General features: G+C 67.7%; 208 protein-coding genes, 11 tRNA genes, 1 other RNA gene and 1 riboswitch (1 of these 221 running past the window's edge). Of the genes, 97 read left to right on the forward strand and 123 right to left on the reverse strand.

The genetic code is table 11. The features are described 5' to 3' along the window. The first annotated feature begins 78 nt into the window (after positions 1-78). The 7 genes from MBR110_RS11715 (at position 79) to MBR110_RS11745 (ending at position 13,531) form a co-directional block, all read left to right on the forward strand. The gene (locus tag MBR110_RS11715) at positions 79-414 is read left to right on the forward strand and encodes a hypothetical protein (protein WP_011884061.1); all 336 of its coding nucleotides are present in this window, start codon (positions 79-81) and stop codon (positions 412-414) included. Between the two features lie 253 nt (positions 415-667). After that, entirely contained in the window at positions 668-1,861 is a 1,194-nt protein-coding gene (locus MBR110_RS11720; RefSeq protein WP_011884058.1) for an ammonium transporter, read from the forward strand. Positions 1,862-2,069: 208 nt separating this feature from the next. Then, positions 2,070-4,025: a PhoX family protein gene (locus MBR110_RS11725; protein ID WP_059735205.1), complete on the forward strand. Its 1,956-nt coding sequence runs from the start codon at positions 2,070-2,072 to the stop codon at positions 4,023-4,025. A gap of 584 nt (positions 4,026-4,609) precedes the next feature. Next, complete coding sequence (locus MBR110_RS11730; protein ID WP_011884053.1) at positions 4,610-5,434, forward strand: IclR family transcriptional regulator; 825 nt, start codon at positions 4,610-4,612, stop codon at positions 5,432-5,434. A 288-nt stretch (positions 5,435-5,722) separates the two neighbouring features. After that, entirely contained in the window at positions 5,723-7,090 is a 1,368-nt protein-coding gene (locus MBR110_RS11735) for an MdtA/MuxA family multidrug efflux RND transporter periplasmic adaptor subunit (protein ID WP_059735207.1), read from the forward strand. A 15-nt stretch (positions 7,091-7,105) separates the two neighbouring features. Beyond that, a complete protein-coding gene (locus MBR110_RS11740; RefSeq protein WP_059462928.1) occupies positions 7,106-10,219 on the forward strand; it encodes an MdtB/MuxB family multidrug efflux RND transporter permease subunit in 3,114 nt (1,037 codons plus the stop codon). Between the two features lie 3 nt (positions 10,220-10,222). After that, positions 10,223-13,531, forward strand: a complete 3,309-nt coding sequence (locus MBR110_RS11745; RefSeq protein WP_059735209.1) for an efflux RND transporter permease subunit — start codon at positions 10,223-10,225, stop codon at positions 13,529-13,531. A gap of 426 nt (positions 13,532-13,957) precedes the next feature. Here MBR110_RS11745 and MBR110_RS11750 read toward each other — a convergent pair whose 3' ends face one another. Next, positions 13,958-15,481 (reverse strand): NYN domain-containing protein, encoded by a 1,524-nt coding sequence (locus MBR110_RS11750; protein ID WP_059735211.1) that lies wholly within the window; start codon positions 15,479-15,481, stop codon positions 13,958-13,960. A 263-nt stretch (positions 15,482-15,744) separates the two neighbouring features. Between MBR110_RS11750 and MBR110_RS11755 the strand changes: the two genes are divergently transcribed. Continuing rightward, positions 15,745-16,374, forward strand: a complete 630-nt coding sequence (locus MBR110_RS11755) for an SDR family oxidoreductase (protein ID WP_014722761.1) — start codon at positions 15,745-15,747, stop codon at positions 16,372-16,374. A gap of 204 nt (positions 16,375-16,578) precedes the next feature. Here the strand turns inward: MBR110_RS11755 and MBR110_RS11760 are convergent, their stop codons facing one another. Further along, complete coding sequence (locus MBR110_RS11760; protein WP_059735213.1) at positions 16,579-17,130, reverse strand: peroxiredoxin; 552 nt, start codon at positions 17,128-17,130, stop codon at positions 16,579-16,581. 279 nt (positions 17,131-17,409) lie between these two features. Here MBR110_RS11760 and cdpA point away from each other — a divergent pair, with 279 nt between their 5' ends. Continuing rightward, the gene (gene cdpA / locus MBR110_RS11765) at positions 17,410-19,149 is read left to right on the forward strand and encodes a cyclic di-GMP phosphodiesterase CdpA (protein ID WP_196798246.1); all 1,740 of its coding nucleotides are present in this window, start codon (positions 17,410-17,412) and stop codon (positions 19,147-19,149) included. Positions 19,150-19,178: 29 nt separating this feature from the next. After that, complete coding sequence (locus tag MBR110_RS11770; RefSeq protein WP_059460882.1) at positions 19,179-20,711, forward strand: HDOD domain-containing protein; 1,533 nt, start codon at positions 19,179-19,181, stop codon at positions 20,709-20,711. A gap of 87 nt (positions 20,712-20,798) precedes the next feature. On the opposite strand, the gene MBR110_RS11775 is transcribed toward MBR110_RS11770, so the two are convergent. From MBR110_RS11775 to hpnI, 16 genes are all read right to left on the reverse strand, one after another. Continuing rightward, entirely contained in the window at positions 20,799-21,593 is a 795-nt protein-coding gene (locus MBR110_RS11775; RefSeq protein ID WP_011884036.1) for an ABC transporter substrate-binding protein, read from the reverse strand. A gap of 236 nt (positions 21,594-21,829) precedes the next feature. Continuing rightward, positions 21,830-22,915 (reverse strand): succinylglutamate desuccinylase, encoded by a 1,086-nt coding sequence (astE, locus tag MBR110_RS11780; RefSeq protein ID WP_408913003.1) that lies wholly within the window; start codon positions 22,913-22,915, stop codon positions 21,830-21,832. Beyond that, on the reverse strand, positions 22,899-24,239 hold the full coding sequence (gene astB, locus MBR110_RS11785) for an N-succinylarginine dihydrolase (protein WP_034194196.1): 1,341 nt from the start codon (positions 24,237-24,239) through the stop codon (positions 22,899-22,901). Before astB ends, astE begins: the two co-directional genes overlap by 17 nt. A gap of 14 nt (positions 24,240-24,253) precedes the next feature. Further along, entirely contained in the window at positions 24,254-25,717 is a 1,464-nt protein-coding gene (astD, locus tag MBR110_RS11790; RefSeq protein ID WP_011884026.1) for a succinylglutamate-semialdehyde dehydrogenase, read from the reverse strand. Positions 25,718-25,724: 7 nt separating this feature from the next. Next, on the reverse strand, positions 25,725-26,756 hold the full coding sequence (gene astA / locus MBR110_RS11795) for an arginine N-succinyltransferase (protein ID WP_059735215.1): 1,032 nt from the start codon (positions 26,754-26,756) through the stop codon (positions 25,725-25,727). After that, positions 26,753-27,829 carry an arginine/ornithine succinyltransferase subunit alpha gene (gene aruF, locus MBR110_RS11800; RefSeq protein ID WP_011884024.1) on the reverse strand — a complete coding sequence of 359 codons (1,077 nt, stop codon included), beginning with the start codon at positions 27,827-27,829 and terminating at the stop codon, positions 26,753-26,755. The genes astA and aruF overlap by 4 nt, the downstream gene beginning before the upstream one ends. A gap of 30 nt (positions 27,830-27,859) precedes the next feature. After that, positions 27,860-29,092 carry an aspartate aminotransferase family protein gene (locus tag MBR110_RS11805; protein WP_011884023.1) on the reverse strand — a complete coding sequence of 411 codons (1,233 nt, stop codon included), beginning with the start codon at positions 29,090-29,092 and terminating at the stop codon, positions 27,860-27,862. Positions 29,093-29,980: 888 nt separating this feature from the next. Beyond that, positions 29,981-31,021, reverse strand: a complete 1,041-nt coding sequence (locus MBR110_RS11810; RefSeq protein WP_011884021.1) for a GlxA family transcriptional regulator — start codon at positions 31,019-31,021, stop codon at positions 29,981-29,983. Positions 31,022-31,041: 20 nt separating this feature from the next. Beyond that, positions 31,042-31,842: an ABC transporter ATP-binding protein gene (locus MBR110_RS11815; RefSeq protein WP_011884020.1), complete on the reverse strand. Its 801-nt coding sequence runs from the start codon at positions 31,840-31,842 to the stop codon at positions 31,042-31,044. A gap of 21 nt (positions 31,843-31,863) precedes the next feature. Further along, positions 31,864-32,577: an ABC transporter permease gene (locus MBR110_RS11820; protein ID WP_011884019.1), complete on the reverse strand. Its 714-nt coding sequence runs from the start codon at positions 32,575-32,577 to the stop codon at positions 31,864-31,866. Then, a complete protein-coding gene (locus MBR110_RS11825; RefSeq protein ID WP_011884017.1) occupies positions 32,574-33,263 on the reverse strand; it encodes an ABC transporter permease in 690 nt (229 codons plus the stop codon). The genes MBR110_RS11820 and MBR110_RS11825 overlap by 4 nt, the downstream gene beginning before the upstream one ends. Before the next feature lie 266 nt (positions 33,264-33,529). Beyond that, the gene (locus MBR110_RS11830; RefSeq protein WP_011884016.1) at positions 33,530-34,084 is read right to left on the reverse strand and encodes a hypothetical protein; all 555 of its coding nucleotides are present in this window, start codon (positions 34,082-34,084) and stop codon (positions 33,530-33,532) included. An 88-nt stretch (positions 34,085-34,172) separates the two neighbouring features. Next, on the reverse strand, positions 34,173-35,216 hold the full coding sequence (locus tag MBR110_RS11835; protein WP_034194202.1) for a lysylphosphatidylglycerol synthase domain-containing protein: 1,044 nt from the start codon (positions 35,214-35,216) through the stop codon (positions 34,173-34,175). Next, a complete protein-coding gene (hpnK, locus tag MBR110_RS11840; protein WP_059623532.1) occupies positions 35,213-36,097 on the reverse strand; it encodes a hopanoid biosynthesis-associated protein HpnK in 885 nt (294 codons plus the stop codon). The genes MBR110_RS11835 and hpnK overlap by 4 nt, the downstream gene beginning before the upstream one ends. 3 nt (positions 36,098-36,100) lie before the next feature. Next, on the reverse strand, positions 36,101-37,546 hold the full coding sequence (hpnJ, locus tag MBR110_RS11845; protein WP_306306641.1) for a hopanoid biosynthesis associated radical SAM protein HpnJ: 1,446 nt from the start codon (positions 37,544-37,546) through the stop codon (positions 36,101-36,103). A gap of 161 nt (positions 37,547-37,707) precedes the next feature. Beyond that, positions 37,708-38,880, reverse strand: a complete 1,173-nt coding sequence (gene hpnI / locus MBR110_RS11850) for a bacteriohopanetetrol glucosamine biosynthesis glycosyltransferase HpnI (RefSeq protein ID WP_014722750.1) — start codon at positions 38,878-38,880, stop codon at positions 37,708-37,710. A gap of 638 nt (positions 38,881-39,518) precedes the next feature. Here hpnI and MBR110_RS11855 point away from each other — a divergent pair. After that, positions 39,519-40,517 (forward strand): LLM class flavin-dependent oxidoreductase, encoded by a 999-nt coding sequence (locus MBR110_RS11855; RefSeq protein ID WP_011884003.1) that lies wholly within the window; start codon positions 39,519-39,521, stop codon positions 40,515-40,517. A 56-nt stretch (positions 40,518-40,573) separates the two neighbouring features. Here MBR110_RS11855 and MBR110_RS11860 read toward each other — a convergent pair whose 3' ends face one another. Then, complete coding sequence (locus tag MBR110_RS11860; RefSeq protein ID WP_046422459.1) at positions 40,574-41,632, reverse strand: alpha/beta fold hydrolase; 1,059 nt, start codon at positions 41,630-41,632, stop codon at positions 40,574-40,576. 175 nt (positions 41,633-41,807) lie between these two features. Here MBR110_RS11860 and pdxY point away from each other — a divergent pair, with 175 nt between their 5' ends. The 3 genes from pdxY to MBR110_RS11875 all read left to right on the forward strand — a co-directional run bounded on the left by pdxY (position 41,808) and on the right by MBR110_RS11875 (position 46,632). Next, the gene (gene pdxY / locus MBR110_RS11865) at positions 41,808-42,668 is read left to right on the forward strand and encodes a pyridoxal kinase PdxY (RefSeq protein ID WP_011884000.1); all 861 of its coding nucleotides are present in this window, start codon (positions 41,808-41,810) and stop codon (positions 42,666-42,668) included. Between the two features lie 284 nt (positions 42,669-42,952). After that, positions 42,953-45,097 carry a phosphocholine-specific phospholipase C gene (locus tag MBR110_RS11870; RefSeq protein ID WP_059894756.1) on the forward strand — a complete coding sequence of 715 codons (2,145 nt, stop codon included), beginning with the start codon at positions 42,953-42,955 and terminating at the stop codon, positions 45,095-45,097. 386 nt (positions 45,098-45,483) lie between these two features. Continuing rightward, positions 45,484-46,632 (forward strand): branched-chain amino acid ABC transporter substrate-binding protein, encoded by a 1,149-nt coding sequence (locus tag MBR110_RS11875; protein WP_011883998.1) that lies wholly within the window; start codon positions 45,484-45,486, stop codon positions 46,630-46,632. A 215-nt stretch (positions 46,633-46,847) separates the two neighbouring features. Here MBR110_RS11875 and MBR110_RS11880 read toward each other — a convergent pair whose 3' ends face one another. Beyond that, complete coding sequence (locus MBR110_RS11880; RefSeq protein WP_034194206.1) at positions 46,848-47,609, reverse strand: FadR/GntR family transcriptional regulator; 762 nt, start codon at positions 47,607-47,609, stop codon at positions 46,848-46,850. A gap of 423 nt (positions 47,610-48,032) precedes the next feature. Between MBR110_RS11880 and gudD the strand changes: the two genes are divergently transcribed. Next, on the forward strand, positions 48,033-49,385 hold the full coding sequence (gene gudD, locus MBR110_RS11885; protein WP_181709079.1) for a glucarate dehydratase: 1,353 nt from the start codon (positions 48,033-48,035) through the stop codon (positions 49,383-49,385). An 88-nt stretch (positions 49,386-49,473) separates the two neighbouring features. On the opposite strand, the gene MBR110_RS11890 is transcribed toward gudD, so the two are convergent. The 3 genes from MBR110_RS11890 to MBR110_RS11900 form a co-directional block, all read right to left on the reverse strand. Continuing rightward, a complete protein-coding gene (locus tag MBR110_RS11890; RefSeq protein ID WP_181709080.1) occupies positions 49,474-49,938 on the reverse strand; it encodes a DUF2214 family protein in 465 nt (154 codons plus the stop codon). Between the two features lie 37 nt (positions 49,939-49,975). Then, positions 49,976-50,776, reverse strand: coding sequence for a hypothetical protein (locus MBR110_RS11895; protein ID WP_011883994.1), 801 nt, complete (start codon positions 50,774-50,776; stop codon positions 49,976-49,978). Between the two features lie 246 nt (positions 50,777-51,022). Beyond that, complete coding sequence (locus MBR110_RS11900) at positions 51,023-52,087, reverse strand: glycosyltransferase family 4 protein (RefSeq protein WP_011883993.1); 1,065 nt, start codon at positions 52,085-52,087, stop codon at positions 51,023-51,025. Between the two features lie 581 nt (positions 52,088-52,668). Between MBR110_RS11900 and MBR110_RS11905 the strand changes: the two genes are divergently transcribed. Then, a complete protein-coding gene (locus MBR110_RS11905) occupies positions 52,669-54,501 on the forward strand; it encodes an ABC transporter ATP-binding protein (protein ID WP_011883992.1) in 1,833 nt (610 codons plus the stop codon). A 115-nt stretch (positions 54,502-54,616) separates the two neighbouring features. Here the strand turns inward: MBR110_RS11905 and otsA are convergent, their stop codons facing one another. Then, positions 54,617-55,993, reverse strand: coding sequence for an alpha,alpha-trehalose-phosphate synthase (UDP-forming) (gene otsA, locus MBR110_RS11910; RefSeq protein WP_011883991.1), 1,377 nt, complete (start codon positions 55,991-55,993; stop codon positions 54,617-54,619). Further along, entirely contained in the window at positions 55,990-56,742 is a 753-nt protein-coding gene (gene otsB / locus MBR110_RS11915) for a trehalose-phosphatase (RefSeq protein WP_011883990.1), read from the reverse strand. Before otsB ends, otsA begins: the two co-directional genes overlap by 4 nt. A 271-nt stretch (positions 56,743-57,013) precedes the next feature. On the opposite strand from otsB, the gene MBR110_RS11920 reads away from it, so the two are divergent. The 3 genes from MBR110_RS11920 to MBR110_RS11930 are packed head-to-tail and all read left to right on the forward strand — an operon-like array spanning position 57,014 to position 58,995. After that, positions 57,014-57,658 (forward strand): SCO family protein, encoded by a 645-nt coding sequence (locus MBR110_RS11920; protein ID WP_011883989.1) that lies wholly within the window; start codon positions 57,014-57,016, stop codon positions 57,656-57,658. Positions 57,659-57,665: 7 nt separating this feature from the next. After that, on the forward strand, positions 57,666-58,112 hold the full coding sequence (locus MBR110_RS11925) for a copper chaperone PCu(A)C (protein WP_011883988.1): 447 nt from the start codon (positions 57,666-57,668) through the stop codon (positions 58,110-58,112). Positions 58,113-58,122: 10 nt separating this feature from the next. Beyond that, positions 58,123-58,995, forward strand: a complete 873-nt coding sequence (locus MBR110_RS11930) for a cytochrome c oxidase assembly protein (protein ID WP_011883987.1) — start codon at positions 58,123-58,125, stop codon at positions 58,993-58,995. Between the two features lie 22 nt (positions 58,996-59,017). On the opposite strand, the gene MBR110_RS11935 is transcribed toward MBR110_RS11930, so the two are convergent. Continuing rightward, a complete protein-coding gene (locus MBR110_RS11935; RefSeq protein ID WP_011883986.1) occupies positions 59,018-59,509 on the reverse strand; it encodes a GNAT family N-acetyltransferase in 492 nt (163 codons plus the stop codon). 131 nt (positions 59,510-59,640) lie between these two features. Beyond that, entirely contained in the window at positions 59,641-60,507 is an 867-nt protein-coding gene (locus MBR110_RS11940; protein WP_059668796.1) for a pirin family protein, read from the reverse strand. A 110-nt stretch (positions 60,508-60,617) separates the two neighbouring features. On the opposite strand from MBR110_RS11940, the gene MBR110_RS11945 reads away from it, so the two are divergent. Both MBR110_RS11945 and MBR110_RS11950 read left to right on the forward strand, forming a co-directional pair. Next, the gene (locus MBR110_RS11945; protein ID WP_011883984.1) at positions 60,618-61,535 is read left to right on the forward strand and encodes a LysR family transcriptional regulator; all 918 of its coding nucleotides are present in this window, start codon (positions 60,618-60,620) and stop codon (positions 61,533-61,535) included. Between the two features lie 158 nt (positions 61,536-61,693). Then, the gene (locus MBR110_RS11950) at positions 61,694-62,206 is read left to right on the forward strand and encodes a GAF domain-containing protein (protein ID WP_011883983.1); all 513 of its coding nucleotides are present in this window, start codon (positions 61,694-61,696) and stop codon (positions 62,204-62,206) included. A 108-nt stretch (positions 62,207-62,314) separates the two neighbouring features. Here the strand turns inward: MBR110_RS11950 and map are convergent, their stop codons facing one another. Further along, a complete protein-coding gene (map, locus tag MBR110_RS11955; RefSeq protein ID WP_011883982.1) occupies positions 62,315-63,121 on the reverse strand; it encodes a type I methionyl aminopeptidase in 807 nt (268 codons plus the stop codon). Beyond that, positions 63,121-63,357, reverse strand: coding sequence for a ParD-like family protein (locus MBR110_RS11960; protein ID WP_011883981.1), 237 nt, complete (start codon positions 63,355-63,357; stop codon positions 63,121-63,123). The genes map and MBR110_RS11960 overlap by 1 nt, the downstream gene beginning before the upstream one ends. A 149-nt stretch (positions 63,358-63,506) precedes the next feature. Between MBR110_RS11960 and MBR110_RS11965 the strand changes: the two genes are divergently transcribed. Together MBR110_RS11965 and MBR110_RS11970 are read left to right on the forward strand one after the other, a co-directional pair. Then, positions 63,507-64,172 carry a helix-turn-helix domain-containing protein gene (locus MBR110_RS11965; RefSeq protein WP_011883980.1) on the forward strand — a complete coding sequence of 222 codons (666 nt, stop codon included), beginning with the start codon at positions 63,507-63,509 and terminating at the stop codon, positions 64,170-64,172. Further along, a complete protein-coding gene (locus MBR110_RS11970) occupies positions 64,169-64,717 on the forward strand; it encodes a GNAT family N-acetyltransferase (protein ID WP_059462939.1) in 549 nt (182 codons plus the stop codon). Before MBR110_RS11965 ends, MBR110_RS11970 begins: the two co-directional genes overlap by 4 nt. Before the next feature lie 90 nt (positions 64,718-64,807). Here the strand turns inward: MBR110_RS11970 and MBR110_RS11975 are convergent. The 6 genes from MBR110_RS11975 to uvrC all read right to left on the reverse strand — a co-directional run bounded on the left by MBR110_RS11975 (position 64,808) and on the right by uvrC (position 68,217). Further along, positions 64,808-64,881 (reverse strand) — tRNA-Cys (locus tag MBR110_RS11975). Between the two features lie 100 nt (positions 64,882-64,981). Then, positions 64,982-65,057 (reverse strand) — tRNA-Gly (locus MBR110_RS11980). A 51-nt stretch (positions 65,058-65,108) separates the two neighbouring features. Further along, positions 65,109-65,184 (reverse strand) — tRNA-Gly (locus MBR110_RS11985). Positions 65,185-65,235: 51 nt separating this feature from the next. Beyond that, positions 65,236-65,311, reverse strand: a tRNA-Gly gene (locus MBR110_RS11990). A 155-nt stretch (positions 65,312-65,466) separates the two neighbouring features. Beyond that, complete coding sequence (gene pgsA / locus MBR110_RS11995; protein ID WP_011883978.1) at positions 65,467-66,054, reverse strand: CDP-diacylglycerol--glycerol-3-phosphate 3-phosphatidyltransferase; 588 nt, start codon at positions 66,052-66,054, stop codon at positions 65,467-65,469. A 111-nt stretch (positions 66,055-66,165) separates the two neighbouring features. After that, positions 66,166-68,217: an excinuclease ABC subunit UvrC gene (uvrC, locus tag MBR110_RS12000; protein WP_011883977.1), complete on the reverse strand. Its 2,052-nt coding sequence runs from the start codon at positions 68,215-68,217 to the stop codon at positions 66,166-66,168. A gap of 75 nt (positions 68,218-68,292) precedes the next feature. Between uvrC and earP the strand changes: the two genes are divergently transcribed. From earP to MBR110_RS12015, 3 genes are all read left to right on the forward strand, one after another. Next, positions 68,293-69,504 carry an elongation factor P maturation arginine rhamnosyltransferase EarP gene (gene earP, locus MBR110_RS12005; RefSeq protein ID WP_059894747.1) on the forward strand — a complete coding sequence of 404 codons (1,212 nt, stop codon included), beginning with the start codon at positions 68,293-68,295 and terminating at the stop codon, positions 69,502-69,504. 137 nt (positions 69,505-69,641) lie between these two features. Continuing rightward, positions 69,642-70,199: an elongation factor P gene (gene efp, locus MBR110_RS12010; RefSeq protein WP_011883975.1), complete on the forward strand. Its 558-nt coding sequence runs from the start codon at positions 69,642-69,644 to the stop codon at positions 70,197-70,199. Positions 70,200-70,470: 271 nt separating this feature from the next. Further along, positions 70,471-71,856: a sigma-54-dependent transcriptional regulator gene (locus MBR110_RS12015; protein WP_059894745.1), complete on the forward strand. Its 1,386-nt coding sequence runs from the start codon at positions 70,471-70,473 to the stop codon at positions 71,854-71,856. Positions 71,857-72,007: 151 nt separating this feature from the next. Here the strand turns inward: MBR110_RS12015 and nagZ are convergent, their stop codons facing one another. From nagZ to MBR110_RS12125, 22 genes are all read right to left on the reverse strand, one after another. Continuing rightward, positions 72,008-73,036 carry a beta-N-acetylhexosaminidase gene (nagZ, locus tag MBR110_RS12020; protein ID WP_059735231.1) on the reverse strand — a complete coding sequence of 343 codons (1,029 nt, stop codon included), beginning with the start codon at positions 73,034-73,036 and terminating at the stop codon, positions 72,008-72,010. Between the two features lie 16 nt (positions 73,037-73,052). Further along, on the reverse strand, positions 73,053-73,484 hold the full coding sequence (gene acpS / locus MBR110_RS12025) for a holo-ACP synthase (protein ID WP_034194217.1): 432 nt from the start codon (positions 73,482-73,484) through the stop codon (positions 73,053-73,055). A 69-nt stretch (positions 73,485-73,553) separates the two neighbouring features. Continuing rightward, positions 73,554-74,330 carry a pyridoxine 5'-phosphate synthase gene (pdxJ, locus tag MBR110_RS12030; protein WP_059458902.1) on the reverse strand — a complete coding sequence of 259 codons (777 nt, stop codon included), beginning with the start codon at positions 74,328-74,330 and terminating at the stop codon, positions 73,554-73,556. Next, entirely contained in the window at positions 74,327-75,166 is an 840-nt protein-coding gene (gene recO, locus MBR110_RS12035; protein ID WP_045579321.1) for a DNA repair protein RecO, read from the reverse strand. The genes pdxJ and recO overlap by 4 nt, the downstream gene beginning before the upstream one ends. After that, entirely contained in the window at positions 75,153-76,052 is a 900-nt protein-coding gene (gene era, locus MBR110_RS12040) for a GTPase Era (protein ID WP_059668793.1), read from the reverse strand. The genes recO and era overlap by 14 nt, the downstream gene beginning before the upstream one ends. A gap of 60 nt (positions 76,053-76,112) precedes the next feature. After that, positions 76,113-77,354, reverse strand: coding sequence for a ribonuclease III (gene rnc / locus MBR110_RS12045; protein WP_059607293.1), 1,242 nt, complete (start codon positions 77,352-77,354; stop codon positions 76,113-76,115). A 153-nt stretch (positions 77,355-77,507) separates the two neighbouring features. After that, positions 77,508-78,401, reverse strand: coding sequence for a signal peptidase I (gene lepB, locus MBR110_RS12050; RefSeq protein ID WP_011883967.1), 894 nt, complete (start codon positions 78,399-78,401; stop codon positions 77,508-77,510). Positions 78,402-78,417: 16 nt separating this feature from the next. Beyond that, positions 78,418-80,211: a translation elongation factor 4 gene (gene lepA / locus MBR110_RS12055; protein WP_011883966.1), complete on the reverse strand. Its 1,794-nt coding sequence runs from the start codon at positions 80,209-80,211 to the stop codon at positions 78,418-78,420. A gap of 183 nt (positions 80,212-80,394) precedes the next feature. After that, positions 80,395-80,631 carry a glutaredoxin family protein gene (locus MBR110_RS12060; RefSeq protein ID WP_059568582.1) on the reverse strand — a complete coding sequence of 79 codons (237 nt, stop codon included), beginning with the start codon at positions 80,629-80,631 and terminating at the stop codon, positions 80,395-80,397. Between the two features lie 11 nt (positions 80,632-80,642). Further along, complete coding sequence (locus MBR110_RS12065) at positions 80,643-82,136, reverse strand: DegQ family serine endoprotease (RefSeq protein ID WP_059460869.1); 1,494 nt, start codon at positions 82,134-82,136, stop codon at positions 80,643-80,645. Between the two features lie 16 nt (positions 82,137-82,152). Continuing rightward, entirely contained in the window at positions 82,153-83,205 is a 1,053-nt protein-coding gene (locus tag MBR110_RS12070) for a MucB/RseB C-terminal domain-containing protein (RefSeq protein WP_011883963.1), read from the reverse strand. A 5-nt stretch (positions 83,206-83,210) separates the two neighbouring features. Continuing rightward, a complete protein-coding gene (locus MBR110_RS12075) occupies positions 83,211-83,828 on the reverse strand; it encodes a sigma-E factor negative regulatory protein (protein WP_011883962.1) in 618 nt (205 codons plus the stop codon). 88 nt (positions 83,829-83,916) lie between these two features. Then, positions 83,917-84,516 (reverse strand): RNA polymerase sigma factor RpoE, encoded by a 600-nt coding sequence (gene rpoE, locus MBR110_RS12080; RefSeq protein WP_011883961.1) that lies wholly within the window; start codon positions 84,514-84,516, stop codon positions 83,917-83,919. Between the two features lie 90 nt (positions 84,517-84,606). Further along, positions 84,607-85,071: a hypothetical protein gene (locus tag MBR110_RS12085; RefSeq protein WP_059735233.1), complete on the reverse strand. Its 465-nt coding sequence runs from the start codon at positions 85,069-85,071 to the stop codon at positions 84,607-84,609. A gap of 11 nt (positions 85,072-85,082) precedes the next feature. Beyond that, positions 85,083-86,315, reverse strand: coding sequence for a beta-ketoacyl-ACP synthase II (gene fabF / locus MBR110_RS12090; RefSeq protein WP_059735235.1), 1,233 nt, complete (start codon positions 86,313-86,315; stop codon positions 85,083-85,085). Positions 86,316-86,479: 164 nt separating this feature from the next. Continuing rightward, positions 86,480-86,719 carry an acyl carrier protein gene (gene acpP / locus MBR110_RS12095; RefSeq protein ID WP_004197638.1) on the reverse strand — a complete coding sequence of 80 codons (240 nt, stop codon included), beginning with the start codon at positions 86,717-86,719 and terminating at the stop codon, positions 86,480-86,482. 144 nt (positions 86,720-86,863) lie between these two features. Then, the gene (fabG, locus tag MBR110_RS12100) at positions 86,864-87,613 is read right to left on the reverse strand and encodes a 3-oxoacyl-ACP reductase FabG (RefSeq protein ID WP_011883958.1); all 750 of its coding nucleotides are present in this window, start codon (positions 87,611-87,613) and stop codon (positions 86,864-86,866) included. A 36-nt stretch (positions 87,614-87,649) separates the two neighbouring features. Continuing rightward, entirely contained in the window at positions 87,650-88,582 is a 933-nt protein-coding gene (gene fabD, locus MBR110_RS12105) for an ACP S-malonyltransferase (RefSeq protein WP_011883957.1), read from the reverse strand. An 85-nt stretch (positions 88,583-88,667) separates the two neighbouring features. Then, positions 88,668-89,657 (reverse strand): beta-ketoacyl-ACP synthase III, encoded by a 990-nt coding sequence (locus tag MBR110_RS12110; RefSeq protein ID WP_011883955.1) that lies wholly within the window; start codon positions 89,655-89,657, stop codon positions 88,668-88,670. After that, a complete protein-coding gene (gene plsX / locus MBR110_RS12115) occupies positions 89,658-90,764 on the reverse strand; it encodes a phosphate acyltransferase PlsX (RefSeq protein WP_011883953.1) in 1,107 nt (368 codons plus the stop codon). Between the two features lie 129 nt (positions 90,765-90,893). Next, positions 90,894-91,073: a 50S ribosomal protein L32 gene (rpmF, locus tag MBR110_RS12120; RefSeq protein WP_006051932.1), complete on the reverse strand. Its 180-nt coding sequence runs from the start codon at positions 91,071-91,073 to the stop codon at positions 90,894-90,896. A 98-nt stretch (positions 91,074-91,171) separates the two neighbouring features. After that, positions 91,172-91,807, reverse strand: coding sequence for a DUF177 domain-containing protein (locus tag MBR110_RS12125; RefSeq protein ID WP_011883952.1), 636 nt, complete (start codon positions 91,805-91,807; stop codon positions 91,172-91,174). Positions 91,808-92,067: 260 nt separating this feature from the next. Between MBR110_RS12125 and MBR110_RS12130 the strand changes: the two genes are divergently transcribed. Together MBR110_RS12130 and MBR110_RS12135 are read left to right on the forward strand one after the other, a co-directional pair. Continuing rightward, positions 92,068-92,697, forward strand: a complete 630-nt coding sequence (locus tag MBR110_RS12130) for a Maf-like protein (protein ID WP_034194220.1) — start codon at positions 92,068-92,070, stop codon at positions 92,695-92,697. Next, a complete protein-coding gene (locus MBR110_RS12135) occupies positions 92,694-93,416 on the forward strand; it encodes an SAM-dependent methyltransferase (RefSeq protein ID WP_059735236.1) in 723 nt (240 codons plus the stop codon). Before MBR110_RS12130 ends, MBR110_RS12135 begins: the two co-directional genes overlap by 4 nt. An 88-nt stretch (positions 93,417-93,504) precedes the next feature. Here the strand turns inward: MBR110_RS12135 and MBR110_RS12140 are convergent, their stop codons facing one another. From MBR110_RS12140 to MBR110_RS12155, 4 genes are read right to left on the reverse strand one after another with little or no spacing between them, the layout of a single operon-like run. After that, positions 93,505-94,494, reverse strand: coding sequence for a S49 family peptidase (locus MBR110_RS12140; protein WP_014722714.1), 990 nt, complete (start codon positions 94,492-94,494; stop codon positions 93,505-93,507). Positions 94,495-94,518: 24 nt separating this feature from the next. Next, entirely contained in the window at positions 94,519-94,926 is a 408-nt protein-coding gene (locus tag MBR110_RS12145) for a Rieske (2Fe-2S) protein (protein ID WP_011883935.1), read from the reverse strand. Then, entirely contained in the window at positions 94,923-95,582 is a 660-nt protein-coding gene (locus MBR110_RS12150; RefSeq protein WP_011883934.1) for an HAD-IA family hydrolase, read from the reverse strand. Before MBR110_RS12150 ends, MBR110_RS12145 begins: the two co-directional genes overlap by 4 nt. 5 nt (positions 95,583-95,587) lie before the next feature. Beyond that, a complete protein-coding gene (locus tag MBR110_RS12155) occupies positions 95,588-96,592 on the reverse strand; it encodes an RluA family pseudouridine synthase (RefSeq protein WP_034194222.1) in 1,005 nt (334 codons plus the stop codon). 725 nt (positions 96,593-97,317) lie between these two features. Here MBR110_RS12155 and MBR110_RS12160 point away from each other — a divergent pair. The 6 genes from MBR110_RS12160 (at position 97,318) to MBR110_RS12185 (ending at position 104,616) form a co-directional block, all read left to right on the forward strand. After that, a complete protein-coding gene (locus tag MBR110_RS12160) occupies positions 97,318-100,527 on the forward strand; it encodes an Rne/Rng family ribonuclease (RefSeq protein WP_181709081.1) in 3,210 nt (1,069 codons plus the stop codon). Positions 100,528-100,652: 125 nt separating this feature from the next. Beyond that, on the forward strand, positions 100,653-101,765 hold the full coding sequence (gene moaA / locus MBR110_RS12165; protein ID WP_060081605.1) for a GTP 3',8-cyclase MoaA: 1,113 nt from the start codon (positions 100,653-100,655) through the stop codon (positions 101,763-101,765). 28 nt (positions 101,766-101,793) lie between these two features. Beyond that, a complete protein-coding gene (gene mobA, locus MBR110_RS12170) occupies positions 101,794-102,411 on the forward strand; it encodes a molybdenum cofactor guanylyltransferase MobA (RefSeq protein ID WP_059735240.1) in 618 nt (205 codons plus the stop codon). Positions 102,412-102,516: 105 nt separating this feature from the next. Beyond that, positions 102,517-103,821, forward strand: coding sequence for a molybdopterin molybdotransferase MoeA (gene moeA, locus MBR110_RS12175; RefSeq protein WP_059735242.1), 1,305 nt, complete (start codon positions 102,517-102,519; stop codon positions 103,819-103,821). Positions 103,822-103,858: 37 nt separating this feature from the next. Next, positions 103,859-104,134, forward strand: coding sequence for a hypothetical protein (locus tag MBR110_RS12180; RefSeq protein WP_006476519.1), 276 nt, complete (start codon positions 103,859-103,861; stop codon positions 104,132-104,134). Then, positions 104,131-104,616 (forward strand): GNAT family N-acetyltransferase, encoded by a 486-nt coding sequence (locus tag MBR110_RS12185; RefSeq protein ID WP_045579329.1) that lies wholly within the window; start codon positions 104,131-104,133, stop codon positions 104,614-104,616. Before MBR110_RS12180 ends, MBR110_RS12185 begins: the two co-directional genes overlap by 4 nt. A 129-nt stretch (positions 104,617-104,745) precedes the next feature. On the opposite strand, the gene rmuC is transcribed toward MBR110_RS12185, so the two are convergent. The 5 genes from rmuC to pncB all read right to left on the reverse strand — a co-directional run bounded on the left by rmuC (position 104,746) and on the right by pncB (position 110,710). Next, complete coding sequence (rmuC, locus tag MBR110_RS12190; protein WP_011883921.1) at positions 104,746-106,221, reverse strand: DNA recombination protein RmuC; 1,476 nt, start codon at positions 106,219-106,221, stop codon at positions 104,746-104,748. Continuing rightward, the gene (locus MBR110_RS12195; protein ID WP_181709082.1) at positions 106,218-107,207 is read right to left on the reverse strand and encodes a 2-hydroxyacid dehydrogenase; all 990 of its coding nucleotides are present in this window, start codon (positions 107,205-107,207) and stop codon (positions 106,218-106,220) included. The genes rmuC and MBR110_RS12195 overlap by 4 nt, the downstream gene beginning before the upstream one ends. A gap of 80 nt (positions 107,208-107,287) precedes the next feature. Next, complete coding sequence (locus tag MBR110_RS12200) at positions 107,288-108,718, reverse strand: sodium:proton antiporter (protein ID WP_045579330.1); 1,431 nt, start codon at positions 108,716-108,718, stop codon at positions 107,288-107,290. Between the two features lie 43 nt (positions 108,719-108,761). Next, entirely contained in the window at positions 108,762-109,424 is a 663-nt protein-coding gene (locus MBR110_RS12205) for a LutC/YkgG family protein (protein ID WP_014722705.1), read from the reverse strand. An 86-nt stretch (positions 109,425-109,510) separates the two neighbouring features. Then, the gene (pncB, locus tag MBR110_RS12210) at positions 109,511-110,710 is read right to left on the reverse strand and encodes a nicotinate phosphoribosyltransferase (RefSeq protein ID WP_034194229.1); all 1,200 of its coding nucleotides are present in this window, start codon (positions 110,708-110,710) and stop codon (positions 109,511-109,513) included. 280 nt (positions 110,711-110,990) lie between these two features. Between pncB and fdxA the strand changes: the two genes are divergently transcribed. From fdxA to MBR110_RS12250, 8 genes are all read left to right on the forward strand, one after another. Beyond that, positions 110,991-111,314, forward strand: a complete 324-nt coding sequence (fdxA, locus tag MBR110_RS12215; protein ID WP_009688972.1) for a ferredoxin FdxA — start codon at positions 110,991-110,993, stop codon at positions 111,312-111,314. 103 nt (positions 111,315-111,417) lie between these two features. After that, positions 111,418-111,493 (forward strand) — tRNA-Asn (locus MBR110_RS12220). A 74-nt stretch (positions 111,494-111,567) separates the two neighbouring features. Then, positions 111,568-111,643, forward strand: a tRNA-Asn gene (locus MBR110_RS12225). A gap of 107 nt (positions 111,644-111,750) precedes the next feature. Further along, positions 111,751-112,236 (forward strand): CreA family protein, encoded by a 486-nt coding sequence (locus MBR110_RS12230; RefSeq protein ID WP_011883909.1) that lies wholly within the window; start codon positions 111,751-111,753, stop codon positions 112,234-112,236. Between the two features lie 60 nt (positions 112,237-112,296). Then, the gene (locus MBR110_RS12235; protein WP_059568587.1) at positions 112,297-113,199 is read left to right on the forward strand and encodes an AraC family transcriptional regulator; all 903 of its coding nucleotides are present in this window, start codon (positions 112,297-112,299) and stop codon (positions 113,197-113,199) included. Between the two features lie 308 nt (positions 113,200-113,507). Beyond that, on the forward strand, positions 113,508-114,281 hold the full coding sequence (locus MBR110_RS12240) for an AzlC family ABC transporter permease (RefSeq protein ID WP_045579332.1): 774 nt from the start codon (positions 113,508-113,510) through the stop codon (positions 114,279-114,281). After that, complete coding sequence (locus tag MBR110_RS12245; protein WP_011883902.1) at positions 114,278-114,616, forward strand: AzlD domain-containing protein; 339 nt, start codon at positions 114,278-114,280, stop codon at positions 114,614-114,616. The genes MBR110_RS12240 and MBR110_RS12245 overlap by 4 nt, the downstream gene beginning before the upstream one ends. Positions 114,617-114,774: 158 nt before the next feature. Further along, entirely contained in the window at positions 114,775-115,551 is a 777-nt protein-coding gene (locus MBR110_RS12250) for a DUF4088 family protein (RefSeq protein WP_011883900.1), read from the forward strand. Positions 115,552-115,684: 133 nt separating this feature from the next. On the opposite strand, the gene MBR110_RS12255 is transcribed toward MBR110_RS12250, so the two are convergent. After that, positions 115,685-116,041: a hypothetical protein gene (locus tag MBR110_RS12255; RefSeq protein WP_011883898.1), complete on the reverse strand. Its 357-nt coding sequence runs from the start codon at positions 116,039-116,041 to the stop codon at positions 115,685-115,687. A gap of 260 nt (positions 116,042-116,301) precedes the next feature. Between MBR110_RS12255 and MBR110_RS12260 the strand changes: the two genes are divergently transcribed. The 3 genes from MBR110_RS12260 (at position 116,302) to fumC (ending at position 119,589) form a co-directional block, all read left to right on the forward strand. Next, positions 116,302-116,520: an RNA-binding S4 domain-containing protein gene (locus tag MBR110_RS12260; protein ID WP_006753074.1), complete on the forward strand. Its 219-nt coding sequence runs from the start codon at positions 116,302-116,304 to the stop codon at positions 116,518-116,520. A 128-nt stretch (positions 116,521-116,648) separates the two neighbouring features. Continuing rightward, entirely contained in the window at positions 116,649-118,037 is a 1,389-nt protein-coding gene (gene norM / locus MBR110_RS12265; RefSeq protein ID WP_011883895.1) for a multidrug efflux MATE transporter NorM, read from the forward strand. Positions 118,038-118,194: 157 nt separating this feature from the next. Next, positions 118,195-119,589 carry a class II fumarate hydratase gene (gene fumC, locus MBR110_RS12270; protein WP_014722698.1) on the forward strand — a complete coding sequence of 465 codons (1,395 nt, stop codon included), beginning with the start codon at positions 118,195-118,197 and terminating at the stop codon, positions 119,587-119,589. A gap of 57 nt (positions 119,590-119,646) precedes the next feature. Here the strand turns inward: fumC and MBR110_RS12275 are convergent, their stop codons facing one another. Both MBR110_RS12275 and MBR110_RS12280 read right to left on the reverse strand, forming a co-directional pair. Next, positions 119,647-120,159, reverse strand: a complete 513-nt coding sequence (locus MBR110_RS12275) for an acyl-CoA thioesterase (protein WP_011883890.1) — start codon at positions 120,157-120,159, stop codon at positions 119,647-119,649. A gap of 260 nt (positions 120,160-120,419) precedes the next feature. Beyond that, positions 120,420-120,560 (reverse strand): hypothetical protein, encoded by a 141-nt coding sequence (locus tag MBR110_RS12280; RefSeq protein ID WP_164715996.1) that lies wholly within the window; start codon positions 120,558-120,560, stop codon positions 120,420-120,422. Between the two features lie 191 nt (positions 120,561-120,751). Here MBR110_RS12280 and MBR110_RS12285 point away from each other — a divergent pair, with 191 nt between their 5' ends. Both MBR110_RS12285 and MBR110_RS12290 read left to right on the forward strand, forming a co-directional pair. Beyond that, positions 120,752-121,459 carry an ArsR/SmtB family transcription factor gene (locus MBR110_RS12285; protein WP_011883886.1) on the forward strand — a complete coding sequence of 236 codons (708 nt, stop codon included), beginning with the start codon at positions 120,752-120,754 and terminating at the stop codon, positions 121,457-121,459. Positions 121,460-121,621: 162 nt separating this feature from the next. Next, complete coding sequence (locus MBR110_RS12290; RefSeq protein ID WP_045579501.1) at positions 121,622-124,162, forward strand: DUF6600 domain-containing protein; 2,541 nt, start codon at positions 121,622-121,624, stop codon at positions 124,160-124,162. Between the two features lie 101 nt (positions 124,163-124,263). On the opposite strand, the gene MBR110_RS12295 is transcribed toward MBR110_RS12290, so the two are convergent. Both MBR110_RS12295 and MBR110_RS12300 read right to left on the reverse strand, forming a co-directional pair. Next, positions 124,264-125,235: a thymidylate synthase gene (locus tag MBR110_RS12295; protein ID WP_011883883.1), complete on the reverse strand. Its 972-nt coding sequence runs from the start codon at positions 125,233-125,235 to the stop codon at positions 124,264-124,266. Between the two features lie 41 nt (positions 125,236-125,276). Further along, positions 125,277-126,683: a sigma-54 dependent transcriptional regulator gene (locus MBR110_RS12300; RefSeq protein ID WP_011883881.1), complete on the reverse strand. Its 1,407-nt coding sequence runs from the start codon at positions 126,681-126,683 to the stop codon at positions 125,277-125,279. Positions 126,684-127,182: 499 nt separating this feature from the next. Between MBR110_RS12300 and MBR110_RS12305 the strand changes: the two genes are divergently transcribed. Beyond that, entirely contained in the window at positions 127,183-127,494 is a 312-nt protein-coding gene (locus tag MBR110_RS12305; RefSeq protein ID WP_011883880.1) for a hypothetical protein, read from the forward strand. Positions 127,495-127,730: 236 nt separating this feature from the next. Further along, on the forward strand, positions 127,731-128,231 hold the full coding sequence (locus tag MBR110_RS12310) for a dihydrofolate reductase (RefSeq protein ID WP_011883878.1): 501 nt from the start codon (positions 127,731-127,733) through the stop codon (positions 128,229-128,231). 82 nt (positions 128,232-128,313) lie between these two features. Here MBR110_RS12310 and pmbA read toward each other — a convergent pair whose 3' ends face one another. Continuing rightward, positions 128,314-129,684, reverse strand: coding sequence for a metalloprotease PmbA (pmbA, locus tag MBR110_RS12315; protein ID WP_034194233.1), 1,371 nt, complete (start codon positions 129,682-129,684; stop codon positions 128,314-128,316). A 128-nt stretch (positions 129,685-129,812) separates the two neighbouring features. On the opposite strand from pmbA, the gene yjgA reads away from it, so the two are divergent. Together yjgA and mog are read left to right on the forward strand one after the other, a co-directional pair. Further along, positions 129,813-130,424, forward strand: coding sequence for a ribosome biogenesis factor YjgA (yjgA, locus tag MBR110_RS12320; protein WP_272481909.1), 612 nt, complete (start codon positions 129,813-129,815; stop codon positions 130,422-130,424). Next, the gene (mog, locus tag MBR110_RS12325; RefSeq protein WP_072465390.1) at positions 130,408-131,016 is read left to right on the forward strand and encodes a molybdopterin adenylyltransferase; all 609 of its coding nucleotides are present in this window, start codon (positions 130,408-130,410) and stop codon (positions 131,014-131,016) included. The genes yjgA and mog overlap by 17 nt, the downstream gene beginning before the upstream one ends. A gap of 25 nt (positions 131,017-131,041) precedes the next feature. Here the strand turns inward: mog and orn are convergent, their stop codons facing one another. Then, a complete protein-coding gene (gene orn, locus MBR110_RS12330) occupies positions 131,042-131,644 on the reverse strand; it encodes an oligoribonuclease (RefSeq protein WP_011883871.1) in 603 nt (200 codons plus the stop codon). 117 nt (positions 131,645-131,761) lie between these two features. Between orn and MBR110_RS12335 the strand changes: the two genes are divergently transcribed. From MBR110_RS12335 to MBR110_RS12345, 3 genes are all read left to right on the forward strand, one after another. After that, positions 131,762-133,021 (forward strand): M48 family metallopeptidase, encoded by a 1,260-nt coding sequence (locus tag MBR110_RS12335; RefSeq protein ID WP_011883870.1) that lies wholly within the window; start codon positions 131,762-131,764, stop codon positions 133,019-133,021. Beyond that, on the forward strand, positions 133,018-133,959 hold the full coding sequence (gene rsgA / locus MBR110_RS12340; RefSeq protein ID WP_014722692.1) for a ribosome small subunit-dependent GTPase A: 942 nt from the start codon (positions 133,018-133,020) through the stop codon (positions 133,957-133,959). Before MBR110_RS12335 ends, rsgA begins: the two co-directional genes overlap by 4 nt. 62 nt (positions 133,960-134,021) lie before the next feature. Further along, on the forward strand, positions 134,022-134,339 hold the full coding sequence (locus MBR110_RS12345) for a putative signal transducing protein (protein WP_011883866.1): 318 nt from the start codon (positions 134,022-134,024) through the stop codon (positions 134,337-134,339). A 74-nt stretch (positions 134,340-134,413) separates the two neighbouring features. Here the strand turns inward: MBR110_RS12345 and MBR110_RS12350 are convergent, their stop codons facing one another. The 6 genes from MBR110_RS12350 to rpsP form a co-directional block, all read right to left on the reverse strand. Further along, entirely contained in the window at positions 134,414-135,352 is a 939-nt protein-coding gene (locus tag MBR110_RS12350) for a CobD/CbiB family protein (protein ID WP_011883864.1), read from the reverse strand. 119 nt (positions 135,353-135,471) lie between these two features. Continuing rightward, entirely contained in the window at positions 135,472-136,158 is a 687-nt protein-coding gene (locus MBR110_RS12355) for a CoA pyrophosphatase (RefSeq protein ID WP_059735245.1), read from the reverse strand. 89 nt (positions 136,159-136,247) lie between these two features. Continuing rightward, complete coding sequence (rplS, locus tag MBR110_RS12360; RefSeq protein WP_011883860.1) at positions 136,248-136,640, reverse strand: 50S ribosomal protein L19; 393 nt, start codon at positions 136,638-136,640, stop codon at positions 136,248-136,250. A 133-nt stretch (positions 136,641-136,773) separates the two neighbouring features. Next, positions 136,774-137,568 carry a tRNA (guanosine(37)-N1)-methyltransferase TrmD gene (trmD, locus tag MBR110_RS12365; protein ID WP_011883859.1) on the reverse strand — a complete coding sequence of 265 codons (795 nt, stop codon included), beginning with the start codon at positions 137,566-137,568 and terminating at the stop codon, positions 136,774-136,776. After that, a complete protein-coding gene (gene rimM / locus MBR110_RS12370; protein WP_011883858.1) occupies positions 137,569-138,246 on the reverse strand; it encodes a ribosome maturation factor RimM in 678 nt (225 codons plus the stop codon). Between the two features lie 42 nt (positions 138,247-138,288). Next, positions 138,289-138,543: a 30S ribosomal protein S16 gene (gene rpsP / locus MBR110_RS12375; protein ID WP_006476550.1), complete on the reverse strand. Its 255-nt coding sequence runs from the start codon at positions 138,541-138,543 to the stop codon at positions 138,289-138,291. Between the two features lie 153 nt (positions 138,544-138,696). Here rpsP and MBR110_RS12380 point away from each other — a divergent pair, with 153 nt between their 5' ends. Next, positions 138,697-139,836 (forward strand): PQQ-dependent sugar dehydrogenase, encoded by a 1,140-nt coding sequence (locus MBR110_RS12380; protein WP_059735260.1) that lies wholly within the window; start codon positions 138,697-138,699, stop codon positions 139,834-139,836. A 110-nt stretch (positions 139,837-139,946) separates the two neighbouring features. Then, on the forward strand, positions 139,947-140,414 hold the full coding sequence (locus MBR110_RS12385; protein WP_011883856.1) for an NINE protein: 468 nt from the start codon (positions 139,947-139,949) through the stop codon (positions 140,412-140,414). 16 nt (positions 140,415-140,430) lie between these two features. Here MBR110_RS12385 and MBR110_RS12390 read toward each other — a convergent pair whose 3' ends face one another. Then, on the reverse strand, positions 140,431-141,603 hold the full coding sequence (locus tag MBR110_RS12390; RefSeq protein WP_059458930.1) for a PA0069 family radical SAM protein: 1,173 nt from the start codon (positions 141,601-141,603) through the stop codon (positions 140,431-140,433). 93 nt (positions 141,604-141,696) lie between these two features. Next, positions 141,697-142,185 (reverse strand): Lrp/AsnC ligand binding domain-containing protein, encoded by a 489-nt coding sequence (locus MBR110_RS12395; protein ID WP_011883853.1) that lies wholly within the window; start codon positions 142,183-142,185, stop codon positions 141,697-141,699. Positions 142,186-142,330: 145 nt separating this feature from the next. On the opposite strand from MBR110_RS12395, the gene MBR110_RS12400 reads away from it, so the two are divergent. Continuing rightward, positions 142,331-143,617, forward strand: a complete 1,287-nt coding sequence (locus MBR110_RS12400; RefSeq protein ID WP_011883851.1) for a D-amino acid dehydrogenase — start codon at positions 142,331-142,333, stop codon at positions 143,615-143,617. A 326-nt stretch (positions 143,618-143,943) separates the two neighbouring features. Here MBR110_RS12400 and MBR110_RS12405 read toward each other — a convergent pair whose 3' ends face one another. The 5 genes from MBR110_RS12405 to MBR110_RS12425 all read right to left on the reverse strand — a co-directional run bounded on the left by MBR110_RS12405 (position 143,944) and on the right by MBR110_RS12425 (position 148,378). Further along, entirely contained in the window at positions 143,944-144,879 is a 936-nt protein-coding gene (locus MBR110_RS12405) for an electron transfer flavoprotein subunit alpha/FixB family protein (protein ID WP_011881874.1), read from the reverse strand. Between the two features lie 16 nt (positions 144,880-144,895). Next, positions 144,896-145,645, reverse strand: coding sequence for an electron transfer flavoprotein subunit beta/FixA family protein (locus MBR110_RS12410; RefSeq protein ID WP_034194146.1), 750 nt, complete (start codon positions 145,643-145,645; stop codon positions 144,896-144,898). 233 nt (positions 145,646-145,878) lie between these two features. Next, positions 145,879-146,673, reverse strand: a complete 795-nt coding sequence (locus MBR110_RS12415) for a MetQ/NlpA family ABC transporter substrate-binding protein (RefSeq protein WP_011883845.1) — start codon at positions 146,671-146,673, stop codon at positions 145,879-145,881. Between the two features lie 27 nt (positions 146,674-146,700). Continuing rightward, positions 146,701-147,354: a methionine ABC transporter permease gene (locus MBR110_RS12420; RefSeq protein WP_011883843.1), complete on the reverse strand. Its 654-nt coding sequence runs from the start codon at positions 147,352-147,354 to the stop codon at positions 146,701-146,703. After that, positions 147,344-148,378, reverse strand: coding sequence for a methionine ABC transporter ATP-binding protein (locus tag MBR110_RS12425; RefSeq protein WP_034194145.1), 1,035 nt, complete (start codon positions 148,376-148,378; stop codon positions 147,344-147,346). The genes MBR110_RS12420 and MBR110_RS12425 overlap by 11 nt, the downstream gene beginning before the upstream one ends. A gap of 216 nt (positions 148,379-148,594) precedes the next feature. Between MBR110_RS12425 and MBR110_RS12430 the strand changes: the two genes are divergently transcribed. Continuing rightward, on the forward strand, positions 148,595-149,524 hold the full coding sequence (locus tag MBR110_RS12430) for an alpha/beta hydrolase (RefSeq protein WP_059462875.1): 930 nt from the start codon (positions 148,595-148,597) through the stop codon (positions 149,522-149,524). 124 nt (positions 149,525-149,648) lie between these two features. Here MBR110_RS12430 and MBR110_RS12435 read toward each other — a convergent pair whose 3' ends face one another. After that, entirely contained in the window at positions 149,649-150,572 is a 924-nt protein-coding gene (locus MBR110_RS12435; RefSeq protein ID WP_011883840.1) for a histone deacetylase family protein, read from the reverse strand. Between the two features lie 170 nt (positions 150,573-150,742). Between MBR110_RS12435 and mltB the strand changes: the two genes are divergently transcribed. Continuing rightward, complete coding sequence (gene mltB / locus MBR110_RS12440; RefSeq protein WP_059462874.1) at positions 150,743-151,966, forward strand: lytic murein transglycosylase B; 1,224 nt, start codon at positions 150,743-150,745, stop codon at positions 151,964-151,966. A 99-nt stretch (positions 151,967-152,065) separates the two neighbouring features. Here mltB and cysM read toward each other — a convergent pair whose 3' ends face one another. The 16 genes from cysM to gyrA form a co-directional block, all read right to left on the reverse strand. Further along, positions 152,066-152,968, reverse strand: coding sequence for a cysteine synthase CysM (gene cysM / locus MBR110_RS12445; RefSeq protein WP_046425224.1), 903 nt, complete (start codon positions 152,966-152,968; stop codon positions 152,066-152,068). 205 nt (positions 152,969-153,173) lie between these two features. Beyond that, complete coding sequence (locus tag MBR110_RS12450) at positions 153,174-153,521, reverse strand: ComEA family DNA-binding protein (protein ID WP_059462873.1); 348 nt, start codon at positions 153,519-153,521, stop codon at positions 153,174-153,176. A gap of 73 nt (positions 153,522-153,594) precedes the next feature. Beyond that, entirely contained in the window at positions 153,595-154,587 is a 993-nt protein-coding gene (gene rfaD, locus MBR110_RS12455) for an ADP-glyceromanno-heptose 6-epimerase (RefSeq protein ID WP_011883833.1), read from the reverse strand. 63 nt (positions 154,588-154,650) lie between these two features. After that, complete coding sequence (gene rfaE1, locus MBR110_RS12460) at positions 154,651-155,601, reverse strand: D-glycero-beta-D-manno-heptose-7-phosphate kinase (RefSeq protein WP_011883831.1); 951 nt, start codon at positions 155,599-155,601, stop codon at positions 154,651-154,653. Between the two features lie 7 nt (positions 155,602-155,608). Continuing rightward, positions 155,609-157,009 (reverse strand): UDP-glucose dehydrogenase family protein, encoded by a 1,401-nt coding sequence (locus MBR110_RS12465; protein ID WP_011883830.1) that lies wholly within the window; start codon positions 157,007-157,009, stop codon positions 155,609-155,611. An 89-nt stretch (positions 157,010-157,098) separates the two neighbouring features. Beyond that, complete coding sequence (lapB, locus tag MBR110_RS12470) at positions 157,099-158,271, reverse strand: lipopolysaccharide assembly protein LapB (RefSeq protein ID WP_045579345.1); 1,173 nt, start codon at positions 158,269-158,271, stop codon at positions 157,099-157,101. A gap of 53 nt (positions 158,272-158,324) precedes the next feature. Continuing rightward, positions 158,325-158,618, reverse strand: a complete 294-nt coding sequence (locus tag MBR110_RS12475) for a lipopolysaccharide assembly protein LapA domain-containing protein (protein WP_011883826.1) — start codon at positions 158,616-158,618, stop codon at positions 158,325-158,327. Between the two features lie 208 nt (positions 158,619-158,826). Beyond that, positions 158,827-159,150: an integration host factor subunit beta gene (locus MBR110_RS12480; RefSeq protein WP_006750752.1), complete on the reverse strand. Its 324-nt coding sequence runs from the start codon at positions 159,148-159,150 to the stop codon at positions 158,827-158,829. Positions 159,151-159,172: 22 nt separating this feature from the next. Beyond that, complete coding sequence (rpsA, locus tag MBR110_RS12485; protein ID WP_034176254.1) at positions 159,173-160,885, reverse strand: 30S ribosomal protein S1; 1,713 nt, start codon at positions 160,883-160,885, stop codon at positions 159,173-159,175. Positions 160,886-161,025: 140 nt separating this feature from the next. Continuing rightward, a complete protein-coding gene (cmk, locus tag MBR110_RS12490) occupies positions 161,026-161,712 on the reverse strand; it encodes a (d)CMP kinase (protein ID WP_014722679.1) in 687 nt (228 codons plus the stop codon). Positions 161,713-161,725: 13 nt separating this feature from the next. Then, positions 161,726-163,030, reverse strand: coding sequence for a 3-phosphoshikimate 1-carboxyvinyltransferase (gene aroA, locus MBR110_RS12495; RefSeq protein ID WP_011883818.1), 1,305 nt, complete (start codon positions 163,028-163,030; stop codon positions 161,726-161,728). Positions 163,031-163,043: 13 nt separating this feature from the next. Next, positions 163,044-163,970 (reverse strand): prephenate dehydrogenase, encoded by a 927-nt coding sequence (locus MBR110_RS12500; RefSeq protein ID WP_011883816.1) that lies wholly within the window; start codon positions 163,968-163,970, stop codon positions 163,044-163,046. 193 nt (positions 163,971-164,163) lie between these two features. After that, the gene (gene pheA, locus MBR110_RS12505; RefSeq protein WP_011883815.1) at positions 164,164-165,246 is read right to left on the reverse strand and encodes a prephenate dehydratase; all 1,083 of its coding nucleotides are present in this window, start codon (positions 165,244-165,246) and stop codon (positions 164,164-164,166) included. Positions 165,247-165,278: 32 nt separating this feature from the next. Then, on the reverse strand, positions 165,279-166,361 hold the full coding sequence (gene serC, locus MBR110_RS12510) for a 3-phosphoserine/phosphohydroxythreonine transaminase (protein WP_014722677.1): 1,083 nt from the start codon (positions 166,359-166,361) through the stop codon (positions 165,279-165,281). A 174-nt stretch (positions 166,362-166,535) separates the two neighbouring features. Then, positions 166,536-167,135, reverse strand: coding sequence for a DUF2059 domain-containing protein (locus tag MBR110_RS12515; protein WP_011883810.1), 600 nt, complete (start codon positions 167,133-167,135; stop codon positions 166,536-166,538). Positions 167,136-167,219: 84 nt separating this feature from the next. After that, positions 167,220-169,823: a DNA gyrase subunit A gene (gene gyrA, locus MBR110_RS12520; protein ID WP_011883808.1), complete on the reverse strand. Its 2,604-nt coding sequence runs from the start codon at positions 169,821-169,823 to the stop codon at positions 167,220-167,222. A gap of 537 nt (positions 169,824-170,360) precedes the next feature. Between gyrA and ompA the strand changes: the two genes are divergently transcribed. The 4 genes from ompA (at position 170,361) to ssrA (ending at position 172,998) form a co-directional block, all read left to right on the forward strand. Then, entirely contained in the window at positions 170,361-171,032 is a 672-nt protein-coding gene (gene ompA, locus MBR110_RS12525; protein ID WP_011883806.1) for an outer membrane protein OmpA, read from the forward strand. 150 nt (positions 171,033-171,182) lie between these two features. Then, positions 171,183-171,881: a bifunctional 2-polyprenyl-6-hydroxyphenol methylase/3-demethylubiquinol 3-O-methyltransferase UbiG gene (ubiG, locus tag MBR110_RS12530; RefSeq protein WP_011883804.1), complete on the forward strand. Its 699-nt coding sequence runs from the start codon at positions 171,183-171,185 to the stop codon at positions 171,879-171,881. Between the two features lie 13 nt (positions 171,882-171,894). Continuing rightward, entirely contained in the window at positions 171,895-172,611 is a 717-nt protein-coding gene (locus MBR110_RS12535) for an HAD-IA family hydrolase (RefSeq protein WP_034194137.1), read from the forward strand. Between the two features lie 17 nt (positions 172,612-172,628). After that, positions 172,629-172,998: a transfer-messenger RNA gene (gene ssrA, locus MBR110_RS12540) on the forward strand. A gap of 539 nt (positions 172,999-173,537) precedes the next feature. Here the strand turns inward: ssrA and MBR110_RS12545 are convergent. The 3 genes from MBR110_RS12545 to MBR110_RS12555 form a co-directional block, all read right to left on the reverse strand. Continuing rightward, positions 173,538-173,888 carry a DUF4148 domain-containing protein gene (locus tag MBR110_RS12545; RefSeq protein WP_011883800.1) on the reverse strand — a complete coding sequence of 117 codons (351 nt, stop codon included), beginning with the start codon at positions 173,886-173,888 and terminating at the stop codon, positions 173,538-173,540. 278 nt (positions 173,889-174,166) lie between these two features. Beyond that, positions 174,167-174,436, reverse strand: coding sequence for a hypothetical protein (locus MBR110_RS12550; RefSeq protein WP_011883798.1), 270 nt, complete (start codon positions 174,434-174,436; stop codon positions 174,167-174,169). Between the two features lie 101 nt (positions 174,437-174,537). After that, positions 174,538-175,641, reverse strand: a complete 1,104-nt coding sequence (locus MBR110_RS12555) for a substrate-binding domain-containing protein (protein WP_059889513.1) — start codon at positions 175,639-175,641, stop codon at positions 174,538-174,540. Between the two features lie 131 nt (positions 175,642-175,772). On the opposite strand from MBR110_RS12555, the gene MBR110_RS12560 reads away from it, so the two are divergent. Genes MBR110_RS12560 through MBR110_RS12575 form a run of 4 tightly spaced genes read left to right on the forward strand, consistent with a single transcriptional unit; the run spans position 175,773 to position 181,075 of the window. Beyond that, on the forward strand, positions 175,773-176,273 hold the full coding sequence (locus MBR110_RS12560) for an NAD(P)H-dependent oxidoreductase subunit E (protein WP_014722672.1): 501 nt from the start codon (positions 175,773-175,775) through the stop codon (positions 176,271-176,273). Beyond that, complete coding sequence (locus MBR110_RS12565; RefSeq protein WP_059733985.1) at positions 176,270-177,847, forward strand: formate dehydrogenase beta subunit; 1,578 nt, start codon at positions 176,270-176,272, stop codon at positions 177,845-177,847. The genes MBR110_RS12560 and MBR110_RS12565 overlap by 4 nt, the downstream gene beginning before the upstream one ends. Positions 177,848-177,864: 17 nt before the next feature. Continuing rightward, positions 177,865-180,816, forward strand: a complete 2,952-nt coding sequence (fdhF, locus tag MBR110_RS12570; RefSeq protein WP_181709083.1) for a formate dehydrogenase subunit alpha — start codon at positions 177,865-177,867, stop codon at positions 180,814-180,816. Positions 180,817-180,823: 7 nt separating this feature from the next. Next, the gene (locus MBR110_RS12575; RefSeq protein WP_011883789.1) at positions 180,824-181,075 is read left to right on the forward strand and encodes a formate dehydrogenase subunit delta; all 252 of its coding nucleotides are present in this window, start codon (positions 180,824-180,826) and stop codon (positions 181,073-181,075) included. A 64-nt stretch (positions 181,076-181,139) separates the two neighbouring features. On the opposite strand, the gene MBR110_RS12580 is transcribed toward MBR110_RS12575, so the two are convergent. After that, positions 181,140-182,807, reverse strand: coding sequence for an FAD-dependent monooxygenase (locus MBR110_RS12580; protein WP_011883788.1), 1,668 nt, complete (start codon positions 182,805-182,807; stop codon positions 181,140-181,142). Positions 182,808-182,937: 130 nt separating this feature from the next. Between MBR110_RS12580 and MBR110_RS12585 the strand changes: the two genes are divergently transcribed. After that, entirely contained in the window at positions 182,938-184,776 is a 1,839-nt protein-coding gene (locus tag MBR110_RS12585; RefSeq protein WP_404841956.1) for a tetratricopeptide repeat protein, read from the forward strand. Between the two features lie 72 nt (positions 184,777-184,848). On the opposite strand, the gene MBR110_RS12590 is transcribed toward MBR110_RS12585, so the two are convergent. Beyond that, on the reverse strand, positions 184,849-186,144 hold the full coding sequence (locus MBR110_RS12590; protein WP_011883785.1) for an MFS transporter: 1,296 nt from the start codon (positions 186,142-186,144) through the stop codon (positions 184,849-184,851). Positions 186,145-186,488: 344 nt separating this feature from the next. On the opposite strand from MBR110_RS12590, the gene MBR110_RS12595 reads away from it, so the two are divergent. Beyond that, entirely contained in the window at positions 186,489-187,409 is a 921-nt protein-coding gene (locus MBR110_RS12595) for a hypothetical protein (RefSeq protein ID WP_081065402.1), read from the forward strand. A 79-nt stretch (positions 187,410-187,488) separates the two neighbouring features. On the opposite strand, the gene MBR110_RS12600 is transcribed toward MBR110_RS12595, so the two are convergent. Both MBR110_RS12600 and MBR110_RS12605 read right to left on the reverse strand, forming a co-directional pair. Continuing rightward, complete coding sequence (locus MBR110_RS12600) at positions 187,489-188,196, reverse strand: DUF2968 domain-containing protein (RefSeq protein WP_041493789.1); 708 nt, start codon at positions 188,194-188,196, stop codon at positions 187,489-187,491. A 113-nt stretch (positions 188,197-188,309) separates the two neighbouring features. After that, entirely contained in the window at positions 188,310-189,500 is a 1,191-nt protein-coding gene (locus tag MBR110_RS12605; protein WP_011883779.1) for a gamma-glutamyl-gamma-aminobutyrate hydrolase, read from the reverse strand. Between the two features lie 268 nt (positions 189,501-189,768). Between MBR110_RS12605 and MBR110_RS12610 the strand changes: the two genes are divergently transcribed. The 7 genes from MBR110_RS12610 to MBR110_RS12640 all read left to right on the forward strand — a co-directional run bounded on the left by MBR110_RS12610 (position 189,769) and on the right by MBR110_RS12640 (position 197,737). Then, positions 189,769-190,449: a GntR family transcriptional regulator gene (locus tag MBR110_RS12610; RefSeq protein ID WP_034194130.1), complete on the forward strand. Its 681-nt coding sequence runs from the start codon at positions 189,769-189,771 to the stop codon at positions 190,447-190,449. 7 nt (positions 190,450-190,456) lie between these two features. Next, complete coding sequence (locus tag MBR110_RS12615; RefSeq protein WP_011883775.1) at positions 190,457-191,833, forward strand: amidase; 1,377 nt, start codon at positions 190,457-190,459, stop codon at positions 191,831-191,833. A 149-nt stretch (positions 191,834-191,982) separates the two neighbouring features. Further along, a complete protein-coding gene (locus tag MBR110_RS12620) occupies positions 191,983-192,495 on the forward strand; it encodes a disulfide bond formation protein B (RefSeq protein WP_011883773.1) in 513 nt (170 codons plus the stop codon). A 555-nt stretch (positions 192,496-193,050) separates the two neighbouring features. Beyond that, positions 193,051-194,055, forward strand: a complete 1,005-nt coding sequence (gene xdhC / locus MBR110_RS12625) for a xanthine dehydrogenase accessory protein XdhC (protein WP_059461244.1) — start codon at positions 193,051-193,053, stop codon at positions 194,053-194,055. Positions 194,056-194,073: 18 nt separating this feature from the next. Further along, positions 194,074-195,099 (forward strand): adenosine deaminase, encoded by a 1,026-nt coding sequence (locus MBR110_RS12630; protein ID WP_181709084.1) that lies wholly within the window; start codon positions 194,074-194,076, stop codon positions 195,097-195,099. Between the two features lie 440 nt (positions 195,100-195,539). After that, positions 195,540-196,856, forward strand: coding sequence for a guanine deaminase (gene guaD, locus MBR110_RS12635; RefSeq protein WP_014722658.1), 1,317 nt, complete (start codon positions 195,540-195,542; stop codon positions 196,854-196,856). Between the two features lie 92 nt (positions 196,857-196,948). Then, a riboswitch (yybP-ykoY riboswitch) is annotated at positions 196,949-197,070 on the forward strand. Between the two features lie 94 nt (positions 197,071-197,164). After that, a complete protein-coding gene (locus MBR110_RS12640; protein ID WP_014722657.1) occupies positions 197,165-197,737 on the forward strand; it encodes a TMEM165/GDT1 family protein in 573 nt (190 codons plus the stop codon). A 60-nt stretch (positions 197,738-197,797) separates the two neighbouring features. Here the strand turns inward: MBR110_RS12640 and MBR110_RS12645 are convergent, their stop codons facing one another. Beyond that, positions 197,798-198,499, reverse strand: coding sequence for a DUF4136 domain-containing protein (locus MBR110_RS12645; protein ID WP_011883763.1), 702 nt, complete (start codon positions 198,497-198,499; stop codon positions 197,798-197,800). 186 nt (positions 198,500-198,685) lie between these two features. Between MBR110_RS12645 and pepN the strand changes: the two genes are divergently transcribed. From pepN to MBR110_RS12665, 4 genes are all read left to right on the forward strand, one after another. Next, a complete protein-coding gene (gene pepN / locus MBR110_RS12650) occupies positions 198,686-201,379 on the forward strand; it encodes an aminopeptidase N (protein WP_059889496.1) in 2,694 nt (897 codons plus the stop codon). A 214-nt stretch (positions 201,380-201,593) separates the two neighbouring features. Continuing rightward, positions 201,594-202,607: a class 1 fructose-bisphosphatase gene (locus MBR110_RS12655; protein ID WP_011883759.1), complete on the forward strand. Its 1,014-nt coding sequence runs from the start codon at positions 201,594-201,596 to the stop codon at positions 202,605-202,607. Between the two features lie 211 nt (positions 202,608-202,818). Next, a tRNA-Thr gene (locus MBR110_RS12660) sits at positions 202,819-202,894 on the forward strand. 401 nt (positions 202,895-203,295) lie between these two features. Continuing rightward, complete coding sequence (locus MBR110_RS12665) at positions 203,296-203,550, forward strand: GlsB/YeaQ/YmgE family stress response membrane protein (protein WP_006476609.1); 255 nt, start codon at positions 203,296-203,298, stop codon at positions 203,548-203,550. Positions 203,551-203,635: 85 nt separating this feature from the next. On the opposite strand, the gene MBR110_RS12670 is transcribed toward MBR110_RS12665, so the two are convergent. The 4 genes from MBR110_RS12670 to MBR110_RS12685 form a co-directional block, all read right to left on the reverse strand. Then, the gene (locus MBR110_RS12670) at positions 203,636-204,121 is read right to left on the reverse strand and encodes a TlpA family protein disulfide reductase (RefSeq protein WP_041493788.1); all 486 of its coding nucleotides are present in this window, start codon (positions 204,119-204,121) and stop codon (positions 203,636-203,638) included. Then, entirely contained in the window at positions 204,118-205,395 is a 1,278-nt protein-coding gene (locus MBR110_RS12675; protein ID WP_060121128.1) for a sialidase family protein, read from the reverse strand. Before MBR110_RS12675 ends, MBR110_RS12670 begins: the two co-directional genes overlap by 4 nt. Then, a complete protein-coding gene (locus MBR110_RS12680) occupies positions 205,383-207,755 on the reverse strand; it encodes a TonB-dependent receptor (protein WP_181709085.1) in 2,373 nt (790 codons plus the stop codon). Before MBR110_RS12680 ends, MBR110_RS12675 begins: the two co-directional genes overlap by 13 nt. 128 nt (positions 207,756-207,883) lie before the next feature. After that, positions 207,884-208,273, reverse strand: a complete 390-nt coding sequence (locus tag MBR110_RS12685) for a DUF2946 domain-containing protein (protein ID WP_014722652.1) — start codon at positions 208,271-208,273, stop codon at positions 207,884-207,886. A gap of 241 nt (positions 208,274-208,514) precedes the next feature. Between MBR110_RS12685 and MBR110_RS12690 the strand changes: the two genes are divergently transcribed. Both MBR110_RS12690 and MBR110_RS12695 read left to right on the forward strand, forming a co-directional pair. After that, entirely contained in the window at positions 208,515-208,619 is a 105-nt protein-coding gene (locus MBR110_RS12690) for a chorismate mutase (RefSeq protein WP_162499609.1), read from the forward strand. A gap of 223 nt (positions 208,620-208,842) precedes the next feature. After that, on the forward strand, positions 208,843-209,436 hold the full coding sequence (locus MBR110_RS12695) for a chorismate mutase (RefSeq protein WP_011883744.1): 594 nt from the start codon (positions 208,843-208,845) through the stop codon (positions 209,434-209,436). A 36-nt stretch (positions 209,437-209,472) separates the two neighbouring features. On the opposite strand, the gene MBR110_RS12700 is transcribed toward MBR110_RS12695, so the two are convergent. Together MBR110_RS12700 and MBR110_RS12705 are read right to left on the reverse strand one after the other, a co-directional pair. After that, on the reverse strand, positions 209,473-210,600 hold the full coding sequence (locus MBR110_RS12700) for an exonuclease domain-containing protein (RefSeq protein WP_011883743.1): 1,128 nt from the start codon (positions 210,598-210,600) through the stop codon (positions 209,473-209,475). A gap of 160 nt (positions 210,601-210,760) precedes the next feature. Continuing rightward, positions 210,761-210,964, reverse strand: coding sequence for a cold-shock protein (locus tag MBR110_RS12705; RefSeq protein WP_011883742.1), 204 nt, complete (start codon positions 210,962-210,964; stop codon positions 210,761-210,763). Between the two features lie 391 nt (positions 210,965-211,355). Between MBR110_RS12705 and MBR110_RS12710 the strand changes: the two genes are divergently transcribed. After that, a complete protein-coding gene (locus tag MBR110_RS12710) occupies positions 211,356-211,616 on the forward strand; it encodes a hypothetical protein (RefSeq protein WP_014722650.1) in 261 nt (86 codons plus the stop codon). A gap of 526 nt (positions 211,617-212,142) precedes the next feature. Further along, the gene (locus MBR110_RS12715; protein WP_011883734.1) at positions 212,143-213,285 is read left to right on the forward strand and encodes a porin; all 1,143 of its coding nucleotides are present in this window, start codon (positions 212,143-212,145) and stop codon (positions 213,283-213,285) included. A gap of 99 nt (positions 213,286-213,384) precedes the next feature. Here the strand turns inward: MBR110_RS12715 and greB are convergent, their stop codons facing one another. Continuing rightward, the gene (gene greB, locus MBR110_RS12720; protein WP_011883732.1) at positions 213,385-213,948 is read right to left on the reverse strand and encodes a transcription elongation factor GreB; all 564 of its coding nucleotides are present in this window, start codon (positions 213,946-213,948) and stop codon (positions 213,385-213,387) included. A 130-nt stretch (positions 213,949-214,078) separates the two neighbouring features. Between greB and MBR110_RS12725 the strand changes: the two genes are divergently transcribed. From MBR110_RS12725 to MBR110_RS12735, 3 genes are all read left to right on the forward strand, one after another. Continuing rightward, positions 214,079-214,155 (forward strand) — tRNA-Arg (locus MBR110_RS12725). 65 nt (positions 214,156-214,220) lie between these two features. Further along, positions 214,221-214,297: transfer RNA gene (locus tag MBR110_RS12730), tRNA-Arg, on the forward strand. A 61-nt stretch (positions 214,298-214,358) separates the two neighbouring features. After that, positions 214,359-214,435: transfer RNA gene (locus MBR110_RS12735), tRNA-Arg, on the forward strand. Between the two features lie 141 nt (positions 214,436-214,576). Here MBR110_RS12735 and MBR110_RS12740 read toward each other — a convergent pair. From MBR110_RS12740 to MBR110_RS12755, 4 genes are all read right to left on the reverse strand, one after another. Then, positions 214,577-216,943: a RelA/SpoT family protein gene (locus MBR110_RS12740; RefSeq protein WP_011883730.1), complete on the reverse strand. Its 2,367-nt coding sequence runs from the start codon at positions 216,941-216,943 to the stop codon at positions 214,577-214,579. Positions 216,944-217,006: 63 nt separating this feature from the next. Continuing rightward, positions 217,007-217,210, reverse strand: a complete 204-nt coding sequence (rpoZ, locus tag MBR110_RS12745) for a DNA-directed RNA polymerase subunit omega (RefSeq protein WP_006025620.1) — start codon at positions 217,208-217,210, stop codon at positions 217,007-217,009. 58 nt (positions 217,211-217,268) lie between these two features. After that, complete coding sequence (gene gmk / locus MBR110_RS12750; RefSeq protein WP_011883728.1) at positions 217,269-217,952, reverse strand: guanylate kinase; 684 nt, start codon at positions 217,950-217,952, stop codon at positions 217,269-217,271. Between the two features lie 70 nt (positions 217,953-218,022). Continuing rightward, positions 218,023-218,946, reverse strand: a complete 924-nt coding sequence (locus tag MBR110_RS12755; protein WP_011883726.1) for a YicC/YloC family endoribonuclease — start codon at positions 218,944-218,946, stop codon at positions 218,023-218,025. A 174-nt stretch (positions 218,947-219,120) separates the two neighbouring features. Between MBR110_RS12755 and rph the strand changes: the two genes are divergently transcribed. From rph to MBR110_RS12800, 9 genes are all read left to right on the forward strand, one after another. After that, positions 219,121-219,861, forward strand: a complete 741-nt coding sequence (rph, locus tag MBR110_RS12760; RefSeq protein WP_011883725.1) for a ribonuclease PH — start codon at positions 219,121-219,123, stop codon at positions 219,859-219,861. Then, positions 219,854-220,483, forward strand: a complete 630-nt coding sequence (rdgB, locus tag MBR110_RS12765; RefSeq protein WP_034194120.1) for an RdgB/HAM1 family non-canonical purine NTP pyrophosphatase — start codon at positions 219,854-219,856, stop codon at positions 220,481-220,483. The genes rph and rdgB overlap by 8 nt, the downstream gene beginning before the upstream one ends. Before the next feature lie 34 nt (positions 220,484-220,517). Then, positions 220,518-221,732 carry a radical SAM family heme chaperone HemW gene (gene hemW, locus MBR110_RS12770; protein ID WP_059462856.1) on the forward strand — a complete coding sequence of 405 codons (1,215 nt, stop codon included), beginning with the start codon at positions 220,518-220,520 and terminating at the stop codon, positions 221,730-221,732. Positions 221,733-221,775: 43 nt separating this feature from the next. Then, positions 221,776-221,863 (forward strand) — tRNA-Ser (locus MBR110_RS12775). A 150-nt stretch (positions 221,864-222,013) separates the two neighbouring features. Then, entirely contained in the window at positions 222,014-222,415 is a 402-nt protein-coding gene (locus tag MBR110_RS12780) for a hypothetical protein (protein WP_011883719.1), read from the forward strand. A 190-nt stretch (positions 222,416-222,605) separates the two neighbouring features. Beyond that, positions 222,606-222,899 (forward strand): hypothetical protein, encoded by a 294-nt coding sequence (locus MBR110_RS12785; protein WP_011883717.1) that lies wholly within the window; start codon positions 222,606-222,608, stop codon positions 222,897-222,899. Between the two features lie 177 nt (positions 222,900-223,076). Next, positions 223,077-223,568, forward strand: coding sequence for an energy transducer TonB family protein (locus MBR110_RS12790; protein WP_011883716.1), 492 nt, complete (start codon positions 223,077-223,079; stop codon positions 223,566-223,568). Between the two features lie 288 nt (positions 223,569-223,856). Beyond that, entirely contained in the window at positions 223,857-225,167 is a 1,311-nt protein-coding gene (locus MBR110_RS12795; RefSeq protein WP_045579505.1) for an MFS transporter, read from the forward strand. A 98-nt stretch (positions 225,168-225,265) separates the two neighbouring features. Continuing rightward, a complete protein-coding gene (locus MBR110_RS12800) occupies positions 225,266-225,445 on the forward strand; it encodes a hypothetical protein (RefSeq protein ID WP_011883712.1) in 180 nt (59 codons plus the stop codon). 34 nt (positions 225,446-225,479) lie between these two features. On the opposite strand, the gene waaC is transcribed toward MBR110_RS12800, so the two are convergent. Then, on the reverse strand, positions 225,480-226,478 hold the full coding sequence (waaC, locus tag MBR110_RS12805; RefSeq protein ID WP_059460715.1) for a lipopolysaccharide heptosyltransferase I: 999 nt from the start codon (positions 226,476-226,478) through the stop codon (positions 225,480-225,482). 173 nt (positions 226,479-226,651) lie between these two features. Here waaC and MBR110_RS12810 point away from each other — a divergent pair, with 173 nt between their 5' ends. After that, positions 226,652-227,074 carry the 5' portion of a chloride channel protein gene (locus MBR110_RS12810; RefSeq protein ID WP_043290855.1) on the forward strand. Its footprint extends 1,164 nt past the window's final position, so 423 of the gene's 1,587 nt are visible here — the first part of the coding sequence; its start codon is at positions 226,652-226,654; the stop codon falls past the right edge of the window.

Genomic DNA, 227,074 nt, shown 5'->3' on the forward strand with positions numbered 1-227,074 from the left:
ATTCGTCTGATTCAAGCGCCTGCGCAACGCCACTAAAGTCGGCAGGCCTACAACCGTTTCGTTCGCCTCCCGCTCCTTATGGCTTTTCTCATCGACTGGTTCATCGCGCTGGCCGCGGCACTCGCCACCAGCCTGTTCGTGTGTCTTCGCGCGCCAGCCGCGCGGCGCTTTCGCGACGACGGCCGCCCGCGCCGCGTCGCATCCGCGCGCCTGCTCGCCCAGGCAGTGATCGGCTTCTGGACGGCGGCGCTGATCGTCGTGCAGGGCATTCTCGGCCCCGACGGCCACGGACAATCGGTCACCGGCTTCGCCTCGCTGGCAATCGCCGCGCTCGGGCTCGCCGCCGTCGCCACCTATTGGACCGCCCGCGCGCTGCGGCTGCGCCGCCCGCGCCACATGTTCACGCGCCACTGACGCACCAGACCGGCGCATCGCACCGCACCACCACGCGCCACACGCGCCAGCACGCGCACCAGTTGCGCACACCCCGCACCGCACGCGTGCGTTTTCTGCCGAAATGACGCCGTCGGCAGCTCGCCCCGTTTTCGTGCAACCCTCACCGGAAAGCCGCGCCGCACGGCACTTCGCACCAACTACACGCACTCACTCACCAACTTGGCTCGAAATTTGCATTCCTTGCCCATTTTTTGCGCAAGGATGTAACGGCATGGATGGTCTGAAATCCGGCGTCGACACACTGTTCCTGTTGATCGGCGCCGTCATGGTGCTCGCGATGCACGCGGGCTTCGCTTTCCTCGAACTTGGCACGGTCCGCAAGAAGAACCAGGTCAACGCGCTGGTGAAGATCCTGGTCGACTTCTCGGTGTCGACGCTCGCGTACTTCTTCATCGGCTACACGATCGCGTACGGCGTCGAATTCTTCGACGACATCGGCTCGCTGTCGCAGCACAACGGCTACGCGCTGGTGCGCTTCTTCTTCCTGCTGACGTTCGCCGCGGCCATCCCGGCAATCGTGTCCGGCGGCATCGCGGAACGCGCGAAATTCAATCCGCAGCTCGTCGCCACGATGATCATCGTCGGCTTCATCTATCCGTTCTTCGAAGGGATCGCGTGGAACGAGCGCTTCGGCGTGCAGGCGTGGCTCACGCACGCCTTCGGCGCGCCGTTCCACGACTTCGCGGGCTCGGTCGTCGTCCATGCCTTTGGCGGCTGGGTCGCGCTGCCGGCCGTGCTGCTGCTCGGCGCACGCCACGGCCGCTATGCGAAGGACGGCCGCATCGCCGCGCATCCGCCGTCGAACATTCCGTTCCTCGCGCTCGGCGCGTGGGTGCTGGCGGTCGGCTGGTTCGGCTTCAACGTGATGAGCGCGCAGACGCTCGACAAGATCAGCGGCCTCGTCGCCGTGAACTCGCTGATGGCGATGGTCGGCGGCACGCTCGCCGCGTGGATGGCCGGCCGCAACGACCCGGGCTTCACGTACAACGGTCCGCTCGCCGGCCTCGTCGCGGTGTGCGCGGGCTCCGACGTGATGCACCCGATCGGGGCGCTCGTCACCGGCGCCGCGGCCGGCGCGCTGTTCGTCGCGATGTTCACCTGCGTGCAGAACAAGTGGCGCATCGACGACGTGCTCGGCGTGTGGCCGCTGCACGGTATGTGCGGCGCGCTCGGCGGCCTCGCGGCCGGCGTGTTCGGGATGCCCGCGCTCGGCGGCCTCGGCGGCGTGTCGTTCATGTCGCAGCTGATCGGCACGCTGGGCGGCATCGCGATCGCCACCGCGGGCGGCACGCTGGTGTACGGCGCGCTGAAGGCGACCGTCGGCCTGCGGCTCGATCGCGAAGCCGAGTTCGACGGCGCGGATCTGTCGATCCACCGCATCTCGGCGACGCCGGAGCGCGACTGAGCGTCGTCGGCGCGTGAGGCGGGCGTCGGGCCGCCCGCCTCACGCAGACCCGCCTCACGCAGACCCGCCTCATCATTACGTTTTCAATTCAAAAAACTTTCATCTAGCGTCCCTACACTTCCGTCCAGTTTTCAACTTGCCTTCGTCTTGCTTGCCGCTCGCCTGCACGACGAAAGCCATTCTTCCAACATCTGAAACTGGACTCCACATGCCCGCGTTGCCCAATGCTTCCCGTCGTCAGGCCCTGAAGATCCTCGCCGGGGCGCCGATGCTGCCCCTTTCCGGCCTCGCGCTGCCGGCCCTGTTGACCGGCTGCGGCGGCGGCGACAATCCGACGGCCACGCCGGCCGCCGCCTATGCGTCGGCCGCGTTCGCCGCGATGGCCGCGCCGACGCTCGACAATCCGGGCGCGATGGCCGCCACGACGGTGGGCTCGACGCTGGCGGTGTCGTTCTCGGACGGCTCGTCGCGCAACTTCAAGCTCGCGTACCGGCCGTTCTTCGTGACGGGCGACATGGTGCCGGACGGCAAAGGCGGCACGATCCTCGCGGGCGGCTACTACGACATCAACAACCAGCCGATCATCGACCGCTCGGTGGCCGGCAAGGAGCGCCAGTTCTATTCGGACTGCCCGGACGGCAGCTCGCTGCTGACGCTGAAGAACGCGAACGTGGCGGGCGTGAAGGGCAACACGGTGTTCGCCGTCGTGCAGTTCGAATACACGACGCGCGACCAGGCGAGCGCGTCGCAGTACGGCCAGCTGCCGTCGCCGATCGCGGTCATCACGCTCGACCAGGATCCGGCCACCGGCGCGCTGAAGGTCGTCAAGTATCACAACGTCGACACGTCGAAGGCGCACGGGCTGTGGATCACCTGCGGCGCGAGCCTGTCGCCGTGGGGCACGCACCTGTCGAGCGAGGAATACGAGCCGGACGCGACGAAGGCCGCGACCGACGCGCAGTTCAAGGCGTTCAGCCGCAACACGTTCGGCGACGAGACGAAGGCGAACCCCTACCACTACGGCCATCTGCCCGAGATCACGGTGAATCCGGACGGCACCGGCACGGTGAAGAAGCACTACTGTCTCGGCCGCATCTCGCACGAGCTGATCCAGGTGATGCCGGACCAGCGCACCGTGATGATGGGCGACGACGCGACCAACGGCGGCCTGTTCATGTTCGTCGCCGACAAGGCGGCCGACCTGTCGGCCGGCACGCTGTACGTCGCGAAATGGACGCAGACGACCTCGGCCGGCGCCGGCAGCGCGACGCTCACGTGGATCAGGATCGGCCATGCGACGAGCAGCGAGATCGAGACGCTCGCGAACACGCTGAAGGCGTCGGACATCATGGACGTCGCGACGGTCGATCCGGCCGACGCGAGCTATACGAAGATCCACTTCGGCGGCAAGTTCAACTGGATTCGCGTGAAGCCGGGGATGGAAAAGGCCGCCGCGTTCCTGGAGACGCACCGCTACGCGGCGCTGATCGGCGGCAGCATGGCGTTCACGAAGCTCGAGGGCACGACGGTCAACGCGCGCGACAAGATCGTCTACTCGGCGATGTCGCGGATCGAGACGTCGATGATCAAGGGCAACGCGGTGTCGCGCGACGTCGCGCTCGACAAGAAGATCGCCGCGGGCGCCGTCTACGCGCTGAACCTGAAGGGCAGCCAGCGCGACACGACGGGCGCCTCGATCGACAGCGACTGGGTGCCGGTCGACATGAGCGCGCCGGCCGCGCTGGTCGGTGAGGACCTGGCCGCCGCCGACGCGCTCGGCAACCTTGCGAACCCGGACAAGATCGCGAACCCCGACAACCTGAAGTTCTCGGAGAAGCTGCGCACGCTCTTCATCGGCGAAGACTCGGGCATGCACGTGAACAACTTCCTGTGGGCGTACAACGTCGACACGAAAGCCCTCACGCGCGTGCTGTCGTGCCCGGCGGGCGCCGAATCGACGGGCCTGCACGCGGTGGACGAGATCAACGGCTGGACCTACATCATGAGCAACTTCCAGCACGCGGGCGACTGGGAGACGCCGCTGCACGACAAGGTCAAGCCGACGCTCGATCCGCTCGTGCGCGCGAACTTCAAGGACCGCTTCGGCGCAAGCGTCGGCTATCTGACGGCCGAGCCGACCAGCATCAAGCTCGCGAAGGCCTGAGCGTCAACCGGGGCGCGCGGCGCCCCGCTTCATCGTCACGTTTCATTCGTCGGCGCTCCACGCCGTCTTCTGCGCGATGCCCATTGCGGGCGTCGCGCTTTTTTTTGCACGGCGATGAAGGCGGTGCGAACGACGACGCGGCCGGGCGATAGACTCGCGGTTGACGCGGTAGACTGCGCTGTCGGGGAAACTGCGGCGTTCGGCCGCAGGTGTCGGCGTTGCGTCGGCGGCGGGCAAAAAAAAGCGCCACGGAGACCGTGGCGCTAAAAAAGTTCTAGCCATTCCGAGGGCCGTGCTAGAACCTGAGAGACTGCGCGAAACACCGTAGCGGGTTAAACTCCTGAAACGATGTTTCGAAAACGTGAGACATTCTTTCCGTTTCCGGCCGCCAAGTCAAGCGGTATTTGCACCGGCCTCTTCACTTTCCGGCAATAGTGAGTTGGCGGTTTCCCCAGTAAACCCAAGGGTGAACCCGTAAAATGTCATACGATGAACGATTCACCCATGGAACATGCATGTTTTGACAATCATCGTACAATTCTAACAAAATTGAAATCGAGTTTCGGAAATAGAGAGAACCGCACGTGTCGACATCTGTAACGCCTCCTGCGCCCCGAGATCGCGAATCGTCGCCGGACGAGATCACCGCCCTCGCGCGCGGTCTCGCCGTGCTGCGCCGCATCGCTGCGGCCGACGCCCCGGTCAGCAATCGCGAGCTGACCGAATTGACCGGTATCCCGAAGCCGACGGTATCGCGTATCACCGCGACGCTCGTCAGCGCCGGCTTCCTGTTCCAGTTGCCCGACAGCGAACGCTTCGTGCTGACGGCGTCCGTCCTCGAGCTGAGCCACGGCTTCCTGCGCAACTTCGACATTCGCGCACGCTCGCGGCCGTTCATGATCGAACTGGCCGAACGCACGTCGCTGTCGGTGCACCTCGCGGTGCGCGACCGGCTCGACATGGTCGCGATCGACGTGATCCGGCCGCGCTCGGCGGTGCTGGTCACGCGTCTGGAAATCGGCTCGCGGATGGACATCGCGCGCACGGCGGTCGGCCGCGCGTATCTCGCGGCGCTCGAGGACGACGAGCGCGACACGCTGCTCGACGCGCTGCGCGCGACGGCCGGCGACGACTGGCCGCTCGTGTCGGCGCGCCTGAAATCCGGCCTCGACGAAGCGCTCCGCGACGGCCATGCGCTCGCGGTCGGCGAGTGGCGCGAAGGGCTGAACGCCGTTGCGGCCGGGTTCGTCGGGCCGTCGGGCCAGCGCTATTCGGTGAACTGCGGCGGCGCGTCGAGCCAGTGCTCGCCCGAATGGCTGCAGGAACACGTGGTGCCCGCGCTGCACGAATGCATCGCGAAGATCACGCGCGAGATCGGCGGCTCGCCGGCGCGGCGCAGCGTCGTGTAATCGATTCGTCATCGTCGCGTCGCGTTCTTCGTGTGCTGTAACGGCCGTAACCCGTTGAAAGATGGGCCACTGGACTGTAGCGGGGACGGCACGTAGGATCATGCCCATCGTCGCGCCGCAGCCGCGGCGCACAATGCGCTCTTTCCCGCGCGGATCCGACGGGCCGGACCGAGCCGGCCCCGCCGGCGCTGCGTGCGCACGCGCGATCGGCGCGATCGGCGCATTTGCCGCGTTTACCGCGTGTACGGCGCCTACCGGCACGCCGCGCCGCCTTCCCGACAGAACACGATGGACAACCAACCCAAGCCCACGCCCCCTTCGAAGGACCCTGCCCCAACTGCCGCGCGGCGCCCGCGCCGCACGCTCGCGATCGGCACGCTCGCGGTCGTCATCGTCGGCGGCCTGCTGTGGTGGCATCCGTGGCGGCGCACGCCCGCCGACGCCCCCGGCGCCGCCGGCCCGGCGTCCGGCGCGATGGCCGGCGGCGGCCATCGCGGCCGCGGCGGCCCCGCTGCGATGGCGAACGTGCCGCAGCCCGTGTCGGTCGCAACCGCGACGCAAGGCGAGATGCCGATCGTGCTGTCCGCACTCGGCACCGTGACGCCGCTCGCGAACGTCACCGTCAAGAGCCAGCTGTCGGGCTACCTGCAGTCGGTCGCGTTCCAGGAAGGCCAGATCGTGAAGAAAGGCGACCTGCTCGCGCAGATCGATCCGCGCCCGTACCAGGTCTCGCTCGAGAACGCCGAAGGCACGCATGCGCGCGACGCGGCGCTGCTCGCGACCGCGCGTCTCGATCTGAAACGCTATCAGACGCTGCTGTCGCAGGACTCGATCGCATCGCAGACGGTCGACACGCAGGCGTCGCTCGTCAAGCAATATGAAGGCACGGTGAAAACCGACCAGGCCGCGATCGACTCCGCGAAGCTCAATCTCACGTACGCGCGCATCACCGCGCCGGTCGCGGGCCGCGTCGGCCTGCGTCAGGTCGACGCCGGCAACTACGTGACGCCGGGCGACACGAACGGGATCGTCGTGATCACGCAGCTGCAGCCGATCAGCGTGATCTTCACGACCTCGGAAGACAACCTGCCGGCGATCCTCGAGCAGGTGAACGCGGGCCGCAAGCTGTCGGTCACCGCCTACAACCGCAACAACACCGTGCCGCTCGAGACGGGCTCGCTCGAGACGCTCGACAACCAGATCGACACGAGCACCGGCACGGTGAAGCTGCGTGCCACGTTCGCGAACACCACGGGGCGGCTGTTCCCGAATCAGTTCGTCAACACGCGGCTGCTCATCGACGTGATCCGCAATGCGACGATCGTGCCGACCTCGGCGGTGCTGACCGGCTCGATCGGCCAGTTCGTGTACGTCGTCAAGCCCGACAACACGGTGACGGTGCGCAAGGTCAAGACCGGCCCGGTCGACGGCGAGCGCACGAGCATCGTCAGCGGCGTCGCGGTCGGAGAGCGCGTGGTCACCGACGGCTCCGATCGCCTGCGCGAAGGCTCGAAGATCTCGATCCCCGCCGACAAGCCGAACGGCGCGTCGGGGGCTTCAGGCACAACCAGTGCATCGGACGCATCGCGCACGGGCGCCCATCGCGGCGGCCACCGCACCGGCGCGTCGCACGCAGCGGCCGCGTCGGCCCCGTAACGCGCGGGCCGCTCGATGAATCCATCCCGCCTGTTCATTCTCCGGCCGGTCGGCACTGCGCTGCTGATGGCCGCGATCATGCTGGCCGGCCTCGTCGCGCTGCGCTTCCTGCCGCTCGCCGCGCTGCCCGAAGTCGACTATCCGACGATCCAGGTCCAGACCTTCTATCCGGGCGCGAGCCCGGAGGTGATGACGTCGTCGGTCACCGCGCCGCTCGAGCGGCAGTTCGGGCAGATGCCGTCGCTGAACCAGATGTCGTCGCAGAGCTCGGCCGGCGCATCGGTGATCACGCTACAGTTCTCGCTCGACCTGCCGCTCGACATCGCCGAGCAGGAAGTGCAGGCCGCGATCAACGCGGCCGGCAACCTGCTGCCGTCCGATCTCCCTGCCCCGCCGATCTATGCGAAGGTGAACCCGGCCGACGCGCCGGTGATCACGCTCGCGATCACGTCGAAGACGCTGCCGCTCACGCAGGTGCAGGACCTGACCGACACGCGCCTCGCGATGAAGATCTCGCAGATCGCGGGCGTCGGCCTGGTGAGCCTGTCGGGCGGCAACCGGCCGGCCGTGCGGATCCAGGCGAACCCGACCGCGCTCGCGAAGTACGGGATGAACCTCGACGATCTGCGCACGACGATCTCGAACCTGAACGTCAACACGCCGAAGGGCAATTTCGACGGCCCGACGCGCGCCTACACGATCAACGCGAACGACCAGCTCACGAGCGCCGACCAGTACAACGACGCGGTGGTCGCATACAAGAACGGCCGCCCGGTGATGCTCACCGACGTCGCGCAGATCGTCGCCGGCTCGGAGAACACCAAGCTCGGCGCCTGGGTGAATGCGGAGCCGGCGATCATCCTGAACGTGCAGCGCCAGCCGGGCGCGAACGTGATCGCGACCGTCGACGCGATCAAGGCGCAGTTGCCGAAGCTCCAGGAGACGCTGCCCGCCGCACTCGACGTGCAGATCGTCACTGACCGCACGACGATGATCCGCGCCGCCGTGCGCGACGTGCAGTTCGAGCTGCTGCTCGCGGTCGCGCTGGTCGTGCTGGTGATGTACCTGTTCCTCGCGAACGTGTACGCGACGCTCATCCCGAGCCTGTCGGTGCCGCTGTCGCTGATCGGTACGCTGGCGGTGATGTACATGGCCGGCTTCTCGCTGAACAACCTGTCGCTGATGGCGCTCACCATCGCGACCGGCTTCGTCGTCGACGATGCGATCGTGATGATCGAGAACATCGCGCGCTACGTCGAGGAAGGCGACTCCGGGCTCGAGGCCGCGCTAAAGGGTTCGAAGCAGATCGGCTTCACGATCATCTCGCTGACGGTGTCGCTGATCGCCGTGCTGATCCCGCTGCTGTTCATGGGCGACGTGGTCGGACGCCTGTTCCACGAATTCGCGATCACGCTCGCGGTGACGATCGTGATCTCGGCGATCGTGTCGCTCACGCTCGTGCCGATGATGTGCGCGACGCTGCTGCGCCATTCGCCGCCGCATGAAAGCCATCGCTTCGAAGCGCGCGTGCACCGCGCGATCGACTGGGTGATCGCCCGCTACGCGGTCGCGCTCGAATGGGTGCTGAACCGCCAGCGCTCGACGCTGGTGGTCGCGCTGCTCACGCTCGCGCTGACCGCGCTGCTCTACGTGTACGTGCCGAAGGGCTTCTTTCCCGCGCAGGACACCGGCGTGATCCAGGCGATCACGCAGGCGCCGCAGTCGATCTCGTACGGCGCGATGGCCGAGCGCCAGCAGGCGCTCGCCGCCGAGATCCTGAAGGATCCGAACGTCGAGAGCCTCACGTCGTTCATCGGCGTCGACGGCACCAACATCACGCTTAACAGCGGCCGCATGCTGATCAACCTGAAGGCGCGCGACGCGCGCAGCGAGTCGGCCGCGCAGATCATTCGCGACCTGCAGCGGCGCGTCGCGAACGTGACCGGCATCTCGCTGTTCATGCAGGCCGTGCAGGATCTGACGATCGACTCGACCGTGAGCCCGACGCAATACCAGTTCATGCTGACGAGCCCGAACCCCGAAGAGTTCGCGACCTGGGTGCCGAAGCTCGTCGCGCGGCTGCAGCAGGAAGCGTCGCTCGCCGACGTCGCGACCGATCTGCAGAGCAACGGGCAGTCGGTCTACGTCGAGATCGACCGCGCGAGCGCCGCGCGTTTCGGCATCACGCCGGCGACCGTCGACAACGCGCTGTACGACGCGTTCGGCCAGCGCATCGTGTCGACCATCTTCACGCAGTCGAACCAGTACCGCGTGATTCTCGAATCGGAGCCCCGCGAGCAGCATTACGCGCAGTCGCTGAACGACATCTATCTGCCGTCGGCCGGCGGCGGCCAGGTGCCGCTCGCGTCGATCGCGACGTTCCACGAACGGCCGTCGCCGCTGCTGGTCGCGCACCTGTCGCAGTTCCCGTCGACCACGATCTCGTTCAACCTCGCGCCGGGCGCGTCGCTCGGCGAGGCCGTGAAGGCGATCGGCGCGGCCGAGCACGACATCGGCCTGCCCGGCTCGTTCCAGACGCGCTTCCAGGGCGCGGCGCTCGCGTTCCAGGCGTCGCTGTCGAACCAGCTGTTCCTGATCCTGGCGGCGATCGTCACGATGTACATCGTGCTCGGCGTGCTGTACGAGAGCTACATCCATCCGATCACGATCCTGTCGACGCTGCCGTCGGCCGGCGTCGGCGCGCTGCTCGCGCTGATGATCACCGGCCACGACCTCGACATCATCGGCATCATCGGCATCGTGCTGCTGATCGGCATCGTCAAGAAGAACGCGATCATGATGATCGACTTCGCGCTCGAAGCCGAGCGCGTCGAAGGCAAGCCGCCGCGCGAGGCGATCTACCAGGCGTGCCTGCTGCGCTTCCGGCCGATCCTGATGACGACGCTCGCCGCGCTGCTCGGCGCGGTGCCGCTGATCGTCGGCGCCGGCGCGGGCTCCGAGCTGCGCCAGCCGCTCGGCATCGCGATCGCGGGCGGCCTGATCGTGTCGCAGGTGCTGACGCTGTTCACGACGCCGGTGATCTATCTCGGCTTCGACAGCCTCGCGCGCCGGACGCGCGGCTGGTTCGAGCGGCACGGCCCCGGCGCCGGCAAGCGGACCGGTGCGTAAGCGATGAACCTGTCGCGCCCGTTCATCACCCGCCCCGTCGCGACGACGCTGCTCGCGCTCGGCGTCGCGCTCGCGGGGCTGTTCGCGTTCATCCGGCTGCCGGTGTCGCCGCTGCCGCAGGTCGACTTCCCGACCATCCTGGTGCAGGCGTCGCTGCCGGGCGCGAGCCCCGAAACCGTCGCGACCAGCGTGACGAGCCCGCTCGAGCGGCATCTCGGCTCGATCGCCGACGTCAGCGAGATGACCTCGACCAGCACCGTCGGCAACGCGCGGATCGTGCTGCAGTTCGGGCTGAACCGCGACATCGACGGCGCCGCGCGCGACGTGCAGGCCGCGATCAACGCGGCGCGCGCCGATCTGCCCACGTCGCTCAAGAGCAATCCGACCTACCGCAAGGTCAACCCGGCCGACTCGCCGATCATGGTCGTGGCGCTGACGTCGGAGACGTCGTCGCCGGCGAAGCTGTACGACGCCGCCTCGACGGTGCTGCAGCAGTCGCTGTCGCAGATCGACGGGGTCGGCCAGGTGGCGATCAGCGGCTCCGCGAATCCGGCCGTGCGCGTCGAGCTCGAGCCGCAGGCGCTGTTCCACTACGGGATCGGCCTCGAGGACGTGCGGGCCGCGCTGGCGTCCGCGAACGCGAACAGCCCGAAGGGCGCGATCGAGTTCGGCCCGACGCACTACCAGCTCTATACCAACGACCAGGCGTCGCGCGCGTCGCAGTACAGCGACCTGGTGGTCGCGTACCGCAACGGCGCGGCCGTGCGGCTGTCCGACCTGTCCGACGTCGTCGATTCGGTCGAGGATTTGCGCAACCTCGGGCTGTCGAACGGCAAGCGCGCGGTGCTCGTGATTCTGTACCGCTCGCCCGGCGCGAACATCATCGAGACGATCGACCGCGTGAACGCGGCGTTGCCGCAGCTCACCGCCTCGCTGCCGGCCGACATCACGGTCACGCCGGTGCTCGACCGTTCGACCACGATCCGCGCGTCGCTGAAGGACACCGAGCGCACGCTGCTGATCGCGATCAGCCTGGTCGTGATGGTCGTGTTCCTGTTCCTGCGCAACTGGCGCGCGACGCTGATTCCGAGCGTCGCGGTGCCGATCTCGATCGTCGGCACGTTCGGCGCGATGTACCTGCTCGGCTTCTCGATCGACAACCTGTCGCTGATGGCGCTGATCGTCGCGACCGGCTTCGTCGTCGACGACGCGATCGTCGTGCTCGAGAACATCACGCGCCACATCGAGAACGGCAAGCCGCGCTTGCAGGCGGCGTTCGACGGCGCGCGCGAGGTCGGCTTCACGGTGCTGTCGATGAGCCTGTCGCTGGTCGCGGTGTTCCTGCCGATCCTGCTGATGGGCGGCATCGTCGGGCGGCTGTTCCGCGAATTCGCGCTGACGCTGTCGCTCGCGATCGGCGTGTCGCTCGCGGTGTCGCTCACCGTCACGCCGATGATGTGCGCGCGGCTGCTGCGCGAAGCGCACGACGTGCACGAGGAAGGCCGCATCGGCCGGTTCCTCGAGCGCTGCTTTGCGCGGATGCAGCGCGGCTACGAGCGCACGCTGTCGTGGGCGCTGCGCCGCCCGCTGCTGGTGCTGCTGATCCTGTTCGCGACGGTCGGGCTGAACGTGTATCTGTACATCGTCGTGCCGAAGGGCTTCTTCCCGCAGCAGGACACCGGGCTGATGATCGGCGGCATCCAGGCCGACCAGTCGACGTCGTTCCAGGCGATGAAGCTGAAATTCTCGGAGATGATGCGCATCGTGCAGGGCAACCCGAACGTGAAGAGCGTCGCGGGCTTCACCGGCGGCTCGCAGACCAATTCGGGCTTCATGTTCGTCACGCTGAAGGACCGCACCGAGCGCAAGCTGTCGGCCGATCAGGTGATCCAGCAACTGCGTCAGCCGCTGTCGCAGGTCGCGGGCGCGCGCACGTTCCTGCAGGCCGCGCAGGACATTCGCGTGGGCGGCCGGCAGAGCAACGCGCAGTACCAGTTCACGCTGCTCGGCGATTCGAGCGCCGAGCTGTACAAATGGGGGCCGCTGCTGACCGAAGCGCTGCAAAAGCGCCCCGAGCTCACCGACGTGAACTCCGATCAGCAGCAAGGCGGCCTCGAGGCGATGGTGACGATCGACCGGGCGACGGCCGCGCGGCTCGGCATCAAGCCCTCGCAGATCGACAACACGCTGTACGACGCCTTCGGCCAGCGCCAGGTGTCGACGATCTACAACCCGCTGAACCAGTACCACGTCGTGATGGAAGTCGCGCCGAAGTACTGGCAGAGCCCGGAGATGCTCGAGCAGGTGTGGATCAGCACGTCGGGCGGCAGCGCCAACGGTTCGCAGACGACCAACGCGACGGCCGGCACCTTCGTCGCGACGGCGGCCGGCACGTCGAGCGCCGGCACGGCCGCGACCAGCGCCGCGGCGATCGCGGCCGATTCGGCGCGCAACCAGGCGCTGAACGCGATCGCGTCGAGCGGCAAGTCGAGCGCGTCGTCGGGCGCCGCGGTGTCGACGTCCAAGTCGACGATGATCCCGCTGTCGGCGATCGCGACGTTCGGCCCGAGCACGACGCCGCTGTCGGTCAACCATCAGGGCCTGTTCGTCGCGACGACGATTTCGTTCAACCTGCCGCCCGGCGTGTCGCTGTCGCAGGCGACCCAGGCGATCTACGAGACGATGGCGCGGATCGGCGTGCCGCCGACGATCGTCGGCAGCTTCCAGGGCACCGCGCAGGCGTTCCAGCAATCGACGAACAACCAGCCGATCCTGATCCTCGCCGCGCTGCTGGCCGTCTACATCGTGCTCGGCGTGCTGTACGAGAGCTACATCCACCCGATCACGATCCTGTCGACGCTGCCGTCGGCCGGCGTCGGCGCGCTGCTCGCGTTGCTGCTGTGCAAGACCGAGTTCAGCATCATCGCGCTGATCGGCGTGATCCTGCTGATCGGCATCGTGAAGAAGAACGCGATCATGATGGTCGACTTCGCGATCGACCAGACCCGCCACGCCCACAAGTCGTCGTTCGACGCGATCCACGAGGCGTGCCTGCTGCGCTTCCGGCCGATCATGATGACGACGATGGCGGCGCTGCTCGGCGCGCTGCCGCTCGCGTTCGGTCACGGCGACGGCGCCGAGCTGCGCGCGCCGCTCGGGATCGCGATCGCCGGCGGGCTGATCATGTCGCAGGTGCTGACGCTCTATACGACGCCGGTCGTGTATCTGTACATGGACCGGCTGCGCGTGTGGAGCGAGAAGCGGCGCGGACGGCGCGGCGATACGGGTGGGCCGGCGGTGGCTGGGGAGTGAGGGGTGTGGGTGGTTGGCTCAGGTGATCGCCGTAAGCCGTCCGCGAAAGGCGTCGTGATCGACGGGGCGATGCAGGTGGGCTGACCGTGGTCGGCGAATGAGCCGTGCAAGCGGTCGGTGCTTGTGATTGCTGCAAGCTCTCCACGAAAGGCGTCGTGATCGACGTGGCGATGCAGGTGGGCTGACCGTGGTCGGTGAGTGAGCCGTGCAAGCGGTCGGCTCCTGTGATCGCCGTAGGCCATCCACGAAAGGCGTCGTGATCGACGTGGCGATGCAGGCGCGCTGACCGTGGCCGGCGAGTGAGCGGCGCAAGCGACCTGCGCAGACCATCGGCGTAGGTGCTCCGCGCGGGGCAACGGTGCGGGAAAACGGCGGCACCGGCACCGACGTTCCCCCGTCGAACTGCCGACCCGCCGCTATTCTCCGTTATTCGCTCGCAGCTGCCGTCTTGCGCGGGCGACGTGCGCGCGGCGCCGTCTTGCGGGCCGGTTTCTTCGGCTTCGCTTCGCTCGATGCTTCACCCGTCGCCTCGGCAGCCGCTTCGGCAACCGGTGCGGCCGCTGACGGTTCACGCGGCGTCGCGCCGCTCGCCGGCGCAACGGGCTCACCCGATGCCTGCGCTACGCGCCGGTCGTCGTCGTGCGCGGCGCGCGCGTGCTGGCGGTCGGCATGCCTGGTATCCGCATGCTCGGGGTTCGCGTGCTGGTCTCGGCCATGCCTGTCGCCGTCGTGCGTCGCGTCGTCGGGCTTCGCTTCGCCATGGCGGGCAGCGCCCTTCGCATCGCCGCCCTTCGCATCACCGCCCTTCTTCGCGCCGGCCTTCTTCGCGGCGCTCTTGCGTGTGCGCTTGCGACCGTCCTTCGCGTCGCCATGCGTATCCACCGCCTCCACCGCTTCGCCGGACGCCGTGCTTTCGGCCGCATCAGCCGCCTGCGCCGCGACGATCGCCGCTTCGTCGACGAACTCGACGGCGGCTGCATCGTCCGCATCCGCGTGCGTGCTCTCCGGCACCCCCGCATGAGCGCCGTGCCCGCGACGGCGCGGCTCGCGCGCGGGCTGTACAGCGTCGCGCCCGCCGTGACCATGGTGCCCGCCCGCCTCGCGCGTGGCCGCCGGCTCCGCCGCAACGGGATGCCGCGGCCGCGACACGAACGCGCCCGACTTGTCGTCGCGCCCCACTTCGAGCAGACCGCGCGCCTGCGCTTCGTCGAGCAGGTTGCCGAACGCGCGGAAGCCGTAGTACGACTCGTTGAAGTCGGGCTTGCGGCGCTTGATCGCGCTCTTGAGCACCGACGCCCAGATCTTGCCGACGTCGTCGCGCTCCGACGCGAGCGCATCGAACGTCTCGACCGCGAGCGCGATCGCCTCGCTGCGCCGCGCTTCCAGCTCCGGCTTGCGCGACGGCTCGTCCGCGCGCTTCGCGCCGCCGTTGCCGGTACGCTGCTGCTCGCGCTTGGCGAGCGCACGCTGCTGCTCGCGCACCAGGTCGTCGTAGAAAATGAATTCGTCGCAGTTCGCGACGAGCAGGTCCGACGTCGACTTCTTCACGCCGACGCCGATCACCTTCTTCGCGTTCTCGCGCAGCTTCGACACGAGCGGCGAAAAATCCGAGTCGCCGCTGATGATGACGAACGTATCGACGTGCGACTTGGTGTAGCAGAGGTCGAGCGCATCGACGACGAGCCGGATGTCGGCCGAATTCTTGCCCGACTGGCGCACGTGCGGGATCTCGATCAGCTCGAAGCTCGCCTCGTGCATCGACGCCTTGAAGCCCTTGTAGCGCTCCCAGTCGCAATAAGCCTTCTTCACGACGATGCTGCCCTTGAGCAGCAAGCGCTCGAGCACGGGCTTGATGTCGAATTTCTCGTACTTCGCGTCGCGCACGCCCAGTGCGACGTTCTCGAAGTCGCAGAACACGGCCATGCTGATGTTGTCCAGGGGTAATGCCATGTGTACTCCAACCGGTTGGCCGCCGCGTTGTACTGCATGGCGGCGAAAAATGCATCGCGCACATGATAGCCGGTCGGCGGCCCGATTCCGCCATTCGCGCGTGCAGCCGCATCGAGCGGCGCGCTGCCGCGGCGGCTCGCCGGCGCGCGGCCAGCGGTACAGCCCCAATTACACGCGCGCCGCCTGCGCAATTCGACATACACTTGAGTAACGGTCGTCCGTCCCTATCTGGAAGGATGACGCATCGAGCAAGGAGCGGTTTCATGACGACGAAGGTACTGCTGATTGGCGCCACCGGCCGCACGGGCCAGGCCTGCGCGGATCTGCTGCTCAAGCAGCCGGAATTCGAGGTGACGGCGCTGGTGCGCCGGCACGGCTATGCGCTGCCGGGCGCGAAGGTCGTCGAGGCCGACCTGACGGGCGATTTCTCGCACGCGTTCCAGGGCATCACGCACGTGATCTACGCGGCCGGCTCGGCCGAAGCGGAAGGCCCGGCCGAAGAGGAGCAGGTCGATCGCGACGCGGTCGCGCGCGCCGCCGACTATGCGCTCGCCTGCAACGTGCAGAAGCTGGTGGTGATCAGCTCGCTGACCGCGTACTGGCCCGAGCGCAGCAGCGACGCCCTGCGCCATTACTCGCAGATGAAGCACGAGGGCGACGAGCGCGTGATCGCGTCGGGCATCGACTACGTGATCCTGCGCCCCGGCCCGCTCGCCGACGGCCCGGGCGTCGGCAAGATCGCGCTGGCCGAGGAGCCGCTCGACTCGCCGCCGCCCGTGTCGCGCCAGGACGTCGCCTGGGCCGCGATCGAAGCGATCAAGCTCGGCATTTCCCGCAAGGTGATCGGTTTCGTCGGCGGCAGCGTGCCGATCGAGCAGGCGCTGCGCGCGTAAAGCGCGCCGTGGCCGTGACCGGGTGCAGGCGGGCGCGCAGCCCGTCGCACCGGCGCCATGCGTCGTGGCCGGGTTTCGCATTGCATCGCGCGTTTCGCGCCGCCCGGACACGCGATTTCCTTCAACAGGCGCTCGCGCTCGCGTGCGGCCGCGACGTCGATTACCGCCGGCCCGCCGCGCCGCCGCACACCTTCGGCGCGATGCCTACTGCTTCGGATGAGCGTCGGCCCACGCCTTCACCGCCGCGAGCGTATTCTCGACGTGCTTGTCCGGCGACAGGCTCGTGTACTCGTAGAGCACCTTCCCTTCCGGCGAAATCACGTACGACACGCGGTTGGCGCGATCGAGCGCGGGCAGCTTCGCGTCGTATTCGCGGATGATCTTCGCGTCCGGATCGGCCGCGACCGGGAATTTGCTGCGGCACTCGCTCACCGAAAACTTCGTCAGCGTGTCGATGCTGTCCGCCGACACGCCGATCACCGTCGCGCCGTAAGCCTTGTAACGATCGACCGCGTCCGCGAACGCGTGCGCCTCGATCGTGCAGCCCTTCGTGAACGCGGCCGGGTAGAAATACAGCACCACCGGCCCGCGCTTGAGCGCATCGGCCAGCGTGTACGTGTACGTCTTGCCGCCCAGCGACGCCTGCGTCGTGAAATCCGGCGCCCGTTGGCCCGGTTTCAATTGTGCGTGCGCAACCAGCGCATGGCCGGCCACCAACGCCGCTGCCGCGGCGCCCACCAATAGTTTTCGCTTCATCTGCGTCCTCATTTCTTATAAAGTCGGCCTCGATGCAGGCCATGCCGGCGTTCGCCTGCCGAACACCGGAGGTACGACCCGGCGCGGCACGTAGTCTCAGCCCCGGCCGGCCGGTTAAAGATTTCGCGCAGGCTGCCGTTATTCCTTCCGGACAACCGGTTCCAGCCCTTCACGTCAGCGAGACACATGGAAGCCAACAGGAAACAGACGCCACTCAAGGGCTCCTGGCGCAACGCCTTGCATACGCTGCGCCGCTTTGCCTGGTCGGGCGGCGCGCTGATGCCTGCGCGCGCCGGCACGCCGCGGCGCGACGATACCGTGCGCGACTGGCTGGAACAGACGGTGGGCACGGTCGATTTCCTGGCGCACGTCGATCGCGAATTGCGCTTCCTGTACGTGTCCGACGCCAGCCTGCGCTTCATCGGCTATCACCGCGACTACCTGCACACGCTGACGCTGCGCGACCTGATCGCCGAACAGGATACCCCGGCGCTCGAAGCGCTGCTCGCCCGCGCCGCGCGCTCGGGCCAGGTCGAGAAGACGACGCTGTGCATCGTCAAGTCGCTCACCTACCCGCTCGACGTCGAGATCCGGGCGTTCAAGAGCCGCCACCACGGCGTCGACGGCTTCGCGATCGCCGCGTTCGACGTATCGGCGTGGCGCGCGCTGGAGGCGCGTCTCACCTACGAGATGCACCACGACCCGATGACGGGGCTCGACAACCTGTCCTCGCTCGTGCCGGCGCTGATGCGCGCGCAGCAGGCCGCCGACGAGTCGGGCACCTGCGCGGCGCTGCTGCTGCTCGACCTCGACGACTACCAGCGCATCAACCGCGCGCTCGGCTACGACGCCGGCGACGTGCTGCTGCGCGAGACGGCGAAGCGGCTGCAGGCGCTGATGTCGCCGGACGAACAGCTCGCACGCGTGGCGAGCGACAAGTTCGCGGTGGTGCTGACCGCCCCCGACCGCGCCCGCGCGAGCAGCGCCGCCGACGCGCTCGCGCGCCGGCTGCAGGCCGCGGTGCGCGAGCCCTACGTGCATCAGGGGCAGACGGTCCACCTGTCCGCGAGCATCGGCATCGCGCTGTACCCGGACGAACGCACGGCATCGCACCGCGCGCAGCATCACAGCCCGCTGCTGCGCCGTGCCGATCACGCGCTGTCGCTGGCGAAGGCGTCGGGCGGCAATGCGCTGTCGTTCCACGCGCCGGTCGACGATCCGGCCGACGCCGAGCGGCTCAAGCTCGAAGCCGACCTGTACGACGGCGTGCGCAACGGCGAATTCTCGCTGCACTTCCAGCCGATCACGCGCAGCCAGTCGGGCGCGGTGGTCGGCGTCGAGGCGCTGATCCGCTGGCGCCATCCGCTGCACGGTCTCGTGCCGCCGGTGACCTTCATTCCGCTCGCCGAATCCATCGGCCTGATCAACTATCTCGGCAACTGGGTGCTCAAGGCCGCGTGCATGCAGCTCGTCGCATGGGACCGCCAGGGGCTCCCGCTGCAGTACGTGGCGGTCAACGTGTCGCCGCAGCAGTTCCGCGACCCGCGCTTCACGCAGAGCGTGCGCGAGGCGATCGCGCTGACGGGCATCGACCCGCGGCGCATCGTGCTCGAGATCACCGAGAGCCTGCTGATGCACGACCCCGCGCAGGCCAAGGGCCTGCTCGAGGAGCTGACCGAACTGGGCATCCGCTTCGCGATCGACGATTTCGGCACCGGCTACTCGAGCCTCGCGTACCTGCAACGCTTCCCGCTCGCGAAGCTGAAGATCGACCGCAGCTTCGTCGAGAACCTGCTGACCTCGCGCAACGACCGCGCGATCGTATCGGCCGTGGTCGGCCTCGCGCAGACGCTCGATCTGGAGCTCGTCGCCGAAGGCGTCGAGACCGAGGCGCAGCGCGAGCTGCTGACCGAGATGGGCTGCAACCATATCCAGGGCTGGCTCGTGTGCCAGGCGCTGCCGTCCGAGGAACTCGCACGGCGCTTCGAGGCGCAGCAACTGCGCCTTCACGCCGCCTGACGCGCACGCCGAACTGGACAGATTCCCGTATGTCACTCACCGCACACCTGCCCCGCACAGCGCTGCTCGACAAGCTGTGGGCCCGGATGAACGAACGCGGCGACTTCCCGCTGCTGTCGGAATCGCTGCGCACGACGATGGCCGCGATGAAGAACGACGAGCTCGACTTCACCGCGCTCGTGCGCGTCGTGCTGTCCGATTTCGCGCTCACGCAGAAAGTGCTGCGGCTCGCGAATTCCGCCATGTACATGGCCTTCGGCGGCAACATCACGACCGTCACCCGAGCGCTGATGGTGCTCGGCATGGACACCGTCGGCCATCTGGTCGTCGGGCTGAAGCTGGTCGACCATTTCCACCAGAGCACGCCGCGTCGCATCGACGCGAAGCTCGAGCTGAACCGCGCGCTGCTGTCCGGCTGCGTCGCGCGCAAGCTGACCGAGCATGCGGAACTGCGCGGCGGCGAGGAAGCCGTCGTCTGCACGCTGATGCGCCAGGTCGGCAAGCTGCTGGTGGTCTGCTATCTCGACAGCGAATGGGACCGGATTCGGCGCCGCGCGGCCGAGCTGGACGGCGACGACGAACGCGCATGCGTCGACGTGCTGGGCGTCAGCTTCGAAGCGATCGGCCTCGAGGCGGCGGCCAGCTGGCGGCTGCCCGACGTGATCCGCGCCGGGATGGCCAATGGCGACGACGACGTCGAGCCCGACGAGATGGACGACGACGCCGACGACCTCGACGACGACCGCCGGTTCGCGCCGGACACGCGCGCCGACGAAGGCGAGGAGCGCGTGCGCTGGCTGCGCGCGGTGAGCCGCTGCTCGACCGACGTCGCCAGCGCGCTCACCACGCCCGCCGGCCCGCAGCGCGACGCGCACATCGCCGCGCTCGCGCAGCGCTACGGCGCGGCGCTCGACATCGAAGCCGACGCGCTGGTCGAAATCGCCGACCGGCTCGCACGCGAGGAAGCGAGCGACACCGTGATGCGCGAGATCGTCGAGCTGCGCGCGAATGCCGACGCGATCGCACGCGCGCAAGGCCAGCCCAAGGCGTGCATCGAAGCCGGCCTCGCGGACCTGCGCGCGCTGCCGTCCGAACACGTGCTCACGCCGGTGCTCGCGCTCGCTTCGGAAAGCCTGCTCGCGGGCCTCGCGTTCACGCGCACGGTGATGTTCGTACGCCGCGACGACGGCATCTTCGCCGCGCGCCTCGGCTTCGGCCCGGGCGTCGACGCGGCGCTCGACCGGCTGCAGTTCACCGAGCGCTTCGAGCCCGACGTCTTCCATCTGGCGATCACGAACTCGGTCGGCATCTTCATCGAACAGGCGCAGGACCCGAAGATGGCGAAGCGCCTGCCCGCGTGGTACGTCGACGCGCTGCCCGATGCGCGCGCCTTCGTGCTGCTGCCGGTGCGCGTCGGCACGACGAGCGTCGCGCTGCTGTACGGCGACTGGGCCGGCGCGCAGACCGCGCGCAAGATCACGCAGCAGGAGATGAGCGTGCTCAACGAACTCGCGCGCGAGCTCGCGCGGTTCTTTCCCACGCAGCCCACACCGGCGACGTGACGCGGGCACGGCGCCCGCAACGCGCCGCGCCCAAAAGCAAACCGGCCGCGAACGCGGCCGGCTGCATCGTGCGACGGATCGAAACGCTTACTTGAGCGTCACCGGCACGCTGAAGTATTTCTTCGCGAGCGTGTCGATCGTGCCGTCGGCCTTCAGCTCCTTGAGCGCCTGATCGAGCGCGGTCTTCAGCGCCGCGTCGTTCTTGCGCAGGCCGAAGCCGACGCCCGAGCCGAGAATCTCGGCATCGCTGACGGTGCCGCCCGCGAATGCGAAGCCCTGGCCTTGCGGCTTCGACAGGAAGCCCTTCGCGCCCGCTTCCGAATCCTGGAACGTCGCGTCGAGACGGCCCGACTTCAGGTCGGCGTATGCGAGGTCCTGGGTCTGGTACGGCACGACTTCGACGCCGGCCGGCGCCCACTTCTTCTTCGCGTAGGCTTCCTGGATCGTGCCCTGCAGCACGCCGACGCGCTTGCCCTTCAGCGCTTGCGGCGTCGGCAGCAGGCCGCTGCCCTGCTTCGCGATCAGCTGGTTCGGGATCGTGTAGATCGGATCGGTGAACGCGACCGCGTGCTTGCGCTGCTCGGTGATCGTCATGTCCGAGTTGATCGCGTCGAACTTGCGCGCCTGCAGCGCCGGAATCAGCCCGTCGAAGTCGTTCTCGACCCACACGCACTTGGTTTTCAGCTTCGCGCACACCGCGTTGCCGATGTCGATGTCGAAGCCGGTCAGCTTGCCGTCGGGCGTCTTGTATTCGAACGGCGCATACGAGGCCTCGACGCCGAACCGGATCTCCTTCAGATCCGCGGCCATCGCGCTGCCTGCCGCCACGACCGATGCTGCCACGACCGCGTGCGCGGCCAACTTACGCCAAACCAACTTCATCAGGTGTTCTCCTCGATACTCGAATGTTCCGGAACCACGGCGCATGCATCATGGCAGCGCCGGACCACTACCACCATCCCGATGCCGCGCGTTGATGCGGCGCAACAGCCGCAAGGCCGCGATTGTACCAATCCGCGCCGCCCGCGACGGCAAAGCGGCGGCGGCCGCGCGGTGCCGGCGAACGCGCAAGACGATGTCGCTGTCGCGCAAGCGCGACACGCGGACGCCGCCGTCGGTCACACGAGCGCGGCGAGCGTGTCGCGCGTCGTGTCGACGACCAGCAGCCCCGCGCGCAAGCCCGGCTTCACCGACGGATTCGGAAACACGATGCGCTCCTCGTCGTGCCTGACCGTGTAGCGGTAATCGCCGTCCTGCGCGAGCACGGTGCCGCGCGCGAACGCGGTGAAGTTCGCGACGTCGGGCGCGACGAACAGCTCGAGCGCGTCGCTGCGCTTCGTGATCTGGTCGATCACGGTGAACACGCGCGGCAGCGGCGCGTCGCCGCGGGCAGCGCCGGCGTCACCCTCGTCACCCACATCGCCGGCCGCGCGCGACACGAGCTGGCGTACCGCGCGGTCGGCCGCCGCGAAGCGCGACAGGTCGTTCTGCCCGAACGGGCGCACCTTGCCGAGCTCGAGCGTGCATGCGAGCGCGCCGCATTGCTCGGCCGTGAAATGCGAATACGTATTGCCCTTCGCGGTATGCAGCAGCACGGCCGCGATGCGCGCGTCGCCGAGCCATTCGATCATCGCGCGGGTCGGCGGCATGCCGGTGTGCGGCAGCAGCGCGAACTGCTCGAACACCGATGCGCGGATCGCCGTATGCATGTCGATGTGCCAGCGCGTGCCGCCGGCCGGCGCGGCCGCGAAGAACGCGGCGGCCGCCGCTTCGAGCTGCTGCGCACGCGGCGCCTCGCGGCTCGCCGGCAGTTGTGCGTGACGGCCGCCGAACAGGCGGTTCAGGTCGTCGTCGAGATAGCGCTTGCCCGCGCGCATCGCCGGCACGTTGCCGAGCACGACCAGCAGCCGGCAGCCGAGCGCGGCCCTGCCCGCCGCGAGATCGCGCACGAGCAGCGACAACAGCTCGATCGGCGCGGTCTCGTCGCCGTGCACACCGGCCGACACGAGCACGCTCGCGCGGGCCGCCGCGCCGGCCGCGGCCGGCTCGAGCGCGAGCAGGCCGTCGCCGAGCCAGCGCCAGCGCAGCGCGCCGCCCGCACACACGCCGTCGCGCTCGGCCGGCGTGCGGCCCGCGAGCGTGAACGCGAGGAAATCGTCGAGCAGCCCGGCAGCCGCCACGCGCGACTCAGCGCTGGAAGTCATACAGCGAGCCCACCCGCAGGATCTGCGTGAGTTCGTCGAGCGCCGTGCGCGATTCGTCGAGCAGCGCCGGATCGGCGAGGTCTTCCGGGGCGATACGGTCGCGATAGTGCGTGTCGATCCACGCGTCGAGCGACGCGAACAGCGTGTCGTTCATCCACACGTTCGACGTGACGGCCGCGCGCTCGGCCTCGGTCAGCACGACGCGCAGGCGCAGGCACGCCGGGCCGCCGCCGTTCTTCATGCTTTCGCGCAGGTCGAACACCAGCACGTCGCCAATCGGCCCGTTGGCCGCCGCGAGACGATCGAGATAGGCGGCCACGTTCGCGTTCTCGCGGCATTCCTGCGGCACGACGAGCACTTGCGAGCCGTCCGCGCGCGACAGCAGCTGGCTGTTGAACAGATACGACGTCACCGCGTCGTTCACGCTCACGGCCGCGTCGGGCACCTCGATCACGTTCAGCCGCGCGCCGCGCGCGTCGAGCGCGGCCGTCAGCGTGTCGTACACCGCCTGCTTGTTGACGAATGCACGCTCGTGCGTGAACAGCGTGTCGCGGTTGCCGACCGAAATCACGTCGTTGTGGAACACGCCCGCATCGATCACGTCCGGGTCCTGCTGCGCATAGACGGTCGCCGTTTCGTCGAGACCGTGGCGCTGCGCGACCGCGCGGCTCGCCTCGAACGTCTGCCGCGCCGGAAAGCGCTTCGGCTCCGGCCCGCGGCGATATTCGGCGCGGCCGTACACGAAGAACTCGACGCCCGGCTTGCCGTATGCCGCGCAAAAACGCGTATGGTTCGCCGCGCCTTCGTCGCCGAGCGCCGGCGTGCCCGTCAGCGCGTCGTGCACCACGAAGCGCGCGGGATCGGCGAACAGCGTCGACAGCGTGCGGCGCGTCGCCTCGTGTTCGATCGCGCGATGCAGCTTGCTGCACAGGTTGGCCGGCGTGAAGTGGACGCGGCCGTCGGCGGTGTCGGCCGACGGGCTGACGGTCGCCGCGTTCGCGGTCCACATCGCCGACGCCGAGCTCGCCGCGGCGAGCAGCTCGGGCGCCTGCTTCGCGGCCTTCGCGATCACGTCGGCGTCCTTGCCGGAGAAGCCGAGCTCGCGCAACAGGCGCAACGACGGCCGCTCCTGCGGCGGCAGCACGCCTTGCGCGAAGCCGAGATCGGCGAGCTGCTTCATCTTGCGCAGCCCCTGCTTCGCGGCTGCCTTCGGGTTCGCGGCCGACTTTTCGTTGTTGAGCGACGCCACGTTGCCGAACGACAGCCCGGCGTAGTTGTGGGTCGGGCCGACGAGTCCGTCGAAATTGGCTTCTTGTGCGTTCATCGTCGTTCCCTCGTTCAGAAGTGCAGGCCCGGCGACAGGCTCGCGGGCAAGCTCAGTTGCGTGCTTTCGACCGATGCCATCGGATAGGCGCAATAGTCGGCCGCGTAATACGCGCTCGGCCGGTGGTTGCCCGAGCGGCCGGTGCCGCCGAACGGCGCGGCCGACGATGCGCCGTTGGTCGGCCGGTTCCAGTTGACGATCCCAGCGCGGATCGTGCGGCGGAACTGCTCCCATGCGTGCGCGTCGTCGCTGAGCAGCCCGGCCGACAGGCCGAACGCCGTGTCGTTCGCGCGCTCGATCGCTTCGTCGAAGCGCGCGTAGCGCACGATTTGCGCGAGCGGGCCGAAGTGCTCCTCGTCGGGCAGGCGGGCGACGTCGGTCACGTCGATGATCGACGCGTTCACGAAGCCCAGGCGCGCATCGCGCTGCGTCATCTCGATGATCGGGCGGGCGCCCTGCTCGATCAGCCGCGCCTGCGCGTCGACCAGCTTCGCGGCCGCGCGCGCCGAGATCACCGCGCCCATGAACGGCTGCGGATCGGCGTCGAACACGTCGGCGGTGATTTTCGACGTGACGTCGACCAGGCGCGCGAGAAAGCGCTCGCCGTGCGCGCCCTGCGGCACGAAGATCCGCCGCGCGCAGGTGCAGCGCTGGCCGGCCGACAGGAACGCCGACTGGATCGTATGGTGCACGGCCGCGTCGATGTCCTCGACTGCGCCGATCACGAGCGGGTTGTTGCCGCCCATCTCGAGCGCCAGCACGATTTCCGGACGGCCGCCGAACTGCTTGTGCAGCAGCGTGCCGGTGTCCGAGCTGCCGGTGAAGAACAGGCCGTCGATCTGTCGATGGTTCGCAAGCGCGATGCCGGTGTCCTTCTCGCCTTGCACGAGGTTCAGCACGCCGGCCGGCAGCCCGGCTTCATGCCACACCTCGACCGTCGCGCGCGCCACGCCCGGCGCCAGCTCGGACGGCTTGAACACGACCGTGTTGCCCGCGATCAGCGCCGGCACGATGTGCCCGTTCGGCAAATGGCCGGGGAAGTTGTACGGGCCGAACACCGCGACGACGCCGTGCGGGCGATGGCGCAGCACCGCGACGCCGTCGGCCATGTCCTGGCGCTTCTCGCCGGTGCGTTCGTGGTAGGCCTGGATCGAGATGGCGACCTTCGCGGCCATCGCCGCGACCTCGGTGCGCGCTTCCCACAGCGGCTTGCCGGTCTCGCGGCCGATCGCGGCTGCGAGCGCTTCCTTGCGTTCGGTGAGCAGCGCCGCGAAGCGCTTGACGATCTCGCAGCGCGCGTCGAAGTCGAGCGCCGACCATCCGGCGAAGGCGCGGCGCGCGCTCGCGACCGCACGCTCGACGTCGGCCGCCGACGCACTGGCGCCTTGCCAGGCGATCGCGTCGGTGCCGGGGTTGCGCGAGGCGAACACGGGGCCCGAGCCTGCGACCCAGGCGCCGTCGATGAAGAGTTCCGTCATGATTCGTTTATCCCTGTTTGGCTTTGAGCGGCAGCACGCGGACCGGATCGCCGGCCTTCACGTCGAGCGCGGCGGCATCGTCGGCCGACAGCACGAACGATCCGTTCGCGACCACGCCCGGCGCGACGCCGACGCGGAAGTCGTGCAGCGACGTGTTCGACACCAGCGAGCGGCTCGCGTCGCCCAGCGCATCGGGCACGCCGATCGCAGCCGGCACGACCATGCTCTCGCGCACGGTGCGCAGGTCGTTGATGTGGCATTCGAGCACCGGGCCGGCATCGAAGATGTCCACGTGGTTCTGATAGCGCAGCCCTTCTGCTTCGAGCATCTTGCGGGCCGGCAGCGTGTCGCGGTGCGTGAGGCCGACCGCGTCCTGCGCGTCCTGCGGCAGCAGGTCGACGTACACGGGGTAGCGCGGCATCAGTTCCGCGAGGAACGACTTGCGGCCGTGCGAGCTCAGGTAATCGGCCGCGTTGAAGTCGATCTGGTAGAAGTGCGAGCCGACGGCGCGCCAGAACGGCGACGTGCCGTCCTCGTCGAAGTGCCCGCGCAGCTCCGCGCAGATGCGTTCCGGAAAGCGCTCGCGGAACTGCGCGATGAACATGAAGCGCGAGCGCGACAGCAGGCCGCCGACGCCGCCCGTGCGATAGCGCGGGCTCAGGAACAGCGAGCACACTTCCGCGTAGCCGGTCAGGTCGTGCGAGATGTTCAGCGCGTGCATGCGCGTCCACACGCCGAGCTCCTGGCTCGCATGCACGACGGTGCTCACGCGATAGTTGTAGAACGGCTGCTCGAGGCCGACCTGCGACTCGATCCCGCAGACGCCCGCGATGTCGCCCGTCGTCGAATCTTCCATCACGAAGAAGTAGCCGGCTTCGCCCGGTGCGGCGCGGCCGTCGAGCGTGCGGCGCGAGCGTTCGATGCGCGCGGCGAGCGCGTCGCGGTCGGGCTTGAACGTGGTCAGGCCCGGCCCGGTTTCCTGCGCGAGCGACACGAGCGCGTCGACGTCGCCCGTTTGTACGACCCGAACGACGATCATGCTGCGTCTCCCTTCATGTCTTCATCGTCGCGGCGATGCAGCGGCACGCAGCGCACGACATCGCCATCCTTCACACCGAGCGCCGCGCGCACGTCGGCGGCGAGCGGCGCGTCCGCGCCATGTGCGCCGGCCGCATCGGCCGCTTCGGCGGGCAGATCGGCCAGCACGCAGCGGAACGCTTCGCCGCTGCCGCTCGACACCATGTACGCGACGTCGCCCCGCTGATGCGCGGCTTCGCGCACGGTGCGCTCGGCGGCGAACTTCACGCAGGCGGTGCGGTCGACCTGCGCGGTGAGCACGGGGCCCGCGTCGAAGATGTCGACGAAGCGGTCGGGTTCGAAGCCTTCCTCGAGGTGGATGTCGTACGCGAGCAGCGCCGATTCGTTCGGCTCGCCGAGTACGCGCTGCGCGGCTTCGGGCAGCAGCGGCACGTACAGCGGATAGGCCGGCATCACTTCAGCGATGAAGGTTCGGCTGCGGCCGCCCGATGCGATGTCGACGTCGGTGAAGTCGCGGCCGAAGAACTTGCGGCCCACCGCTTCCCAGAACGGCGATGCGCCCGTCGCGTCGCTCACGCCGAGCAGCAGCGTGAACACTTCGGGCGTGAAGCGGCGGCGGTTCGCGGCGATGTACATCATTCGCGCTCGCGAGATCAGGTGCGCGGCAGCGTCGCCGCGCAGCGACGGATCGACGTAGAAGCCGGCGAGCCGGCTCTTGCCGGTGAGCTCGTGCGACATCGTGAGCGCATGGATCTTGCGGTTCACGTGCAGCTCGCGCGACGCATGGATCAACGCGTCGTTGCGGAACGCGTAGAACGGTTCCGAGTAGCCGGCCGCGGCGACGATGCTCGCCGTGCCGAGCAGCTTGCCGGTCGATGAATCCTCGAGCACGAACAGGTAGAACTCTTCGCCGGCGAAGTCGACGTCGGCGCGAAACGAGTCTTCGGAGAGCGCCACGCGCGCTTCGAGCGCTGCGCGGTCGTGCGGCAGCGAGTGCAGGACCGGCTGCGCGGTGCGCGCCATCTGCGCGAGCGCATCGAGATCCGTGAGTTTGCCGGGGCGGACAAATAGCATCGTCGTTCCTGTCTGCGGTGGGTGCGCCGCTCAGCGCGCGGTGGCTTCGTGGGCCGCGAGCACCTGCTCGACCGCCTTTTCGAAGCGCTTCACGCCTTCGTCGAGCAGGTCGAACGGGATCACCAGCGACGGCACGAAGCGCAGCACGTTCGGGCCGGCGATCAGCATGATGAGGCCGTTGTCGGCGGCCGCGTTGACGAAGTCCTTCGCGCGGCCGTCGAACGCCGCGGTCAGTTCCGCGCCGACCAGCAGGCCCTTGCCGCGGATGTCCTTGAAGATGCCGAAGCGTGCGTTGATGCGTTCCAGCGCGCCTTTCAGGCGCACGCTGCGTTCGCGCACGCCTTCGAGCAGCGCGGGCTCGGCGATCAGTTCGACGACCTTGTCGGCGATGGCCGACGCGAGCGGGTTGCCGCCGTAGGTGGTGCCGTGGACGCCGACCTTGAAGTGCGCGGCGAGTTCGTTGGTCGTCAGCATCGCGCCGATCGGGAAGCCGTTGCCGAGTGCTTTGGCGGTGGTGAGGATGTCGGGTGTGACGCCCGTATCCATGTACGCGTAGAAGTGGCCGGTGCGGCCGACGCCCGTTTGCACTTCGTCGAAGATCAGCAGTGCGTCGTTCGCATCGCATGCGTCGCGCAGGGCTTTCAGGAAGGCCGGATCGGCCGGGATCACGCCGCCTTCGCCCTGCACCGGCTCGACGATCACCGCGCAGGTTTGCGGGCCGATCGCGGCCTTGGCGGCTTCGATGTCGTTGAACGGCAGGTGTTTGATGCCGGCCGGGACGGGGCCGAAGCCTTCGGAGTATTTCGGCTGGCCGCCGACGCTGACCGTGAATAGCGTGCGGCCGTGGAACGACTGGACGAACGAGACGATTTCATATTTGTCGGCGCCGTGGCGATCGAATGCGACGCGGCGGGCGAGCTTGAGGGCGGCTTCGTTCGCTTCGGCGCCCGAGTTCGCGAAGAATGCGCGGTCGGCGAAGGTCAGCGATTCGAGGCGTTTCGCGAGACGCAGGACCGGTTCGTTCGTGTAGCCGTTGCCGATGTGCCAGAGCTTGCGGCCCTGTTCGTCGAGCACCTTCAGCAGTTCCGGATGGCCGTGGCCCAGCGACGTGACCGCGATGCCGCATGCGAAATCCACGTACTCGCGGCCGGCCGTGTCCCACACGCGCGAGCCCTCTGCACGGTCCGGCACGAACGGCGCGGGGGAGAATACCGGCACCATCACTTCGTCGAATGTCTGGCGGGTCACGGTCGAGGTCGTCATGGTCGTTCCTTTCGGGTTCGTAAGAGGGTTCAACAGGTTCAAGTTTAGGTAAGGGCTGCGCAAGCGTCTTGCGGAATTGCGACGGGTTCTATCGGAAGCGGTTTTGTCGGGCTGACTTGCTGGTGGCGTTGGCGTTGGCGTTGGCGTGAAATACCTGTGATCGTGTCGGTCTATTAGCGTCGCCCCTGCGCGGGGCGGCGGTTACTTTTCTTTGTCTTGCCAAAGAAAAGTAACCAAAAGAAAGGCGCTCAGATAACGCATGACCTCCCGGTGCCATGGCACCCGGAGTGGCCACCGCCTAAGTGTCCGCGCCAGACAGGAACCCGGAGTGGTTCGAGAAATAGTTCTGACATCACTCACCACACCACAGAGCGGTATACCGCCCGCCAGCTCCATCCTCGCTGCGCTCGGCTGAAGGTACTTCAACCGCAAAATCTGCGCCACGTGCGCGAGCTGGCCATGAAATAAGTGCTCCGGATCAATTAGCCCTTCACGATTACAACCGGACGATTTTCTCCGTGCTGGCGCGATGGGGAACCATTGCGGATACACGGATCGCTCACCTTGAAACCGGGGAGTTGCCCGTCGTCCGAGCGAAGCGAGGACGGAGCTAGCGGGCGGTATACCGCTCTGTGGTGTGGTGAGTGATGTCAGAACTATTCTCGAACCACTCCGGCTTCGTTACTGGCGCGGACACTTAGGCGGTGGCCACTCCGGTGACCATGGCACCGGGAGGTCACGCGTTATCTGAGCGCCTTTCTTTTGGTTACTTTTCTTTGGCAAGACAAAGAAAAGTAACCGCCGCCCCGCGCAGGGGCGACGCTAATAGACCGACACGATCACAGGTATTTCACGCCAACGCCAAGTCGCACGACAAAACCGCGCTAGCTAATCCCCATGACGCTCGACCAACGCCCCAGCCCGCGGCTCACTCCCACCCCCGGTCTGCTTCTCGAGCCACGCCCGCCGATCCTCCCGCGGCGTCACCCCAAACCGTTCGCGATAAGCATTGGAAAAATGCGCAGCAGAAGAAAACCCACAGGCGAGACTGACCTGCACGACCGACTTGCTGGTCCGCTGCAACTGCGTACGCGCCTTGAGCAACCGAAGATTGAGGTAATACTTCGACGGCATCGCCCCAAGATACTGCCGAAACAACCGCTCGAGCTGCCGCCGCGACACGCCCACCAACCCGGCAATCTCGTCGGTCGTGAGCGGATCCTCGATATTGGCCTCCATCAGCAACAACGCATCGTTGAGCCGCGGATGCCGCTCGCCGGGCGCAGTAACGAACGGAATCCGCTGCCGCTCCTCGCCGCTGCGCAGCGTGCCGGCGCCCAGCGCATCGGCAATCCGCTCCGCCAGATCGGCCCCATGCTCACGGCCGATCATCGCCAGCATGAAATCGACCGTCGCCTGCCCGCCCGCACAGGTCGCCCGATCACGATCGATCTCGAAGATCTGCTGCGTGACGATCGAACGCTCGAACTGCTCGGCAAACTGCTGATACGTCTCCCAGTTCACGCTCACGCGATACCCGGACAACTGCCCCGCCATCGCCAGCCACCACACGCCGTGGTGAATCCCGCTGACAACCGGCGTACGCTGCCCGACCCGCGCCAGGCTCGCGAGAAACAACCGATAGTCGGCGAACTGCTGAAACCGCTCCGATACGACGATCAGCCAGTCACACGCGATCGCATCGTTGAACGCCGCATCGGCATGCCAGTGCGCACCGCCGGCGAGCGGCACCGGCCGCCCGTCCCACGAACACACCTGCCACCGATACAACAGCCGCCCGTCGATCTCGTTCGCGAGATTCAACGCATCGACGATCGGCCCCACACCCGACATCGACACGGGCGGCAACGCAACGATCGCCACCTGCGTCGTGCGGGTGGCGCCTGCGGGACGAGACACCGGGACCACGATGAAAACCGCCCGTCGCGTTACTTGAGACTGCCCGACAGGAACTGCTTCAGACGCTCGCTCTGCGGACGCACCAGCACTTCCTTCGGATCGCCCTGCTCCTCGGTCCGCCCCTGATGCAGGAACATCACGTGGTTCGACACGTTGCGCGCAAAACCCATCTCGTGCGTGACGACGATCATCGTGCGCCCCTCCTCGGCGAGCTTCTGCATCACCTTCAGCACCTCGCCGACGAGCTCCGGATCGAGCGCCGAAGTCGGCTCGTCGAACAGCATCACGTCCGGATGCATCGCGAGCGCCCGCGCGATCGCGACGCGCTGCTGCTGGCCGCCCGACAGATGCGACGGATACTGCTTCTCGACGCGCGGCGGCAGACCAACCTTCTCCAGATACTCGCGCGCACGCTCCTCGGCCTCTTTCTTCGTGATGCCGAGCACATGCACCGGCGCTTCCATCACGTTCTCGAGCACGTTCATGTGCGCCCACAGATTGAAGTGCTGGAACACCATCGCCAGCTTCGTGCGGATGCGCTGCAACTGCTTGTGATCGGCAACTTCCAGCGCGCCGGCACGGTCGGTCTTGGTACGCACGGTCTCGCCGTCGACGACGATCTGCCCCGCGTTCGGCCGCTCGAGAAAATTGATGCAGCGCAGGAACGTGCTCTTGCCCGAACCGCTCGCGCCGATGATGCTGATGACGTCGCCGGCCTTCGCGTTCAGCGACACGCCCTTGAGCACCTCGTTATCGCCATAGCGCTTGTGAATGTCGACCGCGGCAAGCTTGACGGAAGCGGACGCGCTCGTTTGAGTGATCTCGGCCAACTGGCTCTCCTCGAAGTGAAATCAATGACGTCCGGCCGCGAGATACGCGAGCCAGTGGCGCTCCGCCCGGCGAAATGCCGCGACGAGTGCGAACGATACCGCAAGATAGATCAGCGCGGCGAGGCCGAACGACTGGAACGCCATGTAGGTCGCGGAATTGGCGTCGCGCGCGACTTTCAGAATGTCCGGCACGGTCGCGGTGAACGCGACGGTGGTCGCGTGCAGCATCAGGATCACCTCGTTGCTGTACAGCGGCAGCGCACGCCGCAGCGCCGACGGCACGATCACGCGCCGGTACATCGTGAACGGCGACATCCCGTATGCGCGCGCAGCCTCGACCTCGCCGTGCGGAATCGCACGGATCGCGCCGGCGAAGATCTCCGTCGTGTACGCACACGTGTTCAGCGCGAACGCAAGAATCGCGCAGTTGAAGCCGCTGCGGAAAAACGCGTCGAGCAGCGAATGCGAACGCACGAACTCGAGGCTGTACATGCCCGTGTACATCAGCAGCAACTGCACGTAGAGCGGCGTGCCGCGAAACACGTACGTGTAGAGGCGCACCGGCGTCGACACCCAGCGCTTCTTCGACACGCGCGCAACGGCGAGCGGCACCGCGCACACGAAGCCGAGCGAAATCGACGCGACCAGCAACCACAACGTCACCGCGAGGCCGGACAGCCGCTGGCCATCCCAGTAAAGAAACGCCTGGCCGAATTCCTGGAGAATCTCGATCATAGTTCTGCGTGCCGCACGCCCATGGAATAACGCTTCTCGAGCTGGATCAGCACGAGATTGGAAACGGTCGTGATCGCAAGATAGATCAGCGCCGCAACGAGAATGAAGAAGAACATGTTGAACGTGCTCTTGCCGGCGTCCTGCGCGGCCTTCACGACGTCCGCGAGGCCGATGATCGACACCAGTGCGGTCGCCTTCACGAGCACCTGCCAGTTGTTGCCGATGCCCGGCAGTGCGAAGCGCATCATCTGCGGAAACATGATCCGCGCGAACACGCGCGCGCCGCTCATCCCGTAGGCCGCGCCCGCTTCGAGCTGACCGCGCGGCACCGACAGGAACGCGCCGCGGAACGTCTCGGTGAAGTACGCACCGTAGATGAAGCCGAGCGTCAGCACGCCGGCGACGAACGGATCGATGTCGATCTGGTCCCAGCCCAGCAGGTCGGTGAACTGGTTCAGCCAGATCTGAATGCTGTAGAACAGCAGCAGCATCAGGACGAGATCGGGCACCGAGCGGATCAGCGTCGTATAGCCGGTCGCGATCGCTCGCAGCACCCGGTTGTGCGACAGCTTCGCCACCGCGCCGATCAGCCCCAGCGCCACCGCGGTGGCGAGCGACAGAACCGACAGCTCGATGGTCTGCACGGTGCCGGCCCACAGGACGGGACCAAAGCCGTAAAGGAACACGCGCGTCTCCAGTGTTGACAGGGTTACCGGCGCGCATACCTGTCCCACGCCGGGCTGACGCGGATAGTCGCAAGCGAAAATATTTGTCTCAAATCACCTCGTCCGCCATTGCTGCGTCGCAGCAAACGATGCGGCGATTTGAACGCGCGGGCTACGGCGCTGTTTCAAAAGGAAAAAAGCCGCTCCCTGACAGTCGTACAACACGCAGGGAAGCGGCTTTTTTGCAATTTTCCGGTCGCTTTTTCGATATCGCGACGCGCCGGGAGTCAGCGCCCCTTCAGGATGTCGGAGCGCGAAGTCGTGTAGACGAGCCCGTCCGGGCCGAAATGGACGTTGAAGAACGCGTCGGTGTTCACGCCGTCCTCGAGCCAGCGCCAGCTCCATACCGTCTCGGGCTTGAGCGGATACTGCGCGACGTCGCCCGGCTTGCCGAGCAGGCGCCGCACCTCGTCCTCGTTCATGCCGGGGCGCACCTTCGCGAAATTCTCGGCGGTGAGCACCTGGGTCGCGCCGACGTAATGGCCGCTCGCGTCGAGATCGACGAACCAGGTCTGGTTGCCCATCGGCCCGCGCGGATATTCGAGGCGTTTCGAGCCGTCGGTGAACATGCGCTCGGTGTCGGGCTTGCCCATCGTCTCGCGCACGTCGGCCTCGGTCGACACGCCGACCTTCAGCCCCTTGAGCAGCAGCGGCGCCGGCTTGATCGCGGTGAAGAAATCCCTGATGCGTTGCACGTCGAGATCGCCCTTGTCGTTGCAGCCGGACAGCGCGAGTGCGGCAGCCAGCAGCGTCACGGGAAACAGCCGGAAACGAAAGATCATCGGAAGAATTGCGCGTCGAGAAAACACGCGGCAAGCATACCCGCGCCGCGCCAAAAGCGCGAGACGGGCCGCGCGGCCCGTCACCCGTTCAATGGGTCGATTCGGTCCGACGCTCGCGCTCGCCGCGCAGCGGCTGCGCGACGCGCGCGGCGGCCGGGATCGCGGCGATCCGGCCGCGCGTGCGCACGAGCTCGGCCAGCTGCCACGAGCCGAGCGCGAGACAGCCGAACAGCACCTCACGGCCGCGCTTGACCAGCGCGAGCGATAGCGCGCTCTCGCGATCGACGCCGAACATCTGCGCGAGCAGCACGACGGTGGCCTCCTGCACGCCGAGGCCGCCCGGCACCATGAACGCCGCATGGCGCACGGCCTGCGTCATCGCCTCGATCGCGACCGCGCCGCCGATCGACACCGGATGACCGAGCAGCGCGAGCGCCCAGTAGATTTCGAGCGCACCGAGCACGTAGCCGGCCAGCTGCCAGAAGAACGCGCTGAACAGCAGCGCGGTGCGCGACATCAGCGCATCGATGTCGCGATCGAGCCGCCGGCCGTCGACGCCCTGCAGCAAGCGGTGCGAATCGCCGAGCAAACGCCCGGCGAAGCGCTCGATCGCGTGGAAGACGCCGCCGCGGCGCATCAGCACGACGCCGAGCACCGGCAACGGCAGCGTCAGCACCAGCGCGAGGCCGATCGTGCCGCCGCCCATGTCGTGCGTGGTCGCCAGCAGCAGCACGAGGCCGAGCGCCGCGAACGCATACTGGACGACGATCGTCACCAGCACCTCGACGATCACCGATGCGGTCACGCGGCTCGCGTCGGCCACCTGCCAGCGCGCGAGCCGGATGCCGACCAGCTCGCCGCCGATGCCGACGACCGGCAGCAGGCGGTTCACCGCCTCGCGCACGGTCGCGATCCACCACAGGAACGGCAGCGTCGCGCGACGGTCGAGCAGCTGATGCCACGCGTACGCGTCGAGCAGCAGCGGCAGCGCGTGAAACGGCACGAGCCACAGCAGCGCGAAGCCGGCGCGCTCGATCATCCGCGACACGTCGCCGATCCCCTCGTGCAGGCCCAGCGCGAGCAGGATCCCGATGCCGATCGGCCAGCCGAGCCATTTGATCCACTTGGTCACGACGGCTGCGCTCCCGCTTCGCGCGCGTGCTGCGCGCCACGCCGCGCCGCGCGCTGACCGAACACGTCGGCGAACCCGCCGGTCGCGACGCCGGCCGCCTTCAGCGCAGCCGCGACGCGCGGCGACAGCAGCGCGTCGAGCTCGTCGGCCGGACGGTAATCGGCCATCGTCGGCGTGATCGGGCCGTCGCCGGCTTCGGCCGGATGGCAGTAGATCTCGCCGACACCGGGCGACAGCGCGGCGAGCGCGTCGAGCAGCACGCGCTCGTCCATGGCGCCCGTATGCTCGATGCCGACCACGTAATCATTGTGCGCGAGCCCCGCGCGGTCGAGCCGCGCGCGCACCAGCGCGATCCACGGCTTGAGCAGCGCGCTCGCGCTCGCTTCGTACGGCAGCCGCACGGCGCGCAGCCCGTAGTCGCGACCGATGTCGATGATCATCGACAGCACGGTCGGATGCAGATGGAAATGCTTGTGCGCGTTCACGTGGTCGAGCGGCAGGCCGCTCGCCGCGAACGCCTCGAACTGAGCGCGGATCTCGCGGCGCAGCTGCGCGCGCACGTGCGGCAGGAAGAAGAAGCGGCAGCCGTCCTTCGCCATCGCGTCGCCGAAGCGCCCGTCGCGGCCGACGAGCGCCGGTATCTCATGCGCGGGCAGCGTGGCCGGCCCGTCCGCGAGCACCAGATGCAGACCGACCGCGAGCGACGGCAGCCGCCGCGCGCGCTCGATCGCATCCTGCGCGGCGCTCGCGCCGACCATCAGGCTCGCGGCGTTGAGCACGCCGTCGCGATGCGCGCGCTCGACCGCCGCGTTCACGCGCGGATGCAGCCCGAAGTCGTCCGCGGTGAAGATCAGCGCCCGCGCCGCCCGCTGCGTCGTCACGAATCAGGCCTCGTGCGCGCGCAGGAAGCGGAAGAACTCCACGCCTTCGCGCAGACGGCGCTTCATCATGTCCCAGCTCGTCAGCATCTCGCGGACGATTTCCCAGATCTTCGACGGACGGAAATAGAACTCGCGATAGAACTGCTCGAGATGGTGATAGATCTCGTCGCGCGACAGGTGCGGATAGCCGATCGCGGCCAGCTGCACGCCTTCCTTGCTGACCAGGTTGATCGTCTTGTTCTCTTCCATCCAGCCGTTCTCGACGGCCTGCTTGTACAGCGTCGTGCCCGGATACGGCGCGGCGAGCGACACCTGGATCGTGTGCGGGTTGATTTCCTTCGCGTACTCGATCGTCTTCTTGATGGTTTCCGGCGTCTCGCCCGGCAGGCCGAGGATGAAGGTGCCGTGGATCTTGATGCCGAGCTTCTTGCAGTCCGCGCTGAAGCGGCGCGCGAAATCGGTGCGCACGCCCTTCTTGATGTTCACGAGGATCTGGTCGTCGCCGGATTCGAAGCCGACCAGCAGCAGGCGCAGGCCGTTTTCCTTCATGATCTTCAGCGACTTGTACGGCACGTTCGCCTTCGCGTTGCACGACCACGTCATGCCGAGCTTGCCCAGGCCGATCGCGATCGCTTCGGCGCGCGGCAGGTCGTCGGTGAAGGTATCGTCGTCGAACATCAGTTCCTTCACTTCCGGCATGTTGTCGCGGATCCACTTCGCTTCGGCGAGCACGTTCTCGACCGAGCGCGTGCGATAGCGATGGCCGCTGACCGTCTGCGGCCACAGGCAGAACGTGCAGCGCGACTTGCAGCCGCGACCCGTGTAGATCGACACGTACGGATAGTTCAGGTAGCCGATGAAGTAGTTGTCGATCTTCAGGTCGCGCTTGTAGATGGGCGCGACGAACGGCAGCTCGTCCATGTTCTCGAGGATCGGACGCGCTTCGTTGTGCTCGATCGAGCCGTCCTTCGCGCGCCAGCTCAAGCCCTTGATCTCCGGGAACGGCTTGCCTTCGGCGATTTCCTTGCAGGTGTAGTCGAATTCCTCGCGGCACACGAAGTCGATCGCGTCGCTCGCCGTCAGCGAATTGTGCGGATCGACCATCACCTTCGCGCCGACCATGCCGACCAGCAGCGACGGCTTCATCTTCTTCAGGTCCTGCGCGAACATCGCGTCGGTCGGGAACGACGGCGTGCTCGTGTGGATGATCACGAGATCGTAGTCGTTGGCGATCTTCAGCGTCTCCTCGACCGACAGGCCGTCGGCCGGCGCGTCGACGACGCGGCTGCCCGGCACGAGCGCGGCCGGCTGCGCGAGCCAGGTCGGGTACCAGAAGGAACGGATTTCGCGCTTCGCCTGATAGCGCGAGCCGGCTCCGCCGTCGAAGCCATCGTACGAAGGGGCCTGCAAGAACAGCGTTTTCATGAATGCTCCGGTAGCCTGCATAATTCGATTCGTTTCAACGATTCAGTTTCAATCAACCGCGGGCCGCGCTGTGGGCGCCCGCCTCTGTCATGTCGCGTCGCGCGGCGTGGCCGCGCGGCGCGTCTCGGCCCTCGGGCCGGATTCGCTCGGGAGCGGGCGCGCGGCCGGCTCCCCCAACATGCTCGTCAGCAGCCGTCGCCGCCTTCCACCGCCGGCGCGCGCTCGCCGCCGACCACCGTCATCCGCGCGCCGCGCCACACGACCTGCGAGCCGTACGCGGCCGCCAGCCATTCGAGCGCGAGCAGCGTGTCGCGTACCGCCACGAGTGGAAGGTCGCGCCAGAACGCACTCCAGCCGTCCTCGCCGCGCGCATGCAGCACGAGCCGCCCGAACGCACCGACGATGGCCGCGCCGCCCGCGAGCGTGCCCGCGACGGTGCCGTCCAGCCGCAGCGCGAGCGCCGCGCCGATCGCGAGCCACGGCACGGTGAACGTGATGAACAGGAACGCGAAGCCCATCGGGTTCAGCGACCGGATCGTGCGCAGCCAGCGCGTCTCGCGATGCCACAGCGGGCCGAACGACGGCTCGATCACGTCGGTCGCGACGTCGACCTCGGACAACACGGTGCGCCGCCCGAGGCGGCGCGGCAGCTCGGCGAGCCAGAAGTCGTCGGCGAGCTCGTCCTTCAGCGCGAGAAAACCGCCGATCCGATCGAGCGTATCGCGCGTGACGGCGAGCGTCGCGCCGAACCCGAAGCGGCTCGAGCGGCCCAGGTGCGTGATCCGCACCGACGGCGCGAACCACGCGTCGACGAACTGCGCGCCGATCCGCGTCCAGAAGCCGCCGACGCTGCGCGCATGATACAGGCACGTGACGACGCCGACCGACGGATCGGCGAGCGGCGCCGTCACGCGCTCCAGATAATCGGGCTGCACCGCGATGTCGCTGTCCGCGATCACGATGCGGCCGTACTTCGCCCGCTCGGCCAGGTTGATCAGGTTGCTGACCTTCAGATTCTTGCCGTGCACGCGCGCGTCGATCACGAGCGTGATGTCGCATTCCGGGTAGTCGGCACGCAGCCGCTCGACCACCGCGATCGCCGGATCGGACGCCGACGCGACGCCGAACAGCACTTCATGGCGCGGGTGGCGCTGTTCGCAGAAGGTCGCGAGGTTCTCGTACAGATGCGGCTCCGCGCCGCACAGCGGCTTGAGCACGCTGACCGGCTCGAAGCCGTCGCGCGCGGCGGTGCGCGGCGTGCGCGGCGCCGGCGCGAAGGCCGCGACGAGCGCATAGCCGGCCGCGGCGAGCGTGAAGGCGACCAGCAGCCAGTCGAGCAGCGTGACGGTCGGCATCATGCGGCATGCCTCCCGGCACCGCGGGCGGCACGTCGATCGTTCGAACCGGGTTGAACGTGATGGGGTATTACGACAGCGACGAACGCGGGCACGACCCGACTCCTTGTTCCAGCAGCGTCTGTATGAGGGGCGGCACGGCTCGCCCCGAAAGCGGCCATGCCCGGCTTCGCGCGGCCGCCCCCTCACGCGAAACCCGGAACGGGATGCGGGAAGACTCGAATGGCTGGCATCGGCAAAACATGGACAGGCGCAGGATTTTAGCAGCCCGCGCACCGTCACGCGCGGAGCAACATGAAACGGACTGGTGCAATTTCGGCAAAGCTGCGCGGCCGGCAAACCATTTCGGCGCCGGCCTGCCGACATTAGCGTAAGCGCTTTGCAGGCGTATTGCCGTCTGCAAAATCAAACATTTCGTTGAGAATTGTGCGTCGGTGCGAAGACACGTGGAATCACCGTAAAGTTTGGTAATTATTCGTGGATTGGATCGATTTTCGCAACAATGAAACGGGCGTGGCTTGCAGCCCTGTAAGGCGTGTGGGTATCCGTGCGTCGCCAGCGCGCGGCGCGGCCCTTTGGCAGAATCGTCGTCATCTGTTGCGCATGCGCATCACCGCGCCCCTCCTTTCGAAGGCCATCCGATGATTCCGTTTTCCGTACTCGACCTCGCCCCCATCCCCGAAGGCGCCGACGCCGCGCAGGCATTCCGCAACACCGTCGATCTGGCGCAGCATGCGGAACGCCTCGGCTACCGCCGCTACTGGCTCGCCGAGCACCACAACATGCCGGGTATCGCGAGCGCGGCGACCGCCGTCGTGATCGGCCACGTGGCGGGCGCGACGCAGACGATCCGCGTCGGCTCGGGCGGGATCATGCTGCCGAACCACGCGCCGCTCGTGATCGCCGAGCAGTTCGGCACGCTGGCGTCGCTGTACCCCGGCCGCATCGACCTCGGGCTCGGCCGCGCGCCCGGCACCGACCAGACCACGTCGCGCGCGCTGCGGCGCGACCTGATCGGCAGCGCCGATTCCTTTCCGGACGACGTCGCCGAGCTGCAGCGCTATTTCGCGGCGCCGGTGCCCGGCCAGCGCGTGCGGGCGGTGCCCGGCGCGGGGCTCGACGTGCCGATCTGGCTGCTCGGCTCGAGCCTGTTCAGCGCGCAGCTCGCCGCGATGCTCGGCTTGCCGTTCGCATTCGCATCGCACTTTGCGCCGGACTATCTGATGCGCGCGCTCGAACTCTATCGCGCGCAATACCGCCCGTCGGCCGCGTGGCCGAAGCCGTATGCGATGGTCGGCGTGAACGTGTTCGCCGCCGATACCGACGAAGAAGCACGGCGCCTCTTCACGTCGCTGCAGCAGCAGTTCATCAACCTGCGCCGCGGCACGCCGGGCAAGCTGCCGCCGCCGGTCGACGCGCTCGAGGCCAGCGAATTCGAACTCGCGAACGTCGCGCATGCGCTGTCGTTCGCGGCCGTCGGCTCGCGCGACACGGTGCGCGACCAGTTACGCGACCGGATCGCGCAGACGGGTGCGGACGAGCTGATCGTCACCGCCCAGATCTACGATCACGCGGCGCGGCTGCGCTCGTTCGAGCTGGCCGCGCAGATCCGCGACGAGCTGGCGAGCGAAACGCGCTGACGGTGCGGCCGCGCCGCCGCTCGCGGCGCGCGCCCGCCCGTCGCTTCGTCACTTCGTCACTGCGGATGGACCGCAGCCATCCCGTCGAGCAGCGCCTTGTGGAACGCGTCCGGATCCTGGATCTGCGGCGCGTGCCCGAGCGCCGGGAATTCGATCAGTTGCGCACCGGGAATCGCCGCCTGCGTGCGCTTCGCAAGCTCCGGATAACGGCCGAGCTTCGCGTGCACGTCCGGCGGCGCGGCGTCCTTGCCGATCGCGGTCGTGTCCTTGTCGCCGATCAGCAGCAGCGTCGGCACGCGAATCGCGCCCAGCTCGTAGACCACCGGCTGCGTGAAGATCATGTCGTAGACGAGCGCCGAATTCCACGCGACCGCGTCGCGGCCCGCGCCGCGATACATGCCGGCGAGCATCTGCACCCAGCGCTCGTACGACGGCGCCCACTTGCCCGCGTAGTAGGTCGCCTGCTCGTAGCGGCGGATGCCGTCGGCCGTCGTCTTCAGCTCGCGTGCGTACCAGTAATCGACCGACAGCGGCGGCACGCCGAGCGCCTTCCAGTCCTCGAGGCCGATCGGGTTCACCAGCACCAGCTGGTCGGTCGCCTTCGGATACATCAGCGCGTAGCGTATCGCCAGCATGCCGCCGGTCGAATGGCCGACGAGCGTCGCCGACTTCACGCCGATCGACTCGAGCAGCGCGTGCGTGTTGCGCGCGAGCTGCTGGAAGCTGTACTGATAGCGCTCCGGCTTCGACGACTTGCAGAAGCCGATCTGGTCCGGCGCGACCACGCGATAGCCAGCGTGGCTCAGCACGTCGATCGTGTCCTCCCAGGTCGCCGCGCAGAAGTTCTTGCCGTGCAGCAGGACGACGGTGCGGCCGTTCGGGTGCGCCGGCTGCACGTCCATGTAGTCCATTTCGAGCGTTTCGCGCTGCGACACGAACGCATGGCGATGCACCGGCGCCGGATAGGCGAACCCTTCCAGCCGCGGGCCGTACGCGGGCCCGTCGTTGCCGGCCGGCGTCGGGGCGGCGGCCGTGGCGACGCTCGCAGCGGCGGCGATGCCGGCGGCCAGCCACGCGGCGCGCGCGACGGACAAGATCGGGGAAGTCGAAAACATGGCGCTCACGGTAATGGGACGGGCACGCGCGGCGGCCGGGCAGCCACACGCCCCGCGATTCTACGCGGTCGGGCTGACGGCGGCGCGCAACACTCGAAGGCCGCGCGACTTCCGCGCGCGCGACGAACTCGGGTATCTTGTGACGTGACCCTGAAACGCCTGCAGGCGAGCGCCCATGAAAAACGTCCTCAGCATTCAGTCGCACGTGATCTACGGACATGCCGGCAACAGCGCGGCCGTGTTTCCGATGCAACGGCTCGGCGTCAACGTCTGGCCGCTCAACACCGTCCAGCTGTCCAACCACATGCAGTACGGGCACTGGGCCGGCAGCGCGATCGACGCCGCGAAGATGGAGCAGCTGGTCGACGGTGTCGCCGCGATCGGCGGCCTGAAGCGCTGCGACGCGGTGCTGTCCGGCTTCGTCGGCTCGCCGGCGCAGGCGCGCGCCACGGTCGAGATCGTGCGCACGGTGAAGGCGATGAACCCGAACGCGTGGTACTTCTGCGATCCGGCGTTGGGCCAGACCGGCGGAATCCGGCCCGAGCCCGGCGTCGAGGAATACATCGTCGACGAGATGCCGGCGCTCGCCGACGGCATGTCGCCGAACCACACCGAGCTGCAGAAGCTCGCGGGGCGGCGCATCGAGACGGTCGCCGAAGCCGTGGACGCGTGCCGCGCCCTGATCCGCCGCGGCCCGAAGCTCATTCTCGTCAAGCACCTGCACGACCGTAACAGCCCGGCCGACCGCTTCAACATGCTGGCCGTCACCGAAACCGAAGCATGGATCGGCCAGCGTCCGCTCTATGCGTTTCCGCGCCATCCGGTCGGCGTGGGCGACCTCACCAGCGCGATCTTCGTCGCGCGCCGGCTGCGCGGCGATTCCGTGCGCGGCGCGTTCGAGCACACGCTCGCGGCCGTGCACGCGGTGGTCAAGGCGACCTACGACGCACGCCGCTACGAGCTCGAGCTCGTCGCCGCCCAGGATGAAATCGCGCGGCCGAGCGAGTGGTTCGGCGCGTGGGTGACCGACGCCTGACGCAGCCGTAGCGCGGCGTGCGGCGCCGCGTGTCGAAGCCTGCGCGGCGCGCCGCGCGCCGCCCTTCTCCCGCCGTCCACGCGGGCCATCGCTGCCCCAACCGAACCCGCGCCGTACCTGCAAACCGTGCAAACGTTTCCGACTTCACATGAATGACACCGTTTGCTCGCTATGCTCGCGTCCGCACGACCGACGCAGCCGCATCCTGCGTCCGGGCGCGCCAGCCTGTTCCGTTGTTCCGCATGTCCCGCCAACCGGCTCCCCTTTACCCCACGATAACGACCATGACCCGATCGACCCGTCGTGACTTCCTCCGCGTCGCCGCCGGCACCGCCGGCGCCGCCGCGCTGAACCTGTTCCCGCCCGTGATCCGCGATGCGCTCGCCATTCCCGCGAACCGCCGTACCGGCACGATCCGCGACATCGAACACATCGTGATCCTGATGCAGGAGAATCGCTCGTTCGACCATTACTTCGGCACGATGCGCGGCGTGCGCGGCTTCGGCGACCCGCGGCCGCTGCGCCTCGCGAGCGGCAAGTCCGTGTTCCACCAGCCGGCCGGCCCGGCCGAGGTGCTGCCGTTCCATCCGGGCGCCGACAACCTCGGCCTGCAGTTCCTGCAGGATCTGCCGCACGGCTGGCAGGACATGCATGCCGCGTGGAACAAAGGCCGCTACGATCAGTGGGTGCCGAACAAGGGCACCACGACGATGGCGTACCTGAAGCGCGACGACATCCCGTTCCACTATCAGCTCGCCGACGCGTTCACGATCTGCGACGCGTACCACTGCGCGATCCCGAGCTCGACCGACCCGAACCGCTACTACATGTGGACCGGCTACGTCGGCAACGACGGCACGGGCGGCGGCCCGGTGCTCGGCAACGAGGAACAGGGCTATGGCTGGACGACCTATCCGGAAGTGCTCGAGCAGGCCGGCGTGTCGTGGAAGATCTACCAGGACGTCGGCACCGGGCTCGACGCGAAGGGCTCGTGGGGCTGGACGCAGAACCCGTACATCGGCAACTACGGCGACAACGCGCTGCTGTACTTCAACCAGTACCGCAACGCGCTGCCCGGCACGCCGCTGTACGAGAAGGCGCGCACCGGCACCAACATCAGCGCCGGCGGCACGCTGTTCGACGTGCTGGAGCAGGACGTGAAGAACGGCACGCTGCCGCAGGTGTCGTGGATCTGCGCGCCGGAAGCGTACTCCGAGCATCCGAACTGGCCGGCGAACTACGGCGCGTGGTACATCGAGCAAGTGCTGAAGGTGCTGGTGTCGAATCCGGACGTGTGGAGCAAGACCGCGCTCTTCATCACCTACGACGAGAACGACGGCTTCTTCGACCACGTGCCGCCGCCGTTCGCGCCGCAGTCGCGCGATAACGGGCTGTCGACCGTCGCGACGACCAACGAGGTGTTCGCCGGCGACGCGTCGCACATGGCGGGCGCGTACGGGCTCGGGCCGCGCGTGCCGATGCTCGTGGTGTCGCCGTGGACCAAGGGCGGCTGGGTCTGCTCGCAGACCTTCGATCACACGTCGCTGCTGCAATTCATCGAAGCGCGCTTCGGTGCGCAATATCCGATCACGGCCGCGAACGTATCGCCGTGGCGCCGCGCGGTGTGCGGCAACCTGACGTCGGCGTTCGACTTCTCGAACGCCGACGCCGCCTGGCCGACGCTGCCGGACACGAGCGGCTACGCGCCGGCCGACCGCGTGCGCCATCCCGACTACGTCCCCGTGCCGCCGGTGCTGCAGACGGTGCCGAAACAGGAAGCCGGGCTGCGTCCGGCGCGCGCGCTGCCGTACGAGCTGTTCGTGCACGGCCGCGTCGAGCCCGCGAGCGGCCAGTTCCGGCTGACCTTCGCGAACACGGGCCGCGCCGGTGCGGCGTTCCAGGTGCAGTCGCGCAACCGCGTCGACGGCCCGTGGACGTACACGGTCGAAGCCGGCAAGCGGATCGCCGATACGTGGAGCGCCGCCGCGTCGCTCGGCCTGTACGACCTCGACGTGTACGGCCCGAACGGCTTCTACTGCCATTTCCGCGGCTCGTTCGCGAGCGGCGTCGGCGGCACGAGCGGGAACCCCGAGGTGGTCTACGGCTACGACGTCGCGAACGGCAACATCACGCTGCGTCTGATGAACCGCGGCCACAAGGCGGTGCGGCTCAAGGTGAGCAACGCGTACGGCCACCGCGGCGCACGCACGTTCGAGCTCGCGCCGGGCGCCCACGTCGACGACTACTGGGACCTGCGCGGCAGCCACGGCTGGTATGACCTGACCGTCAGCGACGAGCGACCGCTCGGCTTCGTGCGCCGCTTCGCGGGCCACGTCGAGACCGGCCGGCCGAGCACCAGCGACCCGGCGATCCGCACGAGCGCGACGCAGGACGTCGTAGAAAGCGCGTCGGACGCGCTGTCCGACTGACGACGGCAATCGCGACGCAGCCCCGCCGCGGGGCTGCGTCGCCGTCCGCATCCTCCTGCCCTACCCGCCTTCCGCCCTGCCTCCATTCGCCCGTCCGCTCGTGACGGGAAACTCCCGATACCGGCCGCTGCCGCACGCGCGGAAGCTATGCGCAAATCCGCATCGAATGCGCGGCAAATTGCCAAGACCCGCACATATCGGCGACCTATAAATCGAAGCGATCGGGGCTCCTCGCCGAGCCTGCCGGGAGCGTCTTCCCTGGAATGGCAGCACGCCGGACCTACCCGCCCGATCAGAGAAGCGGTTGAACCGCCCGCCCGTCGCGCGCATCCGGCTGCCGGATGCGTGCGGAATCCACCCGCTGGTGTAGAACAAGAGGAACGAACATGAAATTTCGTCATTCCCTGCTGTCGGTATCGGTCGTATCCGCATTGGCACTCCTCTCGCAACAGGCCGCCCGCGCCGCCGACGCAACCGACGTGAAGGTCGGTTTCGCCGCACCGCTCACGGGCGTGAACGCCGGCTACGGCAAGGATCTACAGAACGGCGTGCAGCTCGCGCTCGACGATGCGGTCGCGCAGAAGGTGCAGATCGCCGGCAAGCCCGCGCATTTCGACCTCGTCGTGCAGGACGATCAGGCCGACCCGCGCATCGGCGTGCAGGCCGCGCAGGCGCTGGTCGACCAGAACGTGTCGGTGGTGATCGGCCACTTCAACTCGGGCACGACGATTCCGGCGTCGGTCGTCTACGACAAGGCCGGCATCCCGGTGATCGACCCGGCCGCCACCAACCCGACGCTCACGTCGCGCGGGCTCGCGAACATGTTCATGGTGATCGCGACCGACGGCCAGAACGCGGGCAACGCGGGCAAGTACGCCGTCGACGTGACGAAGGCGAAACGCATCGCGATCATCGACGACCGCACCGCGTTCGGCCAGGGCGAGGCGGACGAGTTCGAGAAGGCCGTGAAGGCGGCCGGCGGCAACATCATCGGCCGCGAGTTCACCAACAACCAGGCCGTCGACTTCCGCGCGCAGATCACCAGCCTGAAGGGCAAGAATCCCGACCTGATCTTCTTCGGCGGCCTCGATTCGCTGGCCGCGAACTTCATCAAGCAGATGCGCCAGCTCGGGCTGACCGCGCAGTTCGTCGGCGGCGGCGGCGTGAAGGACAACGAGTTCGTGAAGATCGCCGGCCCGGCCGCCGAAGGCGCGATGGCGTGGGAATACGGCCGGCCGCTCGATGAACTGCCGCAAGGCAAGGATTTCGAGAAGCGCTTCAAGAAGCGCTTCGGCGTCGACGTGCTGTCGTACGCGCAGTTCGGCTACGACGCCGCATGGGCCGCGATCAAGGCGATGCAGGCGGCCAATTCGACGGATCCGAAGGTCTATCGCCCGGCGCTGAAGAAAGTGGACTTCGAAGGCGTGACCGGACGCATCTCGTTCGCCAACGACGGCTCGCTGAAGAGCGGGATGTCGACGCTGTACCAGGTGAAGAACGGCACGTGGAAGACCATCGTGACGAAGGGAGGCTGATCGACCGGCAGCACCGCGCCCGGACGGCTGTACCGGGCGCCCGGCGCGGGCCACGACGACGATGCGCGTCGCGACCGCTCCTGCCCCGGCGTGCGTGGCGAGCGGTCGCGACGCGCGCCGGCGGCCACTGCGCCGACAAGGTCGCCACCATCTCATACGACGACCGATCTCAATACACTCTGCATGCGGCGCACGTCACCGCGTGGCCATGCGTCTCAGCCGGCTTGCGTATCACGCTCCGCTTCGGCCGCCTCGTGCGCGCGGCGCAGCCGCTCGCGGCTATTGGTGAGGTGCGTGCGCATCGCGGCGCGCGCGGCCTCCGGGTCGTGGCGTGCGATGGCCTCGTAGATGTCCTCGTGCTCGTGATTGAGCCGGCCCACGTAGCGCTCCAGGTCGTCGCCCGCGAAGCGGGCGGAATTCACCCGCGTGCGCGGAATGATCGACGCGCCCAGCTGCGTCATGATGTCGACGAAATAGCGGTTGCCGGTCGACTGCGCGATCTGCAGATGGAACTGGAAGTCGAGCTGCGCGGTGTCGTGACCGCCGCCCGCCCCCGAGGCGATCGCGTCGAGCGCGCGGCGCAGCGCGGCGAGATCCGCGTCGCTCGCGCGTTGCGCGGCAAGGCTCGCGCACTCGCTCTCGAGGCTGATCCGCAGCTCGAGCACCGCGAGCACGTCGCGCAGCGTCGTGATGGTCGCGGGATCGATCCCGAGCGCCCGACGACGCGACGGCTCCAGCACGAAGCTGCCGATCCCGTGGCGCGTTTCGATCAGGCCGCTCGCCTGCATCCGCGAGATCGCTTCGCGCACGACCGTGCGGCTGACGCCCTGCGCCGCCATGACTTCGGTTTCGGTCGGCAGCTTGTCGCCGGGACGCAGCGTGCCGTTTTCGATCTGCGCGGTCAGCGCGTCGACGACATCTTGTGCGAGGCTGCGGGCGCGACGGCGCGGCGCTGCGGGAAGCGTGGGCACGGACATGAGGCCGGTTCCTTTTTGAGTGATCGTAATGTGAGCCGAGGGTTTACGCGGGGTTTGAGCGAACGCCGTGGATTCATTATACTGCGTCACAAGTCATCCGACGACTGATGATGACCACACGGATCTCCTGTCGACCACGGCAGGCGCAGTGCCTGCCCGGTCCCGTGATAGGTCTTCATCGACGTTCGCACCTGCGTGCAGATGCCGGCGTGCGGTTCGGCAGTGGATCGAGGCGCACATGCGCGCCTGGCTTCCGTCCGATGCGGCACCGGCATCGGGCGCGCGTCGCTCGCCCCTCGCGGGTTGCTGTCGACGGGCGCGGTTCGTGCGCCGCGCACGTCGGTTGTCGAATGATCGCATCTCGCGCCGCGCGCGGCAAAGCATTTGCCGCACGGCATCGCCTACTCTCTCGTCATCGCCGCCATGAACGCCGTCACCGCCTCGCCTTCCCACGACACGCCGCGCATCGTCGATCTGCAAGCCATTCCGGTCGCCGGCCACGACAGCATGCTGCTGAACCTGAGCGGCGCGCACGGCCCGTTCTTCACGCGCAACCTCGTGATCCTGAAAGACAGCGCGGGCCGCATCGGCGTCGGCGAAGTGCCGGGCGGCGAAAGCATTCGCCGCACGCTCGACGATGCGCGCGCGTGCGTCGTCGGCCAGCCGGTCGGCAATTACCACGCGGTGCTCAACGACGTTCGGCGCACGTTCGCCGATCGCGACGCGGGCGGCCGCGGGCTGCAGACCTTCGACCTGCGCACGACGATCCACGCGGTCACCGCGCTCGAAGCCGCGCTGCTCGACCTGCTCGGCCAGCATCTCGGCGTGCCCGTGGCCGCGCTGCTCGGCGAAGGCCAGCAGCGCGAGCAAGTGGAAATGCTCGGTTACCTGTTCTACGTCGGCGACCGCACCAGGACCGCACTGCCCTACCGCGACGGCCGCGACGCGACCGACGACTGGACGCGCGTGCGCGACGAAGCCGCATTGACGCCCGACGCGGTCGTGTGCCTCGCCGAAGCCGCGCATGCCCGCTACGGCTTCAACGACTTCAAGCTGAAGGGCGGCGTGTTCGAAGGCGCGCGCGAAATCGAGGCCGTGACGGCGCTCGCCGAGCGCTTTCCCGACGCGCGCGTGACGCTCGACCCGAACGGCGCGTGGTCGCTGGACGAAGCCGTGCGGCTGTGCCGCGACCAGCATCACGTGCTGGCCTATGCGGAAGACCCCTGCGGCGCAGAGAACGGCTATTCGGGCCGCGAGGTGATGGCCGAGTTCCGCCGCGCGACCGGGCTGCCGACGGCGACCAACATGATCGCGACCGACTGGCGCCAGATGGGCCACGCGATCCAGCTGCAGGCCGTCGACATCCCGCTGGCCGATCCACATTTCTGGACGATGCAGGGCTCGGTGCGCGTCGCGCAGATGTGCCGCGACTGGGGCCTCACGTGGGGCTCGCATTCGAACAACCATTTCGACGTGTCGCTCGCGATGTTCACGCACGTCGCGGCGGCGGCGCCCGGCCAGGTGACCGCGATCGATACGCACTGGATCTGGCAGGACGGCGAGCGGCTGACGCGCGAGCCGCTGAAGATCGCCAACGGGCTCGTGGAAGTGCCGAAGCGGCCGGGCCTCGGCATCGACATCGACATGGACGCGGTCGCGCGCGCGCACGAGCTGTACAAGCAGCACGGGCTCGGCGCCCGCGACGATGCGGCCGCCATGCAATATCTGATTCCCGGATGGACGTTCGACAACAAGCGTCCGAGCCTGGTGCGCTAAAAGGTAAGGCGAAGCCGGGCCGCGCAACGGCCCGGTAGAGACGATGCGCGGCTCGCCGGCCGCGCCCGCGCTTCGACGCCGCGCTACGCTAGCCGGCGAGCCCGATGCCGCGCGCCATGCCCGCCGCGGCGAACACGATCACCATCACGAGCACCGCCTGCCAGTGGCCGATCCGCACATAGGTGCGGGCGCGCCGCAGATCGGGCGTCTGCTGCCGCCGCACGGTGCCGCGCCAGCGCAGCAGCCCGAGCATCGGCACGATTTCGAGCAGCAGGATCAGCACGAGCGCGGTCATCTTGAGGTGGAAGAGCGGCTCGTGAAGGTAGTACGCGGTGCCCTTCTCGAAACCGCCGAAGGCGCGCGCGAGCCCCGTCGCGATCAACACCAGCGCCGACGCGCCCCACACCGCGTCGGCCTTGAACACACCGGGCAGGTCGGCAGCCTGTGCCGACGCGATCACGCGCCGCAGCGCGCGATTGCGTGCCGCGATCCCGGCGAACGCGACGCCGAATGCCATCAGGTGAACCGCTGCGAGCAACCATCGGACGATCATTGAGGCTCCTTGTCGCCCGCGCGCCGCGCGAGCGCGATTAGACGATCTGTTTGAGCGCCGCGTCGAGCGCGAGGACCGCGACGCGGTCCCCTTCGGTCGCGAGCGGCGCGCGCAACACGGTCTGCCGGTTATGGCCGACGGCCGCCGGCGAATCCCACAGCAGCTCCACTTTGGGCCGCCGGAACAGGCTGCCGCGCGGCGGCGCGGCGACGGCCGATGCAGCGAGCCCGTCCGCCGCGGCCGCGGCCGGCCGGCCGGGCCAGCGCACCGACAGCTCGCGCGCGTCGTACTGGCCGACCTTGCGGCTCTCCATCCAGACGATCGCGGTGCGGGTGAGCGTGTCGAGCGAAATCGCATAGCGGCCGATCGCGAAACGGCGCGCGGCGACGTTGGTGCGCCACAGCGGCCGCGGACGGCACATCCACACGATCGCCGCATACAACGCGGGCGCGGCGACGAGCCAGCCGTTGGTTGCCGTCACCGCATGCAGCGCGCGGCGCCAGCCGGCCGCCCACGCGAAGGCGCCGATCGACCAGACGGCGAACAGGAAACCGATCAGCGCGAACACGCGCAGCGCCTGGCGCAGCCATTGCGGCAGCGGATGAAACGGACGCTCGGCGCGCGCGGCGGCGCCGGGCAGCGCGAGCAACAGGAAGATCAGCACCAGATAGACGAACGCCCAGGGCGACGACACCATCGCCGACAGCGAGGCGCGATAGCCCATCTGCGACATCGAGAACAGCCAGCGCGCGAGCAGCACGAGACCGATCGCGCGCAATGCGAAGATCACGCCGGCGCCGGGGGCCGGCGCTGCGCGCGTGGTTTTCGTTCTCGCCAAGACTGCTCTCCTATCGATGTTCGTGCGGGGCCGGATTTCGCGGCACGGCCATTATAGGGACATTACCGTCTGGACAGACGGCTCGATCGCGTGCCCGATCGGTTCCCGCGCCGTTCGCGGCGTCGGGCGCGGCGAGAATACAACAGATCGCAACGGATCGGCACGGCAGATGTGACGACGCCCCGCCGGAAACCCGGACGGGGCGTCGGTGCCGACACCGGCCGCAGCGCGGCCGGCGACTCGGCGTCAGCCTGCGTTGACTTCGCGCAGCACCGTGCGGCGCTTCTGGCGCAGCAGTTCCTCGTACGCCTTCACGTAGTTCTGCGCCATCACCTTCGACGAGAAGCGGGCTTCGAATGCGGCGCGCACCTTCTCGCGCGGCAGCGTATCGAGGCGCTTGAGCGCGGCGACGGCCGACAGCTCGTCTTCGACGACGAAGCCCGACACGCCGTTGTCGATCACTTCCGGCACCGAGCCGCGCTTGAACGCGATCACCGGCGTGCCGCAGGCCATCGCCTCGATCATCACCAGGCCGAAGGGCTCCGGCCAGTCGATCGGGAACAGCAGCGCGTGCGCATTGCCGAGGAATTCGGTCTTTTCGGCTTCGCTGATCTCGCCGATGTACTCGACGTGCGGCAGCGCGAACAGCGGCTTGATCTTCTCTTCGTAATATGCGCGGTCGGCCTTGTCGAGCTTCGCGGCGATCTTGATCGGCAGGCCGGCCTGCTCGGCGATGCGGATCGCGGTGTCGACGCGCTTTTCCGGCGAGATGCGGCCCAGGAACGCGAGATAGCTCGGCTTCACGTTCGGGATCGGCGTCAGCAGGTTTTCCGGCAGGCCGTGGTACACGGTCGACAGCCAGTTCGCCTGCGGCAGCGGGATGCGCTGGTTGTCGGAGATCGACACGACCGGCACGTCGCTGAACGCGTTGAAGATCGGCTGCAGTTCGGGCAGGTCGAGACGGCCGTGCATCGTCGTCAGATGCGGGACCGGCTGACGCGAGAACAGCGAGAACGGGTAGTAGTCGATGTGGCAGTGCAGGACGTCGAACTCTTCCGCGCGGCGGCGCACTTGCTCGAGCAGCAGCATGTGCGGGGCCATCACGTCGCGGATCGTCGGATCGAGGCGCAGCGCCTGCGGCCAGCACGCTTCGAGCTTCGCCGACGTTTGCGAATCGCCGCTCGCGAACAGCGTGACGTCATGCCCCATCTCGACGAGTGCTTCGGTCAGATAGGACACCACTCGCTCGGTCCCGCCATAAAGCTTCGGGGGAACCGCTTCGTGCAACGGAGCGATTTGGGCGATTCGCATGCGTAACTCCTAAAAATTCGGCTAAAAACCAGGTATGGGTCGGCAACCTGCCGGCGGTCCGGGCTGGATGCATTTCGTCCGATCATCGGACGAATCAGCCTGCCGGGGGCGTCGAGCCCGCGCTGCCCGCGCTGCACAAGGAGCGTCGGCGACGCGACAGGCTTAGAACGTTTGAAACGAAGACCCGTTGACAGGGGTTCGTAAAAACCTGGGACCGAACCCGGAGCCGATTATCTAGGGTTAATCCCGATACGGCGCCCGCCATTTCAAACTCTTTACTTTGTTACAAAGGCGCAACACTTTGCAACCCGCGGACTCGGATGTCCGTTCTAGAGTGGAAGGCCCGTTCGGCACTCCATGTCCGTCATCGCTGCCGGCATTGCCTTTGCGACACCTAAGGCTCTTTGCGGCGAACGGGATGCCGGATTTTATCTCAAAACTGGTCGTGCGCCCCCAGGCTCGCGCAAGATTCGCACAGCGCAACGCACGGCCTTGTTTACAATGCCGGATTATTCAGTCCGGGCGACCGCCGGCTGGGCTCCAGCCGCCCCGCTCAATCACCGAATCACCGCACGCATATTTTGGAATATCTCACCCCTGCCCAGCGCAACGCCCACAACGCGAAGCTGTCGAGCTACGCGCATCGGCCGATCGCGTTCCTGTTCCGCTACATCCGCCTGCACCCTGTCGCGCACCTGATCGTGCTCTGCAGCGTGCTGGCCGCCGTCGGCTGCGCGCTCGGCTCGCAATACGCGATCAAGCATCTGATCGACGTGCTCGCGGCCGGACGCCATCATCCGGGCCCGCTGTGGAGCGCGTTCGCACTGCTCGTCGGGCTGATCGCGGCCGACAACCTGCTGTGGCGGGTCGGCGGCTGGACCGCCGCGCACACGTTCGTCGCGGTGACCGGCGACCTGCGGCGCGACCTGTTCCAGTATCTGATCGGCCATTCGCCGACGTATTACGCGGAGAAGCAGCCGGGCACGCTCGCGAGCCGCATCACGGCCACGTCGAACGCCGTCTATACGTCGGAGAACACGATGGCGTGGAACGTGCTGCCGCCGTGCATCGCGGTGATCGGCGCGATTCTGATGATCATCGTCGTGAATCCGCTGATGGCCGCCGGCCTGCTCGGCTGTTCGGCGCTGCTCGCGATCGTGCTGTTCAAGCTCGCCGGGCGCGGCTCCGCCCGCCATCACACGTTCGCGGCGAAGGCCGCCGCGGTGGACGGCGAGCTCGTCGACGTGATCGGCAACATGGGGCTCGTGCGCGCATTCGGGATGACGCTGCGCGAACAGAAGCGCTTCAGCGCGACCGTGAAAGCCGAGATGGACGCCCGTCAGCAAAGCCTGCTCTATCTCGAGAAGCTGCGGCTGCTGCACGCGGTGATCACCGCGATGCTGTCGGCCGGGCTGCTCGGCTGGGCGCTGTGGCTGTGGGATCAGGGCCGCGCGACCTCCGGCGACATCGTGCTCGTCAGCTCGCTCGGCTTCACGATCCTGCACGGCACGCGCGATCTGGCCGTCGCGCTGGTCGACGTCACGCAGCACGTCGCACGCCTGTCCGAAGCCGTGAAGACGCTGCTCGAACCGCACGGCATGCCCGATCGCTCCGACGCGCAGCCGCTGTCGGCCAAGGGCGGGCGCGTCGACTTCGAGCGCGTGACGTTCGCGTATCCGCACCGCCGCGCGATCCTCGACCACTTCGACCTGCATATCGAGGCCGGCCAGCGCGTCGGACTGATCGGCAAATCGGGCGCCGGCAAGTCGACCGTGCTCGCGCTGCTGCAGCGCTTCTACGACACGCAGGACGGCGCGGTGATGGTCGACGGCCAGGACGTCAAGACGATCACGCAGGACAGCCTGCGCCAGGCGATCGCGCTCGTGCCGCAGGACATCTCGCTGCTGCACCGGACCATCTACGACAACATCGCGTACGGCCGCCCCGACGCGACCCGCGAGCAGGTGCTCGCAGCCGCGCGCGACGCACGCTGCGCGGAGTTCATCGAGGCGATGCCGGAAGGCTATGACACGATCGTCGGCGACCGCGGCGTCAAGCTGTCGGGTGGCCAGCGCCAGCGCATCGCGATCGCGCGCGCGATCCTGAAGGACGCGCCCATCCTGCTGCTCGACGAAGCGACCTCGGCGCTCGACAGCGCATCGGAAGAAGCGATCCAGAGCGCGCTCGACCGCCTGATGGTCGGCCGTACGGTGATCGCGATCGCACACCGGCTGTCGACGCTGCGCAACTTCGACCGGATCATCGTGATGAGCAACGGCAAGGTGATCGACGATGGCAGCCCCGACGTGCTGCGCAGCCGCCCCGGGCTGTATCGCGACCTGCTCGCGAAGCAGCACGGCCGGCTGCACGCGCCCGACGGCGCCGCGCCGACCACCGGCGAACGCGTCGCGTGACGCCGCGGCATCGCGCCGCCCGCCGATAGACGATAAAAAGGCCGCCGTGCTCGTAGCACGGCGGCCTTTTTTCAGCGCGGCGCGCGACCAGCGCTCGATGTGCAACCGCCCCAGGCTACGCGCGCTGCAAATCGCGCAGGAAGTTGTCGCGCCACACCGACACGTTGTTCTCGCGCAGCTGCGCGATCATGTCCGCATAACGCGCGCGCCGCTCGGCGAGCGGCATCGTCAGCGCCTGTGACAACGCATCGGCCATGCCGTCGATGTCGATCGGATTGACGATCAGCGCGCCGGTCAGCTCGCGCGCCGCGCCTGCGAAACGCGACAGCACCAGCACGCCCGGATCGTCCGGATTCTGCGCGGACACGTATTCCTTCGCGACGAGGTTCATCCCGTCGCGCAGCGGCGTCACGAAGCCCACGCGCGCGAGGCGATACAGCGCGGCCAGCACCTGCCGGTCGTACTGGCGATGAATGTACAGAATCGGCGCCCAGTCGAGCTCCGCGTAGCGTCCGTTGATGCGCCCCGATTCCGCTTCGAGCTGCAGCCGGATGTCCTGATACGCGCGCAGGTCGGCGCGCGTCGACGGCGCGATCTGCAGGAACGACACGCGATTGCGGATCGACGCCTGGTGCTCCAGCAGCTTCTCGAACGCGCGGAACCGCTCGACGAGGCCCTTCGAATAATCGAGCCGGTCGACGCTCATGATCAGCTGGCGCCCGCGCAGCGACGTGGCCATGCGCGCGGCCTTGCCGTGCTCGCCCGCCTGCGCGAGCGACGCGATCTCGTCCGGATACACGCCGATCGGATAAGCCGCCGCGCGCAGCGTGCTGCCGAACGCGCTCACGCGTACCGTGCGGCCGTCGCGCGTCACTTCGCCGCCGGCTTCGAACTCGACGTAATCGCAGAACGCGCGCAGGTCGGGCTCGGTCTGGAAGCCGAGCAGATCGAACGCGCACAGCGACTCGACCAGCTCGCGATGCGGCGGCACGTTCACGAGCACCTGCGCGGCGGGAAACGGGATGTGCAGGAAGAAGCCGATCCGGTTCTTCACGCCCGACGCGCGCAGCGCGCGCGCGAACGGGATCAGGTGATAGTCGTGGACCCAGATCACGTCGTCGTCCTGCAGCAGCGGCACGAGCTGCTGCGCGAGCCACACGTTCACGCGGCCGTAGCCTTCGAACTCGTGACGGTCGTACTGGATCAGGTCCGCGCGGTAGTGGAACGCCGGCCACAGCGTCGCGTTCGAGAAGCCGCGGTAGTACTGGTCGTAATCGCGGCGCGACAGCCCGACGGTCGCAAACGTCACGGGGCCGCGCTCCTCGATGCGGATCTGCGGCGCACCGGACGCGACCACTTCGCCGCTCCAGCCGAACCACATGCCGCCCGTCTCCTTCAGCGCGTCGTACACGCCGATCGCGAGACCGCCAGCCGCCGGCTCGCCTTCCGAAATCGGCGCGACGCGGTTTGAAACGATGATCAGTCGGCTCATGCGCCCGGCAGCTCCAGATCGAGCCAGCGGGCGATCTGCGCGTGCAGCGCGGCGACCGAATCGAGCCGCATGCGCGCCGACGTCTCGCCGGCGCCGACCTTGATCGACAGGCCGCCACGCGCGTTCACCACCGCGAAGCCCTTCTCGTCGGTCAGATCGTCGCCCGCGAACAGCGGCACGCGGCCCGCGAACGGCGGCTCGTCGAGGAACGCGGCCAGCGCGCGCCCCTTGTCGACGCCCTTCGGCTTGATTTCGAACACCATCTTGCCGGGCTGCAGTACGTACGCGTCCGCATATTCGGCGACGAGGCGCTCGGCCGCTTCGCGCGCGACCGGCTCACGGTCGGCCGCGTTGCGGTAGTGCAGCGCGACGGCCGCGCCCTTGATCTCCAGCAGCATGCCCGGATGACGGTCGACCACGGCCGCCAGCTCGCGCTCGATGCGCAGCAGGCGTTCGTCGTTGAAGCCGATGCGCTGCGTGTCGCCGTTCGAATCGCGACGCTCGGCACCGTGCAGGCCGGCGATCGGTAGATCCGGCATGCTCAGGAACGTGTCGAGATTGTCGATGCCGCGCCCCGACACCACCGCGACCGCGCCATGCGAGCGCTGCCTGAGCGTATCGAGCAGCGTCAGCAGCGACGGCGGCACGTGAATGCTGTCGGGCGTGGGGGCGAGCTCGACGAGCGTGCCGTCGAAGTCGAAAAAGAACGCGGTATCGGTCAGGGACAGGGAAGCCGGAACGGATTGCATCGATTCGAGAGTCCGAGCGGCGGCCGGCAAACGCCGGGCCGCCGCGACGAGAATGGAATTGTGCGCATCTTACCGCGCCTGCGTACCGAGATGGGCGAAACCGGCCGCCGCGCGCCGCCCGCGCCGCCGCTGCGACATATTGCCCCGCCCCGCGCGACCGCAGGGATTTCGAAAGCGCGCAGGCGCGGGAATTGCGTTACAGTCGGCAACCGCCGGTCGCGCGCCCCAGTGCGGCGCGACCGACGTCATTCCGTCCGATTCGAGTCCCAGGATGTCGCTTGCCCGTCCCGCGCCGCGCCGGCGCCGCCCCAGCTTCAACCGTTTCGCGCGCATGGCCGCGGCGATGGCCGTTGCCGTCGCGCTCGCCGCGTGCACGCGCGACGAGCCGGGCTGGCACCTGACCAACGTCACCGGCCATCTGCCCGACCTGTCGTTCACGCTGACCGGCGGCGACGGCCGGCCCGTCGACGCGAGCGCGTTTCGCGGCCGCGTCGCGCTCGTCTACTTCGGCTACACGCACTGTCCGGACGTCTGTCCCGAGACGATGGCGCGGCTGATGGAAGTGCTCGCGAAGCTCGGCCCGCGCGCGAACGACGTGCGCATCCTGTTCGTGTCGGTCGATCCCGCGCGCGACACGCCGCAGGCGCTGCAGTCGTACGTCGCCGCGTTCGACGCCGCGCACGCGCGCGGCCTGACCGGCAGCGACGGCCAGATCGAATCGCTCGCGAAGCGCTACCGCGTCGCGTACCAGATGGAACAACGCGATCCGTCCGGCGGCTACGAGGTCACGCACAGCTCGGCCGTCTACATCTTCGACGCCCACGGCCGCGCGCGCCTGCTCGCGACCGACGGCGACTCGCCGGACGCCATCGCCGCCGACGTGCGGCGGATCATCGACACTGCCCCCACCACGTGAACCAGACATGAAGCCGAAAACGATCCTCAAGACGTTCGCCGCCCTCGCCGCGCTGTGCGCCGGCGCACACGCCTATGCGGCCGGTGCGATCACCGCGCAGAACGCATGGGTACGCTGGCTGCCGAACCAGCTGCCCGCCGGCGGCTACGTGACGCTCGTGAACACCGGCGACAAGCCGGTCGATCTCGTCGACGTCGACAGCCCCGACTACGGGATGGCGATGCTGCACCAGACGGTGTCGAACGGCTCGACGCAGAAGATGGAAATGGTCGACAAGCTGACGATCCCCGCGCGCGGCAAGGTCGACATCGCACCGGGCGGCTACCACTTCATGCTCGAGGAGCCGAAGCACGCGATCAAGCCGGGCGACACGGTGCGCCTGCGCCTGAAATTCTCCGACGGCGAAACCGTCGACGCGCCGTTTGCGGTGAAGTCGCCGGCCCAGGCGAAGTGATGCGCGTGCGATGAACGTCCTGTACTGGCTCGATCCGTGGGAACCGTCGCCGACCGTGGTGATCGCGGTGCTGACGGCCGCCGTGCTGTTCGCGCGCGGCGTGAAGAAGGCGAAGGTGTCGCCGCTGCGACAGTTCTCGTTCTGGCTCGGGCTGACGGCGCTCTACATCGCACTGCATACGCGGCTCGACTATTTCTTCGAGCACGAGTTCTTCATGCACCGCGCGCAGCATCTGGTGCTGCATCACCTCGGGCCGTTCTTCATCGCGCTCGCCTATCCGGGCGCGGCGATCCGCGCCGGCATTCCGTTTCGCTGGCGGCAACGCTTCGTGCGCCCCGCGCTCGCATGGGCGCCCGTGCGCGCGGCGCTCGACCTGGTGTTCCATCCGGTCGTGGCCGTCGTGCTGTTCGTCGGGCTGATCTATTTCTGGCTGCTGTCGCCGATCCACTTCGTCGCGATGCTCGACTGGCGTCTGTATCGCGTGATGAACTGGAGCATGGTGATCGACGGGCTGCTGTTCTGGTGGCTCGTCGTCGATCCGCGTCCCGCGCCGCCCGCGCGGCTGTCGCCGGGCCGCCGGATTCTGATCGTCGTCGCCGCCATCCCGCCGCAGATCGCGCTCGGCGCGCTGATCTTCTTCACGCCGCACGAGCTGTATCCGATCTACTCGATCTGCGGGCGCGCCTTCACGTGGCTCAGCCCGTTGCGCGACCAGCAGATCGGCGGCCTGCTGCTGTGGATTCCCGGCTCGATGATGAGCGTGATCGGCGCGCTGATCGCACTGCGGCACTGGATGCGGCTGTCCGCTCGCGGCCGGCTGATCGACGAGCGCGCCGCTGCGCGCAGCGCCGCGCGGCCGGCGGCCACGCGCAACGCCCACTGATCCCGGCACGCCGCGCCGCGCGTCAGCCGCGCGCGCGGGTCATCCACACGTGCGGGATGCCGTCTTCGTCGTGCACGTCGGAGCTCGGCTCAAAGCCGAACGCACCGTAAAAGCGCTGCAGGTGCGCCTGCGCATGCAGGCTCATCTGCGTATCGGGCCACTGCGCGGCGATGTGTTCGAGCGCGCGGGCGAGCAGCGTATTGCCGAGGCCGGCCCCGCGGAACGCGGCGGTCGTCAGTACGCGGCCGATGCGCACGTCGGCATGCTGCGCATCGGGCAGCAGCACGCGCAGATAGCCGGCGACGCGGCCCGCCGCGTCGTACGCGGCCAGGTGCCACGCGGCCTGATCGGCATCGTCGATGTCGCGGTACACGCAGTTCTGCTCGACGACGAACACGGCGCTGCGCGCTTCGAGGATCGAATAGACCTCGCGTGCGCTCAGGGCGTCGAAGGATTTCCAGCGCCAGTCCAGGTCGGCGGCACGCGGGGAGATGGCGGATGCGGAAGCGTTCATGGGCGGTCCTCGGTGCTGTTTCGGGCGCGCCGGTGGGCGCGCGGCAACCGACGATTATGCCGCGAAGCGCGGCCGCTGCGCCCGCGCCGCCGCGCACATGCAAAAAGCCCCGCATTGCGCGGGGCCGTACGTCATGCGGGCATCCGTCCGAAGCGGCCGCCGTTGAAATCGTCGATCGCGGCGCGGATTTCCTCTTGCGAGTTCATCACGAACGGGCCGTAGCCGACCACCGGCTCGTCGATCGGCTCGCCGCTGAGGATCAGCAACTTGACGTCGCCGTTCGCCTCGATGTCGACGTCGCTGCCTTCGCGGCCCAATTGCACGAACTGCGCTTCGCGGGCGACCGTCTCGCCGTTCACGAGCACCGTGCCGCTCAGCACGACCACGGCGAGCGTGCGGCCTTCGGCGATCGGGAACCGCGCATGACCGCCTGCGGCGAGCCGCACGTCCCACACGTCGATCGGCGTGTGCGTGCGGGCCGGGCCGCGCCGCCCGTCGAGCTCGCCGGCGATGATCCGCGCGCGACCCGCCCCGTCCGGCAACTCGACGACCGGGATGTCCGCGTTCAGCAGCGTTTGATAGCCCGGCCCGCCCATCTTGTCGGCGGCGGGCAGGTTCACCCACAGCTGCACCATCTCGAGCGGGCCGCCGCGCTTCGTGAACGCTTCCGAGTGGAATTCCTCGTGCAGGATCCCGCTCGCGGCCGTCATCCATTGCACGTCGCCGGGGCCGATCACGCCGCCCGCGCCGGTCGAGTCGCGGTGCGCGACTTCGCCGTCGTAGACGATCGTCACCGTTTCGAAGCCGCGGTGCGGATGCTGGCCGACCCCGCGCGGCGCCGACGCCGGCTCGAAATTCGCGGGGCCCGCATAGTCGAGCAGCAGGAACGGGCTCAGATGGGCGCCGTGCGACTGATAGCTGAACATCGAACGCACCGGGAAACCGTCGCCGACCCAATGGCCGCGCGGCGCGCTGTAGACACCACGGATCTTCTTCATTTGCCTTCTCCGAATTGCGGCGAAACACGTGTTTCGCATCCTGACGATCAATATAGAGATGGAACGATCGATTCGGTAGACTCGCAAAATCGCACTCAGCGTTCCATTTGATGAACGATCAACAGCGAGATCTCAACGATCTCTATTACTTCGTGCAGGTGGTCGAGCACGGCGGGTTCGCGCCGGCCGGGCGCGCGCTGAACATGCCGAAGTCGAAGCTGAGCCGGCGCGTCGCGCTGCTCGAGGCGCGCCTCGGGATGCGGCTGATTCAGCGCTCGACGCGCCGCTTCACCGTCACCGACGTCGGCCAGACGTACTACGCGCATTGCCGCGCGATGCTCGTCGAGGCCGACGCCGCCGACGAGGCGATCGCATTGCTGCACGAGGAGCCGCGCGGCATCGTGCGGGTCAGCTGCCCCGTCGCGCTGCTCGACTCGCTGGCGGGCGCGATGATCGCCGCGTTCATGGTCGCGTGCCCGCACGTCGAGATTCATCTCGAAGCGACGAACCGGCGCGTCGACGTGGTCGGAGAAGGGATCGACGTCGCGATTCGCGTGCGTCCGCCGCCGCTCGAGGACAGCGATCTCGCGCTGCGCGTGCTGGCCGAGCGCGGGCAATGCCTGGTCGCGAGCCCCGCGTTGTTGCGCGAACACGGCGCGCCGGCCGTTCCGGCCGACCTGACCCGCATGCCGAGCCTCGACCACGGCCTGCCGCAGGCCGCGCACGTGTGGCGGCTGCGCGGCCCGGACCAGGCGCATGCGGAGATCCACCATCAGCCGCGGCTCGTGACGGGCGGCATGCTGGCGTTGCGGGCCGCGGCGGTCGCGGGCGTCGGCGTCGTGCAGTTGCCGACGATGATGGTGCGCGACGAACTCGCGCGCGGCGAACTGGTGAACGTGCTGCCCGACTGGGCGCCGCGCCGCGAGATCGTGCACGCGGTGTTCGCGTCGCGGCGCGGGCTGCTGCCGGGCGTGCGCGCGCTGCTCGACTTCCTGGCTGCGCGGTTCGCGGAGCTAGAACCCGATTGAGCGGGGTTGCCGGTGCACGCGCCGGTTCGACGCGATGGCCGAGAGCGACAGTGACGGCGGCGAATCACGCGCTGCAAATGCGCGGCGCGTGCCGTAGACTGCGGGGCCGGCATCGCGCATCGCGCGTACCCCCTTACTCTTTTCTCTGCACTTCAGCCATGTTCACGCTGTCCACCGACCCTCACGCCTCCAAGGCCGAACTGTATGCGACGCTCGCCGAGCAGGCCCGCTCGCTCGTCGAATCGGAGCCGGACCTGATCGCAAACGCCGCGAATTTCTCCGCGCTCGTCTATCACTCGCTCGATCGTCTGAACTGGGCCGGCTTCTATTTCTTCGACGGGACGGAGCTGGTGGTCGGCCCGTTCCAGGGCAAGCCGGCCTGCGTGCGCATCGCGCTCGGCAAGGGCGTGTGCGGCACGGCGGCGCAGACGCGCCAAACGCAGGTCGTGCGCGACGTGCATGCGTTCCCCGGCCATATCGCGTGCGATGCCGCGTCGGAGTCGGAAATCGTCGTGCCGCTGGTAGCGGCAGACGGCACGCTGATCGGCGTGTGGGACGTCGACAGCCCGGTCGCCGCACGTTTCGACGACGAAGACCGCAGCGGGATGGAAGCGCTGTGCCGCGTGTTCGTCGAACACGCGTGGCAAAAGGCGCGCGACCGAGCAGCGTGATGCTGCGGGTAGCAACCACGCCGGTGGCGTGAGCAGCGCAAGCGCTAGGCGCTAGCGCAAAAGAAACGAGCCCCGGACCGGGGCTCGTCGTCGTTGGCGGCGTGCGCGTCAGGCCGCCTGCGTGCCGGTCAGCGCGGCGAACGCGTGCGGCTTCACGTCGTCGGTCAGCACGTCGACGCCCTGCTCCGTCACCACGACCATGTGCTCCCACTGCGCGGACAGCGAATGGTCCTTCGTGACGACCGTCCAGCCGTCGGCCAGCACGCGCGTGTCGCGCTTGCCCGCGTTGAGCATCGGCTCGATCGTGAAGATCATCCCGGGGCGCAGCGGCACGCCGGTGCCGGGGCGGCCGTAGTGCAGCACCTGCGGCTCGTCGTGATACACGTCGCCGATCCCGTGCCCGCAGTATTCGCGCACGACGCTGAAGCCTTCGCGGTGCGCGACCTGCTGGATCGCATAGCCGACGTCGCCGAGCGTCGCGCCCGGACGCACCGCGCGAATGCCCGCGTGCATCGCCTCGTAGGTGGCCGCCACCAGACGCCGCGCGAGTTCGCCGGGCTCGCCGACGAAGTACATGCGGCTCGTGTCGCCGAACCAGCCGTCCTTGATCACCGCGATGTCGAGGTTCACGATGTCGCCGTCGCGCATCGGCCGCGACGACGGGATGCCGTGACAGACCACGTGGTTGACCGACGTGCACAGCGTTTTCGGATAGCCGTGATAGCCGATGTTGGCTGGAATCGCGTGCAGTTCGTCGATGATGTATTCGCGGCAGCGCGCGTCGAGCTCGTCGGTCGTGACGCCCGGCTTCACGTAGTCGGTGATCATCGTCAGCACTTGCGACGCGAGCTTCGCGGCTTCGCGCGACTTCGCGATGTCGGCGGCGCCGCGGATGGGAATGTCGCGCTTCGCCATTACGCCACCTGCTCGATGTCGCGAGCGACCGGCTGCGCCGTGCCGGCGTCGCCGCCGCGCGCCTCGGATTCGATCAGCATCCGGCAGATATCGCCATAGGACAGCGACGGATTGAGTTCCGCGAGCATGCCCACGCGCAGCCAGTGCTCGGCCTGCGCGTTGATCGACCGGCTCAGCGCGGTGCTGGTCGAGCGCAGCCGTTCGTGCATGTGCTCGGAAATCTTGATGATGCCCATATGGCTCCAATTAAACGAAATGTAGTCGTTTCGTATATTACGCTGGCGCTGCGCGCGGAGCAAGTATTCGGGCGGACTGCGAATCGGGAGTCTGGCAGCCCGTGATTTCGTTGACACCATATTCCATCTTGATGGAGAATCCGTCCATCATGCAAGAAGCGACTACCCTTCCCGCGCCTGATGCAGGCATCAACGAGCGGATCGCCCGCCGCGTGCGCGACTTGCGCACGTTACGAGGCTACACGCTCGATACGCTTGCCGCGCGCTCCGGCGTGAGCCGTTCGATGATCTCGCTCATCGAGCGCGCGTCGGCCAGCCCGACGGCCGTCGTCCTCGACAAGCTCGCGGCCGGCTTGGGCGTGTCGCTGGCGGCGCTGTTCGGCGGCGAGCGCGACGACGCGCCCGCGCAGCCGCTGGTCAAGCGCGCACAGCAAGCGGAATGGCGCGATCCGGCGTCGGGCTATCTGCGGCGCAATCTGTCGCCGCCCGGCTGGCCGTCGCCGCTCCAGCTCGTCGAAGTCGATTTCCCGCCCGGCGCGCGCGTCGCGTACGACACGGGCGGCCGCGACAGCGCGCTGCATCAGCAGGTATGGGTGCTCGGCGGACGCGTCGACGTCACGTTGGGCGACGCGCTCCACGAGCTTCACGAAGGCGACTGTCTCGCGATGCGCGTCGATCAGCCGCTGATTTTCAGCAACCCGACGGCGCAAGGCGCGCGCTATGTCGTCGCGATCTGCGATGCCACCGCCGCGGTCGGCATGCGCGGCGCGGCATCCGTTCAAGTCCGGAGCCGACCGGTGCAGGAGTCCACATGAATTTGCCGAAAACGCACGACGACGTGCGCCTGATCGATTGCAACGAGGCCGAGCATGCGGCGGCCATCCTCGAAATCCTGAACGACGCGATCGTCAATTCGACCGCGCTGTACGACTATCGGCCGCGGCCGCCGGAGGCGATGGTCACGTGGTTCGCAACGAAGCGCGCGGGCGGTTTTCCGGTGGTCGGCGCGGTCGACGGTTCCGGCACGCTGCTCGGCTTCGCGAGCTGGGGCACGTTCCGCGCGTTTCCGGCGTTCAAGTACACGGTCGAACACAGCGTGTACGTGCATCGCGATCATCGCGGGCGCGGGCTCGGCGAGTTGTTGCTGCGCGAGTTGATCAAGCGTGCGCGCGATGCCGAGGTACACGTGCTGGTCGGCTGCATCGATGCAACCAACGCGGGCAGCGTCGCGCTGCATACGCGTGTCGGCTTCGTGCATTCGGGGACGATCGCCGAAGCGGGATTCAAGTTCGGGCGCTGGCTCGACGCGGCGTTTTATCAGCTGAAGCTGGACACGCCGATGCAGCCGGTGGATGGGTGAGCGAGGACGCGGATGGTCGCTGAAGATAACGCCGCGCGAGCGGCGGAAAAGAAAAAGCCCTGATTTCTCAGGGCTTTTTCTCTTCCTACTTGGAGGCGCGAGCCGGAGTCGAACCGGCCTAAACGGCTTTGCAGGCCGCTGCATAACCGCTTTGCTATCGCGCCAAAAGCGGACTGTCCGAATACCTGGAAGGCATGCGACAGATTTTTATCCGAGGACCATCGGTCCATCAAATAAAAGGGGAAGCCTTGCTTCCCCGATACCTGGAGCGGGAGACGAGTCTCGAACTCGCGACCTCAACCTTGGCAAGGTTGCGCTCTACCAACTGAGCTACTCCCGCATTGTCCTGCACCAGCAGCGCTTTGCCATTCAACACGCTGCCAGAAAAATCTGGAGCGGGAGACGAGTCTCGAACTCGCGACCTCAACCTTGGCAAGGTTGCGCTCTACCAACTGAGCTACTCCCGCGTTGTCCTGCACCAGCAGCGCTTCGCCATTCAACACGCTGCCGAAAAAATCTGGAGCGGGAGACGAGTCTCGAACTCGCGACCTCAACCTTGGCAAGGTTGCGCTCTACCAACTGAGCTACTCCCGCGTATTGCTGCGCTACTGCTTTCCGTCACACGCTTACTTCGTCGTGCAGCGGAGAAGCGAGATTATGTCGAAGGCACTTTCATGTGTCAAGGGCTTTTCGCGCCCTTTTTCCAAAAACCTTCGGCACCGACACCGCAAGCAGCCGCTACCAAGCCCTTACGCGCCGCCGCGCTCGCGAATCTGCGGCCACGCGAGCTTCATGTAGTACAGCATCGACCAGATCGTCAGCACCGCCGCCAGATACATCAGCCATTCGCCCCACACGCGCGTGTCGATCGTCGCGACGCCGAGCGGCAGCGGCCCGTAATACAGCAGCATCGGGATCGCGACCATCTGGCATGCGGTCTTGAACTTGCCGAGCTGGTTCACCGCGACGCTCTTCGACGCACCGATCTGCGCCATCCATTCGCGCAGCGCCGAAATCGCGATCTCGCGGCCGACGATCACCAGCGCGATCGCCGCGTCGACCCGCGCGATCTGCACGAGGATCAGCAGCGCGGCGGTGACCATCAGCTTGTCCGCGACCGGGTCGAGGAACGCGCCGAACGACGACGTCTGGTTCCACTTGCGCGCGAGAAAGCCGTCGAACCAGTCGGTCAGCGCCGCCAGGATGAATATCGCCGCCGCCGCGAGGTTGCGGTGCGCGCCGCCCATCACCGTGTCCGGCAGATAGAACACGCCGACGACGAGCGGAATCAGCACGATCCGGACCCACGTCAGGAAAATCGGGAAGTTGAACGGCATGGCATGCGGGTCAGTAAAGGATTCGCAATTGTGCCGTGTCGACCGGCCTGCCACAAGAACGCGCGATCGCAACGCGGGATCGCAGGCCCGAGCGGCCGGTCGCACGGCCCGTCAATGAAGCTGCTTGTAGATCTGTTCGGCGAGTGCGTGCGAGATCCCGTCGACGCTCGCCAGCTCCTCGACGCTGGCGGCGACCACGCCGCGCAGTCCGCCGAACCGCGCGAGCAGCCGCTGGCGCCGCTTCGCGCCGACGCCGTCGAGCTCCTCGAGCCGCGACGTCTGGCGCGCCTTCGCGCGCTTCGCGCGCATCCCGGTGATGGCGAAGCGGTGCGCCTCGTCGCGGATCTGCGCGACCAGCATCAGCGCCGCGCTCTCCTTGCCGAGCTCGAGCGGCGTGCGGCCGTCCGCGAACACGAGCGTCTCGAGGCCGACCTTGCGCCCTTCCCCTTTCGCGACGCCGACCAGCATCGACGTATCGAGCCCCAGTTCGGTGAACACCTGCCGCGCGATCTCGACCTGCCCCTTGCCGCCGTCGATCAGCACGATGTTCGGCAACAGGCTCGACGCCTCGGCCTGCCGCGTCGATTCGCCGTCGATGCCGGTCGCGGCGTCGGCGGCGGCCGCCTGCGCGGCCAGCTCGACCATCTTCTCGTAGCGGCGCGTCAATACCTGCCGCATGGCCGCATAGTCGTCGCCCGGCGTGATGCCGGCGATGTTGTAGCGACGGTACTCGCCCGACTGCATCTTGTGATGGTGATAGACGACGCACGACGCCTGCGTCGCCTCGCCCATCGTATGGCTGATGTCGAAGCACTCGATGCGCAGCGTCGCGAGATCGTCGCATTCGAGGCCGAGCGTCTCGGCGAGTGCGCGGGTACGCGCCTGCTGCGAGCCCTGCTCGGACAGCAGTCGCGCGAGCGCGATCCGGGCGTTCTGCTCGGCCATCGTCAGCCACGCGCGCCGCTGCCCCTGCGGCTGCCGCACCAGCGATACCTTGTGGCCGGCCTGCTCGGACAGCAGCTCGAGCAGGTCGCGGCTCGCGGGCGCATGGCTGACGACCAGCACCGGCGGCACGCGGTTGCCCAGATAGTGCTGCGAGATGAATGCATCGAGCACCTCCGCCTCGACGGACGCGCCGGCACCGGCGCCGGCGACGCGGGCAGCCGCCCCCCCGTCGCCGTCGCCCTCGCCTTCCACCGGCTGGTCCGGCATCGCGGCGGCGGCATCGTCGACGCCATCGGCCTCGTCGCCTAGCCCGCCTTCCGCGAGCGTCAGCGCGCTTTCGACGTGCGTCGGGAAATACGCCTTGTCGCCAAGATGGCGGCCGCCGCGCACCATCGCGAGGTTCACGCACACGCGCCCGCCCTGCGCGACGACGGCCAGGATGTCGACGTCGCTGTCGCCGCCGACCTCGATCGCCTGCTGGTGCAGCACCGTCGCGAGCGAGCTCATCTGGTTGCGCACGGCCGCCGCCTGCTCGAACTTCAGCTCGGCCGCGAACGCGTGCATCTTCTGCTCGAGTTCGTTCATCACCTCGGACTGCCGCCCGAGCAGGAAGCGCGCGGCGTTCGACACGTCGATCGCGTAGTCGTCCTCGGTGATCGCGCCGACGCACGGCGCCGTGCAACGCCCGATCTGATGCAGCAGACACGGCCGCGTACGGTTGTTGAACACCGAATCCTCGCAGGTGCGCAACTGGAACACGCGCTGCAGGATCTGGATGCTCTCGCGCACCGCCCACGCACTCGGGAACGGCCCGAAATACTGGTTCTGCTTGTCGACCGAGCCGCGGTAATACGCCATGCGCGGAAAGCGGTGCGCGGTGAGCTTCAGGTACGGATACGACTTGTCGTCGCGAAACAGGATGTTGTAGCGCGGCGCGAGCGCCTTGATCAGGTTGTTCTCGAGCAGCAGCGCCTCGGCCTCCGAGCGCGTGACGGTCGTCTCGATGCGCGCGATGCGCGTGACCATCATCGCGATGCGCGGCGACAGCTGCGTTTTCGTGAAGTAGCTCGACACGCGCTTCTTCAGGTCGCGCGCCTTGCCGACGTAAAGCACGGCGCCCGTTGCGTCGTAATAGCGATAGACGCCCGGCATGTGCGGCAATTGCGCGAGGATCTTCTTCGGTTCGAACGGAGTATCGGCGGCTTCTGGGGATGTCATGCGTGATCGGGTGCCCGCTGGCGCGGAACGGGTCCATTAGAATTGCCAGTTTAGAGCATTCACCGGCCCGCTTCGATGTCCCGCACCACGCCCGCCTCCGGCTCCGACTCCGTCCCCGCCATCGCTTCGCCGCGCTCGACCGGCGAACCGATCGCATGCGACCTCTTCTGCACCGTGATCGACAACTTCGGCGACATCGGCGTGTGCTGGCGCCTCGCGCGCCAGCTCGCGCACGAGCACGGCTGGCAGATGCGCATCTTCGTCGACGATCTGCGCACCTTCGCGCGACTGCTGCCGCAGATCGACCCGCACGCCAACCGGCAAACGCTCGACGGCATCGCGATCGAACACTGGCACGCGGACGTCGGCGACGCGCTGCAGATCGCCGACGTCGTGATCGAAGCGTTCGCGTGCGAACTGCCGGGCGCATATCTCGCCGCGATGGCGCGACGCGCGCCCCGCCCGGTGTGGATCAATCTCGAATACCTGAGCGCCGAGGACTGGGTCGCCGATTTTCACCTGCGTCCGTCGCCGCATCCGCGCTACCCGCTGCTGAAGACGTTCTTCTTCCCCGGGCTGTCGGCCGGCACCGGCGGCGTGCTGAAGGAGCGCGACCTCGACGCGCGCCGCACCGCATTCGAAACCGACGCGGCCGCGCGCACGGCCTGGTGGCGGCACGCGACCGGCGATGCGCCGCCGCCGTCCGGCACGACGGTCGTGAGCCTGTTCGCATACGAAAATCCGGCCGTCGACGCGTTGCTCGCGCAGTGGCGCGACAGCGCGACGCCGATCGTCGCGCTCGTGCCGGCCGGCCGCATCTCGCCGGCCGTCGCGCGCTTCTTCGGCACCGCCTCGTTCGACGCCGGCGCGCGCGCCACGCTCGGCAATCTGACCGCCTACGGGCTCGCCTTCGTGCCGCAGGCCGACTACGACGCGCTGCTGTGGGCCGCGGACGTCAACTTCGTGCGCGGCGAGGATTCGTTCGTGCGCGCGCAATGGGCGCGCAAGCCGTTCGTCTGGCAGATCTACCCGCAGGCCGACGATGCGCATCTGCCAAAACTCGACGCCGCGCTCGCGCACTTGGCAGCCGGCCTCGCCGACTCGCCGCGCGCGGCGCTCGAGCGCTTCTGGCATGCGTGGAACGGCGTGGGCACGCCCGATTGGGACGATATCCGGCAGCACCGCGCGGCGCTGGACGCCAACGCGACGCGCTGGGCCGACACGCTGGCGGGCGTCGGCGATCTTGCCGGAAAGCTGGCGGAATACGCAAAATCTCAGTTAAAATAAGCGGTTATCCGACGGCTGACCACGCAAGCGCGCACGCTTGGGGCTCTTGGCACCTACCGGAACGCACCGCTTGCGCCGTCAGCCGTTGCGCAACGCTCAGGCACCCATTTATTTGATTGGATCAGGACAGTTTTTTTATGAAGACCGCACAGGAACTCCGCGTAGGCAACGTCGTGCAAATCGGCAGCGACGCATGGGTCATCGCAAAGACGGAATACAACAAGTCGGGCCGTAACGCCGCCGTCGTCAAGATGAAGATGAAGAACCTGCTGACGAACGCAGGCCAGGAAGCGGTCTACAAGGCCGACGACAAGTTCGACGTCGTCGTGCTCGACCGCAAGGAAGTGACGTACTCGTACTTCGCCGACCCGATGTACGTGTTCATGGACGCCGACTACAACCAGTACGAAGTCGAAGCGGAAATGATGGGCGAAGCGCTGAACTACCTCGAAGACGGCATGGCTTGCGAAGTCGTGTTCTACAACGAGAAGGCCATTTCGGTCGAACTGCCGACGATCCTGGTTCGCGAGATCACCTACACGGAACCGGCCGTCAAGGGCGACACGTCGTCGGGCAAGGTGCTGAAGAACGCGAAGCTCGCAACGGGCTTCGAGCTTCAAGTGCCGCTGTTCTGCAACACCGGCGACAAGATCGAAATCGACACGCGTACGAACGAATACCGCAGCCGCGCGTAAGCGCCTGCGAACTTCGCATCGAACAAAGCGCCCTGCGGGGCGCTTTTTGTTTGCCTGCGCGCAACAGCGCGCACATGTCGGCACGATCGGCAACACAAAATCCAGCACTAAAGGTATTCAATTTGTATCATCGGTAACTGTTTTATAGCGGCCGAGAAATAATGCACGTCGGGCGTTCCGGGGGGCATAAAATCAGTTTTTAATCCGACACGCGGCTGCGGCTGGCTCGATGGCCGACAGCCCGCCTCTCTTGACTCGACTCGCGTTCACCATGCCACACGCCCTGATTGTCGAAGACGATCCCAACAGTCTGTCCGGCCTGACCGCGCTGCTTGCCGCAGACGGCTTCTCGGTCGACACGGCCACGTCGCTCGCGGAGGCGCGCACGGCGCTCGGCCGCGCGATCCCCGACGTCGTCCTGGTCGACTTGAACCTGCCGGACGGCAGCGGCTTCGACCTGCTCCAGCACCTGCCGCAGCAGCAGCCGAACGGCTCGCTGCCGGTGATCGTGCTGACCGGCAATGCGACGGTCGAGAGCGCGATCGAAGGCTTGCGTCACGGCATTTGGGACTACCTGCTGAAGCCGATCAACATTCCGCGGCTGCGCAGCCTGCTCGCGCGGATTCCCCGCCCCTACGAACTGATCGACGAAGTGCAGGCGCTGCGCGCGTCGCTGCGTCGCCTCGGCCGCTTCGGCGCACTGGTCGGCCGCAGCGACGCGATGCAGCACGTGTACGACATGATCGAGCACAACGCGCGCACCGAAACGGCCGTGCTGTTCGCGGGCGAAGCCGGCACCGGCAAGAAGCTCGCGGCGCGCACGCTGCACGATCTGAGCCGCCGCCGCAAGGGGCCGTTCCTGTCGTTCGACTGCCGGATGATCGCGCAGGCGAACCGGCATGGCGCGTCGCTCGACAGCGTGCTGTTCGGCCATGAGCGCGGCGCGTTCGACGGCGCCGAGCGGCGCGAAACCGGCCTGTTCGAACAGGCCGGCGGCGGCACGCTGTTCCTCGACGAAATCACCGCGCTGCCGCTCGTGCTGCAGGAAGCGCTGCTGCATGCGCTCGATTCGCAGAACTTCATGCGGATCGGCGGCACGAGCTCCATCGCGAGCGACTTCCGGCTGATCGCGGCCACGCGCCGGCCGGCGCGCGAGGCCGTTGCCAACGGCACGCTGCGCGAAGATCTGTGGCTGCGCCTCGATGCGGCGTCGATCACGATGCCGCCGCTGCGCGAGCGCGACGGCGACGCGCTCGCGATTGCCGATGCGCTGATCGACGAACTGAACCGCGAGGCCCGCGCGACCGGCCGCAGCACGACCGACAAGCGCGCGGCGCCGGGCTTCGTACGCGAATGCCTGTCCTATGAGTGGCCCGGCAACGTGCGCGAGCTGCACGAGCGTGTGCGCTTCGCATACGACGCGTCGGGCGACTTCATCGAAACGCTGCGCGCCGGCGAAGCGAGCTTCGCGGCCGGCGCCGCGCTGAACGGCAGCAGCGTGCAGATCAAGGTCGGCACACCGCTGTCCGACGTCGAAGACCTGCTGATCCGCGCGACGCTCGACGCGGTCGGCGGCACGCGGCATCGTGCGGCCACGCTGCTCGGCATCAGCCCGAAGACGCTCTACAACAAACTGCAGCGCATGAAGGTCAATTGAGCGGGCGGCAATCGTCGTCGGCGCGGACCGGCACCGACGATTAGTTCGTCGAACAAGTGTTGCCCTCCGCTTCGCGCACCAACGAAAAAGCCACGCAACTTCGCGTGGCTTTTTCGTTTCGGCGACGGCAGCGCGCCGACTGCGTCGCCGCTTATGCGAGCACGCTGGTCAACAGCCCGCGCGCCTGCAGATACTCGGGCTGCGCGATCAGCTTGTCCCACTTGAGCGCCTTGCCGCGCGCACGCATCCGCTTGATGCGCCGCACCGACTCCGGCGACGGCCGCGCGCTCAGTTCGTTCAGCACGACTTCGGCGGCCTCCGGCTGGTTGCAGACGAGCACCATGTCGCAGCCGGCCGCGAGCGCCGCGTCGGCGGCCTGCGTGAGCGTGCCGCCTTCGCGGGCGGCCTCCATCGACAGGTCGTCGCTGAAGATCGCGCCCGTGAAACCGAGCCGCCCGCGCAGGATGTCCTGCAGCCACACGCGCGAGAAGCCGGCCGGCCGCGGGTCGACCTGCGTATAGATCACGTGCGCGGGAATCACCGCCGACAGCGACAGGCCGAGCCAGTCGTACGGCGCGACGTCGTCCTCGAAGATCGCGTCGAGCGGCCGGTCGTCGGTCGGCAGCGCGACGTGCGAATCGGCTTCCGCGAAACCATGCCCGGGGAAATGCTTGCCGCAGTTGGCCATGCCCGCGAGCGACAGCCCGTGGTTCAGGCTCTTCGCGAGCAACGTGACGACGCGCGGGTCGCGATGGAACGCGCGATCGCCGATCACCTTCGAATGTCCGTAGTCGAGATCGAGCACGGGCGTGAAGCTCATGTCGATCCCGCAGGCGCGCAGCTCGGCGGCGAGGATGTAGCCGACCGCGGTGGCGACCTTGGTCGCGAGCAGCACGTCGCGATCCCACAGCTCGCCGAGCCGGCGCATCGCCGGCAGCACCGTGAAGCCGTCGGTGCGGAACCGCTGGACGCGGCCGCCTTCGTGATCGACCGCGATCAGGATGTCCTCGCGCACCGCGCGGATCGAGTCGGTCAACGCGCTCAGCTGCGCGCGGTTCTCGAAATGCCGCGCGAACAGGATCACGCCGCCGGTGTTCGGATGCGCAAGGCGCCGCGCATCGTCGCGCGACAGGGCCGTGCCGACGACGTCGAGCATGACCGGGGCGGGAGTCGTTTTCATCGAATCAGAAAATCCGTCAGGAAAGGGTTCGGGGAACGGGTGCAGGCGGCGGCGCATCGGTTTCGGCGACGACGAACGACACGGCGTAGTCGCGCTCGTCGCTGACCGTCACGCGCGCGGTGATGCCGCGCGCGGCGAGCCAGTCGGCGAGCTCTCCCGACGCGACGACGTACGGCTCGCCGCTGCGCTGGTTGAGGGTCTGCAGCGCGCGCCACGTCATCGGCCAGTGCATGCCGAGCCCGATCGCCTTCGAGAACGCTTCCTTCGCGGAAAAGCGCGTCGCGAGAAACGCGATGCCGCGCGCCTCGGAGCGCGCGCGCCGCGCGTGGAACACGCGCAACTCGTCGGGGCCCAGCACCTTCTCGGCAAACCTGCCATCGGTGCGCTCGAGCACGGCCGCGATGCGGCTCAACTGGACGATGTCGGTGCCGATGCCGTAGATCGCCATGTCAGCGCGCGCCGCGATGCACGAACGATGCCGGGTGGCAAGCCGAGCCGGCGCGCACGGAACGCATCGTCAGCGCGCGCCGCCGTGAAGCGCGGCAACGCGTGCGGCGACCATGATGGCCTTCATCTCGCGCACGGCATTGTCCCAGCCCGCGAAGATCGAATGCGCGACGATCGCATGGCCGATGTTCAGCTCGACGATCCCGTCGATGGCGGCGATCTGTTGCACGTTCGTGTAGTGAAGACCGTGACCGGCGTTGACCTTCAGCCCCAGCTGCGCGCCGGCCTGGACGCCCGCGACGATGCGCTCGTATTCGCGCTGCTGCTCGGCTGCGTCGTGCGCATCGGCGTAACGGCCGGTATGCAGCTCGATCACCGGCGCGCCGGCCTCGTGCGCGGCACGGATCTGGGTCTCGTCCGGATCGATGAACAGCGATACGCGCACGCCGGCGTCCGCAAGTTGCTTGCAGGCCGCGCGCACGGCCTCGAAGCGGCCGGCGACGTCGAGGCCGCCTTCGGTCGTCAGCTCCTCGCGCTTCTCCGGCACGAGACACGCGTCATGCGGACGCACTTCGCACGCGATGTCGAGCATCTCGGCCGTCACCGCGCATTCGAGGTTCATCCGCGTCTTCAGCAGCGGGCGCAGCGTGCGCACGTCGGCGTCGACGATGTGGCGGCGATCCTCGCGCAGGTGCAGCGTGATCGCGTCGGCGCCGGCTTCTTCGGCGGCGAGCGCCGCGCGGATCGGATCGGGATAGGCGGTGCCGCGCGCGTTGCGCAGCGTGGCGACGTGGTCGATGTTCACGCCGAGGTCGATGACGGTGGGCGTTGTCAGGAAAAAGCTCATAGGTTTTGCAGGTCGATCAGGATCTGGCGCGTGGCGAGCGGCGTACCGCCGAGATAGGTGTTCAGCAGGAAGCGCATCAGCGTCTTGCTCTGCGCGACCGTCTGGGCTCGATGGTAATCGTCCTGCTCCATGTCGAGCAACGTCTGTCCGGTGACGACCGGCCAGTGCGACGGTACGTCGTCGTCCGCGTTGCGCACGCCGCGCTCGGGATCGAACACGTAGCGGCGCTCGGGCTCGACCGCGCGGCGCGCCACCGTGCGGTTCAGCGCCATCGCGTAGCCGGTCTCGCGCAGCAGCACGCGCTCGAACGAGCGCAGCACCTGCACGGCCGGTTCGCCGTGCGCGAGGCGCGTGAGCGTCAGCACGTAATGGTTGAACAGCGACGGCTGCGGATCTTCGCGCGCGCAGAATTTCACGAGCAGCTCGTTGACGTAGAAGCCGCACAGCAGCCCGTCGCCGCCGAGCGGCAGCATCCCGCCGACCCACTCGGCGCCGGTGAGCGTGCGCACTTCGGATTTGCCGGACCACGACAACAGCAGCGGCTGGAACGTCTGCAGCACGCCGCGCAGCGCGGAATGGGGGCGCTTCGCGCCCTTCGCGACGAGCGCGAGCCGGCCATGGTCGCGCGTGAGCACGTCGATGATCAGGCTCGTTTCGCGGTACGGATAGCTGTGCAGCACGAACGCCGGCTGCTCGGCGATGCGGAAATCGGACGTGCGAGACGTCGCGCGCCGCGCCTTGCGGCGCGGCGGTTCAGGCGGGGCCGGCAGCGGCGCGTCGTTCGCGCCGGCGGCCACCGCGTCTTCGGTCGACGTCAGCGCGTCATTCGTACCCATAGGCACGCAGCCCCGCCTCGTTGTCGGCCCAGCCGCTCTTCACCTTCACGAAGGTCTCGAGGTACACGGGGCCGTCGAACAGCTTCTCCATGTCGAGCCGCGCCTCGGTGCTGATCTGCTTGAGCTTCTCGCCCTTCTTGCCGATCACCATCGCCTTGTGCATATCGCGTTCGACGAGGATCGTCGCGAAGATGCGCTTCAGCCGCCCTTCCTCCTCGAACTTGTCGATCAGCACGGTGCTCGTGTACGGCAATTCGTCGCCGGTCCAGCGGAACACCTTCTCGCGCAGGATTTCGGCCGCGAGAAAGCGCGAGCTGCGGTCGGTCAGCTCGTCCTCGCCGTAGATCGGCTGACCTTCCGGCAGGTGCGGCTTGATCGTGTCGAGCAGGTGCTTGATGTCTTCCGGCCGCTGCGCGGACAGCGGCACGAGCTCGGCGAACTCGCGCAGCGCGCTCATCTTCTGCATGAACGGGAACAGCGTCGCCTTGTCGCCCACGCGGTCGATCTTGTTCGCGATCAGGAGCGTCGGCGCGCCGGGCGGAATCAGGTCGAGCACCTTCTGGTCGTCGGGCCCGAAGCGGCCGGCCTCGATCACGAACAGGATCAGGTCGACCGACGTGAGCGTCGACGTGACCGCGCGGTTCAGCGAGCGGTTCAGCGCGGTGCTGTGGCGGGTCTGGAAGCCCGGCGTGTCGACGAAGATGAACTGCGCATCGTCGAACGTGTTGATGCCGGTGATGCGATGGCGGGTCGTTTGCGCCTTGCGCGACGTGATGCTGATCTTCTGGCCGACGAGTGCGTTCATCAACGTCGACTTGCCGACGTTCGGGCGGCCCACGATCGCGATCATGCCGCAGCGGAAACCGGTAGGAGCGGGAGTGTTCATATCGTTTGGGAGACAGGTTCGCAACCGGCCGCGCGGCGCGCGGCACGATCGATGGGCAATTCAGTGGCCGGCATCGGCCGCGCGCGCCTGGGCGGCCGCGAGGCTCGCGCCGCCCGGCGGCGTCTCGGTGTCGGGCGCTGCGCCGTCGCGCGGGCGCGGCGTCGTGCGGGAGGCGGGGTCGGACGCGGCGGCTGATTTGTCGGCGCTCGCCGAGGCCGGATCGGCCGGCTGGACGGCTGCTTGACCGGCCGCTTGGCCGGTCGGCTTGTCAGCGGCGCGCGGTGCGCCTTCCGCGGGCTTGTCGGCCGCACGCAGGGCAGCTTCGCCGCGCTCCGGCGACTTCTCGGCCGGCTTGTCGCCCGACGGCTTCGCCGCGCGGTCGGTCTTGTCCGCCACGGTTTCGACATGCGCGGCGCGGATCGCGGCCATCGGCGCCTGAGCCGGCCGCTCGGCCGGCTCGGAAGCGCCGCCGGACGCCTTCACGTCGCGTGCCGCCGCACGTTCCTTCCGTTCCGGCGAGCGCAGGTCCAGCGCTTCCTGAACGCCCTTCACGCCCGGCACGATTTCGGGCTCCGCATGCTTCGATCCACGGGCATTCTTCGAGCGCTTCGGCTTCGAGGCCAGCATCGGCGCGGCGGCCAGCACCTCGTCGAGCGCCTTCTTCGCGGCGGCCTGCTCGGCCGCCCGCCGGCTCGCGCCGGAGCCCGACACCTTCACGTCGAGCTTCGGCACCGTGCATTCGACCTCGAACTGCTGATTGTGCGCCGCACCATGAGTCGCGACGACGGTGTAGGTGGGCAACGCGATCTTGTGCCCCTGCAGATACTCCTGCAGCAGCGTTTTCGCGTCCTTGCCGAGCGTGCGCGGATCGATGTGGTCGAGGATCGGTACGTACAGCCGCTTGATGACCCCTTGGGCGGCTTCGAAGCCGCCATCGAGAAACACGGCCCCGATGATGGCTTCGAATGCGTCCGCGAGAATCGACGGGCGGCGGAACCCGCCGCTGCGCAACTCGCCCTCGCCCAGTCGCAGCCCGTCCGAGATATTCAGGGCCTGAGCGATTTCATACAGCGACTGCTGCTTGACGAGATTGGCGCGCACGCGCGACAGATCGCCTTCGTCCAGCTTGCCGAAGCGCTGGAACAAAAGGGCCGCCACCGCGCAATTCAGAACGGAGTCGCCGAGAAACTCGAGCCGTTCGTTATGCGTGGCGCTGTGACTGCGATGGGTCAAAGCCTGGCGCAACAATTCCGCATTGCGAAATTCGTAGCGCAGCCGGCTTTCCAACTGGGATAGGGGCATGTGCAGGAGTATAACGCGGGCGCCGGTCGGGCCGAAGCGGCACGGCCGGACGCGAAAAGGCGTGACGAGGCGGTGTTACCGCCGGTTCTTAAAGTAGTTCGGCAATACGCGACGCGGCCCGTGCGTCGCGCATTGCGTGCGAGTCGACTGCGATCAGTTGAAGGAACCGATGCGCTTCAGGTCGCTGAAGTTCATCCAGATGAAGAACGCGCGACCGACGATGTTGTTGTCCGGCACGAACCCCCAGTAGCGGCTGTCCGCGCTGTTGTCGCGGTTGTCGCCCATCATGAAGTAGTGGCCGGGTGGCACCTTGCAGATCACGCCGCGGCTGTTGTACGTGCAGTTGTCGCGATACGGATAGTCGTATGCGCCCATCACGAACGGCGGCACCGCGGGATTGTTCAGGATCGCGTTCTTCTTCGTGCCGAGCGTTTCCTCGAACTGCTTCGCGTAGTTCTGGCGCTCGTCGTCGAAGTAGTCGGGCAGCGGCGTTTCGGGCACCGGCTGGCCGTTGATCGTCAGCTGCTTGTCCTGATAGGCGACCGTGTCGCCCGGCAGGCCGACGACGCGCTTGATGTAGTCGACCGACTCGTCCTTCGGATAACGGAACACGACGACGTCGCCGCGCGACAGCGGCTTGCCCTGCGTGATCTTGGTGTTCGTGACCGGCAGACGCAGCCCGTATTCGAACTTGTTGACGAGGATGAAATCGCCGACGACCAGCGTCGGCACCATCGAGCCCGACGGAATCTTGAACGGCTCGACGACGAACGAACGCACGACGAACACCGCGAGGATCACCGGGAAGAAGCTCGCCGTGTATTCGAGCCACCACGGCTGGCGCAGCTTCTCGTCGCGCAGCTTCGCACGCGTCTGCACCGCATTTTCGTCCGCGAAACGCTTGTCGATGCGCGACTGCTGGCGATCGAACTCGTCGATCGCCACGTCGGCCGCCTTGCGTCGCCGCGGCAGGAACACCAGCTTGTCCAACACCCACGCCACGCCCGTCACGACGACGAGCACAAAAAGAATCAGCGCAAAATTCATAAAAGGATCAGTCCTGTTATTTGTCTTCGACGCGCAAGATCGCGAGGAACGCTTCCTGCGGGATCTCGACCGAACCCACCTGCTTCATGCGTTTCTTACCTTCTTTCTGCTTCTCGAGCAGTTTCTTCTTTCGCGTGATGTCGCCGCCGTAGCACTTCGCCAGCACGTTCTTGCGCAGCGCCTTGATGTTCTCGCGCGCGACGATGTGCGCGCCGATCGCGGCCTGGATCGCCACGTCGTACATCTGGCGCGGAATGATTTCGCGCATCTTCGCGGCCACTTCGCGGCCGCGGTACTGCGACTGCGAGCGGTGCACGATGATCGACAGCGCATCGACCTTGTCGCCGTTGATCAGCATGTCGACCTTCACGACGTCCGACGAACGGTATTCCTTGAACTCGTAGTCCATCGACGCATAGCCGCGCGACACCGACTTCAGGCGATCGAAGAAGTCGAGCACGATCTCGGCCATCGGAATTTCGTACGTGAGCTGCACCTGGCGGCCGTGATACTGCATGTTGATCTGCGAGCCGCGCTTCTGCTCGCACAGCGTGATCACCGAGCCGACGTAGTCCTGCGGCATGTACAGGTTCACGGTGACGATCGGCTCGCGAACCTCGGCGATGCGGCCGGGTTCCGGCATCTTCGCCGGGTTCTCGACCATGATCGTCGAGCCGTCGCTCTGCACCACTTCATAGACGACCGTCGGTGCGGTCGTGATGAGGTCCATGTCGAACTCGCGCTCGAGCCGCTCCTGCACGATTTCCATGTGCAGCAGCCCGAGGAAGCCGCAGCGGAAGCCGAAGCCGAGCGCCTGCGACACTTCCGGCTCGTACTGCAGCGACGCGTCGTTGAGCTTCAGCTTCTCGAGCGATTCGCGCAGCGCGTCGTACTGGTTCGCCTCGACCGGATAGAGGCCCGCGAACACCTGCGGCTTCACTTCCTTGAAGCCCGGCAGCGGCTCGGTGGCAGGCTTCGCCACGTGCGTGACGGTATCGCCGACCTTCGCGGCCGTCAGTTCCTTGATGCCGGCGATGATGAAGCCCACCTGCCCGGCCGACAGCGATTCGAGATTGCGCGACTTCGGCGTGAACACGCCGACGTGCTCGACCGGATACTGCGCGCCGGTCGCCATCATCTTGATCTTGTCCTTCGGACGCAGCGTGCCGTTGACGATGCGCACGAGCATCACGACGCCGACGTAGTTGTCGAACCACGAGTCGATGATCAGCGCCTGCAGCGGCGCGGCCGGATCGCCCTTGGGCGGCGGCACCTTCGCGATCAGCGCTTCGAGCACGTCCTCGACGCCGAGCCCCGTCTTCGCGCTGCAGCGCGTCGCGTCGGTGGCGTCGATGCCGATCACGTCCTCGATTTCCTCGATGGCGTTCTCGGGGTTCGCGGCCGGCAGGTCGATCTTGTTCAGCACCGGCACGACTTCGACGCCGAGCTCGATCGCCGTGTAGCAGTTCGCGACCGTCTGCGCCTCGACGCCCTGGCTCGCGTCGACCACGAGCAGCGCGCCCTCGCAGGCGGACAGCGAACGGCTGACTTCGTAGGAGAAATCGACGTGCCCCGGCGTATCGATCAGGTTCAGGTTGTAGACCTTGCCGTCGCGCGCGCGATAGGACAGCGCCGCAGTCTGCGCCTTGATGGTGATGCCGCGCTCGCGCTCGATGTCCATCGAGTCGAGCACCTGCGCTTCCATTTCGCGGGCGGCGAGGCCGCCGCATACCTGGATGATGCGATCCGCGAGCGTCGACTTGCCATGGTCGATGTGGGCGATGATCGAGAAATTACGAATATGATCCATTCAGTGCCGATCAAGCGAAAAAGGCGCGCTCGACGACTGCGGAGCACGCCTTGTAAGTCGGTGAAAAAACGGCTTATTTTAGCCGAAAAGGCCTTTGCCGGGCGGTAATTTGGGGCGGCCGGCGAGCGCGTGCCGACCGCGAGCGTCCGGAGCCGCCGGCCGCCTGCACGCGCCGGGGCCGGGTCAGCGCCGCGCCGCGAACGCGCCGCGCACCGCCGCCTCGTCGAACCGGTGGCGGCACACCTCCACGCCGTCGAGCAACAGCACCGGCACGTCTTCGTCATAGCGGGCGACGAGTGCCGGATCGGCGTCGATGTCGACGTAGTCGAGCGCGACGCCGAATTCGGCCGCCAGCGGCGCCAGCGCGTCGCGCATGTCGTCGCACAGGTGACACCAGCCGCGGCCGTAAAGCGTGAACATCGGCGCGCGACTTACTTCTGGCTCGGGCGCGGACGCACCGGCACGAACTGCGTGTTGTCGCCGCGCCGCACGAGCACCGCGACCGCCTTCTGCGGATCGAGCTGCGCGGTCACGTCGGCGAACTGCTTCGCGCTCGTGATGTCGGTGTCGCCGACGCGCAGCACGATGTCGCCGCGCTGCAGCCCGGCGCGCGCGGCCGGGCCGTCGACGCCGTCGATCTGCACGCCGTTCTTCAGCTTCAGCGATTTCATCTGCTCGGCCGGAATGTCGCTGACCGTCAAGCCGAGCGAATTCGCCTGACGCGGCTTCTGCGGCGCGCTCTTGCGCTGCTCGGCCTTCGCCGTCGTCTCCGCCGGCGTCTCGGCGATCGTGATCGGCAGCTCGCGCGCCTGGCCCTTGCGCCACACGGTGACGGTCGCCTTCGCGCCGGGCTTCGTGTCGCCGACCATGCGCGGCAGGTCCGACGCCGCGTCGACCGAACGGCCGTTGAACTTCAGGATGATGTCGCCCGGCTGGATGCCCGCCTTGTCGGCCGGGCCGCCCGGCTCGACGCTGCTCACCAGCGCGCCTTCCGCCTTCGGCAGCCCGATCGAATCGGCCACGTCCTTCGTGACCTCGCCGATCGCCACCGCGATGCGGCCGCGCGTGACCTTGCCGGTCGCCTTCAGCTGATCGGCCACGCGCATCGCTTCGTCGATCGGAATCGCGAACGAGATGCCCATGAAGCCGCCGGTGCGGCTGTAGATCTGCGAGTTGATGCCGATCACCTCGCCCTGCATGTTGATCAGCGGGCCGCCCGAGTTGCCGGGGTTCACCGCGACGTCGGTCTGGATGAACGGCAGATAGTCGCCCGTGTTGCGGCTCTTCGAACTGACGATGCCGGCCGTCACGGTGTTGTCGAGGCCGAACGGCGAACCGATCGCGACCACCCACTCGCCGACGCGCACCTTGGTCGAATCGCCGATCGCGACGACCGGCAGGTTCGCTGCCTGGATCTTGACCACCGCGACGTCGGTCCGATCGTCGACGCCGATCAGCTTCGCCTTGAATTCGCGCTTGTCGGTGAGCGTGACGTAGATGGTGTCCGCATCGTCGACGACGTGCGCGTTCGTCATCACGTAGCCGTCTGCCGACACGATGAAGCCCGAGCCGACCCCGCGATTCTGCTCGGTGTCCGGCGGATTGTCGGGCGTCGGCGCGCCCTTCGGGCTGCCGCCGCCGTTGCCGGGCGCCTGCGGCAACGGAATGCCGAAGAAGCGCCGGAAGAATTCCGACATGTCGCCGTTGTCGAAGCCCGGCGGCAGGCTGCCGCGCGGCCCCGGCACCGGCACGTTCGCGGTCGTCCGGATGTTCACGACGGCCGGCCCGACCTTTTCGACCAGATCGGCGAAGTCGGGCAGGCTGCCCGGGGGAGGCGTGACAGCGGACGCGGTTTGCGGGACGAACGGCAGGCAGGCACACAGCGCCGCCGCCGCGAGCACTTTGCGCAGCGTGATTTTCGTCATGTCGGGAGCCGTAGCGTTACTTGGAAGCCTTGTATTCTATGGCAGACGCGAACTGCTGCAACGTGGCCGGGGGCACTTCGCCGAGCACGGTGATCCAGTAGTCGCCGCGGCGCTTCACGAGCACGTGCGTCGCGCCGGTGCTGCCCGCGCCTTCCTTGCGCGTATTCTTTTCGGCCGGCTCGATGAAGACCGAGATCGTCGCCAGCCCGTCGGTGAAGACGGCCTGGTCGACCGGAATCGGCGGATCGCCTGCGTCGCGCGCGGCCATCGGCCGGCGCACCTCGCGAATCTTGCGGAAGCCGGCGATCGTCGGCGCGATCTGCCAGCCCTGCGCTTCCATGTCGACCGTCGCAACCGGCGGGCGGACCACCGTCCAGCCGCTCAGATTGCGCATGCCGGCCGCGATCGCGGACTTGTCGCCGGCGGCGCCGCCCGTCTGCAACTGCGAGAACGCGACCTGCTCGAGCACGTGATCGCTCGCGTCGAGCGTCTGCGAACGCAGCAGCAACCCGGTGCGCGCATCGGCCCACAGCTTGTACGTGAAGCGGTACGCATCCTTCGGCACGAGCTCGACGACCTGCGCATCGACGCCGGCGACGCGGTCGCGGCCGAGCAGCTTCGCGTCATAAACGGACATCACGTGCTCGCCCGGCGCACCGAGCAGCGCGGGGAACGAATCGCGCGTCTGGCGGCGCTCGACCACGCACAGCTTGCGCTCGGGGACGAACGTATACAACTCGTCGTTGTGCCGCAGCACCTTGCGCGGCTTGCCGTCGAGCGACTCGATGCGCTCGAATTCGCCGTCACGCGACGCGACGTGCGCAATGCGCGACGATTGCACGTAGCCGCCGCGCTGGTAGACGAACGTGCCTTCGTAGCTCTGCTGCTGCGCCGCCTGCTGGATGCGGTCGAGCCAGTCGGCCGCGCCCTTGCGGGTGGCGACGGGATCGTCCGGTTGCTGGGCGCTGGCGGGAAGGGATTGAACGGACAACAGGGCGGCTGCGCAAAGCAGGAGGGCCGGCAGCCGCTTCCATCCGGAGATGGCGTGATTCAACTGCAATGTCCGCATCGGGTTTATTGGCCTGGCGTGGTGGACACCGCGGCGCGGATCAGCGGCATCGAGCCCGTAACGACGGGCTGCTGCGCAAATTGCTGATGCGCTTCGAGGTATTGATCGAGACTGGCGTCGCGGATGATGTTGACGTCCTGCAGCGCCGGCTGCGTAGACGCCTGAGCGACCGTCACGCGCTGCAGGCCGCCGCTTTGCGGCGCGCCGACCGATGCGACCTGGACTGCGCCCGGCACGCCGGCCGTCTGCATCTGCGGCACGACGATCCACGTCAGCGTGGCGGCCGCGGCGGCCACCGCGAACGCCGGCACGACCCTGCGGCGCAGCGACAGCAGCTTGCGCGCAGCCGGCGCGGCGGCCGGCGCCAGCAGGTGCGGCTCGCTGTCGAGCGCAGCCGCCATGCGCGCGGTGAACGCGACGCTGCGAGCCGGCGACAGCGTGAGCTCGTCCGAGCGCAGCGCATCGCCGATCAGATGGTACTGGGCCCACGTCGCGCGATCCGCGCCGTTCAGCTCAGCCAGAAACTGCCCGTGATCCGGACCGTCGAACAGTTCCCCGTCGACCAGAGCGGAAAGGCGCTCGCCGCGCGAGCACGCTTGCGACTGCGTATTGACCGACCCCATGATGCTCCCCATCTTGCACACACCCCGTCGTGATTTCACGACCCTATCCGTAACTAGACCCCGACCCGCGTCGTTGCACCCATCGCACTCACCAGCGCTTGCCTTCGGGCGTATCGAGCAGCGGACGCAATTTTGCAGCGATTGCCTCGCGAGCCCGGAAGATCCGCGATCGAACCGTCCCGATCGGGCAGTTCATCATTTCTGCGATTTCTTCGTAGCTCAGGCCCTCGATCTCGCGCAGCGTAATCGCCTGACGCAATTCTTCGGGCAGGACGGCCATTGCAGCGTTGACCGTCTCGGCAATCTGCTTGCTCATCAACATCGACTCTGGCGTGTTGATATCCCTTAGTTGGTCTGCGTCGGAGAAAGTTTCCGCCTCCTCGGCATCGGCCTCGGTGGAGGTCGGCGCCCGACGGCCTTGCGTCGCAAGGTAGTTCTTCGCCGTGTTGACGGCAATCCGGTACAACCACGTGTAGAACGCGGACTCACCGCGAAATTGCGGCAACGCACGATACGCCTTGATGAACGCGTCCTGGGCCACGTCCTCGACCTCGGCGGGATCCCGCACGAGGCGCGAGATCAGCCGAATGATCTTGCGGTGGTATTTGGAGACCAGGAGTTCGAACGCCGCCTTGTCGCCTTTCTGTACGCGCTCGACCAGAGCCTGATCGATTTCTTTTTCACTCACCTGACAAATCCGTTAACTAGGGATGCAACGCGGAGCGTTATTGTAGCGTTCCGCCGCCGGCCGCTGGTTACGGTACGTAACGAGCCGCGATCATGCCCGCCCCGTCGTGCGCGCGGTACGCGCGAGCACGGACAGCGCGCTGAACGACGCGGCGTCGAGCGCGTCGGCCGGGATCAGCAACGGCCGCGCGCGGCGGGCGCCTTGCCCGACCGACAGCACGAGCAGCAGGCTGCTCCAGTGTGCATGGCCGGTCACCCGGCCGCGGGCCAGCAAGCGCCCGCCGCGGCTGAACGCCGCGATCTCCCCGAATGCATCGATGCGCAGCTCCGCCGGCAGGCGGTGCGCAAAGGCCCGCACCGCGCACGACGTCAGCAGCGCAGCCGTGGCCGCGGCCATGCCTGCGCCGGCGACAGCACCCGCACGCGGGGCCCAGAACAGGTACACGGACGCGGCGCACGCCGCGACGAACGTTGCCAGCACGACATACGACACGGCCGAGGCCCGCAACGCAAAGCGCTGCGGACGCCCGGCCGGAGCATCGAATGGACTCGTCAAGCGATTCGACGTCAGACGCGCTTGAATACCAGCGTGCCGTTGGTGCCGCCGAAGCCGAAGTTGTTCTTCACGGCCACGTCGATCTTCAGGTCACGCGCGGTGTTCGCGCAGTAATCGAGATCGCACTCCGGGTCCTGGTTGAAGATGTTGATGGTCGGCGGCGACACGTTGTTGTGCAACGCCAGCACCGTGAACACCGACTCGAGGCCGCCCGCGCCACCGAGCAGGTGACCCGTCATCGACTTCGTCGAGTTCACGACGAGCTTGTACGCGTGCTCGCCGAACGCCGCCTTCACCGCGTCCGACTCGTTCTTGTCGCCCAGCTGCGTCGACGTGCCGTGCGCGTTCAGGTACTGCACCTGGTCCGGATTCACACCGGCATCGCGCAGCGCCGCGACCATGCAGCGGCGCGGACCGTCCATGTTCGGCGCGGTCATGTGGTACGCATCGCCGGTCATGCCGAAGCCGGAGACTTCCGCATAGATCTTCGCGCCGCGCGCCTTCGCCGCCTCGTACTCTTCCAGCACCATCACGCCCGAACCCTCGCCCAGCACGAAGCCGTCGCGGTCCTTGTCCCACGGGCGCGACGCGGTTGCCGGGTCGTCGTTGCGGGTCGACAGCGCGCGCGCGGCCGCGAAACCGCCGATGCCGAGCGGCGACACCGTCGATTCGGCGCCACCCGCGACCATCACGTCGGCGTCGCCGGCCTGGATCAGGCGCGCCGCGAGGCCGATGCTGTGCAGACCGGTCGTGCAGGCCGTGACGGCCGCGAGGTTCGGGCCCTTCAGGCCGAACATGATGCTCAGGTGGCCCGAGATCATGTTGATGATCGAACCCGGCACGAAGAACGGCGAAATCCGGCGCGGGCCGCGATCGACGTAGGTCTGGTGCGTGTCTTCGATCATCGGCAGGCCGCCGATGCCGGAGCCGACCAGCACGCCGATGCGCTCCGCATTGGCTTCGTTCACTTCGAGGCCGCTGTCCCGGATAGCCTGGACACCGGCTGCGATGCCGTAATGGATGAACGTATCCATGCCGCGGGCTTCCTTCGCCGGGATGTACTCCTCGACGTTGAAACCCTTCACTTCGCCCGCGAAATGGCAAGCGAGGTTCGACGCATCGAACTTCGTGACGGTGGCGATACCGGACTTGCCGGCGACGAGATTGGCCCAGCCGTCGGCAACATTATTGCCAACAGGCGAAATCAGCCCCAGGCCTGTAACAACAACACGACGGCGGCTCACGGTAACCTCTTTTCCATTATTGGATGACAAAAACAAAAGCCACAGTGGCCACAGGAACCAGCCCTGCGAGCCCTGTGGCTGTTAGTCCGTCCGGCGCGAAGCCGGCAGGATGGCGCGTCAATCGCGAAGATCGCGGCGACGTGGCGGACGAGCGCGAAAGGCGCTTACGCCTTGACGTTTGCGCGAGCGTAGTCGATCGCTTGCTGAACCGTCGTGATCTTCTCTGCTTCTTCGTCCGGGATTTCCATGCCGAACTCGTCTTCCAGAGCCATCACCAGTTCGACCGTGTCGAGCGAGTCTGCACCCAGATCGTTCACGAACGATGCTTCGTTCTTGATCTCGGCTTCCGCGACGCCCAGTTGCTCAGCGACGATCTTCTTGACACGTTGTTCGATGTTATCCATTACCCCTCCGAGGGAAAGTTCAGATTTACAAGTGCGCGCATTTTATCAGGTTTGCTGACGCCAAAACGCGCGTTGGCTTGATGGTCGATCAAGCGCCGATCCGCCTGAAAAACGGGATACGGCGCGGATGGTAAACGAAAACCGTTACGACATGTACATGCCGCCGTTCACGTGCAGCGTCGTGCCGGTGATGTAACCGGCCTGCGGCGACGCGAGAAACGCGACGGCATGGGCGATGTCCTCCGGGCTGCCGAGGCGGCCGAGCGGAATCTGGGTCTTGAGCGCGGCCTGCTGTTCTTCCGGCAGCGTCTTGGTCATGTCGGTGTCGATGAAGCCCGGCGCCACGCAGTTGACCGTGATGCCGCGGCTGCCGATTTCGCGGGCCAGCGCGCGCGTCATGCCTGCCACGCCGGCCTTCGCGGCCGCGTAGTTGGCCTGCCCCGGATTGCCGGCCGAGCCGACCACCGACGTGATGTTGATGATGCGCCCGCCGCGGGCCTTCATCATCGGGCGCAGCACCGCGCGCGACAGCCGGAACACCGACTTCAGGTTGGTGTCGATCACCGCGTCCCAGTCCTCGTCCTTCATCCGCATCGCGAGCTGGTCCTGCGTGATCCCGGCGTTGTTGACGAGCACGTTCAGCGCGCCGAATTCCTTCACGGTCGCGTCGATCAACGCTTCGGCCGCAGCCGCGTCGTTGACGTTCAGCACCGCGCCGCGACCCGTCACGCCCGCTTCCGCGAACCCGGCGCTAATCGCGGCCGCGCCCGATTCGCTCGTCGCCGTGCCGATCACCGTCGCGCCCAGGCGCGCGAGTTCGAGCGCGATCGCACGGCCGATGCCGCGCGATGCGCCGGTCACGATCGCGACCTGTTTGTCGAGAGTCTTTTCCATGAATCGAATATCCGTCTCTTGAGGAAAGGCGCCGCGTCAGGCGGTCGCCAGCTTCAGCGCTTCGTCGAGCGACGCCGGATCGAACACCGACGCGCCGACCAGGTTGCCGTCGATGCGCTTCGTCAGCCCCGCCAACACCTTGCCCGGCCCGCACTCGATCACGTGCGTGACGCCCGTGGCGGCGATGTGCTGCACGCATTCGACCCAGCGCACCGGGCCGGCGGCCTGGCGCACCAGCGCATCCTTGATCGCGGCCGGATCGCTGACCACCGCGACGTCGATGTTGTTGACCACCGGAATCTGCGGCGCCTTCACGTCGATGTTCGCCAGATAGTCGCGCAGCTGGTCCGACGCCGGCTTGAGCAGCGACGAATGGAACGGCGCCGACACCGGCAGCGGCAGCGCGCGCTTCGCACCCTTCGCCTTCGCGATCTCGCACGCCTTTTCGACGGCCGCCTTCGCGCCCGCGATCACGACCTGCGCCGGCGCGTTGAAGTTCACGGCTTCGACGACGCCCGCTTGCGCCGCTTCCGCGCACACCGCGCGCACCGTGTCGTCGTCGAGGCCGAGGATCGCGGCCATGCCGCCCTGGCCGACCGGCACCGCGGTCTGCATCGCCTGCGCACGGAAGCGCACGAGCGGCACCGCGTCCTTGAACGCGAGCGCGCCTGCGGCGACGAGCGCCGTGTATTCGCCCAGGCTGTGGCCCGCGACGATCGACGGCGCCGGGCCGCCGGCCTGCTGCCATGCGCGATAGCACGCGTATGCGGCCGTCAGCATCACCGGCTGCGTGTTGGTCGTGAGATTCAGTTCTTCAGCCGGGCCTTCGGCGATCAGCTTGCCGAGATCCTGGCCGAGTGCATCGGATGCTTCCGCGAGCGTCTCGCGCACGACGGCCAGATCGGCGAATGCGTTCAGCATGCCGACCGACTGCGAGCCCTGCCCCGGAAAAACGAATGCAAATTTCATATCGTCCCCAATTGAATCGATTCGGACGGCGCGCGCGAACGGCGCGCCGGTTCGGGATCCGCGCGCAGCAGTCGCGCGCTGCGGATCAGAAGCGGAAGACCGACGCGCCCCAGGTGAAGCCGCCGCCGACGCCTTCGATCAGCACGTGCTGACCGCGCTGGATGCGGCCGTCGCGGACCGCGACGTCGAGCGCCATCGGGATCGACGCAGCCGACGTGTTGCCGTGCTGGTCGACCGTCACGACCATGCGCTCCTGCGGCAGGCCGAGCTTGCGGCAGGTGCTGGTCATGATGCGGATGTTGGCCTGGTGCGGAATCAGCCAGTCGATCTGCTCGGGCGCGAGATTCGCCTTCGCGAGCGCTTCGACCGCGACCTTCTCCAGCACGTTGACCGCGAGCTTGAACACCGCCTGCCCGTCCATGTGCAGGAACGCGCTGCCTTCGATCACGCCGCGATTGACGTTGCCCGGCGTGCACAGGATGTTCGAATAGCTGCCGTCCGCGTGCAGCGCGCTGCCGAGCACGCCCGGCTCTTCCGATGCGGACAGGATCACCGCGCCCGCGCCGTCGCCGAACAGCACGCAGGTCGTGCGGTCCTTGAAATCGAGAATCCGCGAGAACGTCTCCGCGCCGACGACGAGCGCCGTGCGGTGCTGGCCGCCGCGGATGAAGCTGTCGGCCATCGCCATCGCGTATGCGAAGCCGGAACAGACGGCCTGCACGTCGAATGCCGCGCCGCCGCTCTTGATGCCGAGCTTGTTCTGCAGCAGGCAGGCCGTACTCGGGAACACGAAATCGGGAGTCGACGTCGCGACGATGATCAGGTCGATCGATTGCGGGTCGATGTCGGCCGCCTCGATCGCACGGCGCGCGGCTTGGTACGCGAGATCGCTGGTCGTGACGTCGGGTGCGGCGAAATGGCGCGCGTGGATGCCCGTGCGCGCCACGATCCATTCATCGCTCGTCTCGATGCCTTCCTTCGCGAGACGATCGGCAAGCTGCTGGTTCGTGACGCGGTCGGGCGGCAAATAGCTGCCCGTGCCGAGCACGCGGGAATAGAGAGTCGATTGGGCCATTTATGCTTTAGAGGATTGCGCAGCGGGAGGTTCGGCGTGTTGGCCTGCGGCCGGGCCCGTGTGGCCTGCGCCGCCTGCGTCGTGTTCGCCGTCGCCGAGCGACACCGAATTATCCGCCATCGCGCGCGTAAGGCGCTCCAGCACGCCGTTTTTGACGGCATCATACCCGCGTTTGATCGCCCACTCAAACGCGTAGGCATCGGCCGAACCGTGGCTTTTGATCACGAGACTCTTCAGCCCCAGCAACGCCGCGCCGTTGTATTGGCGATGGTCGACGCGCTTCTTGAAACGCATCAGCACGGGCAGCGCGAGCAGCGCCATCAGCTTCGACATCAGCGAACGGCCGAACTCCTCGCGGATGATGTCGGACAGCATCTGCGCGAGCCCTTCGGACGTCTTCAGCGCGACGTTGCCGACGAAGCCGTCGCAGACGATCACGTCGACCGTGCCCTTGTAGATGTCGTTGCCTTCGACGTTGCCGCGGAAATTGAGCGTGCTGGCGCGCAGCAGTTCGCCGGCGCGCTTGATCGTCTCGTTGCCCTTGATGACTTCTTCGCCGATGTTCAACAGGCCGATCGTCGGGCGCTCCTTGCCTTCGAGCGCCGCGACGAGCGCATGGCCCATCTCCGCGAACTGCAGCAGGTGCTGCGGCTCGCAGTCGACGTTCGCGCCGAGGTCGAGCATCATCGTGTAGCCGGTCGGGTTCGGCAGCGCGAACGCGATCGCGGGCCGCTCGATGCCGGGCAGCGTCTTCAGCACGTAACGGGAAACGGCCATCAGCGCGCCGGTGTTGCCGGCGGAAATACAGGCCTGGGCCGCGCCTTCCTTCACGTGATTCAGCGCGACGCGCATCGAAGAATCTTTCTTCTTGCGCAGCGCGACTTCGACAGGATCGTCCATCGCCACGACTTCGGTGGCAGGCACGATGGTCAGCGCGGGATCGTCGAGGGCTTTCAGCTTTTTCAGCTGCGCGCGAATCGCGCTTTCGATGCCGACGAGCATCAGGTGCGCATCGGGATGCGCGCGGACGAACTTGACTGCGGCGGGAACGGTCACGGACGGGCCGTGGTCGCCTCCCATGCAATCGATTGTGAGCTTTACGGTCATGGAATGCGACGAATTTCAGGCACAAAAAAGCGGCAGTTGAATGCCGCCTTTTTGTTGAGCCAGGAAAGTGTCAAGCGAACCAGTTGTCACGCGAACGGCGAACGTAGCGCGCAACGCGTGACTTGACGCTTAGTCGTTCTTCGTCTTGACGACTTTCTTGCCGCGATAGTAGCCGTTCGGGCTGACGTGGTGACGCAGATGCACTTCACCCGTGCTCGGCTCGACTGCCAGCGGCGCTGCCGTCAGGAAATCGTGCGAACGATGCATGCCGCGCTTCGACGGCGACTTCTTGTTTTGCTGGACTGCCATGACTAACTCCTAATTGATTTTCCGGATTCTAACACAGCCCGATCCGGCGCTTAACTACCCTGGCCCAAAGCCCTTACGCCTTCCCGCGCCACAACTGCTTAGTGTTTGTTGCCGCCGTCCCCGTCCTTCTTCAGCGCTTGCAGCGCTGCGAACGGATTCGGCCGTTTGCCTTCGTCCTCGTCTTCCGCGGACGCTTCATCCGCATCTTCCGAAGGACCGCTCACACCCGACACGAGGCTTTCGTGAACTGCCGGGCAAACCTCGTGCTTGGGCACGAGCGGCAGCGAAAGCAGCAACTCCTCTTCGATCAAGTCGACGAGATCGAACTGGCGCGAGCCCACGATCACATCGGCTTCATCGTCGTCGAGCGGAAATTCTTCAGCTTCTTCTTCGGTCGCCACGACGCGGTACGTCATGTCGACGTCGAACGTCTGGTCGTACGGCGCCATGCAGCGCTGGCACGTGAGCCACGCATGGCCATGCACCGCGAGACGCAGGTACGGCTGCTGGCCGTCGCTGCCGTCGTCCTGCAGCTCCTTCTGGGTGAACCCTTCGGCCTGCCACGTGAACACCGTGTCGCGATCGGACGCGTCCGCCGGCACTTCGTTCAGCATGCGCGCCAGCTGGGACAGCCGCGTCGCACCTGCCGCCTGCCGCCCGCTGCGGGCGAATTCGAACAGGTCGACTGCGTGCGGATCCAGCGCTGCCGCCGGCTTGCCAGAAGAAGTGTTCATGTTGCGCTCCTGTCCACGGGCTGACTTGCGGGATCCGGCTCGGCCGACGTCACACGTTGGGCGCCGCTCTCTTTCATGCGCGACACGAGCCGCACACGGTTGACGTACTGTATTCCGAAGACCCAACAGGCGCCACCACAGCGCAAGCCTGTCGACGAAAAGCGGGAAAGCATACCTGTTTTACCTTTTTCGGTCAATCACTTATGCTTGCGTCCGCGCAACGCCGCATCACACCTGACGATTCACCGACCCAACCGACCATGCCGGATACCGTTTGCCGCCCGCCGCGGCTGATTCTCGCCTCCAGTTCCCGCTATCGCCGCGCGCTCCTCGAGCGCCTCGGCATACCGTTCGACACCGTGTCGCCCGACCTCGACGAAACCCCGCTCGCGGGCGAAACGCCGGCCGCGACGGCGCTGCGGCTCGCCGCCGCGAAGGCGCGCGCGGTCGCCGCGACGATCGACGCGCCCGACGGCGTGCTCGTGATCGGCTCCGATCAGGTCGCGACGTTCGACGGCCTCCAGATCGGCAAGCCGGGCACGCACGAGCGCGCGCTCGCGCAGCTTCTGTCGATGCAGGGCCGCGACGTCGAATTCCACAGCGCGCTGAGCCTGTACGACAGCCGTACCGGCAACACGCAGAGCGAGGACGTGGTGACGCGCGTGCGCTTCCGCTCGCTGCCCGAAGCCGAGCTCGACGCATATCTGCGCGCCGAGACGCCGTATGACGTGGCCGGCAGCGCGAAATCCGAAGGGCTCGGCATCGCGCTGCTCGATGCAATCGATTCCGACGACCCGACCGCGCTCGTCGGCCTGCCGCTGATCGCGCTCACGCGGATGCTGCGCGTCGCCGGCTACCCGCTGTTCGCCCACCACGGAGACCGCGCATGACGGCCGGCACGCTCTATCTCGTCCCCAACACGCTCGGCGAAGGCGACGCCGCGATGCTCGCCGCGGTGCTGCCGGCTGCCGTGCAGGCGCGCGCCGGCACGCTCGGCTATTACATCGGCGAGAACGCGAAAACGACGCGCGCGTTCCTGAAGAAGATCGGCACGACGCGGCCGATCCAGGAGATCGTCATTCAGGAACTGAACGTCAATACGCCGGCCGGCGCAATCGACCGGCTGCTCGCGCCGGTGCTGGCGGGCGCCGATGCCGGGCTCGTGTCCGAGGCCGGCTGCCCCGCGGTGGCCGACCCCGGCGCGCTGCTGGTGCGCCGCGCGCACGAGCGCGGCGTGAAGGTCGTGCCGCTGGTCGGGCCGAGCTCGATCCTGCTCGCGCTGATGGCATCGGGCCTGAACGGCCAAAGCTTCGCGTTCAACGGCTATCTGCCGGTCGACGCGGCCACGCGCGCGAAGCGCCTGCGCGAGCTCGAGCAACTGTCGCGCAAGGCCCGGCAGACGCAGATCTTCATCGAGACGCCCTACCGCAACCAGGCGATGCTCGACACACTCGTGGCGACCTGTGCGCCGTCGACCCAGATCTGCGTCGCGGCCGATCTGACGCTCGAAACCGAGACGATCGCGAGCCGCACCGCGGCGGACTGGAAAAAGGCGGCCGCGCCGAATCTGCACAAGCGCCCGGCGATCTTCCTGCTGCTCGCGAACTGACGGCGCACGTGGCGCGCGCCGCCGCTCGGCGGGCGGCGCGGGCGGCTCGGGCGCCGGGCCGCGCTTGCAGCGCGCCGCGTACCGCCGTTCAGCGCAGGCTGAACGACGTGCCGGCCGCGCCGAGCGCCTTCATCGCCGCCCCGCCGGCCGCCGCGCCGAACTTGCGGGCGACGCGGTTCGTGATGCTTTCCTTCACCGTGTAGTCGACCAGATCCGGCGCCTTCAGCACGTCGCGCGCGACCGTGTCGGTCGTGCCGTAGCCGTCGGCGAGGCCGAGTTCGACGCTCTTCTCGCCGGTCCAGAACAGGCCCGAGAACATGTCGGGCGTCTCGTGCAGCCGCTTGCCGCGGCCGTCCTTCACGGCCTTGATGAACTGCGCATGGACCTGATCGAGCAGCGCCTGCGCATGGGCGTCCATCTTCGGCGTCTCGGGCGAGAACGGATCGTAGAAGCCCTTGTTTTCGCCCGACGTATGCAGGCGGCGCTCGACGCCGAGCTTGCTCATCAGCCCGGTGAAGCCGAAACCGTCCATCAGCACGCCGATCGAGCCGACGATGCTCGCCTTGTCGACGAAGATCTTGTCGGCGGCGGACGCAATGTAATAGCCGCCCGATGCGCAGATGTCGGTCACGACCACGTACAGCGGCTTGTCCGGATACGTCTTGCGCAGCCGGCGGATCTCGTCGTAAACCATCCCGGCCTGCACCGGGCTGCCGCCCGGGCTGTTGATCCGCAGCACGACGCCGGCCGTGCCGTCGTCGTCGAACGCGGCATCCAGCGCGGTGTTGATGTCTTCGGCGTTCGCATTGGTGCCGGCCGCGATTTCACCGTCGATCGTCACCAGCGCCGTGTGGCGCCCGCTGGAGAACTTCGAGTCGCCCGAGAAATCGATCAGCGCGAACGCGAGCAGCGCGAACACGCCGAGGAACGCGAACCGGAAGAAGATCTTCCAGCGCCGCGCCGCGCGCTGTTCCTTGACGGCCGCCAGCGCGATCCGCTCGAGCGCCGCGCGCTCCCAGTTGGGCTCGCGGGGGTCGGGACGGGACGAGGAATCGGGAGTAGTCGGTTGGTCGGCCATGAAGTGGTGTCTGAAGTGGTGTCGTCAGTCGGTCGTGGCGGAAGGCGGCGCAGCGGGCACCAGGTCGGCATCCGGCACCCAGAAAACCGCGCGCCCGTCGGGCGTGTCGCGCTCGTCGACCTCGACCGGCCGCAGCCGAGCGCCGCGGCACGGGCCGCCCACGCACTTTCCCGTATCGGGCGCATAAATGGCGCCGTGCGTCGCGCACATCAGATAGAGCCCGGACGATTCGAAGAACTGCCCTTCGGCCCAGTCGAGCTCCATCGGCACGTGCGCGCAGCGGTTCAGGTAACCGTAGGCACGGCCCTCGTAGCGGACGAAGAACACGACCGCCTGCTCGCCGCGCAGCGTCGCGTCGACGCGCACGCCGGTGCCGCCGTCGGCGAGCGCGTCCGATGCGCAGACGCGCACGGCGGCCGGCGCCGCACTCATGCGTGCTCCCGCAGCCACGCCGCGAGCGCGACGACGTCCGGCGCGACGAAGCGCGGCGCCAGCGCGGCCAGCGCGTCGGCCGTATGCGCACCGTACGACACGCCAACGCCGGCCGCCCCGGCACTTGCCGCCATCTGCAGGTCGTGCGTCGTGTCGCCGATCATCACGGTGCGCGCCAGATCCTGCCCCAGTTCGCGGGACAGTTCGTGCAGCATCGCCGGGTGCGGCTTCGAGAACGTTTCGTCCGCGCAGCGGGTCGCGTCGAACAGGCTCGTCAGCTTCGACTGGTCGAGCACGCGGTTCAGGCCCACGCGCCCCTTGCCGGTCGCGACCGCGAGCAGGTAGCCCACGTCGCGCAATTCCGCGAGCAGTTCGCGCACGCCGGCAAACAGCTCGATGCGCTGGTCGTCCAGCAGGTAGTGGTAGCGGTAGCGTTCGGCGAGCCGCGGATAGTCGGACGGATCGAGGCTCGGCGCGGCGATCTGCAGCGCATCGCGCAGGCCGAGGCCGATCACGTAGCGGGACGCTTCGTCGGACGGCGCGGGCAGGCCGAGATCGCGGCACGCGGCCTGGATGCTGTACGCGATGTGCGCAGTCGAATCCATCAGCGTGCCGTCCCAGTCGAAGACGATCAGATCAAATTGCTGTCGGGCCATGCGAGTCACGCGGTATCGCGCAGAGCGCTGAGTTGATCGAGAAAGCGCCGGCATTCGTCCGGCAGCGGCGCATCGAACTGCAGCGGCTCGCCGCTCAGCGGATGTGCGAGCTTCAGGCGGTACGCGTGCAGGAACATCCGTTTGAGCGACGGCTGCGCGTTCGCGCGCGCCAGCGCCTTGTTCAGGGCGAAATCGCCATACTTGGCGTCGCCCGCGATGGGCAAGCCGAGATGCGCGAGATGCACACGGATCTGATGGGTCCGACCCGTTTTGAGTTCCGCTTCGACGAGCGCGTAGTCGGGCCAGCGCTCGATCAGGTTGAACACCGTGTGCGACGGCAGGCCGTCGTCCTGCACGCGCACGCGCCGCTCGCCTTCCGCGGTCGAATACTTGAAGAGCGGCGCCTTCACCACCCGGCGACGCCCCCAATCGGGCTGCCACTGGCCGTGTCCGCAGGCGAAATAGCGCTTGTCCATCCGGTTTTCACGGATCTGCTCGTGCAGCCCCACCAGCGCCGTGCGCTTCTTCGCGAGCATCAGGATCCCGGACGTCTCGCGATCGAGCCGGTGCACCAGTTCGAGGAACTTCGCGCGCGGGCGCGCCTGCCGCATCTGTTCGATCACGCCGAACGCGACGCCGCTGCCGCCGTGCACGGCGACGCCGGCCGGCTTGTTGATGACGAGCATCGCGTCGTCCTCGTACAGCACGTCGAACTGCGCGGGCGGGACGATCGGCGTTTCGGCGCGGGCCAGATCGGCCGCCGCCACCCGCACGGGCGGCACGCGCACGAGGTCGCCGAGCGCGAGACGGTACTGGGCGTCGACCCGGCCCTTGTTCACGCGCACTTCGCCGCTGCGCAGGATCCGGTAGACATGGCTCTTGGGCACGCCCTTACAGACGCGCAACAGGAAGTTGTCGATCCGCTGACCGGCCGAGTTTTCGTCGATCTCGATCATCGATACCTGACCGCTTGCGACCGAATTCTGGGATATTTTGCCTAACTCATTCATACTGAATATAATTTTGCCCAGCCTGACGTTGAGGGTGGCCTGACAGGCCGGCCCCGGCTGAATCGGGCAAGGCGCAAGCGCAAACCGCTATTTTACTTGCGCCGGGGGTCTGCTGCTCGCCCTTAACCAAAGAGATGCAGCAAGTTGCACGCACGGCGCCGCTCGTCGGCAAGGATCGCGCCCACAGGCGAATTCGGTCGGCAAGGCGCCGCGGTAACGGAAAGTTGGTTGAAAAGAATTTGATCGGCAGCCCGACGGCGCGAAGTGCGTCCGCAGGCTGCCGGTTGCGAAAATTACGGCGTTGCGCCCGATTTGGCCCCGCGAAGCGTGCGGGGCTTGGCGACGTCAAACCAGGGAAGTACACCCCAGGCGGGAAAGTCGGGCTGGATTCGATACTCCCCGCTGCGGCCCAAGCCGCAGCATCTGCCGCCCGTCGGCGCGCGCGACGCATTGCGCGCGCCCCGTGGCAGTGCCCCGGCCTCAGGCTTAGCGCGCTTGTGCAGCGTGCGGTGTGTGGACGCCTGCTTTGAAGCCGTGTTCGCAGGTGCCCTATGGCCGCCGGCCCCATGTTTCGGGCCCAAGCGCCTCTTCAGGCAATTCTCCCCGCCATCCTTCCCGCTCCAGCGTGCTCGTGACAACACAACAAGGTGCGGCCTGCCGTCGTCCCCGCTCTCGCGACTGACAAAACCGCGAGGCGCCGGCAGTAGAGCCGCCTGGAGTCGTTCATGAAACGCATGCTGTTCAATGCGACGCAGCAGGAGGAGCTGCGCGTCGCCATCGTCGATGGGCAAAAGCTCATCGACATCGACATCGAGACAGCCGGGCGCGAACAGCGCAAAGGCAATATCTACAAAGGTGTCGTCACCCGTATCGAGCCGTCGCTCGAAGCGTGCTTCGTCAACTACGGCGAAGACCGCCACGGCTTCCTGCCGTTCAAGGAAGTCGCCCGCCAGTACTTCAAGGAAGGCATCGACATGCGCTCCGCGCGCATCCAGGATGCGCTGCGCGAGGGCCAGGAGCTGATCGTCCAGGTCGAGAAGGAGGAGCGCGGCAACAAGGGCGCGGCGCTCACGACCTTCATCTCGCTCGCCGGCCGCTACCTGGTGCTGATGCCGAACAACCCGCGCGGCGGCGGCGTGTCGCGCCGGATCGAAGGCGACGAGCGTCAGGAACTGCGCGAAACCATGGCGCAGCTGCAGATTCCGGACGGCATGAGCATGATCGCCCGTACCGCGGGCATCGGCCGCAGCGCCGAGGAACTGCAGTGGGACCTGAACTACCTGCTGCAGCTGTGGCGCGCGATCGAAGCGGCGTCGCAAAGCGGTAACTCGGGTCAGCCGATGCTGATCTATCTGGAATCGAGCCTCGTGATCCGCGCGATCCGCGACTATTTCCAGCCCGATATCGGCGAAATCCTGATCGACACGACCGAGATCTACGATCAGGCCCGTGCGTTCATGGACATCGTGATGCCGGACAACGTGTCGAAGGTGAAGCGCTACCACGACGACGTGCCGCTGTTCTCGCGCTTCCAGATCGAGCACCAGATCGAAACGGCCTACTCGCGCACGGTGCCGCTGCCGTCGGGCGGCGCGATCGTGATCGACCACACCGAGGCGCTCGTCGCGATCGACGTGAACTCGGCGCGCGCGACCAAGGGCGCCGACATCGAGGAAACGGCGACGCGCACGAACCTGGAAGCCGCCGACGAAGTGGCCCGCCAGCTGCGCCTGCGCGACCTCGGTGGCCTGATCGTGATCGACTTCATCGACATGGAGTCGGCCAAGAGCCAGCGCGAAGTCGAGCAGCGCCTGAAAGACGCGCTCAAGCACGACCGTGCACGCGTGCAGATGGGCAAGATCTCCCGCTTCGGCCTGATGGAGCTGTCGCGTCAGCGCCTGCGTCCGGCGCTGTCGGAAGGCAGCCACGTGACGTGCCCGCGTTGCAACGGCACGGGCCACATCCGCGACACCGAATCGTCCGCGCTGCAGGTGCTGCGGATCATTCAGGAAGAAGCGATGAAGGAAAACACCGCGGCGATCCACTGCCAGGTGCCGGTCGAAGTGACCGCCTTCCTGCTCAACGAAAAGCGCCAGGAAATCAACAAGATCGAGTCGCGCTTCAAGGTCGGCATCGTGCTGATCCCGAACAAGCACCTCGATACGCCGCACTACAAGCTCGAACGCCTGCGTCACGACGACGCGCGCCTCGACGACCCGCGTGCGTCGTGGAAGATGGCCGAGGAAGCGGCGCGCGAGCTGGAGTCGGAAACCGGCTACAGCAAGCGCACGGCCGACGTGAAGCCGAAGCAGGAAGCGGCGGTCAAGGGCATCACGCCCGAACGTCCGGCGCCGAGCCCGGCAGCGCCGCGCCCGGCCGAGCCGGTCGCGGCCGCACCGGCGCCCGCCCCGGCTCCGGTCGCGCCGGCGAGCGGCGGCTTCATCGGCTGGCTGAAGGGCCTGTTCGGCATGGCGCCGGCGGCGGCACCGGCGCCCGCGCCGGTCGCACCGGCCCCGGTCAGCGAACCGGCTGCTCGTCCGGCCCGCGAGCGCACCGAGAAGTTGGAGCAGCGCGGCGGCGATCGCAACCGTAACCGTCGTGGCGGCCCGCAGGCTCAGGGCGGACGCGACCAGGCAGCGGCAGGCCGCGGCCCGCGCCTCGAGCGCGAAGGCAAGGAAGCGCGCGAGCCGCGTGAACCGCGCGAAGGTCGTGAACCGCGCGAGGCTCGCGAGCCGCGTGAAGGCCGCGAACCGCGCGAGAACCGCGAAGGTCGTGAGGGCCGCGAAGGTCGCGAAGGCCGAGGCCCGCGCGAAGGTCGCGAGCCGCGTGAACCGCGTGAAAACCGCGAGCCACGCGAGCCCCGTGAACCGCGCGAGCGCGCCGAGCAGCTGGAAGCCGGCGACGCAGCCGGGCGCGGCGAGCGCCAGGAACGCGGCGAACGTCGCGAGCGTGGTGAACGCGGCGAGCGCGGTGAGCGCCGTAAGCCGACCCAACACGCGGCGACGCTCGAGACGGTCAACCGTGGCGAGAACCATCCGGACGAGGAAGCCGACCAGGCCGCCGCAGTTGCGCTGCCCGGCGCAGATGCCGCAGCCGACGCGGAAGCCAGTGGCGAGGAACGTCGTCGCCGCCGCCGCGGCCGCCGTGGCGGTCGTCGCGAGCGCGAGGAAGAAGGCGCAGTCGCCGAGCACGGCGTCGGCGATGAAGCCGCCGTGCAGGAAGTAGCGACCGAGTCGAGCGCAGCAGCACCGGCTCATACGGCCGCAGCGACTGCACCGGCCGCCGTGGCTGCCGTCGCGGCAGCAGGCGCCGTCGTGGCCGAAACCGCGGTCGAGCAGCACGCCGAAGCCGCCGCACCGGCCGCAGTCGAGCCGCAACCGGCACCGGTACGCGTCGAAGCGACGCCGGTCGCGCCGCTGGAGCCGGCCATCGCCGCTCCGGCAGCCGCAACGGCATCGGTCGCCCCGGCCGCCGCTGTGGAAGCAGGCCCGGCGCCGGTCGCGGTTTCGCCGACCGACGCATTCGAAGTGCCGGCCGAGCCGGCTGCCGTCGAAGCGCCGCAGTCCGCGCCCGTCGAGCACGCCGCGCCGGCACCGGTCGTCGCAGTCGAAGCCGCACCGGCCCCGGCCGAACCGGCTCGCGTCGAAGCGGCACCGGTCGAAGCTGCTCGTGTCGAAGCTGCCCCGGTCGAAGCCGTTGCAGCGCCGGCACCCGCGACGCCGGCTCCTGCGGCTGCTGCGCCCGTTTCGGCCGGCCTCGAGGTCGTACTGGAACAGGCCGGTCTGGTGTGGGTGAACACCGACGCCGACAAGTTCCGCGCCGCCCAGGAAGCCGCATCGCGCCTGCCGCGCCCGGCCCGCGTGCCGCGGGAACGCAAGCCGCTGCCGCCGGCCGATTCGACCCCGATGCAGCAGGTCGAGACGTCGCAGCGTTAAGCGCGTCGCAGCCCGAGAAAGCCCGCTTCGGCGGGCTTTTTCTTTTTCGTACCGCGGGTTTGCGCTCACCAGCCCGAAACACCGCTTGCGGCTAGAATACAAGCCCGGCTCGCACTTCTTTAGATATGTCCCGACGCATCATTCCCCTCGCCGACGTCAGCGCGATGCCCGATATCTCCGGCGTCGCGCACACGCCCGACGGCGCGCTGACCGACAGGTTCGCCAGGCCGCTGCGCGACCTGCGCATCTCGGTGACGGACCGCTGCAACTTCCGGTGCGTCTACTGCATGCCGCGCGACGTGTTCGACAAGGACTACCCGTTCCTGCCGCACAGCGCGCTGCTCACGCACGAAGAGATCGAGCGCGTGGCGCGGCTGTTCGTCGCACACGGCGTCGAGAAGATCCGGATCACCGGCGGCGAGCCGCTGCTGCGCAAGAACCTCGAATTCCTGATCGAACGCCTCGCGCGCCTCACCACGCACGACGGCCGCCCGCTCGACGTCACGCTGACCACCAACGGCTCGCTGCTCGCGCGCAAGGCGCGCGCGCTGAAGGATGCCGGCCTCACGCGCGTGACGGTCAGCCTCGACGCGCTCGACGACGCGCTGTTCAAGCGCATGAACGACGCCGACTTCGCCAGCGCCGACGTGCTCGACGGCATCTTCGCCGCCCAGGCCGTGGGCCTCGCGCCGGTCAAGGTCAACATGGTCGTGAAGCGCGGCACCAACGACACGGAGATCGTGCCGATGGCCGAGCGTTTTCGCGGCACCGGCGTGATCCTGCGCTTCATCGAATACATGGACGTCGGCACGTCGAACGGCTGGAACATGACCGAAGTGCTGCCGTCGGCGGAGGTGGTCGCGCGCATCGCCGAGCACTTCCCGCTCGTGCCGCTCGAGCCACACACGGCCGCCGAGACGGCGCAGCGCTGGGGCTATGCGGACAGCCGCGGCGAGATCGGCGTGATCTCCAGCGTCACGCAGGCCTTCTGCGGCGACTGCACGCGCGCGCGGCTGTCGACCGAAGGCAAGCTGTACCTGTGCCTGTTCGCATCGAGCGGCCACGACCTGCGCGCCCTGGTGCGCGGCGGCGCGAGCGACGCGGAGATCGCGACTGCGATCGCCCGCATCTGGCAGGCCCGCACCGACCGCTATTCGCAGCTGCGCGGCAGCGCCGCCGGCAGCGCCGCGCCCGACAGCGCGGGCAAGCGCGTCGAAATGTCGTACATCGGCGGCTGACGCGCCGCGCCCCGCCTCCCCCGTCACGATGCCCGCTTCCGTCACGCCTTCGATCACCGGCCTGCTGCTCGCCGGCGGACGCGCGACGCGCATGGACGGGGCCGACAAGGGCCTCCAGCTGCTCGACGGCACGCCGCTCGCCTTGCACGTGCTGCGCCGGCTCGCCGGCCAGGTCGACGAGATGGTGATCAGCGCGAATCGCAACGCCGATCGCTACGCCGAACTCGGCGCGCCGTTCGGAGCGCGCGTCGTGCCGGACGAAACCCTGGACTTCGCGGGCCCGCTCGCCGGGCTGCTCGCCGGCATGCGCGCGGCCCGCGCGCCGCTCGTGGTCTGTGCGCCGTGCGATACGCCCCACCTGCCGACCGACCTCGTCGCGCGACTGCACGCGGCCTTCGACGCGCATCGGGCCGACATCGCGATGGCCGTGACCGTCGACGCCCAGCACGCACGCTCGCCGCAGCCGACCTTCGCGCTGCTGCGCACGTCGCTCGCCGACGACCTCGCCGCCGCGCTCGCAGCCGGCGAGCGCAAGGTGCGTGCGTGGTACGCACGCCACAAGACGGTCGAAGTCGAGTTTCGCGACGAGCGTGCGTTTTACAATGCCAACTCCTGGCAGGAACTCGCCGCGCTGGCCCGCCGCTGACGGCATCGGCCGCGTTTTCCGCCCGCCGCATGCGCGTCCGCGCTCAGGCGCTCCTTTCGCGCCACCGGCCACGAACCCGATACGCCTTGCGGCGCAGTCCGACCGATGATCACGCAACCTTCGTCCGCCTCCCCACCCGCACCCGCTTCCGCTGCTCCGCTGTCGCTCGCCGATGCGCAGGCGCTCGCGTGCCGCTTCGCGGTGCCGGTCGACGCGTGCGACATCGTGTCGCTGCACGATGCGCTCGACCGCGTGCTCGCGGCCGACGTGAACGCGCCGTTCGACATTCCCGCTTACGACAATTCCGCGATGGACGGCTATGCGTTCGACGGCGACGCGAGCATGGCCGCCGCGTCGGCCGCATCGGCCGAGATCGCGCTGACGGTCGCCGGCACGGCGCTCGCCGGCCATCCGTTCGACGGCGTCGTCGCACCCGGCGCCTGCATCCGCATCATGACCGGCGCGCCGATGCCGGCCGGCTGCGACACCGTCATTCCGCAGGAACGCGTGCGCGTGGCGGGCGACGTCGTCCGCTTCGCCGCGCACGACGTCGCGCGCGGCGCGAATTGCCGCAAGGCCGGCGAGGATCTCGCGCGCGGCGCATGCGCGCTGGCCGCCGGCCGCATCCTGCGTCCGTCCGATCTCGGCCTGCTCGCGTCGTTCGGGCTGCGCGAGGTCACGGTGCGCCGCCGCGTGCGGGTCGCCGTGTTCTCGACCGGCGACGAGCTGCGCGAACCGGGCCAGCCGCGCGCGGACGGCACGCTGTACGACAGCAACCGCGCCATGCTGGTCGCGATGCTCGAACGGCTGCACCTCGACGCGCTCGATCTCGGCATCGTTCGCGACGATCCGGCGGCGCTCGAACGCGCGCTGCGCGATGCGGTCGCCGCAGGCGCCGACGCGGTGATCACGTCGGGCGGCGTATCGGTCGGCGAAGCGGACTTCACGCGGGACGTGATGACGCGGCTCGGCGACGTGACGTTCGCGAGCCTCGCACTGCGGCCCGGCCGGCCGCTCGCGTGCGGCACGCTCGCACGCGCCGCCGGCGATGCCGGCCATACGCTGTTCTTCGGGCTGCCCGGCAACCCGGTCGCGTCCGCCGTGACGTTCTACGCGATCGTGCGCCCGGCGCTGCTCGCGCTGGCCGGCGCGCAGACACCGCCGCCGGCGATGTACGCCGCATTCAGCACGCAGCGGCTGAACAAGCGGCCGGGCCGCACCGAATACCTGCGCGCCATCGCGACGCGTGCGGCCGACGGCCGCTGGCACGTCGCACCGGCCGGCTCGCAAAGCTCCGCATCGCTGAGCGGCCTCGCGGCCGCGAACTGTTTCATCGTCCTGGGCCACGACTGCGCGGCGGTCGACGCGGGCGCCCCGGTCGACATCCTGCCGCTCGACGGCCTGATCTGAATTCCAATCGGTATATCTCTACGGGGGCAATCCACACATGAAGAAACAAATCTCGTCGATCGCCGCGGGGCAGACCGCGAAGGCGCTGATCCTCGTCTACCTGACGTTCAGCGTGCCGATCGTGCTGCTCGGCATCCTGGTCGCATACATCCGCTACGGGATGGTCGAGCTCAGCACGATCCTCAGCGCGCTGCTGCTGAACGCGATCCTCGGCTTCGTGCTGCTGTGGATCGCATGCCACGCGTACAACTGGGTCGCGTCGCGTTTCGGCGGCATCGAGATCGTGCTGTCCGACCCGCCGGAGGAAGCGTGAGCGGCGCAGCGGCGATCCGCCCGGCAGAAGCGCGCGATGTCGGCGCGATCGTCGCGCTGATGCGCGAGCTCGCCGAGTTCGAGAAGCTCACGCACCTGTTCGTCGCGACCGAGGCCGATCTGGCCGACGCGCTGTTCGGCGAACGGCCGGCCGCCGAGGCGCTGGTCGCCGAACTGGACGGCGCGATCGTCGCGTATGCGCTGTTCTTCCACAACTATTCGACGTTCGTCGGCCGTCGCGGCCTGTATCTCGAGGATCTGTACGTGCAGCCGGCGCAACGCGGCACGGGGCTCGGCACCGCGCTGTTGCGGCACCTCGCCGCGCTCGCCGTCGAGCGCCGCTGCGCGCGCTTCGAATGGTCGGTACTCGACTGGAACCGCCCCGCGATCGACTTCTACGAGAAGATGGGCGCGACCGTGCTGCCCGACTGGCGCATCGTGCGCATGACCGGCGACGCGCTTCACGCGCTCGCCGCACGCTGAACGCGCAGCGATAGCCGCCACGCAGCCACGCGCGCCATCGCTGCCGCAAAAAGAAGACGGGCGCCACGGCGCCCGTCGTTCGTTTCAGCCCGCTTCAACCCGCTTCAGCCGCGCGCGTGGGGCTTCGCTCTACGCATCGTCGGCATCGGCGCCGTCGGCGGCCTGCGCGCCGAGCAGGCCAGCGGCCGTCTCATCGGGCAACGCCTCGACCTGCTTCAGCTTGCGGCCCATCACGCGCGTGCGCTGCTCGGCCGCCTCGATCGAGCGCGTGACCGTTTCGAGCTGCGCCTTCGTGCGCGCGAGCACATCGCCGAACTTGCCGAACTCGCTCTTCACCGCGCCGAGCACCTGCCACACCTCGCTCGAACGCTGCTCGATCGCGAGCGTGCGGAACCCCATCTGCAGGCTGTTGAGCAGCGCCGTCAACGTCGTCGGCCCGGCCACCGTCACGCGGTAGTCGCGCTGCAGCAGGTCGGTCAGCCCCGGCCGGCGCAGGATCTCCGCATAGAGCCCCTCGGTCGGCAGGAACAGCAGCGCGAAATCGGTGGTGTGCGGCGGTGCGACGTATTTCTCGGCAATCGTGCGCGCTTCCATCCGCACCCGCGCTTCGAGCGCACGCCCCGCTTCTTCGACGGCCGCCGCATCGGCGCGCTCCTGCGCGTCGATCAGCCGCTCGTAGTCCTCGCGCGGGAATTTCGCGTCGATCGGCAGCCATACCGGCGCCGCATCGCGCGTGCCGGCGTCGCGGCCGGGCAGCCGGATCGCGAATTCGACGCGTTCGCTGCTCTTCGGCACGGTCGCGACGTTCTTCGCGTACTGGTCGGGCGTGAGCATCTGCTCGAGCAACGCCTCGAGCTGCACCTCGCCCCACGTGCCGCGCGTCTTCACGTTGGTCAGCACCTTCTTCAGGTCGCCGACGCCGGCCGCCAGCGTCTGCATTTCGCCGAGCCCGCGGTGCACCTGCTCGAGACGGTCCGAGACGAGCTTGAACGATTCGCCGAGCCGCTGTTCGAGCGTCGCATGCAACTTCTCGTCGACGGTGCGGCGCATCTCCTCGAGCTTCGCCGCGTTGTTCGTCTCGATTTCCTTCAGCCGCTGCTCGAGCGTCGCGCGCACTTCGCCGATCCGGCGGTCGTTGGCCTCGGTCAGTTGCGTGAGCTGCCGGTTCAGCGTGTCGCCGAACAGCCGCAGCGCGACCGTCTGCTCCTCGCGCGCCTGCTGCGCCTGGCGCTGCACGCTTTCGCGCATCGCGTCGAACTGCTGCGCGTTGCCGGCGACGAGCTTAGCGAGCTGTTGCGCGAAGCCGTCGATCTGGTTGTTCTGCACGGTCGCGATGCTCGTGAGCTGCGTCGCGAGCGTCTGCTGCAGCTGCGAGAAACTGCCGGCCAGCTCGGTGCGCGAGCCGCGCGCGTTGTCGACGATCTCGCCGCGCAGCTCGCGTTCGAGCCGCTCGATTGCGAGCGCCTGCGCATGCGCGGCGTCCTCGATCTGATCGCCGAGCACGACCGCATCGTCGCGGCCGCCGCCGCGCAGCATCGCGAACACCGCCACCGACAGCGCGACGGCCAGCACGACGATCGCCGCCAACAACAACGTCGTGGTCATGCGCGCGGCTTCCCGATCACGTCAGGGTTGATCGGATTCGGCGGCTGGCCGGCGCGCGGCCCTTCGCCGAGCGCGGCGATCAGGTTGTCGGCGGCGAGGTTCGCCATCGCGCGGCGCGTCTTTTCGGTGGCGCTCGCGATGTGCGGCGTCAGCACGACGTTCGGCACTTCCAGCAACGCCGGGTGCACGCTCGGCTCGCCTTCGAACACGTCGAGGCCGGCCGCGGCGATGGTGCCGTCGCGCAGCGCGACGGCCAGCGCCGCGTCGTCGACGATGCCGCCGCGCGCGATGTTGGTGAGCGTCGCGGTGCGCTTCATCTTCGCCAGCTCGGCCGCGCCGATCGTGTGGTGGTTCTCCTTCGTGTACGGCAGCACCAGCACGACGTGATCGGCGCGCGCCAGCAGCTCGTCCTTCGATGCGTACTGCGCGGCGAGCTCCGCCTCGATTTCCGGCGCGACGCGCGAACGGTTGTGATAGATCACCTGCATCCCGAAGCCGCGCGCGCGGCGCGCGAGCGCCTGGCCGATGCGCCCCATCCCGATCACGCCGAGCGTCGACCCGTAGATGTCGCTGCCGAGAAAGCCGTCGTACGCCCATTTGCGCCAATGCCCGGCGCGCAGCCAGTGTTCGGATTCGGCGATCCGGCGCGCGGCGGCCATCATCAGCGCCCAGCCGAAATCGGCGGTGGACTCGTTCAACACGTCCGGCGTGTTGGTGCCGAGCACGTTCGCCGCGTTGAACGCGGCCATGTCGAAGTTGTTGTAGCCGACCGCCATGTTCGACACGACGCGCAGCCGCGGCGCCGCCGCGAGCGCGGCCGCGCCGATCGGGTCGCCGGCCGTCAGCGCGCCGTCCTTGTCGGCGAGCCGGGCGGCGAGCGCATCGGGCGCGAGCGCGTCGCCGTTGTTCCAGTCGACTTCAAAATACTGTTCGAGCCGTTCGATCACGTCCGTAAAAATCGGGCGTGCGACCAGGATCTTCTGCATCGCCATCTCCGCATGCCGCGGCCGGCACGCGGCGCGTCGCGCGCCGCCGTGCCGTGCACGCTGGGTTGAAATTTGCCCGCCTACGCCGTGAAGAAGATCCACGACGTCAGCAGGAACACGGGCACCAGTACCGCGAACGCCCAGCCGAGATACGCGAAGAAGCTCGGCATCCTCACGCCGCGCGACTCCGCGATCGCCTTCACCATGAAGTTCGGCGCATTGCCGATGTAGCTGTTCGCGCCCATGAACACCGCGCCCGCCGAAATCGCGGCGAGCGTCGTCGCGCCGGTCGTCATCAGCGCCTGCGCGTCGCCGCCGGCGAGGTTGAAGAACACGAGGTAGGTCGGCGCGTTGTCGAGGAACGACGACAGCAAGCCCGTTGCCCAGAAGTACATCACGTCGATCGGCTTGCCGTCGGCGCCCGTGACGAGATGGACGATCTGCGCGAACGCGCCGTCGGCGCCGGCGCGCAGGATCACGATCACCGGCGCGATCGTTACGAAGATCCCCGCGAACAGCTTCGCGACTTCCTCGATCGGCGCCCAGTTGAACGCATTGCCCTCGCGTGCCGAGCGCGGCGTCAGCGCGAGCGACGCGAGCGCCACGACGATCAGCGCGACGTCGCGCACGAGGTTCTGCAGCGCGACGTGCGTGCCCCACACGTCGAACGCGACGTCGGGCTTCCAGATGCCGCTCATCAGCACGAGGCCGATCACCGCCGCGAGCAGCACGAAGTTGATCTTGCCGTCGATCGACAGCGCGACGTCGTCGGGCGTCGGATCGAGCGCGGCCGGCCGCTCTTCGCAGCCCTTCCGGTAGAAGTACGTGTCGAGCACGAAGAACAGCGTCAGCAGCAGCGCGCAGATGAACAGCATCGGCAGCGCCAGATGGGTGGTCGTCCAGAAGAAGCTCACGCCGTTCAGAAAGCCGAGGAACAGCGGCGGATCGCCGAGCGGCGACAGCGAGCCGCCCGCATTCGCGACCAGGAAGATGAAGAAGATCACGACGTGCACGACGTGCTTGCGGTTGTCGTTCGCGCGCAGCAGCGGGCGGATCAGCAGCATCGCCGCGCCGGTCGTGCCCATCACGCTCGCGAGCAGCGTGCCGAGCGCGAGGATCGCGGTGTTCAGCTTCGGCGTGCCGTGCAGGTTGCCGTTCACGCAGATGCCGCCGGCCACCGTGTACAGCGCGGTCAGCAGCACGATGAACGGGATGTACTCCTCGAGCAGCGCGTGCACGAGCGTACCGAACGCGGTGCCGGCGCCGAACACAACGGCGAACGGCGCCAGGAACGCAACCGCCCACGCGGCGGCGATCTTGCCGAAATGGTGATGCCAGAACACGGGCGCGATCAGCGGGAACACCGCGATCGACAGCAGAATCCCGGCGAACGGGATGCCCCACAGCGCGGACAGCGTGGCACCGTCGAGCGTGGCGGCCGATGCGAGCGCCGGAACCGCGCCAAGCGCGGCGCCCGACGCCATGCCCGCCCAGGCGGCATGTCGTTTCATGCAGAACGTCCTTCTACGAGTGAGGTGAGATGCGGCCGGCGCGTCATGCGCCGCGCACGATGATCGCGTGCACGCGGTACGGGCCGTGTGCGCCGAGCACGATGGTCTGCTCGATGTCGCCGGTGCGCGACGGCCCCGAGATGAAGTTGACCGCGCGAGGCAACTCGCCGCGCTCCGCACGGATCAGCGCGAACGCATCTTCGTGACCGGCGACGATGCGCGAAGCCGGCACGATCGCGATGTGCGTCTCCGGCAGCAGGCCGGCCGATGCATAGGTGTCGGGGCCGGACAGCAGCACCAGCGAGCCCGTTTCGGCGGTCGCGCAGAAGCAGCCGGTCAGGCCGACCAGATCGCCGTCGCGCGGCTTGCGGCATTCGACCGACAGGCCGGCGCCGGCCCAGTCGAGTTCGGCGAGCGTGCGCCAGGCGACGGCCTGCAGCGGCAGCCCGTGCGCGCCGAGATAGCGTGCGGCGGCGGCCGGTGCGTCGGCGAGCGTCGCGACTTCGTCGACGGTGGTGGACAGGCGCGCCGCTTCGGCGACGAACGCGGCGACGAGGTCGGCCGGCGGCGCCGGGCGCGGGCCTTCGGGATGACGGGCGAGATAGTCGGCGACGCCGTCGCGCTCCGCTGCATCGGGTTCGGGCGCGCGTCCTTGCGCCGCGCGGATGCGTGCGAGGATCTGGCGACGGGCAGCGGAAGTGTCCATGAACGGTCCTCGTGACGTTGGCGTGCGATACCGTCGGATTATACCGGCCGCCCCCGCCGCGCCGCACGTCGCCGTGCGGCGAACGCCTACTGCGAAGCGTCGTCGCCGACCGGCTGCGCGATCCCGAATACCTGACGCAGGTACGCGAGATACGCCTTGTCGTCGCACATGCTCTTGCCCGGCGAATCGGACAGCTTGGCGACCGGCTGGCCGTTGCAGCGGACCATCTTGATCACGATCTGCAGCGGCACGTAGCCGAGATCGTTCGTCAGGTTGGTGCCGACGCCGAACGCGAGCTTGCAGCGGCCGCGGAACCGTTCGTACAGCTGCATGACCTTCGGGATGTCGAGCGCGTCCGAGAACACGAGCACCTTGGTGCGCGGGTCGCAGCGGTTCGCCTCGTAGTGGCGCAGCATGCGCTCGCCCCAGTCGAACGGATCGCCCGAATCGTGGCGCGCGCCGTCGAACAGCTTGCAGAAGTACATGTCGAAGTCGTTCAGGAACGCGTCCATCCCGTAGACGTCCGACAGCGCGATCCCGAGGTCGCCGCGATACTCCTTCGCCCACATCTCGAAACCGTAGGTCTGCGAATCGCGCAGCCGCGGCCCGAGCGCCTGACACGCCTGCAGGTATTCGTGCGCCATCGTGCCGAGCGGCGTGAGGTCGTGCTTCATCGCGTAGAACACGTTGCTCGTGCCGGCGAATTGCGGGCCGAGCCCGTCGCGCAGCGTCAGCGCGACTTCCTCGTGCCACACCTTCGAGAAGCGGCGGCGCGTGCCGTAGTCGGCGATCTTGCAGTCGGCGAACTCGGGCTTCGCGCCGAGCAGCTTGATCTTGTCGCGCAGCCGCTCGCGGCCTTCGCGGTAGTCGGGCTCGCGCTGCGTGTTGCGGAAATAGACTTCGTTGACGATCGCGAGCACCGGGATCTCGAACAGGATCGTATGCAGCCACGGCCCTTCGATCACGATGTCGATCTCGCCGTTGCCCTTCGGCGAAGGCGTGATCGAAATGTACTTTTCGTTCAGGTGGAACAGCGCGAGGAAATCGACGAAGTCGCTCTTGATGAAGCGCATGCGCCGCAGGTAGTCGAGCTCGACGTCGGTGAAGCGCAGCGCGCAGAGGCCGCGCACCTCGTCGCGGATCTCGTCGATGTACGGCACGAGATCGACGCCGCGCGTGCGACACCGGAAGCGGTACTCGACCGTTGCGGCAGGAAAGTGATGCAGGACGACCTGCATCATCGTGAACTTGTAGAGATCCGTGTCGAGCAGCGAAGTAATGATCATGTTTGCGGCACCGCCAATATCGTGACAAGGCCCCGGCGCACGGCGCGCCGCCCGGTCTGCCGGCCATGTTACCCGAATGCGGGACGGACCATCGTGAAGCCGTCCGGCGCGCGCGTGCGGCGGCGCCGTCGCCGCGCAGGTCCGCCATCGCCCCATAAACTAATCACGAAACGATATAAGCCGGAAAGTCGAGCACGCGATGCGGGTTTTGCGCTTCAGTTACAATGCCGCTTTTGGCGCAAACGCCACCCCATATATACCGCCAAGCAGGAGCGTTTTAATGACTCACGTTGTGACCGAAGGCTGCATCAAGTGCAAATACACGGATTGCGTGGATGTATGCCCGGTGGATTGCTTCCGTGAAGGTCCCAACTTTCTCGCCATCGATCCGGACGAGTGCATCGACTGCGCAGTGTGCGTCGCCGAATGCCCGACCAACGCGATCTATGCCGAAGAAGACGTTCCGGGCGACCAGCAGCAGTTCACCGCGCTGAACGCCGAACTGGCGAAGAACTGGCCGTCGATCACCAAGACCAAGCCGGCACCGGCCGACGCGGACGAGTGGAAGGACGTGCAGGACAAGCTGCACCTGCTCGAGCGCTGATCCAGCAGCGGCGCCGCAAAAAATTTTGCATGTCGCCGCCCAAAGGTATTGACAGGTCAGAAGCCACTCCATAAAATCTCGTTTCTCTGCTGTTGATGTTTGTTCCCCGATAGCTCAGTCGGTAGAGCGCCGGACTGTTAATCCGTAGGTCCCTGGTTCGAGCCCAGGTCGGGGAGCCAAAAAGCAAAGGCCCGTTGAAAGTGGACGGGTTTTTTGTTGGTCACCGAACACACATGCAGATGTACCGATTTATTCCCCGATAGCTCAGTCGGTAGAGCGCCGGACTGTTAATCCGTAGGTCCCTGGTTCGAGCCCAGGTCGGGGAGCCAGACAATGAAAGGCCCGTCATTCGACGGGCCTTTTGTCTTTCCGGCGCCCGTTCGCCGCGGCGGCGCATGCTAGAGTCTCTGTCTCCCATTTGCATCCGGCCACGTCGATGAAGCATCGCCTCCTTTACGCCGCTCGTTCCGCCCTGCTGCTATCCGCCGTTGCCGCCGCGCCGCTCGCGCACGCGGAGGAAGTCGGCAGCGTCAACACCCACTTTCGCGTGACGGGCTCCGATCGCGTGGTCGTCGAAGCGTACGACGATCCGCTCGTGACCGGCGTCACCTGCTACGTGTCGCGCGCGCGCACCGGCGGGATCAAGGGCACGCTGGGCGTCGCCGAAGATCCGACCGAAGCGTCGATCGCGTGCCGGCAAGTCGGGCCGCTCAGCTTCAAGGAACCGCTCAAGCAGCAGACCGACGTGTTCAGCGAGCGCATGTCGTTCATCTTCAAGACGCTGCACGTCGTGCGCGTCGTCGATACGAAGCGCAACACGCTCGTCTACCTGACCTACAGCGATCGCGTCGTCAGCGGCAGCCCGAAGAACGCCGTCACCGCGGTGCCGATGCCGGCCGGCACGACGATTCCGGTCAAGTAGGCGCACGCGGGCCGCGCGCACGAACGATACACTGTCGGATCGACCGCTTCGCGCCCCACCATGCCCGCTGCCCGCCTTCCCGATTCCGCCCGCTACTGGCGCACGCCGCTGCTGCCGGACGCGGACCTGCTCACGGCCACCTATCGCAACCACACGTTCGCGCCGCACTGGCACGACGCGTACACGATTCCCGTGATCCTGGAAGGCGCCGAGCGCTACATGTGCCGCGGCAGCGGCCATGTCGCCGAAACCGGCACGGTGCCGGTGATCAATCCCGGCGAAGTCCACACGGGCTCGCGCGCGACCGACGAAGGGTGGTGCTATCGCGTCAGCTACGTGCCGGTTGCTTACCTGCGCACGCTGGCCAGCACGATCGTCGGCCGGCCGCAGGACGCGCCGTGGTTCCCGAACGGCGTGATCCGCGACACCGATCTCGCGGCACGACTCGCGCGCGCGCACCGAATGATGGAGGCCGGGAGCGAGTGCGTGGCGGGTGAACGCGTGGATTCGGCGGATGCCCTGCATTCCGCGCACGCCGGCGCGCTCCCGGTCTACGATCCGCTCGCCGCCGAAACGGCGCTGCTCGATGCGCTGTCGACGCTGATCGCGCGTCATGCCGACGCGCGGCTGCAACCGCACGCGCTCGCGGCCGACGAGCCGCGCGTCGACGCCATGCGCGAACGGCTCGCCGCCGATCTCACGTGCAGCGTCACGCTCGACGACGTCGCGCAGGCCGTCGGCCTGTCGCCGTTTCACGCGGCGCGCTTGTTCACGCGCACGATCGGGATGCCGCCGCACGCATGGCGCAACCAGTTGCGGCTGCAGCGCGCGCTTGCGCCGTTGCGCGCGGGCGCATCGGTCGCCGACGTCGCCGCGGCCACCGGCTTCGTCGATCAAAGCCACTTCACACGGCACTTCAAGCGGATGTTCGGCGTCCCGCCGGGGCGCTGGCAGGCGCGCTGAGGCATACGCCTCGTTCGCCTACGGCGCCGGTTTCGCCTCGGATTCCGGTTTCGCTTCGGGTTCCGCTTCCAGTTCCAGTTCCAGTTCCAGTTCCAGTTCCAGTTCCAGTTCCAGTTCCAGTTCAGGTTCGCTTCGGCGTCCACCACTACCGCCGACTGCGCCTCCACCGCAACCGAACCAAGCACAACCAAACCCCCATCCTACTCGGCACGCGTCTTGCGCCGCCCACCGGCGCCCGCGCCAGCGCCCCGCGCCGCCGCAAGAACGTACAAGCCGCGACGCGCCTCGCCCCGCTATCCTCCGTCGTCATGGAGACGCGCACTTTGAACCCGACACCCACTTCCTCCGCACCGCCGCGCCGTGCGTTGACCGAATCGCTCGACGGCGCGCGCGACACGATCCCGATGATGATCGGCGCCGCCCCGTTCGGCGTGATCTTCGGCACGCTGGTCGCCGGCGGCCCGCTCGCCGCGTGGCACGGCGCGCTGATGTCGCTCACGGTGTTCGCGGGCTCCGCGCAATTCATCGCGCTCGGCCTGATCGCCGGCAGCGCGAGCTTCGTCGTCGTGCTCGCGACCACGCTGATCGTGAACCTGCGCCACCTGCTGTACAGCGCGACGCTCGCGCCCTATGTCGCCCACCTGCCGCTGCGCTGGCGCGCGACGCTCGGCGCGCTGATGACCGACGAAGTGTTCGCGGTCGCGTACGCCCACTACCGGCACTTCAAGCCCGGCACGATCGGCCCCCACTACTTCTTCGGCTCGGGCCTCGCGATGTACCTGAACTGGCAGGTCTGGACGCTCGCGGGCATCGGCTTCGGCGCGGCGTTCCCCGGCCTGCAGTCGCTCGGCCTCGACTTCGCGATGGCGGCCACCTTCATCTCGATCGTCGTCCCGCAGCTGCGCACGCTGCGCTACTTCGCGGCCGCCGCGACGGCCGGCACGCTCGCGTACTTCTGGCAGGGCTGGCCGTACAAGCTCGGGCTGCTGGGCGCGGTTGCCGCCGGCGTCGCGGTCGGCGTCGCGCTCACGCTCGCGCGCGAGCGCGCGCGGCCCGATTCGCGCACGGAGGCCGCATCGTGAGCTACGCGCTGCTGATCCTCGGCATGGCCGCCATCACCTATGCGATCCGCACGACGCTGTTCCTGTTCGGCGAGCGGCTGACCTTCCCGCCGCTGGTGCGGACCGCGCTCGGCTTCGTCCCCGTCACCGTGCTGACCGCGATCATCGTGCCGATGACCGTCGCCCCGCACGGCGGCACGGCCGAGCTCACCTGGCGCAACCCGCAGCTCGTCGGCGCGCTCGCGGCCGTGCTCGTGTCCGCGACGACCCGCCGGCCGCTCGTGACGATCGCGGTCGGGCTCGCGGTGTTCTTCTTCTGGCAAGGGGTCGTGATCCCCCACTGGCTGCCGGCCTGACGAGCGTCGCCGGCGGTGCTCAAGTTTTCGTCGTACGGGCCGATATAGCGGATGAAGACCCGCCATCGGCCTCGGCGTGAACCGGTCCGCCGACGCCGCACCCGTACCGGCGGACAGTGGCGGCCACCGGTCCGCACGGGCCGCCATCGAGACCATTCATGGGCCAGATCACTCTTTCCCTCAAGGACGACACGCTTGCGTCCCTGCGCAAGGACTACGACGCATTCGTGCGCGTGTCGCTGAAACTCGACCCGCAATTCGCGACGCCGTCGTTCGAGGACTTCCTGCGCGCCAAGCTGCTCGACAACATGGTGCCGCTGACCGAGCACGCGGTGCAGCGGATGCTCGAAGGCGGTCAGTACGCGTGGGCGAAACGCACGCTCGACAAGGAATTCCCGGACGTCGTCGCGATCCTGATGCGGCAGGCCGGCGAGTTCGGCTTCGGCTTCGCGTCGCGCGCCGAATGGACGCCCGACGAACTCGCGAAGGCGTGCCGCGACTGGGCCAAGGCGATCGTCGCCGAGGCGCAGGGCGATGCGTCGCTGGTCGATCCGATGGCCGCGCAGATCAAGAGCGCGGTGCAGGACATCCAGGCGCTCGAGGAAATGATGCAGACGCCCGCGTGGCGACTCGCCGAATCGCTGCGGCAGCGCATCTACGAGGCCAAGCTCGCGTGCGAGATGAGCGTCGGCAGCGCGGCGCGCGACAAGCTCGGCGAACTGCGCGGGCTGCTGCGGCTCGCGCTGTCGCACGGATCGTTCCAGAAACAGGAAGCGCAGCAGCTGATGGAATATCTGCGGCTCCTGAAGCCGGAGATCTTCGTCGAAGAGCCGTACGACGTGTTCGCGCGGCTCGCCGCGTGGCTGCGCAGCGTCTTCGCGCCGGTCGCCGCGCGCCCGGCACCGGGGCCGGGGCCGGAACAGCGGCGGCCCTGAGCGCCGGTCTGCCCGAATGAAGCGCGGCCCGGCTCGCATCAAGCGAACCGGGCCGCGCGAGTGTCGCCGCCACGTCGTCACATCGTCACGCCGCGCCGTCCGGGGCGAGCGGCGAGCGGCGGCCCGACACCGCTTACTGCGTCCCGCCGGCAGCCGAAGCGCCGCCTTCCACGGCTTCGTCGCCGACCTTCGACTTGGTCGTGCCGGCACGATGCTTGGCCGACTTCGTCGTGTGCTTCATGTGCTTCTTGGTCGAATGGACCGACGAAGCCGCCGTATCGGTCGCGCCGTCGCCGACCGCGTTGCCCGACGCGTTCGCGCCGGCACCGCCCTGCATGCCCGCACCGGCGCCCTCGCCCGCGCCCGGCGCCTGGGTCTGCACGCCGGCACCGGCCGTGCCCTGCGCGGCCGTTCCCGTCTGGGCAAACGCGGCCGAAGTGGCAAACACCGTCAGCGCGGCACCGATCAGCATCGTACGAATCTTGGACATGACTATCCTCCTCGAGAAGTTGCGGGCGCGGAACGCATCGATACGCTCCGTCGCGTGACCTGCCGCAACACGCAGCAGGCACGATGAAAGACCCGCGCCCGGCGGCACCGGTTCTCGAATCTCTCAGACTGTTACCCACCGTTTCATTTGCTGACGTCTCGCTCACAGACGCTAACAACAGGCCGGCGCACTCGCGCGGCCCGCGTTGCTGCCGTATGATGCGGGGCGATTCCTCCCGCGCAGCCCGCGCCACCTTCGTCATGCCCAATCTGGATTTCACGCTGACCGGCGAATACGTCGAGTTGCACAACCTGCTCAAGATCACCGGCCTCGCGGACAGCGGCGGAACGGCGAAGATGTTCGTCGCGTCCGGCGCGGTGAAGGTCGACGGCGTGGTCGAACTGCGCAAGACCTGCAAGATTCGCGCGGGCCAGGTCGTGCTGTTCGGCGACACGCGCATCGCGGTCCACGACGCGTAGCGGTGCCCCTGAGCCCGACATGGCCATCGGCGCGCGCGTTCGACACCATTCGAAGAAAGCCGTAAGCTAGGCGTCTCTCAAAATAAATACGGACAGCGCCGGCCTGTCGCCGCGCGAGCGCCCATCCCATGTCGCATTCCGGTCTCACGCGGACGGCCGCCGCGCCGCCGTCGCTCTCCCGCCATGCCGTCGATACCGCGCGCCTCGCCGCACCGCTGGCGATCGCGCAGCTCTCGCAGATGGCGATGAGCGTCACCGACACCGTGCTGCTCGGCTCGCTCGGCCCCGATTCGCTGGCGGCCGGCGGCCTCGGCGCAAACTTCTTCTTCGTCATCGTGACCGTGCTGCAGGGCGTGCTGTCGTCCGTCAGCGTGAGCGTCGCGCATGCGCGCGGCGCGCAGGCCGAACATCGCGTGCCGCACATCTACTGGACCGGCTTCGTGCTGTCGGTGCTGCTCGCGATTCCGGCGGTCGTCGCGCTGTCGCTGTCGGAACCGCTCCTGCTGATGTTCCACGAGCCGCCGACGCTCGCGCAACACGTCGGCGAATACACCGGCATCCTGCGCTTCGCGGCGCTCGGCAGCCTGATCGGCGTCGGGCTGATGCGGGCCTTCCTGCCGGCGATCGGCGCCGCGCGGCGGCTGCTGTGGGTGTCGATCGGCGGCATCGGCGTCAATGCCGTGCTGAACTACGGCCTGATCCACGGCGCATACGGCCTGCCGAGGCTCGGCTTCCTCGGCTCCGCGGTCGCGACCACCATCACGATCTGGCTCACCGCGTTCGCGCTGATCTGGCTGCTGCACGGCCGCGCGCGGTTCCGCCACTTCGTGAGCGCCGCGCGCCCGAAGCTGCCGATGATGGGCGAGCTGATCGGCATCGGCTGGCCGGTCGCGATCACGTACGGCGTCGAATCGACGCTCTTTCTCGCGACCGGGCTGACCGTCGGCGTGCTCGGCGCGACGGCGCTTGCGGCGCACCAGATCGCGCTGAACGTCGCGTCGGTGGCGTTCATGGTGCCGCTCGCGATCGGCCAGGCGGCCAACGTGCGGGTCGGCTACTGGATCGGCGCCGGCGACCCGGTCGCCGCGCGGCATGCGGGCTTCGTCGCGCTCGGCCTCGGCGTCGCGTTCATGTCGCTGTCGGGGCTCGTGCTGATCCTCGCGCCGCACGCGATCGTCGGCCTGTATCTGCACCTCGACGACCCGGCCAACGCGGCGACCGTGTCGCTCGCCGCGTCGCTGCTCGGCATCGCCGCGGTGTTCCAGATCGTCGACGGGATGCAGACGGTGGGCTCCGGCGCGCTGCGAGGGCTGCGCGATACGCGCATCCCGATGCTCGCGGCGACCTTCGGCTACTGGGGCATCGGCTTTCCGACCGGGTACTGGCTCGCCTTTCACGCGGGGCTCGGCGCACGCGGCCTGTGGTGGGGCCTCGCGGCCGGCCTAGCGAGCGTCGCCGTGCTGATGGCGTGGCGCTTCCATCTGAAGACGTCGTCGCTGATCGCCGCGCCGCGGTAAAGCGCGACACGACGCGAAATCGCGGCCGGCGCTATGCTTGTCCGCTGGCGCATCCGCGACGCCGCGCCGGCGGCGCGGCTGCCTGATGCCATGCCGCACCACGCCATGCCCGACGCCGCGCGACGCGCGGCCCTTCCCTTTCCGACAGGAGTGCATCATGAACGAAGCAGTTCGGATGGAACGCGACACGTTCGGCGAGATCGCCGTGCCCGCCGACCGGCTCTGGGGCGCGCAGACCGAGCGCTCGCTGCAGAATTTCCGGATCTCGACGGAGAAGCAGTCGCCCGAGCTGATCCACGCGCTCGCGATCGTGAAGCGCGCCGCGGCCGCCGTGAACCAGGCGCTCGGCGTGCTCGCCGACGACAAGGCGCGCGCGATCATCGATGCGGCCGACGAGATCATCGCGGGCAAGCATCCGCGTGAATTCCCGCTCGCCGTGTGGCAGACGGGCTCCGGCACGCAGACCAACATGAACCTGAACGAAGTGATCGCGAACCGCGCGAGCGAGCTGCTCGGCGGCGAGCGCGGCGAAGCGCGCAAGGTTCATCCGAACGACGACGTGAACCGCGGCCAGTCGTCGAACGACGTGTTCCCGACCGCGATGCACGTCGCGGCCGCCTACGCGATCGTCAACCACCTGCTGCCCGCGCTGCGCACGCTGCGCACGACGCTCGACGCGAAGTCGAAGGCGTTCGCCGATATCGTGAAGATCGGCCGCACGCACCTGCAGGACGCGACGCCGCTCACGCTCGGCCAGGAGTTCTCCGGTTACGTCGCGCAGCTCGACCAGGGCATCCGGCACGTCGAATCGGCGCTGCCGCACCTGTACGAGCTCGCGCTCGGCGGCACCGCGGTCGGCACCGGGCTGAACGCGCATCCGGAATTCGCGGTGCGCGTGGCCGACGAGATCGGGCGCCTGACCAAGCTGCCGTTCGTCACCGCGCCGAGCAAGTTCGAGGTGATGGCGGCCGCCGACGCGCTGGTGTTCGCACACGGCGCGCTCAAGACGGTCGCGGCCGGGCTGATGAAGATCGCGAACGACGTCCGCTGGCTCGCGAGCGGGCCGCGCTGCGGGCTCGGCGAGCTGTCGATTCCGGAAAACGAGCCGGGCAGTTCGATCATGCCGGGCAAGGTGAACCCGACGCAGTCGGAAGCCGTGACGATGCTGTGCTGCCAGGTGTTCGGCAACGACGTCGCGGTGAACGTCGGCGGCGCGAGCGGCAACTTCGAGCTGAACGTGTTCCGGCCGATGATCGCGCACAACGTGCTGCAGTCGGTGCGCCTGCTCGCCGACGGCGCGCAGAGCTTCAACGACCACTGCGCGGTCGGCATCGAGCCGAACCGGGCGCGCATCGACCTGCTGTTGAACGAATCGCTGATGCTCGTGACCGCGCTCAATCCGCACATCGGCTACGACAAGTCCGCGCAGATCGCGAAGAAGGCGCACAAGGAAGGCACGACGCTGAAGGCGGCCGCGCTCGCGCTCGGCTACCTCACCGAAGCGGAATTCGACGAATGGGTGCGGCCCGAGCAGATGATCGGTTCGCGCTGATCGCGGGTTTCGCGCGATGTGGCGACGGGCGCGGCGCGACGGCTGCGCCCGCAGCCGTCAGACCGTGCCGTTCGCCACTTCCTCGGGCTTCATCTCGATGATCTTGTCGAGCGCGGCGCGCACGTCGCTCGCATACTTCGCGAGCACCTTCTGCTCGGCGGTCTCGGGGACGAACGGCGGCACCGGCACCGGGTTGCCGTTTTCGTCGACGGCGACGAACACGACGAGGCAGTCCGTCGTCTGACGCAGCACGCCGCCCTTCGGATCGCCGGCGTGCACGGACACGTGAATGTGCATGCTGGTGCGGCCCGTCGCGACGACGCGCGCCTTCAGCTCGACCAGATTGCCGACCAGAATCGGCCGCTGGAACCGGATGTTGCCGACGCTCACCGTCACGCAATAGCGGCTCGACCACACGGCCGCGCACGCATACGCGACCTCGTCGATCCACTTCATCAGCGCGCCGCCGTGCACCTTGCCGCCGAAGTTCACGGACGACGGCTCGGCCAGGAAGCGGAACACGGTTTCGGTGCGGTCGAGGGCGGCGGGTACGGGGGAAGATTGCGACATCGTGGGGGCTCCAGGCTACGGGGTGCTGCGGTCGGCGCATTATACGTTGCACTGCGGCAATGCGTCGCGGGCGGGCTGGGGGCGTCGGCATCGTGGCAGTGTGCGCTGTGCAGGTGCGCATCGGGTGCGCATCAGGGGACACGTTGGGTCTCACATCAGCCCCTCGCATCTGGCCTCGTGTCGGGCTTCCCATCAAACCTCCCACCCAGCCGCGCACCGGCCCGAAAGCGGCTTCGCGAGCGGCATCGACAGCCTCCGCATCAGTGGCGCAGCGTGACTCCCTGATCGATCGTCCCGTACATCTCGATGCTGCCGCCCCGCCCGCCTGCGGCATCGCTGCCGCCCTGCGCACAGGCGGCGCAGAGGAGCGCGGCCGCCACCAGGCAAAAAATCGTCTTCATCGTCAGATCGCATCCCATGCGGCGGCCCACTGCCGCCGCGTGCGGCCATTCTACGCGGGCGCGGCCGGCGGCCGCCGCGGTACACGGCGGTACGTCAGCCGTCGCATCCGACATTTCAGCCGAGCCCGAAACATCGAATCGATGCTGCCACTACACTGCAGTGACTCCACCCGCTCCGACGAGGCACGACGATGACCGATCAGGACGATCACCACTTTCCCGGCCTGAGCCGGATCGGCGCATTGCTCGCCGATCCCGGGCGCGCGGCGATGCTGTGGGTGCTGATGGACGGCAGCGCGCGGCCGGCCGGAGAACTGACGATGATCGCGGGGCTGTCGCCGTCCGCGGCAAGCGCGCATCTGGCGCGCCTGACCGACAGCGGGCTGCTCGCGCTCGACATCCGTGGCCGGCATCGTTATTACCGGCTCGCGTCGTCCGACGTCGCGGCGTCGCTCGAGGCGCTCGCGAACGTCGCGCGCGCCGCCGCGCCGAACCGTCCGGTGCCGCCGCCGTCGCGCACGGTGCCGGCCGAGCTGCGCTACGCGCGCACCTGCTACGACCACATGGCCGGCGAGCTCGCGGTCCGCATCTTCGACGGCCTGACTGCCCGCGGCTGGCTGCACGCGAACGGCGACGCGATCGAGACCACCGACGCCGGCGCGCACGCGCTCGCGCGCTGGGGCATCGACGTTGCGCAGCAGCGCGCGCGCCGGCGCCGCTTCGCGTGCGGCTGCCTCGACTGGAGCGAGCGCCGCGCGCATCTTGGCGGCGCGCTCGGCGCGGCACTGCTCGACAGCTTCTGCACACACGGCTGGATCGAGCGCACCGCTCGGCCGCGCGTGCTGCGCGTCACCGTGTCCGGCCAGCGCGTTTTCGACGACTGGCTTACGTCCGCTTGACGCGCACATTGCGCGCAGACGACAACCGCGGCCGCTGGACAGGTTTTGTTACATCGGATGCGCTCGGACTTACAAAACACCGAGCACTGAAACAGCCCGAGCGGATATCGTGAGCTGGACGGCACGAATCGACGCGCCGAGACAACGACGATGACGCTCATGATGGACTCCCTGTTCACGCTCAGGCGTACCGCCCGCTGCGCCCTGCTCGCGTTCGCCGCACTGGCGAGCCTGCCCGCCGCATTTGCGCAATCCACCGCCGCGCCGCCGTATGCGGCCGCCGCGCGGCAAGCGGGCGGCGATCCGCCCGGCCGCGTCGCGCGGCTCGATTATTTGTCCGGCGCCGTGACGACCGAGCCGGCCGGCACCGATACGTGGTCGTATGCGGCCGTGAATCGACCGCTGACGACGGGCGACCAGCTGTGGAACGACGCCGGCGCGCGCTCGGAGCTGCATATCGGCTCGACGGCGGTGCGTCTCGGCGAATCGACGAGCCTGTCGGTACTGAACCTCGACGACACGACCACGCAGCTGAAAGTCGGGCTCGGCACGGTGTCGACGCACGTGCGCAATCTGCCGCCCGGCGGATCGTACGAAATCGACACGCCGAACCTCGCATTGGGCATCGCCGGCCCCGGCGACTATCGCGTCGACGTCGCGCCGGACGGTGCGAGCACGACGGTCACCGTGCGCAGCGGCAACGCAACCGTCTACGGCAGCAACGGCCAGTACCCGCTGTCGCCCGGACAGCAGGTCGTGTTCACCGGCACCGACCTGCAGGTCGCCCAGCAAGCGGCCGCGCCGGCGCCGGACCCGCTCGACCAGTGGGCCGCGAGCCGCGACGCGGCCGAGCAACGCTCGGTGTCGGCCCGCTACGTGTCGCGCGACATTCCGGGCTACCAGGATCTCGACGCGAACGGCACGTGGCGCGAAACGCCGAACTACGGTGCGGTATGGGTGCCGAACGACACGCCGGCCGACTGGGCGCCGTATCACGACGGGCACTGGATCTGGCAGGCGCCGTGGGGCTGGACCTGGGTCGACGATGCGCCGTGGGGCTTCGCGCCGTACCACTACGGCCGCTGGGCCTACGTCGACGACAGCTGGGCCTGGGTGCCCGGCCCGATGGTCGTCAGCCAGCCGCCCGCCTATGCGCCGGCGCTGGTCGCGTTCGTGGGCGGCGGCGGCGGACCCGACTGGAGCGTCGCGTTGACGGTCGGCGGCATCGCGGCGGCCGGCTGCGCGTGGTTCGCGCTGGGGCCGGGCGAACCGTGGCATCCCGGCTGGGGCGGCTGGAGCCCGCATTACTACGAGCGCGTGAACCGCAACATCGTCGTAAACAACGTGACGGTCAACAAGACGGTGAACATCACGAACATCAACAAGACCTACGTGAACTTCCGCGCGCCGCATGCGATCACCGCCGTGCCGGCCGCCGCGTTCGTCCACGGTCAGCCGGTCGCGCGCGTCGCACAGCACGTCGACCCGCGGCAATGGCGCAACGCACACGTGATGCCGGGTACGCCGGGCATTGCGCCGGTGCGGCAGAGCTTCACCGGCGGTCTGCGCACGGCCGCCTACCGGCCGCCGGCGGCGCTCGGACAACACCCGTTCGTCGCGACGCGCAATCCGGCCGTGCCGCCCGCCTATCGCGACCAGGCGGCCGCGCAGCTCGCGCGCCAGGGAGCGCGCGTGCCCGGTGCGGGTGCGCCGGTCGTGAAGACCAGCGTGCCGGCCGACTACACGCCGCGGCCGGTCCACGTGCCGGGCAACCCGGCCGGCGGCGCGTGGGCGATGCGCAACGTGCAGCTCGTGAATCCGCACGGGCCGGTCGTGCAGCCCGCGCATGGGGCGACTGCCGGCCAGCCGGCTGCGGGGATGGCACAAGCGGCCCGGCCCGGCGTGCCGACGCCGAACGCACGTATGCCGGGCGCGCCTGAACCGGGCGCACGGAGCGAACCTGCGCCGGGCATGCCCAACGGCGAGCGGACGCCGAACGCAGCAGCGCCGAACGCCGCGCACTTCGCGAACGGCGCCGCGGCCCAAGCGCCCGGCCCCGCTCAGCATCAGGCCGTGGGCGCCGGCAATGGCGTCCCGCATCCGCCGACGGCCGGCAACAGCCCGGCCGCGCACGACGGCGCGCATGCCGCAGCTGCGCCTGCGCCCGTCTGGATGCAGCCGCATACTCCGATGGACCGGCAGCGCCCGAACCCGCCGACGGCGCTGCACGCTGCCGGACAGAACGCGCTGCCGCCGGTCCGCGCTGCAGCGCCGACGCCGCGTCCGCAAACCCCGGCCGGCGCGCAACCGGGCGAGCGGCAGCCCACGCCGCACGAAGCACCGCAGCCCCGCTTCGACACGTCCGCGCAGATGCAGCAGCCGCGTCCGCACGCCGATTTCGCGGCGCCGGCCCAGCATGGGCAACCGCGCGCCGAACGCCCGGCGCCCGCGCCGCAGCCGCGCGCCGACTTCGCGCAGCCCGCGCCGCACCGCGAAGTCGCGCCGCCGCATGTGAGCGAGTACCGGCCGCCGGCGCCCGTCGTGCATGAGATGCCGCGGCCGCAACCGGCGCCGCGCATGGAGCCGCGACCGTCGATGCCCGCGCCGCACGTGGAGCCTCGCCCGCAGCCGGCGCCGCACGTCGAAGCGCCGCATCCGAGCAACCCACCGCCCGCCGCCCACGAGGAGCGACACCGCCAGTAACCGGCGGCGCAGCAAACGAAAAGGCCCGACCGTTCCCGGTCGGGCCTTCGTCATTCCGTCGTGCGCGCCGCGCTACGCGGCGTACGGCCTTGCGTCGCCGCTCAGACCGCCATCGGCGCGCTCAGCGGCTCATGATGCCGATAGCCGACGAGCGAGAAGTCCGACGGCTCGATCAGCTCGAGCCACTCCGGCGCATAGACGCCCGTCTTCGCGTAGTCGGGCACGCGCTCGGCGATCTCGAGCCGCGGGCTGTCGTACGGCTCGCGCGTGAGCTGCTGCTGCAGCATGTCGAGCTGGTTCTCGTAGATGTGCGCGTCGCCGATGAAGTACGTGAACCAGCGCGGCGTATAGCCGGTCAGCCGCCCCACCAGCGACAGCAGCGCGGCGCCTTCGGTCAGGTTGAACGGCGTGCCGAGCCCGACGTCGTTGCTACGGATGTACAGGCACAGCGAAATCTCGCGCTTCGCGGCGTTCGGCAGGAACTGATACAGCAGATGGCAAGCGGGCAATGCGATCTGGTCGAGCACGGCCGGGTTCCACGCATGAAACAGGATGCGACGGTCGGACGGGTTCTCGATGATCGTGTCGAGGCACTGGCGCAGCTGGTCGATCGCCTTGTAGAGCAGCACCTTCGGCGCACCGTCTTCGTCGAACTGCGTGACGATCCGGAAGCCGCGGCGCGTCGCGTCGGCGATCTGCGCGTCGGCGCTCGCGTCCAGCACCTTGTAGCCGGGCCATTGCCGCCATTGCACGCCGTACACGTCGCCGAGATCGTCGACGCCGCGACGGTAAGGATTCGCGAGCCACTGCGCGTTGTCGTTCGCGTTCGCGTCCCACACCTTGCAGCCGAGCGCACGGAAATCGGCCGCGCTGCGCGATGCACGCAGGAACCCGACCAGCTCGCCGATCGCCGACTTGAACGCGAGCTTCTTCGTCGTCACGGCCGGAAAGCCTTGCTGCAGGTCGAAGCGCAGCATCGCGCCGGGCATGCTGATGGTACGGATTCCCGTGCGGTTCTCCTGCCAGGTGCCGGTGTCGAGGATGGTGCGAACGAGGTCGAGGTACTGTTTCATGCGGATTCCTTCGGCCGCGAGGGCGGCCGTACCCGCCAATTTTAGCAAGCGTGGCGAGAAACCTCCGGCAGCGGCGGCGTGAAGCCGCCGAGCGGGTCGCCGCGGTCGCGCATCCCGTGCGCGCACATCAGCCGGTACAGCGTGACGCGCGACACGCCGAGCTCGCGCGCCGCGTCCGCAAAACGGCCGCGGTGACGCAGCAGCGCCTGCTCGATCGCCTGCCGCTCGGCGGCCTCCCGCGCCTCGTTCAGCGACACGGGCGCGAGCACCGCGAACTCGTTCAGCTCGAGATCGGCCGCGGTGATCATCCGCCCCTCCGACATCACGATCGCCCTGCGCACGCGATTGATCAGCTCGCGCACGTTGCCCGGCCACGCGTAGCCGTACAGCGCGGCGATCGCATCCGGCGAGAAGCCGCGCAGCCGGCGGTGCGCATCGCCCTTGAAACGTTCGAGCATGTGACGCGCGAGCAACTCGATGTCCTTGCCGCGCGCGCGCAGCGGCGGCTCCTCGATCTTCAGCACGCACAGCCGATGGTAGAGGTCCTCGCGAAAGCGCCCTTCGCGCAACGCCGCTTCCATGTCCACGTGAGTCGCGCAAATCACGCGCACGTCGACCGGCACCGACACGTGCGCGCCGAGCCGCTCGATCTTGCCCTCCTGCAGAAACCGCAACAGGCTCGCCTGACTCTCGAACGGCAGGTCGCCGATCTCGTCGAGGAACAGGGTGCCGCCGTTCGCGGCCTCCACGCGGCCGACCTTGCGCTGGGTCGCACCGGTGAACGCGCCGCGCTCGTAGCCGAACAGTTCGGCCTGCAGCAGCGTCGACGGAATCGCGCCGCAGTTGATCGCGACGAACGGCCCCGGCGCGCGCGTCGAGCGCTCGTGAATTGCCGCGGCAGTCAGCTCCTTGCCGGTGCCCGATTCGCCGGAGATGAACACGGGCGCATCGGTGGTGGCCACACGGCGGATCGTCCTGAACAACCCGAGCATCGCGTCGCAGGTGCCGACCATTTCGCCTTCGGAACGCCCGGCGCCCACCGGCGCCGCCGCCGTTGCCGCCGCGTCCGCCAGCGCGATCATCCCGTGCGCATGGCCGACGGTCTCGACGATACGCGCCGTCTCGTACGGCATCGTCACGTAGTCGAAGCAATAGTCGCGGATCAGATGTCGCAGCGTGGCGTCCTGCAACTGGCCGCGCCGGGTCGCCGCGATCCAGCCGATGTGCTGGATGCTCAGGCACGCCTCGAGCTCGCGCAGCTCGGCGGGCTTGAAGCCCGGCGAGAAATCGAGCAGGCCGGCCGTCGCAACGCCGTGCTGCACGACCCGGCGGACGTCGCGCACCGATTCCGCGAGATCGACGCGCCAGCCGCGTTCGTCGAAATAGCCGCGCAATGCATCGTCCGGCTCGCGCGAGAAATAGATTACGTGCCGCTGCTCGGCTTCCATGTGCTCACCCCGTTCATCAACCGTCTAACGATTGCCGCACACGTCAAGCGACGTGCGAAAAGGATCGAATCGGGGCAGCCGAAGCAGCTCGATTCGCCATGCCGATACGCGACCACGTCGGGCCGCGCATGATGGCGCTTATCTCGCGTCCACTATTTTTCTGATCAACACAGCTTGTTATAGGCGCTGAATACGACAGGTCGGTTGCAGCGCGAAGCGGCGAACGGCCAAATCGCTCGATGGTCGATGCAAGTCAATCCTCTGCATAAAACCGCTACGCGGCGGCCATCCAATGCATCGACACACGCACTGATTTTCATCCGTGAAGCGAGTCGATTGAATCCGCAGTATTCCCGAGCCCCGCCGTTTCACGACTGAAACATTTCCCGGCATTTTCGCGCGCCATTCACGATGCATATCGCTCAATCGCAGGCGCGACAACCGATCGCGTTCGATGGCATGCATTTCGCTGAATCATCACGAAGCGGAGAAGGTGGCCATGCGAACACGTTTTTCATTGCCTTGCGTGCGGCTCGTGATTGCGTTCGCGCTCGCGTGCCCGTTCACATCGGTGTGCGCGCAACAACGCGCGATGCACGAGCGCGCGGTGCCGGCCGGCGACGGCCTGCGGCACGACGGCGCGGGTGGCTTCGAGCTGGTCGCCGCCGTCGAAGCGCGGTCGACCGACGCGCTGTCGGTGACGTTGTGGGACGAACTCGCGCGGCCGACGCCACCGCCCGCTCCGTTGCCGCTGCCCGTCGATACGCAGCACGCGATGGCCGGCGGCACGACGCATCGCACGCATCAATAGCCGGTACACGACCTCGCATGCCGGCCACTCGATGAGCATCCCGTATCGAACGCCCGCTGCAGGCCGTGCGACCCGCGTCGCCGTCGCGACGCGCAGCTTTTCTGTGTCCGTCCCCCGGCGGGCACTCTTTTTATTCGACGCGCGGCGGCGCCGATGCGCGTGCATCGGCACGGCGCTGACGGCGCCGCCGTTCCGGTAGAATCGGCGCCATTCCGCTTCACTTCTCCCCGACCTTCATGACGACGTTGACCCTGATCGTCGCGCGTGCCCGCAACGGCATCATCGGCCGCGACAACCAGTTGCCCTGGAAACTTCCCGAAGACCTCGCGTTCTTCAAGCGCACGACGATGGGCGCGCCGATCGTGATGGGCCGCAAGACCCACGAGTCGATCGGCCGCCCGCTGCCGGGCCGTCGCAACATCGTCGTGACGCGCGATCCCGCGCGCCGCTTCGACGGCTGCGACACCGTCACGTCGCTCGCCGACGCGCTCGCGCTCGCGTCGCGCGACGGCGCCGCCGAAGCGTTCCTGATCGGCGGTGCGCAGCTTTATGCGGAAGGCCTGATGCTCGCGGACAAGCTGATCGTCACCGAAATCGATGCGGACTTCGACGGCGACGCGGCGTTCCCCGCGCCCGACCCCGCGCACTGGCGCGAAGTCTCGCGCGACCCGCATCAGGCCGCCGCGCCGAACACGTTCGGCTACGCGTTCGTCGTCTACGCGCGCAAGCGCGACTGACGCGCGGCACACGACAAAAAGCCCGACCGGTGCATGCGCGCCGGTCGGGCTTTTCATTTGGTCGCGGCCGACGCCGCGCCGCTTACTGCCCTGCGATCGTCATCTGCTCGATCAGCACCGAGCCGGTTTCCTTCGTGCCGCGCACGAGCGAATCCGCACCGATCGCGACGATGTGGCGGAACATCTCCTGCAGCGTGCTCGCGACCGTGATTTCCTCGACCGGATACTGGATCACGCCGTTCTCGACCCAGAAGCCGGCCGCGCCGCGCGAATAATCGCCGGTGACGTAGTTCACGCCCTGCCCCATCAGTTCGGTCAGCAGCAGACCGGTGCCGAGCTTGTTGAGCATCGCGTCGAAATCGTCGCCCGGCTGCGTGTTCGAGCTGCGCAGCGCGAGGTTGTGCGAGCCGCCTGCGTTGCCGGTCGTCTGCGTGCCGAGCTTGCGCGCCGAATAGGTCGACAGGAAATACCCCTCGACGACGCCGTCCTTGACGACGCTGCGCGCGCGCGTGCGCACGCCTTCCTCGTCGAACGGCGCGCTGCCCATCGCGCGCGGCACGTGCGGATCCTCGACGACCTGCACGTGCGGCGCGAACACCGGCTTGCCGAGGCTGTCGACCAGGAACGACGTCTTGCGGTACAGCGCGCCGCCGCTCACCGCCTGCACGAAGGCGCCGAGCAGGCCGGCCGCGAGCGGCGCCTCGAACAGCACCGGAACCTTGCGCGTGTCGAGACGGCGCGCGCCCATCCGCGCGAGCGCACGCTCGGCCGCGTAGCGCCCGACGGCTTCGGGCGCCGCGAGATCGACGGCGCTGCGCTTCGACGTGTACCAGTCGTCGCGCTGCATGTGCCGGCCGCTGCCGGCGATCGGCGCGCAGGCGATGTAGTGGCGCGAGTACGGATAGCCGGCGAGGAAGCCGCGCGACGTCGCGAGCACGAACTGCGAATGCTGCGCCGACACGCTCGCGCCTTCCGAGTTGCGGATCTGCGGGCTGACCGCGAACGCGGCGTCTTCCGCGCGGCGCGCGAGCTCGACGGCTTCGTCGGCCGTCAGCGCCCACGGGTGATAGAGATCGAGGTCGCGCGGGTCGGTCTCGAGCAGCTCGGCTTCGGCGAGGCCGGCCGCATCGTCCTCGGCCGTGAAGCGCGCGATGTTGTACGCGGCGGCGACCGTGTCCTTGATCGCGGCCGGCGAGAAGTCCGACGTGCTCGCGTTGCCGCGCTTCTTGCCGATGAACACCGTCACGCCGACCATCTTGTCGCGGTTGTGCTCGATCGTCTCGACCTCGCCGCGGCGCACCGACACCGACAGGCCGTCGCCTTCGGAGATTTCGGTCGCGGCGTCGGTCGCGCCGAGAGCCTTCGCATGGCGAAGGATGTCCGAGGCAATTTCTTTGAGCTGGTCCTGCGTGTGCGGGAAATAGCGCGCTTGTACGTCGAGATTGGCTGCCATCGTCGTGATATCCGGTGGCGGGCGACACGCCCGCATGATCAAAATGTTGCGTATCCCGCGATCATAGCAAGGTCCGCGGCCGCGCACCGACAAGCTTGGGGCATGCGCGCCGCGATACAATGCCGCCCATGACACGCAAAACCCGAATCCAGCCGATCGAGCATGCCGACGACGACGTCGACAACGGCTACGATCGCCCCAGCAAATCCCAGTTGAAACGCGAGATGCACGCGCTGCAGGAGCTCGGCCAGGCGCTGGTCGACCTGCCGAAGGACGCGCTCAAGCGGATGCCGATGCCGGAAGCCCTCGCGGACGCCGTGCGCGAGGCGCGCCGGATCACCGATCACGAAGGCAAGCGCCGCCAGCTTCAGTACGTCGGCCGCGTGATGCGCTCGCTGACCGACGACGAAACGGCGGCGCTGCGCACCGCGCTCGACGCGCAGCGCGGCGTCAACAAGGCCGCCACCGCGCGCCTGCACTGGATCGAGCGAACGCGCGAGCAGCTGCTCGCCAACGACGACGCGCTCACCGAATTCCTGCGCCAGCACCCGGAAGCCGACATCCAGGAAGGCCGCACGCTGATCCGCAATGCCCGCAAGGAAGCGCAGCAAGGCAAGCCGCCGCGCTATTTCCGCGAGTTGTTCCAGTGGATCAAGACCGCGAGCGGGTCGGACGACGCCGACGCCGATGCGGACGAAGCCGCCGGCGAAGCCGGAGACGACCATGACGACGAAGCGTAATCACCCGGACGAGCTCGTGGTCGGCCTCGTGTCGATCAGCGACCGCGCGAGCGCGGGCGTCTACGAGGACAAGGGGATTCCGGCGCTGCAGGAATGGCTCGCGGCCGCGCTGCGCTCGCCGTGGCGCGCCGAGACGCGGCTGATCCAGGACGACGCGCCGACGATCTCCGCGACGCTCGCCGAGCTGGTCGACGTCGCCGGCTGCGATCTGGTGCTGACGACCGGCGGCACCGGCCCCGCGCGCCGCGACGTGACGCCGGAAGCCACGCTGGCCGTCGCGACGAAGGAAATGCCGGGGTTCGGCGAACAGATGCGGCAGATCAGCCTGAACTTCGTGCCGACGGCGATTCTGTCGCGGCAGGTCGCGGTGATCCGCGAGACCGCCGGCCACGCCGCGCTGATCATCAATCTGCCCGGTCAGCCGAAGTCGATCCGGGAAACGCTCGAAGGGCTGCGCGATGCCGACGGCAAGTCGACCGTGCCCGGCATCTTTGCGGCGGTGCCCTATTGCATCGACCTGATCGGCGGCCCGTACGTCGAGACCGACGACGCGGTGGTCGCCGCGTTCCGGCCGAAAAGCGCGCGGCGCTGAACGCGCGCCGCGTGCGCGGCGCCGTTCAGGCGGCCGATGCCGGCGCGGCCGGAATCAGGAAGTGCTCGCGGTAGTACTTCAGCTCGTCGATCGACTCGTGGATGTCGGCGAGCGCCGTGTGCATCGCGCGCTTCTGGAAGCCCTTGTAGATCGCGGGCTGCCAGCGGCGGCACAGCTCCTTGAGCGTGCTGACGTCGAGGTTGCGGTAGTGGAAGAAGCGCTCGAATTCCGGCATCCAGCGCGCCATGAAGCGGCGGTCCTGGCAGATCGAGTTGCCGCACATCGGCGATTTGCCGGGCGACACGTAGTCGGCCAGAAACGCCTGCAGTTGCGCGGCGGCCTGCGCTTCGGTCACGGTCGACGCGCGCACGCGATCGATCAGCCCCGAACGGCCGTGCGTGGACTTGTTCCAGTCGTCCATCTTCGCGAGCGTTTCGTCGCTCTGGTGGATCGCGAACACGGGCCCTTCCACCGCGATGTCGAGCGTGGAATTGGTCACGACGACGGCGATCTCGATGATGCGGTCGTTATCCGGATCGAGGCCGGTCATCTCCATGTCGAGCCAGACGAGGTTCAGTTCGTTGCGCACGAGCGCGGGCTGGCTGGCGGAAGCGGCGATATCGGTCATGAGTCATCCTGGCAAATGGCGGACGGCGCATGGCGCCGCCCGGGCGGCCGGCATCGCGTGAGCGGCCCCGGTCCGCAAGAACATATAATTCTCGCATAGAACCCTTTGGCGCCTTCGATGTCACCCTTTTCGTTCACCCTGCTGTTCGCGATCGCCGTGCTCGCGATGGTCGTCACCAAGCTGTGGCTCGCGTCGCGGCAGATCCGCTTCGTCGCCGCGCACCGCAACGGCGTACCCGTGCAATTCAGCGCGACCATCGCGCTGAGCGCCCACCAGCGTGCGGCCGATTACACGGTCGAGCGCACGCGGCTCGCGATGGCCGAGATCGTCGTCAGCGCGGCCGTGCTGGTCGGGCTGACGCTGCTCGGCGGCGTCGGCGCGCTCGACACGCTGCTGACCGGCTGGTTCGGTCGCGGCTACGGCCAGCAGGTCGCGCTCGTCGCCGCGGTGCTCGCGATCACGAGCGTCATCGACGTGCCGTTCGAGTACTACCGCCAGTTCGGCATCGAGCAGCGCTTCGGCTTCAACCGGATGACGCGGCGCCTGTTCTTCACCGACATGCTGAAAAACACGCTGCTCGGCGCCGTGCTCGGCCTGCCGCTGCTGTTCGTCGTGCTGTGGCTGATGAACCAGGCCGGCAGCCTGTGGTGGCTGTGGACCTGGGTCGTCTGGGTCGCGTTCCAGATGCTCGTGCTGCTGATCTACCCGACCTTCATCGCGCCGCTCTTCAACAAGTTCGAACCGCTGAAGGACGACGCGCTGCGCACCCGCATCGAAGCGCTGATGAAGCGTTGCGGCTTCGCGGCCAAGGGGCTGTTCGTGATGGACGGCAGCCGCCGCTCGGCGCACGGCAATGCGTACTTCACCGGCTTCGGCGCCTCGAAGCGGATCGTGTTCTTCGACACGCTGCTCGCGCGGCTGTCCGGACAGGAAATCGAAGCGGTGCTGGCGCACGAGCTCGGCCACTTCAAGCGTCGCCACGTGATGAAGCGCATGCTCGTGTCGTTCGTGCTGAGCCTCGTGCTGCTCGCCCTGCTCGGCTGGCTCGCGCAGCGCGCGTGGTTCTATACGGGGCTCGGCGTCACGCCGTCGCTCGACTCGAGCAACGCAGGCGCCGCGCTCGTGCTGTTCTTCCTCGCGATTCCGGTGTTCCTGTTCTTCGCGACGCCGTTCAGCAGCCTCACGTCGCGCAAGCACGAGTTCGAAGCCGACGCGTTCGCGGCGAGCCAGACCGACGCGCAGGATCTCGTCAGCGCGCTCGTGAAGCTCTACGAGGACAATGCGTCGACGCTGACGCCCGACCCCGTCTACACGGCCTTCTATTATTCGCATCCGCCGGCTTCGCAGCGGATCGATCGCCTGATGCGACACGCATGAGCCGACCGACTTCCCGCAAGCCCGCCGCGCGCGCGTCCGGCGCAGCGCGCGTCGAAGGCCGCGTGATCGCCGCACACGGGCGCCATTACATCGTCGCCCCCGACGACGGCGGCCCGATGCTCCAGTGTTTCCCGCGCGGCAAGAAGAGCGAGATCGCGGTCGGCGACCGCGTCGTGTACGAGCATGCGTCGGCCGATCAGGGCGTGATCGTCGAGATCGGCGAGCGGCGCAACCTGCTGTACCGCTCCGACCAGTTCAAGTCGAAGCTGTTCGCCGCGAACCTCGACCAGCTGCTGATCGTGCTCGCGACAGAACCGTACTTCAGCGAGGACTTGCTCGGCCGCGCGCTGATCGCGGCCGAAGCGAACGAACTGAAGCCGCTCGTCGTGCTGAACAAGATCGACGTCGAGGCGGCGCTGCCGGTCGCGCGTGAGCGCCTCGCGCCCTATCGTGCGCTCGGCTACGACGTGCTCGAGCTGTCGGTCAAGGGCGCGCCCGACGAGGCGCGCGCGCAGCTGATGCCGCACCTGGCCGGACATTCGACGATCCTGCTCGGCCAGTCGGGGATGGGCAAGTCGACGCTCGTGAACCTGCTCGTGCCGGATGCCGAGGCCGCGACGCGCGAGATCTCGGCGGCGCTGAACAGCGGTCGCCACACGACGACGTTCACGCGCCTCTATCCGCTCGACGGCGGCGGCGCGCTGATCGACTCGCCCGGTTTCCAGGAATTCGGCCTGTACCATCTGACCGAAGGGCGCCTCGAGCGCGCGTTCCCGGAATTCCGGCCGTTGCTCGGCGATTGCCGTTTCTATAATTGTCATCATCTGCACGAGCCCGGATGCGCGATTCTCGCCGCGGTGTCCGACGGCCGCATTGCTCCGTCGCGCCATGCGCTGTACGCGCAGCTGGTGCACGAGGCAAGCCAGATCGTCCGCTGACGTCGCGGCGGACGGGAAGACGTCCGGCCCGGAAAGGCCGGCCTTTACCGACAGGAGCCGCGATGCGTTTCAAGGCCCCCGATCTCGCGACCGCGCAGCACTGGGCCAACGTGCTGCAGGCAGCCGGCATCGGCTGCGAACTGCACAACCGCTATGCGACCGGCGCGCTGGGCGGCTTGCCCGCCGACGCGTGCGCGCCCGAGCTGTGGCTCGACGACGAACGCGACGACGCGCTCGCGCGGCGGCTGCTCGACGCGGCCGCCGATGGCCCGCCCGCCGACGCCGCGCCGTGGCGCTGCCGCCAATGCGGCGAAACGCTCGGCGCGCAGTTCACCGCGTGCTGGCAATGCGGCGCCGCCCGCGATCCGCTCGCCGACTGAACGCACCGCACCGCGCCACAGCGAAAAGGCCAGCATCGAGCCGGCCTTGGTTCATCGCGCAGCGGGGATTACTGTCACGAAACCCACACGGCCAGCGTCAGCATCAGCAGCAGGATCATCCACAGGATCACCGCGCGCCACACGAGGCCGACCGCCGATTGCAACGTGCGCGGCGTGCAGTCGTCGCCGACCGTCACCGGACCGCTGTCGCCGACCGCGAGCGCGTCGAGGCTCGACGGCTCCGCGAGCGGCCCGGCCAGACGCGCGCCCAGTGCGCCGCTGCCGGCGGCGAGCAGGACGCCGTCGTTCGCATCGGGCCACTGGCGCGTGTGATTGCGCCACGCGTAGATCGCATCCTCGAAGTTGCCGACGATCGCAAAGCCGAGCGCGGTCAGCCGCGACGGAATCCAGTCGATCACGAAGAACGCGCGTTGCGCGAAGGTCGAGAACGCAGCCGTGCGTTCGTCGCCCGGCGTCGACCAGCTGCGCGCGAGATATTCGGAGATCCGGTACAGCACGGCGCCTGCGGGACCGAGCGGCAGCACGTACCAGAAGAACACGCCGAACACGTGCCGATGCGATGCAACGACCGCATGGATCAGCGTGTGCCGGACGATTTCGCTGACCGGCATGTCGACCGTATCGAGGCCCGTCCACTCGTGCAGGATCTCACGCGCGCGCGGCACGTCATCGTTGTTGAGCGCGAGATGGATGTCGGTGAAGTAATGGCTGAACTGGCGAAAGCCGAGCGTGAAATAGACGACGGCGACGTTCCAGATGAATGCGAGCACGAAGCTCACCTTGTACAACAGGAAGTAGACCAGCGCGACGATCAGCACCCACGGCAGCACGACTGCGAGCCATGCGAGCACGCCATGTTTCTGCTTGCCGGCGTCGAGGCCATGCGCGACGGTTTCCGCATGAAACTGGAACAGCGCGAACACCGGATTGCTCGGCGACAACGCGCGTACCTGTTCGATGATGAGAGCGAGGAGAACCGAAAAGAAAGTCATGCGTGCGCCGTCTTCGGAGTTATGTCATTTTTTGCATAACGATAGCACAGCGTAAGCTGCAGCATGCTGTCGGCGCGGGCTCGCGACGGCGGTGCACGGGCGCGCGGCGAGGCGCGACGCTAGCCGGCCGCCAAGAAGCGGTACAGATTGCGCAACATGCCGGCAGTTGCGCCCCAGATGAAGTAATGCCCGGCCGCTTCGACGCTCGGATAAGGCATCGCAAAAAAACGACGCTCGCCGCCTTCCCATCGGAACACGCGCACCTGGTGGTTCGCGGGGCTCATCAGGAACGCCAGCGGCACCTCGAAGATCTCGGCGACTTCGAGCGTGTCGGCCTGCACGGTAAACGGCGGATGCACGAGCCCGACGATGGGCGTCACGCAGAAGCCGGTGCCGGTCAGGTAGTCGGGCAGCGCACCGAGGATCTCGACCGGCTCGGCGGCCAGCCCGATTTCTTCGTTGGCCTCGCGCAATGCAGTGGCGACCGCATCGCGGTCGTACGGCTCGCGACGCCCGCCGGGAAAGCTGATCTGTCCGGCATGATCGTTCAGGTGATCGGCACGCTGGGTCAGCAGCACCGTGAGGCCGGTTTCGCGCACCACGAGCGGCACGAGGACGGCGGCGCTTCGCGGATCGACACCCTCCTGCAGCCTCGCCTCGCCCGGCTCGACGCTCCATTCGAGCGTACGCGCGAATCGTTCGCGCAGGCCGGACGGCGTCAGCAACCGTGAATCGATGGACGGCAAGCCGGCGCCGGTGCCTTCGACCGGCAGCACTTCGGGATCAATGATGGGGCGGCGATTCAATGGGACTCTCGGGTTCGCGTGTCATATCGAGCATATTGTCGCGCCAGAATGAAAAAAGCACCCGGTCGGGTGCTTTTTCCTTACAGCTCTTACTCTTGGGAAGCGGCTGCCGTGCGATCCTTCGACACCAGCTTTTCCTTGATTCGAGCCGACTTGCCCGAACGCTCGCGCAGGTAGTACAGCTTCGCACGACGCACATCACCGCGACGCTTCACGACGATGCTCGCCAGCAGCGGCGAGTAGGTCTGGAACGTACGCTCGACGCCTTCGCCCGACGAGATCTTGCGGACGATGAAGTTCGAGTTCAGGCCGCGGTTGCGAATCGCGATCACGACGCCTTCGTAAGCCTGAACGCGCTTGCGGTTACCTTCAACCACGTTCACGTTCACGATCACCGTATCGCCCGGGGCGAATTCGGGGATCGTCTTGCCGGCGAGCGCGCGCTCGATCTCTTCCTGCTCAAGTTTTGCAATCAGATTCATCACTGACTCCTAAAGCCATCTTGTCGGCGTTTGCGCCCGCCTGCTTCCAGGCCTGGCCCCGATAGAGGATGGATTCACATCTGGCGCCGCGCACGCATGCCCGGCACCGCCATTTCCCGCCCGCGAAACCGCCTCAGGAGGCGTTTTTCGCTTCGCGTGCGAGGTTCGCAAGCCACGCCTCGTCGGCGCGGCTCAGCAACTTCTCGCGGCGCGCCCGGACGATCAGGTCCGGCCGCTTCCGCAACGTGTTTCTCAATGCTTCCTGGCGCCGCCACTTCTCGATCTCGGCATGATGCCCGCCGAGCAGCACGTCCGGCACGCGCATCCCCTCGTATTCCTCGGGGCGCGTGTAATGCGGACAATCGAGCAAGCCGTCGACGAAGCTGTCCTGCACGGCCGACTGCGCATCGTTCAGCACGCCGGGCAGCAGACGCACGACCGCATCCATCATCGCCATCGCCGGCAACTCGCCGCCGGACAGCACGAAATCGCCGAGACTGATCTCCTCGTCCACACATCGGTCGAGCAGACGCTGATCGATCGCCTCGTAACGGCCGCACAGCACGACGACGCCCGGCTCCTGCGCCATGCGCACCGCACGTTCGTGCGTGAAAGGCGCGCCCTGCGGCGACATCATCACCACGCGCGTGCTCGCGATGCCCTGCTCCGCCTGCGCCGCCTTCGCGGCGCCGATCGCAGCCTCGAGCGGCTTTGCGAGCATCACCATGCCCGGACCGCCGCCGTACGGACGATCGTCGATCGTGCGGTAGTTGTCCGTCGTGAAATCACGCGGATTCCAGGTGCGCAGCCCGAAGCGCTCCTGCTTCACGGCCCGGCTGGTGATACCCCAGTCGGTCAGCGCACGGAACATCTCGGGAAAGAGCGTGACGACATCGAACTGCACCGCGCGCTCCGTAGCCTGGTTCATTTAGTAATCGGCTTCCCAGTCGACGACGATGCGACGGGCCGCCTGATCCACCGTTTTGACATATACGCCGACGAACGGAATCAGCCGCTCGTCGGTGGCCGGCGCACCATCCTTGCCGACCGTCGGATACTCGACACGCAGGATCGAATGCACGCCGTTGTCGATCATCCCGCTGACCTTCCCGAGTGACACCGATTGCTCGTTGACCACCTCGAGGCCGATCAGGTCGACCCAATAGAATTCGTCCGCGGCCAACGCCGGGAAATCTTCCCGGCGCACGAACACGCGAAAGCCGCGCATAGCCAGCGCGGCATCGCGGTCGTCGACACCCGCGGGTTGCGCGACGACCGTGTCGCCGTGCGTCTTCGACTGCAGAATGCGGACGGACAACCGCTCTGCGCCGCGTTCGAGCCACCAGCGACGCGCGCTGAGCAGCGCATCGCCGCCGCGACCGGCGTCGGCATGCGCCGCCACCTTGATCCAGCCTTTCAGGCCGTACGCGTCGACCACGGCGCCGACCTCGACTGCATCGTCGGGCCAGTCCTGCGCCGCTTCGAGGCTACCTTGCTCGGCAGCCGCACCGGTGCTCGCGGCAGCGCCGCGCTCGACCGGCTTGCGGACGAATGCGCCAAACGACGCTCGCCCGCGCCTTGCATTACCGGAATCGTGACCGGACATCAATGCTCCTTGCAGCCGGTACGACCGGTACGCCGCGCCATGTTAGGCAGCCGGCTGCGCCTTTTGCGCTTCCTTCACGAGACGCTGGACGGTCGGCGACAGTTGCGCGCCAACACCTTGCCAGTACGTCAGACGATCCTGAGCGATACGCAGCGATTCGCCCTTCGTGGCGACCGGGTTGTAGAAGCCGACGCGCTCGATGAAGCGACCGTCACGACGGTTGCGCGAATCGGTAGCGACGATGTTGTAGAACGGGCGCTTCTTCGAGCCGCCACGAGCCAGACGGATGATAACCATATGAAATCCTTCGGGAAAACCGGGTTCGAAACTACTGAAACGTGCGATTATAGCCGGAAACCAACGCCACAACAAACACTTACGCGCAAAAATTCGACGGACGCGTTGTGGGGCCGGCATACAATCGTCGTGTCCGTGACGCCGCCCGATGCCATGCCGCCCCTTCGCGCCATCCCGACACACCGCACGCAGCCCCATCTCGCCGGCTTGCTGGCCGGTCTCGTGCTGTGCGTCGCGTCTGCGACGGCCTGCGCCGCGCCGCCGGTGCGCGAACTGGTCGCGCCGCCCGGTTTTCGCGTCGAGCTGCTGACCGACGCGGTCCCGGCCGCCCGCGAAATGGCGTGGTCGCCGCGCGGCATTCTATATGTCGGTACGCGGGAAGGCCGCGTGCATGCATTCGTGATGCGCGACGGCCGGATCGTCGCCCGCCACGTGGTCGCCACCGGCCTCGACATGCCGGTGGGTGTCGCCTATCGGGACGGCACGCTGTTCATCTCCGCTGTGTCGCGCATCCTGCGCATCGAACACATCGACGACCGCCTCGCCGCGCCACCCGCGCCGGCGGTCGTGACCGACGCACTGCCGACCGATCACCATCACGGCTGGAAATTCATCGCGTTCGGGCCCGACGGCAAGCTCTACGTGCCGGTCGGCGCGCCGTGCAACGTGTGCGCCGCCGATCGCAATCGATACGCGCTGATCGCCCGCATGAACGCCGACGGCAGCGGCCGCGAGGTATTTGCGCGCGGCGTGCGCAATACGGTCGGCTTCGCGTGGCATCCCGATTCGGGCGACCTGTGGTTCACCGACAACGGCCGCGACCTGATGGGCGACGACCTGCCGGACGATGAACTGAATCGTGCGCCCCGCGCAGGCCTCGACTTCGGTTTTCCATACTGCCACGGCGGCGACACCCCCGACCCCGAATTCGGCGGCCCCGACGTGTGCCGCCGCTACGTGCCGCCGGTGCTGAAACTTGGCGCGCATGTCGCGGCGCTCGGGATGCGCTTCTACACGGGGCCGATGTTTCCCGCGTCGTACCGCAACAACATCTTCATTGCCGAACACGGTTCGTGGAATCGCAGCACGAAGGCCGGCTACCGCGTGATGCGCGTGGTGGTGTCGGCCGACGGCAGCCACGCGCGTCAGACTCCGTTCGTCACCGGCTGGCTGCGCGCGGACGGCTCCGTATGGGGACGCCCGACCGATGTGCTGCCGCTGCCCGACGGCTCGCTGCTCATCAGCGACGATTACGCGGGCGCCATCTACCGCGTCACCTATGCGGCACCTTGACGCAGGCAACCAGTGACCGCACCCGATCGCGCATCGTAGAATGCGTGCCGGGCCGCGCGCCCAGGCCGGTACGCCGACCACCGATCCCCACGATAATTCCGCCGCCGCCCATGTCCAGCAGCACCGCCCCGTCCCGCCGCTTTCGCTCGAAGACGCTCACCGCCGCCCTCGCGTTCCTGTTCGGCTCGCTCGGCGCGCACCGCTTCTATCTGTACGGCTTTCGCGACGTGTACGGCTGGGCGCATCTGCTCGCGACGATCATCGGAATCCCGGGGTTCATGCTGCTCGCCGCGACTCAGCGCAGCGCGGGCCTCGGCTGGTGGCTCGCCGTGCCCGGCGCGATCTCGCTGCTGGCCGCGTTCCTCGCCGCGCTCGTCTACGGCTTGCGCCCCGACGAAAAGTGGGACGCGCAATTCAATGCCGATACGGGCAAGCACAGCCGCTCCGGCTGGACGGTGATCTTCGTCGTGATCTTCTCGCTTCTGATCGGCGCGTTCCTGCTGATGACCGCACTCGCCCTGTCGTTCCAGACGTACTTCGAGTCGCAAGTCGAAGCCGCCAAGCAGATTTCGCAATAAGCGCCGCCGCGCGCGTTCAGAACAGACTCAGCTGCGTATCGTCGCGCGGCTTCGCGCGGCTCGCCGCCGCCAGCTGTGCGCTCACGCGCGCAGGCGCCGCAGCGCGAAACCGCGACATGTCGAGAATGCCGTTCCCGCGCTCGTTCAGCCCGAGCCGCTTGACGGCCTGGCGGAAGCGCTGACGCAACAGATCGGCCCAGATGCCCTCGCCCTTCATCCGCTTCGAAAAATCCGAGTCGTACTCCTTCCCGCCGCGCATGTCGCGCACGCGATTCATCACGCGCTCGGCGCGGTCCGGGAAATGCGCGGCCAGCCAGTTCTTGAACAACGGCGCGACTTCCCACGGCAGCCGCAGCACGATGTAGCTCGCATGTGTCGCGCCGGCATCCGCACAGGCCTCGAGGACGCGTTCCATGTCGGGCTCGGTGACGAACGGAATCATCGGTGCAATGCTGACGCCCACCGGCACCCCGGCGTCGCGCAACGCGCGAATCGTGCGCAGGCGGCGCGCCGGCGTCGCCGCCCGCGGCTCGAGCGTGCGCGCGAGATCGGCGTCGAGCGTCGTGATGGTGACTGCGGCCATGACCTGACCGCGCTCGGCCATTGGCCCGAGCAGATCGAGATCGCGCTCGATCAGCGACGACTTCGTGATCGCGGCAAACGGCAGCCCGTGATCGTGCATCACCTCGATCACGCTGCGCGTGATGCGCAGATCGCGTTCGACCGGCTGATACGCATCGGTGTTGACGCCGAGCGCGATCGGCTCGGGCACAAAACGCTTGCGCGCGATCTCGCGCTCGAGCAATTCGGCGGCATTGACCTTCGCGTAGATGCGGCTCTCGAAATCGAGACCGGGCGACAGGCCGAGATAGCTATGCGTGGGCCGCGCGAAGCAGTAGATGCAGCCGTGCTCGCAGCCGCGATACGGATTGAGCGACACGCTGAACGGAATGTCCGGCGACTGATTGCGCGTGAGGATGCTCTTGGCCCGCTCCTCGAACACCTGCGTGCGCAACGGCGCGGGGAGATCGGCATCGTCCGCTTCGTGCGTCCAGCCATCGTCCACCGCCTCGCGCAGCGCCGTCTCGTACCGCCCTTGCAGGTTGTCGACCGCGCCGCGCCCCTTGCGGGGCACGGGCGGCGCGATCGGAAATTCGTTGTCGGATCGACCGTCCATGCGCTCACCCATTCGCCTTCACCAAATACTGTACATTTATACAGTATTGGGTGAAGCATGCCAAGGAGGCGCCGAACGGAACCGACTACGCCGGCGCGGCCGCGGTCATTCGCCGACCGGAATCGTCATCGTCTCCTTGATCTCCTCCATCACGACATAGCTCTTCGACTGCACGGCGCCGGGCAGTTGCAGCAGGATGTCGCCGAGCAGCTTGCGGTAGTCGGCCATCTCGCCGATGCGCGCCTTGATCAGGTAATCGAAGTCGCCCGACACGAGATGGCACTCGAGCACCTCGTCGATCTTCATCACTTCGCGGCGGAACTGCTCGAACATGTTCCCGCCCTTGTGGCCGAGCGTGATCTCGACGAACACCAGCAGCGCCGCGCCGAGCTGGCTCGGATCGACGCGCGCGTGATAACCGGTGATGACGCCGTCGCGCTCCATGCGCCGCACGCGCTCGATGCACGGCGTCACGGTCAGTCCGACCTGCTCCGCGAGGTCCTTCATCGCCATCCGGCCGTCGTTCTGGAGCAGTTTGAGGATGCGCCGGTCGAGCTTGTCGAGCGTGCGTACCGGCTGACGTTGCGTTCTCATGTGTTTGTGCTGAAAATCTGAAAAATACAATAACAAAACCTACATATTCGACAATACCATAGCGCAAACAACTAGATCAGCTAGAGGTTACACGGAGCCGCAGGTGCGCCCGGCCTCGACCTGATTCCTTCCATCTGGAGCAGCTATGCGAGTCGTCATTCTGGGCAGCGGTGTGGTGGGCGTGGCGAGCGCGTATTACCTTGCGCGCGCCGGTCATGAAGTCACGGTGATCGACCGGGAGGCCGGCCCGGCGCTCGATACGAGCTTCGCAAACGCGGGCCAGATCTCGCCCGGCTATGCGGCGCCGTGGGCCGCGCCCGGCGTGCCGCTGAAGGCGGTCAAGTGGATGTTCGAAAAGCATGCGCCGCTCGCGATCCGCCTCGACGGCACGCGCTTCCAGCTGCAATGGATGTGGCAGATGCTGCGCAACTGCACGCCCGAGCGCTATGCAGTCAACAAGGGCCGCATGGTGCGTCTCGCCGAATACAGCCGCGATTGCCTGCAGGCGCTGCGCGCCGATACGGGCATCGAGTACGAAGGCCGCACCGGCGGCACGCTGCAGTTGTTCCGCTCGCAGCAGCAACTCGACGGCGCGGCGAAGGACATCGCGGTGCTGCGCGAAGCGAACGTGCCGTTCGAACTGCTGTCGCCGGCCGAGCTGAAGAATGCCGAACCGGCCCTCGCCGCCGTGTCGCACAAGCTCACCGGGGGCCTGCGCCTGCCGGGTGACGAAACGGGCGATTGCCAGTTGTTCACGACGCGCCTCGCGGCGCTCGCGGAATCGCTCGGCGTGAAGTTCCGCTACAACACGCCGATCGACGCGCTCGCGATCGCAGGCGGCAAGATCGCCGGCGTGCAATGCGGCAGCGAGACGGTGCGCGCCGACGCATACGTCGTCGCGCTGGGTTCGTACTCGACCAACTTCGTGTCGAAGCTGATGAAGATCCCGGTCTATCCGCTGAAGGGTTATTCGATCACCGCGCCGATCGTCAACGAGGCGGCCGCGCCGGTGTCGACGGTGCTCGACGAGACCTACAAGATCGCGATCACGCGCTTCGACCAGCGCATTCGCGTCGGCGGGATGGCCGAGATCGTCGGCTTCGACAAGAAGCTGCGCGCCGCGCGCCGCGAAACGCTCGAAATGTGCGTGAACGACCTGTTCCCCGGCGGCGGCGACACGTCGAAGGCGACGTTCTGGACGGGCCTGCGCCCGATGACGCCGGACGGCACGCCGATCGTCGGCCGCACGCCGGTGTCGAACCTGTTCATGAATACCGGCCACGGCACGCTCGGCTGGACGATGTCGTGCGGTTCGGGCCAGCTGCTCGCCGACCTGATCTCGGGCAAGAAGCCGGCGATCCAGGCCGACGACCTGTCGGTGCATCGCTACCTGAACGAAGTGGCCGGCCAGACGCGTCCCGCATACGCGTAAGCCGGAACGGCCCGTGGCGATACGGGTCCGCTGCATCGGCAAGAAAGGCGCCCTCGGGCGCCTTTCTCGTTTCGGCGAGCGAAAATGGCGGTGCGAGCGGCGACCCGCCACGAGGCTACAGCCAACCGGCGCATGCGCTCGTCGCCCGTCGAGCGCGTCGCCGCCGCCAATCGCGCGTGCGCGACGATCCGTTCCACACGGCACCGTACGATCGCGACCATGCCCGGCCAACGACAGCCGCTCGTCTCGAGCGACACCACAACAAAAAAGGGGCGCTCATCGCGCCCCCTCTTCGAACATGCACACCGCCGCAGCGGCGCGCAGCATCAGCCCAGCGCGCTCACGAGCTCCGGCACGAGCGTGAACAGATCGCCGACGAGGCCGTAGTCGGCCACGCTGAAGATCGGCGCTTCCGGATCCTTGTTGATCGCGACGATCACCTTCGAATCCTTCATGCCGGCCAAGTGCTGGATCGCACCCGAGATGCCGACCGCGATGTACAGCTGCGGCGCGACGATCTTGCCGGTCTGGCCGACCTGATAGTCGTTCGGCACGTAGCCGGCGTCGACCGCCGCGCGCGAAGCGCCGAGTGCTGCCGACAGCTTGTCCGCCAGCGGCTCCAGCACCTTCGTGTAGTTCTCGCCGCTGCCCAGACCGCGGCCGCCCGACACGATGATCTTCGCGCTGGTGAGCTCCGGACGGTCCAGCTTCGTCACTTCACGGCTCACGAACTGTGACTTGCCGGCGTCTGCCGCCGCTTCGATCTTCTCGACCGCTGCGCTGCCGCCAACCGCCGCCACCGGATCGAAACCCGTCGCGCGCACCGTGATGACCTTGATCGGATCGCTCGACTGCACCGTCGCGATCGCATTGCCCGCGTAGATCGGACGCTCGAACGTATCGGCCGAAGCGACGGCCGTGATGTCCGAGATCTGCGCGACGTCCAGCTTCGCGGCGATGCGCGGCGCGACGTTCTTGCCGTACGCGGTCGCCGGCGCCAGGATGTGCGAGTAATCCTTCGCGATGTTCAGCGCGGTGGCTTCGACGTTTTCCGCCAGGCCAGCTTCCAGCTGCGGCGCGTCGGCCAGCAGCACCTTCGACACGCCCGCGATCTTCGCTGCCGCGTCCGCCGCGCCCTGCGCGTTGTGGCCCGCGACCAGCACGTGGATGTCACCGCCGATCTTCGCTGCCGCTGCGACCGTGTTCAGCGTCGCGGCCTTGATCGACGCGTTGTCGTGTTCTGCAATCACCAGAATCGTCATTTCTTTCCGCTCCCTCTTACAGCACCTTGGCTTCGGTCTTCAGCTTCTCGACCAGCGTCTTCACGTCCGGCACCTTCACGCCGGCCGCGCGCTTCGGCGGCTCGGCCACCTTCAGCGTCTTCAGACGCGGCGTCACGTCCACGCCGAGGTCTGCCGGCTTGACCGTTTCCAGCGGCTTCTTCTTCGCCTTCATGATGTTCGGCAGCGTCACGTAACGCGGCTCGTTCAGACGCAGGTCGGTCGTGACGACCGCCGGCAGCGTCAGCGACAGCGTTTCCGCACCGCCGTCGACTTCACGTGCGACCGTGGCCTTGCCATCGGCGACCGTGACCTTCGAGGCGAACGTCGCCTGCGGCAGACCTGCCAGCGCGGCCAGCATCTGGCCCGTCTGGTTCGAATCGTCGTCGATCGCCTGCTTGCCGAGGATCACCAGTTGCGGCTGCTCCTTGTCGACCAGCGCCTTCAGGATCTTCGCGACGGCCAGCGGCTCGACGCCGTCGGTCGACTCGACCAGGATCGCGCGGTCCGCGCCGATCGCCAGCGCCGTGCGCAGCGTTTCCTGCGCCTGCGTCACGCCCACCGACACCGCGACCACTTCGGTCGCCACGCCCGCTTCCTTCAGGCGCACCGCCTCTTCAACGGCGATTTCGTCGAACGGGTTCATCGACATCTTCACGTTCGCGATGTCGACGCCCGTGTTGTCCGACTTCACGCGGACCTTCACGTTGTAATCGACCACTCTTTTCACTGGCACCAGGATTTTCATGCACACGCTCCAAAGTTACGAATACGACCAGAGGCCATTCTATAGCGAGGCCCCGTGATTGCGCGGCCAAGCGGGCCCATCATGGCCGCCGAGGATAGCGCTTCTCGACGGCGCGCCGGTAATAGCGAACGATCGTTCTATTTTAAAAGAGAAAAAACCCGGGCGCAAAGCCCGGGATTTGGATCATCGACTCTAATCGGCACCGGGCGCGCCCTGCATCTCGCGCTGACTGCTTACCAGGCGGCGATTACCGCGCCGCCGAACTTCTGTTCGATGAATTGCTTCACTTCCGGGCTCCGATAGGCCGCGACGAGCTTCGCCACCCACGGTCGCGCGCGGTCGGCTTCGCGAATCGCGAGGACGTTCGCGTACGGACCGTTCGGGCCCTCGATCGCGATCGCGTCCTGCTTCGGCTTCAACCCGGCTTCCATCGCGTAGTTGGTGTTGATCGCGGCCGCGTCGACGTCGCCGAGCGAGCGCGGGATCTGCGCCGCGTCGAGCTCGACGATCTTCAGCTTGCGCGGATTGTCGACGATGTCGAGCGGCGTCGCCTTCAGCCCCGCATCCGCGCGCAGCTTCAGCAGCCCCTGCTTCTGCAGCAGCAGCAGCGCGCGGCCGCCGTTGGTCGGATCGTTCGGCACCGCGACGCGCGCACCGGGCGCCAGCTCGGCCAGCGACTTCACGCGCTTCGAGTAGATGCCCATCGGGAACGTGACGGTATCCGCGACCTTGATCAGCTTGTAGCCGCGGTCCTTCACCTGCGCCTGCAGATACGGGTCGTGCTGATAGCTGTTCGCGTCGAGGTCGCCCGCGGCGAGCGCCGCGTTCGGCTGCACGTAGTCGGAGAATTCGACGATGCGGATGTCGAGGCCGCTTCGCGCCGCGACCTTCTTCACGTATTCCATGATCTGCGCGTGCGGCCCGCCCGTCACGCCGACCTTGATCGTTTCGGCCTGCGCATGCGCGCTCGCGAACAGTGCAGCCGCGCTAATGGCGGCCGCGAACTTGAGCATGAAGCGTCGTTGCATCGTCTCCCCCGAAGGATGAAGGTCTTTTTACTTGTGGCTCAGCCGGCGTACGAGCCAGTCGCCGAACGATTGCACGATCTGCACGAACACGATGAGGATCGCGACCACCGTCCACATCACTTCCGGCAGATAGCGCTGGTAGCCGTAGCGGATCCCGAGATCGCCGAGCCCGCCGCCGCCGATCGCGCCGGCCATCGCCGAATAGCCGACCAGCGACACGAACGTGATCGTCAGACCAGCGACGATGCCCGGCAGCGACTCGGGCAGCAGCACCTTGAAGACGATCTGCGACGTCGTCGCGCCCATCGACTGCGCGGCCTCGATCAGCCCGCGATCGACTTCGCGCAACGCCGTCTCGACGAGCCGCGCAATGAACGGCGCCGCCGCGAGCGTCAGCGGGACGACGGCCGCGGCCGTGCCGATCGACGAGCCGGTGACGAGCCGCGTAAATGGAATGACCGCGACCAGCAGAATGATGAACGGCGTCGAGCGCACCGCGTTGACGAGGCCGCCGAGCACGCGATTCACGCCGAGGTTCTGCAGCACGCCCTGGCGGTCGGTCAGATAGAGCAGCACGCCGAGCGGCAGCCCGACGAGCGCACCGACCGCCCCGGAGATGCCGACCATGATCAGCGTCTCCCAGAACGACTGCACGAACATATCGAACATCTCACTCAACATACGAAAGCTCCTCTACCACGACACCTTGCTCGCGCAGGAACGCGAGCGCCTGCCCGACCTTGCCCGGCTCGCCGCCAGCGAGCACGGCGAGCGACCCGAACGCCTGACCCTGGATCTCGTCGATCTGGCCGTGCAGGATGTTGAAATCGAGCTCGTAGCGGCGGATCGTTTCCGACAGGATCGGCTGGTCGACGCCCGTGCCGGTGAACGCGAGCCGCAACAGATGCCCGCTGCCGGTCTTCATCCGCTCGGCCACGCGCGCCTTCAGCGCCGGCGGCAGCTCCTGCGCGATCACGTCGCCGATCAGCGCGCGCGTCACTTCGTGATGCGGTTGCAGGAACACGTCGATCACGCGCCCCTGCTCGACCACGCGGCCCGCGTCGAGCACCGCGACGCGATCGCATACCTGCTTGATCACTTCCATCTGGTGCGTGATCAGCACGATCGTGAGGCCCAGCTCGCGGTTGATGCGCTTGAGCAGATCGAGGATCGAACGCGTGGTTTCGGGATCGAGCGCCGACGTCGCTTCGTCCGACAGCAGCACCTTCGGCTTGCTCGCGAGCGCGCGCGCGATGCCGACACGCTGCTTCTGGCCGCCGCTGATCTGGGCCGGATAGCGGTCTTTCTGCGCGGACAGCCCGACGAGCTCGAGCAGCGGCAGCACGGCGGCTTCGATCTCGGCACGGCTCGCGCCGGCCAGTTCGAGCGGCAGCGCGACGTTGTCGAACACCGTGCGCGACGACAGCAGGTTGAAGTGCTGGAAGATCATGCCGATTTCGCGGCGCGCCTCGCGCAGTGCGCCGGCCGGCAGCACCGTGAGATCGCGCCCGCCGACGACGACGTTGCCTTCGGTGGGCCGCGTGAGCAGGTTGATGGTGCGCACGAGCGTGCTCTTGCCGGCGCCGCTGCGGCCGATGATGCCGAACACCTCGCCCTGCGGAATCGACAGGTTGACGTTGTGCAATGCGTCCACCCAGCCGGACGGCCCGGGAAAACGCTGCGACAGATTGCGTAATTCGATCATGTAAACAAAACGGCGGCCGGCAGGCGAGGGTCGCCGGTCAGCCGCCAGATGCATCTGGAATAGCCGGCGATTTTACCGCAAACACCTCATTCCCCTTAATAATCAATTTCGCTCTTTTCATAACCCAGTGAAATTAGAGGCGCGCCGCGGCTCCCGCGCGCGAAGGCCGCGACTATGATCCGGAACACCAATATCAATCGACAAGGAGACCGCCAGATGAGCGCCATCACGCCGCCCGACGCTGCAGCCGCCGCAGCCGCCATCGCAGCCGGGGATCCGGCCGCGTGTCCCCCGGCGCGAATGGGCCGGCTGCGCACCGCGGACGGGCTCGAACTGGCGTCGTACCGCTGGCCGGCCGCGGACGGCAGCGCGCCGCCGCGCGCGACGGTCGCGCTCGTACACGGCCTCGCCGAACATGCGGGGCGCTACGAGCGGCTGGCAGCACGGCTGAACGCGGCGGGCATCTCGGTGCTGGCGATCGACCTGCGCGGGCACGGCCGGTCGCCGGGCAAGCGCGCGTGGGTCGAGCGCTTCGACGATTACCTGAACGACGCGGATGCGCTGGTTGCCGAAGCCGCGCGCGGCAATACGCCGCTCTTCCTGATGGGGCACAGCATGGGCGGCGCCATTGCGGCGCTGTATGCGATCGAACGCCTGCCGGCCAGTGGCCACACGCTCGCTGGCCTCGTGCTGTCGAGCCCGGCGCTCGCGCCAGGGCGCGACGTGCCGCGCTGGATGCTGGCGATGAGCCGCTTCATCAGCCGCGTGTGGCCGAGCTTCCCCGCGATCAGGATCGATGCGGCGCTGCTGTCGCGCGATCCGGCGATCGTCGCGGCCAATCGGGCCGACCCGCTCGTGCACCACGACGCGGTGCCCGCGCGCACCGGCGCCGAACTCCTCGACGCGATGGCGCGCATCGAACGCGGCCGCGGCTCGCTGCGCGTGCCGGTGCTCATCTATCACGGCACCAGTGACAAGCTGACGGAACCCGACGGCAGCCGCGCGTTCGGCGCGCACGTCGGCTCGCCCGATCGCACGCTGACGCTCTACGAAGGCGGATTCCACGAAACGATGAATGATCTCGAGCGCGAGCGCGTGATCGATGCGCTGATCGCGTGGATTCACGCGCACGCGCCGGCCGGCTGAGGTCGCGCGGGCTGCGTGGACGCGCTGCGCCCGCCGGTAGCCGCGCAGGTCGCGCGGCGCGGTCGCGGCCGGCAAGCTGCGCAGCCGCGACCGCTTGCCGATGCGCGGCAGCTCGCCGCGCGCGTCAGACGCCGGCGAGCGCGCGCAGATGCGCGACGACGCTGCGCCCGAGCGCCGACAGGTTGTAGCCGCCCTCGAGGCAGCTGACGATGCGGCCCTGCGCGTGCCGGCGCGCGACCTCGACGATCTGCGCGGTCAGCCATTCGAAGTCGGCCTCGACGAGCCCGAGATTGCCGATGTCGTCCTCGCGATGCGCGTCGAAGCCGGCCGACACGAACACCATCTGCGGCTTGAACGCATCGAGCCGCGGCAACCAGAACATGTCGACCGCTTCGCGCACCGCCATCCCGTTGCTGCGCGCGGGCATCGGCAGGTTGACCATGTTCGGCGCCTGATGGTCGGCGCCCGAGAACGGGTACAACGGATGCTGGAAGAAGCTGCACATCAGCACGCGCTCGTCGTTCGCGAACGCCGCTTCGGTGCCGTTGCCATGATGCACGTCGAAATCGATGATCGCGACGCGTTCGAGGCCGTGGACGTCGAGCGCGTGCCGCGCGGCGATCGCCACGTTGTTGAAGAAGCAAAAGCCCATCGCGCGCGCAGGCTCCGCGTGATGACCGGGCGGCCGCACGCTGCAGAACGCATTCGCGTAGCGGCCCTCGATCACCGCATCGGTCGCCGCGATCGCGGCGCCGGCCGCGCGCAACGCGGCGCGCCAGGTGTCGCGATTCATCAGCGTGTCGGGATCGATTTCGACGTAGCCGTCGACCGGCGTCATGCTGCGGATGTAGTCGATATGAGCCTGCGTATGCACGCGACCCAACGCGACCTCGCTCGCGAACGGCGCGGATTCGTGCACGATCAGGTCGTCGATGCGGCTCGCGATCAGCTGATCCTGGATCGCCGACAATCGGGCCGGGCATTCCGGATGCCACTCTCCCATCTCGTGCAGCATGCAGTCGGGGTGCGTATAGAAGGCGGTTGCCATAAGCTGTCATCCGCGGCGTCGGGTGCGCCGCAGGTCTCCATCAATGATGTCCATCGTCTTGCCGCGAATTCGCCGCTAACTTACCACAACGCTGCGCCGCCACGTCCCGGCGCGCGGGATGCGTCGGGTATACTGCACCGTACCCCACCGCCCTGTCCGCCCGCTTCGACATGAATTCCAGCAAGCCCGCCGCCCTTCTCTCCACGCTGTTGCACGTTCGCGCTCCACTCGTCGCCGCTGCGCTCGCCGCCACGGCCGCGGTCTCGCCCGCGCACGCGCAGACGCAGCCGACGAAGCCCGCCGGCATGCTCGTCGCGCAGGCCCAACCGCAGCAGCCGGCGCCGCAAGGCCAGACCTTCGAAGAAGAAATCGTTCCGCAGCGCTACACGAACAACGCGAAGGTCGATGCATTCATCGACGAGATGGTGAGCCGCAACGGCTTCGACGCCGCGAGCCTGCATGCGCTGTTCTCGCGCGTCAGCTATTCGGCGACCGCCGTGAAGCTCGTGAAGCCCGCGCCCACGCCGTCGGTGAAGAATTGGCGCGTTTATCGTTCGCGCTTCATCGAGCCGATCCGCATCAATGCCGGCGTGAAATTCTGGAAGGCGAACCGTGCGACGCTGCAGCGCGCGTCGCAAGAGTTCGGCGTGCCGCCCGAAGTGATCGTCGGCATCATCGGCGTCGAAACGATCTACGGGCGCTACATGGGCAACTTCCGCGTGCTCGATGCGCTGACGACGCTCACGTTCGATTATCCCGACACGCCGAATCGCGACAGCCGCCAGGCGACGTTCCGCAAGAACCTCGAGGACTTCCTCGTCTGGACGCGCGACAGCCAGCTCGACCCGACCACCGTGCTCGGCTCGTACACGGGCGCGATCGGCATTCCGCAGTTCCTGCCGAGCAGCATCCGCGAATACGCGGTCGACTACGACGGCGGCGGCCACGTCGATCTGCGCAGTAGTCCTGCCGACGCGATCGGCAGCGTCGCGAACTACCTGAAGCAGCACGGCTGGGAAACCGATCGCCCGGTGGTCTGGCGGATCACGCCGGACACCGGCAGCCTCGGCATCGCGCAAGCCGCCGCCGACGGTCAGCCCGAACCGCACTGGGCGCTGTCGCAGTTGCTGCGGGCCGGCATGACGCTCAACGAGCCGACCGTCAACATCACGACCGAAGCCGGTACGCCGGTCACCGTGGTCGACCTGCCGTCGCCGGGACACGCGACCGAGTACATGCTCGGGCTGAAGAACTTCTATGTGCTGACGCGCTACAACCGCAGCTTCTTCTACGCGCTCAGCGTGTATCAGCTCGGCGAAGCGGTGAAGGCGCAAATGGAAGCGAGCGGCGCACTGCCGCTGCCGCCCGCCGACACGGACCCGTCTGCGCAATAAGCAGCGTTCGCACAAACAGCAGCGTTCGCACAAACGAAAAGCGCCGCTCGATGCGGCGCTTTTTTCATCGGCTCGACGGCGTGCGGCCGTGGGCCGCGATCACGCAGGAAACACGCCGGTCGACAGGTAACGGTCGCCGCGGTCGCAGACGATGAACACGATCGTCGCGTTCTCGACCTGCCGCGCGATGCGCATCGCGACTTCGCAGGCGCCGCCCGACGAGACCCCGGCAAAAATGCCTTCGACGGCCGCGAGCCGGCGCGCCATCGTTTCGGACGCGGCCTGGCTCACGTTCTCGACGCGATCGACGCGGCTGCGATCGAAGATCGTCGGCATGTAGGCTTCCGGCCACTTGCGAATGCCCGGAATGCGCGAGCCGTCTTCCGGCTGCGCGCCGATGATCTCGATCGCCGGATTCTGCTCCTTCAGATAGCGCGACGTGCCCATGATCGTGCCCGTCGTGCCCATCGCGGACACGAAGTGCGTGACGCGTCCTTCGGTGTCGCGCCAGATCTCCGGACCGGTCGACTCGTAATGCGCGACGGGGTTGTCCGGGTTGCCGAACTGGTCGAGGATCACGCCCTTGCCTTCGCGCTGCATCTGCTCAGCGAGGTCGCGCGCCAGTTCCATGCCGCCCTTCACCGGCGTCAGGATGATTTCCGCGCCGTACGCGGCCATGCTCTGGCGGCGCTCGACCGACAGATCCTCCGGCATGACCAGCACCATCTTGTAGCCGCGGATCGCAGCGGCCATCGCGAGCGCGATGCCCGTGTTGCCGCTCGTCGCCTCGATCAGCGTGTCGCCCGGCTTGATACGGCCGCGCGCTTCCGCCTTGCTGATCATCGACAGCGCCGGACGATCCTTCACGGAGCCGGCCGGGTTGTTGCCTTCGAGCTTCGCGAGCACGACGTTGTTGCGCGCGCGAATCTCGTCGTCCGGCAGGCGGACCAGTTGCACGAGCGGGGTGTTGCCGATCGTGTCTTCAATCGTTTTGTAAGCCATGGGATACCGTGAGTGCGAGGCCGATCAATCGATCGATTGTAAACCAGCACCGACGCTCGCGCGGGCAACCCCTTCGCGGCGATGGAATACCGGTGCGATGCGATGCGCGATCGCGCACGCGCGACGGGCCACGCAAAAAACCCGCGGCATGCCGCGGGAAGCCGTCCAACGACGGCGCCTGAAGGATCTTGTGGTGGCGCGTGCGCTACTTCTGTGGGGTGCGGGCGGCCGCGGCGGCCGGCTTCGGTGCTGCCGGCTTGCCGGCAGCAGCCGCGCCCGCACCGGCCGCGCCTGCCGCGCCGATGGTCAAGCCCTCCTGTTGAAGACGCTCGACCGTATGGCCGCCCATTCCCTTCACGCGCGATGCGAGGTCGTCCGCGCTCTTGAACGGGCCATGTGCGCTGCGTTCATCCAGAATCGCCTTGGCCCGCGCCGGGCCGATTCCCCTGATGCCGACGAGCGCGTTTTCGTTCGCGGTGTTGACGTCGACGGCCGCCCAGGCCGACGCGATTACGCCGGACAGCGCCGCGGCGGCCAACCATTTCCTGATCATGTGCTGGATCTCCGATGAAAGCGGCCGGCGGCTGCCGACCGTGAGACCCAGTCTAGCGATGCGACGCGCGCGCTTAAACCTGGCCGGACAGCCAACGCACGTAGCGATCGACACCTTCCTGCACCGTCAGGAACGGCGCGTCGTAGCCGGCCGCGCGCAGCTTCGTCTGGTCGGCCTGCGTGAAGCACTGGTACTTGCCGCGCAGCGCATCGGGGAACGCCACGTATTCGATCAAGCCCTGCTCGACCTGCTGCGCGAGCGTGAGCGGCGGCAGGTTGTCGAGCGCACGCAGCGTATTGACGACGGTCGACGCGATGTCGTTGAACGGCTGCGCGCGGCCCGTGCCGAGATTGAAGATGCCCGACTTCTCCGGATGATCGAAGAAGAACAGGTTGACCTTCGCGACGTCTTCCACCGACACGAAGTCGCGCGTCTGCTCGCCCGGCGCGTAACCGTTGTACTCGCCGAACAGCTTGACCTTGCCTTCCGCGCGGAACTGGTTGAAGTTGTGGAACGCCACCGACGCCATGCGCCCCTTGTGCGTCTCGCGCGGACCGTACACGTTGAAGTAGCGGAACCCGGCGATCTGGCTCCTGGCGCTCGGCAGCACGCGGCGGATCACCTGGTCGAACAGGAACTTCGAGTAGCCGTACACGTTCAGCGGCGCCTCGACCTCGCGCTCTTCGACGAAGCGCGTCGAGCCGCCGTAGATCGCCGCCGACGACGCGTACAGGAACTGCGCGCCCTGCGCGAGGCACGCATCGAGCACCGCGCGGCTGTAGCGGAAGTTGTTGTCCATCATGTAGCGGCCGTCGGTTTCCATCGTGTCCGAACAGGCGCCTTCGTGGAACACCGCGCGCACCTTGCCGAAATCGCCGCGCGCGAAGCGTTCGACGAATTCGGTCTTGTCGAGATAGTCGTCGATCTCGCAATCGACGAGGTTACGGAACTTGTCCGCGCGCGTCAGATTGTCGACCGCGATGATGCGCGACTCGCCGCGCTCGTTGAGCGCCTTGACGATGTTCGCGCCGATGAAACCGGCTGCACCGGTGACGATGAGGGTCATGGTCATCCTGCCTGAAAAATGACGAGACGATCGCGCGGCGCTCGGTCGGGCCGCGGCGATCGCTCAATGAAACAGTTCGTCGTAGTCGACGGTGGCCGTGCCGAGCTTGCCGACCACGATCCCCGCCGCGCGGTTCGCGAGCACCACGGCGTCGACGAGCGGCACGCCGGCGCCGAGCATCGTCGCGACCGTCGCGATCACGGTGTCGCCCGCACCCGATACGTCGTACACCTCGCGCGCGAGCGCCGGCGCATGCAGCTCGCCCGCCGCCGAGAAGAGCGTCATCCCCTCCTCGGAACGCGTGAGCAGCAGCGCGTCGATGTCGAGCTCCGCGCGCAGCTTCGCGACCCGCTCGCGCAGATCGTCCTCCGACTTCCAGTGCCCGATCACTTCGCGCAGCTCCGCGCGATTCGGCGTGATCAGCGATGCACCGCGATAGCGCGCCCAGTCGTCGCCCTTCGGATCGACGAGCACCGGTTTGCCGCCCGCGCGCGCGCGCTCGATCATCGTCGTCACGTGAGTGAGACCGCCCTTCGCGTAGTCCGACATCAGCACGACGTTGTGCTGCGGCAGCAACGTGTCAAAATGGGCGAGGCCCGCGAGCAGCACTTCGTGCGTCGGCGTCGCCTCGAAGTCGACGCGCAGCAGCTGCTGCTGGCGTGCCAGCACGCGCAGCTTGATGGTCGTCGGCAGCGCCGCGTCGCGTTCGAGATGCGGCGTGACGCCGCTGCTGGCCAGCAGTTCGACGATCCGCTCGCCCGGTTCGTCGCAGCCGACCACGCACAGCAGCCCCGCCTGCGCGCCGAGCGTCACGACGTTGCGCGCGACGTTGGCCGCGCCGCCGAGCCGCTCTTCCTGACGCTGCACGTGCACGACGGGCACCGGCGCTTCCGGCGAAATGCGGTCGACGTTGCCGAACCAGTAGCGGTCGAGCATCACGTCGCCGACGACGAGCACGCGCGACTTCGCCAGCTGCGCGCGCGGGACCGGCACCACTTCGCGAAGAGAACTCATCGTGCGCTCACCCACGGGAAACGGTTTGGGGGTCGACATACGGGCGTCCGATCGCGTAGTAGTCGATGCCGATCTCGGCCATCGCATCCGGCTCGTACAGATTGCGCCCGTCGAAGATCACCGGCGCCTTCAGCTCCGCTTTCAGGCGCGTGAAATCCGGACTGCGGAATTCCTTCCACTCGGTGACGATCACGAGCGCATCCGCGCCGGCGACCGCCGCATCCTGCGTATCGACGAAGTGCAGACGCGCGAGCGCGTCGGCGCCTGCTTCGAAATCGAGCGCGAACACGCGGCGCGCCTCGTCGATCGCGACCGGGTCATACGCGCGCACGGTCGCGCCGCGCGCGAGCAGCGCGGCGATGAGCCGGCGGCTCGGCGCCTCGCGCATGTCGTCGGTATTCGGCTTGAACGCGAGGCCCCACACCGCGAACGTGCGGCCGCTCAGATCCGCGCCGAAGCGCTGTTCGATCTTGCCGATCAGCACGTCCTTCTGCGCCGAGTTGGCCGCCTCGACGGCCTCCAGGATGCGCAGCGGCTGGCCGTTCTCGCCGGCCGTGCGGATCAGCGCCTGCACGTCCTTCGGGAAGCACGAGCCGCCATAGCCGACGCCTGCATACAGGAAGTGATAGCCGATCCGCGGATCGGAGCCGATCCCGCGCCGCACCGCTTCGATGTCGGCGCCGACCTTGTCGGCCAGATTCGACATCTCGTTCATGAACGAGATGCGCGTCGCGAGCATCGCGTTCGCCGCGTACTTCGCGAATTCGGCCGAGCGCACGTCCATGTAGATCGTGCGCTCGTGATTGCGGTTGAACGGCGCGTAGAGCTTCTTCATCTTCTCGCGCGCCACGCTTCCCGTCTCGTCGTGGTCGACGCCGATGATGATCCGGTCCGGCCGCATGAAATCTTCGACGGCCGCGCCTTCCTTCAGGAATTCCGGATTGGAGACGACCGAGAAGCGATGCGCGACGCTGCCGCCGAGCCCGCGGGCCGCGAGCGCGTCGTCGACCACCGCGCGCACGCGCTGCGCGGTGCCGACCGGCACCGTCGACTTGTCGACGATCACCTTGAAGCCCGTCATGTGGCGGCCGATGTTGCGCGCGGCCTCGAGCACGTATTGCAGGTCGGCCGAGCCGTCCTCGTCGGGCGGCGTGCCGACCGCGATGAACTGGATCTCGCCGTGGGCGACACTCGCCTCGATGTCGGTCGAGAAACGCAGCCGCCCTGCCGCGCGATTGCGCGCGATGATGTCGAGCAGGCCCGGTTCGTGAATCGGCATCCCGCCGTTGTTCAGGATCTCGATCTTGCGCGGATCGACATCGAGACAGAAGACGTCGTGGCCGATCTCCGCGAGACAGGAACCCGTGACAAGACCGACATAGCCGGTGCCGATGATGGTGATTTTCATAGATGTTCCGGTACGTCCCGGTAATTGACTAACTTGGCCGCCCGGCCGAAGCCGGCGGCAACCGCCACGCGTCGCGCCGCTCGCCGGGATCAGCCCGGCATCGCAGGTTCGACGCGCCGCGGCGCATAGGTTTCCCAGCCGCTGCAACCGGGGCACTGCCAGTAGAAGAGCCGTGCCCGGAAACCGCAATTCTGGCACGTATAGCGCGGCAGATTCTTGGTGCGCTGCCGGATCAGCGCGCGCATCATTTCAAGCTCCTTACGGCGCGGCTCGTCGGCCGCGGCGATCTGCGCATCCAGCAGGTGCAGCATGCCCGACAGGTTCGGCGACTTCTCCATCTGCGCGCGCGCGAGTGCGTGCGCAGCGTCCTGGCCGCGCATGCCCGCGATGTGCTGATACGCGATGTCGAGCAGATCGTTCGACGGATAGCGATCGACATAGCCCATCAGCAGCTCCGCGCCGTCGACCGGCTTGCCGAGCGCGATGTACGCCTTCATCAGTTTGTCGGCGACGAGCGGCAGGTAGGCGGGGTTCTGCGTTTCGACGCGCTTCCAGTGACCGATCGCGGCGGCGGGATCGCCGGCCGCTTCGGCCGCGTCGCCCGACAGGATCGTCGCGCGCACGTTCTGCGGGTTCGCCGCGAGCGCGAGCTTCAACTGCTCGGCCGCCGCCGCGGTGTTCTTGCGCTGCAGCGCATCCTGCGCGATTTCGCAGTGGAACTGCGCGATTTCGATGCCGAGCGGCTTGTCGCTCATCGACTCGATGCGTCGCGCGGTGTCGATCGACTTGTTCCAGTCCTTTTCGATCTCGTAGATCGTCAGCAACGCCCGCTGCGCACCGAGCGCGTAGTCGCCGTCGGCGAGGCGGTGGAACGCCTCCTCCGCCCGGTCGAGCAGGCCGGCCTTCAGGAAGTCCTGGCCGAGCTCGTACAGCGCGTGGTCGCGCTCGTTCACCGGCAGGTCCGTGCGGCTCAGCAGGTTCTGGTGGACGCGGATCGCGCGGTCCGTCTCGCCGCGGCGGCGAAACAGGTTGCCGAGCGCGAAGTGCAGCTCGACCGTCTCGGGGTCGAGCTTGGCGACCTCGATGAACGCGTCGATCGCCTTGTCCGGTTGTTCGTTCAACAGAAAATTCAGGCCGCGAAAATACGAGCGCGGCAGGTTGGCGCTCTCCGACAGGAGATTCTTCAGGTCATAGCGTGACGCCGCCCATCCGAGCGCGAACGCGACAGGAATCGCGAGCAACCACCAGAAATCCAGATCCATGCGAGATATCGAAGCAGAGACGAAAACCGCGCAAAATTCGCGCGGCGTCGGTGTTAAATGACGGGCGGCATCGGCGGCTGGTCGACGACCGCCGGGGTTTCACGCGCGGCGCGCAGATCCCGCTTGAGACGTCCGTTCTCCAGACGCAGCCGGAAGATCGACGGCAGCGCAGACAGCAGACCGGCCAGCAGACCGACGACGAAGAACGCGAGACCGATCAGGATCAGCGGCGCCTGCCACGCGTAGCCGGCAACGAAATTCAGCGTCGCGGTTTGCGTATTGGCCAGCGCGAGCACCAGCAGCAGCACGAACACCAATACCCGGATCAGCCAGACGATAAACTTCATGTAGCCCTCTCTTTGTTGAGGTTTGCCGCGGCGCGCGACTCCCCTTCGCGTCGCCGAATCGACCCGTATTGTAAAGGATGCGTTTCGGCGTCAGCGCAGATCGTTCGGAGTGCGTCGTCCTGCCGCCGCCGGAAATGAAAAAAGCGCCCGCTAGGGGCGCTTTCTTTTCAGCCTTCGCCGAACAGGTTCCGGGCAAACCGCACGACGCTCAACGCTCGTCGTCCGGATCGTCAGCTTTCAGCGGCTCACCGGCGCGACCGTCGACGCGCTCACGCAATTCCTTGCCGGGCTTGAAGTGCGGCACGAACTTCTCGGGCACCTGCACTTTCTCCCCCGACTTCGGGTTGCGTCCGACGCGCGCCGGGCGACGGTTGAGGCCGAAGCTGCCGAAACCGCGAATTTCGATGCGATGCCCTTTCGACAGAGCGTCGGACATCGCATCGAGCATCGTTTTCACCGCGAAATCCGCATCCTTGAGGACAAGTTGCGGAAATCGCAGTGCCAGCTGTGCGACCAACTCGGATTTGGTCATACTTCAGCAGACCTCGCGAGGCTTACTGGTTCTGGCCGTCGAGCTTCGCCTTCAGCAGCGCGCCGAGGTTGGTCGTACCGGTCGCAGCAGCGCTCGAGTCCGACTGCAGGCCGCGGATCGCTTCCTGTTGTTCAGCCGAGTCCTTCGCCTTGATCGACAGGTTGATGCCGCGCGACTTGCGATCGATGTTGATCACCATCGCGTTGACCTTGTCGCCTTCCTTCAGCACGTTGCGTGCGTCTTCGACGCGATCCTGCGAGATTTCCGAAGCGCGCAGGTAGCCTTCGATGTCGCCCGTCAGCGTGATCACGGCGCCCTTCGCATCGACCGACTTCACCACGCCGTCGACGATCGAACCCTTGTCGTTCATTGCAACGTAGTTGCTGAACGGGTCGCCTTCGAGCTGCTTGATGCCGAGCGAAATACGCTCCTTCTCGACGTCGATACCGAGCACGATCGCTTCGACTTCGTCGCCCTTCTTGTACTTGCGAACGGCTTCTTCGCCGGCTTCGCTCCACGACAGGTCCGACAGGTGGACCAGGCCGTCGATGCCGCCCGGCAGACCGATGAACACGCCGAAGTCGGTGATCGACTTGATTGCGCCCGTGATCTTGTCGCCCTTCTTGAAGTTGCGGCTGAAGTCATCCCACGGATTCGGCTTGCACTGCTTCATGCCGAGGCTGATACGACGACGGTCTTCGTCGATCTCGAGGACCATGACTTCGACTTCGTCGCCCAGCTGGACAACCTTCGACGGTGCGACGTTCTTGTTGGTCCAGTCCATTTCCGACACGTGGACCAGGCCTTCGATGCCCGATTCCACTTCGACGAATGCGCCGTAGTCGGTGATGTTCGTGACCTTGCCGAACAGGCGCGTGCCCGACGGGTAACGGCGCGAGATGCCTTCCCACGGATCGTCGCCCAGTTGCTTGATGCCCAGCGAGACGCGGTTCTTCTCTTGGTCGAACTTGAGGATCTTCGCGGTGACTTCCTGGCCAACCGACAGGACTTCGCTCGGGTGACGCACGCGACGCCATGCGATGTCGGTGATGTGCAGCAGGCCGTCGATGCCGCCGAGGTCGACGAACGCGCCGTAGTCGGTGATGTTCTTGACCACGCCGTTGACGATCGCGCCTTCCTTCAGCGTCTCGAGCAGCTTCGCGCGCTCTTCGCCTTGCGTTGCCTCGATCACGGCACGACGCGACAGCACGACGTTGTTACGCTTGCGATCGAGCTTGATCACGCGGAACTCGAGCGTCTTGCCTTCGTACGGGGTCGTGTCCTTGACCGGACGCGTATCGACCAGCGAACCCGGCAGGAACGCGCGGATGCCGTTGACCATCACGGTCATGCCGCCCTTCACCTTGCCGGTGATGGTGCCGGTGACGAGTTCGTTGTTGTCGAGGGCCTTTTCCAGCGACAGCCACGATGCAAGGCGCTTCGCCTTGTCGCGCGACAGGATCGTGTCGCCGTAGCCGTTTTCGAGTGCGTCGATCGCGACGGACACGAAATCGCCCGACTGCACCTCAACCTCGCCCTGATCGTTCAGGAATTCCTCGATCGGAATGTAAGCCTCGGACTTCAGGCCTGCATTGACGACCACGAAGTTGTGGTCGACGCGCACGACTTCGGCGGAAATCACTTCGCCGGCGCGCATGTCTTGGCGGGTCAGCGACTCTTCGAACAGAGCCGCAAAGGATTCGGTATTCGGGGTGGAGGTTTGCAGGTCGGACATAAAAATCGGATTGTGCATGGATCGCTGTGCCACGCCGGCCGGAATGGCAGGCTGAAAGAGCCAGATCGAAACCATACGGGGTTAAGGGTTTGAAACACGCTGAGCGCTCGCGCGCCCAGCACCTACTGCTGCCCGCCTTTTCAGGCCGGCTGGCCGAGCGCCCGGTACCACTGCAGCACCTGATCGACCGCTTGATCGACCGAAAGCGCCGACGTATCGAGCAGCTTGGCATCTGCCGCGGGCTTCAGCGGCGCGGCCGCGCGATTGCTGTCACGCGCGTCACGCTCACGCAAATCCCGGAGCAAGTCATCTATATTAGCAGAAAATCCTTTTTGCATCAATTGCTTATGCCGCCTCGCCGCGCGAGCCTCGGCGCTGGCCGTCAGAAACACCTTGAGCACGGCGTCCGGGAAGATCACGGTGCCCATGTCGCGGCCGTCCGCGACGAGGCCCGGCGTCTTGCGGAAGGCCCGCTGGCGCGCCACCAGCGCCACGCGCACCGGGCCGTGCACGGCGATCGCCGACGCGCGGTTGCCGACCGCCTCCGCGCGGATGTCGTTCGACACGTCGACGCCGTCGAGCTGCGCGCAGCCCTCGCGAAACGTGATGTGGAGGTCGTCGATCAGCTTCACGAGCGCGTCGATGTCCTGCGCGTCGATCCCGTAGCGCACGCTCGCGAGCGCAGCGAGCCGGTACAGCGCGCCGCTGTCGAGCAGGTGAAAGCCGAGGTGCGCGGCGACGAGCGCCGCGACGGTGCCCTTGCCGGAAGCGGTCGGGCCGTCGATCGTGATGACGGGGGTCGGGTGAAAGGGTCGGGTCGATTTCATCGGGTACGGTCGGTCAGGCCTTGGCGAGCGCGGCGAAGCGGTCGAAATAGTCGGGGAACGTCTTGCCGACGCACTTCGGGTCGTTGATCCGCACGGGCACGCCGCCCAGGCTGACGAGCGAGAAGCACATCGCCATCCGGTGATCGTCGTAGGTGTCGATCGTCGCGTTCGGCGTGAGCCGCTGAGGCGGCGTGACGACCAGATAGTCGGGCCCCTCCTCGACCACCGCGCCGAGCTTGCGCAATTCGGTCGCCATCGCCGCGATGCGGTCGGTTTCCTTCACGCGCCAGCTCGCGATGTTGCGCAGCGTGCTCGTGCCGCTCGCAAAGAGCGCCGCGACCGCGATCGTCATCGCGGCGTCCGGAATCAGGTTGAAATCCATGTCGATCGGATCGAGCTTGCCGTGATCGTGGCCGATGCCGCGCACCTCGATCCAGTCGTCGCCCATCGAAACGTTCGCGCCCATCTGCATCAGCGCGTTCGCGAAGCCGACGTCGCCCTGGATGCTCGCCCGGCCGACGCCCTCGACGCGCAGCGGGCCGCCGCCGAGCGCGCCGGCCGCGAGGAAATACGACGCCGACGACGCGTCGCCCTCGACCATGATGCGCCCCGGCGAGCGGTAACGGACCCCGGCCGGCACGACGAAGCGCTGCCAGCCGTCGCGCTCGACGGTCACGCCGAAGCGTTCCATCAGTCGAATGGTGATGTCGATGTACGGCTTCGAGATCAGTTCGCCGTCGACTTCGACGACGATCTTGCCGTCCTTCGCCTTCACGAGCGGCAAGGTCATCAGTAGCGCGGTCAGGAACTGGCTCGACACGTCGCCGCGCACGCGGATCGGCGCGTCGACCGTGATCGCCGCCGGCTTGATCCGCAGCGGCGGAAAGCCTTCGTTCTGTTCGTAATCGATCTGCGCGCCGATTTGCCGCAGGCCGTCGACGAGATCGCCGATCGGCCGCTCGTGCATGCGCGGCACGCCGTGCACGCGGTAGTCGCCGCCGTTGACCGCAAGCGCCGCCGTCAGCGGGCGCACCGCGGTGCCGGCGTTGCCGAGGAACAGATCGGCCGTCCTCGCGGTGAACGCGCCGCGCGTGCCGGCGACGACGCAGGTGTCGGCGTCGCGCGTGAGACGCACGCCCAGCTTGCCGAGCGCGTCGAGCATCACGCGCGTGTCGTCGGAATCGAGCAGGTTCGTGATCGTCGTTTCGCCTTCGGCGAGCGCCGCGAGCAACAGCACGCGGTTCGAAATGCTCTTGGAGCCGGGAAGTCGCACGGTGCCGGAGGCACTGGAGTACGGGCCGAGATCGAGATAGTCCATGTGAATCGTCCTGTTATTTCTTGACCGGTTCTGCAGCGGGCTGCGCGCCGCGCTCCTGCCACGCCTTGCGCGCGGCGCGCGAGCGCGTGAATACGGCTTCGAGCGCGGCGCCGTCGCCGGCGTCGATCGCCGCGCGCAGCCGTGCGAGCACGCGCGTGTAGCCGTCGAGTTCGTCGAGCAGCGCCGCGCGGTTGGCGACGCACACGTCGCGCCACATTTCGGGGCTCGACGCCGCGATCCGCGTGAAGTCGCGGAAGCCGCCGGCCGCATATGAGAATTTCAGCTCCGCATCGGCCTCGCCGAGGATCTGCTCGACGAGCGCGAACGACAGCACGTGCGGCAAATGGCTGATCGAGGCGAATACGCGATCGTGCTGGGCCGCGCTCATCGTGCGCACGTCGGCGCCGGTCGCCTGCCACATCGCGTCGATCCGCGCGACCGTCTCGGGTGCGTTCTCCGCGAGCGGGCACAACACGACGTTGCGGCCGACGTACAGGTCCGGCAACGCGGCTTCGACACCGCTCGACTCGCGGCCGGCGATCGGATGGCCCGGCACGAACTGGGCGATCCGCTCACCGAGCGCCGCGCGCGCGGCCGCGACGACGTCGGACTTGGTGCTGCCCGCATCGGTGACGATCGTCGCGGCGTCCAGCCACGGCGCGATGCGCGCGAGCAACGGCTCCGTCTGCGCGACCGGCGCGGCGAGCAGCACCAGATCGGCGCCGGCCAGCGCGTCGCGCAGTTGCGCGTCGTCGTCGAGCGCCGCCGCGCGGTCGATCACGCCGAGCGCCAGCGCGCGCTCGACCGACGCACGCGACCGGCCCACGCCGACGATCTCGCCCGCCCCGCCCGAGGCGCGCTCGCGCAACGCGCGCGCCAGCGATCCGCCGATCAGGCCGACGCCGAAAATGACCAGTTTGTTGAATGCAAAGCCTGACACGACATGAGCCAAGTGACGCGCACGGAACGATGCCCGCGCACGGAAGTCCAGATCCCGGGCACCGGGCGCACACCCGGCGCGACCTGCGCCGGATACCGCCCGAACCCGCCGTCGGCAGCGCGGCCCGGCCGGCGCTGCCCCTTCGCCGCCTCGCCGCGTCGCCCGCGCAGGGCAGGCGACGGGCCGCCGCGCATCAGCGCGCGCGCGGATACGAACCGAGTATCTTCAGGAACGCTGCTTTCTGGCCGAGCTCCGCGAGCGCGGCGGCCACCGCCGCGTCGTCCCGGTGCCCTTCGATGTCGATGTAGAAGTAGTACTCCCACGTGCCGACCCGCGCCGGCCGCGATTCGAAGCGCGTCATCGACACGCCGTGCCGCGCGAGCGGCTCGAGCAGCTTGAACACCGCGCCCGGCTCGTTCTTCACCGAGACGATCAGCGATGTCTGGTCGTGACCGCTCTGGCCGGCCGGCTGCTTGCCGACGATCACGAAGCGCGTGCGGTTGTGCGGATCGTCCTGGATCAACGAGAACGCGACCTGGAGCCCGTAGTGCGCGGCCGCACGATCGCCGGCGATCGCCGCGACGCTCGGGTCGGCCGCCGCGAGACGGGCTGCCTCGGCATTGCTCGACACCGCTTGCCGCTCGAGCTGCGGCGCGTTCGCCGCGAGCCACTGCTGGCATTGCGCGAGCGCCTGAGCGTGCGCGCAGACGCGCGTCACGCCGGCGAGCGTGCCGCTTTGCGTGAGCAGGTTGTGATGGATCGGCAGCGCGAGTTCGCCGCTGATCAGCAACTGCGTCTGCAGCAGCAGGTCGAGCGTGCGCGACACCGCGCCCTCGGTCGAATTCTCGACCGGCGCGATCCCGAAGGCGGCCGCGCCCGCCTCGACCGAGCGGAATACTTCGTCGATCGACGGGCACGGCAGTCCTTCGATCGACTGGCCGAAATACTCGAACATCGCCTGTTCGCTGTACGTGCCCACCGGCCCGAGGAATGCGACGTGGATCGTCTGCTCGAGCGCGCGGCTCGCGGCCATGATCTCGCGCCAGATCGCGCTGATGTGCTCGCCCGCGAGCGGCCCGGCGCTCATGTCCTGCAGGCGCGCGATGACCTGCAGCTCGCGCTCCGGCCGGAACACCGGCGCGTTGAAGTGCTTCTTGACCTCGCCCACCTCGAGCGCCACCGCGGCGCGCTGGTTGAGGAGCGCGATCAGCTGCGCGTCGATCGCATCGATGCGGTCGCGCAGCGGTTTCAGGCGGGAATTCAGTTCGTCGTCCATGCGTTTTGCCGTGCTGTTTGAACAGCGCGCCGTCAGGCGTCGCGCCGTTCGAAGTCCTTCATGTACTCGACGAGCGCCTTCACGCCCTCGAGCGGCACCGCGTTGTAGATCGACGCCCGCATGCCGCCGACGGACTTGTGGCCCTTCAGCTGCAGCAGCCCGCGCGCCTTTGCGCCGGCGAGGAAGTCTTCATTGCGCGTTTCGTCGGCCAGGAAAAACGGCACGTTCATCCGCGAACGCACCGCCGGCTCGACCTTGTTCAGATAGAAGCCGCTCGCGTCGATCGTGTCGTAGAGCAGCTTCGCCTTCTCGATGTTGCGGGCCTCGATTGCCGCGAGGCCGCCCTGCCGCTTCAGCCACTGGAACACGAGGCCCGCGATGTAGATCGCGTAGGTGGGCGGCGTGTTGTACAGCGAGTTGTTCTCGGCGACGGTCTTCCATTCGAATGCCGACGGGCAGATCGACAGCGCGCGGTCGAGCAGATCCTCGCGAACGATCACGACGGTCACGCCGGCCATCCCGATGTTCTTCTGCGCGCCGCCGAACAGCACGCCGTACTTCGCGACGTCCATCGGACGCGACAGGATGTGCGACGACACGTCGGCCACGAGCGGCACGTCGCCGAGGTCGGGAATCTCGAACGTCTCGACGCCGTCGATCGTTTCGTTGGTGCACAGATGCACATAGGCCGGATCGTCCGACAGCTGCCATTCGGCGCGCGCGGGGGCGCGCGTGAAACCGTCGGCCGTCTTGCCCGAGGCCGCCAGATGCGGCGTGCAGTACTTCTTGGCTTCGTTGAACGACTTCTGCGACCACGAACCGGTGACGACGAAGTCGGCGCTCTTGCGCGAACCGAGCAGGTTCATCGGCACGATCGCGTTCTCGGCGATGCCGCCGCCCTGCAGGAACAGGATCCGGTGGCTGGCCGGCACGTCGAGCAGATCGCGCAGGTCGGCCAGCGCGGTTTCGTGGATCGACATGAATTCCTTGCCGCGATGGCTCATCTCCATCACGCTCATGCCGCTGCCGTGCCAGTCGAGCATTTCGTCGGCGGCTTGCCGCAGCACTTCCTCGGGGAGCGCCGCTGGGCCGGCGGAGAAATTAAAGACGCGCATCGTGAATAACCTCGGGACGGACGCGGACCGGCTTGCGGCCGGCTCGCTGCCGGCAGAAAGACCGCGCCACAAAAAGGAATGGCCGCTTGCGCTCGCGCGCAAACGGCCATTATCGCACTGTCATCAGGCTCCCGCCAAACCCGACCGGACGGCCGGGCGGCGCGCCCGGACCGCTTACTTGCCCGGCTTGACCGCGGCGACTTCCTTGTCAGCCTGCGTGCGCGTTGCCTGGATCGCTTGCGGCATGTACTTCTGCATCAGGCCGTTGACGACGTCGCGGCCAACCTGATCCTGAACCTGGATGAACTTGCGGCCCGTCGGGCTCTTGTAGAACGTCGTCAGATCCTTGATCTCCGACGTGCTGTAGTACTTCGCGTACGCGTCGTACTGAGCCGACATCGCATCGTTCTGGAACTGCTGCGTGCCGAACACCTTGCCCGCGCCGTCGACCAGCTTCGGCACTGCGTTCTTTTGCAGCGTCGGCACGGCGGCCTGCTTCTGCTTGTCGTTCAGCGTCTTGTTTTCCGACAGCGCGTCCGACAGGATCGCCGGAACGAGTTGCTTCGCTTGCATCTCGGCGCTGTTGCCGATTGCCGACACGAGCTTCGGCGCGTCGATCGCGTCGAGCAGATCCTTGATCGCCGCCTTCTTGTCGGCGTCGATCGGCGCAGCTGCCGCGGTCGCAGCCGGTGCGGAATTCGACAGCGCTTGCGCCATCGCGAACGTCGGCACCAGTGCAGCCAGCAGAACCAGTTGCTTGAATTGCTTTTGCATCATCACTCCCTTGTGGAAATATGAATGGTTGCTCGCCGACCGCGGCGCTTCACGCCCGCGGCGGCTCGAGTCTCATCCCGTTGTTCAGGCTTCGCCGTCCGACGCCTCGTCGACTTCGCCCTCACCCTCTTCGGCTTCAGCGATCTGCTGCAGGCCGGAGAGCTTCGTGCCCTCATCAAGACTGATGAGTGTAACACCTTGCGTAGCCCGTCCCATCTCGCGGATCTCGGACACACGGGTGCGGATCAATACGCCGGCAGTCGTGATCAGCATGATCTGATCTTCGGCGTCGACGAGCGTCGCGGCGACCACCTTGCCGTTGCGCTCGGACGTCTGGATCGCGATCATCCCCTTCGTGCCGCGGCCGTGACGCGTGTACTCGGTGATCGGGGTGCGCTTGCCGTAGCCGTTCTCGGTCGCGGTGAGCACCGTCTGCTCCTCGCTGCCCGCGACCAGCATCGCGATGACCTGCTGACCGTCCTCGAGCTGCATGCCGCGCACGCCGCGCGCTTCGCGGCCCATCGGACGCACGTCGTTCTCGTCGAAGCGCACGGCCTTGCCGGCATCGGAGAACAGCATCACGTCGTGGGCGCCGTCGGTGATCGACGCGCCGATCAGGAAATCGCCGTCATCGAGACCGACCGCGATGATGCCCTTCTTCATCGGGCGGCTGAATGCTTCCAGCGGTGTCTTCTTCACGGTGCCGAGCGACGTCGCCATGAACACGAACTTGTCGGCCGAGAATTCCTTGACCGGCAGCACCACGTTGATCTTCTCGCCTTCCTGCAGCGGGAACATGTTGACGATCGGGCGGCCGCGCGAGTTGCGCGAGCCCTGCGGCACTTCATACACCTTGACCCAGTACACGCGGCCGCGGTTCGAGAAGCACAGGATGTAATCGTGCGTGTTCGCGATGAACAGCGTCTCGATCCAGTCGTCTTCCTTCATCTGCGTCGCCTGCTTGCCGCGGCCGCCGCGCTTCTGCGCGCGGTACTCGGACAGCGGCTGCGACTTCACGTAGCCCGCATGCGACATCGTGACGACCATGTCCTGCGGCGTGATCAGGTCTTCGGTGTTCAGTTCGGTCGCGTTCAGCTCGATCTTCGAGCGGCGCGCGTCGCCGAACTCGGCCTTCACCGACGTCAGCTCCTCGCCGATCATCGTCGTGATCCGCTCCGGGCGCGCGAGGATGTCCAGCAGGTCGGCGATCTGCGCCATCACTTCGCGGTACTCGCCGATGATCTTGTCCTGCTCGAGACCGGTCAGGCGTTGCAGGCGCATCTGCAGGATTTCCTGCGCCTGCGTGTCGGACAGGCGGTACAGCCCGTCGCCCTGCATCCCGAACGCCGGGTTCAGCCCTTCCGGACGATACGCGGCGCGACCGCCGGCCGCGGCGTTCTCCGTCTCGGCGCGCGCGAGCATCTCGCGCACGAGCGACGAATCCCACGACCGCTCCATCAGCCCCTGCTTCGCGATCGGCGGCGTCGGCGCGGCCTTGATGATCTCGATGAATTCGTCGATGTTGGCGAGCGCGACTGCGAGACCTTCGAGCACGTGGCCGCGTTCGCGAGCCTTGCGCAGTTCGTAGATCGTGCGGCGCGTCAGCACTTCGCGTCGGTGCGACAGGAAGCACTGCAGGATTTCCTTCAGGTTCAGCAGCTTCGGCTGGCCGTCGACGAGCGCGACCATGTTCATGCCGAACGTGTCCTGCAGCTGCGTCGCCTTGTACAGGTTGTTCAGCACGACCTCGGGCACTTCGCCGCGCTTCAGTTCGATCACGACACGCATGCCGCTCTTGTCGGACTCGTCGCGGATGTCCGAGATGCCTTCGAGCTTCTTCTCGTTGACGAGCTCGGCGATACGCTCGAGCAGCGAGCGCTTGTTCACCTGGTACGGGAGCTCGTCGACGATGATCGCCATCCGCTGGCCACGGTCGATCTCCTCGAAGTGCGTGGCCGCGCGCATCACGACGCGGCCGCGCCCGGTGCGATAGCCGTCGCGTACGCCGGCCACGCCGTAGATGATGCCGGCCGTCGGGAAGTCCGGCGCCGGGATGATCTCGATCAGCTCGTCGATCGTCGCTCCCGGGTTGTTCAGCAGATGCTGGCACGCGTCAACGACTTCGTTCAGGTTGTGCGGCGGAATGTTGGTCGCCATGCCGACCGCGATGCCCGACGAGCCGTTGATCAGCAGGTTCGGAATGCGCGACGGCAGGACCGACGGCTGCGTTTCGTTGCCGTCGTAGTTCGGCTCGAAGTCGACCGTTTCCTTGTCGATGTCGGCCAGCAGCTCATGCCCGATCTTCGCCATACGAATTTCGGTGTAACGCATCGCCGCGGCGTTGTCGCCGTCGATCGAGCCGAAGTTGCCCTGCCCGTCGATCAGCATGTAGCGCAGCGAGAAGTCCTGCGCCATCCGCACGATCGTGTCGTACACCGCGGTATCGCCGTGCGGATGGTACTTACCGATCACGTCACCGACGATACGCGCCGACTTCTTGTACGCGCGGTTCCAGTCGTTGTTCAGTTCGTGCATCGCGAACAGTACGCGCCGGTGCACGGGCTTCAGGCCATCGCGGACATCCGGGAGGGCACGTCCGACGATCACGCTCATCGCGTAATCGAGATACGAACGGCGCATTTCCTCCTCTAGGGAGGTGGGCAGGGTCTCTTTGGCGAATTGATCCATGTATCCGTATCGTTTCGGAGCGAAGACGGCGAACGCCTTTCGCGTGGGCGCTGCATGCGCAACGCAACGCGAGATTCTAACATGCGCCCATCCGCAGCCAATTCGCGACCCCCAACTATATGTAAACAGCAAAAATCGGAGCTGCGGTGCGATGCCCGCCCCGGCCGCGATCGCGCCCTCCTTTGGTGCGCGGGCGAGTCCTGCGACGTGGCGTCGCGGCAGCGGGTAAACATAGGCGTCGTTTCCCGCAATTTCCCCGCTCCACTCTTGACAATTTCTTAAAGTTGCGGCAGGCGAGTGTTGCGCATGCACCACAAAGTGGGGGTGATCTTGGGGTGGGGAGGATTTTTTTTCGTAGGAAGGGAACGATATGGCAAAATGCCAACGCACTGAAAGTTAGACGCTGCTCGAAGTCTACACAGAGCGGTGCCGCGTTTTTTGTGCCGCACCAATGTTATACTTCGAGCAATGTATGACTTGTCACCGTCAACAGGCTCGCAGTAAACCTGCGGTAATCTCAATTTCGAGAGGAGAAATATGAATAAACTTTCAAAGCTCGCGTTCATTGCAGCTACCGCAGTTATGGCTGCATCCGCTTCGGCACAGTCGGTGCCGGCGTCGCGTCAAGCCGTCAACGACAACTGGGTGAACGGTACGGGCGAATGGGTGTGGATGAACGGCACGAACGAGCTCTGCTGGCGTGACGCGTTCTGGACGCCGGCCACCGCCAACGCAAAGTGCGATGGCGCACTGGTCGCCCAGGCACCGCAACCGCCGGTCGCTCCGGCTGCTGCACCGGCAATTTCGAGCCAGAAGATCACGTACCAAGCCGACGCGCTGTTCGACTTCGACAAGGCAACGCTCAAGCCGCTGGGCAAGCAGAAGCTGGACGAACTGGCATCGAAGATCGAGGGCATGAACACGGAAGTGGTCGTCGCCACCGGCTACACGGACCGCATCGGTTCGGACAAGTACAACGACCGTCTGTCGCTGCGCCGTGCGCAAGCAGTCAAGTCGTACCTGGTCAGCAAGGGCATCCCGGCCAACAAGATCTACACGGAAGGCAAGGGCAAGCGCAATCCGGTTACGACGGGCTGCAACCAGAAGAACCGCAAGCAACTGATCGCCTGCCTCGCACCGGACCGCCGCGTGGAAGTCGAAGTGGTCGGTACGCAGCAAGTGCAGAAGACGACCGTTCCGGCGCAGTAAGCCACGGTTTCGACTGCTCCAAAGCCCCGCTCCGGCGGGGCTTTTTCATTGATGCCCGTCCAGGCGCTTGCTGGCCTCGTTGTCCGCCCGCTTATATACTTGCGGCTGACGTACCGACGCACCGCCCTCCTTCCGTACCCGTTTGCCGACATGACCAACGCCGATCCGCACGAACTCCAGAAATTCAGCGACCTCGCCCATCGGTGGTGGGATCCGAACGCCGAATTCAAGCCCTTGCACGACCTGAACCCGGTCCGGCTCGGCTGGATCGACTCGCATGCGCATCTGGCCGGCAAGCGCGCGCTCGATATCGGTTGCGGCGGCGGCATCCTGTCCGAATCGATGGCCGGGCTCGGCGCGCAGGTCAAAGGCATCGACCTGTCGAACGAAGCGCTCGGCGTCGCCGATCTGCACAGCCTCGAAAGCGGCATCACCGTCGATTACGAGGCGATCGCCGCCGAAGCGATCGCCGAGCGCGAGCCCGGCAGCTACGACGTCGTCACCTGCATGGAAATGCTCGAGCACGTGCCGTCGCCGGCCGGCGTCGTCTCTGCCTGCGCGAAGCTCGTGAAGCCCGGCGGCTGGGTGTTCTTCTCGACGCTGAACCGCAACCTCAAGTCGTACCTGTTCGCGGTGATCGGCGCCGAGTACATCGCGCAGATGCTGCCGAAGGGCACGCACGACTACGCGCGCTTCATCCGCCCGTCGGAACTGGCCGGTTTCGTGCGCGCGACCGATCTGCACATCGTCGAGCTCAAGGGCATCACCTATCACCCGATCGGCAAGCGCTTTGCGCTGTCGAACGACACCGACATCAACTATCTCGTCGCGTGCCGCCGCGGCGCGTAATCCTCGACCCGGCATGACGACCTCCCTTTCGACCGAGCGCACGACGCTCGACGCACCGCGGCTGACGCAGTGCGACGCCGTGCTGTTCGATCTCGACGGCACGCTCGCCGATACGGCGCCCGATCTCGCCGCCGCCGTCCACAAGATGCAGCGCGTGCGCGGCCTGCCCGAGACGCCGCTCGACGTGCTGCGGCCGCTCGCGTCGGCCGGCGCCCGCGGCCTGCTCGGCGGCGCGTTCGGCATCGATCCGCAGACGCCCGGCTACGACGCGATGCGCGACGAGTTCCTCGCCAACTATGCGACGGACATCTGCGTGCACACCGCGCTGTTTCCGGGGATCGGCGACGTGCTGGACGAACTGGACGCGCGCCGCGTGCGCTGGGGCATCGTCACCAACAAGGTGATGCGCCTCACCGCACCGCTCGCCGACCTGCTCGGCCTCGCGGCACGCGCGGCCTGCATCGTCGGAGGCGACACGACGCCGCACTCGAAGCCCCATCCGGCCCCGCTGCTGCACGCAGCCGCACAACTGACGCTCGCGCCCGAGCGGATCGTCTATGTCGGCGACGACCTGCGCGACATCCAGGCCGGCACCGCGGCCGGCATGGCGACGGTCGCAGCCGCGTATGGCTACTGCGGCGACGGCGCTGCGCCGGCCGACTGGCAGGCGCAGCATCTCGTCGACACGACGCTGCAACTGCGCGAACTGCTGCGCGATGTTGGGCTATAATGGTCGATCTTATCCGCGGGGGCGACCTGGTTTCGACAGGGGTTGTGAAGCGGCTAGGGCATGTCGAGGACCCGTCACCTCGTTAATCAATGGGAAAAACGTAACTGCAAACGACGATACGTTCGCACTGGCAGCCTAACGGCCGCCGTCCTCTGCCTAGTTCACTGACGGGCTAGTGTCGCAAGACCGGTAGCAATACCGACAGAGGTCATATACGTCAGTTAAGCCTTGGCGGCGTCGCGACGTCCGGGTCGAAAACTTAGCGAATCGCCGTAGTGCAGCGTGTTCGTCCGCGTCGCTGCGGTTAAATCAAATGACTGAACTAAACATGTAGAACTAGTCGTGGAGCGCTTCTGGACGCGGGTTCGATTCCCGCCGCCTCCACCAAATACACGGCAACGCAGTTCGGCGCGTTGCCAGGAAAAACCCGCGACAGCGTCACGCTTCGCGGGTTTTTTATTGCCGTTCGGCTGGTCCGAGCGCCCACAATCACACGTGCGGAGCGAAATTTCGCCGCGCGGCGATTTCCGTGTCGTGCCCCTGTCCTGCCGGATGTGTCTCGAACTCTTCCAATGCGGGAAGGCGCTCTGCCCGATCGCGGCCCGCGTTGAAACACAGCTGCCCTAGTACAGCCAGCCCGCAGCGCCCCGCAAACTTCCCGTCCAGACGAACAAAACCCCGCACGACACGCGTCTGCGGGGTTGCTTGTTGCCAACGAACGATACGTCACGCGCCATTTGAAAAAGCGCCCAGCCCCGGACGGGCCGGGCAGAATACCGCCGGTACGCCGGCGGCAGGAGGTGACGGACGTCCGCAGCCGCTCGCGCGGCGATCGACCGCGCCGAACGGCGTCTGCCCGACGGCGCGGGCCGGGAGCACGACACCTCGTCGCTCCCGGCCCGCGCTTTCGTCGGGCAGTGCGCAGCTTAGCTGCCGCGATACAGCGACTTCATTTCTTCAACGCTGGCCGGACGCACGCCGATCGCGCGCGAACCCGATGCCGACGCACCCTGCACTTGCGCACCGTAGCCGCTCGCATCGGCGCCTTGCGCCTGCGCGACTGCGCGCTGCTGCTCGGCGACGCGGGCGGTCGCAGCCTGGATCGCTTCCGGATAATGCGGATCTTCGCCGCGGGCGGTGTTGTAACCGGCCTGCTGCAGTTGCACCAGTTCCGCACGAACCTGGGCGCGGGTGAGTGCCGAGCCGGACTGAGCGAACGACACGACCGGGGCGACGAGAGCGGCAGCAACGACAACAGCTTGAACGAGCGACTTCATGATGACCTACCTCCGTATTTGTCTGATCTTGCGATGAACACCCGTTCATCGCCGACAAATGGAAGTGTATGTAGGCAACTGCTTAAGAATAAGGCACGTTTCTGGAAGACATTCTTTCAGGATTACGGGTTAACCCTATAGTCCATTAGTGCGCCGGCACCCGCCCGGCAGCGCCGCATAAACGCGAGCCCCGCGAAGCGGCAGGCTTCGCGGGGCTCGGCAGACCGGCGCGCTGCGCGGCCATTGTGGCTACGCGCGCTGCGATCGGGAAGCGGTGGTTACTGCGTATCCATCGGGCACTTCAGGTTGCAGCCGTTCGGATCGCCGATGTCGCCCTTGCGACGCAGCGCAGACTTCTTGCCGCTCTGATATTTCTGCGACGGCGCCGACGCCGCGAACGGCATCTGCGGATGCTCGTTCAGGCGGAACTGATCGCTCAGAATCCCGCCGGGCACGCCCGGGGAGTTCTGCGCGAACGCAAACGGCGTGGCGGCGATCAGAAGCCCCGCGGTCAACGCTGCCGCGGAGAGAGGAACGGAAAGTTTCATGGCGGGATGACGCCTGAACGGCGTGCTTGTTGGAACGTTGATCAAGCGGCAAGCGTAGCGCAAATCCCCTGCTGCTGCAGCGCGCGCCGCACGCGCGTGCATTACCTTCCGTTGCCGCCCGGCACGGTGGCAGCCTCCCCGTCGAGCCCCGCCGCAACGCCGATCAGCGTGCCGCATGCTGCTGGATCGTAGCCGTCGAGATGCGCGACGCGCTCGACGAACGCCGGATCGCGCAGCAACGCGAGCACGTCGGCGAGCGGCCGCGACGCCAGCCGCGCGCGCTCGCATGCGAAGTAGTAATCCTCGTCGACGACCGGAATGAAATCGAGCCCGAAGTGATGGGCGGCCGGCTCGACGCCGAAGCCGAGATCCGCCATCCCGCTCGCGACGAACGCCGCGATCGCCGAGTGCGTGAGCTCGGCCGACGCATAGCCGTCGATACGCTCCGGATCGACGCCGATCGAGCGCAGCGCGAGATCGAGCAGCATTCGCGTGCCGGACCCCGGCTGCCGATTGACGAAGCGGATATCGTTGCGCGCCAGATCGGCGAGCCCGCGCACCTGCTTCGGGTTGCCGCGCGGCACGAACAATCCTTGCTGACGGCGCGTCAGATGGATCAGCACATGGCGCGTGTCGTCGAGCCACGGCCGGTAGATCTGCGCGCATTGTTCGCGAAACGCGCCACGCGGCAGATGAAAGCCGGCCAGCTCGCATTCGCCGCGTGCAAGCGCGCGGACGGCCTCGACGCTCTCGCGGTACTTGATGTCGACGGCCGCGTGCGCATCGACCAGCGCGGCCACCAGCGCCGCGACCGCATAGCCGTGCGACGCGTGGATGCGCACCGCACCGTCGCGCTGCGCGAGCCGGCGGTTCAGGTCGCTCGCCACCTCGGCGGCGAGCGACCGCAGATTCCCGTCGAGGCGCGTGTGCGCGAGGCGCTGCGCGTCGACGACGGCCCGCCCCAGTTCCGACAACGTCGAGCCCTTGCCGCGCGCCGTCTCGATCAGCTCGCCGCCGATGCACGCCTCGAGCGCGCGCAGCATGCCCCACGCGTGCCGGTAGGACAGCCCTTTCGCCTGCGCCGCCTGCGCGATGCTGCCCGTCTCGGCCACCAGCTCGAGCAATGGCGCGACGTCCGACAGGCTCGCCGAACGGCCCGCCGTGTCGCGCACGGTCAAATACGCGTCGCATTCGATTCGAATCATTTATGTACTCCGATTTCCTATTGCGGCCACGAAATCTTCCGCTTATCGTTGTTGGAAATCAATCAGAACGAAGTCACGGTGTGCGTTATATGAATTACCGGCACATATGAGACTTTGGAGGAGCACAAGCGATGTCCCCGAATTCCCCTGCGCCCGACGCGCTGGTCGAGCGTCACGCGCGCGCCGGCCGCTCGCTCGTCGCGATCCTGCATGCGATCCAGGACGATGCGGGCTACGTGCCGGCCGGCTGCGTCGCGCCGCTGGCAAAGGCGCTCAACCTGTCGCGCGCCGAAGTGCATGGCGTGCTCACCTACTATCACCACTTCCGCACCGCGCCGCCCGCCCGCGTGACGATCCAGATGTGCCGCGCCGAAGCGTGCCGCAGCATGGGTTGCGAAGCGCTGGCCGAGCATGCGCAGGCGCGCACCGGTTGCCGGTTCGACGCGGCGCACGGCGATGCTGCCGACGCACACGCGCCGCCCGACGTCGCCCTCGAATCGGTGTACTGCCTGGGGCTGTGCGCGCAATCGCCGTCGATGACGATCAACGGCGTGCTGCACGCGAAGGTCACGCCGGAGAAATTCGACGCGCTGCTCGCGCAGGCCGCCGCCCACACGCCGGAGGCCGCATGACGACCCGCATCTACGTGCCGCGCGATTCGTCCGCGCTCGCACTCGGCGCCGACGCACTCGCCGCCGCGATCGTCGCGCACGCGCAGCAGCGCGGCATCGACATCGAGCTGATTCGCAACGGCTCGCGCGGCTTGCTGTGGCTCGAGCCGCTGGTCGAAGTCGGCACGCCTGCCGGACGCGTCGGCTACGCGAACCTGTCGGCGACCGACGTGCCCGCGCTGTTCGATGCGAACTGGCTCGACGGCGGCGCGCATCCGAGCGGCGTCGGCCTCGTCGACGCACTGCCGTATCTCGCGCGCCAGCAGCGCCTCACGTTCGCCCGCATCGGCCTGACCGATCCGCTGTCGATCGACGACTACCTCGCGCACGACGGCCTCGCCGGCTTGAAGAACGCGCTCGCGATGGACGGCGATGCCGCGTGCGACACGCTGATCGAATCGGGGCTGCGCGGCCGCGGCGGCGCGGCCTTTCCGGCCGGCATCAAGTGGCGCACCGTCCGGCAGGCGGCCGCGACGCAAAAGTACATCGTCTGCAACGCGGACGAAGGCGACTCGGGCACGTTCTCCGATCGTCTGATCATGGAAAGCGACCCGTATTGCCTGATCGAAGGGATGATCATCGCCGGCATCGCGACGGGCGCGACGCTCGGCTACATCTACGTGCGCAGCGAGTATCCGCACGCGATCAAGACGCTCGAAACCGCGCTCGAGCGCGCCCGCGAAGCCGGCTGGCTCGGTGCGCACGTGCTCGGCTCCGCGCACGCGTTCGACCTGCACGTCGCGAAAGGCGCCGGCTCGTACGTGTGCGGCGAGGAAACGGCGCTGCTCGAATCGCTCGAAGGCAAGCGCGGCGTGGTGCGCGCGAAGCCGCCGCTGCCCGCGCTCGCCGGTCTGTACGGCAAGCCGACCGTGATCAACAACGTCATCACGCTCGCCACCGCGCCGGTGATCTTCGCGCGCGGCGCGGCGTTCTATCGCGACTACGGAATGGGCCGCTCGCGCGGCACGCTGCCGTTCCAGCTCGCGGGCAACATCCGTCACGGCGGCCTCGTCGAGCTGGCGTTCGGCGTCACGCTGCGCGAGCTGCTGTTCGATTACGGCGGCGGCACGGCGAGCGGCCGGCCCGCGCGCGCCGCGCAGGTCGGCGGCCCGCTCGGCACCTACCTGCCCGAGCATCAGTGGGACGTGCCGCTCGACTACGAGGCGTACGCGGCGATCGGCGCGGTCGTCGGTCACGGCGGCATCGTGCTGCACGACGACACGTCGAATCTCGCGGAACTCGCCGAGTACGCGATGAAGTTCTGCGCGATCGAATCGTGCGGCAAGTGCACGCCGTGCCGGATCGGCTCGACGCGCGGCGTGGAGACGATCGCGCGGATCCGCGACGGCGATACGTCCGAACGGCAGATCACGCTGCTGCGCGACCTCTGCGACACGATGCTCGCAGGCTCGCTGTGCGCGATGGGCGGGATGACGCCGTATCCGGTGCTGTCCGCGCTCGACCATTTCCCCGAAGATTTCGGGCTCGCCGCCGGCCAGCCGGCCGCGTCGGGTCCGGTCAAGGCTGCGGCCTGACCCAGAAGGAGCCCTGCATGTCCCTCGACACTCAGAACGTCCGCCAAGGCGGCTGCGGCTCGGGCCAATGCGCGTGCAAGAGCGCCGCAGCGGCGCGCGCGCGCGATCCGTTCGACGAAACCGACTATGGCACGCCGCAACGCCATGCCGACACCGACGTCACGCTCGAAATCGACGGTCAGGCGGTCACGGTGCCGGCCGGCACGTCGGTGATGCGCGCCGCGATCGAAGCCGGCGTCAACGTACCGAAGCTGTGCGCGACCGATTCGCTCGAGCCGTTCGGCTCGTGCCGGCTGTGCCTGGTGGAGATCGAAGGCCGGCGCGGCTATCCGGCGTCGTGCACGACGCCCGCCGAGGCCAGGATGAAGGTACGCACGCAATCGGACCGGCTGCAGAAGCTGCGCCGCAACGTGATGGAGCTGTACATCTCCGACCATCCGCTCGACTGCCTCACCTGCCCGGCCAACGGCGACTGCGAACTGCAGGACATGGCGGGCGTCGTCGGGCTGCGCGAAGTGCGTTACGGCTTCGACGGCGCGAATCACCTGCGCGACCAGAAGGACGAGTCGAATCCGTACTTCACGTACGACCCGTCGAAGTGCATCGTCTGCAACCGCTGCGTGCGCGCATGCGAGGAGACGCAGGGCACGTTCGCGCTGACGATCGCCGCACGCGGCTTCGAGTCGCGCGTCGCCGCCGGCGCAAGCGAATCGTTCATGGCGTCGGAATGCGTGTCGTGCGGCGCGTGCGTCGCAGCGTGCCCGACCGCTACGCTGCAGGAGAAAAGCGTCGTGCAGCTCGGCCAGGCCGAACACTCGGTGGTCACCACCTGCGCATACTGCGGCGTCGGCTGCTCGTTCAAGGCGGAGATGAAGGGCACGCAGGTCGTGCGGATGACGCCGCACAAGAACGGCCTCGCGAACGAAGGCCATGCATGCGTGAAGGGCCGCTTCGCGTGGGGCTATGCGACGCACAAGGACCGCATCACGAAGCCGATGATCCGCGAGAAGATCACCGACCCGTGGCGCGAAGTCAGCTGGGAAGAGGCGCTCACCTACGCGGCGACGCAATTCCGCAAGCTGCAGCAGAAGTACGGCCGCGATTCGATCGGCGGCATCACGTCGTCGCGCTGCACGAACGAGGAAACCTACCTCGTGCAGAAGCTGGTGCGCGCGGCGTTCGGCAACAACAACGTCGACACCTGCGCGCGCGTGTGCCATTCGCCGACCGGCTATGGCCTGAAGACGACGCTCGGCGAATCGGCCGGCACGCAGACCTTCGCATCGATCGGCCAAGCCGACGTGATCGTCGTGATGGGCGCCAACCCGACCGACGGCCATCCGGTGTTCGGCTCGCGGCTGAAGCGGCGCGTGCGCGAAGGCGCAAAGCTGATCGTGATCGACCCGCGCCGCATCGACGTGGTCGACGGCCCGCACGTGAAGGCGACGCACCACCTGCAGCTGCGCCCCGGCACGAACGTCGCGATGATCAATGCGCTCGCGCACGTGATCGTCACCGAAGGGCTGGTCGCGGACGCGTTCGTCGCCGAGCGCTGCGACACGCGCGCGTTCGAGCAATGGCGCGACTTCGTGTCGCGCGCGGAGAACTCGCCGGAGGCGACCGCCGAAGTGACCGGCGTGCCGGCCGAACAGGTGCGCGAAGCCGCGCGCCTTTATGCCACCGGCGGCAACGCGGCGATCTACTACGGTCTCGGCGTGACCGAACATGCGCAAGGCTCGACGACGGTGATGGGCATTGCGAACCTCGCGATGGCGACCGGCAACATCGGCCGCGAAGGCGTGGGCGTCAATCCGCTGCGCGGCCAGAACAACGTGCAGGGCTCGTGCGACATGGGCTCGTTTCCGCACGAGCTGCCCGGTTACCGCCACATCGGCGACGCGAGCGTGCGCAGCCAGTTCGAACACGCATGGTCGGCCACGCTGCAGCCGGAACCGGGGCTGCGCATTCCGAACATGTTCGACGCGGCGCTCGACGGCAGCTTCAAGGGGCTCTATTGCCAGGGTGAGGACATCGTCCAGTCGGACCCGAACACGCAGCACGTCGCGGCCGCGCTGTCGGCGATGGAATGCATCGTCGTGCAGGACATCTTCCTGAACGAGACGGCCAAATACGCGCACGTGCTGCTGCCGGGCTCGACGTTCCTCGAGAAGGACGGCACGTTCACGAACGCGGAGCGGCGCATCTCGCGCGTGCGCAAGGTGATGCCGCCGCTCGCCGGCTACGCGGACTGGGAAGTGACGCTGATGCTGTCGCAGGCGCTCGGCTACGACATGCACTACACGCATCCGTCGGAAATCATGGACGAGATCGCGCGGCTCACGCCGACTTTCTCCGGCGTGTCGTACGAGAAGCTCGACGCGCTCGGCAGCATCCAGTGGCCTTGCAACGACGAGGCGCCGGAAGGCACGCCGACGATGCACATCGACGCCTTCGTGCGCGGCAAGGGCCGCTTCGTGATCACGCAGTTCATCCCGACGCCGGAGAAGGTCACGCAGCGCTATCCGCTGATCCTGACTACCGGGCGCATCCTGTCGCAATACAACGTCGGCGCGCAGACGCGCCGGACCGAGAACGTGCAGTGGCACGAAGAGGACCGCCTCGAGATCCATCCGCACGACGCGGAGGACCGCGGGATCCACAGCGGCGACTGGGTCGGCATCGAGTCGCGCGCGGGCCAGACGGTGCTGCGTGCGCTCGTGTCCGATCGCATGCAGCCGGGTGTGGTCTACACGACGTTCCACTTCCCCGAATCGGGCGCGAACGTGATCACGACCGACAGCTCCGACTGGGCGACGAACTGCCCGGAATACAAGGTCACGGCCGTGCAGGTGATGCCGGTTGCGCAGCCGTCCGACTGGCAACGCTCGTACGCACGCTTCAACTCGGAGCAGCTCGAGCTGCTCGAGCGCCGCGCCAGCGCGCCGGGCGTTGCGACGACGGGCAAGTGAGAACGCCATGGACCACGCACACCTGATCGAGATGGCGAACCAGATCGGCGCGTTTTTCGAGTCGATGCCCGATCGCGACGAAGCGCTGACCGGGATCGCCGACCATATCCGGCGCTTCTGGGAACCGCGGATGCGCCGCGCGCTACTCGCCGCGCTCGACGATCCGTCGAGCGAAGCCGGACGCCGCGCCGCGCCGATCGTGCGCGACGCGATCGCCGCGCATCGCGCGTCGCTCGTGCCGGCAGACGTTCACGCGTGACGGACGTGCTACGCGCCCGTTACGCAACCATGACGCGCGTTTGACGCAGGTCTGACGCGCGTCGCTACGCGGGCTGCGGCATGCCCGCGAACCAGCTTTCGCAATGGCGCAGCAGCGCGTTCGCGTCGGTGGCGGTGCGCCCGCGCGCCGCGATGTAGCCGTCGGGGCGCAACAGATAGAACGACGGCCGCGAGCGACCGTACGCTTGCGCGAGCGCGTCCGCGCCGTCGGCTTCGGCATCGGCGATGCGCCACGCACGCACGGCGCCCGGCATGATCCGCTCCAATCCCTGCGCGAGCGCCTGTGCATCCGCCGACGGCGGCCGCACTGCGCCGGCGTCGACGTCGACATCTGCCATGTCCATACCGGGCGGCTCCTCGAGCAACAGCAGCGTAAAGCTAGCCGGATCGTGCAGGTCGTAGAGCCGCGCGGTCCCCGGCGCGCGGCCGAGCGGCCCGTCGATCACATGCACGAGCGCATCGGGCGCACGCTCGCCTGCCCGCGGCCCGCCGTCGAGCACGCGTTCGAGCGTGAGCGGGCTTTTCCGGTACTGGACGCCCAGCTCGCTGAACGAGCGGCGCACCGCGTCGCGCACCGGCCCGAACGACGCGAGCAGCGGCACGACGTGATCGCGCAGCAGCTTGACCGCGCCGTGGTCGGCTTCGACCATCTGCGTGATGAAACCGGTCTGCCGCAACACGTCGCGCTCGATCGGATGGCGCTCCGCGTGATAGGTGTCGAGCAGCCGCTCGGGCGTGCCGGCGGCGAGCACGCGCGCGAGCTTCCAGCCGAGATTGAACGCTTCCTGCATCCCCGTATTCATCCCCTGCGCACCGGCCGGGCTGTGAATGTGCGCGGCATCGCCCGCGAAAAACACGCGGCCGTGGCGTAGCCGCTCGACCATCCTGCTGTGCAGATGAAAGTACGACGACCACGTGAGGTCGCTCGGCGCGATCGATATACCCATCCGCGCGCGCACGATCGCATCGCACTCGTCGAGCGACGGTGCCGGTGCGTCGGGCGACGGGTCGCCGCCGGGCGGGCGATCGGCCACGAGCCGGTAGCGGCCGCCGCCCATCGGGAACAGGCCGGCAATGCCGTCGGGCGTCGTAAACAGGTGGATCTCTTCGTCGGACCAGTCGGGAATCGCGGCGAAATCGGCGAGCAGGAACGTCTGCTCGAACGCACGCCCCGCGAAACCCACGCGCAGCAGACGCCGCACCGTGCTGTGGGCGCCGTCGGCGGCGATCAGGTAGGACGGCGCGCAGCGCGCTTCGCGGCCGTCGGCGCCGCGCAGCGTCACGTCGAGCGACGTGCCGTCGGCCTCGCATGCGACGAGCGTGACGCCGCGCTCGACCGTCACGCCGAAGCCGGCGAGATGCTCGGTGAGCAAGCGCTCGGTGACGCTCTGGTCGAGCAGCAGCAGGTACGGATAGCTCGTGTGCAGCGGGTCGAAATCGAGCCGTGCGATCACGCGGCCATCGGCATGCAGCGCGGCCGCATGCACCCGGTGGCCGAGCGCGAGGAACGGTTCGACCGCGCGATGCTGCTCGAGCAGCTCGAGCGTGCGCGCCTGGATGCCGATCGCGCGGGAATGCGCGGCGGGCACCGCGAGGCGGTCGATGATGCGCACCGGCACGCGGGCACGCGCGAGGCTCATCGCCGCGGCGAGGCCGGTGGGACCCGCGCCGACGATCAGCACGGGTGGAATATCGAGCAGTGTGTCAGCCATGAGACCCTCGATGACACGCGACCCTGCCAGTCTACGCCGCTCCGCGTGACGGGGCCATATGCCGATCGGCCGATCTGGGGCCGCCATGCGCAGTGTGGGAAAATACGCGCTTTCCGTCAGTTCTAGCGTCATGGATTCCGCATTCGACCGAGCGTATGCCGCGCACCGCGCGGGCCGCCTCGCCGAGGCCGAGCACGGCTATCGCGCCGCGCTCGCCACCAATCCCGCCGATGCCGACGCGCTCCATCTGTTTGGCGTGCTGCGGCATCAGCAGGGGCAGCATGCCGAAGCGGCCGACCTCGTCGGCCGCGCCGTCGAGTTGCGCCCGGGCGACGCCGCGCTGCAGCTCAACCTGGGCAACGCGCTGAAGGCGCTCGGCCGGCTCGACGAGGCGATCGACCGCTTTCGCAACGCGCTGACGCTCGCGCCCGAATTTCCGCTCGCGCACTACAACCTCGGCAATGCGTATGCGGCGCTGCAGCGCCACGAGGATGCGGTCGACGCGTTCGGCCGCGCGCTGCGGCTCACGCCCGACGACGCCTCGATCCACAACAATCTCGGCAACGCGCTGAATGCGCTCGGCCGGCACGACGACGCGCTCGCCGCATTCCATCGCGCACTCGAGCTGCGCCCCGGACACGCCGGCGCGCACAACAATCTCGCGATGGCGCTGAACGCGATGGGGCGCGCAAACGACGCGATCGCGCACTTCCAGGCCGCGCTCGCCGCCGAGCCGCGCTTCGTGGCCGCGCATTTCAACCTCGGCAACACGTTCGAAGCGCTCGGCCGCCATGCCGAGGCCGCCGCCGCATTCGAAGCGGCCCTCGCGCTGCACCCGCCGTTTCCGCTCGCCCTGTTCGGGCTCGCGAACGCACTGAGCGCGCAGGGCCGCCACCGCGACGCGCTGCCCTGTTACGAGCGCGCGGTCGGCCTCGATCCGTCGTTCAGCCTCGCGTGGCTGAACCTCGGCAACGCGCATCACGCGCTCGGCGCGCACGAGATGGCGCTGCGCGCGTTCGACCAGGCGCTGCGCGTCGCGCCTGACCTCACGCTCGCACGGCTGCACCGCGCCGTCACGCTGCTTACGCTCGGCGACTTCACGCGCGGGCTGCCCGCCTACGAAGCGCGTCACGACACGCCCGGCGCAACGCCGCTCGGCACGCTGCCGCGCTGGCAAGGCGAGCCGATCGCGTCGCGTACGCTGCTGATTCGCGCCGAGCAGGGTTTCGGCGACACGCTGCAGTTCGTCCGCTTCGTACCGCTCGCCCGCGCGCGCTGCGCGCGCGTCGTGCTCGAAGTGCAGCGCGAGCTCGTCGCGCTGCTCGCCCCTGCCGCCGCGCGCTGGCGCGTCACGCTGGTCGCGCAGGACGCCGCGAAAACGCCCGCTGCGGACCTCGGATGCACGCTGATGAGCTTGCCGTTCCTGCTCGGCCTGCAACCGGGCGACATCGCCGCGGGCGCGCGCTATCTCGACGCGCCGGACAGCGCGCGCCGGCGCTTTCGCGGCTCGCTCGGCGGGCAGTCGAGGCGCAAGTTCGGGCTCGCATGGTCCGGGCGCCGGCAGGCGCAGGAAAACCGCTCGATGCCGTTCGATGCGCTCGCGCCGCTGCTCGCGCTGCCCGACATCGACTGGATCGTGCTGCAGCCCGCCCTGGACGCCGACGAGCGCGCGCGCGTCGACGCGCATCCGCGCGTGCATCACCTCGACGGCCGGCTGAACGACTTCGGCGATACGGCCGCGTTGATCGAGCGGCTCGACGGCGTCGTCACGATCGACACGGCCGTCGCCCATCTCGCGGGCGCGCTCGGCAAGCCGCTGTGGGTGATGCTGCCTTTCGCGGCCGACTGGCGCTGGTTCACCGGCGACGACTGTCCGTGGTACGCGCATGCACGGCTCGTCCGCCAGCCTGCGCCGGGGCAATGGCTCGACGTCGCGGCGAAAGTCGCCGACGCGCTACGCGCGGCCTGACGGCCGAGCTCACAGTAAAAACGGAGCGGCAAGGCGCTCCGTTGTTCGTTCGGCGTGGTCACACGCGATGCATCAGGCCGCCTTGTACTGGTTGCGCGCCTCCGGCGTGCGGTACAGCACGAGCGTCGCGATCAATCCGCAAATCGCCGCGACGCTCAACCACAGGCCCGGCGCTGCCTTGTTGCCCGTCTCGTGGATCAGCAGCGTCGAGATCGCCGGCGTGAAGCCGCCGATCGTCGTCGCGAGGCTGTATGCGAGCGAGAAGCCGGCGGTACGCACGTCGGCCGGCATCACTTCGGTGAGCGCGACGACCATCGCGCCGTTGTACGAGCCGTACAGGAACGACAGCCACAGCTCGACCGCGAGCAGCCGCAGGAACGACGGTTCCCCCACGAGCCACTGCACGGCCGGATAGGCCGACAGCAGCGTGAGCACCGTGAACGCGATCAGCACCGGGCGGCGGCCGATGCGGTCCGACAGCGCGCCCGACAACGGCAGCCACACGAGATTGGACAGGCCGACGCACACGGTCACGACGAGCGCATCGAGCGACGACAGGTGCAGCACTTCCTTGCCGAAGGTCGGCGTGTACGCGGTGATCATGTAGAACGACACCGTCGTCATGATCACCATCCCCATCCCGGCGATCACGACGCCCCAGTTCTCGAGCATCGAGCGCATGATCTCCCCCATCGTCGGACGATGATGCTTGGCGAGGAATTCGTCGGTTTCCTTCAGCGAGCGCCGGATCAGGAACAGGAACGGCACGATCAGGCAGCCGATCAGAAACGGAATACGCCAGCCCCATGCCGTCATCTGGTCGGCGGGCAGCATACGGTTCAGCAGCACGCCGACGAACGCGGCGAACACGACCGCCACCTGCTGGCTACCCGATTGCCACGACGTATAGAAGCCCTTGTGCCCCTTCGTCGCGATCTCCGACAGATAGACCGACACGCCGCCGAGCTCGACGCCCGCCGAAAAGCCCTGCAGCAACCGGCCGAGCAGCACGAGCGCCGGCGCGAGCACGCCGATCGTCGCGTAGCCGGGGACCGCGGCCACCGTCAGCGTGCCGAGCGCCATCAGCCCCAGCGTCAGGATCAGCCCCTTGCGGCGGCCGTGATGGTCGATATATGCGCCGAGCACGATCGCGCCGACGGGCCGCATCAGAAAGCCCGCGCCGAACACCGACAGCGACAGCATCAGCGATGCGAACGCGTTGCCGCTCGGGAAGTACGTTTTGGCGATGGCCGACGCGTAATAGCCGTAGACCATGAAGTCGTACATTTCGAGGAAGTTGCCGCTGACGACGCGGAATACGGTGCGGACCTTCGATTCCGTCGCGACGGCAGGCGTGGTGGTGGACATGTTTTTCTCTCGACTCGAATGGGGCGGCGTTCGCGCCGTGGCGATGCAGCGATGTGGCAAGGCCGCGATGGGCGACGCACCGGCCCGGCGCGCACGGACGTCGCCGGCGTGGTCTGAAAATAATGCCATGCGAAGCCGACAATTGCCTTGTGCCCGCAGTGCCCGCGGTGCCGGCCGTGCGGCGTGCGTCGCTGCGTACGGGTCGTACCAGACGGGGCGGTCGGCACGCCAAAATCAGATCGGTCTGATCGACCGATCGCGATCGGCTCACCACAATGTCAGGATTTGCGCGGCGATCCGCGCCCGGTCCGGCGCGGTGGTCGCTTCGCACTGCGTATCCGTCCATGATCCAGCCGCCCGCCGTTCCCGTCGAAGGCAAACTCGCCCTCCCCCGCGTCGCGCCGCTCGGCGGCGTGCCGTCGTTCGGCCGCGAATGGACGTTCCGTCCCGCGTCCGGCGCCGGACGCCGCACGCGCTGCGTCGCCACGCTGACGACCTCATGCGTCGACATCGACGCGCCGCATCGCGCGTGCCGCTGGCTACCGCTGACCGTTGAGCCGCCGTCTGTCGCTCCCACCGCCGATCGGTCCATCGTTCGTACTGCCGGACGCCCGCGCGATCGGCGGGCGTTACACGCCGCGTGCTGGAGCATCGGCGCGCTCGGCATCATCGGCGCGTTGATCGCCACGCATGAACCGTTCCCGCGTTTCGCGCCGGAGCCCGCACGTGAGCACGCCGCCGTCATGCAGCCCCACGCCGCGCCAGCGGCGGCTGCCGTGCGCGTCGCGACGACCGAGCCGATCGCGCCGAATGCCTCGGTCGTCGTCCCGGCTCATCCGCGCGCCGCAGCGCAGCCCGTGCCGACATCATCGGAAGCAGCGCGCCGCGCGCGCGCCGCGGCCACCGCGCCCGCACCATCGCCGCTCGCGTCGGTCGCGGCAGCGGACACGCCGCCGCATCGATCGAACATCGTGCGCACGCTATCTGCGCGACGCTACGCGTCGGCCACTACGCGACCTGCGGCCGCATGGCCGATCACAGGCCGCACGTCGCAGACGGCATCGCTCGACCACCCGCACCGCTTGCCCCATCCCGACGCATCGCACGATGCAGCCGACGATCTGCTCACGCTGATCGCGCTGGCCGATGCGTTGCAGGCGGAACTCCCCGCGCGTCGGGCCACGATGCCCACCACCGGTTTCGACTGGACCGCCCGGTTGTCGCACCGCCGCCTGACCGACGCACCCGACCGGTACACCCGCTGACTGACCCGCAAACAAAAAACCCGGCGAAGCATGCTTCGCCGGGTTTCGTTCGTACGTCGATCCACGGACCGGCGCGTCGTCACTTGTGCGCGGGCAACCCCGTCTCGGCCTGACGCTCGAGTTGCCGCACCTCCTCCTGCAGATCGCGCAACTGCAACTGCGCCGCGCGCTTCTCCACCTGCAGCGCCTGCGCCTGTTCGCGTGCCGAGCGTTGCCGCTGCGCGACCTCTGCCTGCTGGCTGCGCGCGATGCTCAGATCGGCCTGCAGTTGCTGCGCGCGATTCGCCTGCAGTGCGATCACGCGTTCGAGGAACACCTTCTGCGCCTGCAGTTCGGTGCGGCGCAGTTCGACGTCCGCGAGCTGCACCGTCTGCTGGACGAAGTTCTCGTACACCATCTGCGCGCGGCTCTTGTCCTGCGACTTGATCACGCGCCACAGCTGCTTGTCCTGAAACAGCGCGACGTAGTAGGTCATCTCGCGCGAATCGAACATCAGGCTCGCGCCATAGCTGCCGTTGTAGGTCGTGCGCATCTCGACCATTCGCCCGTCGTGCAGCAATTGCGTGAGTTCGGCGACGTTGCCTTGCGCGGTCGCATCGGCCGCCGCCGTGGGCGACGTGGCCGGTCCGGCGGAGGCCGCGTCGCCGCTCAGGCTCGTCACCGCCGGGCGCGTGCCGGCGACGGGCGCGCTCGCATCGTCGGACCACGCCGCACCGGCGTACGCGCAAGCGGCGATTGCAACGACCCACGTGGCGCAACGCGCAGGGGAAAAATCTCGAGAGGCCAACGTCAGACTCCGGCGAACGAATCGGGACTCGCGATTATCGTGCAAAACCGGACGGCCGCATCTCGAATTGGTCGTCCCGCGGCCGGCTTGCTGCCGGCCATCCCGACGCGGGCTTACAGGCGGGTATCGCGTGCGGCGCGCAGGAACGCGTCGAGCAGCGGCGTGCAGTCGAGCAGCTCGGCGCCGCCCGCGCGATGAAACTCCGGATGCCACTGCACGCCGACGACGAACGGCGCGCGGCGATAGCGGATGCCCTCGATGATGCCGTCGCCGGCCGACACGGCCTCGATGCTCAGGTCGCGGCCGAGATCGCGGATCGCCTGATGGTGGATCGAATTGACGATCGCCTCGCTGCGCCCGGGAAACATGCTCGCGAGCGTCGACGAATCGGGAAAGCGGATCGCGTGCCGATGCTGGTCGTAATGCTCGCTCACGTGCGCGTTCGCGGTCGGCACGTCGCTGGCGATGTCCTGATACAGCGACCCGCCGAACGCGACGTTGATCAGCTGGCAGCCGCGGCATACGCCGAGCACCGGCTTGCCGGACTCGACGAACTCGTGGAACAGCTCGAGCTCGTACATGTCGCGCACGCGGTCGCCCGGCCATTCGGGGCGCGCATCGGACGCCGCGTAGGTTTGCGGCGACACGTCGGCGCCGCCTTGCAGCAGCAGGCCGTCGAGATGCTTCGCGTAGTCGCGCAGGCGGATGTTGCTCGGGTGCAGCATGCCCTGATGCCCGACGGTCGGAATCATGAACACCAGCACGTCGCGCGACATCACCCAATGCGCGATCGATTCCTCGAGATACTGCAGCGTCTTGCCGCGCAGCCCCTTGGCGCCCGGCTCGGGATGGAAGATCCGCGCCGACACGCCGATGCGCAGCGTGCGCTGCGTGATGCGCTGGCCGGCGCGGTCGAACAGCCGGCGCGCGCGCGCCGCGATGATCCGGCCGACCACCGACCACGGCGTGTCGCTTTGTTTCAGGTACGCGGGCGGCGCGTTCTGCGCGCTCGCGGGCGGCGGCCGCGGCGTGTCGAAATCCGGTTGCGCGCCGAAACCGGGCGGCGCCGCGCCGGGCTTCGGCGGCGCCGCTTCGCCGGCGGCGCCCGGCGTGCCGGCGGCACCCGGCTCGGACGCAGCCGTCACGGGCGAGGCGCCGTCGTCGGCAACGTCGTGGGCGGCAGCGGCCTGGGCAGCGGGAGCGGCGGGAACATCGGCTGCTCGCGGCGGCTCGGAACGGCGGGAATCGGGGGAAGCGGAAAAGGTGCCGGGCAGACCGGCCGGGGAAGGCGTGGTTTCGCTCATGACGATGGTCTGGTACGTCGCTCGCGCGTATTGGATTGACGAGGATTCATTATGCGTCAGCGCACGATCGCGCGGTAAACCAGCAACATCCTGTCGATACTGTTGCAAGTCGTCGCATTCCGCGCAGAACCCGCGAAGCGCCCGCCTTCGCCACCGTCCCGGCACGGTGGACAGCAGTGATATATCACAATACCATCCACCGATCGTCCACGCCGTCGGCGGCCCACGCGATGACCGCGTCCGGCCGGCCGATCAACGCCGCTCTCGCATGAACACCGTACCCGATGCCGGCCGCGGCAGATCCGCGCCACCGGCTGCCAGCCTCGCCGAGCGCGCATATGCGCTGATCCAGCGGGACATCGTCACGATGCGCCTGCCGCCCGGTGCCGCGCTGAACGAAGCCGAACTCGTCGCCCGCACCGGCATCGGCCGCACGCCCGTCCATCAGGCCGTGCACCGGCTGGTGCTCGAGGGACTGCTGTCGGTGAGGCCGCGCAAGGGGCTGCTGGTGCAGCCGCTGTCGCTCGACGAAATCGTCGCGGTGGTCGACGTGCGGCGCATCAACGAAGCGCATTGCGTCGAACTCGCCGCCCGCCATGCGACGCCCGACGATCTCGCCTGCCTCGCCGCGCTGCTCGCCGACGGACAGGCGTGCGTCGACACGCACGATGTCGAACGGATGATGGAGCTCGACCGCGCGTTCCATCAGACGATCGCCGCCGCCGCGCGCAACAGCGTGCTCGCGGAAATCCTGCGCGCGCTGCACGAGCGCTCGCTGCGCTTCTGGTTCGTCACGCTGTCGCAGCCGCAGCATCTGTCGGCCGTCCAGCGCGAACACCGCGAACTGTTCGAGCGCCTGTCCGCGCGCGATGCCGCGGGCGCGCGTGCGGCCGTCGAGCACCACATCGATTCGTTTCGCGCCACGCTTGTCCAACATCTTCGTCCCTGAGCCGCCCATGACCACCTTCACGCCGTTTCCCCCGCTCGCCCAGCTTGCCGACGATCTCGCCGCCGGCAGGACCACCAGCCGCGCGCTCGTCGACATCGCGCTCGAGCGGATCGCCGACCCGTCGGGCCAGGGCGCCGTCGTGTTCACCGAAGTCGATGCCGACCACGCGCGCACGGCCGCCGACGCGCACGACCGGCTGCGCGCCGCGGGCACCGTGCTGTCGCCGCTCGCCGGCATCCCGGTGTCGGTGAAGGATCTGTTCGACGTCGCGGGCCAGGTGACCCGCGCCGGCTCGCGCGTGCTCGACGGCGCGCCGCCCGCGCAGGCCGATGCGGCCGCCGTCGCGCGGCTCAGGCGGGCCGGCGCGGTGCTGGTGGGCCGCACCAACATGAGCGAATTCGCGTTTTCCGGCCTCGGCCTGAACCCGCATTTCGGCACGCCGCGCTCGCCGTACCGCCGCGACGTGCCGGGCGACGCGCGGATCGCCGGCGGCTCGTCGTCCGGCGCGGCGGCCTCCGTGGCCGACGGGATGGCGGCCGTCGCGCTCGGCACCGACACCGGCGGGTCGATCCGCATCCCGGCCGCGCTGTGCGGGCTCACGGGCTTCAAGCCGACCGCGAGCCGGATCCCGACCGGCGGCGCCGTACCGCTGTCGACCACGCTCGACTCGTTCGGCCCGATCGGGCTCACGGTGGCCTGCTGCGCGCTCGTCGACCGGGTGCTGGCCGGCCTCGAGCCGCATGTGCCGGCCGCGCGTCCGCTCGAAGGCGTGCGGCTCGGCGTGCTGACGAACTATGTGACCGACGGCGTCGACGCCGACGTCGCCGCGGCGCTCGACGCGTCGCTCAAGCATCTCGAAGCGGCCGGCGCGATCGTCTCGGACGTGCGCTTTCCGGCGCTGGACACGCTGCCCGACGTCAACCGGTTCGGCTTCTCGCCGATCGAGGCATACGCGTGGCACCGCCCGCTGCTCGCGCAGCACCGCGACCGGTACGACCCGCGCGTGCTCGCGCGCATCCTGAAGGGCGAGCCGGCGAGCGCGGCCGACTATCTCGACCTGCTCGCCGCGCGCGCCGCGATGCTCGACGAAGCGGCGCGCACCGTGTGGTCGCGCTTCGACGCGCTCGTCGCGCCGACGGTGCCGATCGTGCCGCCGCGCATCGCCGACCTCGAGGCCGACGACGCCGCGTTCGCGCACACCAACGCACTGGTCCTGCGCAACCCCGCCGCGTTCAACTTCCTCGATGCATGCGCGCTGTCGCTGCCGTGCCAGCCGCGCGGCGCGGCGCCGGTCGGGCTGATGCTCGCGGCCGCGCCGCATCGCGACGATGCGCTGCTCGCGATCGGCCAGGCCGTCGAGGCCGTGCTGAACACGATCCGGTGAGCGCGCAACGGTCGTGACGGCGCACGCCGTGCCGGACCCAACGTCGGCGACGAGCCGCCGCGAACGATCTGTCAGTTTCGTGCCAGATCGTTCGCGCTAAAATCGCGCGATTGTTTATCGGACCGACCAACGACAGGAATCCCGCCGACATGAACGATTACACGCTCGCACTCCGCCGTGAACGCCGCCTGCTGATGCTGCTCGGCTGGGTGTGCATCGCGCTGCTGGCCGGCGCGCTCTATCTGCAGTACGTGAAGAACGAAGACCCGTGCCCGCTCTGCATCATCCAGCGCTACTTCTTCGCGGCGATCGGGATCTTCGCATTCCTTGCCGCAGGGATGCGCCACTGGCGCGGCATCTGGGTGCTCGAGCTGCTGATCGCGATCGCCGCGGCCGGCGGCGTCGGCACCGCGGCCCGGCATCTGTCGATCCAGCTGAATCCGGGCTTCAGCTGCGGCTTCGACACGCTGCAGCCGATCGTCGACAGCCTGCCGCCCGCGCAATGGTTCCCCGGCATGTTCAAGGTCGCGGGCCTGTGCGAGACGGTCTACCCGCCGATCTTCGGCATCCTGCTGCCGGGCTGGGCGCTGATCGCGTTCGCGGTGATGCTGATTGCCGCCGTGTCGAGCCTCTGGCGCCATCGCCGCAAACTCGCACGCTGAAGCGACGCGGCCGAGCCGCACCGGCCGCGTCCATCGGGCGCGAGACAGCCGGCGCGGCGCCGCTCCACCTGCGCGCTCGAACCCTCAACGCCTCCCGCGCCGATTCCCCGGCTCGCTCGCGCAACCCCTCTGCACGCGCGTTTCCGCCCGCGCCGCGCACCTCGGCGCCCCGCCCGTGCGCAGCCGGCCTATGATCGACATGATCGCCGTCTGATAGCCCGGATCACCGCGCCGCCATGTTGCCGGCGCGTCGCGGTGTTATCTTCCCGACTGGATGGCGATCTACGTGCGCGAGGCCAAGCGGTCACACCCCTGCGTAACGCGCGCCCGATCCGCAATGTCGACTGGATTCATCATGACAACGCACACCATCCGCATCCGTCACCCTCATCGCGCCCGCACCTCGTGCGGCGTCGTTTCCACGCGCATTCGATGCTGCGCCGTCGACCGGAACCGGCCGTGCGACAGGCGCGCCCCGCTCTCGTCCGCACCGCTTGCCGCGCCGGTCGACACGCGCCGCGCGTCACGCCGTGTCGTCCCGAACGGAGCGTGCTGATGGAAGCCTGGCTCGGCGATCTGCAGCAACTGCTCGCGCACGGCGAAGCAGTCGTGCTCGTGACGGTCGCGCACACCGACGGCTCCGCGCCGCGCGAAGCCGGCACCAAGATGCTCGTCACGCGCGACGGCGCGCGCCACACGATCGGCGGCGGACACCTCGAATGGAAAGCGATCGAACTCGCAAGGCAGTTGCTGAAGGACGGCGCGCACACCGCGCATGCGCGCCGGCTCGAGCGGCTCGCGCTCGGCCCGAGCCTCGGGCAGTGCTGCGGCGGTGCGGTCGTGCTCGCGTTCGAGCGGCTCGACGTCGGCGATCTCGGCTGGATCATGTCGCTCGCGAAGCGCGTCACGGCCGGCGCGGCGACCGTGCGTAGCGTATCATTCGGCCCCTCGCCAGGTGCGCCGCTGCTGAGCGAGCCCGAGGCGGCCGGCGCCCGCGCCGATTGCCTGCTGTGGGAAACCGGCGGCGTGTCGCTGATGACCGAAACGATCGCGCCGCATGCGTTCCCCGTCGTGCTGTTCGGCGCCGGCCCGATCGGCGCCGCGCTCGTCAAGGTGCTCGCGACGCTGCCGTGTCAGGTGCGCTGGATCGACGGGCCCGATGCGGCATTTCCGCCGGCCGCGACACTGGCCGGCATCGGCAATCTCGCGATCGACGCGCTGGCCAGCCCGGCCGACGCCGTCGACGCCGCGCCGCCGCACGCGTACTTCATCGTCACGACGCACGACCACGCGCTCGATTTCGTGCTGGCCGAGCGCATCCTGCGACGCGCCGACTATGCGTACTTCGGGATGACCGGCTCGCGCACCAAGCGCGCGCAGTTCGATCATCGACTCGCGGCGATCGGCATCGATCCGGCCCAGCTCGCCCGGATGCACTGCCCGATCGGCGTCGAAGGCATCGTCGACAAGGCGCCCGAAGTGATCGCGATCGCGGTGGCCGCGCAGTTGCTGCAGGCCGTCGACGCGAACGCGGCCGCGCACGCTTCCCCAACATTCTGACCGACCAAGAACGACGCCATGACCCCGACATTCAAGGACAAGATCGCACGCGCTCCGAAAGCGGAGCTGCACATCCATATCGAAGGCTCGCTCGAGCCCGAGCTGATCTTCGCGCTCGCGCAGCGCAACGGCGTGAAGCTCGCCTACGAGTCGATCGACGCGCTGCGGGCCGCGTACGCGTTCACCGACCTTCAGTCGTTCCTCGACATCTACTATGCGGGCGCGAGCGTGCTGCTCACCGAGCAGGACTTCTACGACATGACGGCCGCGTACTGCGAACGCGCGCGCGCCGACAACGTCGTGCACACCGAGCTGTTCTTCGATCCGCAGACGCATACCGAACGCGGCGTGCCGATCGAGACGGTCGTCGCCGGCATCGACCGCGCGCTCGCCGACGCCGAGCAGCGCGGGCTGTCGAGCAAGCTGATCCTGTGCTTCCTGCGCCATCTGTCCGAGGACGATGCGCTCGCGACGTTCGAAGCGGCGCTGCCGCTGTTCGAGTGCTATCGTCATCGGCTGATCGGCGTCGGCCTCGACTCGTCCGAACTCGGCCATCCGCCGACGAAGTTCGCGCGCGTGTTCGACAAGGCGCGCGCGCTCGGCCTCAAGCTCGTCGCGCATGCGGGCGAGGAAGGCCCGCCCGCTTACATCTACGAAGCGCTCGACGTGCTCAAGGTCGACCGCATCGACCACGGCGTGCGCAGCATCGAAGATGCGGCGCTCGTCGAACGGCTCGCGCGCACGCACGTCGCGCTGACCGTGTGCCCGCTGTCGAACCTGAAGCTGTGCGTGTTCGACGACATGGCCAAGCACACGCTGAAGGCGCTGCTCGATCGCGGCGTCGCGGTGACCATCAATTCCGACGATCCGGCCTACTTCGGCGGTTACGTCAACGACAACTACTTCGCGACGGTCGACGGTCTGCAGCTGACGGACGCCGAGGTCTACGCGGTGATCCGCAACGGCTTCGAAGCGTCGTTCGTCGATGCCGCGCAGCGCGACGCGCTGATCGCGCGGCTCGACGCGTACTGGCACGCCGGATGACGGCCCGCATCGAGGTTCGCTAGACAGATGAAACGCCGCAACGACATCCGCTTCGCGATGCACGGCTCGGCGCTCAGTCGGGCGGACGCGTCGCGCGGAGCGCAAGAAGCGCACGCGACGCGCCCGGCGAGCATGAGCCCGGACCTCGCCGCATGCGTCGGCCGGACGGAAACGGCCCTGCGCGCCGATGCGCACCGAAGGTCGCCGGCGCGGTGCGTCGGGCGGCCGGCTGCGGCAGCGCGAGCAACAGCGGGCACGCCGCCGGCTGCGGGCAGCCCGGCGCTATCGGCCGCGCCCTTCCCGCGCGTACGCGTCATCGCGGCCCGCGTGCATGCTCGTCGTCGCGACACGCATGCGCATGCAGGCGCGGCCGACCGATGCCGTCGGCCGCACCGACCGTTTTCTTCTGTTCGCCTTACCTTGATGCAGGACCATTCGTGATGACGCAAACCGCTTTCCGTTCCCAGCTGCTGACCTTCAACGGCGACCCGGCGCAGTCGAGCCAGGCCGCCCGTTACGAGACCGACGGCCTACTGATCGTCGACGACGGCAAGGTCGTCGCGCATGGCGCACATGCGCAACTCGCGCCGACGCTCGCGCGCGACGCGATCGTCCATGACCTGCGCGACAAGCTGATCGTGCCCGGCTTCATCGACACGCACATCCACTACCCGCAGACGGACATGATCGCGTCGCCGGCGCCCGGCCTGCTGCCGTGGCTCGACACGTACACGTTCCCGACCGAGCGCCGCTTCGCCGATCCGGACCATGCGCGCGAGGTCGCCGAGTTCTTCCTCGACGAGCTGCTCGCATGCGGCACGACGAGCGCGCTCGTCTACTGCACGGTGCACAAGCAGTCGGCTGACGCGCTGTTCGCGGCGAGCGACGCGCGCGACTTGCGGATGATCGCCGGCAAGGTGCTGATGGATCGCAACTGCCCAGAGTTCCTGCGCGACACCGCGCAGTCTGGCTACGACGACAGCGCCGAGCTGATCGGCCGCTGGCACGGCAACGGGCGGCAAATGTATGCGCTCACGCCGCGCTTCGCGCCGACCTCGACCGAAGCGCAGCTCGAAGCCTGCGGCGAACTCGCGCGCCGCCATCCGGACGTGTTCGTGCAAAGCCACGTCGCCGAGAACGTCGATGAAGTGAAATGGGCGGCCGAGCTGTTCCCCGGCCATCGCAGCTATCTGGACATCTACGACCATTACGGCTTGCTGCGCCCGCGCGCGGTGTACGGCCACTGCATCCACCTCGACGACGAGGACCGCCGGCGGATGGCCGACACGCGCACGGTGGTCGCGCACTGCCCCACGTCGAACTTCTTCCTCGGCAGCGGGCTGTTCGATTTCGACAAGGCAGGCGAATTCGACGTGCCCGTCACGCTCGCCACCGACGTCGGCGGCGGCACGTCGTTCTCGATGCTGCAGACGATGAACGAGGCGCACAAGGTCGCGCGTCTGTCCGGCCATCACTTGACCGCGACGCGCATGTTCTGGCTCGCGACGGCCGGCGCCGCGCAGGCGCTCGATCTCGCCGACACGGTCGGCACGCTCGCGCCGCGCAGCGAAGCCGATTTCATCATGCTCGACCCACAGGCCACGCCGCTGCTCGCGCGCCGCACGCAGCGCGCCGAGTCGCTCGAGGAGCTGCTGTTCGCGTTCGCGCTGCTCGGCGACGATCGCGCGGTGTACCGCACCTACGCGGCCGGCCGGCTCGTGCACGAGCGCGGCGCCGCACGCCGGGCCGCCGCCTGACACATAGGCTGCCGGCACCGACGCGGCCCACGCGGCAGCCGGCGCCGGCGCAGCCGCAGGCGCGCCGCACGCGCGCGTTGCCGTGCTAGAATTCGCCGCTCATTGGGGAGTAGCCGCTCCGCTCGATGTCCCGCGCCACCGGCGCGCATCGTGACGGAGGCGTCCGTCAACAGACTTGGCCGTTCGGCCATGGCGGACGCAGCCACCGTGGCCTGGCGAGACCGATGGTTCACTGCGCGCCGCATCAGGGCCCGGCGCGCGGCGAATCGTCGCTCGCACGCACAACCTCGGCCCGTGGAACCCCATACGTGTCTCAAGCCTTCCTGATCTCCACCGGCGCCGTCGCTCTCGCTGAAATCGGCGACAAGACCCAACTGCTGTCGCTCGTCCTGGCCGCGCGCTATCGCAAGCCCGTGCCGATCATTCTCGGCGTGCTGGCCGCGACGCTCGTGAACCACGGCCTCGCCGGCGCGCTCGGCGAATGGCTCGGCGCGCTCGTCACGCCGTCGATCATGCGCTGGGCGCTCGCGTTCTCGTTCATCGCGATGGGCTTGTGGATTCTCGTACCGGACAAGCTCGACGAGGACGAAGCGAGCGCAACGCGCTCGCGGCTCGGCGTGTTCGGCGCGACGCTCGTTGCATTCTTTCTCGCAGAGATGGGCGACAAGACGCAGATCGCGACCGTCGCACTCGCCGCGCGCTTCCACGATTACATCGGCGTGGTGGCCGGCACGACGTTCGGGATGATGCTCGCCAACGTGCCGGCGATCCTGCTGGGCGACCGCTTCGCGCACCGGCTGCCGACCAAGCTGGTACACGGCATCGCGGCCGTGCTGTTCGTCGTGCTCGGCGCGCTGGCGTTGCTGGGCGTCGGCTCCTGAAGCAAGCGGGCCGCGGCGCGGCGCCTCGGCCGCGCTCGTGTGGGCCGTGCGGCGCGCGCGTTACTTCGCGACCGCCGCAGCCGAGGCCGGCACCGCCGGCACCGCGCGCTCGTTGGCAGCCGGCGCGGCCGGCCCGCCATGCTTGTCGACCGGCAGCCGCACCGTGCGGATCGCGCCGTTCGACAGCGGGAAATCGGCGAGCGCGCTGCGCGCGAGGAACGGCATCGCGTACAGCAGCGCACCGTTGTCGCCGGTGGTGCGTGCGGTCACGTTATAGACTTCCTTGCCGGTCGCACGCTCGGTGATGCGGATGCCGAGCGTGTAGTCGTAGACCTGATAGGTCTGCGCGACGTAGCCGGCCGGCATCGGTCCCCACGGGCCCCATGGCCCCCAGGGCCCGCCGCGCCAGTACGGCCCGGGGCCGATGAACCACGGATCGTAATAGACGGGTTGCGGCACCGTCACCAGATCGCTGCCGACGCCATAGCTGAGCCCCACCAGGTAGCGCGCCTGCGCGGCCGGCACCTGCCGGAACGCATAGGCGGACAGTTCGTTCGCGACGATCGGCTCGTACGTCGACTGCTCGATGCTCTGCTTCTGCGCGTCGGTGCGCGTGAACGCATAGGTGCGTGTCGCGTCGCTGCCGCTCCAGTCGGAGAAGGCCGTGACCTGCGTCGTCACGTAGCTGGTGCAGCCGGTCAGCAGCGCCACGGCCAGCGCAGCCGCCCAGCCCGCACCGCGTCGTATCCATTCGCGTTTCATGTCGATCCTCGTCGATCCGTCACCCGCACGTCGCACCGCGCGAAGCGCACGGGATGCCGATGATACGCGGACTCCCCGAGCCGGCAAAAAGTTCGCGCGGCACGCGGGCGCAAGCCTTTGTACAATGACCCGACTCGCCCGGCCCGCGCCGCGGGCCCGATCCCCATTCCACCCACCTCGACGACCATGTCCGACAACGCTTCCTCCACCGTGATCCGCCGCGCCGACTACACGCCGCCGGCCTTCCTCATCGACTCCGTCGCACTCGAATTCGATCTCGCACCGGCTCGCACGGTCGTCAGGAATACGATGCGCGTGCGCCGCAACCCGGACGCCGCGCCCGCACCGCATCTCGAGCTGATGGGCGAAGCGCTCGACTTCCTCGGCGCACGGCTCGACGGCGCGCCGTACGGCGCGGTGCGCGCGCACGAACACGGGCTGACGGTCGAAAACGTGCCCGACGCGTTCGAGCTCACGCTCGACAGCGCATGTGCGCCGGACCAGAACACCACGCTGTCGGGCCTGTACGTCTCGAGCGGCAACTTCTTCACGCAGTGCGAAGCCGAAGGCTTTCGCCGCATCACCTACTTCGTCGACCGGCCGGACGTGATGGCGTCGTACGTCGTCACGCTGCGCGCCGACAAGGCCGCGTACCCGGTGCTGCTGTCGAACGGCAACCTCGTCGACTCGGGCGAGCTGCCGGACGGCCGCCACTTCGCGAAATGGGAAGACCCGTTCCGCAAGCCGAGCTATCTGTTCGCGCTCGTCGCGGGCAAGCTCGTCGCGATCGAGGAGAAGATCACGACCGGCTCGGGCAAGGAAAAACTGCTGCAGGTGTGGGTCGAACCGGCCGATCTCGACAAGACGCGCCATGCGATGGATTCGCTGATCCATTCGATCCGCTGGGACGAGCGGCGCTTCGGCCTCGAGCTCGATCTGGACCGCTTCATGATCGTCGCGGTCGGCGACTTCAACATGGGCGCGATGGAGAACAAGGGGCTCAACATCTTCAACACGAAGTACGTGCTGGCGAACCCCGAGACCGCGACCGACACCGACTTCGCGAACATCGAATCGGTGGTCGGCCACGAGTACTTCCACAACTGGACCGGCAATCGCGTGACCTGCCGCGACTGGTTCCAGCTGAGCCTGAAGGAAGGCCTGACCGTGTTCCGCGATCAGGAATTCTCGGCCGACATGGCCGCGGGCGACGACGTCGAATCGGCGGCCCGCGCGGTCAAGCGCATCGAGGACGTCCGCGTGCTGCGCCAGCTGCAGTTCGCCGAGGACGCCGGCCCGATGGCGCATCCGGTACGCCCGGAAAGCTATGTCGAGATCAACAACTTCTACACGATGACCGTCTACGAGAAAGGCTCGGAAGTCGTGCGGATGTACCAGACGCTGTTCGGCCGCGACGGCTTCCGCAAGGGGATGGACCTGTACTTCAAGCGCCACGACGGTCACGCGGTCACCTGCGACGACTTCCGGCATGCGATGGCCGACGCGAACGGGCGCGACCTCGCGCAATTCGAGCGCTGGTACAGCCAGGCCGGCACGCCGCGCGTGTCGGTGCGCACCGCCTACGACGCGGCCGCGCGACGCTATACGATCACGCTCGCGCAGGGCTACGGCGACGCGTCGCCGGCCGCGCGCGCGACCCAGCAAGGGCCGCTGCTGATTCCGTTCGCGCTCGGCCTGATCGGCCGCGACGGCCGCGATCTGCCGTTGCGCCTCGACGGCGAAGCCGCTGCGTCGGGCACGACGCGCGTGCTCGAATTCACGGCCGCCGAGCAGACCTTCACGTTCGTCGACGTGGCGGAAGAGCCGCTGCCGTCGCTGCTGCGCAACTTCTCGGCGCCGGTCATCGTCGAGTACGACTACAGCGACGACGATCTCGCGTTCCTGCTCGCGCACGACAGCGACCCGTTCAACCGCTGGGAAGCCGGCCAGCGTCTCGCGACGCGCGCGCTGCTCACGCTCGCCGCGCGCGCCGCGGCGAACGAGCCGCTCGCGCTCGGCGAGAACTTCGTCGCCGCGTTCCGCCGCGTGCTGACCGACGACAGCCTGTCGCCCGCGTTCCGCGAGCTCGCGCTGACGCTGCCGTCGGAAACCTATCTGGCCGACCAGATGGCCGAAGCCGACCCGGCCGCCGTGCACCGCGCGCGCCAGTTCGTGCGCCGCCAGCTCGCGACCGCGCTGCGCGCCGAGTGGCTGGCCGCATACGAGCAGCACCAGACGCCCGGCGCGTACGAACCGACGCCCGACGCGGCCGGCCGCCGCGCGCTGAAGAACCTCGCGCTCGCGTATCTCGCCGAACTCGAGGATCCGGCCGAGGCCGTGCGCATCGCCACCGCGCAGTACGACGCGGCCAACAACATGACCGATCGCGCCGCCGCGCTCGGCGCGCTGCTGGCGGGCGCTGCGGCCGGTGCGACGGACGCGGCCGAGCGCGCGCTCGGCGACTTCTACCGCCGCTTCGAGAACGAGGCGCTCGTGATCGACAAGTGGTTCGCGATGCAGGCCGCGCAGCGCGGCACGCCGGCGCGGCCGACGCTCGCGCAGGTCCGCAACCTGATGGCGCATCCCGCGTTCAATCTGAAGAATCCGAACCGCGCACGCTCGCTGATCTTCAGCTTCTGCGCGGCGAACCCGGCGCAGTTCCACGCGGCGGACGGCTCGGGTTATGCGTTCTGGGCCGAGCAGGTGCTCGCGCTCGACGCGATCAATCCGCAGGTCGCCGCGCGCCTCGCCCGCTCGCTCGAGCTGTGGCGCCGCTTCACGCCGACGCTGCGCGACCGGATGCGCGAAGCGTTGGAGCAGGTCGCGGCCGGCGCGAAATCGCGCGACGTGCGCGAGATCGTCGAGAAGGCGCTCGCATAACGCGCGCGACGCATCGCCTGCCGCTGCGACCAAGCCGGCGCCGCCTCGTTGCGGCGCCGGCTTTTTTATCGGCTCCACACCGGCCAGGCTCGGGCGGGGCCGCCGCACGGGCGCGTCGCGTCCATGTAACCGGACGAAAAAAGGCGGCGGCGCGACGGGCGTGCCGGGTAAAATTGCGGCAATTCAAGGATTCTTTGGCCTTTCGGAGTCTGTCATGTCCATTGCCCGCCGCACCACGCTGTCCAAGTTCCTGATCGAGCAGCAGCGTGAGACCAACAACCTGCCCGCCGACCTGCGGCTGCTGATCGAAGTCGTCGCCCGCGCGTGCAAGGCGATCAGCTACAACGTGTCGAAGGGCGCGCTCGGCGACGCACTCGGCACCGCCGGCAGCGAGAACGTCCAGGGCGAAGTGCAGAAGAAGCTCGACATCCTGTCGAACGAGATCCTGCTCGACGCGAACGAATGGGGCGGCAACCTCGCCGCGATGGCGTCGGAGGAAATGGAAACGTTCTTCCCGATCCCCGCGAACTACCCGCGCGGCGAATACCTGCTCGTGTTCGATCCGCTCGACGGCTCGTCGAACATCGACGTGAACGTGTCGATCGGCACGATCTTCTCGGTGCTGCGCTGCCCGCACGGCAAGCAGGCCACCGAGGAATCGTTCCTGCAACCGGGCACCGAACAGGTCGCGGCCGGCTACGCGGTGTACGGCCCGCAGTCGGTGTTCGTGCTGACGACCGGCAACGGCGTGAACTGCTTCACGCTCGACCGCGAAGTCGGATCGTGGGTGCTCACGCAAAGCAACATGCAGATCCCGGCCGACACGCGCGAGTACGCGATCAACGCATCGAACGCGCGCCACTGGTACGAGCCGGTGCAGCGCTACGTCTCCGAACTGAACGCCGGCAAGGAAGGCCCGCGCGGCGACAACTTCAACATGCGCTGGATCGCGTCGATGGTGGCCGACGTGCACCGCATCCTGAACCGCGGCGGCATCTTCATGTACCCGGCCGACAAGCGCACGCCCGATCGTCCGGGCAAGCTGCGCCTGATGTACGAAGCGAACCCGATGTCGTTCATCGTCGAGCAGGCAGGCGGCGCGGCGACCACGGGCACGCAGCGCATCATGGAAGTGCAGCCGACCGGCCTGCACCAGCGCGTGCCGGTGTTCCTCGGCTCGAAGAACGAAGTCGAGCGCGTGACCGCCTATCACAACGAAGGCAAATAAATTTGCATCGAAGCACTGGACGAAGGCGCGCGACCTCAGTAGAATCGCGCCTTCGCGATGCGGCCCTCACAAGCCGCATCGTAGTGAAGTGAAAGCGGCAAGCCCGCCGGATCGACGGTTTCGCGAAGTAAAAGCAGCAGCAAGCTGAAAAAATTTCGCAAAACCTATTGCCAAGATCTCGGACTTGACCATATAATTTCATTTCTCTGCTGCCGGTGTAGCTCAGTTGGTAGAGCAGCGCATTCGTAATGCGAAGGTCGTAGGTTCGACTCCTATCTCCGGCACCAAGACATAAAGGCCTGACGAGTAATGCTCGTCAGGCCTTTTCTCTTTTCCGGCCCACGTTCGTGCAACACCGCGTGCGCCCGTTCTCCCTCTCATTCAGCCTGCGCTACGCAGCCGCGTGATTGCCGCTGCGACACCTTGCCGTGCGCCACGTTGCGGCAGCCGCCGCTCAGCCAGCATCGCTCCCGACACCGCTCTCCTCTCCCACGCACCACGCCCGGTGAGCCGGCGAATCTGCTGGAAAAAGCGTTTAAGCGTGCATAACATTACTTAACGATTCCGACCCGTCTATCGCGTTACATTGCGAAGGCGGCGCGGCGGGTCGCACTGTCGCCTTCAAGCAGCATGCGGCAGAACAGCCGGCGTCCGGTCATTTCGACTCAAACACAAGGAGAGGATCACCATGACTCATGGCTTGATTATGTGGCTCATCATCGGCGCGATCGCCGGCTGGCTCGCCGGCCTGCTGGTCAAGGGCGGCGGGTTCGGGCTGATCGTCGACATCATCGTCGGCATCGTCGGCGCGGTGATCGGCGGCTGGCTTGCCGGGCTGCTCGGCATCAGCATCGGCAGCGGCTTCATCGGCTCGGTGATCGTCGCGGTGATCGGCGCCGTGATCCTGCTGTTCGTGATCCGGCTATTCAGGCGCGCGGCCTGACGATCTTCTCGCGCGCCTTCGGGCGCGTTTTCGTTTCTGGCCCACCGAGACGCGGCGCGCAGCCCTTCGCGCGCCGCCGTCCTCGTCAGCGGCCGTTGCCGTGCCGCAGCCAGCCGTCCAGCACGTCGGACGTCAGCAAGCCGCTGCGCGCGTCGCGCACACCGTCGCGGCCGATCCACACGGTACGCGGCATTTCTCCTCGCCATCCCGCATCGAGCGCCGCGCGCAGCCGCTCGGGCATCGGCTCCGCGTTCGCGTATTGCGCCACTTGCGGCGGCAAGTTCATTTGCGCGAGCGCGTGGGCGAGCGCGGCAGCGCTGTCGTCGTAAGCGTCGAGCGCGACCATCGCGAGCCGCACGTCCGGATGCCGGCGCTGCCACGCCACCAGATGCGCGGCATTCTCGCGACAATAGCCGCAGTCCAGCGACCAGATCTCGACCGCGAGCGGCCGCTCATGCGCGCTCGCGTACAGCGTCGCGACCTCGGCCGCACGCAGCGGCTGCAGCTCGCCGGCCCATGCCGGCACGCTCGCGAGCAGCGCGCCGAGCGCCACGATCCACCCTCGCTTCATTGCGCGCCCTCCACCGGAATCAGCCGATAGCCGTCGTTACGCGTGCGCCACGACACGTAGATGCGGCCCGCATCGTCGAGCAGCTGCGGGTTGTCGCTCGCGCCGGACGTCGACGCGATGTCGCGCGGCGCCGACCAGTGCTCGCCGCGATCGTCCGAGCGGCGCAGCCTGATGTGCATCGTGTCGCCGTCGAACGCCTTCCACGCGAGCCACACGATGTCGCCGCGCGCGACGAGCGCCGCATGCGACGCCTGTTCGTCCGGCGCCGCCGGATTCGCGCCGAACGCCCACGGCGCGCCGCGCGGCCGCCCGTCTGCGTCGATGCGCGAATAGAACACGTCGGCGCGGCCGTCGACCACGCCGAACCACGCGATGTGGCGCGTGCCGTCCGGCGTGATCGCGAGCGCGGGCCCGTGCTCGGGGCACGCGTCGACCCGCCAGTTCGAGAAGGTCGCGCGCAACGGCACGACCGGCTCCGATGCCGCGATCGGCAGCACCGCGAGCGCGTGATCGCGAATCTGCCCGGGAAACACGTTGCGCCATACGGCCTCGATGCGGCCGGCCGGATCGACGGCCATCGCGATCCGGCAGCATTCGCAGGTGTGGTCGGTCACCTTGCGCTCCGCTTCGAACGACGCGCCGCCGTCGCGCGACACCGCGTAGTAGACGGCCGCGCCGTCGTACGACTGCCCCGCCGCCTTCGCCGCGACGAGATCGCGCTTGTCGATCCACGCGATCGCGATGTTGCCGGCCGGGTCGACGGCCATCATGTCGAAGCGGTGCGTGATCGCCTGACGGTCGCGATGCACGGTGATCGGCACGCTCCACGTCGCGCCGCCGTCGAGCGAACGCGAGAAGCGCACCATCCCCGTGTAGGGCGCGTCGAGCGGCATCGACCACGACACGTACACCGCGCGGCCGTCCGGGCTCGTCGCGAGCTTCGGCCGATTTTCCGCGCTGGTGTAGATCGGCTCGGGCATCGCGTTGACGGTGACCGGCGCGGACAGCGTGCGGCCCGCGTCATCCGAGTGCGCGACGACGACGTGCGCGCCTTCTACCCATGCGACCCACAGCCGGTGCCGCGCATCGAACGCCGCGCCGGTGGCGAGCGGCGGCTTCTGCTGCGCCGGCGCCGGCTGCATGCTCATGTGCGCGGCATGCGGATCGGCCGCCTGCGGTGCGGCGTGCGTATCCCGCAGATCGTGCGCGGCGGCGCACGACAGCGTTGCGAGCCACAACGCGCAAGCTGCCGCGAACGATTTCACAGCGACCATTTCAATTCTCCAAAGAAGGTACGGCCCGGGTACGGATGGAACACGTAGTAGCGGCGGTCGGTCACGTTGTCGATGCCGACCGAGGCGCTCCAGTGACGGTCGAAGCTGTAACGGGCCTTCAGATCGACGATCGTGAAGTTGCTGGTGCCGCCGTACACGTCGGGATTCACGTCGCTGTTGTCGAGCGTGTTGAACTGGCGGCCCGAGTAGCGCACGCCGACGCTTCCCAGCCAGTGTTCGTCGAAGCGGTACGACGCGAGCAGGTTCACGCGCACGCGCGGGATGCGCGGAAAGCGCGACCCCACGTACGCCGGATTGACGGCATCGGCCAGGATCTGCGCGTTGCTGGCGGAGACGTTCGCGTCGATGTCGAGCCCGCGCAGCCCGACGTTGCGGCCGCTGAATGCGAGCTCGACGCCGCGCACGCGCACGCGGTCGACGTTCGAGATATTGGTGACCGTCGTTGCGCCCGACACCGTCGTCTGGCTGTAGATCGAATCGCGCAGGTCGCTCTGGAACACGCTCGCCCGCACCACGCCGACGCCGACGTCGCGCTCGGCCGTGAAATCCCAGTCGATCGCCTTTTCCGGCCGCAGGCCCGGGTTGTTGTTGACGATCGCGTTGTTCGAGATCGTTCCCTGGAACAGCTCGCCGACCGTCGGAAAACGCGTGCCCGTCGCGAACGACAGCCGGAAGCGCCACACGTCGGTCGCGTCCCATTGCAGCGCGACCTTCGGCGACAGCGCATTCGCGCCGCGGTCGGCGTAGCCGAGCGTGGCGCTCCCGTTGCCGAGCGCGCCGCCGTAGGCGTCCCAGCGCTCGTAGCGCAGGCCGAGCGTTGCGAGCCAGCCGGGCGCGAACCGCCACGCGTCCTGCGCGAACAGCGCCTGCGTGCGCGTATCGCCGCGGTAGACGCTCGCGACCGACGCGCTCGGCCCGGCCAGCCAGTCGGCCGTGTTGTACGTGACGTTGCGCAGGAAATAGTTGTCGTAGTGATAGCCGAACGTGAACGTATGACCGTGCACGTCCGGCGCCTCGGCCTTCAGGTCGAGCGTGCGCCAGCCCGTGCCGTTGCCGTCGAACAGCGTCCCCGCACCGCCTTGTGCAGTCGACGCGGCGCGCAGCACGTCGCGCGACACGTCGTAGGCCGACACCACGCCCGACAGCCTCCAGCCGGAATCGAGCCGGCCGTTCAGCCCGAGCGCGTACAGCCAGTTCTCCTGGTCGCCGCGCTGCGGCGCGAATGCGCTCGGCGCGACGGTCATGTTGCGGCCGCCGATCGACACGTTGCCGCCGTACACCGGATTGCCGGCCGCGTCGCGCAGGAAGGTGGCGCCGTGCTGCCGGTAGTGGTTTTCCCAGTGACCGAGCGTGAGGGTCGCATCGACGTGGTCGGTGAACGCATAGCCCATCCGCACCGTGCCGTTGAGCTGCTCGGTCCGCTCGATGTTCTGCACGCCGACGATCGTGCGCGGCTTGCCGTTGGGCCCGATGTCGGTGGCCGCGCCGGTCACGGGCACCGTCGCGCCGAGCCGCGGGTTGTACGCGGCATTGGGACTCGCATACTGCATCGGCTGGCCATCGTTCTCCAGCCGGTCGAGCGACAGCGAAAACCAGAACCTGCCGATGCGGTTCGCGATTCTCGCCGTCTGATGGTTGCCGCCGAAGCTGTCCGCGAACCCGTAGCCGTCGCGATAGCGCTGCGTGAAGAACTGCGTCGACACCGACGCCTCGAGCCGGTCGGGCTTGCGCGTCGTCAGCAGCACGGTCGAGCCGATCGCGTTGCCCGGATAGAGCGCGGAAAACGGGCCGTACAGCACGTCGACGCGCGCGATGTCGTCGGGGGCGATCAGCGACCAGCGCGGCGGATACGCGTAGCTCGAGCCGAGCAGGTTCGACAGCAGCAGGCCGTCGGCATAGACGAGCCCGCGCGCACTCTGCAGCTCGTTGAAGTCGCGCCCGGCGAATACGCTGTTGCGGTCGCCGATGTAGCGCTTGCGCACCATCAGGTTGGGCGCGTACTTCAGAGCGTCCTCGGTGCTGGTGTTGGTGTGCGAGTCGATCTGCTCGCGCGTGATCGACTCGACGACGGCCGGCGTGTCGGGATCGACGCTTTGGCGCTGGGCGGTGATGCTGACGGCGCTGAGCGTGTCGCCGGTCGGCGTGGGTGCGGGCGTGGGTGCGGGCGTGGGTACGGCAGCGGACGGCACGCCGTCGGCGGACACGCGCGTCGCGCCGGAGGTCGGATCGGCGGACGCGCCGTCGATCGGGGCCGCTTGCGCGAGCGGCCATACGAAAGCGGTCGCGCACGCGAGCGCGAGCCGTCCGCGCGGCGGGCGCGCGGCGAAGGTGAACGACATGGATCAATTCCTGAAAACGTGACCGAATGCCGCAGCACGCGAGCGCACGCAGCGCGCGCGTGAGGCGTGGCGCGCGGAACGCGCCCGCGGGCGGCACGCGCGCCGTCGAGGCGCGCGGACGATATCAATCAGATCGGGACGTTTTCAGGCGGGCCGCGCGGCTGCGCGAGTCGGATAGGCTGCCCGGGACGATCGGGCACGACAGGTGCGACGGCCCGGTAGGCGAACGCGCGCACGAAGCCGGGCAAGACAGGCACGCTGGTGGCGAGCGCGACGTTCGACGCGAAGCCCGGGCAGTACACGCAGTGCGGTACGGCGGCATGGTCGAACGACGCCGTGCCCTGCTCGTCGGCGGACGGTGCGAACACGACGCGGTGGGCGCCGGCCGCACTGCACAGCTCGAGCGGAAGCGCGCCGGAACCGCTCGCCGCGACGCGCGCATAGCCGATGACTGGCGACAGTACGTTCAGTACCAGCGCCAGCCAGACGAGGCCGATCCATCGCGTCTTTCGTGTCATCGCGGTCGAGGAAAAAGTGCGCGCGAAGTATAACAAGCGGACCGATCGTTGCCGATCCTGCGCGGCGCAATAGTCGGCATCGGACAGCGCGCGCCAATGCATGTGCCGTTAATACAACAGAGACAAAAACTAACGATTCGCCTCTGGCATAAATCCGAGCGCGAGGTTGATAATTATTGAACCCGCTGGAGAAACGATCATGGATGAAAGACCAACCCGCATGCCGCCGCCCGAGCAAGTAATGAGCCCGGATCCGGAGCCCGTCGGCGTCGAGTTCCTCGCCGAGTTGCCCGAGCACGTCCGGGCATTCTTCGACGAGCAGCACAAGCTCTACGCGCCGAAGTGATCGCGCGTTCCGTTCCGTAACCGTCGCGTGTCGATCGAGATCGTGCGGTTTCTCGCTGCGTTTCGTGCGCAGATCGCTTTGCACCCGGGCTGCAACGGCCTGACGGTGCCGGTTCGGCGCGTCCGCTGAATATCCGCTGTCACGTCGCTCCGCCGCGCGGCCGTCTTCGTCTATCCTTCTGGTTTTCCCGCCACGGCCCCTGCGGCCACTTCCGAACGTCCCGATGAAACAAGCCATTCGTGCCAGCCTCGCTGTCGCCACGCTGGGTGTCGCATTCCTTTCGGCGCCGCCCGCAGCGCGCGCAGACGGCGACGACACCGCGCTCACCAATCTCGTCGCCCTTGCGTCGCAGCGGCTCGCGCTTGCCGAGCCGGTCGCGCGCTGGAAATGGGCCAACCACCAGGCGATCGAAGACAAGCCGCGCGAAGCCGCGCTGCTCGCGTCGGTGGAAAAGCGCGCGGTCCAAGCCGGCGTCGACGCGGCGGTCGCCCGCACCTTCTTCGAGGACCAGATCGCCGCCAGCAAGGACGTGCAAAACGCGCTGTTCGCCAACTGGCGCGCGACGCGACCTCCGGAAGGAACGCCACCCGACCTCGCGACCAGCACGCGCCCGGCGCTCGACCAGCTCACGCAGAAGATGCTGGCCGCGCTCGCGCAAGCCGCGCCGGTGCGCGACGCCCCGGATTGCCAGGCACGGCTCGCGCGCAGCATCGCGAACTGGAAGACGCTTACCCGCTACGATTCGACGCGTACGCAGGCGCTCGGCACCGCGCTGTCCCATGTTTGCTCGGCGGGCGGCGCCAGCGCGATCGGCTGACCGGCCGCCACGATCGCAGGCAGCCGCGCGCGATTCTCAGTCGGCGGCCGCGAACGCCGCCAGCGGGATCAATTGGAGGCCGCGCGCGAGATAGGTCTGCAACAGACGCTGCGTATGGGGCTCGAACGCGCCGTCCGTGCCGTCCGCCGCGAGCCGCGCGGCGGCGTCGAGCGACTCGGCCACGCCGAGGTAGCGCCACGCATCGATCACATGAAACAGGCTGCGCTCGCCGTGCGCCTCGAACGCGACCGCGCCGTCGAACGGCCAGGGCGCATCACCGGCACGTACGGCCGCAGCCGTGGGTCGCCGGTTGTATGCCGGGCGCAGGCGCGCGATCCACTGCGCTTCGGCGAGCATCGCGCCCAGCTCGTTGCCGGTCTCCCGCCACTCGACGCGCCGCACCTGCTGCGCGATCCGCATTTCCTTCGACGAGCGCCGCTCGCCGGTCAGCAGCGCACGCAAGCGCTGCCGGACACGCACGCTGCGGCCGACGTACAGCGCTTCGTCGCCCTCGCCGAACAGCGCATAGGCGCCGCATCCGGCCGGCGCGGTATCGAGCCATGCTTCGGTCAAGTCGCCGCCCAGACGGAAGTGGCGCGTCGTGCGTGCGATCTGGTCGCGCAAGCGCTCGAGCGGCACGAGCGTGTGTAATTGCCGCCAGAACTGCCAAATCAGGTCCGCATCCGCGAGCGCGCGGTGGCGCGCGGCGGGGACCAGCCCATACCGCTCGATCAGCGCATCGAGGCCATGCCGCGACTCGCGCGGAAACAGCGCGCGCGACAGCTTCACCGTGCATAGCACGTCGGGGTTGAATGCGAGGCCGGCGCGCTCGAATTCTGCGCGCAGAAAACCACGGTCGAAGCTCGCGTTGTGCGCGACGAACAGCTTGCCGTCCAAACGCTCGAACAGCGCCGGCGCGAGCGACGCAAACGACGGCGCGTCGCGCACCATGTCGTCCGAAATACCGGTCAGCTGTTGGATGAACGGCGGGATCGGCTGCCCGGGATTGACCAGCGTCGTCCATGTGGACATGTGGCCCGGACCGATTTCGACTACCCCGATTTCGGTAATGCGATGTTCGGCGGGCGATCCACCAGTGGTTTCGAGGTCGACGAAGACGAGCGGCTGTTCGCTGGCAGGATCGGACGGATAAAGGTCGGACATGAAGAGACGGGAGAAACGATGCTTCCGCGAGTATGCACCGGCGCGGGTGTCGCGGGCCAGTGCAACCGAAATCGATCCGCCCGTCGACCGTTTTCGCGGCCGGAAAAGCAAAAAGCCCCCGCTATGCGGGGGCCGGACGTGATCGGTACTACGCGGCGCGTCAGGCTGCCTGGATATTCGCTGCCTGCTTGCCCTTCGGGCCGACCTTCACCTCGAACGAAACGCGCTGGTTTTCCTTCAACGTCTTGAAGCCTTCCATCCGGATTTCGGAGAAGTGCGCAAACAAATCTTCGCCGCCATTGTCGGATGTAATAAAGCCAAAACCTTTAGCATCGTTAAACCATTTTACGATACCGGTATCCATACCTTCGTTCCCCACTCGTTTAGATCAAAAAAGCTACCATTTATAGCCGCTTCCCGAACACCCGTAACAGCGTGCCGATTCCCAATGGGCGCTGCGTCCGGGGACGGAGTGCTCACTTTATAAATTGGACGATCGAGGCGCGTCAAGCAAATTTTTAACGCCCTCTTTATCAAAATCACATCAATGCCATTGGAATGGGCACACACTCGTCTTCTATTAACTAATTCGCGCCAAAACCCTGTCAATATTACCGGGCATGGAGCACCGTTAATCGAAATGATGAAAAACATACCGGGGTCGAATCATGCCGGTAAAATCCTCGGGGTTTTTTCCGGTTGCGCAAGCCGCGCCACGTTGCGATGCTGGAGTCACGCAATTGGAGGAGAAGGTCATGTGGCTGGACGGAATCAAGCGCTTCGCGAGCCGACTCGCACGCGCACGCCGCAAGTCCCGCGCGCTGGCCGAGTCCCGTGAAGCGCCGTGTGACACCGAGTTCGATCCGACCTGGCACGGCGACCATTGGCAAAACCTGTTGGCGTCGCCGCTGGATGCCCGTCACTACGTGATGGAAGACTGGACCTATACGCCGCCGCAGGCGCAAACCAACGACGCGGAACCGGCTGCGAGACGCAAGCGACGCTCGTACTCGTAGCGGCGCGGGAGAAGCCGCGGGGAAGGACAGGAACGACGGGCAAAAAAAAGCGCGACTGGGAAGTCGCGCCGACAAAGGTTTGGAGATCTTTTCCGTCAACGAAAAAGTCTGCTTCGGAAAGCAGAGACTGCAGTATAGCGAGATTACATCCTTTCATTATCCATGCTCCGCACAAACCTCTATTGCCGATGTGTCAATAATCGGATTGTTTGCGCGGAGGCGTCGGCGTTAGCAGTGTCGCGACGGCGCAACGTCAGTACGCACTGCTGACGACTGCAATCGTATGTTGCGCCGCCGCAATGCCCGGATAATCGGGGCACTCCGCCCGCGCGACCATTCTTGCGCCATCCTAAATACAGTATTGCGGCACGCGCTTCTCTACCGGAGCCACGGCGCTTCATACACTACAAAACGGATTGGTGACTGAGCGGCCGCTGCCCCACATGTCACGCGCGTACCGCTCGATGGCGATGCGCGCGACAGCCCGCTGCGGCTTCGATCGACAACAATCGTTTGGAGACAGATCATGAAAAAGACGCTGATCGTTGCCGCATTGGCCGGCATTCCGGCGATCGCCGCCCATGCGCAAAGCAGTGTCACGCTATACGGGCTGATCGACGCCGGCATCACCTACACGAACAACCAGGGCGGCCACAGCGCGTGGCAGGAAACGAGCGGCTCGATCAACGGCAGCCGCTGGGGGCTGCGCGGTACCGAGGATCTCGGCGGCGGCCTGAAAGCAATCTTCACGCTGGAGAACGGCTTCGGCATCAACAATGGCACGCTGAAGCAGAACGGCCGCGAGTTCGGCCGGCAGGCATTCGTCGGGCTCGCGCATGACGGCTTCGGCTCGCTCACGCTCGGCCGCCAATACGACAGCGTCGTCGATTACCTGGGGCCGCTGTCGCTCACGGGCACGCAGTACGGCGGCACCGAGTTCGCGCACCCGTTCGACAACGACAACCTGAACAACTCGTTCCGGATCAACAACGCCATCAAATACCAGAGCGTGAACTACGGCGGCCTGAAATTCGGCGCGCTGTACGGCTTCTCGAACGCCACGAATTTCGCGAACAATCGCGCATACAGCGTCGGCGCGTCATACAGCTACCTCGGCTTCAACGTCGCGGCCGCTTACATGCAGCTGAACAACAACGTCAACGCGCCGGCGCTCGCAGCGAGCGACCCGGGCGCCGTGGCCGGCGACTGGACCTTCGCGGCCGGCCGCCAGCGTACCTGGGGCGCCGGCCTGAACTACGGCTTCGGCCCGGCGACCGCCGGCTTCGTGTTCACGCAGACCCGCCTCACCGATTCGGCCGGCATCAGCGCCGGACAGTCGGGCGTGTCGCGCGGCATCGCGCTCACGGGCGGCACGCGCTTCAACAACTATGAGGTGAACGGCCGCTATGCGCTGACGCCGGCATTCTCGCTGGCCGGCTCGTACACCTACACCGATGCCCGCCTCGACGGCCAGTCGCCCAGCTGGCACCAGTTCAACCTGCAAGCCGACTATGCGCTGTCGAAGCGCACCGACCTGTATCTGCAAGGGGAATACCAGCGCGTCAACGCGGACGGCTTGGCGATCGGCGCGAACATCAACGGGCTCGGCAGCGCGTCGTCGACGAACAAGCAAATCGCCGTCACCGCGGGTATGCGCCACCGCTTCTGAACCATTGCTGCGGCGATCGCGCCGCCGTCATGGGGGCTGGCCGTGCGGGCGCCGCGGACGTCGATACGCACCGCTGCGACGCCGCACGCCGCTACGCGCTCATGCGTCGTCCCGCGCCGGATAGCGCACGTCGAGCACGTCGATCGGTTGCGGGCCGGCCGGCGTCATCAACGTGACGGTATCGCCGATCTTCGCCTTGATCAGCGCCCGTGCAATCGGCGAGATCCAGCTGACGCAGCCGCGGTCGAGGTCCACCTCGTCGATCCCGACGATCGTCACGGTGTGGTCCTCGCCGTCCGGCGTCGCGTAATCGACGGTCGCGCCGAAGAACACCTGGTCGACGTTCTCCTGCCGGCTCGCGTCGACGACTTCGGCGAGATCGAGCCGCTTCGTCAGGAAGCGGATCCGGCGGTCGATTTCGCGCAGCCGCCGCTTGCCGTAGATGTAATCGCCGTTCTCGGACCGGTCGCCGTTCGACGCGGCCCACGACACGAGGCGCACGACCTCCGGACGCTCGACGTCGATCAGGTTCAGCAACTCGTCCCTGAGCCGCTTGTGGCCGGCCGGCGTGATGTAGTTCTTGGTGCCCGCCGGGATCGCCGGCTGACCGGGGTCGAGATCGTCGTCGTCGCCTTCCGATTCTTTGACAAACGCCTTGTTCATGATGCTGATTCGATACGTGAATGACTGATGCCCCAAGGGTACACGAACGCGGGCACGCAAGATCAGGCGACATTTTTTGCGGATAAGGCTTCCCTTTTTATACAACCCTGCTATACTTCCGCTTCTGCGTGCGGCTGTAGCTCAGTTGGATAGAGTACTTGGCTACGAACCAAGGGGTCGTGGGTTCGAATCCTGCCAGCCGCGCCACCTTTTCGAGGGCCTTCCAAACCGAAGGCCCTTTCAGTTCGAAGCAGTAGTGTTTGTTGTTGCGTGCGGCTGTAGCTCAGTTGGATAGAGTACTTGGCTACGAACCAAGGGGTCGTGGGTTCGAATCCTGCCAGCCGCGCCACTTTTTTGGGGGCCTTCCCATCGCAGAAGGTTCCGACAGTTGAAGCAGTACCGTCTTGCGTGCGGCTGTAGCTCAGTTGGATAGAGTACTTGGCTACGAACCAAGGGGTCGTGGGTTCGAATCCTGCCAGCCGCGCCACCTCAGAAGGGCCTTCCTCCGGGAAGGCCCTTTTTTCTTTTCCGCTCCCCTCTTCCGCTCCCTTCTTCGGCTTCCCTTCCGTCGCCCCAAAGAAAACGGCGGCCCGTGGCCGCCGTCTCGACTCGCCGCAACCGTGCAGCGTCAGTAATCCTGGCGCTCGCGCTCGATCCGCATGCCGCCGTCGTGACGCGCATGCGCGCCGTCCTCGGTCGAGCGTTCGCGCATGATCCGCATCACGTCGGGATTGGTGCGCACGCGGCGCATCACGTTCGCGAGATGCAGGCGGTCGCTGACCTGGATGACGAAGCGCAGCACCGTCGACTCGTGCGTCAGATCTTCGTCCATCGCGATATGCACGATGTTCGCGTCGGCCGACGTGATGTCCGCCGCAACGCGCGCGAAGATGCCCTTCGTGTTCTTGACCAGCGCCTTCACCGCGACGTCGAACAGCCTGCCCGGCTGCGGCGCCCATTCGACGTCGATCCAGCGCCCCGGATCGCGCCGGTGGATGCGCTGCGCGACACGGCAATCGGTCGTATGAATCGCCATCCCGAGGCCGATGCCGATATAGCCCATGATCGCATCGCCCGGAATCGGCCGGCAGCATGCCGACAACTGCACCGACATGCCTTCGGTGCCGGTGATCACGACCGGCGGCGCATGGTGCGCGGGATGGCGCTCGGACTTCGGCAGATCGTCGTCCGCGTCGCGGCCGCTCATCAGCACTTCGATGCGCTTGGCCATCACGGCCGCCACCCGCCGGCCGAGGCCGATGTCCGCGAAGATTTCCTGGCGACTCTTGTTGCCGGTCCACTGGACGAGCTTGTCCCACACCTCCGGCGTCACGTCGGCGAGCGCGAACCCATAACCCTTCAGGCTCTGGTCGACGAGCCGCTCGCCGAGTTGCACCGACTCGTTCAGGCGCATCGTCTTCAGATAGTGACGAATCGCCGAACGTGCCTTGCCGGTGCGCACGAAGCCGAGCCACGCGGGGTTCGGCTTCGAATACGGCGCCGTGATCACCTCGACGATATCGCCGCTCTTGAGCTCGGTGCGCAGCGGCAGCAATTCGTTGTTGATCTTCACGGCCACGCACTGGTTGCCGAGATCGCTGTGGATCGAATACGCGAAGTCGAGCGCCGTCGCGCCGCGCGGCAGCGCCATGATCTTCGACTTCGGCGTGAACACGTAGACGGCGTCCGGGAACAGGTCGATCTTCACGTGCTCGAGGAACTCGCTCGAATCGCCCGCTTCGCTCTGGATGTCGAGCAGCGACTTCAGCCACTGGTGCGCGCGCTTCTGCACGTCGTTCAGATCGGCGCCGCCGTTCTTGTACAGCCAGTGGGCGGCCACGCCGGCCTCGGCGATCTCGTGCATCTTGCGCGTGCGCACCTGGAACTCGATCGGCGCGCCGAACGGGCCGACGAGCGTCGTGTGCAGCGACTGATAGCCGTTGATCTTCGGGATCGCGATGTAGTCCTTGAACTTGCCGGGCACCGGCTTGTACAGCGCATGCAGTGCGCCGATGCACGTGTAGCAGTCGAGCGGGTTGTCGACGACGACGCGAAAGCCGTACACGTCGAGCACCTGCGAGAACGACAGCTGCTTGTCGCGCATCTTGCGGTAGATGCTGTAGATGGTCTTTTCGCGGCCGGTGATTTCCGCGTCGATCTTCGCGTCGGTCATCGCACGCTGCGCGGCCTCGAGGATCTTGCTGATCACCTCGCGACGATTGCCGCGCGCGGCCTTCACGGCCTTCTCGAGCGTCGCGTAGCGATGCGGGTTGAAGTTCGCGAAGCTCATGTCCTGCAGCTCGCGATACGTGTTGTTCAACCCGAGGCGGTGCGCGATCGGTGCGTAGATGTCGAGCGTCTCGCGCGCGACGCGGCGGCGCTTTTCCATCGGCACCGCGCCGAGCGTGCGCATGTTGTGCAGCCGATCGGCGAGCTTGACGAGGATGACGCGCACGTCGCGCGCCATCGCGAGCAGCATCTTGCGGAAGTTTTCCGCCTGCGCTTCCTCGCGGCTGCGGAATTCCATCTTGTCGAGCTTCGACAAGCCATCGACCAGTTCCGCGACCTTCGGGCCGAACCGTTCGGCCAGCTCGCTCTTGGTCACGCCCTGGTCTTCCATCACGTCGTGCAGCAGCGCGGCCATCACGGCTTGCGCGTCGAGCTTCCAGCCGGCGCAGATTTCCGCGACGGCGACCGGATGAGTGATGTAGGGTTCGCCGCTCTGGCGATATTGACCGAGGTGGGCTTCGTCGCTGAAGTGGAACGCCGCCTTGACCTCTTTGATTTCGTCCGGACCGAGATACTCGGCAAGCGCGGTCGTCAGATTCGCGATCGAAACGACGCCGTGCTTGCGAGGCTGCTCCGGTGTGGCGGTCGGCCCGAACAGATGCCGGAAGGATTGTTCGAGGACCGCGTCGATGTACTGGCGCGCAGGCGACTGGGCCGTGACTTCGGTGGTCGAATCCGCGGAGGCGGACGATGGGGTGGTGCTCATATTCGCCTCCAGGTCGAGTCGTTGCGCGCGTGCACTACATGGCTGGAACGGGCCGGATGCGCGTTACACCGGCACCTTCTTCAGCATCTCGACGCCGACCTGACCCGCAGCGATTTCGCGCAGCGCGACGACCGTCGGCTTGTCGCGGCTTTCGATCTTCGGCGTATGGCCTTGCGCGAGCTGCCGCGCGCGGTAGGTGGCGGCGAGCGCCAGTTCGAAGCGGTTGGGGATTTGCTTCAGGCAGTCTTCGACGGTAATGCGAGCCATGTTGGAAATTCCTTCTGAATATAGTCGTTATTCTACCTTATGTCCCTCTACCCTCGCGTCATTCCGCGTGGGGCAGATGGATGCCGAGTTCGATGAACAGCTCCGCATGTCGCGCGTACTGCGAACCAAAACGCAGGCGCGTCGCCGCGACGATGCACTCCAGTTCCGCGAGCGCACGATCGAAATTCTCGTTGATCACCACGTATTCCGCTTCGGACGCGTGCGCCATCTCGCTGCCTGCCGCGAGCAGGCGTCGCGTGATGACGTTCGGCTCGTCCTGGCCGCGCTTCTTCAGACGCTCCTCGAGCGCATCGAGCGATGGCGGCAGGATGAAGATGCCGACCGCGTTGTGAAACTGCCGCTTCACCTGCTGCGCGCCCTGCCAGTCGATCTCGAGCAGCACGTCGTGGCCGCTCGCCATCTGCTCCTCGATCCACACGCGCGACGTGCCGTAGTAGTTGCCGTGCACTTCCGCGCTTTCGAGGAATTCGTGCGCGGCGTGACGCGCGCGGAAATCCTCGACGGTGGTGAAGTGATAGTGCTGGCCGTCCTGCTCGCCCGGGCGCGGCTTGCGCGTCGTGTACGAAATCGACAGGCAGATGTCGCTGTCCTTCGACAGCAGCGCGTTCACGAGCGTCGACTTGCCGGCGCCCGACGGCGCGATGACCATGAACAGGTTGCCGGGATAGACGCCGCCGTGCAGCGCATGCGACGCGTGGCCGTCGCGATGGGAATCGGTCATGACAGCCTCCGCCGGGCCGCCCCCTCGGGGGGCAGCGAACGTAGTGAGCATGGGGATCGTTTCATCTCTGTTACTCCAGGTTTTGCACTTGCTCGCGCATCTGCTCGATCAACAGCTTGAGCGCCATCGATGCGTCGGCGAGCTCCTTCGCCGCCGCCTTCGAGCCGAGCGTGTTCGCTTCGCGATTCAGTTCCTGCATCATGAAGTCGAGACGCTTGCCGACGCGGCCGCCCTTCTCGATCACATGACGCGTTTCGTTCAGGTGCGCGGTGAGGCGCGACAGCTCTTCCGCGATGTCGATGCGGATGCCGTACATCGTCACTTCCTGACGAATGCGCTCCGCCGCTTCCTCGCGCGTGACGATCGTCGCGCTGCCTTCCGGCGCCGCGAGGCCAAGCGCTTCCTGCAGCCGCTCGACGATCTTCTGCTGATGTTTCGCGATCAGCTCCGGCACGAGCGGCGTGATGCGCGCGACGATCGCCTCCATTTCGGTGACGTTCGACAGCAGCATCGTCGCAAGTTGCGCGCCTTCGCGCGAGCGCACCACGACCAGCTCGCCGATCGCTTCCTTGCCGCACGCGAGCACCGCGTCGCGGATCGCGTCCGCCGACACGCCGCTCTCGGCCAGCACGCCGGGCCAGCGCAGGACTTCACCGGCGCGCAGGCGGCCGACGCCCGGGAACGCATCGAGCACGGAGCGCTCGAGCTCGGCGAGCTGGCCGAGCGCCGTCTGGTTCAGCGCGCCCGCGCCGATGCTCTGCTCGCCGCGCTGCAGGTTGATACGGACGTCGACCTTGCCGCGCGACAGCTTGTTCATCAGCATTTCACGCAGCGCCGGCTCGCACGCGCGCACGTCGTCGGGCATCCGGAAATTGAGGTCGAGGAAACGCGAGTTCACGGTGCGCAGTTCGACCGACACGCTCGCGCCGCCGTTGCCGGCAGCCGTCGCGAGTTCGCGCGTCGCGCTCGCATAGCCCGTCATGCTGTAGATCATGGTTCGTCTCGCCGTGGGTGTGCCCGGATCGGGCGGGAATAAGTCGAGGCGCCCGGCGCATTGCAAGGCGCGGGGCGGGAAGCGCGCATTATCCCATTTTTGCGCGCGACCCCGCCGGGCAAGGCCGCCGTTCGGCGCTAAAATCGGGGTTTCCTCTTCCGTGCCCGATTCCCGATGACGTCATCCCTGTCCCGCCCGAGCGGCCGTCGCGCCGACGAACTGCGCAAGGTCGCCCTCACGCGCCACTACACGAAACACGCCGAAGGCTCGGTGCTCGTCGAATTCGGCGATACCAAGGTGATCTGCACGGCGAGCGTCGTGGAACGCGTGCCCGAATTCCTGCGCGAGCGCGGCCAGGGCTGGCTGACCGCCGAATACGGGATGCTGCCGCGCGCGACGCACACACGCAGCGATCGCGAAGCGGCGCGCGGCAAGCAGACGGGCCGCACGCAGGAGATTCAGCGCCTGATCGGCCGCGCGCTGCGCGCGGTGTTCGATCTGGAAGCGCTCGGCCCGCGCACCATCAACATCGACTGCGACGTGATCCAGGCCGACGGCGGCACGCGCACGGCGAGCATCACCGGCGCGTTCGTCGCCGCGCACGACGCCGTGTCGAAGCTGATCGCGGCCGGCAAGCTCGCGCGCTCGCCGATCACCGATCACGTCGCGGCGATCTCGGTCGGCGTGTACGAAGGCGCGCCCGTGCTCGACCTCGACTACGCGGAAGACTCGCGCTGCGACACCGACATGAACGTCGTGATGACGGGCGCCGGCGGCTTCGTCGAAGTCCAGGGCACCGCCGAAGGCGTGCCGTTCTCGCGCGCCGAAATGAACGCGCTGCTCGACCTCGCGCAAGCCGGCATCGGCCGGCTCGTGCAGCTGCAGAAGGACGTTCTGGGCGCCGACCATGTCTGACGATCGCACTGCCGCGCCGCTGTCGCGCATCGTGCTCGCGTCGAACAACGCCGGCAAGCTGCGCGAATTCGCGGCGCTGTTCTCGACGGTCGGCATCGAGATCGTCCCGCAGGGCGAGCTGGCCGTGCCCGAGGCCGACGAGCCGTTCGGCACGTTCATCGAGAATGCGCTGACCAAGGCGCGTCATGCGGCGCGCCTCACCGGCCTGCCGGCGATCGCCGACGATTCCGGCCTGTGCGTGCGCGCGCTGCGCGGCGCGCCGGGCGTCTATTCGGCGCGCTATGCGCAGCGTGCCGGCGGCGCTCGCGGCGACGCGGCGAACAACGCGCATCTGGTCGAGCAGCTGCGCGGCGTCGACGACCGCCGCGCCTACTATTGCTGCGTGCTCGCGCTGGTGCGTCATCCGGACGATCCCGAGCCGCTATTCGCCGAAGGGCGCTGGATCGGCGAGATCGTCGACACCCCGCGCGGCGAGCACGGCTTCGGCTACGACCCGTATTTCTACGTGCCGGCGCTCGGCGCGACGGCCGCCGAGCTCGAGCCGGCCGTGAAGAACACGCACAGCCATCGAGCGCTTGCGCTCGACGCGCTGCTCGCGCGGCTCGCAGAGGAAACCGCATGATCGTCTACGTCACGCCTTCGCAACCGGAGGCCGCATGAGCCAGGCGGCGCAAACCGGCGCGCGCGTCGTCGCGACGTTCACGTCGCCCGGGCAGGTGCGGCTCACGTCGCTGCCGCCGCTCGCGCTGTACGTGCATTTTCCGTGGTGCGTGCGCAAGTGTCCGTACTGCGATTTCAATTCGCACGAATGGAAAGGCGAGCGCTTCCCGGAAACCGAGTATCTCGACGCGCTGCGCGCCGATCTCGAGCAGGCGCTGCCGCTCGTGTGGGGCCGCCAGGTGCATACGGTGTTCATCGGCGGCGGCACGCCGAGCCTGCTGTCGGCGGCCGGCCTCGACCGGCTGCTGTCCGACGTGCGCGCGCTGCTGCCGCTCGACGCGGACGCCGAGATCACGCTCGAGGCGAACCCCGGCACGTTCGAAGCGGCGAAGTTCGCGCAGTTTCGCGCGAGCGGCGTGAACCGCCTGTCGGTCGGCATCCAGAGCTTCAACGAAGGTCATCTGAAGGCGCTCGGCCGCATTCACGACGCGGCGCAGGCGCGCGCGGCCGTCGAGATCGCCGCGCAGACCTTCGACAACTTCAACCTCGACCTGATGTTCGCGCTGCCGAACCAGACGCTCGCCGAATGCCGCGCCGACATCGAGACGGCGCTGTCGTATGCGCCGCCGCATCTGTCGCTCTATCACCTGACGCTCGAACCGAACACGCTGTTCGCGAAGTTTCCGCCGGTCGTGCCGGACGACGACGCGTCGGCCGACATGCAGGAATGGATCCACGAGCGCACGGCCGAGGCCGGCTACGGCCGCTACGAGGTGTCCGCGTATGCGAAGCCGAATCATCAGTGCAAGCACAACCTGAATTACTGGCGCTTCGGCGACTATCTCGGAATCGGCGCGGGCGCCCACACGAAGCTGTCGTTCCCGAACCGGATCCTGCGCCAGGCGCGCTACAAGCATCCGGCCACCTTCATCGAACAGGCGATGGCCGGCACGCCGGTGCAGGAAGAACGTGAAGTGGGCGCGCGCGACCTGCCGTTCGAGTTCATGCTGAACACGCTGCGGCTCGTGGAGGGCTTTCCGGTCCACAGCTTCGCCGAACGCACCGGCCTGCCGATGGGCACGATCGAGCCGGCGCTGAACGAAGCGGAACGCCGCGGGCTCATCACGCGCGACTTCACGCAGATCGCGCCGACGCCGCTCGGCCAGCGCTTTCTCAACGACCTGCAGGAATTGTTCCTGCGCGACGATTGACGCGGAACGACGCGGCATTTCGGTTACAATGCACGCCTCGCGTGGAAGCGTGGCCGAGCGGTTTAAGGCACCGGTCTTGAAAACCGGCGACGGGAAACTGTCCGTGAGTTCGAATCTCACCGCTTCCGCCAGGAAATTCGCCAAACCCCGTCCATTCATCGAATGACGGGGTTTTTGTTTGTCCGCGGCGTTTGCACGCGCAGCGCCGCAACGCGCCGACGCGCGCCGCCGGATGCCGTTACAATCCGGCGCTCCGAACCGCGAAACGGGACACCCACGTCATGAAACCCTTCATCGCCTCCTCGCTCGTCGCGCTGCTGGCCACGGTCGGCACGCATGCGGCGGCTGCCGATTCCGCCTCCGACGCCGACGCGCAAACGCCGTCGTGCGCGATCGCGTACGTGAAAGGCGTCGGCGGCTCGCCGCGCAGCCTGCGCGAATATCTGGCGAGCCCGACGCCGTACAACTACCTGAAGGAAAACGAGCTGCAGTGCAAGGTGTCGGACGACGGGCGCGCATCGAACTGCACCGGCGTGACCTACATCCGCAACGAGCAGGTCAGCGTGTACGACGATTCCGACCCGGCGACGCTGACCGTCGTCGCCCCGGTGGAGCTCGATCACGGCCAGAAATATCCGGTGATCCTCGTCATTCAGCGCAAGGACGCGCGCTGCGCCCGTTGAGCGGCGCTGCCGCGGGATCGTAGCGGGTGTGAGAACGACTGCGGGCCGCTTCGTGCAGCGAAGGCCCACTACACGCAACACTGACGACCCGCGCCGCCATCGCCTAGAATTCGATCAGCACGGCGACACGACCGCCGCCGCGACTCGCTGCCGCCCGCACCATCCCCGCGCGCGGCACACGGAGACCGCCATGACCGAACTGTCGACCGCGACCGATCACGTCGATTACGAAGGCTTCGAAATTCATGTCGTGCCCGGCCTCGCGCCCGGCAGCGACGCGCGTTATACCTACACCGGCTATGTGTGCCATCCGGGCGTGAATCCCGCCCTGCCCGATCATGCGGTGGCGTTCCATGCCGACGGCGAAGAGAGCTTCGCGAGCCTCGACGAAGCGGTGCGCGAAGCCGTGCACATCGGTAAAAGCATCGTCGACGGCACACATCCGGATCTGTCCGTTCTGGCGCTCGTGACGCACGGCTACTGAACGCGTTCGGCCGTGGCTGCATCCGCCGCGTCGAATCGCGACGTGGCCCCGGCGCCGCACCGGTTGCCGTTATCCGCGCATCGCGACGGCGCGTTTCGCGCGCTATGCGTTTCCCCGGATAACACGCCGCGCGCGGACGCCTATCATTTTTGTATCGTCACCCTCCGGCACTTCCCCATGCGCTCCGTTCTCCGCCCGTGCGCCAGCCGGCGGCGTATTGCCGTGCTCGTCGCCATCCCGCTGCTCGCCGCCTGCACGATCACGCCGCCGCCGTCGCTGCACTCGGTGCTGACGATCCCGTCGGTCGTGCGCAGCGCGAACCTCGACCAGTATCGCGTCGAAGTCGCGCGGTGCGTGGCCGACCACAACCCGTCGGGCGTGTCGCGCGGCACGCCGCAGGCGATGCTGCGCTCGCTCGTCGTCGTCGCGTTCACCGTCGATCGCGGCGGCCGCGTCGTCAATGCTTCCGTCTATCGCAGCAACGGCGACAGCGAGGCCGAAGCCCTTGCGCTGGCGTCGCTGCGCCGCTCGGCGCCGCTGCCTCCTCCGCCGCCGAAACTGCTCGACGGCAACGGCCGGCTGGAGATACTGGAAGGCTGGCTCTTCAACGACGACGGCCGCTTCGCGCTGCAGAGCACCGCGTCCGCGCAGGCGCAATCGCTCGATTGAACCGTCGGCACTCCGCACTTACCGCTCCGCGGCCGCGCTCGCTATAATTTTTCGCCATTGCGCGGCCATCCCGCCGCGCACGCGTTCGCACGCCGCATCCGGCACGCGAGCCGATCACGCCGGCATCCGGCGGCGGCGGCCTATCCGTCTCCATCGTCGAACGGCGGGCGATGCCCGCGCCACGACACGCGGCGCGCAACGCCACCGCGTCATCCGCTCGGCCGCGCCCGGCTGCGCCAGTCCGCGCTCGCCGCGGCCGAACACCCCAACGATAAAACGGAGACATCCATGTCCGCATTCCCCCCGGCCGTTGCACGCGCAACCGGCTCGGCCGGCGCCGTCAGCCATCGGCGCATCGTGTTCGCGAGCTTCATCGGCACCGCGATCGAGTTCTACGATTTCTACGTGTATGCGACGGCCGCGGCGCTCGTGATCGGGCCCGTGTTCTTCCCGCACGGCTCCGCGACCGCGCAGGCGCTGTCGGCATTCGTGACGTTCGGCATCGCGTTCATCGCCCGGCCGATCGGCTCGTTCCTGTTCGGTCACTTCGGCGACCGCATCGGCCGCAAGTCGACGCTGGTCGCGTCGCTGCTCGTGATGGGCATTTCGACCACCGCGATCGGCTTCGTGCCGGGCTACGACACGATCGGCACGCTCGCGCCGGTGCTGCTGTGCGTGCTGCGCTTCGGCCAGGGCATCGGCCTCGGCGGCGAATGGGGCGGCGCGGCGCTGCTCGCGACCGAACACGCGCCGCCCGGCAAGCGCGGCTGGTTCGGGATGTTTCCGCAACTGGGTCCGTCGGTCGGCTTCCTGATGTCGAACGGGCTGTTCTTCGCGCTCGCGCTGTCGCTGTCGGACGAACAGTTCCGCAGCTGGGGCTGGCGGATTCCGTTCCTGGTCAGTGCGGTGCTCGTCGCGGTGGGCCTGTACGTACGACTGAAGATCGCCGAGACGCCGGCCTTCCAGGCCGCGCTCGAGCGCGACGAACGCGTGCGCGTACCGGTCGCGACGCTGATCTCCCAACACTGGCAGCCGACGCTGCTCGGCGCGCTCGCGATGGTGGTCTGCTACACGCTGTTCTATATCTCGACGGTGTTCTCGCTGTCGTACGGCGTGTCGGCGCTGCATATTCCGCGCCAGAGCTTCCTCGGCCTGCTGTGCTTCGCCGTGGTGTTCATGGGGCTCGCGACGCCGCTGTCGGCGTGGGCGGCCGACCGCTTCGGGCGCAAGCCGGTGCTGGCCGCGGGCGCGATCGCCGCGCTGCTGTCCGGCTTCGCGATGGAGCCGCTGCTCGGCAGCGGCTCGATGCCGCTCGTCGCGCTGTTCCTGACGCTCGAGTTGTTCCTGATGGGCGTGACGTTCGCGCCGATGGGCGCGCTGCTGCCCGAGTTGTTCCCGACCAACGTCCGCTACACAGGCGCCGGCGTCGCGTACAACCTCGGCGGGATCCTCGGCGCGTCGATCGCGCCGTACATCGCGCAGCTGCTCGCCGCGCGCGGCGGCCTGTCGTGGGTCGGCGGCTATGTGTCGGTCGCGGCGGCACTGAGCCTGATCGGCGTGCTGCTGATGCGCGAAACCCGCGACGCATCGCTCGTCTGAACTCCGGGACAGCCCCCGTTGTACGGCGCGCGGCGCTGCCTATACTCGGAGCCGGGCGCACCGCGCCCGGAACTTCTCCATCTCAAGGAGGCGCCGCGATGAACGTCCATCTGAACAACGCCGACCTCGTGCTGATCCTCGCGCTCGCGCTCGGCAGCGCGCTGCTGCTCGCCGCGCGCTTTCGGCCGCAAAGCTGGCGCGGGCTGCTCGTCGAAGCCTTGCTGGCGAATCTGGCCGCGATCGCGGCGGTGGTGACGGTCGAAGCGTTGCTCGCGTGAAGCGCTCGCGCGCACAGCGGCGTCGATAGCCCCGTCAGGCCGTCAAGCGCACACGCCGCGCGCCATGCGCCGGGCCGACCGCATCGATCGCGTCGAGCACCTGCGCAACCGACGGCGGCGCACCGGGCTCGCCGATCGACAGCGCGTGCGGCGCGCCGCCGATGCCGCAATGGTGCCGCGACGTCGCGACGAAGATCATCACGGTCGGGCGCTTCAATGCGTGCGCCATATGCACGAAGCCGGTGTCGACACCGACCACGAGCGTCGCCAGACCGATCGCCGCGCCCAGTTCGCGCACGGACATCGCGGGCAGCACGATCGCGCCGGGCGCCCGCGCGGCGATCTGCTGCGCGTCGTCGTGTTCGGCCGGCGATCCCCACGGCAGCAAGACGCGCACGCCGCGCGCGATCATCTGCGTGGCCAGCGCGGCCCAGTGATCGGCAGGCCATTGCTTGTCCGGATTGGACGTCGCATGAAACAGCAGCACGAACGGCGCGCCGTCGGTCAGTGCGGCCGGCAGGCGCGCGTCCTGCGGCGCGACGATCCCGTGATCGGCGACGCCTTCGGGGACATAGCCCAGCGCCTCGCCGGCGCTCACGCGCATGCCGTGCCACGCGTCGCAGTCCGGCCGCGGGCCGAAACGATGCGAGTACGCGAAACGCGCACCCGTCTCGCCGAGATCCTGGGTCTGGTAGCCGACGCGGCGCCCCGCGCGCGCCAGCGCCGAGATGATCGCGCTCTTGTAGACGCCGTGCAGATCGATGACCGCATCGTAGCGATGCGCGCGCAACGCGCCGATCGACGCGGAGATCGCCTTGAAGTCACCGCCGTTGCGCAGCTTCTTGAAACGCCGCAGCGGCGCGCACAGCACGTTGCTGACGCCGGGGTGCCAGCGCACGACTTCGGCGCAGGATTCGTCCACGGCCCAGTCGACCGCCACACCGGGGAACGCACGATGGAGGTCCGCGACGACAGGCAACGTCTGGACGACGTCGCCGAGCGAGGTCACTTTTACGATGAGGATGCGTTTCACTTTTCTTGTGGGGAATGGCCTGCCATTTCGCCATGCTAACGACGCTTGGCGACCCCACACATTACACCAAGATTACATTTGCAACAAAATGCGTCGTTTTCGTAAAGTTTTGTCATGCGCCCATGGCATCCGAATCTTCCTATAATGCGCCTTTGCCCTGCCGGCCGACGCCGATGCAACGCTCAGAGCTTCCCGCCCCGCTTTCCCGTCTGTTTCCGCTCCTCACCCGACGCTCGCTGCGAATCTGGCGCCAGTTCGGCGTCTTCTGGCTCGGCGCCATCGCCGTCGGTCTCGCGGCCGTGCTGTACGCGCGGCTGATCGACTGGGGTTACGACACGTTCCGCACGATGCGCGAGCACGCCGCCTGGCTGCCGCTGCTACTGACGCCGTCGATCGCCGCGGCGTCCGCGTGGATCACCCGCCGCTTCTTCCGCGGCGCCGAGGGCAGCGGGATTCCGCAAGTCATCGCGACGCTGCATGCGAGCCCGCGCGCATTCGGCTCGCGGCTGCTGACGCTGCGCATCCTGTTCGGCAAGGTGCTGGTTTCGTTCCTGGGGATCCTGGGCGGCTTCACGATCGGCCGCGAGGGCCCGACC

This window comes from Burkholderia sp. MBR-1 (assembly GCF_013822785.1).
GTDB lineage: Bacteria > Pseudomonadota > Gammaproteobacteria > Burkholderiales > Burkholderiaceae > Burkholderia > Burkholderia vietnamiensis.

Bases quoted from the DNA above. Each gene is read 5' to 3' on its own strand.
- MBR110_RS12290 (WP_045579501.1), top strand. From the start codon at position 121,622: ATGGACTCCCTGTTCACGCTCAGGCGTACCGCCCGCTGCGCCCTGCTC.
- xdhC (WP_059461244.1), top strand. From the start codon at position 193,051: ATGGAAGCCTGGCTCGGCGATCTGCAGCAACTGCTCGCGCACGGCGAA.
- MBR110_RS12545 (WP_011883800.1), bottom strand. From the start codon at position 173,888: ATGAAGTCGCTCGTTCAAGCTGTTGTCGTTGCTGCCGCTCTCGTCGCC.
- MBR110_RS12235 (WP_059568587.1), top strand. From the start codon at position 112,297: ATGCCCGCTGCCCGCCTTCCCGATTCCGCCCGCTACTGGCGCACGCCG.
- lapB (WP_045579345.1), bottom strand. From the start codon at position 158,271: ATGGATCTGGATTTCTGGTGGTTGCTCGCGATTCCTGTCGCGTTCGCG.
- MBR110_RS12410 (WP_034194146.1), bottom strand. From the start codon at position 145,645: ATGAAAATCCTGGTGCCAGTGAAAAGAGTGGTCGATTACAACGTGAAG.
- MBR110_RS11820 (WP_011884019.1), bottom strand. From the start codon at position 32,577: ATGATCGAGATTCTCCAGGAATTCGGCCAGGCGTTTCTTTACTGGGAT.
- MBR110_RS12400 (WP_011883851.1), top strand. From the start codon at position 142,331: ATGCGAGTCGTCATTCTGGGCAGCGGTGTGGTGGGCGTGGCGAGCGCG.
- greB (WP_011883732.1), bottom strand. From the start codon at position 213,948: ATGAACAAGGCGTTTGTCAAAGAATCGGAAGGCGACGACGACGATCTC.
- rpsA (WP_034176254.1), bottom strand. From the start codon at position 160,885: ATGTCCGACCTGCAAACCTCCACCCCGAATACCGAATCCTTTGCGGCT.
- MBR110_RS11755 (WP_014722761.1), top strand. From the start codon at position 15,745: ATGACGACGAAGGTACTGCTGATTGGCGCCACCGGCCGCACGGGCCAG.
- MBR110_RS12705 (WP_011883742.1), bottom strand. From the start codon at position 210,964: ATGGATACCGGTATCGTAAAATGGTTTAACGATGCTAAAGGTTTTGGC.
- MBR110_RS12260 (WP_006753074.1), top strand. From the start codon at position 116,302: ATGCCCAATCTGGATTTCACGCTGACCGGCGAATACGTCGAGTTGCAC.
- MBR110_RS12130 (WP_034194220.1), top strand. From the start codon at position 92,068: ATGCCGGATACCGTTTGCCGCCCGCCGCGGCTGATTCTCGCCTCCAGT.
- recO (WP_045579321.1), bottom strand. From the start codon at position 75,166: ATGGGTACGAATGACGCGCTGACGTCGACCGAAGACGCGGTGGCCGCC.
- yjgA (WP_272481909.1), top strand. From the start codon at position 129,813: ATGACACGCAAAACCCGAATCCAGCCGATCGAGCATGCCGACGACGAC.
- MBR110_RS12675 (WP_060121128.1), bottom strand. From the start codon at position 205,395: ATGGTCGCTGTGAAATCGTTCGCGGCAGCTTGCGCGTTGTGGCTCGCA.
- MBR110_RS12160 (WP_181709081.1), top strand. From the start codon at position 97,318: ATGAAACGCATGCTGTTCAATGCGACGCAGCAGGAGGAGCTGCGCGTC.
- MBR110_RS12015 (WP_059894745.1), top strand. From the start codon at position 70,471: ATGCCACACGCCCTGATTGTCGAAGACGATCCCAACAGTCTGTCCGGC.
- gyrA (WP_011883808.1), bottom strand. From the start codon at position 169,823: ATGGATCAATTCGCCAAAGAGACCCTGCCCACCTCCCTAGAGGAGGAA.
- MBR110_RS12605 (WP_011883779.1), bottom strand. From the start codon at position 189,500: ATGAGCGAAACCACGCCTTCCCCGGCCGGTCTGCCCGGCACCTTTTCC.
- MBR110_RS11775 (WP_011884036.1), bottom strand. From the start codon at position 21,593: ATGAAGTTGGTTTGGCGTAAGTTGGCCGCGCACGCGGTCGTGGCAGCA.
- guaD (WP_014722658.1), top strand. From the start codon at position 195,540: ATGACGCAAACCGCTTTCCGTTCCCAGCTGCTGACCTTCAACGGCGAC.
- MBR110_RS11890 (WP_181709080.1), bottom strand. From the start codon at position 49,938: ATGATCGTCCGATGGTTGCTCGCAGCGGTTCACCTGATGGCATTCGGC.
- rpoZ (WP_006025620.1), bottom strand. From the start codon at position 217,210: ATGGCTCGCATTACCGTCGAAGACTGCCTGAAGCAAATCCCCAACCGC.
- MBR110_RS12595 (WP_081065402.1), top strand. From the start codon at position 186,489: ATGATCCAGCCGCCCGCCGTTCCCGTCGAAGGCAAACTCGCCCTCCCC.
- rsgA (WP_014722692.1), top strand. From the start codon at position 133,018: ATGAGCCGACCGACTTCCCGCAAGCCCGCCGCGCGCGCGTCCGGCGCA.
- MBR110_RS12405 (WP_011881874.1), bottom strand. From the start codon at position 144,879: ATGACGATTCTGGTGATTGCAGAACACGACAACGCGTCGATCAAGGCC.
- MBR110_RS11725 (WP_059735205.1), top strand. From the start codon at position 2,070: ATGCCCGCGTTGCCCAATGCTTCCCGTCGTCAGGCCCTGAAGATCCTC.
- MBR110_RS12630 (WP_181709084.1), top strand. From the start codon at position 194,074: ATGACCCCGACATTCAAGGACAAGATCGCACGCGCTCCGAAAGCGGAG.
- MBR110_RS12610 (WP_034194130.1), top strand. From the start codon at position 189,769: ATGAACACCGTACCCGATGCCGGCCGCGGCAGATCCGCGCCACCGGCT.
- MBR110_RS11735 (WP_059735207.1), top strand. From the start codon at position 5,723: ATGGACAACCAACCCAAGCCCACGCCCCCTTCGAAGGACCCTGCCCCA.
- hpnI (WP_014722750.1), bottom strand. From the start codon at position 38,880: ATGATGCCGACCGTCACGCTGCTCGACTGGCTGCTGGTCGCCTTCACG.
- MBR110_RS12655 (WP_011883759.1), top strand. From the start codon at position 201,594: ATGTCCATTGCCCGCCGCACCACGCTGTCCAAGTTCCTGATCGAGCAG.
- ubiG (WP_011883804.1), top strand. From the start codon at position 171,183: ATGACCAACGCCGATCCGCACGAACTCCAGAAATTCAGCGACCTCGCC.
- MBR110_RS12480 (WP_006750752.1), bottom strand. From the start codon at position 159,150: ATGACCAAATCCGAGTTGGTCGCACAGCTGGCACTGCGATTTCCGCAA.
- MBR110_RS11805 (WP_011884023.1), bottom strand. From the start codon at position 29,092: ATGACGACCTCGACCGTGACCCGCCAGACATTCGACGAAGTGATGGTG.
- cysM (WP_046425224.1), bottom strand. From the start codon at position 152,968: ATGGCTTACAAAACGATTGAAGACACGATCGGCAACACCCCGCTCGTG.
- nagZ (WP_059735231.1), bottom strand. From the start codon at position 73,036: ATGAAAACGACTCCCGCCCCGGTCATGCTCGACGTCGTCGGCACGGCC.
- MBR110_RS11900 (WP_011883993.1), bottom strand. From the start codon at position 52,087: ATGCGAATCGCCCAAATCGCTCCGTTGCACGAAGCGGTTCCCCCGAAG.
- MBR110_RS12555 (WP_059889513.1), bottom strand. From the start codon at position 175,641: ATGATTCGAATCGAATGCGACGCGTATTTGACCGTGCGCGACACGGCG.
- acpP (WP_004197638.1), bottom strand. From the start codon at position 86,719: ATGGATAACATCGAACAACGTGTCAAGAAGATCGTCGCTGAGCAACTG.
- MBR110_RS12715 (WP_011883734.1), top strand. From the start codon at position 212,143: ATGAAAAAGACGCTGATCGTTGCCGCATTGGCCGGCATTCCGGCGATC.
- MBR110_RS12380 (WP_059735260.1), top strand. From the start codon at position 138,697: ATGCCGCCCCTTCGCGCCATCCCGACACACCGCACGCAGCCCCATCTC.
- MBR110_RS12145 (WP_011883935.1), bottom strand. From the start codon at position 94,926: ATGAGTGCGGCGCCGGCCGCCGTGCGCGTCTGCGCATCGGACGCGCTC.
- MBR110_RS12565 (WP_059733985.1), top strand. From the start codon at position 176,270: ATGACGACCCGCATCTACGTGCCGCGCGATTCGTCCGCGCTCGCACTC.
- MBR110_RS11860 (WP_046422459.1), bottom strand. From the start codon at position 41,632: ATGTTTTCGACTTCCCCGATCTTGTCCGTCGCGCGCGCCGCGTGGCTG.
- pdxJ (WP_059458902.1), bottom strand. From the start codon at position 74,330: ATGAGCTTTTTCCTGACAACGCCCACCGTCATCGACCTCGGCGTGAAC.
- MBR110_RS12800 (WP_011883712.1), top strand. From the start codon at position 225,266: ATGAACGTCCATCTGAACAACGCCGACCTCGTGCTGATCCTCGCGCTC.
- MBR110_RS12420 (WP_011883843.1), bottom strand. From the start codon at position 147,354: ATGTTGAGTGAGATGTTCGATATGTTCGTGCAGTCGTTCTGGGAGACG.
- mobA (WP_059735240.1), top strand. From the start codon at position 101,794: ATGCCCGCTTCCGTCACGCCTTCGATCACCGGCCTGCTGCTCGCCGGC.
- astA (WP_059735215.1), bottom strand. From the start codon at position 26,756: ATGATCGTCGTTCGGGTCGTACAAACGGGCGACGTCGACGCGCTCGTG.
- MBR110_RS12280 (WP_164715996.1), bottom strand. From the start codon at position 120,560: ATGAAGACGATTTTTTGCCTGGTGGCGGCCGCGCTCCTCTGCGCCGCC.
- MBR110_RS12155 (WP_034194222.1), bottom strand. From the start codon at position 96,592: ATGAATGAGTTAGGCAAAATATCCCAGAATTCGGTCGCAAGCGGTCAG.
- MBR110_RS12285 (WP_011883886.1), top strand. From the start codon at position 120,752: ATGACCGATCAGGACGATCACCACTTTCCCGGCCTGAGCCGGATCGGC.
- MBR110_RS12305 (WP_011883880.1), top strand. From the start codon at position 127,183: ATGCGAACACGTTTTTCATTGCCTTGCGTGCGGCTCGTGATTGCGTTC.
- rph (WP_011883725.1), top strand. From the start codon at position 219,121: ATGACGTCATCCCTGTCCCGCCCGAGCGGCCGTCGCGCCGACGAACTG.
- MBR110_RS12300 (WP_011883881.1), bottom strand. From the start codon at position 126,683: ATGGAAGCCGAGCAGCGGCACGTAATCTATTTCTCGCGCGAGCCGGAC.
- fdhF (WP_181709083.1), top strand. From the start codon at position 177,865: ATGTCCCTCGACACTCAGAACGTCCGCCAAGGCGGCTGCGGCTCGGGC.
- MBR110_RS12065 (WP_059460869.1), bottom strand. From the start codon at position 82,136: ATGACGAAAATCACGCTGCGCAAAGTGCTCGCGGCGGCGGCGCTGTGT.
- astD (WP_011884026.1), bottom strand. From the start codon at position 25,717: ATGACGGAACTCTTCATCGACGGCGCCTGGGTCGCAGGCTCGGGCCCC.
- acpS (WP_034194217.1), bottom strand. From the start codon at position 73,484: ATGGCGATCTACGGCATCGGCACCGACATCGTCCAGTTGAGCCGCATC.
- MBR110_RS11925 (WP_011883988.1), top strand. From the start codon at position 57,666: ATGAAGCCGAAAACGATCCTCAAGACGTTCGCCGCCCTCGCCGCGCTG.
- MBR110_RS12200 (WP_045579330.1), bottom strand. From the start codon at position 108,718: ATGAAACGACATGCCGCCTGGGCGGGCATGGCGTCGGGCGCCGCGCTT.
- MBR110_RS11760 (WP_059735213.1), bottom strand. From the start codon at position 17,130: ATGAAGCGAAAACTATTGGTGGGCGCCGCGGCAGCGGCGTTGGTGGCC.
- MBR110_RS12415 (WP_011883845.1), bottom strand. From the start codon at position 146,673: ATGCAACGACGCTTCATGCTCAAGTTCGCGGCCGCCATTAGCGCGGCT.
- MBR110_RS11960 (WP_011883981.1), bottom strand. From the start codon at position 63,357: ATGGGCATCATCAAGATTTCCGAGCACATGCACGAACGGCTGCGCTCG.
- lepB (WP_011883967.1), bottom strand. From the start codon at position 78,401: ATGAATTTTGCGCTGATTCTTTTTGTGCTCGTCGTCGTGACGGGCGTG.
- serC (WP_014722677.1), bottom strand. From the start codon at position 166,361: ATGCGCGTCTTTAATTTCTCCGCCGGCCCAGCGGCGCTCCCCGAGGAA.
- uvrC (WP_011883977.1), bottom strand. From the start codon at position 68,217: ATGACATCCCCAGAAGCCGCCGATACTCCGTTCGAACCGAAGAAGATC.
- MBR110_RS12310 (WP_011883878.1), top strand. From the start codon at position 127,731: ATGACGACGTTGACCCTGATCGTCGCGCGTGCCCGCAACGGCATCATC.
- hemW (WP_059462856.1), top strand. From the start codon at position 220,518: ATGAGCCAGGCGGCGCAAACCGGCGCGCGCGTCGTCGCGACGTTCACG.
- MBR110_RS12620 (WP_011883773.1), top strand. From the start codon at position 191,983: ATGAACGATTACACGCTCGCACTCCGCCGTGAACGCCGCCTGCTGATG.
- fumC (WP_014722698.1), top strand. From the start codon at position 118,195: ATGAACGAAGCAGTTCGGATGGAACGCGACACGTTCGGCGAGATCGCC.
- MBR110_RS12790 (WP_011883716.1), top strand. From the start codon at position 223,077: ATGCGCTCCGTTCTCCGCCCGTGCGCCAGCCGGCGGCGTATTGCCGTG.
- trmD (WP_011883859.1), bottom strand. From the start codon at position 137,568: ATGAACCAGGCTACGGAGCGCGCGGTGCAGTTCGATGTCGTCACGCTC.
- MBR110_RS12695 (WP_011883744.1), top strand. From the start codon at position 208,843: ATGAAACAAGCCATTCGTGCCAGCCTCGCTGTCGCCACGCTGGGTGTC.
- MBR110_RS11880 (WP_034194206.1), bottom strand. From the start codon at position 47,609: ATGTCCGTGCCCACGCTTCCCGCAGCGCCGCGCCGTCGCGCCCGCAGC.
- MBR110_RS11870 (WP_059894756.1), top strand. From the start codon at position 42,953: ATGACCCGATCGACCCGTCGTGACTTCCTCCGCGTCGCCGCCGGCACC.
- cdpA (WP_196798246.1), top strand. From the start codon at position 17,410: ATGCCTGCGCGCGCCGGCACGCCGCGGCGCGACGATACCGTGCGCGAC.
- pmbA (WP_034194233.1), bottom strand. From the start codon at position 129,684: ATGGCAGCCAATCTCGACGTACAAGCGCGCTATTTCCCGCACACGCAG.
- MBR110_RS12795 (WP_045579505.1), top strand. From the start codon at position 223,857: ATGTCCGCATTCCCCCCGGCCGTTGCACGCGCAACCGGCTCGGCCGGC.
- rimM (WP_011883858.1), bottom strand. From the start codon at position 138,246: ATGTCCGGTCACGATTCCGGTAATGCAAGGCGCGGGCGAGCGTCGTTT.
- MBR110_RS12780 (WP_011883719.1), top strand. From the start codon at position 222,014: ATGAAACCCTTCATCGCCTCCTCGCTCGTCGCGCTGCTGGCCACGGTC.
- mog (WP_072465390.1), top strand. From the start codon at position 130,408: ATGACGACGAAGCGTAATCACCCGGACGAGCTCGTGGTCGGCCTCGTG.
- ompA (WP_011883806.1), top strand. From the start codon at position 170,361: ATGAATAAACTTTCAAAGCTCGCGTTCATTGCAGCTACCGCAGTTATG.
- moaA (WP_060081605.1), top strand. From the start codon at position 100,653: ATGTCCCGACGCATCATTCCCCTCGCCGACGTCAGCGCGATGCCCGAT.
- MBR110_RS12385 (WP_011883856.1), top strand. From the start codon at position 139,947: ATGTCCAGCAGCACCGCCCCGTCCCGCCGCTTTCGCTCGAAGACGCTC.
- astE (WP_408913003.1), bottom strand. From the start codon at position 22,915: ATGACTTCCAGCGCTGAGTCGCGCGTGGCGGCTGCCGGGCTGCTCGAC.
- cmk (WP_014722679.1), bottom strand. From the start codon at position 161,712: ATGAAATCGACCCGACCCTTTCACCCGACCCCCGTCATCACGATCGAC.
- MBR110_RS12430 (WP_059462875.1), top strand. From the start codon at position 148,595: ATGAGCGCCATCACGCCGCCCGACGCTGCAGCCGCCGCAGCCGCCATC.
- MBR110_RS12700 (WP_011883743.1), bottom strand. From the start codon at position 210,600: ATGTCCGACCTTTATCCGTCCGATCCTGCCAGCGAACAGCCGCTCGTC.
- MBR110_RS12710 (WP_014722650.1), top strand. From the start codon at position 211,356: ATGTGGCTGGACGGAATCAAGCGCTTCGCGAGCCGACTCGCACGCGCA.
- MBR110_RS12550 (WP_011883798.1), bottom strand. From the start codon at position 174,436: ATGAAACTTTCCGTTCCTCTCTCCGCGGCAGCGTTGACCGCGGGGCTT.
- MBR110_RS12075 (WP_011883962.1), bottom strand. From the start codon at position 83,828: ATGGGGTCGGTCAATACGCAGTCGCAAGCGTGCTCGCGCGGCGAGCGC.
- MBR110_RS12585 (WP_404841956.1), top strand. From the start codon at position 182,938: ATGGATTCCGCATTCGACCGAGCGTATGCCGCGCACCGCGCGGGCCGC.
- rfaE1 (WP_011883831.1), bottom strand. From the start codon at position 155,601: ATGAGTTCTCTTCGCGAAGTGGTGCCGGTCCCGCGCGCGCAGCTGGCG.
- MBR110_RS12425 (WP_034194145.1), bottom strand. From the start codon at position 148,378: ATGATCGAATTACGCAATCTGTCGCAGCGTTTTCCCGGGCCGTCCGGC.
- MBR110_RS12680 (WP_181709085.1), bottom strand. From the start codon at position 207,755: ATGTCGTTCACCTTCGCCGCGCGCCCGCCGCGCGGACGGCTCGCGCTC.
- aroA (WP_011883818.1), bottom strand. From the start codon at position 163,030: ATGGACTATCTCGATCTCGGCCCGTACTCCAGTGCCTCCGGCACCGTG.
- plsX (WP_011883953.1), bottom strand. From the start codon at position 90,764: ATGACCGTAAAGCTCACAATCGATTGCATGGGAGGCGACCACGGCCCG.
- MBR110_RS11740 (WP_059462928.1), top strand. From the start codon at position 7,106: ATGAATCCATCCCGCCTGTTCATTCTCCGGCCGGTCGGCACTGCGCTG.
- MBR110_RS12740 (WP_011883730.1), bottom strand. From the start codon at position 216,943: ATGAGCACCACCCCATCGTCCGCCTCCGCGGATTCGACCACCGAAGTC.
- MBR110_RS11965 (WP_011883980.1), top strand. From the start codon at position 63,507: ATGCAAGAAGCGACTACCCTTCCCGCGCCTGATGCAGGCATCAACGAG.
- rmuC (WP_011883921.1), bottom strand. From the start codon at position 106,221: ATGACCACGACGTTGTTGTTGGCGGCGATCGTCGTGCTGGCCGTCGCG.
- MBR110_RS12615 (WP_011883775.1), top strand. From the start codon at position 190,457: ATGACCACCTTCACGCCGTTTCCCCCGCTCGCCCAGCTTGCCGACGAT.
- fabD (WP_011883957.1), bottom strand. From the start codon at position 88,582: ATGAAATTTGCATTCGTTTTTCCGGGGCAGGGCTCGCAGTCGGTCGGC.
- rnc (WP_059607293.1), bottom strand. From the start codon at position 77,354: ATGCCCCTATCCCAGTTGGAAAGCCGGCTGCGCTACGAATTTCGCAAT.
- MBR110_RS11720 (WP_011884058.1), top strand. From the start codon at position 668: ATGGATGGTCTGAAATCCGGCGTCGACACACTGTTCCTGTTGATCGGC.
- gudD (WP_181709079.1), top strand. From the start codon at position 48,033: ATGAACGCCGTCACCGCCTCGCCTTCCCACGACACGCCGCGCATCGTC.
- MBR110_RS12255 (WP_011883898.1), bottom strand. From the start codon at position 116,041: ATGTCCAAGATTCGTACGATGCTGATCGGTGCCGCGCTGACGGTGTTT.
- MBR110_RS11745 (WP_059735209.1), top strand. From the start codon at position 10,223: ATGAACCTGTCGCGCCCGTTCATCACCCGCCCCGTCGCGACGACGCTG.
- pdxY (WP_011884000.1), top strand. From the start codon at position 41,808: ATGAAAAACGTCCTCAGCATTCAGTCGCACGTGATCTACGGACATGCC.
- MBR110_RS12195 (WP_181709082.1), bottom strand. From the start codon at position 107,207: ATGCAGAAGATCCTGGTCGCACGCCCGATTTTTACGGACGTGATCGAA.
- MBR110_RS12580 (WP_011883788.1), bottom strand. From the start codon at position 182,807: ATGGCTGACACACTGCTCGATATTCCACCCGTGCTGATCGTCGGCGCG.
- MBR110_RS12685 (WP_014722652.1), bottom strand. From the start codon at position 208,273: ATGACACGAAAGACGCGATGGATCGGCCTCGTCTGGCTGGCGCTGGTA.
- MBR110_RS11950 (WP_011883983.1), top strand. From the start codon at position 61,694: ATGTTCACGCTGTCCACCGACCCTCACGCCTCCAAGGCCGAACTGTAT.
- fdxA (WP_009688972.1), top strand. From the start codon at position 110,991: ATGACTCACGTTGTGACCGAAGGCTGCATCAAGTGCAAATACACGGAT.
- MBR110_RS11715 (WP_011884061.1), top strand. From the start codon at position 79: ATGGCTTTTCTCATCGACTGGTTCATCGCGCTGGCCGCGGCACTCGCC.
- map (WP_011883982.1), bottom strand. From the start codon at position 63,121: ATGGCGAAGCGCGACATTCCCATCCGCGGCGCCGCCGACATCGCGAAG.
- MBR110_RS12575 (WP_011883789.1), top strand. From the start codon at position 180,824: ATGGACCACGCACACCTGATCGAGATGGCGAACCAGATCGGCGCGTTT.
- MBR110_RS12475 (WP_011883826.1), bottom strand. From the start codon at position 158,618: ATGAAGTTTATCGTCTGGCTGATCCGGGTATTGGTGTTCGTGCTGCTG.
- otsB (WP_011883990.1), bottom strand. From the start codon at position 56,742: ATGCAATCCGTTCCGGCTTCCCTGTCCCTGACCGATACCGCGTTCTTT.
- fabG (WP_011883958.1), bottom strand. From the start codon at position 87,613: ATGGAAAAGACTCTCGACAAACAGGTCGCGATCGTGACCGGCGCATCG.
- pepN (WP_059889496.1), top strand. From the start codon at position 198,686: ATGTCCGACAACGCTTCCTCCACCGTGATCCGCCGCGCCGACTACACG.
- MBR110_RS11935 (WP_011883986.1), bottom strand. From the start codon at position 59,509: ATGAACGCTTCCGCATCCGCCATCTCCCCGCGTGCCGCCGACCTGGAC.
- rpsP (WP_006476550.1), bottom strand. From the start codon at position 138,543: ATGGTTATCATCCGTCTGGCTCGTGGCGGCTCGAAGAAGCGCCCGTTC.
- MBR110_RS12060 (WP_059568582.1), bottom strand. From the start codon at position 80,631: ATGTTCACGCTTTACGGCCGCGGCTGGTGTCACCTGTGCGACGACATG.
- MBR110_RS11855 (WP_011884003.1), top strand. From the start codon at position 39,519: ATGATTCCGTTTTCCGTACTCGACCTCGCCCCCATCCCCGAAGGCGCC.
- MBR110_RS12395 (WP_011883853.1), bottom strand. From the start codon at position 142,185: ATGAGAACGCAACGTCAGCCGGTACGCACGCTCGACAAGCTCGACCGG.
- MBR110_RS12240 (WP_045579332.1), top strand. From the start codon at position 113,508: ATGGAGACGCGCACTTTGAACCCGACACCCACTTCCTCCGCACCGCCG.
- gmk (WP_011883728.1), bottom strand. From the start codon at position 217,952: ATGACCGATTCCCATCGCGACGGCCACGCGTCGCATGCGCTGCACGGC.
- efp (WP_011883975.1), top strand. From the start codon at position 69,642: ATGAAGACCGCACAGGAACTCCGCGTAGGCAACGTCGTGCAAATCGGC.
- MBR110_RS12435 (WP_011883840.1), bottom strand. From the start codon at position 150,572: ATGGCAACCGCCTTCTATACGCACCCCGACTGCATGCTGCACGAGATG.
- MBR110_RS12755 (WP_011883726.1), bottom strand. From the start codon at position 218,946: ATGATCTACAGCATGACGGGCTATGCGAGCGCGACGCGCGAACTCGCG.
- lepA (WP_011883966.1), bottom strand. From the start codon at position 80,211: ATGGATCATATTCGTAATTTCTCGATCATCGCCCACATCGACCATGGC.
- MBR110_RS12515 (WP_011883810.1), bottom strand. From the start codon at position 167,135: ATGCAAAAGCAATTCAAGCAACTGGTTCTGCTGGCTGCACTGGTGCCG.
- rfaD (WP_011883833.1), bottom strand. From the start codon at position 154,587: ATGACCCTCATCGTCACCGGTGCAGCCGGTTTCATCGGCGCGAACATC.
- MBR110_RS11945 (WP_011883984.1), top strand. From the start codon at position 60,618: ATGAACGATCAACAGCGAGATCTCAACGATCTCTATTACTTCGTGCAG.
- earP (WP_059894747.1), top strand. From the start codon at position 68,293: ATGTCCCGCACCACGCCCGCCTCCGGCTCCGACTCCGTCCCCGCCATC.
- MBR110_RS12180 (WP_006476519.1), top strand. From the start codon at position 103,859: ATGAAGAAACAAATCTCGTCGATCGCCGCGGGGCAGACCGCGAAGGCG.
- pncB (WP_034194229.1), bottom strand. From the start codon at position 110,710: ATGATCATTACTTCGCTGCTCGACACGGATCTCTACAAGTTCACGATG.
- MBR110_RS12785 (WP_011883717.1), top strand. From the start codon at position 222,606: ATGACCGAACTGTCGACCGCGACCGATCACGTCGATTACGAAGGCTTC.
- MBR110_RS12110 (WP_011883955.1), bottom strand. From the start codon at position 89,657: ATGGCCCAATCGACTCTCTATTCCCGCGTGCTCGGCACGGGCAGCTAT.
- rpmF (WP_006051932.1), bottom strand. From the start codon at position 91,073: ATGGCAGTCCAGCAAAACAAGAAGTCGCCGTCGAAGCGCGGCATGCAT.
- MBR110_RS11830 (WP_011884016.1), bottom strand. From the start codon at position 34,084: ATGATCTTTCGTTTCCGGCTGTTTCCCGTGACGCTGCTGGCTGCCGCA.
- MBR110_RS12690 (WP_162499609.1), top strand. From the start codon at position 208,515: ATGAGCCCGGATCCGGAGCCCGTCGGCGTCGAGTTCCTCGCCGAGTTG.
- MBR110_RS12450 (WP_059462873.1), bottom strand. From the start codon at position 153,521: ATGATCAGGAAATGGTTGGCCGCCGCGGCGCTGTCCGGCGTAATCGCG.
- pheA (WP_011883815.1), bottom strand. From the start codon at position 165,246: ATGGACGACGAACTGAATTCCCGCCTGAAACCGCTGCGCGACCGCATC.
- MBR110_RS12465 (WP_011883830.1), bottom strand. From the start codon at position 157,009: ATGAAAATCACCATCATCGGCACCGGCTATGTCGGTCTTGTCACGGGT.
- mltB (WP_059462874.1), top strand. From the start codon at position 150,743: ATGAATTCCAGCAAGCCCGCCGCCCTTCTCTCCACGCTGTTGCACGTT.
- aruF (WP_011884024.1), bottom strand. From the start codon at position 27,829: ATGCTATTTGTCCGCCCCGGCAAACTCACGGATCTCGATGCGCTCGCG.
- MBR110_RS11770 (WP_059460882.1), top strand. From the start codon at position 19,179: ATGTCACTCACCGCACACCTGCCCCGCACAGCGCTGCTCGACAAGCTG.
- MBR110_RS12275 (WP_011883890.1), bottom strand. From the start codon at position 120,159: ATGTCGCAATCTTCCCCCGTACCCGCCGCCCTCGACCGCACCGAAACC.
- MBR110_RS12205 (WP_014722705.1), bottom strand. From the start codon at position 109,424: ATGGACACTTCCGCTGCCCGTCGCCAGATCCTCGCACGCATCCGCGCG.
- MBR110_RS12535 (WP_034194137.1), top strand. From the start codon at position 171,895: ATGACGACCTCCCTTTCGACCGAGCGCACGACGCTCGACGCACCGCGG.
- MBR110_RS11940 (WP_059668796.1), bottom strand. From the start codon at position 60,507: ATGAAGAAGATCCGTGGTGTCTACAGCGCGCCGCGCGGCCATTGGGTC.
- moeA (WP_059735242.1), top strand. From the start codon at position 102,517: ATGATCACGCAACCTTCGTCCGCCTCCCCACCCGCACCCGCTTCCGCT.
- pgsA (WP_011883978.1), bottom strand. From the start codon at position 66,054: ATGCCGTTCAACTTCCCGATTTTCCTGACGTGGGTCCGGATCGTGCTG.
- MBR110_RS11920 (WP_011883989.1), top strand. From the start codon at position 57,014: ATGTCGCTTGCCCGTCCCGCGCCGCGCCGGCGCCGCCCCAGCTTCAAC.
- MBR110_RS12230 (WP_011883909.1), top strand. From the start codon at position 111,751: ATGAAGCATCGCCTCCTTTACGCCGCTCGTTCCGCCCTGCTGCTATCC.
- MBR110_RS12345 (WP_011883866.1), top strand. From the start codon at position 134,022: ATGCGTTTCAAGGCCCCCGATCTCGCGACCGCGCAGCACTGGGCCAAC.
- MBR110_RS11970 (WP_059462939.1), top strand. From the start codon at position 64,169: ATGAATTTGCCGAAAACGCACGACGACGTGCGCCTGATCGATTGCAAC.
- MBR110_RS12140 (WP_014722714.1), bottom strand. From the start codon at position 94,494: ATGGCCGACCAACCGACTACTCCCGATTCCTCGTCCCGTCCCGACCCC.
- MBR110_RS11750 (WP_059735211.1), bottom strand. From the start codon at position 15,481: ATGGCATTACCCCTGGACAACATCAGCATGGCCGTGTTCTGCGACTTC.
- MBR110_RS12670 (WP_041493788.1), bottom strand. From the start codon at position 204,121: ATGAAGCGAGGGTGGATCGTGGCGCTCGGCGCGCTGCTCGCGAGCGTG.
- rplS (WP_011883860.1), bottom strand. From the start codon at position 136,640: ATGAATCTGATTGCAAAACTTGAGCAGGAAGAGATCGAGCGCGCGCTC.
- MBR110_RS12390 (WP_059458930.1), bottom strand. From the start codon at position 141,603: ATGGGTGAGCGCATGGACGGTCGATCCGACAACGAATTTCCGATCGCG.
- MBR110_RS12250 (WP_011883900.1), top strand. From the start codon at position 114,775: ATGGGCCAGATCACTCTTTCCCTCAAGGACGACACGCTTGCGTCCCTG.
- MBR110_RS12335 (WP_011883870.1), top strand. From the start codon at position 131,762: ATGTCACCCTTTTCGTTCACCCTGCTGTTCGCGATCGCCGTGCTCGCG.
- era (WP_059668793.1), bottom strand. From the start codon at position 76,052: ATGAACACTCCCGCTCCTACCGGTTTCCGCTGCGGCATGATCGCGATC.
- orn (WP_011883871.1), bottom strand. From the start codon at position 131,644: ATGACCGATATCGCCGCTTCCGCCAGCCAGCCCGCGCTCGTGCGCAAC.
- MBR110_RS11930 (WP_011883987.1), top strand. From the start codon at position 58,123: ATGAACGTCCTGTACTGGCTCGATCCGTGGGAACCGTCGCCGACCGTG.
- MBR110_RS12665 (WP_006476609.1), top strand. From the start codon at position 203,296: ATGACTCATGGCTTGATTATGTGGCTCATCATCGGCGCGATCGCCGGC.
- MBR110_RS12150 (WP_011883934.1), bottom strand. From the start codon at position 95,582: ATGGCCCGACAGCAATTTGATCTGATCGTCTTCGACTGGGACGGCACG.
- otsA (WP_011883991.1), bottom strand. From the start codon at position 55,993: ATGAGCCGACTGATCATCGTTTCAAACCGCGTCGCGCCGATTTCGGAA.
- MBR110_RS12070 (WP_011883963.1), bottom strand. From the start codon at position 83,205: ATGCGGACATTGCAGTTGAATCACGCCATCTCCGGATGGAAGCGGCTG.
- rdgB (WP_034194120.1), top strand. From the start codon at position 219,854: ATGTCTGACGATCGCACTGCCGCGCCGCTGTCGCGCATCGTGCTCGCG.
- MBR110_RS12135 (WP_059735236.1), top strand. From the start codon at position 92,694: ATGACGGCCGGCACGCTCTATCTCGTCCCCAACACGCTCGGCGAAGGC.
- MBR110_RS12560 (WP_014722672.1), top strand. From the start codon at position 175,773: ATGTCCCCGAATTCCCCTGCGCCCGACGCGCTGGTCGAGCGTCACGCG.
- MBR110_RS11875 (WP_011883998.1), top strand. From the start codon at position 45,484: ATGAAATTTCGTCATTCCCTGCTGTCGGTATCGGTCGTATCCGCATTG.
- MBR110_RS12350 (WP_011883864.1), bottom strand. From the start codon at position 135,352: ATGACTTTCTTTTCGGTTCTCCTCGCTCTCATCATCGAACAGGTACGC.
- MBR110_RS12125 (WP_011883952.1), bottom strand. From the start codon at position 91,807: ATGAACACTTCTTCTGGCAAGCCGGCGGCAGCGCTGGATCCGCACGCA.
- MBR110_RS12645 (WP_011883763.1), bottom strand. From the start codon at position 198,499: ATGAAACGCGAATGGATACGACGCGGTGCGGGCTGGGCGGCTGCGCTG.
- norM (WP_011883895.1), top strand. From the start codon at position 116,649: ATGTCGCATTCCGGTCTCACGCGGACGGCCGCCGCGCCGCCGTCGCTC.
- MBR110_RS12590 (WP_011883785.1), bottom strand. From the start codon at position 186,144: ATGTCCACCACCACGCCTGCCGTCGCGACGGAATCGAAGGTCCGCACC.
- astB (WP_034194196.1), bottom strand. From the start codon at position 24,239: ATGAACGCACAAGAAGCCAATTTCGACGGACTCGTCGGCCCGACCCAC.
- MBR110_RS12295 (WP_011883883.1), bottom strand. From the start codon at position 125,235: ATGAAACAGTACCTCGACCTCGTTCGCACCATCCTCGACACCGGCACC.